The following is a 230,686-nucleotide window of genomic DNA, read 5'->3' as shown; positions in this document are numbered from 1 at the left end:
GCGCCTGCGCCAGCACGGACGGAACGACCCGGACATTACGGCCGCAGTCGCAGACCGCCTTCACCCGCACTCCGCCCCCGGAGGAACCGTGCCGGGCGGCAGGTCCGCGGAAGGAGCGCTTGGTGTCGGAGGCCGTCGCGACGGTGTGCGCCTTGAGCGCACGCTGGAGCCGCTCGATGGTCTGGCGGTATCTGCGCTTCGCCTCGGGGTTGAGCGAGACCAGCGAGAAGCCGCTGCTGGGATGCGGCTCCTCGGGATGGTCGAGCCCCATCTCCTCTGCGATCGCCAGGAATCGTCGGTTGTGGTAGCGGCCGGCGCGCGAGGTGTCGCGGACACCTCGCGCGGCGGCGATGCCGTGGACTGCCTCATGGAGCAGTCGCTCGAAGGAGAGTTCAGCGCCGCAGGCGGACGAGGACTCGCCGATCAGGGACTCGGGCGCGGCTAGATCCGGCAGCTCGGGGTGGTACCGCTGAATATCGGCCCACGCCTGCGCCAGCTCTGCGGCGAGGACAGTTGGTGTCGTGCTCACGTCGTGACAACGAGCCGGGGTACCGCTGTGTTCCTATTCCGGGCCATCCCAAATAATTTGCACGTACCCGTCAGTTGCCCTTGATGCGTCCGGACGCGGGCGGGTGCGCTGATCTGCGGAGAAGCCGCACAGCTCACACCAAGGTGGTACGTAGGGTCGCGTACGCCCCGGCGCGCAGCCATGGGTCGCGCTCCGGTCGGAGCCCTACCGGCCGGCGCGCAAGGGCCGTTTCGGCCGAATCCACCGACGATCACCGGCCGCGCCCGGGGGCCGGACCGGCGCCGCCGCTAGTACGCCCGCGCGACCAGAGCGACGGTACCTGGGGCGTCGTCCGACTCCGGCACCGACCCGTCCTCGGCGACCAGACACCGCACCGAGGCCGAGTGCGCGGCGAGCGCGGCCTCGCCCTCCGGCCCGAGGAGCGCCCACGGAATCCGGGCCCAGCCGCCCGCAGCCGCCGCTTCCGCGGCCTCGGCGACCGTCCGTACGTCACTGGTACGGGCCTCCCGGCGCTCCCGCGACTCGCGCAGCAGCAGCGACTGCGCCTCTTCGAGCACCCCGGGCAGCAGCCGGGCCAGATCGCCGGCCCGTACGGACTCCTTGCCGGCGGGGCCGCCCGGGTCCTGCTCGTCCAGCACCCGGCGGACCAGCACCGCTGTCCCGCCGGCCAGGTCCCTGGGGCCGATCTCGATCCGTACGGGTACGCCCTTCAGCTCCCAGTCGACGGCCCTGCGGCCGAAGGGGATGTCGGTGCGGTCGTCGACGCGGACCCTGATCCCGGCCGCCCCCAGCTGCGCACCGATCTCGCGGGCCTTCGCCACGGCCTCGTCCCCCTTGATGGCGACGATCACCGCCTGGACGGCCGCGAGCCTCGGCGGCACCCGCAGCCCGCTGTCGTCGCCGTGCGACATGATCAGCCCGCCGATGAGCCGGGTCGTGGCGCCCCAGGACGTCTGCCAGACCAGCTCCTGGGTGCCGTCCTTCGACAGGTACCCGGTGTGGAACGCCTTGGCGAAGTTGGTGCCGAGTTCGTGGCTCGTGCCCATCTGGAGGGCCTTGCCGTCCCCCATCATGGCTTCGAGCGTCAGGGTGTTGATGGCGCCGGCGAACCGCTCCGCCGCGGTCTTGCGGCCGAGCACCACATCGATGCCGAGCACGTTGACCATGAAGTCCGCGTAGACCTCCCGGTGGATGTGCGCGGCGTAGTCATGCGCCTCCGACCTGCTCGCATGGGCGGTGTGGCCCTCCTGCCAGAGGAATTCCGTGGTCCGCAGGAACACCCGCGGCCGCATCTCCCAGCGGACCACATTCGCCCATTGGTTGATGAGCAGCGGCAGATCGCGGTAGCTCTGCACCCATTTCGAGAAGTATTCGTTGACGATCGTCTCGGATGTGGGCCTGACGACCACCGGCTCTTCGAGCTCCTTGCCACCCGCGTGGGTGACCAGGGCGAGTTCGGGGGCGAATCCCTCGACATGCTCAGCTTCGCGAGTCAGGTAAGACTGGGGGATGAAAAGCGGGAAGTAGGCGTTCTGAGCGCCCGCGGCCTTGATGCGGGCGTCCAGCTCCTGCTGCATCCGCTCCCACAGCCCGTAGCCGTACGGGCGGATGACCATGGTGCCTCGCACCGGACCGTTGTCCGCGAGTTCGGCCTTGTTGATCAGGTCCTGGTACCAGCGGGGAAAGTCGTCCGCCCGGGGCGTGAGAACGGGAGCCTTTTTCATGGCGCGAATCGTACGGCGAGTACCTCCGGGAACGTGACTGCTTTTCGCGCCCGGAGACGCACAGTCAGGATGCATATTCCGGCAACGCAAGCATTGCCTCACCCCCTCTGGACTTGAGCGCCGATGCGGAGTTCTCTGGGCAGCGGGACAGTGCGCGCACATCTGCACGGGGGTTTTGCACACAGGGCACAACTGATCTCTCGGCGAATTGGGGCGCTTCGATGTCATCAACGCTCGTCCGGAACCACCGGTCCGTGACTGCGACTCCCACTGAGGAAGCAGTCGCGCGAGCCCGCGACTGGGCCGAGATCCAGGAACGGATGCTGGTGCCGCTCTACGAGGCGGTCTACAAGCGACTGGACGCCGGCAGCGCTACCCGGCTGCTCGGCGTCGGCTGCGGCTCGGGGCTCGCGCTGCTCATGGCGGCCGCCCGCGGAGCGCGCGTCACCGGTGTGGACACGCACGCCGAGCGCATCGCGCTGGCGCGGGAGCGGCTCCTCCCCGACGGTGCGGAAGCCCCGTCGGACGCACGCCGCGGGAGGGCCCGCCTGGTGCATGGCGGGCCCGCGGACGCCTCGGGCGACCCGGCAGCGCCGTACAACCTGCTGACGGCCTTCGAGCCCATGGGCGGCGTGCCGGGTGACCCGGACGGCCCAAGCCCCGCGGTCGAGGACGCGGTGCCGCTGATGGAGCGCGGCAGCGCGGTGGTCCTGACCGGCTGGGGGCCGCCCGAGCGCTGCGCGGCATCGGCCGTGCTGCGGGTCGCCACCCGGCTGGCCGATGCGGTGCGCCAGCCGCGCCGGGACGATCTGGAGGAAGTTGCGGCGCGGGCCGGGCTGAAGCTCGACGGGTCGGGCCGGGTCGCCTGCCCGTTCGGGTACGCGGATGTCAAGAGTGCGGTGCGGGGGCTGCTGTCGACCGGGCTGTTCGACGCGGCGATACGGGCGACCGACCGGGACCAGGTGAAGAAGGAGGTCGCCGAGGCGCTCCACCCCCATCTGCGGCGCGACGGCACGGTGTGGATGCCGAACGTCTTCCGCTACGTGGTCGCCAGGACCGCCTGAACGGCGCAGAGCGCCGCAGGACCGCTGCGGCAGACACGCGGGAGCGGCCCGTACCCCCGGAGATCCAGGGTTACGGGCCGCTCCGCCGGGTGTACCGGGCGCGCTCCGCGGGAGTGGTGCGCTCAGCCCATGAACTTCTTGAACTCGTCCGGGAGCTCGAAGTTCTGCGCTTCCTCACCGGACGGCAGGCCCTGGGCGCCGCCCTGCTCACGGCGGGCGGCTGCGGCCTCCTCGTCGGCCTTGCGCTTCATCGGGTTACCGCTCTTGCGCTTGCCCTTGGCCTGCTTCTGCTGCTTCTTCTGCCGGCCGGGGCCGCCCCCCATGCCGGGCATGCCCGGCATCCCCGGCATGCCGCCGCCCTGCGCCATCCTCGACATCATCTTGCGGGCCTCGAAGAACCGCTCCACCAGGCTCTTCACGGCGCTGACCTCGACGCCCGAGCCCTTGGCCACCCGGGCCCGGCGCGAACCGTTGATGATGGTCGGGTCCTGGCGCTCGGCGGGGGTCATCGACTTGATGATCGCGGCGGTGCGGTCCACGTCGCGCTCGTCGATGTTGTTGATCTGTTCCTTCATCTGCCCCATTCCGGGCAGCATGCCGAGCAGCTTGGAGATGCTGCCCATCTTCCTGACCTGCTCCATCTGGGCCAGGAAGTCGTCGAGCGTGAAGTCCTTGCCCTTGCTGCTGGCCAGCTTGGAGGCCATCTGCTCGGCCTCGGCCTGGCTGAAGGTCTGCTCGGCCTTCTCGATCAGGCTGAGCACGTCGCCCATGCCGAGGATCCGGGACGCCATGCGGTCCGGGTGGAAGGTGTCGAACTCGTCCAGCTTCTCGCCGTTGGAGGCGAACATGATCTGGCGGCCGGTGACATGCGCGATCGAGAGGGCCGCGCCACCGCGGGCATCGCCGTCGAGCTTGGAGAGCACCACTCCGTCGAAGCCGACGCCGTCGCGGAAGGCCTCGGCGGTGTTGACCGCGTCCTGGCCGATCATCGCGTCGACGACGAAGAGGACCTCGTCGGGGCTGACGGCGTCGCGGATGTCCGCGGCCTGCTGCATCAGCTCCTGGTCGATGCCCAGCCGGCCGGCGGTGTCGACCACGACCACGTCGTACTGCTTGGACTTCGCGAACTCGATCGAGTCCTGCGCCACCTTGACCGGGTCACCGACGCCGTTGCCCGGCTCGGGGGCGAACACGGCGACGCCCGCGCGGTCGGCGACCACGCTCAGCTGGTTGACGGCGTTGGGGCGCTGGAGGTCACAGGCGACCAGCAGCGGGGTGTGGCCCTGGCCCTTCAGCCAGAGGCCGAGCTTTCCGGCGAGGGTCGTCTTGCCCGCGCCCTGGAGCCCCGCGAGCATGATGACGGTCGGCGGCTGCTTGGCGAAGCGCAGGCGGCGGGTCTCGCCGCCGAGGATGCCGACGAGCTCCTCGTTGACGATCTTGATGACCTGCTGGGCGGGGTTCAGCGCCTGGGAGACCTCGGAGCCGGCCGCGCGCTCCTTGATCTGCTTGATGAAGGCACGGACGACGGGCAGGGCGACGTCTGCTTCGAGCAGGGCGATACGGATTTCGCGCGCGGTGGCATCGATGTCCGCCTCGCTGAGGCGCCCTTTGCCCCGGAGGTTCTTGAAAGTCGCGGCAAGGCGGTCGGAGAGGGTATCGAACACGGCGGTCGCGGATCCTCGGGTCGGGGGCGGGGGGACGGCTGGACCCCAGGGTATCCGGACGTGGCGGGTCGGGTCTGCCCCTGCCCCCGGCAGAGGCCGGGAGCAGCGGCCGGGGCCCGCCGCCGGGGGCGGGGAAACCAGGGGTGAGGGCCGGCCCGGCCCGCCCTCCCGCCCCGGCCCCTCACCCCCGCAGCCCGGCCTCCAGCCGGCCGGCGAGGCCGGCCGCCGCCTCCGCGGGGAGCGGCTCCCCGTCCTGTCCCGTCACGTAAAAGGCGTCCACCGCGTTGGCACCCCGGGTGGAGACGTGCGCGCTGCGCACCGTGACCCCGGCCGTCTCCAGGGCGCGGCCGATCCGGTACAGCAGGCCCGGTGCGTCCTGGGCCCTGACCTCGATCACCGTGGCCAGCCGGGAGCCCGTGGCGACCGCCTTCACCCGTGGCGGCGGCGCCTGGATACCGCGGCGGCGCGGGTAGGCCGCCTCCCGTTCCGCCAGTCTGGCCCCGATGTCCAGTGAGCCGTCCAGTGCCCGTACGAGGTCCGTACGCAGCCTCGCCGCCTGCGGGAGTGATCCGTACTCGGCTGCGACCCGCCAGGTCAGCAGCAGCACGGTCTGCTGACGGCCCAGCTCGGTGGGCAGCGCGACGGCGCGCAGGTCGGCCGCGCGTACGGTCAGCCGGTGCAGCGCGAGGACGCCGGCGACCGCGGGCAGGACGCCGGGCCGGTCGCGGAGGGCGATGAGGAGCTCCACGCCCACCGGTTCCGGGGCGCCGTCGTCCGGCGGCTCCTCCGTCCTGGCGTGCAGTGACAGGACCGGCCCGCCGGTGCGCAGCGCCTCGACGGCCAGCCGCTCGTGTTCGGCGCCCGGTGCGCCGGGCTCCGGCTCGTCGGGCACCTCGCCCGCCAGGACGGCGGCGACCCGCGCCACCAGGTCGTCCACGAGCGACGCGCGCCAGGACGACCAGGCCGCGGGGCCGGTCGCCAGTGCGTCGGCCTCGGTCAGCGCGTGCAGCAGCTCCAGGGTGGCGGTGGTCCCGACCGCTCCGGCGACCGCACTCACCGTCGCCGGGTCGTCCAGGTCGCGCCGGGTCGCCGTCTCGACGAGCAGCAGATGGTGGCGTACGAGTACGGCGAGCACCTCGGCGTCCGCGTGGCCGAAGCCGATCCGGGTGGCGACGTCCCGTGCGATGACCTCGCCCGCCACCGAGTGGTCACCTGGCCAGCCCTTGCCGATGTCGTGCAGCAGGGCCGCGACGAGCAGCAGGTCGGGGCGGTCCACCCGGCGGGTCAGGGACGCGGCCCGTACGGCGGTCTCGACGAGGTGCCGGTCGACGGTCCAGGTGTGCACGGGGTTGCGCTGGGGCCTGCACCGCACCCGCTCCCAGTCCGGCAGCAGCGCGGTGATCAGCCCCTCCGCCTCCAGTGCCTCCCAGACCGGCACCGTGGACTCACCCGCGCCGAGCAAGGTGACCAGCTGTTCGCGCGCCTCGGCGGGCCAGGGCACCGGAAGCGGGCGTGCGCCGCCCGCGAGCCGGCGCACGGCGTGCAGGGAGATGGGCAGCCCGGCCTGCGCCGCAGCGGCGGCCGCCCGCAACGCCAGCACGGGGTCGCGCTCGGGGCGGGCGGTCCTGGCCAGCACCACCTCGCCCTCCAGCTCGACCACGCCCTCCGCGAGCGGGGTGCGCTCGGCGGCTGCGGTCCTGCCGCCACCGAGCAGGGCGCGCAGCCGGGGGCGAACGGAACGCGCGCGCAGCACCCGGTTGACCTCGCGCCAGGTGACGTCCCCCGCGTACGAGATGGTGCGGGCGGCCTCGTACACGTCGCGCAGCAGCACATCGGCGTCCAGGAGGCCGAGTTCGGCGGCGACCTGGTCCTGTTCCTGCAGGGCGAGCCGGTCGGTGGCGCGCCCGGTGACCAGGTGCAGCGCGTCGCGTGCGTCGAGGAGCCGGCGGCGGGCTCCGTCGAGCCCTTCCCGGGGGGCGTCGGCCAGCCAGGACGCGGCGACGGCCCGCAGCGCCGTGGCGTCCCGCAGCCCGCCCCTGGCCTCCTTGAGGTCGGGTTCGAGGAGGAACTGCAGCTCGCCCTGGCGCTCGGCGCGCTCCTGGCACAGCTCGTACAGCTCGGGGAGCCGCTTCGGCGCCTGGTTGCGCCAGCCGGCCAGCACGGCCGTGCGCAGCCCGGTGGTCATCCCGAGGTCGCCCGCGACATGGCGGGCGTCCAGCAGCCCCAGCTGGACCTTGAGGTCCTCGCCCGCGGTGCCGAGCGCCTCGGCGGGCGTCCGCACCGAGTGGTCGAGGGCGAGCCCCAGGTCCCACACCGGGTACCAGATCCGGTCGGCGAGTGCGGCGATCGCCCCCGGGGCCGCCTTCCCGTCGTGCAGCAGGAGCAGGTCCAGGTCGCTGCGGGGTGACAGCTCGCCGCGGCCGTATCCGCCGACGGCCACCAGCGCGGCGCCGCGCACCCCGGCGGCCTCTGCCGCCGGGGTGAAAAGCGCGCTCGTCCACTCGTCCGTCAGCCGGGCGAGGGCCTTGCGGCGCGGCGGCCCGGGCTGCGCCTTCTCCTGGAGGAGGCGCAGCCGGGCCGCCGCGTAACCGCTGGGTCCGGGCTCGTCCGTCTGACCGGTCATCTCGTCGGCACTCGTCACCCGGCAGTTCCTGTCTCTCGTCGTTCAGAGCGCGTCAGGGCCGCGTTCGCCGGTCCTGACCCGGATCGCTGTCTCGACCGGGACGCTCCAGACCTTGCCGTCACCGATCTTGCCGGTCCTGGCGGCTTTCACCACCACGTCGATGAGCTGTTCGGCGTCCGCGTCCTCGGCCAGGACCTCGATGCGGATCTTGGGCACCAGGTCCACGGTGTACTCGGCGCCGCGGTAGACCTCGGTGTGACCGCGCTGGCGGCCGTAGCCGCTGGCCTCGGTGACCGTGAGTCCCTGGACGCCGAAGGCCTGCAGGGCCTCCTTGATCTCGTCGAGCCGGTGGGGCTTCACGACCGCGGTGATGAGCTTCATACGTCCACCTTCTTGTTCACGGGGCCCGCCACCGCGGCGGAGGCGGGCGGTGCGGTACGCGAGCCGCCGCCCGCTCCGCTGTAGTCGTATGCCGTCTCGGCGTGTTCGTCCTGGTCGATACCGGCGACCTCGGTGTCCTCGGTGACCCGCATCCCCATGGCCTTGTCGATCAGGAAGGCGAGGACGGCCGAGGCGACGAGTGAGTAGCCGAGGACGGAGAAGACCCCGATGGCCTGGATGCCGAGCTGGTGGAAGCCGCCGCCGTAGAAGACGCCCGCCACGTCGGACTGCACCCCGCCGGTGGCGAAGAAGCCGATGAGCAGGGAGCCGGCGACCCCGCCGACCATGTGGACGCCGACGACATCGAGCGAGTCGTCGAAGCCGAAGCGGTACTTGAGGCCGACGGCCATGGCGCACAGCACACCGGCGATGGCACCGATCGCGATGGCCCCGAGCGGGCTGACCGCGCCGCCGGACGGGGTGATGGCGACCAGCCCGGCGACCGCGCCGGACGCCGCGCCGAGTGTGGTGAAGGAGCCGTGGCGGAACTTCTCGTAGGCGAGCCAGGCCAGCATCGCGGCAGCGGTGGCGACCTGGGTGTTGACGAACATCACCGCGCCGACGCCGTCGTCGTTGCCCAGCCACGATCCGGCGTTGAAGCCGAACCAGCCGAACCACAGGAGGGCGGCGCCGAGCATCACCAGCGGGAGGCTGTGCGGGCGCATCGGGTCCTTCTTGAAGCCGACGCGCTTGCCGATGACCAGGATGACGCCGAGGGCCGCGGCGCCGGCGTTGATGTGGACCGCCGTGCCGCCTGCGAAGTCGATGACGCCCTTCTTGAAGAGCCAGCCGTCGGACGCCCAGACCCAGTGCGCGACCGGGAAGTAGACGACCGTCACCCAGAGCACGATGAACAGCGACCACGCGGTGAACTTCACCCGGTCGGCCAGCGCACCGCTGATCAGTGCCGGGGTGATGATCGCGAACATCAGCTGGAAGACGGCGAAGACGTAGACCGGGATGGTGTAGCCCGGCCACAGCTCGGTCAGTCCGATGCCGCTGAGTCCGAAGTAGTCCTTGGACCAGCCGAAGAAACCGTTGCTCGATCCGAAGGCGATGCTGAATCCGTAGAGCACCCAGAGGATCGTGACGATCCCGAGGCTGATGAAACTCATCATCAGCATGTTCAGGGTGGATTTGACCCGGACCATGCCTCCGTAGAAGAAGGCCAGGCCGGGTGTCATGACCATCACCAGGGCGGAGCAGATGAGCATGAACCCGGTGTTGGCGGAAGACAGCTTCGGGGCTTCTGCAGCAAGGGTCATGATGCCTGAGGGCATCGGCGTCTCCTCGTCGTCGGTGCGGCCACCTGCGGGCGGGGTCTGTGGGGTACGGCGGTACAGCGGCCGGTCATGGCTCAGAGACTGGCGCCACGCCGTTTCCGCCGATGCCGTGCGATGTTTCGCCGCAGTGACGAAGAGGCGGTACGTGTTACACGCGGATGACGCGCTGCGGCCCGGGGGCCGGCTGCCCCGCGTCACCGTGCGGTCGAGAACCGGCCACGACGGCTGCCCCCTGTTGACCTGGCATGGGGGAGCCGAGTCGGGCATCACGGGGTGAGCCGTCGTGGCCGGGGCCTGGGGTCCTGCTGTGGTGCGGCGCCGCGTACCGCGTCAGACCGCTTCGGCGGTCTCGGGCAGCTGTACGGCGAGACGTTCGGTGAGGTCGATGACCTCCGGGACGTCGCCGAAGTTCCTGACCGCCGTGTCGACGGTCTTGCGGAGCCTGGTGTTGACGCGCTCGGAGCGGACCCGCGTGGCGATGTGCAGGGCCTGGGCGGCGAAGGAGGTGGACTGCTCCGGTTCCCGCTTCAGCAGGTGCACGGTGGCCATGCCGACCAGGTTCAGGGCGTACGAACGCTGGTGTTCCTCGTCCTTCTCGAAGAGCGAGACCGCGGTGTCGATGACCGGCTCGGCGAGCGAGGCGTAGGTGGGGCTGCGGCCCGCCACGTAGGCGAGGTCGCGGAACGAGTGGCCGTTCTCGCCGTTCAGCTCGGCCTCGGAGAAGAAGCGGATCCAGTCCGGCTCGGGCTCGCCGTCGACGCCCGCGTCGGAGAAGGTGTCCTCGGCCATCCGCACGGCTCGTTTGCACTTGCTCGGCTGGCCCATGTTGGCGTAGGCGCGCGCCTCCATCGCATACAGCATCGCCTGGGTGCGGGGGGTGGCGCACTCGCGGCTTCCGTACTGGGCGAGATGGACCAGTTCCAGGGCGTCGTCGGGACGGCCCAGATGGATCATCTGACGGCTCATCGAGGACAGGATGTACGAGCCGAGGGGCTTGTCGCCGGCCTCCTTGGCCGCGTGCAGGGCGAGCACGAAGTACTTCTGGGCCGTGGGCTGGAGGCCGACGTCGTAACTCATCCACCCGGCCAGCTCGGCCAGTTCGGCGGCGCACCGGAAGAGCCGCTTCGACGTGGTCCCCGGCTGCGGCTCCTGGAGCAGGTCCGTCACCTCGTGCAGCTGGCCGACGACCGCCTTGCGACGCAGCCCGCCGCCGCACTGGGCGTCCCACTGGCGGAACATCGCCGTGGTGGACTCCAGCAGTTCGAGTTCGGGTGCCGAGAGCCTGGAGGGGCGCCGCGCGTGGTCGGCGGGCAGCTCGGCCGCGGGCTCGCCCGCGGGGGTGGGCACCAGCCAGCGCTGCATCGGCTCGATGAGCGTCGGGCCTGCGGCCAGGGCGAGCGAGGAGCCGAGGAAGCCGCGCCGGGCGAGCATGAGGTCGCTGCGCGAGAACTCACTGAGCAGCGAGACCGTCTGCGGGCCCGCCCAGGGCATGTCGACGCCGGAGACCGAGGGCGACTGGTGCGCCGCGCGCAACCCCAGGTCCTCGATGGCGACGACGCTGCCGAAACGCTCGGAGAAGAGCTCGGAGAGGATGCGCGGGATCGGCTCGCGCGGCTGCTCTCCGTCGAGCCAGCGCCGCACGCGTGAGGTGTCGGTGCTGATGTGGTGGGCGCCCATCTGCCGGGCCCTGCGGTTGACCTGGCGTGCCAGCTCGCCCTTGGACCAGCCGCTGCGTACGAACCACGAGCCGAGCCGCTCGTTCGGGCGCTTGCCGGCACTCGTCTCGCCGTCGCCACTGCCGCCCACTGGAACGCCCCCATCCCGCCGAAGCCTGATTACGCCAACCCATATCAGAATGCCGTGAGTTGAGGTTCGCTGTCCGGCGCTTGCGGCCCGTCGAACAGAAAACCGGCTTGCCTCCGGCATACCCGTGAGTGCATCCGACCCGAGGGTTCATGCACCGAAAGTAATCCTACGATCACGCGCCCGGCGAGGGCGATCCCGGAAACGCCACCATTCGCCACCCCTACGGATGAACGCGCCTGCCGCCAGGCGCGATTCACTTGACACCCGACGATCAGGTTCGGGTGGAGCGATGCACGCCGGGGCGCGCGAGCCGCGCCGCGCCACCCCCAACGTCCCCCCACGCCTCCCCGACCAGGGTGTTTGCGACACAGGGTGACGGAGAGACTCCAGGTCGTAACCACCGGCGCGCACGACCCGTTGGAGGGGGCATGGGCTTCACTATCGGCGGCATCCGGGACATCCGCTCCGGCACCCGGCGTCGCGGCCGCACATCGGAGTGCACGACGGTGGCCGAGTTCACCGGGCTCTGGGGCTGGGACGTGGTCCCGGGCGCACGCGCGGCGGCGGGCAACTGCTCCTGCGGCGAGGCCGGGTGCGCCTCACCGGGCGCACATCCACTCGGGTTCGCACCCGAGGTGCCCGCAGGCGCCACTCTCGGAGAGGCGTCCAGAGCCTGGTCCCTGACGCCGGGGGCCGCGGTGCTGCTGCCGGTGGGCCGCTGCTTCGACATCATCGATGTCGCCGAGCCCGCGGGGCGCACCGCCCTGATCCGGATGGAGCGGATGGGACTGCCGCTCGGCCCGGTGAGCGCCACACCGGACGGCCGGGCCCAGTTCTTCGTCGCCCCCGGGGCCGCCCGCGAACTCCCCGAGCTGCTCTACCGGATGGGCTGGGACGACGCGGACCTCGACCTGCACGGGATGGGCCCGGGTGAGCACATCACCGCCCCGCCGTCGAACCACGCGGGCCTGGGACCGGCCCGCTGGCTGCGCCCTCCGTCGCTGGAGACAGCCAGCCCGCCCCAGGCCCGGCTGCTGCTGGGCACCCTCGCGTACATCTGCCACCGCCACCTTCCGGCCTGACCCGCCCGGGGTGCGCCCGCACTCCCGTGCCGACCGGCGTCGGTACGGGACAGCGCGAAGGGCCCCGCCGCACCTGCACCGTGCGGCGGGGCCCTTCGCGCTTCTCCGGGTCCGGTGTGTCCCGGCTCCTGGTACCGCCCGCCGGATCAGCGGGCGGTACGGTTCACTCCCCGACCAGGGCGTCCACGAACGCCTCGGGCTCGAACGGCGCCAGGTCGTCCGGGCCCTCGCCGAGGCCCACCAGCTTGACCGGCACGCCCAGCTCGCGCTGGACAGCGATGACGATGCCGCCCTTGGCGGTGCCGTCCAGCTTGGTCAGCACGATGCCGGTGATGGACACCACCTCGGCGAAGACCCGCGCCTGCACCAGGCCGTTCTGCCCGGTCGTGGCGTCCAGGACGAGCAGCACCTCGTCCATCGGCCCGTGCTTCTCCACGACCCGCTTGACCTTGCCGAGCTCGTCCATCAGGCCGGTCTTGGTGTGCAGCCGTCCGGCCGTGTCGATGAGGACGACGTCGGCGCCCTCCTTGATGCCTTCCTTCACCGCGTCGAAGGCGATCGACGCGGGGTCGCCGCCCTCGGGACCGCGCACCGTGCGGGCGCCGACCCGTTCGCCCCAGGTCTGGAGCTGGTCGGCGGCGGCGGCACGGAAGGTGTCGGCCGCGCCGAGCACCACGCTGCGGCCGTCGGCCACCAGGACGCGGGCGAGCTTTCCCGTGGTGGTGGTCTTGCCGGTGCCGTTGACTCCGACGACCATGACGACACCCGGGGTCTCCAGGCCGCCCTCGGTCCTGACCTCACGGTCGAACTCCGTACCGACCAGGTGCAGCAGCTCCTCGCGCAGCAGCGCGCGCAGATCCTGCGGTGTACGGGTGCCGAGCACCCTGACCCGCTCACGCAGGCGCTCGACCAGCTCCTGGGTGGGCGCGACCCCGACATCGGCCGTGAGCAGGGTGTCCTCGATCTCCTCCCAGGTCTCCTCGTCGAGGTTGTCCCGGGACAGCAGGGTGAGCAGTCCCTTGCCGAGCGAGTTCTGCGAGCGGGCGAGCCGGGTGCGCAGCCGTACCAGGCGCCCCTCGGTCGGTTCCGGGATCTCGATCTGCGGGGCGACGGGCTCCGCGACGACCGGGTCCTCGACGGCGACAGGGGCTCCCGCCGCCTCGTCGGCCGGCGGGAGGTCAACCTCCTCGATGGTGCGGCGCGACTCGTCGCGCGGTGGGGCAGCGTCCTCGCCGACCTGGGGTTCGGCGGGCGGCGCTGTGATGGTCGGCGCACTCGGCGGTGCCGTGGGCAGCTGCTTCTTCTTGCGGCTGCTGACCACGAGCCCGCTGATCGCGCCGACAGCGACCAGGGCGATGACTACGGCAAGGATGACGATTTCCATAACCCACCCAGTATCAGTCACGGCTCGGCGATCGGTCACAGCCCGGCCGGACGCACCTTCGTGGGATCGCACAAGGGACTAAATCCTCTATTTGAAATTTTCCCGGCGGCCCTACCATGATGTCGCTATCTACGCGCGTCACATTCTTCTCCCCCCTCGTCCCCAACTCCCCTCACACGTGCACGGAGTACCCCATGCCACACGCCTCCGACGTCGAAGGCGCGGTGGAGACCCGCGGTCTCGAACCCGTCCCGGACAATGAACGCAAAGGCCGTGTCCGCGACCTGATCCCGACCTGGGTCGCCGCCAACATCAGTGTGCTGCTGCTCGCGATGGGCGCGAGTCTGGTCGTCGCCGACAAGCTCAACTTCTGGCAGGCGCTGATCGCCGCCTTCGTGGCCCCGGTCATCAGTTACGGGCTGGTCGGGTTCATCAGCATCGCGGGCAAGCGCGGCGGCGCTCCCGGCATGGCCCTGTCCCGCGCGGTCTTCGGCCAGCGCGGCAACCTGCTGCCCGGATCGCTCATCTGGATCGCCCGCTGGGGCTGGGAGACGATCAACGCGGTGACCGGTGCGTACGCGCTGCTCACCGTGCTGGACATCTGCTTCGGCATCCACAGCAGCACCCCGCTGATCGTCGTGACCCTGCTGCTGTTCGTCGCCGCGACCTTCCTGATCTCGGGTCTCGGCATCAACGCCCTGCACCTGTGCAACAAGTGGTCCACGTACCTCTTCGGGATCTTCTCCGTGCTGGTGCTGGTCTATCTGATCGCCGACACCGACTGGTCGGCCGTCTTCGCCAAGCCGGCCGGTACCACCGCGTCCCTGATCGCGGGCATAGGCCTGATCGCGGCGGGCGGCCTGAGCTGGGTCCCGTCCGGGCCCGACTTCGCGCGGTACCTGCCGCGGCGCTCCTCCGGCGGCGGCATGATCGGCGCCTCGATCGGCGGCGCGGGCATCGTCGTCCTGCCGATGGTGCTGATGGGCGCCGTGATGGCGGTCTCCACCCCTGACCTCGCGAACGCATCCGACCCGGTCTCCTTCCTGGGCAAGGTCCTGCCGATGTGGATCGCGGTGCCGTATCTGCTGATCGCGGTGGTCGGTATGGTGCTGATCAACGCGATGTCGATGTACTCGGCTGGCTTCACGGCGCTGACGCTGGGCATCAAGGTGCAGCGCGCCTGGGCGGTCTCGGTGAACGCCGTGATCAGCGTGGTGCTCGGACTGGTCCTGATGCTGGCCGCGACGAGCTTCCTCGGCTCCTTCGTCGCGTTCCTGTCCCTGCTGGCCGTGGCCTTCTCCGCCTGGATCGGGGTCTTCGGCGCCGACATGCTGCTCGGCCGCAGCTACGACCCGGCAGCCCTGATGAACACCACCAGGACCAGCGCCTACTGGTACCGCGGCGGTTTCAGCCCCGCCGCCGTCGTCGCGTGGCTCGCCGCGCTGATCACCGGAATGCTGTTCACCACGGCGGGCACGGCCGGCTCCGCCTGGTTCAGCGGTCCGTTCGCGGACAGCTGGCTCGGCCGCAACGGCCTCGGCTGGGTGGTCACCATCCTGGTCTCCGGCCTGCTCTACGCCGTACTGCCGAAGCCGGAGGCGCGGACCGGCACGCAGGGCCCGGACTCGGACCGGGAGCCCGCGACCCTACCTATCTGACGCTACGTCAGCTACTGTCCCCCTTCGCCGGCCCCGACCCGGCGGAGGGGGATTTTCGCGTCACGGCCTTCAGCGTCGTCAGGCTCAACCTCGTCGATCCGCGGGCGACCCCCGATTCGCTCTCCGCGCGCTACCGCACCGCCCTGGAGATGGCCGCGTACGCCGACGACCGCGGTGTCGACACCGTGCAGACCGAGGAGCACCACGGCACCGGCAACAACTGGCTGCCCTCCCCCTTCGTCTTCGCGGGCTCCTTGCTCGGGGCGACCCGCAGGATCGCGGTCACCGTCTCCGCGATCATCGGCCCGCTCTACGACCCGCTGCGCCTGGCGGAGGACATCGCCGTCCTCGACCTGATCGGCGCGGGGCGGCTGGCCACGGTGGCGGGCATCGGCTACCGGCCCGAGGAGTACGCGCGGCAGGGCGTCGAATGGGGCCGGCGCGGCAGGCTCCAGGACGAGCTGCTCGAAACCCTGTTGTCCGCGTGGACCGGTGAGCCGTTCGCGTACCGCGGGCGTACGGTCCGGGTCACCCCGGCCCCGTACACGCGGCCCCACCCGTTGCTGATCGTCGGCGGCTCCTCGCGGGCGGCGGCCCGCCGGGCGGCGCGGCTGGGGCTGCCGCTGTTCCCGAGCGCGCATCTGCCGGAGCTGGAGGCGTACTACCACCAGCAGCGCGCGGAACACGGGACCGAGGGTTTCTGCATGATGCCGGAGGCCGAGACCCCCCTGCTGCACATCGCCGAGGACCCCGACCGGGCGTGGGCCGAGTACGGCACGCACTTCCTGCACGAGGCCCGCACCTACTCCTCCTGGCAGTCCCCGGACATCCGCTCCGCCGTCCGGTCGGCGGCGGAGACGGTCGGGGAGCTGCGCGCGGAGGGTGTCTACCGGATCGTCACACCGGACGCGTGCGTGGCCCTGGCCGGGGGCGGCGCCGGGAGCCTCGTCCTGCATCCGCTGTGCGGCGGGATACCGGTGGACGAGGGCTGGCGCAGCCTGCAGCTCTTCGCCGAACGGGTGCTGCCCCGCCTCAAGAGCTGAGCGCGGGCCGTACCGGGGCGGCCCTCAGCCCATCTCCTCCAGCGTCTTGCCCTTGGTCTCCTTCACGAAGAGCAGCACGAAGGGGATGGAGAGCACGGCGAAGCAGGTGTAAATGACGTACGTCGCCGAGAGGTTCCAGTCCGAGAGGCTCGGGAAGCTGGCCGTGATCGCCCAGTTGGCGATCCACTGGGCCGACGCGGCCACCCCGAGCGCGGCGGCACGGATCTTGTTCGGGAACATCTCACCGAGGAAGACCCAGACGACGACACCCCACGACATCGCGAAGAAGAACACGAACCAGTGGGCGGCGACGAGCGCCACCCAGCCCTGGAGGGTCGGCAGCTTGCCGCCGACGAGGTGGTACGAGAACGCCCAGGCTTCCAGCGCGAGCCCGATGACCATGCCCACGGAACCGATCAGCACCAGCGGCCGGCGGCCGATCCGGTCGACGAGGACCATGGCGACGACGGTGCCGATGATGTTGATGATGGACGTGGTGAACGAGTAGAGGAACGAGGTCGACGGGTCGATGCCCACCGACTGCCACAGGGTCGCGGAGTAGTAGAAGGCGACGTTGATGCCGACCAGTTGCTGGAAGGCCGAGAGGCCGATACCGATCCAGACGATGCGTTTGAAGTAGAAGCCGCCGCCCAGCAGGTCCTTGAACGTCGACTTGTGCTCGCGCTTCATGGCGAGCTGGATCTCCCCCACCCGGGCGTCGAGATCGATGTGCTCGCCCTCCACCTCGGCCAGCACCTTCCTGGCCCGTTCCACCTTGCCCGCCGAGATCAGATAGCGCGGCGACTCGGGGATCGCGAAGGAGAGGAGACCGTAGATGACCGCCGGGATCACCATGACACCGAGCATGAGCTGCCAGGCCTCGACGCCCAGGAGCTTCCCGCGCTGATTGCCGTTCGCGGTCTGGAGAATGCCGTAGTTGACGAGCTGCGAGATGGCGATACCGATGACGATCGCCGCCTGCTGGAAGGACCCGAGCCGGCCGCGGTACGCGGGCGGGGAGACCTCGGCGATGTAGGCAGGCCCGATGACCGAGGCCATCCCGATGCCGAAACCGCCGATGATGCGCCAGAGGGCCAGGTCCCACAGGGCGAAGGGAAGTGCGGAACCCACGGCGCTGATGGTGAACAGCACGGCCGCGATCTGCATGCAGCGGATACGCCCGATGCGGTCGGCGATACGGCCCGCTGTCGCCGCGCCGATCGCACAGCCGATCAGGGCGACGGCGATGACCTGGGCGAGCGTCGCCGAACCGACGTCGTACTTACCGCGGATCCCCTCGACGGCCCCGTTGATCACCGAGCTGTCGTAGCCGAACAGGAATCCGCCCATCGCGGCCGCCGCCGTGATGAAGACGACGTGGGCGAGATGCTCCGGGGCAGCGGGGCTGCCTCCGGCCTGCGGTGTGTTCGCCGTGCTGGTCACATGAGCTCCTCGGGCCCGTCCGCGATGAGGGCCATGGGGGTACGAGCCCCTCCAGTTGCGCACAGCTTCCGTGCGGGCACCACTTGGGGAGTACTCCGCCTGAGGGGTACTCAGACCCGCCCTGCGCGGTTCAGCGCAGGCGCTGGCTGATCACCTTGGAGACCCCGTCGCCCTGCATGGAGACGCCGTAGAGGGCGTCGGCGACCTCCATCGTCCGCTTCTGGTGGGTGATCACGATGAGCTGGGAGCTCTCCTGGAGCTCCTCCATGATCCGGATCAGCCGCTGCAGGTTGGTGTCGTCCAGCGCGGCCTCCACCTCGTCCATCACATAGAAGGGACTGGGCCTGGCCTTGAAGATCGACACCAGCAGGGCCACCGCGGTCAGCGACCGCTCCCCGCCGGAGAGCAGGGAGAGACGCTTGACCTTCTTGCCCGGCGGCCGGGCCTCCACATCCACTCCGGTGGTCAGCATGTTGCCGGGGTCGGTGAGGACCAGCCGTCCGTCGCCGCCGGGAAAGAGCCGCGCGAAGACCCCCTCGAACTCCCGTGCCGTGTCCCGGTACGCCTCGGTGAAGACCTGCTCGACGCGTTCGTCGACCTCCTTGACCACCAGCAGGAGGTCGGCCCGCGTCTTCTTGAGGTCCTCCAGCTGCTCGGAGAGGAACTTGTGCCGCTCCTCCAGCGCGGAGAACTCCTCAAGGGCGAGCGGATTCACCTTCCCGAGTTGCTGGTACGCCCGTTCGGCCGACCTGAGCCGCTTCTCCTGCCCGGCCCTGTCGAACGGGACCGGCTGATTCCGCGGATGGTCCGGATCACCGGGCAGCTCCTCCCCATCGGCCGCCGGGGACGGCGGCACCGGCTGGTCCGGGCCGTAGTCGGCCACCAGCCCTGCGGGCTCCACACCCAGCTCCTCCAGCGCCCTGGTCTCCAGCTGCTCGATCCGCATCCGCTTCTCGGCCCCGAGCACCTCGCCCCGGTGCACCGAGTCGGTGAGCCGGTCGAGTTCGGCCTTGAGCTCGCGGCCCCGGTTCCGCTCGGCGGCCAGCTCCTGCTCGCGCCCGGCTTTCGCCGCATCGGCGGCGGCCCGCTCCTGCTCGGCACGGACCAGGGACACCTCCACACGGGCGAGCAGCTGACGTGCCCCGTCCGCGACCGCCGAAGCGACAGCGGCCTCGTGGCGCAGCCGGGCGCGGCGCTGCTCGGCGCGCGCCCGGGCCTCGCGCTCGGCGCGCGCTCCCCGGTCGAGTGCTTCGGCCCGCCCAGCGAGCCCCTTGACCCTCTCCTCATGGGTACGGGCCTGGAGCCTGGCCTCCATCTCGGTCTGCCGGGCGTTGGCCCCGTCGGCGGCGAGCCGGTCCCGTACCGACGTGTCCGGCTCCTCCTCCATGGGGGCCTCCTCGGCCACCAGCAGCCGCTCGGCCAGCTCGCCGGCCTCGGCGGTCGCACGCTCCAGGGCCTCCTGCGCCTTGGCGGCGGCGGACGCCGAGCGCTCGGCCTCGCCCGCGGCGCCCCGCGCCTGGCCCGCGAGTCGCCCGAGCTGCTGGGCGACACCGGACTTCTGCCGGTCGGCGACGCGGCGCAGCTCCGCCAGCTCGTCGACGAGCGCAGCGCACTCCCCGCGCCGGACGGCCGCGGCGTGCTGCGCACCGGCCAGCTCCTCGCACCGTACGGCCAGCTCGTCCAGCCCGGCGGCGGCCTCGTCCACGGAGGCCTGGACCTCAAGGAGGCTGGGCGCACCGGCGGACCCGCCGTGTGCGAAATGTGCGCCCAGGACGTCGCCTTCGGCGGTCACCGCGGTGAGACCGGGCCGGCGGGCGATCAGCTCCTCGGCGTCTTCGAGCGTCCCGACGACCACGATGTCGCGCAACAGCAGGCGTACCGCGGGCAGCAGTCCGGCCGGGCCGCCGACGAGATCGACCGCGAGGGGTGCGGCGACAGCGACCGCCGCGTGGCCGGGGCCCTGCGCGGACCCGGCGTACGGAGACGAGCCGCCGCCGGCCCGGCCCCCCGGGATGGTCCCGGCGCCTTCGGCCTGCCGGGACTCCCACGGCTCCGGCTCCACCGCCGGGGCGCCGGCCGCCCCTCCCGGGCCCTGGGCGGGCGAGCGGACCTGGCCGGGCAGGCCGCCGGTGCCGGGCTCCCGCAGCGGTACGGGCGCTGTCCCGGGCAGCAGCGTCGCACGGCCCGCGTCCTGCTTGCGCAGCAGCCGGATCGCGTCGGCCGCCGTCGCCGTATCGCGCACCGCGAGAGCGTCGGCCGCCACCCCCAGCGCCGCGGCCACCGGGACCTCGTACCCGGCGGCCACCGTCAGGAGCTCGGCCACCGGCCCCAGCAGACCGGCCGGACGGTCGTCGGCTCCGAGCAGGGCGCCGGTGCCGTCCTTGCGGCGCAGGCCGAGCGCCAGCGCCTCGTGCCGGGCGGTCAGTGCGGCGCGCTCGCGCTCGGCCTCCGTGGCGGCCTCCCGGGCAGCGGTGAGTCCGGCCTCCGCCCCGGCCAGCGTGGCCTTCGCTGCGCTGTGCCGGCCTGCGAGCTCCTCGTCCCCGGCGTCGAGACCGTCGACCTCGGCCTTGAGCTGCTCGTACTCCTGCTGGGCGGCGGCGGCGCGCTCCTGCGCTCCGTCCCGCGCCTCGGCGAGCCGGTCGATTTCCGCCTGCGCCGAACCCGCCCTGCTGCGGGCCGCGTTGACCTGCCCGCTCAGCCGGGCGAGGCCTTCGCGCCGGTCGGCGATGGCGCGGGCTGCGTCCCTGAGCCCGCGCTCCTCGGCGGCCAGCTCCCGTTCCAGCTCGGCCCGGTGCGCCGACGTGTCCTCCAGCGCGCGCTCGGCGGACTCCAGTGCGGCCTCCAGCTCCGCCTCCTGCTCGCGGATCCTGGCGGCCTCGCGCTCCATGTCCTCGGGATCACGTCCCCTGCGCTCCTCGTCGGGGGCGGCGGACGCGCTCTTCACCCGCGCGTCGGCGAGCGAGGCCGTACCGCGGACCCGCTCGGCCAGCTGCGACAGCTCGTACCAGGTCTGCTGGGCGCGCTGGAGACGCGGTGCCAGCTGCCGCACCTCGTCCTCAAGCGCCGACTCGCGCGATGTCGCGGCCCTGAGCGCCGCCTCCGCCGTCTCCCGGCGCTCCTTCAGCGCGGCCTCGTCGGCGATCTCGGTCCGCAGCGCCCGGCGCATCGTCACCAGGTCGTCGGCGAGCAGCCGCAGCCGGGCGTCCCGGAGGTCCGCCTGGATGACGGCGGCACGGCGGGCGACCGCGGCCTGCCGTCCCAGAGGCTTCAGCTGGCGCCGCAGTTCGCCGGTGAGGTCCTGCACACGGGCGAGGTTGGCCTGCATCGCGTCCAGCTTCCGCAGCGCCTTCTCCTTGCGCTTGCGGTGCTTGAGCACCCCCGCGGCCTCCTCGATGAAGGCCCGGCGCCCCATCGGGTCCGCGTGCAGGACGGAGTCGAGCTGTCCCTGGCCGACGATGACGTGCATCTCCCGGCCGATCCCGGAGTCCGAGAGCAGTTCCTGGATGTCGAGGAGACGGCAGGTGTCGCCGTTGATCTGGTACTCGCTGCCGCCGTTGCGGAACATGATCCGGGTGAGGGTGACCTCCGCGTACTCGATGGGCAGCGCGCCGTCGGAGTTGTCGATGGTGAGGGAGACCTCGGCGCGGCCGAGCGGCGGCCGGCCGGTCGTCCCGGCGAAGATGACGTCCTCCATCTTGCCGCCGCGCAGCGACTTGGCCCCCTGCTCCCCCATCACCCAGGAGAGCGCGTCGACCACGTTGGACTTGCCGGATCCGTTGGGGCCCACGACACAGGTGATGCCCGGCTCGAACCGGAGGGTGGTCGCGGAGGCAAAGGATTTGAACCCGCGCAGGGTCATGGCCTTGAGGTGCACGCCGCCGGACTCTACCTTTCATGGCCGGTTTCACCCACGAAGGTGCAGGGCACATCAGACGGTAGTGAAGCACTCACGGCGGTGCGTGACCGGGGGAAAGCGGACAGAAAGAAGGGACGCCGAAGCGTCCCTTGCATATCCTTGCGCAGTGGATCTCAAGCGGCTGTACGGATCAGCCCGCCCGGTACCCTGGTGGGTACGGGTCAGGTGAGCGCAGGCTCCGCCTGGGGTACGTCCATGTCGATACCGTCGAGCAACGAGTCTCCGTGGTGCTGGACTGCGGCGGCCAGCGCGTCGTTCTCGGACTGAATCCGTACGAGCTCGGACTCAAGATCCTGGACGCGCTGCTGGAGCCGTCGCATCTCGGAGAGAAGTCGCGGGTCGGAACCGCCGACGTAACCGAGAAGCGCCTTTGCCATGATGGATGGTCCTCCACACTGAGTGACCGACCGAAGAGTGGTGGGTCGTAGGGGGAATCGCACCCGCGGAACTCGGCAGCCTCTGTCTTCGTGCTGTTTCTCTGTGTTTCGCGCTGCCGAGCAGCTGAGGTGCGCGGGGCTTCCAGAGTCTCACCAAAAAGTTTGACGGTCAACACGATCACACCCCGTATCGATGGGCATACCCGGGGGCGCACGCCGGACGATGTCCGGTGCGGCTCTCCTGCGGGGCCCAGGGGGCGTGGAGATCATTCCTCCTGCGGCAGCCTGGCACGGAGAGCGCTTCTTGGCAACCACCAGGCATTTTCTGCCCGTCACCCAGGCCGGTGGCAGATCGATCCGGGGCTGCGGCCGCCGCCGGGACGGTCGCCTCAGCGGATCTCGAAGCTCTGGTAGATCCGGCGCGGAGTGTCCCAGATCTCAGTGACACCATCGACACGGCCGGGTGTGTCGGACGACCTCAGCCACTCCAGGAGACGTCCGCATCCCTCGCGCGGCCCCTCGGCGACGACCTGCACCCTGCCGTCCTCCAGATTGAGGGCGAATCCGGTGAGCCCGCCGATCCGCAGCGCGTTCGCCCTGGTGAACCAGCGGAACCCGACGCCCTGGACCTTGCCGCGCACCCAGGCGGTGAGCCGTACATCTTCGTTCATGTCTGCACGCTAACCGGCCAATTGCACAGGCAGCACTTCGCCCCCATGCCCCATCGGCTACAGTCCGGGGCCAATGAGCTTCACCTGGACGGGTGAAGGCACGCCGACGCCGAGTACGAGGAAAGGCACCGCGCATGGGACGCCACAGTCGCTCCGCCGCCGGACCCGCCGCCGTTGACGACCCGGCCGCCCCCGGGAGCCGGAGACGGAACGGGGCCCATGGCAAGGGCCGGGGCATCACCCCTGTGCGCACCGGGCTGCTGGGGGTGTCGGCCGCCGTCGCGGTCGGCGCCGTGGCGATGACCTCGGGACTACTGCCCGGCGGAAGCACCTACACCGTGGGCGGGCCGGGCGGCAGCGACCAGGTCCGCGCCGACGGCATACCTGACCTCCAGACCCAGGGCGGCTCATCGGCCACCCCCGCATCCGGCACCCCGTCCACACCCTCCGCCCCGGCCGCCACCCGCGCACACGCCCCATCGGCCTCGCCCTCCCCGCACACGCCGAAGGCCTCCGCCGTGCCGTCGCAGCGGAAGAAGAGCAGCCCCGCCGCGCACAGCGGGCCGCCCAGCCCGCCCGCCTCCCGCACGGCTGCGGCCCCCGCGGCGCCCCGGCACCTGGAGTCGGCCCGCACCAAAGCGGCCACCAGCACCGAGAGCGCGGCCGCCGCGAAGGTGCTCAGCCTGGTCAATCAGGAGCGGGCCCAGGCCGGTTGCCGGCCGGTGCAGGCCGACGCGTCCCTCGCCTCGCTGGCCGGGGCCTTCAGCGACGAGATGGCGTCGCGGGGGTTCTTCGACCACACCGACCCCGACGGAGCGACCCCGTGGGACCGGGCGGACAAGGCGGGCGTGAAGGGTCTCGGCGGCGAGAACATCGCGCGGGGCCAGGCCGACGCCGCTGCCGTGATGAACTCCTGGATGAACAGCCCGGGTCACCGCGCGAACATACTGAACTGCGACTTCACCACGCTCGGCGTCGGTGTGCACTTCGGTGCGGGCGGCCCCTGGTGGACGCAGGACTTCGGGTACTGAGCGCCCGGCCACCCGGACGGTCACGCGGCCGGGCACCCCGCTGAGCGTCCCCCTCCGGGTGCCCGCCGGTCAGGCGCGCGAGCCCGCGGGCGGACGCTGGCAGCGCGGGCAGAAGTAGCTGGACCGGTTCATCCAGGGGCGGCGGCGCATGGGGGTCCCGCAGCGGTGGCACGGCTCGTCCTCGCGCCCGTAGGCGTCGAGCGACCGGTCGAAGTAGCCGGATTCGCCGTTCACGTTGACGTACAGGCTGTCGAAGCTGGTGCCACCGGCCGCGAGCGCCTGGTTCATGACGTCCCTGACGTGGCCCAGCAGCTCCGCGGTGCGGGGACGGGTGAGCGTGGCGGTGGGCCGCTCGTAGTGGAGCCGCGTGCGCCAGAGCGCCTCGTCCGCGTAGATGTTGCCGACCCCGCTGATCAGCGACTGGTCGAGCAGGGCGCGCTTGACGGTGGTACGGCGCAGCCGCAGCGCCGCGTGGAAGGCGCCGTCGTCGAACTTCTCGTCCAGCGGGTCGCGGGCGATGTGCGCGATGACGTCGGGCAGCCCGTCCGGGGTGTTGGCGTGCAGCGAGAGCCCGCCGAAGGTCCGCTGGTCCACGAAGCGCAGCTCGGTGCCCCCGATGTCGTCGAACCGGATACGGATCCGCAGATGCTTCTCGTCGGCCGCGCTCTCGGGCTGGACCAGGAGCTGCCCGCTCATGCCGAGATGGCCGAGGACCGAGTACGCGGCCCCGCCCCCAGGCTCAGCCGCGTCTCCGGGGCCGGCCGGCCCGCCGGGGGTGTCCGCCAGCGGCAGCCAGAGGTACTTCCCCCGGCGGCGGGCCACACCGAATCTGCGACCGCGCAGGGACGCGGCGAAGTCCTCGCCGCCCGCCGTGTGACGGCGTACCGCGCGGGGGTGCAGCACCTGCACATCGGCGACGGTACGGCCGGCGACCCAGCGTTCCAGTCCTCGCCGGACGACTTCGACCTCGGGCAACTCGGGCACGCTGCTCCTCAGGAGTGGCTCACCTGTGAACGGTGAGGGCCGGTGAAAGGGCTGTTCGGGGGGCGGCCACCAGCGGGAGTACCGGTGTGGTCGCCATGAAAAGAACCGCCCGCCCCCCGGAGGGGACGGGCGGGGAAAGAACCGGCGTCAGGCCGAGGCCGTGCCGGCGGCCGGAGCCGAAGAGGTGTCGGCGTCCTCTTCGTGGGCGGCGGGGGCGGTCTCGGCCGCCACCGCGCGCTCCTCCGCTGCGGCGCTGATCGCGCGCCACGCGGACTCCGCCGCCTGCTGTTCCGCTTCCTTCTTGCTGCGGCCGGTGCCGGTGCCGTACGAGACACCACCGACGCGAGCGGCAGCGGTGAAGGTCTTCTCGTGGTCCGGACCGGTCTCACTGACCAGATACTCCGGGACCCCGAGGCCTTCGCTCGCGGTGAGTTCCTGGAGGCTGGTCTTCCAGTCCAGGCCCGCACCGAGGTTGGAGGACAGCTCGATAAGGGGGTCGAAGAGCCGGTGTACCAGCTCGGACGCCGCTTCGAGGCCCTGATCGAGATAGACGGCGCCGATCACCGCTTCCAGGGTGTCGGCGAGAATGGACGCCTTGTCCCGCCCGCCCGTGCCTTCTTCGCCCCGGCCGAGCCGGATGAAGAGACCGAGTTCGAGCCCACGGCTCACCCCTGCGAGCGCACGCGAGTTGACCACCGCCGCCCGGAGCTTGGCCAGCTGGCCCTCCGGGAGATCGGGGTGGGTGCGATAGAGCGTGTCCGTGACCACCAGGCCGAGCACGGAGTCCCCGAGGAACTCCAGCCGCTCGTTGGTGGGCAGACCGCCGTTCTCGTACGCGTACGAACGATGGGTCAGCGCACGCACCAGAAGGGCGGACTCGAGTGTGTACCCGAGCCGCCCTTCCAGAAGCGTGTGGGACGAGGCATTGTCCGTCTTGTTGACGTCAGACATTGCGCCTCTCACCAGCCGCTCAGACCTCGAGGACCTGGCGCTTGTTGTAGGTGCCGCAGCTCGGGCACGCGATGTGCTGGAGCTTCGGCTCCTGGCAGCGCTCGCACGCAACCAGGGTGGGGACCGCAGCCTTCCACTGCGACCGGCGGTGGCGCGTGTTGCTGCGCGACATCTTCCGCTTCGGAACAGCCACGGCTACTTCTCCTGCTTCTCGTCGACGCCAGGTTCGGCGCCGTCAACGTTGTCCTTCTCGTCGACCTGGCCGGTCCCGACGAGTCCCTGCAGCGCCGCCCAACGTGCGTCGACGGCGTCATGGTGGTGGCCGGGTTCGTCGTCGAGCCTGATTCCGCATTCGGAACACAGGCCGGCGCAATCCTCCCGGCACACCGGCTGCATCGGCAGTGCGAGCACCACCGCATCACGCAGCACGGGTTCGAGGTCGAACAAGCCGTCCTCAAGGGGGGTGATTTCCTCGTCCTCTTCGTCGGCGTCAGCCGGGTCCGCCTTCTTGCTGCGGCCCCTGTCGTCGGCTTCGGGGTACGAGAACATCTCCTGGAAATCCGCTTCGAGCTCTCGCTGCAGCGGCTCCAGACACCTTACGCACTCCCCCTTGGCGGACGAACGGGCGGTGCCTGTGACAAGCACCCCGTCCATGACCGACTCAAGGCGGAGCTGCAGTTCTACGGGAGTGCCTTCCGGCACTCCGATGACCCCTTCGATGCCGAGGTCACCGGGGGCTGCGATCGAGCGGGTAAGCCGCTGGAGCGCACCGGGACGCCGACCCAGCTCGTGTGTGTCGAACACGAGGGGGTTGCGGTGGTCGAGGCGGGCGTTCAGGGCTCTTCCTGCTTTCGGATCGCTGAAGAATGGAGAGTGAGGCGCCGCCACGTCGGGAACGTCCGGAGACCATCGGAACGGGCAGCACGGATCGCGGAGGTACGGGCGACCGAAGAGCCAGGATACTGGACCGGCCGCCGTAGACCCAATCGGCCCCCGCGGAGCTCCGGGGCCCCGGCCCTAGCGCCCCTGCTCGTACTCGCGCAGCTGATCCAGATTGATCATGCTGGTGTCGAAGAGGCTGGTCTCGTCGAGGGCGCCCTGCTGCTGGGGGTGGGGCGGCTGGTGCGGCTGCTGGACCTGGTCGGGTCCCGGGTAGCCGTAGCCGTCCTGCGCCTGGGGCTGCTGCTGGTACGCGTACGGGTCGTGCTGGTACGCGTACTGCTGCTGCTGATAGGCGTACGGGTCCTGGGGCTGGTGCTGGTAGCCGTACGGGTCGTACACCTGCTGGACCGGAACCTCCGGGACGTCCGCGGGGAACAGCGGCGCCTCCTCGGGCGGCAGCTGCGCCGCCATCGGGGCGGGGGCCTGCGCGGGCGGCTGGACGGCCACCGGGGCCTGGGGCTCGGCCAGGTCCGAGAGGAAGTCGGCGTCGCTGCTGTGCCTGCGGCCCATCTCGTCCTGCTCGGCCATGTGCACACCGAGCTCGTCGGACGCGACCCGGCCGTGCAGCTTCTGCCGGCCGCGCCCCACCGCTTCGAGGGTCTTGGCCATGACGGCCTCGAAGGCACCGAGCTTGGTGTCGACGTACTCGTCGGCGCGCATCCGCAGGGTCTCGGGGTCCTGGCTGCGCTCCGGGGCCTCCGGGTCCTCGTAGCCCTGGTCGTCCAGGCCCGGGCCGCGGCCCAGCAGCTTCTCGCGGCCCCGGTCGACGGAGCCGATGGTCTTGGTGAGGACGACCTCGAAGTTCGCCAGTTTCGAGTCGACGTAGTCGTCGGCCTCGGCGCGGATCTCCTCGGCCTCCCGCCGGGCCTCCGCGAGCACACGGTCGGCCTCGTCCTGGGACTGCCGGGCGACCTCGGTGTCGGAGATGAGCGAACCGCGCTGGGCGTGCGCCGCCTCGATGATCCGCTCGGCCTCGTCGCGGGCCTGCTCGACCAGCTGCTCACGGCCACCGATCAGCTCCTCGGCCTGCGCCAGGGAGCCCGGCAGGGCCTCGCGCACCTCCTGGAGCATCGCCAGCAGTTCGGCGCGGTTGACCACGCAGGAGGCCGACATGGGCATGGACCTGGCACTGCCGACCGTTCCGACGATCTCGTCGAGCTTCTTCTGCACGTCCACCGTGTGCGCCACCTGTTCTTCCGGCCTGGAGACGGACGGGGACGACTGTACGGCCAGTCGGCTCCCGTACGACACCTGGTGACGGGTCGTCAGTTCGCCTTCCGGCCGCCGCCCGGCCGTCAGCCGGCGTCCCGCTTCTCGCCGAGCCGCTGCGTCAGGGCGTCGCGCACCAGCGGAGGCAGCAGGTGCGAGACGTCCCCGCCCCAGGTCGCGACCTCCTTGACCAGGCTGGACGAGAGGAAGCTGTAGGTCGGGTTGGTGGGGACGAACAGCGTCTCGACACCCGAGAGCCCGTTGTTCATCTGGGCCATCTGCAGCTCGTAGTCGAAGTCACTGACCGCCCGGAGGCCCTTCACGATGGCCGGGATGTCGCGCTGCTTGCAGAAGTCGACGAGGAGGCCGTGGAACGACTCGACCTCGACGTTCCCGAAGTCGGCCGTGACCTGGCGGATCAGCTCCATCCGCTCCTCGACGGAGAAGAGTCCGTGCTTCGACTGGTTGATCATCACCGCCACATGCACCACGTCGTACAGCCTGGAGGCACGGGCGATGATGTCGAGGTGTCCATTGGTGATGGGGTCGAATGACCCCGGACAGACGGCGCGGCGCAACTGAACTCCCTCGCTCCCGGGTCCGGTCATCGTGCGTCTTCGCACGTAGAGGCGGCGCGACCGTACCAAAGCGTGGCCTCGCCGTACCGGCGGGCCCGCAGCGGCCCGAATCCCTCGGGCCACTTGAACTCTCCGCCTCTTGTGCTCCGTTCCACCGTGACGAGGGCATCGCCCGTGAGCCACCCCTGGGCGCGGAGTGTGAGGAGGATCTCGCGAAGATCGTCATCGGTGACCGCGTACGGCGGATCGAGGAACACCACGTCGTACGGGTCGCCGGGCGCCGGGCCCGTGACGATCTGCTCCGCTTTGCCGGCCCGTACCTCCGCACCGGGGAGACCGAGCGTACGGACGTTGTCGCGGACCGTGGCCACCGCCCGCGGGTCCGCCTCGACGAGCAGCGCGTGGGCCGCGCCGCGGGAGAGCGCCTCAAGGCCGACCGCTCCCGAGCCGGTGTACAGATCGGCGATCCGGATCCCTCCGAGGGTGCCGAGGAGCGACTCCCAGGTGGAGAAGAGCCCTTCACGCGCACGGTCGGATGTGGGGCGGGTGCCGTTGCCCGGCGGTACGGCGAGGCGGCGCCCGCCGGCCGTACCGGCGATCACGCGGGTCATCTCAGTCCTTCTCGGTGGGCGGAGTCTCGGTGGGCGGGGTCCGTCCTGGCCGGCCCCCTGCTCCCGGCCAGTGTCTCAGCCCTTGTCGAGATAGCGCTCGCGCTCCTGGTCGAGGAGGGCGTCCAGGGCGGTGCGCAGCGCGGGCAGCCGGGTGAGCTCCGGGTCGGCGGCGACGACCTGGGCTGCCTCCTCGCGGGCCGCGGCGATGACCTCCTCGTCCTCGATGACGGCGAGCATCCGCAGCGAGGACCGCACACCGGACTGGGCCTGACCCAGGACGTCGCCCTCGCGGCGCTGTTCGAGGTCGATGCGGGACAGCTCGAAACCGTCCAGGGTGGCGGCCACCGCACCGAGCCTGGCGCGCGCGGGACCTGCCTCGTGGGCCTCGCTCACCAGGAGGCAGAGGCCTGCTGCCGAGCCGCGGCCCACCCGCCCGCGGAGCTGGTGCAGCTGCGATACGCCGAACCGGTCGGCGTCCATGATCACCATGACGGTGGCATTGGGCACGTTGACCCCGACCTCGATGACGGTCGTCGCGACCAGCACGTCCACCTCGCCCGCCGCGAAACGGCGCATGACGTCGTCCTTGTCGTCCGGCGCCATCCGCCCGTGCAGCAGCTCGATGCGCAGCCCACGGAGAGGGCCCTTCCTGAGCTGTTCGGCGATCTCGACCACGGCGACCGGCGGCCGCTTGTCCCCCTCGGCCTCCGCCGCCGCCGCTTCATCGGATGCGGGCTTGCGCTTCTTCGGTTCGTCGTCGCCGTCCCCGATGCGGGGGCACACCACGTAGGCCTGGTGGCCGTTCTCCGCCTCCTCACGGACCCGCTCCCAGGCCCGGGCCAGGAAGTGCGGCTTGTCCTTGGCAGGTACGACATGGGTGGCGATGGGCGAACGGCCCGCGGGGAGCTGGTCGAGGACGGAGGTCTCCAGGTCCCCGAAGACGGTCATGGCGACCGTCCGGGGGATGGGCGTGGCCGTCATGACCAGCAGGTGGGGCGGCTGTTTCCCCTTGCTGCGCAGGGCGTCGCGCTGCTCCACACCGAAGCGGTGCTGTTCGTCGACGACGACCAGGCCGAGGTCGTGGAACTGAACCTTGTCCTCGATCAGCGCATGCGTGCCGATGACGAGCCCGGCCTCACCGGTGACCAGGTCGAGCAGGGCCCTGCGACGGGCTGCCACCCCCATGGAACCGGTCAGCAGCACGACCTTGGTGGCCTGCTCGCCGCCGCCGAGCGTGCCACCGTCGGCCAGCTCGCCCATCATCTCGGTGATGGAGCGGTGGTGCTGCTGGGCGAGCACTTCGGTGGGAGCCAGCATCGCGGCCTGACCGCCCGCGTCGACGACGGCGAGCATCGCGCGCAGCGCCACCATGGTCTTGCCCGAGCCGACCTCTCCCTGGAGCAGCCGGTGCATCGGGTGCTCGGTGGCCAGCCCGGCGAAGATCTCGCCGGTGACCTTCTGCTGTCCTTCGGTGAGGGTGAAGGGCAGCCCGGCGTCGAAGGTGTCGAGCAGCCCTCCCGCCACGGGCTTCCTCGCCACCGCGGGCAGCTGGGTCTCGGCGTACCGGCGTCTGGCCAGCGCGACCTGGAGGACGAAGGCCTCGTCCCACTTGAGCCGGGACCGCGCGACCGCGACGTCGTCCTTCGTCTGCGGGCGGTGGACCTTCTGCAGGGCGTCGGGGAGCGTGGTCAGCCCGCGTCCGTCGCGCAGCGCGGGCGGGAGCGGGTCAGCGGCCTCCCGCGCTGTGGGCAGTACGGCGTCGACCGCCTTGGCGATCTTCCAGGACTCCAGCCCCTTGCAGGCCGGATAGATGGGGATCAGCTGGTTCGCCCAGGCCTCGACGGCGCCCGCGTCGGTGTCGGCGTCCAGCAGTTCGTACGTGGGGTGGGCGAGCTGCAGCCGCTGGTTGAACGCGGAGACCTTGCCCGCGAACATCGCGCGGCGGCCGGGGAGCAGCTCCTTGTGCGGCTTGTGGATGCCCTTGCCGAAGAAGACGAGCTGCAGACGTCCGCTGCCGTCGGTGATGTTCACCTCCAGGCGTCTGCCCCTGCCCTGGTTGAAGGTGAGCACACGGGCGTCGGCGACCTGCGCGAAGACGGTGACGTGCTCGTCCAGGGGCAGCTCGGTGAGCCGGGTGAGCTCACCGCGCTCCGCGTATCTGCGCGGGTAGTGGTGCAGGAGGTCGCCGACCGTGTGCAGGTCGAGGTGGTCGGCCATCACCTTGGCGGTGGGGGCGCCGAGCGTGTTCTTGAGAGGTTCATCGAGCGCGGGCACGCGGTCCATTGCACACCATGGGTCCGACACCGGGGGTATTTCCCCCTCCTGGTCCCGTGAGACGCCCCGCGCCCTGTCCTGGGGCCCTCCCGCGGCCCGGTCGCGTGCCCCGGCCCGGGCGGGACCGCTACTCGACGCCGATGAGCAGCGGTGCCGACTGCCGGCCGCCGTCGTAGACCACGGTGTCGACGGCCAGGTGCGACCCGCGTACGAATCCCTCCAGCCGGTCGGCGACGGACACCGGCACCCCGTCCCCAAGGACCAGCGTCACCAGTTCACCGCCGGCCGAGAGCATCCGGTGCAGCACCGTCTCAGCCGTGCCTGCCAGGTCGGTGCCGATCACCGCCACGTCGCCGTCGATCAGGCCCAGCACGTCGCCGGCCTGGCAGATACCGGCCGATGTCCAGGACTGCCGTTCGGCGACGGCCAGTTCGGCGTAGCGGGTGGCGCCCGCCGCCGCGGTCATCGCGACGACGTCCTCGTCGAACCGGCGCTCCGGCTCGTGCACGGCCAGTGCCGCGACGCCCTGGACGGCCGCCCTGGTGGGGACGAGAGCCACCCGTACGCCCTCCGCCCTGGCCTGTTCCGCGGCCGCCGCCGCCGTGTGGCGCAGTTCGGCGCCGTTGGGCAGCAGCACCACCTCGCGGGCGTGTGCACGCCGGATCGCGTCGACGAGTTCGCCGCTCGCCGGCGGCTCACCGGGCCGGGCGATGACGGTGGTGGCGCCGGCCTCCCGGCACAGGGCCGCGAGCCCTTCGCCGGGGACGACCGCGACCACCGCACGCTGTACCTGCTCGGGTGCCGGGGTACCGGCCGCGCCGAAGTGGGTGATGCGGATCCGGTACGGGCGCCCGGCGTCGACTCCGGCCTCCACGGCTGCCCCCGCGTCGTCCACATGGACATGGACGTTCCAGAGGCCGTCGCCGCCGACGACGACCAGGGATTCGCCGAGCGCGTCCAGCCGGGTGCGGAGCCGGGTCACGGCGTCGTCGGCGGCTTCCAGGAGGTAGATCACCTCGAAGGCGGGGCCGCCGCCGGCCGGGCAGTCATCGGTGAAGTGCGGGGGCAGCACGGTGGGGGCCCGCCGCCGCCCGACGGCCGGGGTCTCACCGGAGAACGCCCCGGCCAGCGCGGCGAGTACGTCCACCAGGCCCCGGCCGCCCGCGTCCACGACGCCCGCGCGGCCGAGTACGGCCAGCTGTCCCGGGGTCGCGTCCAGCGCGGTCCTGGCGCCCTCGTGCGCGGCGCGCGCCACCGCCGTACAACCGTGGCCGCCGGCCCGGACGGCGGCCTCGGCGGCCTCGGCCGCGGCGGTCGCGACGGTCAGGACCGTGCCCTCCACGGGGTGTGCGACCGCCTGGTACGCCGATTCGGCCGCCCGGCGAAGGGCCCCGCTCAGCAGTTCCGCGTGATCATCGTCACCCGGCGGGGCCGCGAGCACCTCGGCCATGCCGCGCAGCAGCTGGGCCAGGATCGTTCCCGAGTTGCCGCGGGCCCCGATGAGCGCGCCGTGCGCCATCGCCCGTACCGCGTCCGCCAGCGCGGGGACCGAGCCCCCGGCTGTTCCCCCGGTGGCGGCCACGGTCCCGTGTGCGACGAAGACCGCTTCGACCGCCTGGGCCGCGGATTCCACCGTCAGATAGAGGTTGGTCCCGGTGTCCCCGTCGGCGACCGGATAGACGTTGATCGCGTCGATCTCCTCGCGGTCCCTGCCCAGGGCCTCAAGCGCCAGTGAGCACCAGGTGCGGACCACGACGGCATCCATCTCGTCGGGCGGCTGCGGCACCTGAAGCCTCCTTGAGCAGCGGGGTTGAACCGCAGGGTAGCCCTCGGCCGGGAAGGGGGAGGAGAGCACGGACCGGGAAGGGGGCGGTGCCAACCATGGTAGTTTCGTTCCACCGGCGCAGTCGTTGTATGCTGCTTCGGTTGCCCGATGAGAATCGGGCCATTCCTCCGGTACCGCCACTTCAGTCAATGATTCCGGCGCGCCGGATTTCACTGTAAGTGCACCTGAAGTCTTTGGAGTGACCCGTGGCTGCCAACTGCGACGTCTGCGGCAAGGGGCCGGGCTTCGGCAACAACATTTCGCACTCGCACCGCCGTACTCCGCGTCGCTGGAATCCCAACATCCAGCGCGTGCGTGCAGTGGTCGGTCGGACGCCGAAGCGGCTCAACGTCTGCACCTCGTGCATCAAGGCCGGCAAGGTCTCGCGCTAATTCGAGGTTGCTCCCCGCCTGTGCGGGGATGACCCCGCCGACGTTTCGTCGTAGCGCAGCCCCTTGCGGTTGCCTTGAAAAGCCGGTCCACCTCGGTGGACCGGCTTTTTCGCGTTCCCGTACAGCGGTGGCGCCGGCCCGGTGGGCTCAGCCGCTCACCGGCGCAGCCGCCAGCCGTGGTCCACGGGACCGATCCCCGAGCCCAGCGAGAATCCGGCCGCGATGGCACCCGTGACGTACTCCTTGGCGGCGGCCACCGCGTCGGGCACGGCCAGGCCGTGGGCCAGCTGCGCGGCGATCGCCGAGGCCAGCGTGCAGCCGGTGCCGTGGGTATGGCGGTTGTCGAGGCGGGGCGCCCGCAGCCAGTGCTCCTCGCTGCCGTCGGTGAGCAGATCCACCGCGTCACCCGCGAGATGGCCGCCCTTGACCAGCACCCACTCCGGCCCGTGCGCGAGGACGGCGGCCGCGGCACGCGGCAGATCGGCCTCCTTCTCCACCCGTACCCCGGTGAGCTGGGCCACCTCGTCCAGATTGGGGGTGGCGACGGTGGCTGTCGGCAGCAGCAGCCTGCGTACGGAGTCGAGCGCGGATGCGGCGAGCAGCGGATCGCCGTGCTTGGAGACCCCCACCGGGTCGACGACCACGGGGGCGCCGGTGCCGGCCAGCAGCCCGGCCACCGTCTCCACCAGCTCAGCCGACGACAGCATCCCGGTCTTCACCGCGTCGGCGCCGATGTCGTCCACGACGGCGCGGTACTGGGCGCGTACCGCTTCGGCGGGCAGCTCCCACGCGCCGTGCACGCCCTGTGAGTTCTGGGCGGTGACCGCGGTGAGCACGCTCATGCCGTGCACTCCGAGTGCCAGCATCGTCTTCAGGTCGGCCTGGATGCCCGCGCCGCCGCCGGAGTCCGAGCCGGCGACGGTCAGGACCAGCGGTGGCGCCGTCATGAGGGGTCCTCCCCGAAGTGGTCCCAGCCGCCCTTGCTGGTCCACGGCGCCCCGTCGACCGTCACATGGGGCAGCGCGGAGGGGTTGACCACCTCGCCGATCACCTTCCAGCGCGCGGGGAGTTTCACGTCGGGCGGGAAGGTCGCCACGATCGCGTGGTCCTCTCCCCCGGTGAGCACCCACTGGAGCGGGTCCACACCGACGGCCTGGCCGATGTCGCTCATCTGTGTCGGGATGTCGATGAGTCCGGCCCGCAGATCGATACGGACCTTGCTGGCCTCGGCGATGTGCCCGAGGTCGGCCACCAGGCCGTCGCTCACGTCGGTCATCGCGGTGGCGCCGAGACCGGCGGCCGCGGGGCCCGCGTGGTACGGGGGTTCGGGGCGCCGGTGCGCCTCCACGAAGGCACGGGGCGAGCGGAAGCCGCGCGAGAGCACGGCGAACCCCGCGGCGGACCAGCCGAGCCATCCGGTGACGGCCACGACGTCACCGGGCCTGGCGCCGGACCTGGTGACCGGTTCGTGGTTGCGCAGATCGCCGAGCGCGGTGATCGCGACGGTGATCGTCTCTCCCCTTACGACGTCGCCGCCGACGACGGCGGCCCCGGCGACCTGGCACTCGTCACGGATGCCGTCCATGAGTTCGGTGGGCCAGGTGACCGGGAGCTCGGCGGGTACGACGAGCCCCAGGAGTATCGCGGTCGGGACCGCGCCCATGGCCGCGATGTCCGCGAGGTTCTGCGCCGCCGCCTTGCGGCCCACGTCGTAAGCGGTGGACCAGTCGCGCCGGAAGTGCCGCCCCTCCAGCAGGATGTCCGTACTCGCCACGACCCGCCGGTCGGGAGCGGCCACGACCGCGGCGTCATCGCCCGGCCCCAGCCGTACCGCCGGTGTCGTCGTGAGCCGGGAGGTGAGCTCTCTGATCAGCCCGAACTCCCCGAGCTCCCCCACAGTGCCCTTCATCGCCCGTCGCCTCTCCTCGTGATCCGGACCTCGTGTCCGGGCTGTCCGCCGCCGCGCCCGTCAGGCAGGATGCCCCGTATGCCCCGGTCCGCTTGCGGTCGCGGGCCGCCCCTGCCATCGGTACCGTCAATCAGGTACGTCAACTCTGTATCCCATACGCCCCGGACGCGTGCGACTGCCGGGTGCGCGGGTCTCCCCGCCGCCCGGAGCGACGCGATACCGTGGCGTCCCTTTCTCTCCCCCACATGATCCTCGTGGCCGCCTTGGAGGTTCCGTGGTACAGGCGTACATCCTCATCCAGACCGAAGTGGGCAAGGCGACAGCCGTGGCCGAGCTCGTCGGGAGACTTCCCGGAGTGATCCAGGCCGAGGACGTGACCGGTCCGTACGACGTGGTCGTGCGCGCACAGGCCGACACCGTCGATGAACTCGGCCGCATGGTGGTCGCCAAAGTCCAGCAAGTGGACGGCATCACCCGCACCCTGACCTGCCCGGTCGTCAACCTGTAGCCCCCTCTACGCTGAGCCGGTGAAGACCGATCGCCACCGGCTCCTGTCCCTTTCCGCCGCCGCCCTGCTGCTGACAGCCGCGGGCTGTTCCGCGACGGACGACAGCACGTCCGTCGCGGTTCCCGAGCCGCCCGCGGCCCAGGTCACGCTGTGCAGGGCACTCGACAAGGAGCTGCCGAAGACCGTCGCGGGGCTGACCCGCGGCGATCCGGCACCGAAGTCCGAACTGACCGCCGCGTGGGGTGATGCGGCGATCGTACTGCGCTGCGGTGTCCCGAGGCCTGCGGAGATGGACGACTCCCAGGCCAAGGCCGTGGACGCGAACGGGGTCAACTGGCTGCTCGAACAGCGGGACAGCGGTCCCCGGTTCACGACCACGTACCGCAAGGCCTACGTCGAGGTGGCTCTGGGGCCGAAGTACGCCCACGACGTCACCCCGCTCTCGGACTTCGCGGGAGCCATCAGGAAGACGGACCCCTCCAGCCTCTGAGGACCGGCCGGGGCACCGTCTCAGCGCAGCCCCGTCGACCGGTTGAGCGCGGCCTGGATCAGCCGGTCCACCAGCTCCGGGTAGCCGACGCCGCTCTCCTGCCACATCCGCGGGTACATCGAGATCGGTGTGAACCCCGGCATGGTGTTGATCTCGTTGATGACGAACCCGCCGTCCTCGGTGAGGAAGAAGTCGGCGCGTACCAGCCCCTCGCAGGACACCGCGTCGAACGCCTCGACCGCGAGCCGCTGCACCTCGGCGGTCTCCTCGGCCGTGAGCGGTGCGGGCACCATGCCCTCCGCCGACTCACCGGGGATGTACTTGGCTTCGAAGTCGTAGAAGTCGTGGGAGGTGACCGGCGGGATCTCGGCGGGCACGCTGGCCCGCGGCCCGTCCGCGAACTCCAGCACACCGCACTCGATCTCACGGCCGCGCAGCAGCGCCTCGACCAGCACCTTGGGGTCGTGGCGCCTGGCCTCCTCGACGGCGTCGTCAAGACCGGCCAGGGAGTCGACCTTGGTGATGCCCATCGACGAACCGCCGCGCGCGGGCTTGATGAACAGCGGCCAGCCGTGCTCCCCGGCGAAGTCCACGATCTTCTTGCGGGCTGCGGCCGGGTCCCGGCTCCACTCGCGGGGACGGATCACCTCGTACGGGCCGACCGGCAGCCCGCAGGAGAGGAACACCCGCTTCATGTACTCCTTGTCCTGGCCGACGGCGGACGCGAGGACGCCCGCGCCGACGTAGGGCACTCCGGAGAGTTCGAGCAGCCCCTGCAGGGTGCCGTCCTCGCCGTAGGGACCGTGCAGCATCGGGAAGACCACGTCGACGTCGCCCAGCGCCTTGGGCACCGCGCCCGGCTCGCTGTAGACGACTTCGCGGTTTCCCGGGTCGACGGAGAGCACCACGGCGCCCTCGGCACCTTCGGCGATCGCGGCCACCGACGGGAGGGTGCGGTCGGTGATGGCCATCCGCTCGGGATCGTCCGCGGTCAGCGCCCAGCGGCCGTCCGTGGTGATACCGATGGGCAGTACGTCGTACTTCGTCCGGTCGATGGCGCGCAGGACGGCGCCCGCTGTGACCACCGAGATGGCGTGTTCGGAGCTGCGCCCGCCGAAGACAACCGCCACACGCGGCTTACGACGCTGCTGCTCAGGGCTCTGGGATGAGTTCTCGCTGCTCATATCGCGTTGAGAGTACCTGCTGGTACGTATCGAGTCAGCGTCGCTCGGCCTTGGCGCTGCGGGACATCAGTTCCTTCAGCGCAACGACCGGGGCCTTCCCGTGGTGGACGATGTCCACAACGGTTTCCGTGATGGGCATTTCGACGCCGTGACGCCGGGCCAGATCGGCCACCGACTCACAGGACTTGACGCCCTCGGCCGTCTGGCTGGTGGCCTCGATGGTCTCCTGGAGCGTCATGCCCCGGCCGAGGTTGGTGCCGAAGGTGTGGTTGCGGGAGAGCGGTGACGAGCAGGTGGCCACCAGGTCGCCGAGGCCCGCGAGTCCCGAGAACGTCAGCGGGTCCGCGCCCATCGCCAGGCCCAGACGGGTGGTCTCGGCGAGTCCGCGGGTGATCAGCGAACCCTTGGCGTTGTCCCCGAGCCCCATGCCGTCGGCGATCCCGACCGCGAGGCCGATCACGTTCTTGACGGCGCCGCCCAGCTCGCAGCCGACGACGTCGGTGTTGGTGTAGGGGCGGAAGTACGCGGTGTGGCAGGCGGCCTGGAGCCGCTGGGCCACCGTTTCGTCCCGGCAGGCGACGACGGCGGCAGCGGGCATCCGGCCGGCGATCTCCCGGGCCAGGTTGGGTCCGGTGAGTACGGCGACGCGCTCCGCGGGGACCTTGCCGACCTCTTCGATGACCTCGCTCATCCGCTTGGCCGTGCCGAGTTCGACTCCCTTCATCAGCGAGACGAGGACGGTGCCCGGGTGCAGCAGCCCGGTCCAGTCGGCCAGGTTGGCGCGCAGCGTCTGCGAGGGCACGGCGAGCACCGTGAACTCCGCGTCCCGGGCGGCCTCGGCGGGGTCGGCGGTGGCCCGCACCGACGCCGGGAGTTCGATCCCCGGCAGATAGTCCGGGTTGGTGCGGGTGGTGTTGATGGCGTCGGCGAGAGCGGCACGGCGGCCCCAGAGGGCCACCTCGCACCCCGCGTCGGCGAGGACCATGGCGAAAGCCGTGCCCCAGGATCCGTTGCCGAAGACGGCTGCTCGCGTCACTTGGTGCCCTCTCCTGCGGCCTTGCGGCGCTCTGCGGCGCGGGCCTTGCGGTGGTCGTACGGTTCAGCGGGGGCCTGCTCGCCGCGCAGCTCCTCCAACAGGGCGGTGACGGCGGCCATGATGACCTCTGTCGCCTCCCTCAGGACTTCCGGCGTCGGGTCCAGGCCGTAGAACCGCGCGAGGTCCACCGGCGGTCCCGCCTTGACCTGAAGGGTCTTCCGCGGGAAGAAGTGAATTTTCTTCCCGCTGGCGTACGGAGGCATCGCCAGGTTGGCGCCCCACTGGGCCACCGGGACGACCGGCGCCTTGGTGAGCAGAGCCGCACGCGCGACCCCGCTCTTGGCGGTCATCGGCCACTGCCCCGGATCCCGGGTGAGGGTGCCTTCTGGGTAGAAGGCGACGCACTGGCCCTTCTCCACGGCCGCCACGGCGGCCCGGAAGGCACCGAAGGCGTTGGAGGACTCGCGGTAGACGGGGATCTGACCGGTGCCGCGCAGCAGTATTCCGACGACGGGCACCTTGAAGAGCGCGGCCTTGGCGAGGAACCGGGGCACCTTGCCCGTGTTGTACTGGAAGTGGCCGTACGAGAACATGTCCAGATATGAGTTGTGATTGACGGCGGTGATAAATCCGCCATCATCCGGAATGTGCTCCATTCCGCTCCAGTCCCGCTTGAACAGAACCAGCAGCGGCGGTTTAGCAATGACCGCCGCCAGGCGGTACCAGAAGCCGATTCTGCGGCGGGACACTCGGACACCTTCCTCTTGAACCTCAACGCTGCCTGGCCACCGACCGTCACGTCTCGCCCCAGGCCCCTGCTCTGTCGAGAACACCGTACGCCCGGCCCGGCCCGCCCGGTATCGCGGGCTCGGGCCACAATGGGGCCGATGCCGAACATGGATCGGACCGCCAACTGGTCCCTGGTCGTACCTCTGAAGCCCTTGGCGCTGGCGAAGAGCAGACTCGCGCCGGCGGCGTCCGACGCGGTGCGCCCCGGGCTCGCCCTGGCGTTCGCACAGGACACCGTGGCGGCGGCGCTGGCCTGTTCCGCGGTGCGGGATGTGGCCGTCGTCACCAGCGACGCGCTGGCCGCCGCCGAACTCGCCGCCCTGGGTGCCCGGATTGTGCCGGATACGGCGGCGGGCGGGCTGAACCCCGCGCTGGCACACGGCGCGCGCGCCGTCCGCGCGCTCCGCCCGGGGGCCGCCGTGGCGGCCCTGAACGCCGACCTCCCCGCGCTGCGCCCTGCGGAATTGCGGCGGGTGCTCGAACGGGCGGCGGAATTTCCCCGTGCATTTCTGACGGATGCCGCCGGAATCGGCACGACTTTGCTCACCGCCCGGGCGGATACGGAATTGCGGCCGGCATTCGGCGGGCTGTCGCGTGCGAGACATACCGCGTCGGGTGCGGTGGAAATACTGCTCGGGGGCGTCGGATCGGTCCGCCAGGACGTGGACACGGGCGACGATCTGCTGGCGGCGGCCGCACTGGGCCTCGGTCCGTACACGGCCCGCCGGTACGCCGCACTCACCGCGGAGAAGGGGCCTGGCGCCCCTTCCGCCGGCCGGACGGATTCCGGGGCCGGACCCCGCTCACCGGCCGGGCCGGCGGCCTGACCCGGTCCGGGGAAGCCCTCCCGGGAAGCCCGTAAGCTGCGCACATGCAGGCGACCGCGTACACGTACGACCCCGAGACCCGCAGCGGCAGTGTGCTGCTCGACGACGGCACCCCGGTGGATTTCGGCGCCGGGGCGTTCGACGCGGGGGGACTGCGGCTGCTGCGCGCCGGGCAGCGCGTACGGATCGAGACGGCGGACGACGGCGGGAGCGGCGCCCCGCGCATCACACTGGTGACGCTCCAGACCTTCTGACGCCGGGCCACCGCATGCCCGGTCGGCCACCTGCCCCCCTGCCCCCGCCGGGTCCGCGCCGCCAGGGGCCGGGCCCGGGGGCCCGGAACGCACCGCGGGCCGGACTCCCCAGGGGGAGTCCGGCCCGACGCGTGGGTGGCCCTGCCGCTTACTTCTTCCGGGCAGTGGCCTTCTTGGCGGTGGTCTTGCGCGCCGTGGTCTTCTTGGCGGGAGCCTTCTTCGCCACGGCCTTCTTCGCGGGCGCCGTCTTCTTCGCGGTCGCCTTCTTGGCCGTGGTGGCCTTCTTCGCCGGGGCCGCCGACTTCGCGGCCGTCTTCTTGGCGGTGGTGGCCTTCTTCGCGGGGGTGGCCTTCTTGGCCGCCACCGTCTTCTTCGCAGCGGTCTTCGCCGTCGTGGCCTTCTTCGCGGCCGTCTTCTTGGCGGCGGTGGCCTTCTTGGCCGCGGCCTTCTTGACGGTCGTACGGGTGGAAGAACCGCCCGAGAGGCTGCCCTTGGGCGCCTTCTTCACGGCCACGTCGTTCTTCGGGAGCTTCTTCGAGCCGCTGACGAGGTCCTTGAAGCCCTGTCCCGCGCGGAAGCGCGGCACCGAGGTCTTCTTGACCCGTACGCGCTCACCCGTCTGCGGGTTGCGGGCGTAACGGGCCGGCCTGTCGACCTTCTCGAACGAGCCGAAGCCGGTGACCGACACGCGGTCCCCGCCGACAACTGCGCGGACGATCGCGTCCAGTACGGCGTCGACAGCGTCTGCGGCCTGCTGGCGGCCACCGACCTTGTCGGCAATGGCCTCTACGAGCTGCGCCTTGTTCACGTCTTCCCCTTCGGAGACATTGCCCGAACGAAACTGTTCAGGCTTTTTCGCACGTTAGGCAGATATATACCGCAAATCAAACACGAAACGGTCTAATCACCCTTGTGCCGCAACGAACTCAACCGTCACGGAGATCCACCAAGGGAGTTGCCATCGGGGAATCGACCCTCGTCGAGGTCCTTCATCAGCCGGTCCAGCCGCGTTGCTGCATCGGTGAGATCGTGCTTCGCTGCGGCCGTGATGACCAACAGCTTCCGGGACAGCGCCATCCTTACGCCCTCCGGGACTTGCAGTTCACGCACCCTTGCGTGCGCTTCTTTCATTTGTTCGGCGACTTCCGCGTAAAGCTTGAGTTGGTTGTCGCGTTCCATGCGCCGATTGTGCCATCTGGGGCGAGTTGTCGCCCGGCGGGGGCTCAACAAGCGACTGCGCCCCCTGCCGGACGGCAGAGGGCGCAGTGCTGAAAACGTGCTGCTCAGACCTTAATTGTGCGCGGCTTGAAGGCAGGACGGGCCGCCTCGTAAGCCGTGATGTCCGCTTCGTTCTGAAGGGTGAGGCTGATGTCGTCCAGACCGTTCAGCAGCCGCCAGCGGGCGTTCTCGTCGAGCTCGAAGTCGGCGGTGATGCCCTCGGCGAGGACCTGCCGGCCCTCCAGGTCCACGGTGACTTCGGCCGACGGGTCGGCCTCCGTCAGCTTCCAGATGGCATCGACGACCGTCTGGTCGAGAACCACGGTCAGGAGGCCGTTCTTCAGCGAGTTCCCGCGGAAGATATCGGCGAACCGGGACGAGATGACGGCCTTGAAGCCGAAGTTCTGCAGGGCCCACACCGCGTGCTCGCGGGAGGAGCCCGTACCGAAGTCGGGGCCCGCCACCAGCACCGATGCGCCCGCGTGCTCGGGGCGGTTGAGTACGAACCCGGGGTCCTTGCGCCAGGCCTCGAAGAGCCCGTCCTCGAACCCGTCGCGGGTGACCTTCTTCAGCCAGTGGGCCGGGATGATCTGGTCGGTGTCGACGTTGCCGCGGCGCAGCGGGACGACCCGGCCGGTGTGCTTGGTGAAAGCTTCCATGGAAATCAGGCCTCCACGAGGGTCGGGGCGTCGGACAGGTCGGCGGGGGAGGCCAGATGACCCAGCACCGCGGTGGCCGCGGCCACCTGCGGGGAGACCAGGTGGGTGCGACCGCCCTTGCCCTGCCTGCCCTCGAAGTTGCGGTTGGAGGTGGAGGCACAGCGCTCGCCGGGGGCGAGCTGGTCGGGGTTCATACCCAGGCACATCGAGCAACCCGCGTGCCGCCATTCGGCGCCCGCCTCGGTGAAGACCTTGTCCAGACCCTCCTCGACGGCCTGCAGGGCGACCCGTACGGAGCCGGGAACGACGAGCATCCGCAGGCCGTCGGCGATGCTGCGGCCCTTCAGCAGGGCGGCCGCGCTGCGGAGGTCCTCGATGCGGCCGTTGGTGCAGGAGCCCACGAACACCGTGTCGACCGTGATGTCGCGCAGCGGCTGGCCCGCGGTCAACCCCATGTATTCCAGGGCCTTTTCGGCGGCCAGACGCTCCGAGGCGTCGTCGTACGAAGCCGGGTCGGGGACGCTGGCGGAAAGCGGTGCACCCTGGCCCGGGTTGGTGCCCCAGGTGACGAACGGGGCCAGCTCGGCGGCGTCGATGAGCACCTCGGCGTCGAATACCGCGTCGTCGTCGGTGCGCAGGGTCTTCCAGTACTCGACCGCGGCGTCCCACTCCGCGCCCTGCGGGGCGTGGTCGCGGCCCTTCAGGTAGTCGAAGGTGGTCTGGTCGGGGGCGATCATGCCCGCCCGCGCGCCGGCCTCGATCGACATGTTGCAGATGGTCATGCGGGCTTCCATCGAGAGCTTCTCGATGGCGGAGCCGCGGTACTCCAGGATGTAGCCCTGGCCGCCGCCGGTGCCGATACGGGCGATGATCGCCAGGATCAGGTCCTTGGCCGTGACCGCGTCGGGCAGTTCGCCCTCCACCGTGATGGCCATGGTCATGGGACGGGCCAGCGGCAGGGTCTGGGTCGCCAGCACGTGCTCGACCTGGGATGTGCCGATGCCGAAGGCCAGCGCGCCGAAGGCGCCGTGCGTGGATGTGTGGCTGTCGCCGCAGACCACTGTGGTGCCCGGCTGGGTCAGCCCCAGCTGGGGGCCGACGACATGGACGACACCCTGCTCGACGTCGCCCAGCGGGTGCAGCCGCACGCCGAAGTCCGCGCAGTTCTTGCGCAGGGTCTCCAGCTGGACGCGGGAAACCGGGTCCGCGATCGGCTTGTCGATGTCGAGGGTCGGGGTGTTGTGGTCCTCGGTGGCGATGGTGAGGTCGAGGCGCCGCACCGGCCGGCCGTTCTGGCGCAGGCCGTCGAACGCCTGCGGGCTCGTCACCTCGTGCAGCAGGTGCAGATCGATGAAGAGAAGGTCGGGCTCGCCTTCGGCGCGCCTGACGACATGGTCGTCCCAGACCTTCTCCGCGAGTGTCCTACCCATCGCTTTCCCTCCGGCCGGCGTCTTCACCGGCCCAACTAGAAATCGGGCGTCTCCGTCCGGACCCCCGTACCGGGCGGGCAACTGCGAGCCGTTGTACGGCCGCCCCTACAGGTTGGCAAGTTCCCTGGAAAATTGAACTTGCGTTTCACAGAGTGAGACGCGAGTATCGTTGCATGGACAACTCTAGCGGCGTCGGCGTACTCGACAAGGCAGCTCTGGTATTGAGTGCTCTGGAGTCCGGCCCGGCCACCCTCGCCGGGCTGGTCGCGGCGACCGGGCTCGCACGGCCCACGGCACACCGGCTTGCCGTGGCACTGGAACACCACCGGCTGGTGGCGCGGGACATGCAGGGCCGGTTCATACTCGGCCCCCGGCTGTCGGAGCTGGCGGCGGCAGCGGGCGAGGACCGCCTGCTCGCCACGGCCGGCCCCGTGCTGACACATCTGCGCGATGTCACGGGCGAGAGCGCCCAGCTCTACCGCCGCCAGGGAGACATGCGCATCTGCGTGGCGGCCGCCGAGCGCCTCTCCGGACTGCGGGACACCGTCCCGGTCGGCTCCACCCTCACCATGAAGGCCGGCTCGTCGGCGCAGATCCTGATGGGCTGGGAGGAGCCCGAGCGGCTGCACCGCGGCCTCCAGGGTGCCCGGTTCACCGCGACGGCGCTCTCCGGCGTACGGCGCAGGGGCTGGGCCCAGTCGATCGGCGAGCGCGAGCCCGGCGTGGCCTCGGTCTCCGCCCCGGTGCGCGGCCCCTCCAACAGGGTGGTCGCCGCCGTCTCCGTCTCGGGCCCGATCGAACGGCTCACCCGTCACCCGGGCCGGATGCACGCCCAGGCCGTCATCGATGCGGCCGGACGGCTCTCCGAGGCCCTGCGCCGCACCGGCTGAGACCTGCCCCCGTGACCCCAGCGGGCTGCCCCAGCGTCGTGGCGGCCCGGCCCGAATCCCGGTCAGTCCGTTCCTGGCCGCGTCCGGGCACCGGAGCGGTGCGCGAGCCGGTCGGCCGCCGAGCGCCCGCGCCCCTCGACCGGGAGCACTCCGGTCGCCGCCGCCAGACCGCGGACGGGCATATCGGCGTAGATGGCCTCGTACGAGCCCTCCGGCACGATGTACGTCTCGTGCCAGAGCCCCACATGCCCCCGGGATTTCCGCTCCTTGCGGTTGAGCGTGGCCCACGCTGTGCGGTGGAACATGTCGGGAGCCGCCGCGTAGGCGTAGAGCTTCTCCTTCGACTCCCAGTACTGGACGACGTAGTACGTACGCGGTGAGCCGGTCAGGAGGGTGTGGGCGAGCAGCCCCCGGCTCCGGTCCCGGCCCAGCTCCCTGAGCATGCGCAGCATCGCCATGAAGACCGGCAGCCAGTGGTGCACCCCCCGGAAGTGGTTGATGCGCATCCCGATCAGCAGGACGACCACATCTCCTTCGGCAGCTGCGGTCGTCCGGCCCCGGACCGGTTTCGCGAACATGCCGTACCCCCCTTCGCCGTACGGGACGGCTTGTTGGATAGCGTCACTATCCAATGGGATAGTGGCACCGCCCGTGGGGCGGCGCAAGAGAGGGCACCAGGAATGCGGCTGTCGGAACTGAGCGAGCAGAGCGGCGTCCCGGTCGCGACGATCAAGTACTACCTGCGCGAGCGGCTCCTGCCGCCCGGCCACCGGGTCAGCGCGACCCGGGCCGACTACGACGGGACCCATCTGCGCCGGCTGCGGCTGGTGCGAGCCCTGATCCAGGTCGGGCGGCTCCCGGTGGCGACGGCACGGGAGGTGCTGGACCACGTCGACGACGACTCCCTGGGCCGCACGATCCGGCTGGGTGCCGCCCTCTGGTCGCTGCCGCACGGCCCCGATCCGGACGACGGGGCTCCGGAGACGGCCGCCGCGCGCCGGGAGGTCGACCGGCTCCTCGACCGGCTGGGCTGGACCAGCGTGCGGGAGACCGGGGAGCTCTCCCCCGTCCACCGCTCCCTCGTCGCGGCGGTGGCCACCCTGCTGCGGCTCGGGTACCCGTACGAGGACGGCTATCTGTTGCAGCAGGGCCGGCTGATGTACCAAGTGGCCGTGCAGGACCTGGACATGATGGAGACGTACCCGTCGGAGACGGAGCAGGTGGAGTCCGCGGTCGTGGCCACTGTGCTCTACGAGCCGCTGCTGTCCTCGCTGCACAGGCTGGCCCAGGAGGAGGAGTCGGCCCGGCGCTACGGGCTCTGAGAGAACGGGAGTTGGCGCGGCCCCGGCCGGTCGCGCAAAGCGGCCCCCGGCCGGTCGCGCAAAAAGGCCCCCGGCCGGTCGCGCAAAAAGGCCCCTCACCTGAGTGAAGGACCTTCCCTGTCTTGTACCCCCGACCGGATTCGAACCGGCGCTACTGCCGTGAGAGGGCAGCGTGCTAGGCCGCTACACAACGGGGGCCTGTACAACAGGTGTTGCGCTGGGCTACCAGGACTCGAACCTAGAATGACGGTACCAGAAACCGTTGTGTTGCCAATTACACCATAGCCCATGGTGGAGTACCCCCGACCGGATTCGAACCGGCGCTACTGCCGTGAGAGGGCAGCGTGCTAGGCCGCTACACAACGGGGGCCCTAGCGATCCTGCATCAAGTTCATCGGGTGCGACCCTGATGGACTCACGGGAAGGATCTGTACCCCCGACCGGATTCGAACCGGCGCTACTGCCGTGAGAGGGCAGCGTGCTAGGCCGCTACACAACGGGGGCTTGTACTGCAAGGTGAGTTACTGCTGATCTTGCGCTGGGCTACCAGGACTCGAACCTAGAATGACGGTACCAGAAACCGTTGTGTTGCCAATTACACCATAGCCCAAAGAAACGCAACCCCTGAGGGTCTTGTTCTTCTCGCGCTGTCCGCTCCGGCCTTCCGGCCCGTCTCGGGCGGCGCAAGAAGAACATTACCCGAAGGTGGACGGCGCTCCAAAACGGGTATCGCCCCGCAGCAGCCCGGGAAGCTGGTCCAGCGCGGTGATCCGGTCGAGCTCGGGCCGCCCGCCCAGGCCGGCCCGGTCCAGCCAGACCGCGCTGAGCCCGGCCGCGAGCGCCCCCGCGGCGTCGGTGTCCGGATGATCTCCCACGTACAGCACATCGGACGGATCGAGCCGAAGGGCCTCGCAGGCGGCGTGGAAGGCGCCGGCCGCGGGCTTGGCCACTCCCAGGTCGGCCGCGCAGACAAGCACCTCGAACCGGTCCCGTACGCCGAGGGCGCGCAGCTTGCGGTCCTGGTTGCGGACGGCCGAGTTCGAGAGGACGCCGTGGCGGTAGCCGCCCGCCAGTGCGTCGAGCGCCGGGACGGCGTCCGGGAAGAGCGCCCAGGCGGCCTCGTAGTGCGCCAGGTGCCGGGCGAACCAGGCGTCGGCCTCCTGGTCGGTCAGCGCCGTGCCGGTGAAGGAGCGGACCCGTTCGCGGCTCTGGCCCTGCCAGTCGGTCTCCCCCGCCGCGAATCTCGCCCAGTGCAGATCGGTGATCTGCCGCCAGCGCGCGAGGGCCTGCCCGACGGAGGTGTATCCGTCGGGCAGGCCCTCGGCCCGCAGATGCTCCCGCATCCCCGTGCGGTCCGCCCGGGTGTAGTCGAAGATCGTGTCGTCGATGTCCCAGAGGACCGCACGGATCGTCATGCGGTCAGTTTAGGCCGGTCCCGGTGCCCGGGGCCGGGCCTCAGGCCGCCAGCTTCGCCAGCGCGGCGTCGATCCGCTCCAGGGAGCGCTCACGGCCCAGGATCTCCAGGGACTCGAAGAGCGGCAGGCCGACCGTGCGGCCGGTGACCGCCACGCGGACCGGGGCCTGGGCCTTGCCGAGCTTCAGCCCGTGCTCCTCGCCGGCCGCCAGCACGGCCGCCTTGAGCGCCTCGGGGCTGGTCCAGTCGGCGTCGGCGAGCCTGGCCCGCGCCGTGGTGAGCAGCGCCACCGGATCACCCTTCATCGCCTTCGCCCAGGACGCCTCGTCCTCGACCGGGCGGTCCAGGAAGAGGAAGTCGACGTTGGCGGTGATGTCCGACAGCACCGTGAGACGGGTCTGCGCGTACGGCGCGATGGCCTCCCACGCCGCCTGGTCGAAGTTCTCCTGCGGCCAGTTGGCGTGCGGGGCGCGCAGCCACGGTGTGCAGGCGGCGGTGAACGTCCCGACGTCCAGCAGGCGGATGTGGTCGGCGTTGATCGCCTCGGCCTTCTTCAGGTCGAAGCGGGCCGGGTTGGCGTTGACGTCCGCGATGTCGAACTTCTCGACCAGCTGGGCGACCGAGAAGATGTCCTGGTCGGCCGAGAACGACCAGCCCAGCAGGGACAGGTAGTTGAGCAGGCCCTCGGGGAGGAAGCCCCGCTCCCGGTAGAGGTTGAGCGAAGCCTCCGGGTCCCGCTTGGAGAGCTTCTTGTTGCCCTCGCCCATCACGTAGGGAAGGTGGCCGAAGAGCGGGATCGCCTTGGCGGCGCCGATGTCGATCAGCGCCTTGTAGAGGGCGATCTGGCGCGGCGTGGAGGACAGCAGGTCCTCGCCGCGCAGCACGTGCGTGATCTCCATCAGCGCGTCGTCGACCGGGTTGACGAGCGTGTAGAGCGGCGCGCCGCTGGCCCGGACGATCCCGAAGTCCGGGACGTTCTCCGGGGTGAAGGTCAGCTCGCCGCGGACCAGGTCCGTGAAGGTGATCGTCTCGTCGGGCATCCGGAAGCGGACGATGGAGGTACGGCCCTCCGCCTTGTAGGCCTCGACCTGTGCGGCGCTGAGGTCGCGGCAGTGGCCGTCGTACCCCGAGGGGCGGCCCGCCTTGCGGGCGGCGTCGCGGCGCTCGTCGAGCTCGGCGGTGGTGCAGTAGCAGTCGTACGCGTGGCCGGCCTCCTGGAGCCGCTTCGCGATGTCCGCGTAGATGTCCATGCGCAGCGACTGGCGGTACGGCGCGTGCGGGCCGCCCTTCTCGTCGGGCCCCTCGTCCCAGTCGAGACCGAGCCAGCGCAGCGAGTCGAGCAGCTGGTCGTACGACTCCTCGGAGTCGCGGGCCGCGTCGGTGTCCTCGATGCGGAAGACCATGGTGCCGCCGGTGTGCCGGGCGAAGGCCCAGTTGAACAGGGCGGTGCGGACCAGCCCCACGTGGGGGTTGCCGGTCGGGGAGGGACAGAAACGTACGCGGGGGGGTGCCCCCTGCCCGGACGGGGCCGAGGGGGAATTCGTCGCGTTAGCCACGCTTGATCACCTTGTTGGTGAGAGTGCCGATGCCTTCGATGGAGACGGCGACCTCGTCGCCGACGTTGAGCGGTCCGACGCCGGCCGGGGTGCCGGTCAGGATGACGTCGCCGGGGAGCAGCGTCATGGCGTCGGAGATGTTGACGATCAGGTCCTCGACGGAGTGGATCATCTCGCTGGTGCGGCCCAGCTGGCGCTGGTCGCCGTTGACCGTGGCCTGGATGGTGAGGTCGGACGGATCGAGGTCGGTCTCCACCCAGGGGCCGAGCGGGCAGGAGGTGTCGAAGCCCTTGGCCCTGGCCCACTGCTTCTCGCGCTTCTGGACGTCCCGTGCGGTGACGTCGTTGGCGCAGGTGTAGCCGAAGATGACGTCCTTGACGCGCTCGCGCGGGACCTCACGGCACATGCGCCCGATCACCACGGCCAGTTCGGCCTCGTGGTGGAGTTCGCTGGAGAAGGAGGGGTACTCGATGGAGTCGCCGGAGCCGATCACCGAGGTGGTGGGCTTGAAGAAGGCGAACGGCGCGTCCGGGACCGCGTTGCCGAGCTCTGCCGCGTGTTCCGCGTAGTTGCGGCCGAAGGCCACGACCTTGTTGGGGAGCACGGGGGGCAGCAGCCGGACCTTGCTCAGCGGGACCTTGACACCGGAGAGCTCGAAGTCGGCGTACGGAATGCCCTTGATGATGTCGAGGACGAGGTCGCCCGGGAGACCGGATCCCTCGCCCTCGACCACGCCGAAGGCGACATTGCCGTCGATGGAGAATCTGGCGATGCGCACGAGTGCTGTCGCCCCTCACTTACTGGCTGGCTGGAGTCTGACGCTCCAGGCTAACGCGGGCCACGGGGGGCTGCCGCAGGATTACCCCGCGTCACTGCGCGGCGGTGACCTGCGCCGGGGCCGGTGCATCCATCAGGATGGTGCGGCGCGGGTTGGCCGTGACGGTCGGCAGGGTCGCGGCGTGCTCCGGCTGCTCGGGCCGCTGCAGCTGCCCGGCGTCCGCGAGGTGGGCGAGCGTGGTGCGGCGGGGGTTGGCAGTGTTGCGGAACAACGTCGTCGTCTTCATCTGTGGTGAGGCCCTGTCGGTCGGGCGGCGCCGGGGCGCCGGTTGTCGGATTCGCCATCCCTGTAAAGCGTCAGGCTAAACATCTGATTCCCGGCAGAAGCGTGGACCGGACAACGATCTAGGTGTGAGTTTGCTCACGAGTTGGCCGACATTCGAGGCATTACCGGCACTGCATGGCGCCGCAACAAGCGGACATTACCGGCGGGAACCTCTCATTCCGCCCCTGATCATCGCGACTGGGACACCCCCGGACCGTAAGCATTACGTAAACAAAAGTCCGATTCATCCGGGAACAATTTCTACGGGTGGTGACCCCCCGCTCACGCCGTGTCAATAAGGTCACATCCCCGCACTCGGGCCTTGTTGGAGATCCGTCGCTGTGCTGGAATTCCACGCACTGCCGCGCAGTCTTTGTGAAAACACAGGCAGGCCGGCGCACAGAGGGCGCGACACAGCGCCGAGTGGCGGCGGTAAAGGGGGAGATCACGCCGGTCACTGACGACCACCATGGGGCGCGCCGCGCCCCACAACTCGACACCGTTCCGCCGCCTGTGCGGGGGAACGCCTGGTCCAGAGGTTGCGACGCTAGTGCAGGGACGTTCTAAGAGGGATGGCATGGGGTCTCCCCAGGCCCGCCAGGGTCGAGGGGAAGCCGCGGCTGAACAGGAGCCTCGCGGCGGAACCGACCGCGGCTCCTCGGCCCCGCACGCCCAGACCCCCCCGACCCCCCATAACGGCGGACCGGCCGCGGCCGGCAGCAGTGGCCCCGCCGCCACGCCCCCGGCTGCGCCGAAGCCGAAGGGGCCGTCCGGCACGGGCTCACGCATGGCGCTGCGCAACTGGCGCATCAGCACCAGACTCGTCTCCCTGCTGGCACTGCCCGTGGTCGCCGCGACCACCCTGGGCGGACTGCGCATCAGCGACTCGCTGGACAAGATGCAGCAGCTGGACCACATGCAGCTGCTCACCCAGATGACCAAGCAGGCGACCGAACTGGCTGCCGCGCTCCAGGAGGAGCGCGACAAGTCGGCGGGCCCGCTGTCGCACGGAGCGAAGGCCAACGACTTCAACGTCGAAGAGCCCCGCAAGCGCACCGACCTCGCCGACCAGGCCTTCCTCGCGGGCACCACGGACTTCGACAACGCGAAGCGTGACGACTCGATCGAGTCGATCCGCGGCAGCCTCCGGGGCATCGCCACCAAGCTGACCCGTCTCAAGGCCATCCGCGCCGACGCGTACCAGGGCAGCGCCACCACCTCGCAGACGGTCAACGAGTACAGCGAGCTGATCGACTCGCTGCTGGGGCTCTCCCAGGACATGGCACAGGCGACCGCCAACCCCGAGATGATCAAGCGGACCCGCGCCCTGGCGGCCTTCTCGTCCGCCAAGGAGTACGCGTCGATCCAGCGGGCCGTCATCGCCGCCGCGCTGCCGCCGAACAAGAAGGACCACGGCAGCCTGGAGGAGAGCGACCGGCTCTTCGCCAAGTCCGCCATGCAGAGCGAGGAGGACGCGCTCAAGTCCTTCAAGCTGGTCTACGCGGGCAACTCGGCGACACTGACCGCCCCGCTGGACACCGGTAACCCGGAGATCACCGCCGCCAACCTGTACGCGAAGCACGTCCTGGAGAACAAGGGCGGTCTGGACAGCCAGGCCCCGCGTTCGTACAAGGACTGGTACGACGCGGACAGCAACCGCATCACGGCCATGAAGACCATCGAGGCCACGCTCCTCGGCGAGATGGAGCAGAAGGCCCGCGAGCTGCGCAACGACGCCGAGCGCGAGGCGATCATCAACGCCGCGCTCATCGTGCTCGTCCTGGGCGTCTCGCTGGTCGGCGCCTACGTGGTGGCCCGCTCCATGATCCGCTCGCTGCGCCGGCTCCAGGACACCGCGACCAAGGTCGCCAGTGAGCGCCTGCCCGAGCTGGTCAAGCAGCTCTCCGAGACCGACCCGCAGGACGTCGACACTTCCGTCGAGTCCGTCGGTGTGCACAGCCGGGACGAGATCGGAAAGGTCGCGTCGGCCTTCGACGACGTGCACCGCGAGGCCGTCCGGCTCGCCTCCGAGCAGGCCATGCTCCGGGGCAACGTCAACGCGATGTTCACCAACCTCTCGCGCCGCAGCCAGGGCCTCATCCAGCGTCAGCTCTCGCTCATCTCCGAACTGGAGTCCCGCGAGGCCGACCCGGACCAGCTGTCCTCGCTCTTCAAGCTCGACCACCTCGCGACCCGTATGCGCCGGAACGGTGAGAACCTCCTGGTCCTCGCGGGCGAGGAGCCCGGTCGCCGGTGGACCCGCCCCGTACCGCTGGTCGACGTGCTCCGCGCCGCCGCGTCCGAGGTGGAGCAGTACGAGCGCATCGAGCTGGCGGCCGTGCCCGCGACCGAGGTCGCGGGGCGCGTCGTCAACGACCTCGTCCACCTGCTCGCCGAGCTGCTGGAGAACGCCACGTCGTTCTCCTCTCCGCAGACCAAGGTCCGGGTGACCGGTCACGCGCTGCCCGACGGGCGGGTACTCGTCGAGATCCACGACACCGGTATCGGCCTCTCCCCCGAGGACCTCGCCGCGATCAACGAGCGGCTCGCGTCGCCGCCCACCGTGGATGTCTCCGTCTCCCGCCGCATGGGTCTGTTCGTGGTCGGCCGGCTTTCGCTGCGTCACGGCATCCGGATCCAGCTCCGTCCCTCCGACTCCGGTGGCACGACCGCACTGGTCATGCTGCCCGTCGATGTGGCCCAGGGCGGCAAGAAGGCTCCGTCCAAGCCGGGTATGCCCGGCGGCCAGCAGCCGCCGCAGCTGGGGCAGCAGAAGCAGGGCTCCGGCGCCCCGGGCCGCGCAGGAGCCGGTGCCGGAGCAGGTCCTTCGGCCGGTGCGGGCGCCGGTGCGGGCACCCCGCGCGGCCAGGTCCCGGGGACGGGTCCGCGCGCCGCGCTGCCCGCCCGCGACGGCGACCGTTCGATCCAGCCCGGCGGTCCGCAGGCTCAGGGTCAGCCGCAGGGCGGCTCCGCACCCGCTCCCGCGATGAACGCCTTCGGCGCGGGTGCGCCCATGCCGCGCCGGGCCGCCCAGGGTGGCCGGGGCGGTCAGGGCGACGCGCCCGGCCGCGGCGGCAACGGACAGCAGCGCCCGCAGCAGCCCGGGGACGGCATGTTCCAGCCCCCGGCCGGCCGTCAGCAGCAGCTGCCGCCCAACGGCGGCCCGCGCGCCGAGCTGCCCGGCGGCACCCCGGGGTCGCAGCCCCGGGCCCCGCAGAACCCCCAGGGTCCGCAGTCGCCGCAGCGCCCGCAGACCACCAGCTGGGGCAATGAACTGCCGCAGCGGGCGGCCCAGGACATGCCGCGCGGCCACGAGGACCCGGACACCGGCACGAACGGACCGGGCACGCACGGCTCCGGGATCAGCGGATCCGGCGCCCAGTACCGGCAGCCGATGCGGCCGATGCGCCAGTCCGGCGACCGTTCCCCGGCCGACGGCCGGTTCGCGAACGACCCGTTCGCCGACGGCCGCCAGGACAACGGCCGCCAGTCCGGCGACCGGCTCTCCGCCGATCCTCAGGGGCCCGGCTCCACAGCCGAGTTCCAGCGTCCGGACTTCAACGGGCCGCCGCCCGGGAGCACCGGCCGGTTCGAGCGTTCCGACGTCTTCGAGCGACCGGACGTCCGCGGCCCGCAGCGGCGCCCGCAGATACCCCAGGTGCCGCAGATACCCCAGGCCCCGCAGCAGGACAGCGGGTACCAGGACGACCGGTACCAGGACGACCCGTTCCAGGGCGGCCGTTACCAGGACGACAGGTACCCCGAGCCCCAGCAGGGCTTCCCCTACCAGGATCCGCAGCAGCCGCAGGACCCGGCATCCACGGGGCAGTTCCCGCGTGCCGGGCTCCCGGACACCGGCGGCTTCAACGCCCCGCGCCCGCCCGCCCCTTCGGAGGCACCCGGCGGCGCCCCGTTCCAGCGTGACCGCGCCGAAGCCGACTTCGGTGCGCCGCGCCCGCCCGCGCCCCACAGTCTGCCCGCGCAGCCGCAGTACGACGCGCTGCCGCCGGCCGCCGATCCGGGCGACGGACGTACCCCGCTCTACGACACGCTGGAGACCAACTGGTTCCACGGCGCGCAGTCCGCGAGGACCGCCGAGCCGCAGGAACCGGCCGCTCCCCTCCAGCCCGAGCAGGCCGCCCCCGCAGGGGTACCCCGCGGCCCCGTCGCACAGACTCCCCCCAGCAGCAACTGGCGGGCATCGCCCAACGACGAACTCGTACGGCAGGCCGAGCGGGCGAAGAAGCCCGCTGCCGGGGGTGTCACCACATCCGGTCTGCCCCGACGCGTACCGCGCGCCAATCTGGTGCCCGGCACCGCACAGCAGCAGGCCCACCAGGCCGGTCCGCAGGTTTCGCGTGCGCCTGATGACGTACGCGGCCGGCTGACCAATCTCCGGCGCGGCATCCAACAGGGTCGCCAGGCCGGAACCGGCCCCTCTCACCAGCAGGAGCACTAGTTGAGTCCGATGAGCCAGGCGGCGCAGAATCTGAACTGGTTGATCACGAACTTCGTGGACAACACCCCCGGGGTGTCCCACACGGTCGTGGTCTCCGCCGACGGACTCCTTCTGGCGATGTCCGAAGGCTTTCCGCGTGACCGTGCCGACCAGCTGGCGGCCGTTGCCTCCGGGCTGACCTCGCTCACCGCGGGCGCCTCCCGGATCTTCGAGGGCGGCGAAGTCGCCCAGACCGTGGTGGAGATGGAGCGGGGCTTCCTCTTCCTCATGTCGGTATCGGACGGCTCGTCGCTCGCCGTGCTCTCCCACCCGGACTGCGACATCGGCCTGGTCGGGTACGAGATGGCGCTGCTGGTCGACCGGGCGGGCAGCGTCCTGACCCCGGACCTGCGCGCCGAGCTCCAGGGGAGCCTGCTCCACTAGACACCTCCCCCACAGGTTCAGCCCGTACGTTCATCACCAACCGTCCGGCCGCATCCCGCCCCCCACCGGCCAAGTCAGACGGCACTCCGACTCACCGCTGTCACGCCCGGAGGATCCATGACCCCGCCCCCCGCCTCGCACGATCCGTACGGCGTGCTGCACGACGCGTCGTACGACAGTGAGGGCGACCAGCCGCTGGTACGTCCGTACGCCATGACCGGCGGCCGGACCCGGCCCCGCTACCAGCTCGCCATAGAGGCGCTGGTCAGCACCACGGCCGACCCGGCACACCTCGCGGGTCTGCTCCCCGAGCACCAGCGGATCTGCCACCTGTGCCGTGAGGTCAAGTCGGTGGCCGAGGTCTCGGCGCTGCTCTCGATGCCGCTGGGTGTGGCCCGGATCCTCGTGGCCGACCTGGCGGAGGCCGGCATGGTGGCCATCCACCAGCCGGGCAACGGCGAGGCCGGCGGCACGCCGGACGTGACACTGCTCGAAAGGGTGCTCAGTGGACTTCGCAAGCTCTAGCGGCGGCGGGGCGGCCCGCTCCACCACCTCCGCGAAGATCGTGGTGGCAGGGGGCTTCGGCGTGGGCAAGACCACGTTCGTCGGCGCCGTCTCGGAGATCAACCCGCTGCGTACCGAGGCCGTCATGACGTCCGCTTCGGCGGGCATCGACGACCTCACACACACCGGGGACAAGACCACCACCACGGTGGCCATGGACTTCGGACGCATCACCCTCGACCAGGACCTGATCCTCTACCTGTTCGGCACCCCGGGACAGGACCGCTTCTGGTTCATGTGGGACGACCTCGTACGCGGCGCCATCGGCGCCGTCGTGCTGGTGGACACCCGCAGGCTGTCGGACTGTTTCCCCGCGGTGGACTACTTCGAGAACTCCGGGCTCCCCTTCGTCATCGCCCTCAACGGCTTCGACGGACACCAGCCCTACACCCCCGACGAAGTACGCGAAGCCCTCCAGATCGGCCCCGACACCCCCATCCTCACCACCGACGCACGACACCGCGCAGATGCAAAGAGCGGACTCATCACACTCGTCGAGCACGCACTGATGGCACGTCTCAAGTAGTCATCCCTCTACGGCAGTTGCCGTAGCCGTTCTGGGGCGGACTGTGGGCTTTGACACGATCCGCCCCCATGTTCATAACGTTTCGACAGAGAATTGACCGGCTTCGGACACCCCTTGCATCCGTCTGGTGCCGCTCCGCTCACATCGATCCCTGCTTTTGGCGCGGCTCGCTCTTTTTGACCGTTTTATCTGAGGCGTACGCCACTCGGAGCGGCGGGTTCCAGCTGTTTGGAGCCACGCCGCCCGACGTGCTGGAATTCGGCGAACTCCCGAGTAGGACCGCTCCCGTTCGGGGGCCGGTCCGAGTACGGCTCTGAACGATAGACGGCACACCGTAAGGTGCCGACGCCGAGAGGTTGTTGGTCGAGTGAGGCGAAGCAGGAAGAGCTCCGCGGCGGAGCAGGCGCGGGGGAATTTCACGCCGCCGTCGCAGTCGGCGACGTCTCCTGCCGGCCGGTCCGGAGACGCTGCCAGGGGCAGCGAGACCAGTGGCAGCCGGCTGTCCCCGCCGAACTGGCGCGTGCCCACCAAGCTCAACGCCATTCTCCTGATCCCCGTGGTCGTCGGCCTGGTCATGGGCGGATTCCAGGTCAGGAGCTCGATCACTACCTGGAATGACGCGCAGGACGCCGAACAGGTTGCACTCGTCGTACGGGCGGCTTCCGCGTACAGCGAGGCGCTCCTCCAGGAACGTGACGACAGCGCCGAGCCGCTGCTCTCGAACCACCGCGACAACGTCAGCGTCAAGCAGGCCTACAGCCGCACCGACGCCGCCGCCGCGTCCTTCGACACCGCGGTGAAGAAGCTGCCGAAGACCAAGGGCCTCCAGCGTCGCCTCAAGCTCTTCCGTGCCGAGGAGCCCACCCTCGCGACACTGCGCAAGACCGCGTACGCCGAGGCCATGGACCCGGTGAAGACCGAAGAGGGCTACGTCAAGGTCCAGCACTCGCTGATGGAGTTCGCCAACGAGCTCGGCCTCGGCACCGGGAACATCACCAGCTACGGCCGTACGGTCTACGCGATCCAGCTGGCCCAGGCAGCAGAATCGCTTCAGCGCTCCATCGGTACGCATCTGCTGGTACGCCCGAGCCAGGACCAGGCGACCTTCCAGGCCCAGGTCGTCGCGTTCAACTCGTACAACTACCTGGAGCAGATCGCTCTCCAGGAGTACGTCTCGGGCGGCACCGAGGAGGACGCCACCGCGCTGAAGACGGCCATGGCCGATCAGGCCGCGAGCGCCAGGGACTACGTCACCCGCGACAAGCAGGCGGCCAAGCAGTCGAAGAAGCGCTACGTCACCCCGCCGTCCAGGGGCGGGTCGATGTTCGACGGCATCGCGGCCGAGATCGGCAAGGGCCAGACCCCCGCGGCGCTGAAGGCCAAGGGCATCGACTCCGAGTCCTGGGCCGTCGCAGCCGGTACCAAGTTCAACGGTTACAGCACGGTCGAGAAGAACCTGGTCGACAAGGCGGTCGGAGACGCGGCGGCCATCTCGCACGACGCGAAGAACGACGCGATCACCAACGGCGCCGGCGTCCTGGTCGCCCTCCTGATCGCCTTCGTCCTGGCCGGAATGATGGCCCGCCAGATGAGCCGGGCGATGCGCCGGCTGCGCACCGCCGCCTTCGGCGTGGCCGAGCAGCGGCTGCCGATGCTCGTCGACCAGCTCTCGCGTACGGAACCGGGCCGGGTGGACACCCGCGTCGAGCCGATCCCGATCCACACCCAGGACGAGATCGGCGAGGTGGCACGCGCCTTCGACCAGGTGCACCGCGAGGCGGTCAGGCTCGCGTCCGAGCAGGCCATGCTCCGGGGCAACGTCAACGCGATCTTCACCAACCTCTCCCGGCGCAACCAGTCGCTCATCGAGGGCCAGCTGACGCTGATCACCGACCTGGAGAACAACGAGGCCGAGCCCGAGCAGCTGGAGAGCCTCTTCAAGCTCGACCACCTCGCGACCCGGATGCGCCGCAACGGCGAGAACCTCCTCGTGCTGGCGGGCGAGGAGCCGGGACGGCGCTGGAATCAGCCGGTCCCGCTGGTCGACGTGCTCAGGGCCGCCTCCTCCGAGGTGGAGTCGTACGAGCGCATCGAGCTGACCGGGGTCCCCGAGACGGAGATCCACGGGCAGTCCGTCACCGACCTCGTGCACCTCCTCGCCGAGCTGCTGGAGAACGCCACCACGTTCTCCTCGCCGCAGACCAAGGTGCGGGTCACGGCCACCCGGCTGCCGGACGGCCGGGTGATGATCGAGATCCACGACAAGGGCATCGGCCTCACCGCCGAGGACTTCGCGGACATCAACCACAAGCTGGCCAATCCGCCGACGGTGGACGCGGCGATCTCACAGCGTATGGGGCTGTTCGTGGTCGGCCGCCTCGCCGACCGGCACGGCGTACGCGTGCAGCTGCGCCCCTCGGGCGAGCAGGCGGGCACCACCTCGCTGGTCATGCTCCCCGACGCGATCACCCACGGTGGCGGCGGTGAGACGCCGGCCCCGGACGACTTCAGTGTCTCCTCGATCATTCCGGAGCAGCAGAGGGAGCAGCACTCCTTCCCGCAGGCGCAGCGGACGGCCGCCGAACTGGGCTTCGACGACACCCGTTACGGCGACAGCGAACCGCGCCGCCTCGACCCGGTCAACCGCTCGCTGATGCGCGAGGAGCGCCGCGCGGCGCTGGAGGGCCCGCAGAACGGCGGCGGCCGGCCGCTGTTCCGCGACGAGGTACCGGCGCCGGAGCAGTACGGCCAGGAGCAGCAGTACGCGCAGCAGCAGCAGTTCCCGCAGCAGCACGACGACGGCTACCCGCAGTACGGCCAGGAGCAGCAGGCGCCGTACGACCCGAACGGGTACGGCGGTTACCCGGCCCCTGACACCTACCGGGACCCGGCCTTCACGGCCCCCGGCCACCCGGTGCCCGACGGCCGTCAGCAGCCGTACGACAGCGCGTTCGACTCGCAGGCCCAGCAGGGTGAGTGGGCTGGTCAGGCCACGTACCAGGAGGGGTTCCGGCCGGCACACCAGCCGGTGGCGGAATCTGTGCAGGGCGCTCCCGCAGGTGCTTCCGAACGCGTAGGCTTCGACCGTCCGGGACCGTCTCCGAGCACCTCGCACGAACTGACCGACGCAGGCCTTCCCCGCCGTGGCGGTCAGCAGCAGGCTCCGAAGCCGGCCCCCGGAGCTCAGTCCGGCCAGCAGAGCCCCGGTCAGCACCAGGCCGGACAGCAGAGTCCTGAGGAGCAGAACGACGGGGCAGGGAGCGGGGAGAACAGCGGGCCCGACGACTGGCGTTCGTCGAACGACGACCGCTGGCAGCGGGCCGACAAGCTGCGCGAGCCGAAGGCGGGCGGGATCACTCCCTCCGGCCTCCCCCGGCGGGTGCCCAAGGCCAACCTGGTCGAGGGCAAGGCCGAGGAGACCCAGCAGGGCGGCCCCCAGGTCTCCCGCGCGCCCGAGGACGTCCGGGGCAGGTTGAGCAACCTGCGCCGCGGGGTCCTGCGGGGGCGCAACGAAGGTAGTGACACGAACGGTCAGGCCACCGGGAATCCCCACGGCGGTCCTGACAGCACCTACAACCAGGAGCGTTAGTGTGAGCCCGATGAGCCAGGCGGCGCAGAACCTGAACTGGTTGATCACCAACTTCGTGGACAACACCCCCGGGGTGTCCCACACAGTGGTGGTCTCCGCCGACGGACTCCTTCTGGCGATGTCCGAAGGCTTTCCGCGTGACCGTGCCGACCAGCTGGCAGCCGTTGCCTCCGGGCTGACCTCGCTCACCGCGGGGGCGTCCCGGATCTTCGAGGGCGGTCATGTCAACCAGACCGTCGTGGAGATGGAGCGCGGCTTCCTCTTCATCATGTCCGTCTCCGACGGATCCTCGCTGGCCGTCCTCGCTCACCCCGAGGCCGACATCGGTCTGGTGGGTTACGAGATGGCCCTTCTGGTGGACCGTGCGGGCAGCGTGCTGACCCCCGATCTCCGCGCGGAACTGCAGGGCAGTCTTCTCAACTAGCAAACAGACAGTGCGTTTCTCGCCACCGCGCCATAAGGTGCGGTGGCGCGGCTCACAGGAACAGCGACGGGCAGTCGGAGGAGGAAACGTGGCAACACCCCCAGGCGGTCACCCTTACTACGGTGGGCAGCAGGTTCCGGGTGAGTACGAGCGGAACCGTTTCGACGTTCCCTCCACGCCGGGCAGACACGGCAGGCAGCCGCATCAGCAGCCCGAGCCGCCCTCGCCGTACGACCACCCGCCGCGTATCCAGCCGGTGCAGCCGAGCTGGAAGCCGGAGCCCGACCCGGCTCCGGCCCAGGACCGCAATCCCCTCGTACGCCCGTACGCCATGACCGGCGGCCGGACCCGGCCCCGTTACCAGCTCGCCATCGAGGCGCTGGTCAGCACCACGGCAGAACCGTCACAGCTGCAAGGGCAGTTGCCCGAGCACCAGCGGATCTGCCGGCTCTGTGTCGAGATCAAGTCTGTTGCGGAGATCTCGGCTCTCCTTACGATTCCTCTCGGCGTCGCCCGGATTCTCGTCGCCGATCTGGCAGAGGCCGGGCTTGTCGCCATTCATCAGCCCGGCGGCGACGATGCCGTCGGCGGCCAGCCAGATGTGACACTGCTCGAAAGGGTGCTCAGTGGACTTCGCAAGCTCTAGCGGCGGTGCAGCCCGCTCCACTACCTCCGCGAAGATCGTGGTGGCAGGGGGCTTCGGCGTGGGCAAGACCACGTTCGTCGGCGCCGTCTCGGAGATCAACCCGCTGCGTACCGAGGCCGTCATGACGTCCGCTTCGGCGGGCATCGACGACCTCACACACACCGGGGACAAGACCACCACCACGGTGGCCATGGACTTCGGACGCATCACCCTCGACCAGGACCTGATCCTCTACCTGTTCGGCACCCCGGGACAGGACCGCTTCTGGTTCATGTGGGACGACCTCGTACGCGGCGCCATCGGCGCCGTCGTCCTCGTCGACACCCGCCGTCTCGCCGACTGCTTCCCCGCGGTGGACTACTTCGAGAACTCCGGGCTCCCCTTCGTCATCGCCCTCAACGGCTTCGACGGACACCAGCCCTACACCCCCGACGAAGTACGCGAAGCCCTCCAGATCGGCCCCGACACCCCCATCCTCACCACCGACGCACGACACCGCGCAGATGCAAAGAGCGCGCTGATCACACTCGTCGAGCACGCACTGATGGCACGCCTGCGGTAGCGGTCACCGCCGCCCTGGCGAACGGCGAAAGGCCCGCACCCTCCGGAGAGGGTGCGGGCCTTTCGCCGTGTGCTGTGCGGGCCGGGCCGGGGCCCCGAGCGCAGCCGGTTCAGCGCTGCCAGGAGTGCGGGGCCCGGAAGCCCGGGGTGCGCTCCAGGCGGCGCCAGCCGGCCGCGGAGCGGGGCGTGTGCACCGGGGTCTCGGGCTGGTTGCCGGCGCGGGCCAGCAGGATCGCGGTGATCGCGGCCAGCTCCTCCGGCTCCGCGTGGCCCTTCTCGACGCGGAGCAGCGAAGCGGCGGCGGTGGGAGTACTCAAGGTCTTTCCCCTTACTGAGTCGTGCTGGGAGAAGTACGGGCGTACGGCGTGTTCCGCGCCTACTGGGGCGGGTTGCCGTGCTTGCGGGAGGGCAGGTCGGCGTGCTTGGTGCGCAGCATCGCGAGTGAGGCGATGAGGACTTCGCGGGTCTCGGCGGGGTCGATGACGTCGTCGACGAGTCCCCGCTCGGCCGCGTAGTAGGGGTGCATCAGCTCGGCCTTGTACTCCTTGACCATGCGGGCGCGCATGGCGTCGGGGTCGGGGGCCTCGGCGATCTGCTTGCGGAAGATGACGTTGGCCGCGCCCTCGGCGCCCATCACGGCGATCTCGTTGGTCGGCCAGGCGTAGGTGAGGTCGGCGCCGATGGACTGGGAGTCCATGACGATGTACGCACCTCCGTAGGCCTTGCGCAGGATCAGCGAGATCCTCGGCACGGTCGCGTTGCAGTACGCGTACAGCAGCTTCGCTCCGTGGCGGATGATCCCGCCGTGCTCCTGGTCCACGCCCGGCAGGAACCCGGGAACGTCGAGCAGCGTGATGATCGGAATGTTGAAAGCGTCGCACATCTGGACGAAGCGGGCCGCTTTCTCGGACGCCTCGATGTCCAGCACCCCCGCCAGGGCCTGCGGCTGGTTCGCGACGATCCCCACGACCTGGCCGTCCATCCGGGCCAGCGCACAGATGATGTTGCGCGCCCACCGCTCGTGGATCTCCAGGAAATCGCCGTCGTCGACGAGCTCCTCGATCACCTTGTGCATGTCGTACGGCCGGTTTCCGTCGGCCGGCACCAGGTCCAGGAGGACATCGGAGCGGCGTTCGGCGGGGTCCTCGCTGGGGTGCGAGGGCGGGTTCTCCCGGTTGTTCGAGGGCAGCATCGAGATGAGGTAGCGGACCTCGGCGATGCACGTCTCCTCGTCGTCGTAGGCGAAGTGCGCGACGCCCGACGTCTCCGCGTGCACATCCGCGCCGCCGAGACCGTTCTGGGTGATCTCCTCACCCGTCACCGCGCGCACCACGTCCGGGCCCGTGATGAACATCTGCGACGTCTCACGGACCATGAACACGAAGTCGGTGAGAGCGGGGCTGTAGGCCGCGCCGCCCGCGCACGGGCCGAGCATCACGCTGATCTGCGGGATCACACCCGAAGCCCGCGTATTGCGCTGGAAGATCCCGCCGTATCCGGCGAGCGCCGAGACGCCCTCCTGGATACGGGCACCCGCGCCGTCGTTCAGCGACACCAGCGGCGCACCCGCCGAGATCGCCATATCCATGATCTTGTGGATCTTCGTCGCGTGAGCCTCACCCAGCGCTCCGCCGAAGATCCGGAAATCGTGCGCGTAGACGAAGACCGTACGGCCCTCGACCGTGCCCCACCCGGTGATGACACCGTCGGTGTAGGGCTTCTTCGCCTCCAGCCCGAACCCGCTGGCCCGGTGCCGGCGCAGCTGCTCGACCTCCTTGAACGAACCCGCATCCACCAGCAGCTCGATACGCTCACGCGCCGTCAGCTTGCCCTTCGCATGCTGGGCCTCGGTCGCACGCTCACTGGGTCCGCGCCTGGCCTGCTCGCGCAGGGCCAGCAGCTCGGCCACCCGCCCGCGTGCGTCGGTGGGCTCGCTCGCGGTTTCGTCCAAAACGGTCATGTTCCGACCCTACGAAGTCCACCAAGAAAACACGCAGTGCACTTCGAACAGTCTCCGGGGCAGTTTCCTGGTTGCCCTGGACAGAAGTGACCTGCGGCTCAGCCGAAGTGCCAGTCCAGGGCCACCCAGGATTGTGGGGTTCCCACAACACCACCGGAAGCGGTGTCAGGCGGGACAGCCGGGCGGGCCGGCCCGCCCGGCGCGGTCAGCCGATGACGACCTCGCAGGCGTGCGTGGCGCCCGCGGTGCCCGGGTTGACCCGCAGCCGCAGCGACCGCCCGGTCGAGACGACCTGCACCGAGGGATCCGCACTGGTCACCCGCCGTACCGGCTGCTTCCAGACGATCTCCACCGGCTTCCCGGTCCGCGGCGGCTCGCTGATGTGCAGGGTGGCGGTGCGCTGCTTGCGCCGTACGAGGACGCTCGCCGGGGCGGACGCGGTGAGCGGCCCCACCGTACCCGCCTGCCAGAAGTTCGCCGCGGTCAGCCCGAGCGACCGGACCGCGACCGCCTGGAGCGCCGCCGTGTTGGCCAGTACCTCCAGCCAGCCGCGGTCGGCGGCCCTGGCCTCCAGGATGCGGCGGGCGGCGCCTGGCATCAGCAGGTACGCGTACGAGGCGTCCACCGGGTCGGTGCCATGGTCCAGCCAGAGGGTCTGGTAGGTCCTGGTCTGCCGCTCGGCCGAGCTGGTGGTGTTGATGTCGTGCCAGGCCCCGGTGCGGTCCTCGCGCAGTGTGTGCAGCGCGTCCGTGCCGCCGGGGAAGACCCAGCCGCCGTGGCCCGCGAGGTGGGCCCAGCGCGGACGGCGCCGGTCCTCAAGCGCGAACGCGTTCGTGCCACCGGCGCCCAGGTTGCGGTTGTCGACCACCGTCTCGACCGGGACACCGTCGGTGGCGGTGATCCCGGCACCCAGGCAGATCACCGTGTCCGCCACGCAGAACCAGGACTTGCGGGCCTGGAGCGTGGAGAGCAGCCCCTTCACGTGCTGGCCCACGGCTGCGAACTCGCCGTCGCTCGCGCCGCCCACCCACTGGACGGCCGGCTTGGCCGCACCCCACTCGCCGCCCGCGTTGTCCGCGAGCCGCTTGGTGGACACGGTCGTTCCGGGCATCCGGTACGGGTCGGCGGTCGGCCAGAACCAGTCCGTGTACTGGTCGTTCGCCTGCTTGCCCGGCCACCAGTAGAGCATCCCGGCACCGGTGTGCCAGCCGTGCAGGTTCTCGCCGTTGCCGCACTCGTAGTAGGAGATCCGCTCGGAGGACATCGCGATGTTCGCCGCCCAGCCGGGGCGCCGGTGCACCGCGCGGTCCATGGAGGCGAAGAGGCGGTGGGCGACGGGCTCGGGGGTCGCCACGACCGGCGCTTCGGCGACCGCCTGGAGCCGGGAGAGGTCGGCGACGCCGAACTGGGGCGAGGTGAGGATCGGGGTCGTGGTGTCCCGCTCGATCCAGCCCTTGATCATTCCCTGCCAGCGCAGCCGCTCGGCGTCGGGCGCGCCGCCCGCGATGACCGCCATGGCGGCGATCAGCCCCTTCCCGTGGAAGTGGTCGCTGCGCATCACGTGCTGGTCGTCGCCGGCCAGGTAACCACGGCTCACCGCGCGGCCGTTGACGCTGTCCATGGCCAGGCCGTTGTAGATGATGGGCGCGTAGGCGCGCTCGACGCTGTCCAGGATGACCTGCCGGTTGGGATCCGTGACGTCCCAGGTGGACCCCGCGAGCAGGGTGAAGAGCCGGCCGAGACCGTCGAGCATGACCTGCCCGTAGGTACCCGAGTAGGCGATCGTCGTGTGCTGGATGAACGAGCCGTCGGGGTAGAGGCCGTCGCTCGCCGTGACGTACGGGAAGACCGGCGAGAGCGCGTCGCGGGCCAGTGCGATCTTCGCCGCGGAGCGGCCGTTCACGCCGCGCATGGCGACCGAGCGGCAGAGGTCGACCCGGTTGGCTCCGGTCGATGTGCCGGAGTAGTCGGCAAGCACCGAGTCGGGGACGAAGTGGTCGACGGCCGCGCACGCGGCCTGGATCTGCGCGTCGGTGAGGTGGTCGTAGAGCGCGGCCACCAAATCCATCAGCAGCCGGGGGCTGCCGATCTGCCACTCCCACCAGTTGCCGTAGACCTTGGTCGTGCTGTTGTAGATCTTCGCCGAGAGGTGGTCGATACCGGTGAGCACATCGGCGAGCAGGCCCGCGTCACCGGTGAGTCCGGTGCCGTCCTGGAGGTAGCCCTGGGCCATCGTCCACAGCCGGGTGTAGCTCTGGGTGATGCCGGCGGGCGGGTCGAACGGCGCGTCCGCCCACAGGGATGTGTCCGCCGGGGCCATCGACGCCCGTACCTTGGCGGCGAGTTGGCCGGTTGCCTTGAGCCGGGTCGCGTACGGCTCCGCGGTGGCGTCGTAGCCGGCGCCGAGCGCCAGCTCCAGCCAGCGCCCGCGCAGTGTCGCGAACTCGTCGTCGGAGCCCGCGGCCGGACCCGTGCCCGCGGTGGGCGCCGCCGGGGCGGCGACGGCGTGCGGCATGGCCGTCAGCGTGAGCGCGCCGGCACCCGCTGTGGCGAGGAAGACACGTCGGGACCAGGGGGGCAGCGTGGACACAGGGGGACTCCCGGAGACAGGGGCGTGAATCTGCTAACCGCTGGTGTAGCAGGGCGCCAACGACCGGGCAATGGTCTGGACAACATGAACAGAAAGCGCTTGCTCCCGGATCACCGTGAACCGGGAGCAAGCGCTTTCTCACGACCGCTCGACCGTTCTGCGGTCAGCAGCCGCCACAGTTGTAGAACGTGATGTCCCAGTGGCTGCCCTCGTCCGCGTAGACATTGCCGGCGCCGGACTTCCACTGCGGGTAGCCGTCACCGCGCAGGCCGATGTACGTGAAGGTGTTCTTGACGTAGTTCGTGAGACAGGTCGTCTTGGCGATGTCGAGCTTGTAGCCGTTCCAGTGCGAGTACGTACCGGACGCGTGGCCCGTCTCGGTGCCTCCCGTGATGTTCATCGCGCAGCCGAGCGCGCCCTTCAGTGTCTGGGCGCCCTGCGCGGTGGCCAGGTTGAGCTGGTCGAAGGAGGTGCAGGTGGCGACGTTCCGGTCGGAGCAGCCCCCGGACGAGGACCAGGTGATGCCGGACGAGCTGAACATGGAGGTGGCCGTGGCATGACTGATCTTCGTCGCGGCGAAGGCGTCCGTGGCGCCGCCGAGGACGCCGACTCCCGGGGCGAAGAGGACACCGAGGACGAGCGCGAGCGCGGCGAGCACCGGGCGGACCGGGCGGGTTTTCATGGGGGATTCCCTCCTGCTGATGACCGTGATGACCGTGATGGCTGCGATGTCCGTGGGTCGGCTGTGCAGGTGGAGCGGGACAGATAGTGCCGCAGCTCCACGCGCGTCCGCCAGAGGGCGTCATCAGAGGGCTTCCGCCTTCGCCCCCGCCCGCCGAGGACTCAGACCCGACAGAGATGTTGAACTTTGAACCAGATGCGTCTACAGTGCATCTGGTTGAAGGTTAAACAACCTTGATCGCAATCCGCATCAGCCACCGTCCGAGGAGGAGCCATGGCTCTGTTCAACCGCAAGTCCCCGACCGCCCCGGCCACCACCGCCACCCTCCCGGTGGACCCGGCACTGGCCGCGCTCTCCGGCGACTACACCATCGACCCCACGCACAGTGCGATCGGCTTCACCGTGCGGCACGCGATGGTGACCAACGTGCGCGGGTCCTTCACGGGGCACGAGGGCACGCTGCACCTGGACGGCCTGGACCCGGCGAAGTCCACCGCGGCCATCGACATCCGGATCGAGAGCATCGACACCGGTATGGCGGACCGCGACGGCCACCTGCGCGGCGGCGACTTCTTCGACGCCGAGCAGTTCCCGCACATGACGTTCCGTTCCACGCGCGCCGAACAGCTCGGCGGCGACGCGTACCGCATCGTCGGCGATCTGACCATCAAGGACGTCACGAAGCCGCTCTCCATCGACCTGGAGTTCAACGGCTCGGCGACCGACGTCTACGGCAACCAGCGGGTCGGCTTCGAGGGCGGCGCCGAGATCCTGCGCTCCGACTGGGGCCTGACCTGGAACGCCGCGCTGGAGACCGGTGGCGTCATGGTCAGCGACAAGGTCAAGCTGTCCTTCGACATCTCGGCCATCAAGTCGGCCTGATCACGGGCCCGTTGCCGCCCTTCGCTCACGCCGGTTCACCGCGGCCCTTTCCCGGGCGGCGCACCGGCGTCAGCGGTACAGGCGGGCCGGACCGCCCCCTCCGCGACGACGGCGTTCGCCGACGCGGGAAGGACGCATACGCTCCTCCTCGGCGCCGCGCACCACGGCACGGCGACGAGGAGGAGGTATCCATGCAGCAGGAGACAGCCACGGAGCGGCCGGAGGACGTCCAGGGGCGCAAGCAGCGACTGCGAAGACGCCTGGAGCGGCTCATCGGGATCGCCGCCACCGAGGGCAACGAGCTCGTCCCGCTGCGCAACGGGGACGAGATCTTCCCCGCCATGCTGGACGCCGTCCGCGGCGCCGGGCACACCATCGACCTGATGACCTTCGTGTACTGGCGCGGGCAGATAGCCCGCGACTTCGCGACGGCCCTGGCGGACCGGGCGCGGGCAGGCGTCCGGGTACGGCTGCTGCTGGACGGCTTCGGCGCCAAGGAGATCGAGCAGGACCTGCTCGACGCCATGGACGCCGCCGGGGTGCAGGTCGCGTGGTTCCGCAAACCCACCCGGCTCTCACCCTTCAAACAGAATCACCGCTGCCACCGCAAGGTGCTCGTCGTGGACGAGCACACGGCCTTCACCGGTGGTGTCGGCATCGCCGAGGAGTGGTGCGGCGACGCGCGGGACTCGACCGAGTGGCGCGACACCCACGTCCGGCTGCGCGGGCCGGCCGTCGACGGGGTCGCTGCCGCCTTCGCGCAGAACTGGGCCGAGTGCCACGCCGAGTTGTACGACAGCCGCGACCGCTTCACGGAACACGCCCAGCCGGGAGACGCCACCGTCCAGGTCGTCCGCGGCTCCGCCAGCTTCGGCTGGCAGGACCTCCAGACCCTCGTCCGCGTGATGCTCACATCGGCCGAGGAGCGCTTCCGGCTGGCCACCGCCTACTTCGCTCCGGACACCTACTTCATCGAGCTGCTGTGCGCCACGGCCCGCCGCGGGGTACGGGTGGAGATCCTGCTGCCGGGGCCGCACACGGACCAGCGCGCGTGCCAGCTCGCCGGGCGGCACCATTACGCCGCACTGCTGGCCGCCGGTGTCGAGATCCGCGAATACCAGCCCACCATGCTCCACACCAAGATCATGACGGTGGACCGCGTCGCCTCCCTGATCGGCTCGTCCAACTTCAACCGGCGCTCACTCGAACACGACGAGGAGGTCATGCTCGCGGTCCTGGACGAGACGTTCACCGCCGCGCTCGACGCCGACTTCGACGCCGACCTGAAGCGCAGCGAAGCGATCGACGCAGGCCGGTGGAGCCGGCGGGCACTCTCGGAGCGGCTCCGGGAGTCGGCCGTCCTGCCGATCAGACGGTTCCTGTGAGGCGCGGCCGGGCAGGGAAGTCCGCAGGCCCTCGCCAATACGGGACGATCATGCAATCATTGCCGAATGACAACTGTTAGCGTGCCTTCGGATCAGAACGGCAAGCCGGAGGGCACCGCCTGTTTCGAAGCGGGCGCCGCCACGGTGGTCGCACCCGTCGGGGAAATCGATATCGATGCGGCCCCGCCGGTCCGGGAAGCCATTTCCGCCGCCTTCCACGCGGGCAGACCGGTGGTTCTGGACCTTTCCCAGGTCACCTTCGCCGACTCCAGTGCGCTCAATGTGCTCCTCTGGGCCCACAGCAGCGGCGTCCTGCGACTGGCAGGTCCCGTGCAGGAACAGGTGCAGCGCCTGTTCGACGTGACCGGAGTGAATGAAATCTTCATCACCGCCCCCAGCCGCGCCGAAGCCGTGCTCATCGCGGAGCAGGCGTCCTCCGGGGGCGGAGGCGCGGGATCCACGGAAGCGTAGGGCGGCCCCGGTCAGCCGCGTCCCGCCCAGTCGACGCAGACCACCAGCGCGTCATCGGCGAGCGGTACATCGCCGCGGTAGGTGGCCAGTTCCCGCAGCAGCGCCCGCGGCACCTGGGACGGGGGAAGGAAACGGGTGGAGCCGACCGAGCGGGCCAGGCCCCTGTCCCCGTACACCTCGCCCCCGCCGCCGACCGCCCGGGTGTCGTACACCCCGTCGCTCCCGAAGAGGAGCCGGTCGCCGGGGAGGACATGGAAGTCCTCGGTGGTGTAGTTGGTGTCCTCGAACATCCCGAGCGGCAACTGGGCGTCGAAGCCGACCCGTTCGACGGTGCGGCCGCGCATCCGCCACAGCCGGGGCGAACCGGCGTCCACCACGGCGACGGCACCCGTCGCCAGATCGAAACTCATCAGGAGCAGGGCGACATGGGCCTCACCGCGGTACTGCGCGTAGACCGCCTGGTCGGCCAGGTACGCCTGGTCCGCGAGGCCCACCCCGGCGCGCCGTGCGTTGCGCAGGGCGTTGGTCGCGAGGCTGGTGAGCAGTGCGGCGTCGATCCCGCTGCCCATGCCGTTCATCACGGCCAGCGTCAGGGTGCCGGCGGAGACGGTCCAGTCGTAGCTGTCCCCGAAGATCGCGTACGCGGGCTCCAGATGGGCACCGAGCGAGAATTCGGGGCGGTCGAGCGAACGGCCCGGGAGCAGCTGCCACTGGATCTCGGCGGCCAGCGTCAGCCGGGCGGCCCGGCGCGCGATGAGATACACGTCCGTGTCGCGCTCCGCGACGAGGATCTCGTGTCCGAGGGCTTCACAGACGTGCACGAGACCGGGGAGCACAGCGTCTCCGTACCGGTCGGCGGGGATGGTCACCGACAGGGTGCCCATGCGGTCCCCGCGGACGGTCACCGGCAGGTGGACCACCACAGGGCCGTCGCCCGGCGCACGCACCACGCAGGGCTCCTGCGCGCCGAACGCGCGGCCCTGCGGACTGTCGTTGACCGAGACGGGCTCCGTGGTGAGCGGGACGGCCTCGACGAGCTGCAGCGTGGTCACGGCGTAGTCGGCCATGCGCAGCTCGACACCCACCGCATCGCAGTGCTCACGCAGAGCCTCGGTGACCACTTCGACCAGCAAATGCGGGGCCGCTGTGCGGAGCGCGCGCTCCACTGCTGTGAAACTGTCCACACGGGCGATGATCGCACATGTGGATCGCCGATAGCCCTTGCGACAGACGGCCTGTGGACGGTTGGCGTCCAGCATGCGGACGGAATGATGCCGTCGGTGGCTTGCGCAGCGATCAAGCCCTCGCTGTAATGGCTGCCGCAAAGGAACTGGAACTGTTGCTGCTTGGATCCGCCCCGCGGTCGGCAAGCCCCGCAGGACCATGGAACCGAGGAGTTCGGAACGTATGACGGAAAGATCCGGCCCCACCCGTATACCCGACACGGCCTCCTGCCCTGCCGTGTCGCGCCGTCCCACCGGCGCACGGTGAGGGACGCGCCGCACAGCGGCGGCAGATGGTTCCGCCGGGGTCCCGCCGCTCCCGGGCCGGAGCCCGAGGCGCCCAGCGTGCCCGCCCCCGAGCCTCCTCCCTGGATCGGTTCCCGGCCCGTGGCCCCGCCGGTGGCACCGGCGGCACCGTCCGGAGGCGAGCGCGACGCTGCGCTCATCCGGGCCAGTCTCGAAGTGGTCGAACCCCAGGTCGAGGAGGTGGCGGTGTACTTCTACGCCATCCTCTTCGCACGCTATCCGGCGGTCCGTGAACTCTTCCCCGCCAACATGGACGTGCAGCGGGACCGGCTGCTCCGGGCGCTCCTGCGCATCGTCGAGCTGGTCGACGACCCGGAGAGCCTGACGCGCTTCTGCTCCCACCTGGGCCGGGACCACCGGAAGTTCGGTACGCAGAGCGCCCACTACCCGGCGGTCGGCGAGTGCCTTCTCGACGCGCTGGCGCGCTTCGCGGGGCCGGCCTGGAACCAGGACATCGCCGGGGCCTGGACGCGCGCGTACACGGCGGTGGCGGACATCATGGTGCGGGCCGCCGACGAGGACGCCCTGCACTCCCCCGCGGTCTGGGAGGCCCGGGTGGTCAGCCACGTACGCCACCGCCACGGCATCGCGGAGATCACCGTGCAGCCCGACCAGCCGTACCAATACACCGCGGGCCAGTATCTGAGCCTCGAATCGCCGTGGTGGCCCCGGGAGTGGCGGCACTACTCCCCGGCCCACGCACCCCGCGCGGACTCGCTCCTGACCTTCCATATCCGCGCGGTTCCGGGCGGCAGGATCAGCCAGGCCCTCGTCGAGCACACCTCCGTGGGTGACCGTCTGCGGCTCGGGCCGCCCCAGGGGGACATGTCCATCGACCCCGCGTCCCGGGACAACCTGCTCTGTGTCGCCGGCGGCACCGGTCTCGCCCCCATCCGGGCCCTGATCGAGGAGGTGGCGAGGCACGGTATGTCCCACCGGCGCCAGGTGGACCTGTTCGTCGGTGCCAGGACCGCCGACGAGCTGTACGGCCTCGACGACATGCTCCGCATGTCCCAGCGCCACCCCTGGCTCACGGTCCGTGCGGCCGTCTCCGAGCAGAACATCGTGGGCCGTACCGGATCCCTCCCCCAGGTGCTGGCCGAGTTCGGTCCCTGGGACCGGCACGAGGCCTACCTCAGCGGTCCCCAGCAGATGATCGCCGCATCCGCCGACACCCTGCTCCGACGCGGTCTCGCACCGGAGAAGCTGCACTACGACCCGTGGGGCGCACCCGCCCTCGCCTCATCACTGCGCCGTGCCCGCGCCCAGGAGGACAAGGATCAGCCGTGACCACCTTCGACGAGCCGTTCGGCTCCCCCGGCGAGCGGCTGCTCCAGGAAGCACTGGGCACGGCCGACCGTGCGTCCGGCTTCTACCAGCGGCAGATGCGGCCCTGCCTCACCCCTGCCATGCGTGACTTCATCGGACGGCAGTACATGGTGTTCCTCTCCACCGCCGATGCGCGCGGGGAATGCGACGCCAGTTTCCGGTCGGGGCCGCCCGGCTTCGTCATCGCCCTGGACGACCACACCCTCACCTATCCCGAGTACCGCGGGAACGGAGTGGTGGCCAGCGCGGGCAACATCACCGAGAACCCGCATCTCGGCATGCTCTTCATCGACTTCACCGACCACCACATAGGGCTGCACGTGAACGGCCGGGCCGAGGTGTACTCGGCACACGACCACTTCGCCCTCTATCCGCATCTGCCGGTGGACACGGCGCCCGGCAGGCAGCCCCAGATGTGGATACATCTGTCGGTCGAAGAGGCCTACATCCACTGCTCGAAGCACATCCCTCATCTGGAGCCCGCACAGCGGCCCCGCGTCTCGCCCGATGAGCGGCCCAAGGACTCCGACTACTTCACCGGCGGACAGCGGCCGGCGCCGTATCCGGCCCGCCCCTCCTCCCCCGCGCCGGCCGCCGGCGCCGGGAGTGCGGCGGCTCCCGGGCGTCCCGCGGCGGCGGAGGGCAGGAACCCCCATGCGGCGCCCGCGCGGACGCGGCGTGAGCGTCTCCTGAAGCTTCTGCGCTGACCGCCCGCGCGCATGAAAGACTGTCCAGGCGGCCTGCGCAGTCAGCTCGAATTCACCGCCGCCCCCAGGAGACCGGGGCAGCGCAACGGATCACGTACCAGTCGGCGTCGCGCGCGCTGACACAGATGATTCGGAGTACCCCAGCCTTGGCTCTGTCCCGTAACGCCCCGAATCCGCGATCCCCGCAGGCCGCCGATGTGGCGTCCGGGATCATCGAGCTGCTGGAAGTCCTCTGGGAGCACGGCAGGGACGCCGTCTCGCCCGCGCCGGTCTCCACCTCCCAGCTGCGCGTGCTGTACACGCTGGACCGCGAGGAAGGCATCAACCAGCGGTCGCTCGGTGAGGTACTGGGCGCGGCCCCCTCGTCCGTCAGCAGGCTGTGCGACCGGCTCCAGGCCCTGGGGTTCGTGGAGCGCTCCCCGAGCCCGGTGAGCCGCCGGGAGCTGGAGCTGAGGCTCACCCCGCAGGGCCGGGCGTATCTGCAGGATCTGCGGGCCCGGCGAGAGGACATCCTGCAGTCGGCCATCGCGGCCATGCCCGCCACGACGCGGCAGGCGCTGTCCGACGGCCTGACCGGCTTCCGCCACGCGCTGGAGACCGCGTCCCCCCTCGCGGCACAGGACCGGAACGGCGCCCACGGCCGGGCCCACGGCATGTCGGCCTGACCGGGGCCGGTGCCCCGCGTCCCCGTCCGGGACCGCGCCGGGGCCCGGCGGGATCCCGGCCCGATGCGGACGGAGGGCTGCTCCCTACTCGGCCGGTTCGACCCCGGCCCGCAGCAGTCCGTACGTGTACGCGTCCTCCAGCGCCTGCCAGGACGCGGCGATCACGTTCTCCGCGACTCCCACCGTCGACCACTCCGCCGTGCCGTCGCCTGTGGTGATCAGCACGCGGGTGGTCGAGTCCGTGCCGTGCCTGCCCTCCAGGATGCGCACCTTGTAGTCCGTCAGCTCCAGCTTGGCGAGCTGGGGGTAGATCCGCTCAAGACCCACCCGCAGGGCCCGGTCGAGCGCGTTGACGGGGCCGTTGCCCTCCGCCGTCGCCACGATCCGCTCGCTCTTGGCCCAGAGCTTCACCGTCGCCTCGTTGGCGTGCGTGCCGTCGGGGCGGTTCTCCACGATGGCGCGCCAGGACTCGGTGCGGAAGTAACGGCGGGCCCGGCCCTCCGCCTCTGCGCGGAGGAGCAGCTCGAAGGAGGCGTCTGCGGCCTCGTAGGTGTAGCCCTGGAGTTCACGCTCCTTGACTCGCTCGACCACGCGGGCCACCAGCTCGCGGTCGCCGCCCAGGTCGACGCCGAGCTCCTTGCCCTTGAGCTCGATCGAGGCGCGGCCCGCCATGTCGGAGACGAGCATCCGCATGGTGTTGCCGACCAGTTCGGGGGCGATGTGCTGGTAGAGGTCGGGGTCGACCTTGATCGCGGAGGCGTGGAGTCCCGCCTTGTGCGCGAAGGCCGAGACGCCCACGTAGGGCTGGTGGGTGGAGGGCGTGAGGTTGACGACCTCCGCGATCGCGTGCGAGATACGGGTCATCTCGGGCAGCGCCCCCTCGGGGACGACGGTCTTGCCGTACTTGAGCTCCAGGGCGGCGACCACCGGGAAGAGGTTGGCGTTGCCGACGCGCTCCCCGTAGCCGTTCGCGGTGCACTGCACGTGGGTCGCGCCCGCGTCGACGGCGGCGAGGGTGTTCGCGACGGCGCAGCCCGTGTCGTCCTGGGCGTGGATGCCCAGGCGCGCGCCGGTGTCGGCGGCGACGGTGGAGACGACTGCCTGGATCTGGGCGGGCAGCATCCCGCCGTTGGTGTCGCAGAGGACGACGACGTCGGCGCCGGACTCGGCTGCCGCGCGGACGACGGACTTGGCGTACTCCGGGTTGACCTTGTACCCGTCGAAGAAGTGCTCGCAGTCGAGGAAGACCCGGCGGCCCTGCGCGCGGAGGTAGGAGACGGAGTCACGCACCATCGCCAGGTTCTCTTCGAGCGTGGTGCGCAGAGCCAGTTCCACATGCCGGTCGTGCGACTTGGCCACCAGGGTGATCACCGGGGCGCCGGAGTCCAGCAGCGCCTTGAGCTGCGGGTCGTCCTCGGCACGGGTGTGGGGGCGGCGGGTGGCGCCGAAGGCCACCAGCTCCGCGTGGGCGAAGTCGATCTCCTGGCGGGCCCGGGCGAAGAACTCCGTGTCGCGGGGGTTGGCGCCGGGCCAGCCGCCCTCGATGAATCCCACGCCGAAGTCGTCGAGGTGCCGGGCGATCGTCAGCTTGTCCGAGACGGTGAGGTTGATGCCCTCGCGCTGGGCCCCGTCGCGCAGCGTGGTGTCGAAGACATGGAAACCGTCGTCCGTGGCCTTGGCCTCTGTGGTCATGCTGATCTGACTCCTGTCGGATGGGTGGATCCGGATTGTCTGGCTCCACTTGCCCCCGTCTTCGCTTGCGCCTCGCTCCCGGGCCTAGGTGGGGCCTGGAAACGAAAAAACCCCTCGCGGGTGCGAAGGGTTAGCGCGCGGGTCTGGGGCACGGTGGCCGCGCCGTACGGGGTGGTACGGAAGCGGTCACTGCGGACCGGCGCGCCTGCTGCCGATAATCATGGCGAACGAGGACACGGTCGCAGTCTGCCATACCGTCCACTCCCCGCAGAGGGAATCTCACGATGCGGTCAAGCCGCCGCGCGGGCGTGGCAGCGCACCACGCCCGCGGGTCACCCGCTCACCCGGTGCTCACAGGGTGGAGGGGCTCGCCTTTCCCAGGCCCTCGGGCACCCGGCCGGCGGGGTCCTGGACAGCGCCCCGGTTCAGGTCGATGTCGCGCGTCTCACGCATCGTGAGATAGACCACCAGCGAGACGGCCGCGCACCCTGCCACGTACCAGTAGAACCCCGACTCGGCCCCGGCCTTCTTGAACCAGAGCGCCACGTACTCGGCAGTCCCGCCGAAGAGCGCGTTGGCCAGTGCGTACGGCAGGGCGACCCCCAGCGCGCGGATCCCGGTCGGGAAGAGTTCCGCCTTCACGCACGCGTTGATGGAGGTGTACCCGGTGACGATGAGCAGCGCGAGCAGCGCCAGGCCGAAGGCCGGCCAGAACGTGCCCGCGTGCTTGAGCAGCGTCATGATCGGCACCGTCAGGAACGTCGAGCCGACGGCGAAGGTGACCAGCAGCGGGCGGCGGCCGATCCGGTCCGAGAGCATGCCCGCCAGTGGCTGGATACACATGAAGACGAACAGAGCGCAGAAACTGACCAGGGACGCGGTCGGTTTGGTCATGCCCGCGCTGGAGGAGAGGAACTTGGTGAGGTAGGTCGTGTACGTGTAGTAGGCGACGGTGCCGCCCATCGTGAGCGCCATCACCAGCACCGCCTCACGCCGGTGCGCCCAGAGCGCCGTGAGCGTGCCCCGGCTCTCGTCCGCCGCCGCGCCGGACTCCGCGTACACCTCGGTCTCCAGCAGGGAGCGCCGCAGATAGAAGACGATCGCCGCGCCGGCCGCGCCGACGATGAACGGAACACGCCAGCCCCAGCTGTGCAGCGCGTCCTCGGACAGGGTGCGCTGGAGGACGATCTGCAGTCCCAGGCCGACGAGTTGGCCCGCGGTCATCGACACGTACTGGAAGCTGGAGGCGAATCCGCGCCGGCCGGGGGCCGACGCCTCGGTGAGGTAGGTGGCGCTGGCCGCGTACTCACCGCCGACGGAGAGTCCCTGGAGCAGCCGGGCGACCAGCAGTACGGCGACGCCGCCGTATCCGGCGACCGCGTAGGTGGGAGCCACCGCGATCAGGATCGCCGATGCCGACATCAGGGTCACGGTGAGCGTCAGGGCGGCCTTGCGGCCCTTGCGGTCACCGATCCGGCCGAGCAGCCAGCCGCCAACGGGCCGCATGAAGAATCCGACGGCGAAGATACCCATGGTGTTCATGAGGTTCGCGGTCTCGTTCCCCTCCGGGAAGAACGCGTCGGCGAAGTACACCGCGAACGTGGCGTACACGAACCAGTCGAACCACTCGACCATGTTGCCGGCCGAACCGACCCAGATCTTCTTCCACTGCTCTCGTCCCATGGGGAATCACGGTGGCTCAGCCGCCGGACGCCCCACAAGGGGGCCGCACGCAACGATCACGCGTACTTGTGTGCGTTGCGTTCCCGCGCGCCCGTCTCACCCGTGCGGGGCGAGCGCGTCGTCGATGAACTCGCTGACGTGGGCAAGGACCTGGTCACGGTCCGAGCCGGGGAGAGCCATCGCCACATGGGTGCTGAAACCGTCGAGCAGCGCGCGTATCCGGGTCGCGAACCGCTCGCTCTCGACCGCGCGCAGCTCACCGCGTGACGCCCCCTCGACCAGCAGGGCGACGAGGTCACGGTGCCAGGACAGCTCGATGTCGAGCAGCCGGGCGCGGGTGTCGTCGTCCACGCCGTGCGCCCGGTTCCACAGCTCCAGCCAGAGCGACCAGTGCGGGTCGCGGGGGCCGGCCGGGATGTACAGGTCGACGTAGGCGTCGAGCCGTTCGCGGACCGGCACCTGCCGGGCGAGGGTGGTCCGGCGGTCCATGCCGAGCAGCTCCTCGCTCCATTCGAGGGTCTGGAGGAGGAGCTCGTCCTTGGTGCGGAAGTAGTAGAGGAGGTGCCCGCTGCTCATCCCGACCTCGCGCCCGAGCCCCGCCATGGTGAGCTTCTCCAGACCGCCGGCGGCGATACTGGCCATCGCGGCGGCCAGCAGGCTCTCGCGAGGCGGGGCGTTCTTGCGCGCGCGGGCCGCCGGTTCGTTCATGTCGCCCAGAATATGGGATGCACCGGCGGCCACCGCGGGCTATCCCCTGCCCACCTGCGGCTGCTGCTGGGTGATGCAGTGGATGCCGCCGCCGCCCGCGAAGATCGTCCGGGCGTCGACCTGCACCACGGTCCGGTCCGGGAAGAGCTTCTGGAAGATCGCGGCGGCGCCCTCGTCCCGGGGGTCGCCGAACGAGCAGAGCACCACTGCGCCGTTGCAGAGGTAGTGGTTGATGTACGAGTAGTCGGCCCAGCCCCCGTCGGCCTCCAGGACGGTCGGGGCCGGGACCTCCACCACCTCCAGCGGGCGGCCCTGCGCGTCGGTCTCGGACCGGAGCTGGGCCACGATCCCCTTGCACAGCTCGTGGTCGGGGTGGGCCGGGTCGGGCTGGGTGTGGGCCACGACCACTCCAGGCCGGGCGAACGCGGCCACGATGTCGACGTGCCCGCGGGTCCCGAACTCGCCGTAGTCGCCGCTGAGTCCGCGCGGCAGCCAGATCGCCTTCGTGGTGCCGAGCCGGGCGTGGATCTCGGCCTCGACCCGGGCGCGGGTCCAGTCCGGGTTCCGCTCGGGTCCGAGCTGGACCGTCTCGGTCAGCAGGACCGTGCCCTCGCCGTCCACATGGATCGCACCGCCCTCGTTGACCAGCTCCGAGGTGAGGGTCTGCGCCCCTGCCAGGTCGGAGACGTACGCACCGATCTTGGCGTCGTGCCCCCAGCGCGCCCAGGACTGCGCGCCCCAGCCGTTGAACGTCCAGTCCACCGCCGCCAGGTGCTCGCCGTCGGTGACGAACGTCGGGCCGATGTCGCGCATCCAGGCGTCGTCCAGCTCCCGCTCCACCAGCTCGATGTCCGGGCCGAGCAGCTCACGGGCTGCCGCGGACTGACCGGGTCCGGTCACCATCGTCACCGGCTCGAAGCGGCGGACCGCCCGTGCCACGGCCGCCCAGGCCTCCCGCGCCTCCTGCAGGACGGCCGGGTCGTCGAAGGTGGGGTTGGGGCCCGGCCAGGCCATCCAGGTGCGCTCGTGCGGGGCCCACTCGGGCGGCATACGGAACATGGCGGGACCTCCGGGAGATCGGGTCGGGAGAGTGCGGATCACAGGAAATACAGACGGTTGAGCGAGACGGATTCGGCCGCCTCCGATTCCAGCGGGTCCCCGTCGAGGGTGACCAGGCCGGTGCGCTGGTTCACGTCCACCTGTCCCGTACGGGAGTTGAGAAGCAGGTCGGCGGGGCCGATTCCCCGGGTGCCGCGTACGGCGACCCGGCGGCGGCGGGTCGGCATGTGGTCGCTGCCCAGGTCTATGGCGGCCTGCGCCACGAAGGCGACGCCGAGGTCCGCCGCCGTCGCCCCGTAGGAGCCGAACTGCGGGCCCAGGATCAGCGGCTGGCAGGTGTCGGTGGCCGCGTTCGGGTCACCGGTCACGCCGTACGCGGGGAAGCCGGACTTGAGGACGAGCTGCGGCTTGGCACCGAAGGAGTCGGGCCGCCAGAGCACGATGTCCGCGAGCTTGCCGGTCTCGATGGAGCCGATCTCGTGGGAGAGGCCGTGCGCGATGGCCGGGTTGATGGTCAGCTTCGCCATGTAGCGGAGCACCCGCGCGTTGTCGTCGTCGCCCTCCGCGCCGCGCTCGGCCTTCATCTTCCCGGCCATCGCGAACGTCCGGCGCACGGTCTCGCCGGCGCGCCCCATGCCCTGGGCGTCCGACGAGGTGATCCCGATGGCGCCCAGGTCGTGCAGGACGTCCTCGGCCCCCATCGTCCCGGCGCGGATCCGGTCCCTGGCCATGGCGGCGTCACCGGGCAGGTCGGTCTTCAGGTCGTGTACGGAGACGATCATCCCGTAGTGCTCGGCCACCGCGTCCCGGCCGAACGGCAGGGTCGGGTTGGTGGACGAGCCGATGACGTTGGGGACCCCGGCCATCTTCAGCACGTTCGGCACGTGCCCGCCGCCGCACCCCTCGATGTGGAAGGCGTGGATCGTGCGGCCTTCGAGGACGCTCAGGGTGTCCTCGACGGAGAGGCACTCGTTCAGCCCGTCGCTGTGCAGGGCGACCTGGACGTCGTACTCCTCGGCGACGCGCAGCGCGGTGTCCAGGGCCCTGGTGTGCGCTCCCATGTCCTCGTGCACCTTGAAGCCGGAGGCACCGCCCTCGGCGAGCGCCTCCACCAGCGGGGCCGGGTCGGACGACGAGCCGCGCGCCAGGAAGCCGATGTTGACCGGCCAGGCGTCGAAGGCGTTGAAGGCGTGCCGCAGCGCCCAGGGCGAGTTCACCCCGACACCCCAGACCGGGCCGAACTCCTGGCCGATGATGGTCGTGACGCCGGAGGCGAGGGAGGCCTCCATGATCCGTGGTGAGAGCAGATGGACATGGGCGTCGACCGCTCCCGCGGTGGCGATCAGGCCCTCGCCCGAGACGATCGAGGTGCCGGTGCCGACGACGACGTCCACGCCGTCGAGGGTGTCGGGGTTCCCGGCCCTGCCGATCGCGGCGATGCGGCCCTCCCGGATACCGATGGACACCTTGCGGATGCCCTGCACCGCGTCGATCACCAGCACGTTGCTGATCACGACGTCGCAGGTCTCGCGCACGGCGGCGGCCTTGAGGTGCAGGCCGTCCCGGGCGGTCTTGCCGAATCCGGCCAGGAACTCGTCGCCGGGGCGCTGCGCGTCGGACTCGACCCGGACGGTCAGCCCGGAGTCGCCGAGGCGGACCCGGTCGCCGGCCCGGGGGCCGTGGACGGCTGCGTACTCACTCATCGTTCCGCTCCCAGATATCCGCAGGCCACCGCGCGCCGCAGGGCCTCTTCCCGGGCGCCGGGCGCGTCCAGCTCACCGTCGACCAGACCGGCGAACCCGATCGCGATCCGGGCGCCGCCGATCGCGATCAGTCCCACCTCCGCGCTCTCCCCGGGGCCGAACCGCACGGACGAGCCGGCGGGTACGCACAGCCGCATGCCGTAACCGGCGGCGCGGTCGAAGTCCAGCCGGGGGTTGGCCTCGAAGAAGTGGAAGTGCGAGGTCACGCTGACGGGCACGGACGCCGTGTTGTGGACCGTCACCGTGACCTCGGGGACGAGGTCCGGGTAGCCGGGCCCTGACAGCACGGCGCCGGGCGCTTCGTCGCCCAGCGAACCGCCGCCGATGGGGTCGGCGACCACAGCGAGCCGGGATCCGTCGTCGAAGACGGCCTCGACATGCACCTCGGTCACGACATCGGCCACTCCGGGCAGCACGTCGCCGGGGCCGAGCACCGCGCGTGCCGCCTCGATCGCCTCGGCGAGCCGCCGCCCGTCGCGGGCCGCCTCGCAGACGGTGTCGGCGATCAGTGCGGTGGCCTCGGGGACATTGAGCAGCAGCCCGCGCGCTCGGCGCGCCCGGGCCAGCTCAGCGGCGCCGAACAACAGCAACCGGTCACGCTCCGTCGGGGTCAGTCTCACGTCCACTCACTTCCATCGATCATGGATTTGAACGCCACTCTAACCGTAAATAACGGCTATAGAAAGAACAGAAACCATTGACATGCGAAACCGGAGCGCATGTGATTGAGCGGCACTCAAACAGACGAGCGGAGAGGTACCTCGTGCCGATCGAACAGCGCGGAGTCGACACCATCCCGGACGCGGAGCGCACCAGCGGTCCACGCGATGTGATCAGCATCCTGCTGGGGTCAAACCTCTGCCTGGGAGTGATCATCTTTGGCTGGCTGCCGGTCTCCTTCGGCCTGGGCCTCTGGCCTGCCGTCACCTCCGTCGTCGCCGGTACGGTCGTCGGCACCCTGCTGACCGCACCGCTCGCCCTGGTCTCCCTGCGGACCGGCACCAACCTCTCCACATCGAGCGGCGCCCAGTTCGGCGTACGCGGCCGGCTCATCGGCTCGGTCGTCGGCCTGCTCCTCTCACTCGGGTACACGGCGCTGACCCTGTGGACGGGCGGCGACGTGATGATCGGGGCGCTGTCCCGGCTCACCGGCATGCCGGACAACGGCCTGATGCACGCGCTCGTCTACGCGCTGCTGGCCGCCCTCACCGTCACCGGCGCGGTGTACGGGTACCGGATCCTGCTGCGCCTCAGCAAGGCGCTCGCCATCGGTATGACGGTCCTGCTGGTGATCGGCCTCTTCGCGTACGCGCCCCACTTCACCACCGCCGCCGCGCCGCACACCGGCTATCTGCTCGGTTCCTTCTGGCCCACCTGGTTCCTCTCCGCCGTGGCCGCCGGGCTGAGCGGCCCCATCGCCTTCATCACGCTGCTCGGCGACTACACCCGCTACGTCTCACCGCGCCGCCACACCTCCCGCGCCGTCCTCACCGCCACCTGTTCCGGCCTGGTCCTCGGGCTGCTGGTCCCCCAGCTCTTCGGTACGTACACCGCGCTCGCCGCCCGCTCGGCCGTCGACTTCGCGGGGCCGCTCGTCAGCGCGTCGCCCGTCTGGTACCTGATCCCGCTGCTGCTCGCCGCCTCCGCGGGCTCCGTCGGCAACGCGGGGCTGATGCTCTACTCGATGGGCCTGGACCTGGACGCGATCCTGCCGCGTGCCACTCGCGCGCGGGCGACCCTGGTGGTGGCCGGCGTGGCGACCCTCTTCGTCTTCGTGGGCCACTTCGCCTGGGACGCGCAGTCGGCGATGACCTCGTTCGTCCTGCTGCTCACCGCCATCGGCACACCCTGGGCCGTGATCACCGTCATCGGCTACGTCCGGTGCCGCGGCCAGTACGACCCGGACGCCCTCCAGGTCTTCAACCGCAGGTCCCGGGGAGGGATCTACTGGTACCGATCCGGGTGGAACATCCGGGCCGCCGTGGCGTGGGCGGCAGGCGCGGCCGTCGGGCTCGCCGCGGTCTCCACCCCCTTCTACGAGGGCCCGCTGCTGCACCTCACCGGCGGGGTGGACTGCAGCTTCCTCTTCTCCGGCGCGGTCGGCGGACTCGTCTACGCCGCCCTGACCGGCCGCACGGCCCCGGCTGCCATCCTCGCGCCGAAGCCGGCGGACCCTTCCGAGACCGCTGCCGGAGCGCTCGCGGAGTTGTAGCGTCGTGGCCCATGGACCGTGAGATACAGGCGTTCGTCCCCGAACCGGCCCGCACCGAACGGATCGCGGCCGAGACGGCAGCAGTCACAGCCCGCTGGCCCGTGGCCACAGGCCGGCCGCCGCTCTTCGGCGTCCCGGTCGGCATCAAGGACATCATCCACGTCGACACCCTGCCCACCGGGGCGGGCTCGGCCCTCCCGCCGGAGGCCCTGGCCGGACGCCAGGCCACGGTCGTCGACCGGCTGCGCGCGGCGGGAGCGGTGATCGCGGGCAAGACGGTGACGGCCGAGTTCGCCGTACTGGCGCCGGGGCCGACCCGTAACCCGCGCAACCTCGCGCACACCCCGGGCGGATCGAGCAGCGGCTCGGCTGCGGCTGTCGCGGCGGGAATGGTCCCGCTGGCCGTGGGGACCCAGACGGTCGGCTCGGTCATACGCCCCGCGGCGTACTGCGGGGTGACGGCCTTCAAACCGACGTACGGGCGCATCCCGGTGGACGGCGTCATCGCGAACGCCCCGAGCTTCGACACGGTCGGCCTCTTCGCCGCGGACGTGGCGGGGCTGCTGCCCGCGGTCGCGGCGGTCTGCGACACCTGGCGGCCCCACGAGCCGGACGCGGGCACGGACTCCGCCGGGGAGCCCGCCCTGCCGGTGCTGGCGATCCCCGAAGGCCCGTATCTGGAGTACGCCGAGCCGGAGGCGCTCGATGTCTTCGCGACCCGGGTGGAGCGGCTCCGCGCGGCCGGGTTCCGCGTGCGTCGGATCCCCGTGATGCCCGACTTCGAGCAGATCAGGTCCCAGCTCTACACGATGAACCGCTATGAGGTGGCCCGTACCCATGCGGACTGGTTCGCCGAGTACGGCGCCCTCTACCGGCCCGAGACGGTCCGGGCGATCCGTGAGGGCCAGGCCATCACGGAGGTGGAGTACGCCCGGGCGCAGCGCGAGCGGGTCGCCTTCCGCGACCGGATGGCGGCGGCGATGACCGGCACCGACCTGTGGATCACCCCTGCGGCGACCGGCCCGGCCCCCGTGGGGCTGACCACGACGGGCAGCTCCGTGATGTGCCTGCCCTGGAGCCACGCGGGGCTGCCGTCCCTGACGCTCCCGGCGGGACACGCGGGGAACGGGCTCCCGCTGGGGCTCCAGTGCGTGGGAGCCGCGGGGGACGACGAACGGGTACTGCTGTGGGGCGCGTCGATCGAGCGGGCGCTCGCGGAGAAGTAGGGAGGCCGGAGGGGCTGGGGATCAGCCCCTCCGGCACGTCCGCCCGCCGGGGCAGGCCCCGGGGATGGGCCGTGTCTCAGCCCAGCGGGTGCATCCACCCGTGCTTGTCCTCGCCGATACCGCGCTGGATGTCGAGCAGCGCCGCTCGCAGGGCAAGGGTGACCTCGCCGGGCGTCCCGTCCCCCTGGACCCACTCGCCGCCGGCCGACTTGACCGTGCCGACGGGCGTGATGACCGCCGCCGTGCCGCAGGCGAAGACCTCGGTGAGCGTGCCGTTCTCCGTGTCGCTGCGCCACTGGTCGATGGAGACCCGGCCCTCCTCGGCCTCGTAACCGAGGTCACGGGCGACGGAGAGCAGCGAGTCCCGGGTGACACCGGCCAGCAGGGACCCGGTGAGCTTCGGCGTGACGATCCTCGGCTTGCGGCCCTCGCCGCCCCCGTAGACGAAGCACAGGTTCATACCGCCCAGCTCCTCGACCCACTTGTGCTCGACGGCGTCGAGGTAGGCGACCTGGTCGCAGCCCTGGCGGGCGGCCTCGGCCTGGGCCAGCAGGGACGCGGCGTAGTTCCCGCCGGTCTTGGCCTCGCCCATGCCGCCGGGAACGGCACGCACCCGGTCCTCGGAGAGCCAGATGGAGACGGGCCTGACGCCGCCCTCGAAGTAGGCGCCGGCCGGCGAGGCGATCACGATGAAGAGGTACTCGTTGGCGGGCTTCACACCCAGACCGACCTCGGTGGCGATCATGAACGGGCGCAGGTAGAGGGACTCCTCGCCGCCGTGCGGCGGAACCCACGCCTTGTCCTGCTGGACCAGCGCGTCGCACGCGTCGAGGAAGGTCTCGACCGGCAGCTCGGCCATCGCGAGACGGCGCGCGGAGAGCTGGAAGCGCCTGGCGTTGGCCTCGGGGCGGAAGGTCGCCACCGTTCCGTCCGGCTGGCGGTACGCCTTGAGGCCCTCGAAGATCTCCTGCCCGTAGTGCAGGGTCATGTTCGCGGGGTCGAGGGAGAGCGGCGCGTACGGGACGAGCTGGGCGTCGTGCCAGCCCCGCCCCTCGGTCCACTTGATGGTCACCATGTGGTCGGTGAAATGGCGGCCGAATCCGGGATGGGCCATCAGCGCCTCCCGCTCCGCGTCGGACAACGGGTTGGAAGAGGGCTTGAGCTCGATCGGGAGCGTCGTCATGAGTGGTATGTCCTTCACCGGTTGTTTGTGACGGACCGCGCTCACGCCACTACTAGGACGTCCGAGCTTCCCCTCATACCGCGGCCCCACGTTCGATTATCGCTCGTGAGTGTCCGCGGATGAAAGGCGTGAATGCGGTCCAGGATTCGATGGTCGCACCCGGGGACCGCAAAACACAGCCGCCGGGTGTCTGGGAGACCCGGCGGCTGTGGTGTGTCAGTCGACGGGTCAGCCCGCTACTCGTACCGCGAGCGCGTCACCGATCTCGTCGGTCGTACGCGACCCCGTACCGCGCTCCGCCAGGTCGGCGGAGACCGCGGCCTCGATGCGGGCGGCCTCGGGCTCGTAGCCGAGGTGGCGCAGCAGGAGGGCGACGGAGAGGATCGTGGCCGTCGGGTCGGCCTTGCCGGTGCCCGCGATGTCTGGCGCCGAACCGTGCACCGGCTCGAACATCGACGGGAAGGCGCCCGTCGGGTTGATGTTGCCGGAGGCGGCCAGGCCGATACCGCCGGTCACGGCAGCGGCGAGGTCGGTCAGGATGTCGCCGAAGAGGTTGTCGGTGACGATGACGTCGAAGCGCTCGGGCTGCGTGACGAAGGAGATCGTCGCGGCGTCGACGTGCAGGTAGTCGGTGGTGACGTCCGGGAACTCCTGGCCCACCGTGTCGAAGATGTTCTTCCACATGTGGCCGGCGTAGACGAGGACGTTGTTCTTGTGCACCAGCGTCAGCTTCTTGCGCGGACGGGCCTGGGCGCGGGCGAACGCGTCGCGGACGACCCGCTCGACGCCGTACGCCGTGTTGACGCTGACCTCGGTCGCGATCTCGGCGGGGGTCCCGGTGCGGAGGCTGCCGCCGTTGCCGGTGTACGGGCCCTCGGTGCCCTCACGGACGACGATGAAGTCGATGTCCGGGCGGCCCGCGAGCGGGGTGGCCGTGTTCGGGAAGAGCTTCGAGGGGCGGAGGTTGACGAAGTGGTCGAAGACGAAGCGGAGCTTGAGCAGCAGACCGCGCTCCAGGACGCCGGACGGCACCGAGGGGTCACCGATCGCGCCGAGCAGAATCGCGTCGTGCCGCTTGAGTGCTTCGAGCTCGGCTTCCGGGAGGGTCTCACCGGTGCGGTGCCAGCGCTGGGCGCCGAGGTCGTACTCCTCGGTCTCCAGCTTCACATCCTGAGGAAGGACCGCGTTCAGGACCTTGAGGCCCTGGGCCACGACTTCCTGGCCGATGCCGTCACCGGGGATCACTGCGAGATTGAGGCTGCGAGACATGACGGCACCCTACTGCGCGTCCCAGGGGATGACATTCGGTGTCCAGTATCCGGACATGTGATCTGCTGTACGGGCGCCGTTCACCCGTTCGGCAGGAGCGTGTCAGCCGGACCGGGCACCTTGTCGGCCATGGACACACCTCGCTTCGGTATCCCCGAGAAGCTCGCCGACCGGATGAGCATGGCCGAACAGCACGAGTACCTCCGCACCCGGCTCAGCCGGCGCGGCGTACTCCGCACGACCGCCGCGGGTGCCGCGGTCACCCTCGCGGGCACCGCACTGGGCACGCCGTCCGCGTACGCGGCGCCCGCGAACCGCCCCACGCACGCCACTCCGGCCGTGGACGGCTCGCTGGTCGCACCGTTCGGCAGGCACCTGGCCTACGGCGCGGACCCCAGGACCCAGATGCGGGTCTCCTGGCAGGTCCCGTTCGCGGTGAAGCGGCCGTACATCAGGATCGGCACCTCGCCCGGGGACCTGAGCCGGAAGATCACCGCCGAGGTGCGGCACCTGACGACGCCCAGCCTCAACGGCGGGAAGATCGCTGCGGCCGAGCAGTTCTACGTCCATGCCGGACTCGACCGGCTGCGCGCGGGAACGACGTACTACTACGGTGTCGGGCACGACGGGTTCGACCCCGCCGACCACCGCAACATCGGCACACTCGGCACCTTCCGCACCGCGCCGTCCCGCGCCGAGTCCTTCACCTTCACGGCCTTCGGCGACCAGGGCGTGAGCTACCACGCCCTCGGCAACGACCAGCTGATCCTGGGCCAGAACCCGTCGTTCCACCTGCACGCGGGCGACATCTGCTACGCGGACCCGTCCGGCTCCGGCCAGGACACCGATGCCTACGACGCCCGCACCTGGGACCAGTTCCTGGCCCAGACGGAGACGGTCGCGAAGACGGTGCCGTGGATGGTGACCACCGGCAACCACGACATGGAGGCCTGGTACTCCCCCGACGGCTACGGCGGCCAGAACGCCCGCTGGTCGCTGCCGGACAACGGCCCCGACCCGGTCAACCAGCCCGGCGTGTACTCGTTCGTGCACGGCAATGTGGGGGTCGTGGCGCTGGACGCCAACGACGTCTCGTACGAGATCCCCGCCAACCACGGCATCAGCGGCGGCAAGCAGACCCGCTGGCTCGACCGGCGCCTGGGCGAACTGCGCGCCGACCGCGACGTCGACTTCGTCGTGGTCTTCTTCCACCACTGCGCGTTCTCGACGACGAACTCGCACGCCTCGGAGGGCGGGGTGCGCGAGGAGTGGGTGCCGCTCTTCGAGAAGCACCAGGTGGACCTGGTCATCAACGGCCACAACCACGTCTACGAGCGCACCGACGCGATCCTGCGCAACAAGGTCGCACGCAAGGTGCCGGTCGGCGAGCGGACGGACCCGACGCGGGACGGCATCGTGTATGTGACGGCGGGCGGCGCGGGCAAGTCGCTGTACGACTTCCCGGCGCCCGACAGTTATGAGGGCCACCTCAACGAGCAGGAGAGCGTGCCCACCTACCACTGGGTCAAGGGTGGCGCCAAGGCCACCGAGACCGTGGAGTGGTCGCGGGTCCGGTACACCGGGTACTCGTTCCTCGCGGTGGAGGTGACCACCGGGCGGCAGGCGGCGCTGAAGGTCAGTGCGCTCGCCGAGTCGGGCGAGCGGATCGACCACTTCGAGATCCGCCGCGGCCACTGAGCCGCCGGCCCCGCGAGGGGCCACCCGTTCACGACCGCCCTGCGCCGTACCGCCTCGTGCCGTACGGCGCAGGGCGGTGGTGCGTGGGGGCACGGTTGCGTTCGACCGCGAAGGTGCGCGGGCGCATGCAGGTCGCTCGTGGGTGCGGATCGCGGGTGCAGCTCATGGGCGCCGGTGAGCGCCCGGGGTTCAGTGCCCGGTGGAGCCGCCGTTGTCACGGCGGTCGAGTGCGCGCTGGAGGGCTGCTGCCGCGTTCTGGCGGTCGGAATCGCCCGAACGTGCTGCGCGGGCGGTGCGTCGGACGCGGCGGACTGTCATCTCGGCCATGGGGATCGACTCCTTGAAGCAAGAGGGATATCGATGCGCCGGAGGGGCGGGGAGCGGGCGCCGCAGGGATTACCTGCTTCGGGCGCTGCTCAGAACCGCCAGTCGCTGGGTCGAGCGAGACGTTCGGCTTCTTTCAAGCTAGGGGAACCGGGCCTGTCTGTCTGCACAATTACTCGGACTTCCTACTATCTGAGACGGGCCCAGGGATCGGCATCGCCATCTGGGCTGTACGCCTCCCTGAGCAGTGGTCCACTGCCGTCGTGGCCGCAGACCGGGGGCCAGGGCTGGGAGGCCGAGGGCCTGGACCGGCTCGGGCCGCATCGTCCGCCGCCGGGACCGGGAGGCTGCGATGCGCCGGGAGTACCGGAGCGAGGCCGCGAACAACGGCGCCGAGCGCTACACGGTGGCGGCAGACCTGGCCCCGGACGGCTGGGGACGATGCCGGCACCGGGTCTCCTACCTGTACGTCCAACGCCCCAGGGCCACCGGAGCGGGCCCGGCCGCCGCCCTCACCAGCACCCCGCGAACCCCGAACCGGCTGCTCGCGCCCGGCCACCGCTACCGCGGCAGACCGAAACAGCCCGGCCTGGCAGCGGTCATCCCGGGCACGGTGACGTTCGCGGTCATCCGGCTCGGCGGCCAGGTCTCGGCGACCCCCATCCTGACCGGGGCCGCGATCGCGGCCCCGGTCGCGGCCCCGATCGGTGGCTGCCTCAGCGGGCAGCGCGTGAAACGGGATGTGACCAGGGGGGTGGAGGGCCGAGGCGCCGGGACCCGCACCGCGCCACAACACCCGCGGCCGATGAGGCCGCTGACGCGTGACGGACCTCAGCGATCAGCGGTTGACGGCCTGGATCTCCTGAACGGTGACGGGCTGGTCATCGCCGTACGCACCATCGGGAAGGTCGCCTCCCGCACCCCCGGTGCCCGTCCAGCTGATCTTCCAGGTGGCGGTGGACCGCAGACTGAAAGTGCCGTCGCCCGAGGAACGCCGGTAGACGACACCGCAGGGCGGGGTCTCGTTTCCCTTGCCCTTCGCATACGGTTCGCCGATGGAACCGTCGCCGTTGATGGCGCATCGACCGGACGCCGGGAGCACCTGCGCGTCGTCGGTTCCGGGGTCGAGGCTGAGCGAGTCCGCCGTGGCCGTCGTCGTCGCCTCGGCGTGGAAGCCGCCGACGTCGAGGGAGGCGGTGACGGAGACGGGCTTGAAATCGGCCTTGTCCAGCCATGCCCAGGTCGGCAGGTTCACCTTGCTCGCCCCCGCCGGGGCAAGACTGACCCTGGTTCCGGGAACCTGCATCTGCTGGTAGGCGAGCCCGGCCAGCGTCTCGGGCTTAATGGCCTCCGGGACGTCAGGGGTCTCCCCCTTCTTGACCCAGAACGGATCCTTGTCGCACTTCATCTGGTCGGCGAGTGGGGCGTCGTCGTTGTACTGGGGCCCCCACCACATCCCCTCTTTCTCCTTGTCGATGTTGTAGTTGTCGCCCGCGTACTTCTGGTTCTCGTCAGAGATCTCCCCCCGTACATCGTTCGGGAGGTCCGGGTCGTGCACGGCAGACACGTAGACGCCTTGCCGGAACTGCTGGAACTCAGTGGCCGACCACTCGGGGGCGTACCAGCACGGGGGCGGCGTCCAGCTGGAGTCGGTGGACGCCAGCGGGCCCGAGCCGCCTCCGCCCTTGCCGGTCGAGCTGTAATTGATTTTCACCTGGGCGGCGATGGCCTGGTGGGGGCGTTCGATGCCCTTGGAGCTCGAACTACCGGTAGAGCTGGAACTGCCGGCACGTTCCGCCGAGGCCGACGCGGAAGCCAATAACACACATGCGCAGCCGATTACGCACACCAGAGCAGATTTGCGCACTGCTGTCACATGCACTGCGTCGCCTCTCCCTTCACGTTGATCTCTTTGGCACGCCACAGCCCATGAACACCGTCCGCTGCCGTCATTCCGATCTGCCAGAAGTAATAGTCTTTAACACTCTTCGTGGTGCGGAGGACTTTTCCACTCTTGACGATCTTGCTGTAGAACTTTGAGCCGTCACTACAGAAAGTAACAACGACACTCTTACTGTTTTTTACGGGCTGCACCTTGGGGTCGTAATATTTCCGCTCCCCAATGTCGGTCATACCCTCATTGACACTCTGCGCGATCTGGTCACGCGCGTACTCCTGCGCAGGACTCTGGAATTCGGAATAGAACTTAAAGGCGCCGTCGTCCTTATTCTGCTTGATGATTCCGTGCTCGATGGCAAGAATGAAGTTCTTGGCATCCGCCAGGGCTGCCGCTTGGTCCGGATCCGTTACGTGAGACGAGGCGAACGCATAATTGACATCACCCGGAAGCTTCAGGTCCGGCCGGTTGATGTCGGGCGTCTTGATCGTCGCAGGCTTGCTCGGCGCGGCCGTCTTCTCCGCCCCTCCGCCATCGGCACCGGCGATCTTGTCGTTACCCGACCCCTTGTCCCCACCCCCGCATCCGGTCAGCAACAGGGCAGCAGCCGCCGCGAACGATGCGGCGGCGGGCAGGACACGACTGCGGTTCACTGGTAACTCCCTTTGGGGCGAGGGTTCTTCGAGTCAGAGGATTCTACTGGCACCGGCCACGCACGGGCGGTCAACCCATCCGCCCGGCGAGAAATCGCCGCTCGCTGTCGGCCGCTTCCTCCGTTACCTCCTTGGGATGCGCAGCGCGCTGCCGCTGCACATCGGCGAGGAAGTCATGCGCCTGCTTGGACAGATCGGTGTTGGCGCCGTGCAGGTCGCTCCCCCATGCCCGGGCGTTCTTCCCGACCCAGACTTCGCCCTTACCGCCCGCCATCTGCTTGTCGGCAGTCTTGAGCGCGTCCGCCACGGTGGCGATGTCCTTGGACACCTCCTTGTAGAGGGCGTCCAGTTCCTGCCAGACGGGGCTGGGTACTTTCTTTTCAGATTTGCCTGTCACTCGCACCTCCAATAAACGTCACAGCTACCGCAATGACGACCTGATCAACCGTGGGAATCCATGTCAGGGAAGCCCGTCGGAACTCGCGAGGACGAAGCTCCCGAACCGCGATACGCATCCCTGCCGGACCTGTAGGACTCACGGAGTTCAGCAGCGAATTCGCCCATTTTGGCACATTTGCTCTGCACTCGAAAATTAACCGAGTCGTCGTTTATTTCCGACGGCAGGAGGTCAACCTCGATACCATCCTTGGTGTCGGAACGGCTTGCCCCGGAAGTCGAATCAAGGTGCCATCCGGAACCTTCGAAAACCTTCGACAACTCCGCAATAAGCTGCGGCGCAGCTTGTTTCTTCCCTTTGCGAACATCCGACATCATGACCGTGCTCACAACGTAGCGCATCGAATCAGCATCACTCGGGCCACAGGTAACGAATCTACCGTCACCTCCTCCGTGAAATACACTGTCGCCAATGGAATTATAAAGCTGCCAGTACGTCCGTGCGGCTTGACGTCGCACATTGCTAGCAACTCCCTTTCCATCCCCGACGCTTTGCGTCTCGCCATGACTGGAGCACCCACTGGCCAGCGCCACAAGAATTACAGAACTCGCCGCCCACGCCCATCTGCACTTCACGATGTCGGTCCACCTGCCATCTCTTCACCATCATGCCTGGCCAGGTCGCGCACACTGAATTCCTTACCCCCAGCGATTGCTTGCGCAACGGCCGGGTCCTTCAGCCACTCGTTGTAGGCCATCCTTTGCTGGGCAGTCGCTGGGCTCTTCAAGTCACCGTAGGAGTCCAAGAAATAGGGGCAATCGTATTGCTTTGCATAATCCTTTGGATCACCGTGCCACACGACTCCATCACGTGTTGTGTGAGGCTTGAAACCCCCATATGAGATGTAATGGTTTCCAGCTGTCTTCTGCCAGTTGTCACCCCAGCCGATCACCTTGGGTGGGTTCGGAGCCTTCGGATCATCGCCCTTATAAAAGGCCTTGATGGCAGCGTGGACGACATCCTTCGCTGCGGAGACAGCAACCGTCTTCACGGCAGCCTGCGGGTCGAGGCTCACATCGATCACCGTATCCGCCACAGTGTTCGCCTGCTCCGTGAAGGAATCCTTCCACTCCCCCGCACCCTCTTTTTTGTCGCTCAGCATTTTCTGATACACGTTACTGGCTTGCTGACTGAAGAATCCTTCCAGGACTCCACACACCCGCTCACCCATGGGGTTACCTTGATGGGAACGGGAATAGTCCTCGGCCGTCTGCGAAGCGAATGTCAGGAGGTTGGCTCCCGCCTTTGAATTCTGCATTGCCTCGGCGGTGAAGGCTTGCCATTCATCAGATGCGGCAGTAACGTGACCTTTCCCGAGATCTATACGATCGAAGGCGGGATCGGTCAGGGAAGATTGCACATCGGGGAAATAGTGGGCGATATCCTTGGCGAAGACCGCTTGAATTTCCGAATGCGTATGCTCATCCGAATGCTTGGCATAGTATTTGATCAGGCTCTTGGTGTTGTCAGCGGCCGTGTTCTCGTCGGCACCCGGCCCATCCAGCGTTCCCGCCGCGATGACCCCCGCGAAGGCCTTCGCCTGAAAGTCCGGCAGCCCCCCGTGGTGGTCCGAGTCGTCCTTCATCCACCCCGGAATCACGGCCATGTTGTCGTGCAGGAACTTGGTGGACGCCGCGGGGTCGTTACCCATCGCGTCCCAGACCTTCTCGCCGTACATGTAGTTGCCCGGTGCGAGGCACTGCTTGCCGAGGTTCGCGACCACGTCCGTCGGGAAGTCGGCATGCCCGACGAGACCCGACAGATGCTGGAGGTCCTCGTTACCGTTCTCGTCCTTGAACGTGGTCCCGTTCCGCATGGCCGTGGCCACCGTCGTGGCAAGGACGGATATCCCGGCGTCCGGGTTACCGGGGTCGTACATCATCGGGCCGTCCTGGAGCTGATAGAGCGCCGTGTCACCCAGCTCGTCCATAGCGGCCTTGCAGTAATCAGGGTCCGTCTCGTTGGCCGCGAGCACCTTCATGTACTCGTCGAGGTCCATGTCGCCGTCTTTATAGGACTTCGCGGTCTTCTTCGCGGCGGCCCTGGCAGCAGCCTGCGTCTTGTACTTACCGAGGTCGCCGGCCCCCGCCGTGACCATCCCGGCGCCCAGCCCCGCCTTCTTGTCCACCTTCTCCTCGTCCATCGCCAGGCTGTGGCGGCGCCGGAGCATGGGGACTTGGCCTTGGGCCCAGGTGAGGTGACCGGTCATCTTCGTCAGCCGGGAGGTGTCCATCTGGAGGCGTCGCGCGTGGCTCATCCAGCTGCTGATGCGCGTCGGGCCCGCCCCGGCACCGTCGCCCGAGTTGGTGTTGATCGACTTGATGAGGTCACCGAGTCTGTCAGGGTTGATGCCCTGGAAATCCTTACCGGCATCCGGATCCATCTGCGCCGTCCCCCTGTATCGCTGATCATCAAGCAAGTGAAGTCGTGGCAAGGCGGAGGCGCGGCGGCTGCGAGCATGACGGAGCATCCCCCTCGGACCTGATGACGCTATCTGTCGTGTCCATGTTTTCGCCAGTGCCAACGCTGTTACCGTGCGGAGGTCCTTGCACCAGAACGCCCCGGCTCGCCCCGACTTTGCATAGCTGTCGGAGCAATCCGGGGCGCCCTCCACCACTCTGCAGGGACCGGCCGGGTGCGGGCTATCGCACCTTGACACCGTTCCTGCGGCGCAGTGCGAACACCAGGCCGCCGCCCACCACCACCGCGGCCACGCCGGCCCCGGTGATCAGCGGGGTGTTGCTCGAGCCGGTCGATGCCATCGTGCCGGTCGCGTTCCCGCCCGTCGTGGTGCCGGCCGTCGTGGCGCCACCCGACGACGCGGAGCCCGTGCTCCCCGTACCACCGGTGGACTGCGCGTGCGTGCCGCCCGAGGAGCTCGCGCCACCGGTGCTCGCGCCGCCTGTCGTGCCCGAAGACGAACCACCCGTGGCGGGGCCGCCGTTGGAGCCACCGGCCGTTCCGGACCCGGAACCCGTCACCTCGATGGCGAGCTTCGCCTTGTCGTTGGCGGGGTTCTTGTCGAAGACCGGGTGGATGTCGTACCCGGACGTGGCCTTGACCTCGCTCGACGTGGTCTTCGCGCCGCTCTCTATCCGGAGCACGAACGGGTAGGAGTGCAGCGAGCCGACCTCGTAGATGTGGTCCGGGGCCATGCACACGTACTTGCGCTTGCCCGGCGCGGAAGGGCCGCTCGGGCCGTCGATCCCGAAGGGCTGGCAGTCCTTCGGGACCTCGACGGCCGTCGTGCCCTTGGGGATGTCGACCATCACCGCGGGCTGGTCGTCGCTGGTGTTGTTGTCGATCCAGCCGGGGCCCTCGTTGCGCAGCCCCGCGGTGACCGTGACCTTGTCGCCGGGCTTGCCCTTCGCGGTGTCGCCGACCGCCGCGAGGTCGGCCGTGTTGTCCGCGGTGACGGCCAGCGAGCGGTAACTCAGTTCCGTGGAACCGGACTCCGGGTCTCCGCCACCGGTTCCCGTGCCGTACTCCACGTTCTCCATCAGCGCCTTGGGAAGCACCTTGAAGTCGACGGGCGCGCTGAAGTGCTCGCCGGGGGCGAGGACCTTGTCGAAGTGGCAGAGGGCCACCGAGACCTGGTCGCTGTCGGTGGAGTACGTGCAGCCCGCGGCGTGGTCGGGGAAGGACAGACCGCGGGTGATCCGCAGGCGCACCGTGACGCCGTCGGCGGGCGCGTCCCCCTGGTTGGTGAAGGTCAGGGAGTCGTTCCGGACCTCGCCCGGCTTCCAGGGGTCGCTCGACAGCTCGGACACCACGAGAGCCGGAGCGGCCGCGTCATCGGCATGCGCCTGGACGGCAGGGGCGAGGGCCACGGCGAGCAGGGAGGCTGCCACGGCGGACACGGAGCTGATGCGGTGGCGCAATGTGATTCTCCTGTATCGGTTCACGAACGCGTATCAGCACTTTGATGCGCGAATGACGAAAGAAGTTGCGCACGCACACGGGACCGTCACCAACACGACACCGATTCGACACCCTCAGCTGAGCGGGGCCACTCCCCCCAGCCTCACGCCGCACGCCTCATGCCTCATGCCTCATGCCGGGCGCAGCGTTCCGGGAAGCACCGCCGACAGCAGCCCCTCCCCCGCCGGGTAGGGGCGTTCCCGGGGCAGCAGCGCAGCCGCACCCGTCTCGTCGCCGGCCGCGGCCAGGGCATGGACCCGGTGGGCCAGCGGGGTGACATCCGTGATCGACACGGTCCACTCGTCGGCGTACCGGCCGGCGGCGGGACCGGAGAGACCGAGCTGCAGCGAGCGGTACGGCTGGGGCCGGAGCCGCAGGTCCCGCTCCGGGTCCCACTGCACACGGGCCGGCGAACGCCTCAACTGCCGCTTCCAGGAGGCCTGGTCGGCGTGGACGGTGCGCTCGTAGGAGGAGAGGCAGGCATGACGCAGCGCCCAGTCGAAGCCCGCTCTGCTGATCTCGACGGCCAGCACGGTCTCCTGGCCCTCCTTCGCCGCCCAGCCGCAGCGGTACATCATCCACAGGAACGAGGGCTTGATCCAGGTCATCCGGTCCCGCTTCCAGGTGGCGGGAAACCGGCCGTCGCGGGCTGCCGGGAGCCCGATGGACGGGGCGTACGCCTGGTACACGGTCACCGTCGACTCCGTGTACAGGGCGCGGATGAGGTGCTTCGGCACCGTGCTGGGCCGTCCGTCGGTGCGGTGCCCGTTCGTCTGTTCTGCCATACGGCAAGGGTGCGGCCTCAACGCCCGTGCGGGCCACCGGAATTACGGTGGCCCGCACGGGCGGACATGGAACCGCCCCCTGCCGGCGGGGGACCGGGAGGGGGCGGTGTCTCAGGGGCGGGCCGGTATCAGCCCTGGTGGGGGTAGGTGTACTCGGTCGGCGGGACCAGGGTCTCCTTGATGGCCCGGGTCAGGGTCCAGCGCTGGAGGTTCTGCGGGGCGCCGGCCTTGTCGCAGGTGCCCGACGCGCGGCCGCCGCCGAAGGGCTGCTGGCCGACGACGGCGCCGGTCGACTTGTCGTTGATGTAGAAGTTGCCCGCCGCGTAGCGCAGCTTCTCCATCGTGTGCGCGGCCGCCGCGCGGTCCGACGCGATGACCGAGCCGGTCAGGGCGTAGTCGGAAGCCGACTCCATCTGCTCCAGCATCGCGTCGTACGAGCCGTCCTTGCTGTCGTCGTAGACGTGGACGGCGAGGATCGGGCCGAAGTACTCGGTCGTGAAGACCTCGTTCGCCGGGTCCGTGCACTCGATGACGGTGGGCCGCACGAAGTACCCGACGGAGTCGTCGTAGGTACCGCCCGCGACGACCGTGCAGGTCGGGTCGGACTTGGCGCGGTCGATCGCGGCCTTGTTCTTCGCGAACGCGCGGTCGTCGATGACGGCGCCCATGAAGTTCGACAGGTCGGTGACGTCACCCATGGTGATCCAGTCGACCTCGGCGGCGAACTCCTCGCGGAAGCCGCTGTTCCAGATCGAGGCGGGGACGTACGCACGCGAGGAGGCCGAGCACTTCTGGCCCTGGTACTCGAACGAGCCGCGGGTCAGCGCGGTCTTCAGCACGGCGCGGTCGGCGCTGGGGTGCGCGACGACGAAGTCCTTGCCGCCGGTCTCGCCGACCAGACGCGGGTACGTGCGGTACTTGGTGATGTTCTCGCCGACCGTCTTCCACAGGTACTGGAAGGTGGGCGTGGAACCGGTGAAGTGGATGCCGGCGAGGTCACGGTGGTTCAGCGCGATCTCGGAGACCGCGATGCCGTCGCCGGTCACCAGGTTGATGACGCCCTTGGGAAGACCGGCCTCCTCCAGGAGCTGCATCAGCAGGACGGCGGCGTGGGTCTGCGTCGGGGAGGGCTTCCAGACGACGACGTTGCCCATCAGGGCCGGGGCGGTCGGCAGGTTGCCCGCGATGGCCGTGAAGTTGAACGGCGTGACCGCGTAGACGAAACCTTCGAGCGGCCGGTGGTCGAGCCGGTTCCAGACACCCGGGGAGTTGGCCGGGGGCTGCTCGGCCAGCAGGTCACGGGCGTACTTGACGTTGAAGCGCCAGAAGTCGACCAGCTCGCACGGGGTGTCGATCTCGGCCTGCTGGGCGGTCTTGCCCTGGCCGAGCATGGTCGATGCGGCCAGCGTCTCGCGCCACGGGCCGGAGAGCAGCTCGGCGGCGCGCAGGATGATCGCGGCACGGTCGTCGAAGGACATCGCGCGCCAGGCGGGGGCGGCGGCCAGTGCGGCGTCGATCGCGTCCTGGGCGTCGGCCTGCGTGGCGTGCGCGCCGGTGCCGATGACGGACTGGTGATTGTGCGGCTGGACGACGCTGAACGGCTCGCCGCCGCCGATCCGCTTCTCGCCGCCGATGGTCATGGCGAGGTCGATCGGGTTCTCGGCCAGCTCCTTGAGCTTGGCTTCGAGACGCGCGCGCTCCGGCGTGCCCGGGGCGTAGGAGTGCACCGGCTCGTTGACCGGCGCGGGGACCTGGGTCACAGCGTCCATGAGTGCCTTGTCTCCTTGTGTCTGAGGTGGGGTGGTCAGCCGGGCAGGTCAGCCCTTGGTGAGCACGGAGCGGCCGAAGAACAGCAGGTTGGCCGGCTTCTCCGCGAGGCGGCGCATGAAGTATCCGTACCAGTCGGTGCCGTACGCCGTGTAGACGCGCATCCGGTGGCCCTCGGCCGCGAGCCGGATGTGCTCGTCGCTGCGGATGCCGTACAGCATCTGAAACTCGTACTCATCCAGTTTGCGCCCGGCCTTGCGTGCCAGCTCCTGGCCGATGGCGATCAGACGCGGGTCGTGGGACCCGATCATCGGGTAGCCGGTGCCGTCCATCAGGATCTTCAGGATGCGGACGTACGCCTTGTCGATCTCGGCCTTGACCTGGTAAGCGACGGAGGCGGGCTCCTTGTAGGCGCCCTTCACGATGCGGACCCGGCTGCCGGCCGCCGCGAGGCGCCGGGCGTCGTCCTCGGTGCGGAAGAGGTAGGCCTGGATGACACAGCCGGTCTGCGGGAAGTCCTTCCGCAGCTCCTCGTGGATCGCGAACATCGAGTCGAGCGTGGTGTGGTCCTCGGCGTCCAGCGTCACCGTGGTGCCGATGGCGGCGGCGGCCTCGACGACCCGGCGGACATTGGCGAGCGCCAGATCGTGGCCGCCCTCCAGACTCTGGCCGAACATCGAGAGCTTGACCGACATCTCGGCCCGCTCGCCCAGACCGAGGTCCTTGAGGCGGCCGACCAGCTCCAGGTACGCGTCGCGGGCGGCGACGGCCTGCGCGGGCGTGGTGATGTCCTCACCGACCACGTCGAGGGTGACCTCAAGGCCCTTGTCGGCGGCGTCCTCGATGATCGGGACGACCTGCTCGACCGTCTCACCGGCGATGAAGCGGTCGACGACCTGCTTGGTGCCCGGGGCGGCCGAAATAAACCGGCGCATCTTGTCACTGCGCGCCGCAGCGAGGATCACGGGAGCCAGCACGGGGCACCTCCAACCGAAAGAACGAAACGAGGACCGTCGCGGCACGACCGGATCGGCCGGTACAGCACGGAGAACCACTTCGAAATCTAAGGACCGTCCCGGTGTTCTGCCATCGACAGCTGTCACGCATCCGTGGACTGGATCTCAGACATATGTCTGAAGGGTGGGAGAATGCCAGGGTGAAGGGTGACTACCAGGAACTGGCCGACGAGATCTCCGCGCTGCTCGGTGCCCCCGCGACCCTGGAGAACCGGGATTTCGGGCTGATCGCTTTCGGGGCGCACAACAGCGAGGACGACAGCGAGATGGACCCGGTCCGTACCCGCTCGATCCTCACCCGGCGGTCCACCCCGGCCGTCAGGTCCTGGTTCGAGGACTTCGGCATCACCCGAGCCACCGGCCCGGTCCGCATCCCTGCCGCGCCCGAGGCCGGCGTCCTGCGGGGCCGGATCTGTCTGCCGGTACGCCACCGGGGCACCGTCTACGGATACGTCTGGCTCCTGGACACCGACCCCGGCCCCACTGACGGCAGCCTGGCCGCGGCGATGGAGGTGACCGCGCGCATCGGCGATCTGCTGTTCGACGAGGCGCAGGCGGGGGCCGGGCTCTCCCGTGAATTCCGCGCGGTGCTCACCTCCGAACGGGGCTGGCCGCGCGACATGGCGGTCGCCGCGCTGCGCAGCGCGCTCGGCCCGGGCGCGGACGGGCTGCACGCCATGGTCTGTGTGGCGCCCTGGCCGGACGAGGATTCTCCGGCCAGGCCCGTCCCGGCCGCCGCGGCGCTGTGCACCCTGCCGGTGGCCGGACCGCAGGCGCATCCCGGCCGCCCGGGCGGGGACGGGGCCACCGAGGCCACCGGGAACACTCCGTACGCCCTGGCCGCGCTGATCAGGGTGCGCAGTGCGGGCACCCTCGACCCGGCGCTGAGCGCCGGCACCCTCCTCACGGAGCTGGCGGGAACGGGTGCCACAGCGGGCGTGGCACCGGCCAGGCACGGCCTGAACGAGTTGTCCGCGTCCTGGCAGGAGTCCGCGGCCGCGGCCCGCGCGGCGGCCGCGGAGCCCCGGTTCGGCCCGGTCGCCGAGTGGGCCTCGATCGGCCCGTACCGACTGCTGACCGCGCTCCCCCGGGGGCTCGCGCACGACACGGTCGTACGGGATCTCATGACCCCCGCCCACACCGAGCTGGCCCACACCGCCGAGGTGTTTCTCGACTGCGCGGGCCAGGCGGGGCGTACCGCGTCGGTGCTCGGCATCCACCGGCAGACGCTCTACTACCGCCTCTCCCGCATCGAACAGCTGACGGGCCTCGATCTGGACGAGGGCGAGGACCGGCTCCTGCTGCACATGGCGCTGAAAGGGGCCCGGCTGTAGGGGGCCCGGCTGTAGGGGGCCCGGCCGACGCGGCTCCGCGAGTCGGTCGGCTCCGCCGCGGGTGAGCGGCAGCCACCGGGCCGGTCAGGCAGGTGTGTAGCCGCGGTCCTGGAGGAGCTGTCCGACGACCTCGGTGAAGGCGCGGGACGCGGCGCTCCGGAAGGCGCTCTCGCGCTGGAGGAGGGTGACGGTGCGCTGCGGCAGCGGCGGGTCGAGGGGGACGGGCCGGAGGTGCGGGTGGTCATGGGTGATGGCATCGGGCAGGACCGTGGCCAGCGAGGTGCGCCGGACGATCTCGGTGAGCGCCTGGATGGAATTGGCCTCCACCATGATGCGCGGGCTGACCCGCTCCTTCGCGAAGTAGGCGTCGATATGGCCCCGGGTGGCGAAGTCGTCGCTGAGCAGGGCGAGATGGCGCCGGGCGAGGGCGCTGACGGGCAGCGCCCGGCCGTCACCGGTGTCGGACTCCTGAGCCCCGGTGACGAGGCTGAGGGTCTCGGTGAACAGCGCCGTGGTGGCGATGCCCGGCAGATGGGTGCCGTGGAAGGCGATCCCGAGATCGAGGTCGTCGGCGAGCAGCGCCGATTCGATGTGATCCTGGGTCATCTCCCGTACGTCCAGGGTGATGCCGGGATGGCGGGTGTGCAGTCCGGCCACCAGGGGCCCGATCAGGTAGGCGGTGAAGGTCGGGGTCACCGCCAGCCGGAGACTGCCCCGCGAGAGGTCCTGGACATCGGCGACGGCACGTTCGGCCGCGGCCAGGTCACGCAGCGCGCGGCGGGCGTAGTGCCCGTAGGCCTCGCCCGCGTCGGTGAGACGTACGGAGCGGCCGGTACGGTCCAGCAGCTGCACCCCCACGGTGCGCTCCAGCTGCCTGATCTGCTGGGACAGGGTGGGTTGGGAGACCCGCAGGCCCTCCGCGGCGCGGGTGAAGCTGCCGTGCTCGGCCACGGCGAGCAGATAGCGCAGATGTCGCAGTTCCAGAGCCATGACCCCGACTATAGATGCCACCAATAGATTTTATGCCCACTGCGTCTTGGACGCTATAGGTGCAGCTCGTGCAGGGTGGATCGAGTCAGCCCACTGGGCGGTATCCACCGAAGGGAGCGATCATGCACGACCTCGCCGAAGGGGTCCGGCGCTTCAAGCGGGACATCTTTCCCCCCAGGGCGGAGCTCTTCGCCCGGCTCGCCGGCCACCACCGGCCGGCGACGCTCTTCATCGGCTGCTCGGACGCCCGTGTCGTGCCGGAGCTGATCTGTGCCAGCGAACCGGGTGAGCTGTTCGTCATCCGCACCGCCGGCAACCTCGTCCCCGCCCCCACGGCCGACGACGGGATCGCGGCGAGCATCGAGTACGCCGTCTCGGTGCTCGGCGTGTCGGGGATCGTGGTCTGCGGGCACTCCGCCTGCGGCGCGATGACCGCCCTGGCCGAGGGCCACGACCTGACCGCCACCCCCGCGGTCGCGGGGTGGCTGCGGCAGGCGGACACCTCCCGGGTCCGCGCCGCCGCCTCGGCGCCCGCGGGAGCGGACCCGGTGGACGCGCTGATCCGTTCGAACGTGCTCGCGCAGTTGGCCTGCCTGGCCACCCACCCCGCGGTGGCCCGCGCACTCGCGGCGAACACGGTTGCCCTGCACGGCTGGCTCTACGACATCGCCACGGGCACGGTCGAAGAGCTCGATCCCGTGACCGGCCGCGGCACCGCCCTGGCAGCCTGACCCGCCCGGGCTACCCGCCCGGTACCCGTACCACCCGAAACCAGCCGCCCCCGCCCTCGCGGGGCGCGGCAGACAGAGAGGAACCCTTTTCCATGGTGCACGCACAGCTGGATCCCACCGCCCGCCAGACCCTGGCCACCGCCGCGGTGGAGGCCAAGACCCGTAAGGACCTGACCTGGCAGCAGATCGCCGACGCCGCCGGGCTGTCGCCCGCGTTCACCACCGCCGCCGTCCTCGGCCAGCACGCCCTCCCGGAGGAGGCCGCGAAGGCGGTCGCGGAACTGCTCGGCCTGGACGACGACGCGGCGATGCTGCTCCAGACCATCCCCACCCGCGGCTCGATCCCCGGCGGCATCCCGACCGACCCGACGATCTACCGCTTCCACGAGATGCTCCAGGTCTACGGCACCACGCTCAAAGCACTGGTCCATGAGCAATTCGGGGACGGCATCATCAGCGCGATCAACTTCAGGCTCGACGTGCGGAAGGTCGCCGATCCGGAGGGCGGCGAGCGCGCCGTCATCACTCTGGACGGCAAGTACCTCCCCACCAAGCCCTTCTGACCCTCCGACGCCCACCACCGCACTCACCCACCACCGCCCTCACCCACCACTGGAGGACCCACCATGGACTTCGCCCAGCGCACCATCGACCTCGCCCGGCAGAACGTCGCAGAAGGCGGCCGCCCCTTCGCGACCGTCATCGTCAGGGACGGCGAGATCCTGGCCGAGAGCGCGAACAAGGTCGCCCAGACCAACGACCCGACGGCGCACGCGGAGGTACTCGCCATCCGTGAGGCGTGCGTCAGGCTCGGCACCGAGCACCTCGCGGGCAGCACCATCTACGTCCTGGCCCACCCCTGCCCGATGTGTCTCGGGGCGCTGTACTACTGCTCCCCCGACGAGGTCGTCTTCCTCACGACCCGCGACGCGTACGAGCCGCACTATGTGGATGACCGCAAGTACTTCGAACTCGACACCTTCTACGGGGAGTTCGCCAAGGACTACACCGAGCGCAGGCTGCCCATGCGCCACGAGACGCATGACGGCGCCGTCGACGTCTACCGCTTCTGGCAGGAGCTGAACGGGGGCGAGCGCCGCGTGGCCGGGGCACCCACCGCCGGCTGACGCGAGGTGCCCCGGTGGCGGCCGGCCTGCCCGCCGTCAGGCGGAGTGGTCGTCAGGCGGAGCGGTCGTCCCCGAGCATGGCCCGGAGCCCCTCCGTCAGATCCCGGGCGGAGGGCGCTGTCTCCGGATCCACCAGCCACTGGATCATCACCCCGGCAAGCAGCGCCTGGTAGACGAGCCCGGCCGTCCGGGACTTCTCCGGGTCGGTCTTCTCATCGATGCCCTGGAAGTTCTCGGCGAGTCCGGCGCGGCCCTCCTGCTGCGGACCGGCGATCGCCTTGCGCAGCTCGGGCTCGTCATCGAGGCGTGAGACCACTTCGAGCTGGAGCTTCCACAGGGCCCTGCTGGCCTCATAGGAACCGATGACCTGTTCCCACACCGTCTCGAAGCGCTCGTACGGATCGGCGATGGCGGCGGGGTCCACCCCGGAATCCTCACCGACCGTGTCGCCCCACTCCTCGGTCACCTTGAGGAAGGCCAGGTTGAGCAGGGCCTCCTTGGAACCGTAGTGGTAGCCGATGGAGGCCAGGTTCGTACCGGAGGCGGCGACGATGTCGCGGGCAGTCGTCCGCGCGTACCCCTTCTCCAGCAGGCAGCGCTTGGCGCCTTCGAGCAGATCCTCACGATGTCCCATGACAGCAGCGTACCCGGCACACATACGCCCGTGTAAGACGGTCGTCTATGTGCCGGGTACGCCCGGACGTGCGGAGATCAGTCGGTCAGGTCGACCGAACGGGCCGAAGCGGCACCGATCTCGTCGGAGATCTCGGCCAGCACGGCCGGCGGCACGGTGTCGTCGACGGTCAGGACGACCAGCGCCTCGCCGCCCACGGCCGCCCGCGAGACCTGCATGCCCGCGATGTTCAGCCCGGCCTCGCCGAGGATCTTGCCGACGGCGCCGACCACACCCGGACGGTCCGCGTAGCGCAGTACGACCATGTGGTCGGAGAGCGCCACGTCCACGTCGTACTCGCCGACCGAGACGATCTTCTGGAGGTTCTTAGGACCGGCCAGCGTGCCGGAGACCGAGACCTCCTCGCCGTCCGCGAGGGTTCCCCGGACGGTGACGACGTTGCGGTGGTCGGGCGACTCGGAGCTGGTCGTCAGACGGACCTCGACACCGCGCTCCTGCGCGAAGAGCGGGGCGTTGACGTAGCTCACGGTCTCGTCCACCACGTCCTCGAACACGCCCTTGAGCGCGGAGAGTTCGAGCACCTTGACGTCGTGCTGGGTGATCTCGCCGTACACCTCGACGTCGAGCCTGGCCGCGACCTCGCCCGCCAGCGCGGTGAAGATCCGGCCGAGCTTCTCCGCGAGCGGCAGCCCCGGGCGTACGTCCTCGGCGATCACACCGCCCTGGACGTTGACCGCGTCGGGGACGAGCTCACCCGCGAGCGCGAGGCGGACGGACTTGGCGACGGCGACACCGGCCTTCTCCTGCGCCTCGTCCGTGGAGGCACCGAGGTGCGGGGTGCAGACCACCTGGTCGAACTGGAAGAGCGGGGAGTCCGTGCAGGGCTCCTTCGCGTACACATCGAGACCGGCACCGGCGACGCGGCCCTCCTTGAGGGCGGAGGCGAGCGCCTCCTCGTCCACGATCCCGCCACGCGCGGCGTTGACGATCCGCACGTGCGGCTGCACCTTGTGCAGGGCGTCGTCGCCGATCAGGCCGATCGTCTCGGGGGTCTTGGGGAGGTGGACGGTGATGAAGTCCGCGACCTCCAGCAGCTCGTCGAGAGAGAGCAGCTTGACGCCCATCTGGGCGGCGCGCGCGGGCTGCACGTAGGGGTCGTAAGCGACGATCTTCATGCCGAAGGCCGACATGCGCTGCGCGACCAGGACACCGATCCGGCCGAGGCCGACGACACCGAGGGTCTTCTCGCTCAGCTCGACACCGGTGTACTTCGAGCGCTTCCACTCGCCGTTCTTGAGCGCGCTGTTGGCCTGCGGGATGTTGCGCGCGGTGGCGACCAGCAGACCGCAGGCGAGTTCTGCGGCGGTGACGATGTTGGAGGTCGGTGCGTTCACGACCATGACGCCGGCCTTGGTGGCTGCGGCGACGTCGACATTGTCCAGACCGACACCGGCCCGGGCGACGATCTTCAGCTTCTTGGCTGCGGCGACGGCCTCGGCGTCGACCTTGGTCGCGGAGCGCACCAGGATCGCGTCCACGTCGGCGATGGCGGGCAGCAGCTCCGCACGGTCGGCACCGTTGCAGTGCCGGACCTCGAAGTCCGGGCCCAGCGCGTCCACCGTGGCGGGCGACAGCTCTTCAGCGATGAGTACGACAGGTTTCGAGCTCACGTAGTCCTCACAAGTCCGTTGCGGACGGCCGTCCCGACGGCCGCAGGCGGAGGGGCTGGGCGCGTGGAAGACGCACGACGCTGTGGGCCTGACGCGTATGTTCTGAGCAGTGTAGTGGCGTTGCGGCTTACTTATTCCGACAGTACGGAAGGATCACCCGTACGTGGTTGGCCGCGGTGGACAGGGGGCCGTCCCGCCCGGGAGGCCCCCTGTCCTGGCGTCTTACGCCTCGTCGTTGTCGACCCAGCTCATGAGCTTGCGGAGCTCCTTGCCCGTGGTCTCCAGCAGGTGGTTCTCGTCGGCCGTCTTGTACTCGTTGTACTTCTTCAGGCCGCCGTGGTACTCGTCCATCCAGTTCTTGGCGAACGTACCGTCCTGGATCTCACCGAGGATCTTCTTCATCTCGGCCTTGGTCTGGTCCGTGATGATGCGCGGGCCACTGACGTAGTCGCCCCACTCGGCGGTCTCGGAGATCGACCAGCGCATCTTCTCCAGGCCGCCCTCGTACATGAGGTCGACGATGAGCTTCAGCTCGTGGAGGCACTCGAAGTACGCGATCTCCGGCTGGTAACCGGCCTCGGTCAGCGTCTCGAAGCCGGCCTTGACCAGCGCGGCGGTGCCACCGCAGAGCACGGCCTGCTCGCCGAAGAGGTCGGTCTCGGTCTCCTCGGTGAAGGTCGTCTTGATGACGCCGGCGCGGGTGCCGCCGATGCCCTTCGCGTACGAGAGCGCCAGCGCCAGGCCCTTGCCCGAGGCGTCCTGCTCGACGGCCACGATGCACGGAACGCCGCGGCCCTCCTCGTACTGACGGCGGACCAGGTGACCCGGGCCCTTGGGGGCGACCATGCAGACGTCGACATTGGCCGGCGGCTTGATGAAGTCGAAGCGGATGTTCAGACCGTGGCCGAAGAACAGCGCGTCGCCGTCCTTCAGGTTGCCCTTGATGGACTCCTCGTAGACCTGGGCCTGGATCGGGTCCGGGACGAGGATCATGATGACGTCGGCCTCGGCGGACGCCTCGGCGGGGGTCACCACGCGCAGGCCCTGCTCCTCGGCCTTGGCCTTGGACTTGGAGCCCTCGTGCAGACCGACACGGACGTCGACACCCGAGTCACGCAGCGACAGCGCGTGGGCGTGGCCCTGGCTGCCGTATCCGATGACTGCGACCTTGCGGCCCTGGATGATCGACAGGTCGGCATCGTCGTCGTAGAAAAGCTCGGCCACTGGGATATCTCCTTGGTGTGCAGGTGTTACGGCCCACCGTACGGGGGGCGGGAGGGGGAAGGTTTCCGGGTCTCGCCATACGAGCGGGAGGGCTCCGCGCGGTCCGGCGGACCGCGTGGAGCCGGCCGGCTCAGGCGCTGCGGTCGAGCGCCCGCAGGCTGCGATCCGTGATGGAGCGCGCGCCGCGGCCTATGGCGATCGACCCGGACTGGACGAGCTCCTTGATGCCGTACTGCTCCAGCATCTTGAGCATCGCGTCCAGTTTGTCGGTGCCGCCGGTGGCCTCGATGGTCACGGCCTCCGGCGAAACGTCCACGGTCTTGGCGCGGAACAACTGGACGATCTCGACGATCTGGGACCGGGTCTCGTTGTCGGCGCGGACCTTCACCAGGACGAGCTCGCGCTGGATCGCAGCGCCGGGCTCGAGTTCGACGATCTTCAGGACGTTGACCAGCTTGTTGAGCTGCTTCGTCACCTGCTCCAGCGGCAGGTCGTCGACACTCACCACAATGGTGATGCGGGAGATGTCGGGGTGTTCGGTGACGCCCACGGCGAGCGAGTCGATGTTGAAGCCGCGGCGGGAGAACAGGGCAGCGATCCGGGCGAGGATGCCCGGCGTGTTCTCGACCAGGACGGAGAGCGTGTGCTTGGTGGACATGTCGTCGGTCTCTCTCTGTCTCAGTTCTCTTCGCTGTCGCCGAAGTCGGGGCGGACGCCGCGGGCGGCCATGACCTCGTCGTTGGAGGTACCGGCGGCCACCATGGGCCAGACCATCGCGTCCTCGTGGACGATGAAGTCGACCACGACGGGGCGGTCGTTGATCGCGTTCGCCTCGGCGATGACCTTGTCCAGGTCCTCCGGACGCTCACAGCGCAGTGCGACACAGCCCATGGCCTCGGACAGCTTCACGAAGTCCGGGATCCGGGTTCCGCCGCTGGCCTTGCCGTCCGCGGCGATGCCGTCCGCGCCGGGGCCGGAGTGCAGCACCGTGTTGGAGTAGCGCTGGTTGTAGAAGAGGGTCTGCCACTGGCGGACCATCCCGAGCGCACCGTTGTTGATGATCGCGACCTTGATCGGGATGTTGTTGAGCGCGCAGGTGGTCAGTTCCTGATTGGTCATCTGGAAGCAGCCGTCACCGTCGATCGCCCAGACCATGCGCTCGGGCATGCCGGCCTTGGCGCCCATCGCGGCCGGGACCGCGTAGCCCATCGTGCCTGCGCCGCCTGAGTTCAGCCAGGTCGCGGGCTGCTCGTACTGGATGAAGTGCGAGGCCCACATCTGGTGCTGCCCGACGCCCGCCGCGAAGATCGTGTCCGCGTCGGCGGCGCGGCCGATGCGCTCGATGACCTGCTGCGGCGAGAGGCTGCCGTCCGCCGGCAGGTCGTAGCCCAGCGGGTAGGTGTCGCGCCAGCGGTTGAGGTCCGTCCACCAGTCCGCGTACCGCTTCTGGGCCGCGGCACCCATGGTGCCCTCGGTGTGCTCGGCCTGGACGGCCTGGACCAGATCGGCGATGACCTCCCTGGCGTCCCCGACGATCGGGACGTCCACCAGGCGGTTCTTGCCGATCTCGGCGGGGTCGACGTCCGCGTGGATGACCTTGGCGTCCGGCGCGAAGCTGTCCAGCTTGCCGGTGACCCGGTCGTCGAAGCGGGTGCCGAGCGCGATCAGCAGGTCGGACTTCTGCAGCGCGGTCACCGCGGTCACCGCGCCGTGCATCCCGGGCATGCCCACGTGCTGCGGGTGGCTGTCGGGGAACGCGCCGAGCGCCATCAGCGTGGTGGTGACCGGCGCACCGGTCAGCTCGGCCAGCACCTTGAGCTCCGCGGTGGCATGGGCCTTGATGACACCGCCGCCGACGTACAGCACCGGGCGCTTGGACTGCGCGATGAGCCGGGCGGCCTCACGGATCTGCTTCGCGTGCGGCTTCGTGACCGGCCGGTAGCCGGGCAGCTCCTGCTGCGGCGGCCAGGAGAACGTGGTCTGCGCCTGCAGCGCGTCCTTGGCGATGTCCACCAGCACCGGGCCCGGCCGGCCCGTCGAGGCGACGTGGAACGCCTCCGCGATCACCCTGGGGATGTCGGCCGCGTCGGTGACCAGCCAGTTGTGCTTGGTGATCGGCATCGTGATGCCGCAGATGTCCGCCTCCTGGAAGGCGTCCGTACCGATGGAGGCGGAAGCCACCTGACCGGTGATCGCGACGAGCGGGACCGAGTCCATGTGCGCGTCGGCGATCGGCGTGACCAGGTTGGTGGCGCCCGGCCCCGACGTGGCCATGCAGACACCGACCTTGCCGGTGGCCTGCGCGTAACCGGTGGCCGCGTGACCCGCGCCCTGCTCGTGCCGGACCAGGATGTGGCGCACCCGGGTGGAGTCCATCATCGGGTCGTACGCCGGGAGGATCGCACCGCCGGGGATGCCGAATACCGTGTCGGCCCCGACTTCCTCAAGAGAACGGATGAGGGACTGCGCGCCCGTGACGTGCTCGACGTTGACGGACGACGATCCGCCGTTACGGGCCCGCGGCTGCGGGTGGTGGGCCCCGGTGGCCTGCTCGGTCATCGGCATTCTCTTCTCGAAGCTGAGGGTTTTTGCGTGGATTTTCGCGGTGTTCCGGTGGTGCTGGTGCAACAAAAAACCCCCCGTGCCGTGAGGCAGGCGAGGGGAGCGCGTCGGGGCGTTGAGCGGAGCTGGTGAGGAGCTCTGCTTCAGCCGACGCGCTTTCCAAGTACGAGAATTCGGGTGGTCATGGCATTGACCCTCCTCCCGGCCCCCTGTGACTGTCAAGTGGGTGGGACGGGCGTCTCATTATTTGAGCCGGCGAAGGAGCGCGTCCCGAGCAGTACCGGCCTGGCCGCCGCGCCCGGCAGGGGGAAGCGCGATCGGCTCAGGGAGCGGCGGAGGCGGTACTCGTCCAGCGGTCCCGAGAAGGCCATTCCCTGCCCGTGGGTACACCCCATCGCGCGCAGCGCTGTCACCTGTTCGGGTAAGTCGACACCGTCCGCGACCGACTGCATCCCCAGATCGCACGCGATGCGCAGCAGCCCACTGGTGATCTTGTGCAGCCGCGCCGACTCGACCACGCCCTCCACCAGCCCGCGGTCGAGTTTGAGTACGTCGACGGGGAGCCGGCGCAGTGCGTTTATCGCCGCGTAGCCACGGCCGAAGCCGTCGAGGGCGATCCGTACACCGAGCCTGCGCAAGGCCGTGAGGCGGCGCTCCAGCTCCTCGAAGGCGATGCGCGGGTCGCTGTCGGCGATCTCGATGACCAGGGCCCCTGAGGGCAGGCCGTGCCGGGTGAGGAGCGCCTCGATGGACCCGAGAGGCATGGACCTGTCGAGCAGCCTGCGGGCGGAGAGGCGCACGGCCACCGGCACCTGATGTCCGGCCCCGCCCCGGTCGGCGGCTTGTTCGACGGCCTCTTCGAGCAGCCAGCGGCCGAGCTCACCGGTGCGGGCGCCCTCGGCCATGTCCCCGGTCTCCTGGACCTGGAGGAACTCCGCGGGGGTGAAGAGAATGCCCTGGGTGGACCGCCAGCGGGCCTGGGCGGCAACGGCGGCGATCCGGCCGGTCGCGAGGTTCACGACCGGCTGGTGCAGCAGGGCGAACTCGCCGTCGTCCAGCGCGGTGCGGAGCCGGGCGGTCAGCTCGGACCGGCGGACCACCTCGGCCTGCATCTGCGGTGCGTACAGCTCCACACGGTTCTTCCCGCCGGCCTTCGCCCGGTACATGGCGAGGTCGGCGTTGCGCATCAGATCCGTCGGGGTGACGCCCGCCTCGGCGAACGCGACACCGATGGAGGCCGCGACGCGCACCTCGCTCCCTTCGATCCGGTACGGCTCGGAGAGCCGCAGCCGCAGCCGGTCGGCGATCTCGTGGACCTGGCACTCGCGAGCAGGCTGATCATGGCTGCCGTTACCGATGATCAGGGCCGCGAACTCGTCGCCCCCGAGCCGGGCCGCGGTGTCGGCGGCCCGGACCGACTCCTGGAGGCGGCGGGCCGCCTGGATCAGCAGCTCGTCACCTGCCTGGTGGCCGATGGTGTCGTTGACGGCCTTGAATCCGTCCAGGTCGATGAAGAGCACCGCCGTGCCCTGGTCCGTGGCTCTGCGCCCGACCAGCGCCTTGCGGACCCGGTCCGTGAAGAGGGCACGGTTGGGCAGGTCGGTGAGCGGATCGTGCTCGGCGTTGTGCTGCAGCTGTGCCTGGAGCCGGACCCGCTCGGTCACGTCCCGGCTGTTCAGGATCAGGCCGCCCTGGTGGCGGTTGACCGTGGACTCGACGTTGAGCCAGTCGCCCGTGCCCGACCGGAAGCGGCATTCGATCCGGGTGGTGGGCTCGGAGACGGGTGAGGCGGCCAGAAACCGCCGTACCTCGTGGACCACACGCCCCAGGTCCTCGGAGTGGATGAGGGAGGCCAGCTCCGAGCCGATCAGGTCATCGGCGTCCCGCCCGTAGACACCGGTGGCGGCGGGACTGACGTACCGGAGGATTCCGGTGGGTGCGGCGATCATGATGACATCGCTGGATCCCTGCACCAGGGAGCGGAAGTGGTTCTCCTTCTGGGCCAGTTCATGGGTGAGGGCGATGTTGTCCACGAGCATGATGCCCTGCCGCACGACAAGGGCGAGCACCACCGTGCAGCCGGTGAAGACGACCACCCGGTCCACCCGGCGGCCGTCGATGACGTTGTCGAGGATGCCGAGCGTGCAGACGGCAGCGGCGAGGTACGGCGTGAGCGCGGCCAGCGAGCCCGCGATGGGACGGCTGGGGCGGCCGGGATGGCGGACTCCCCGCGGTTCGGGCACCGGGTCGACGCCGGTGAATCCGGTGGCCCCCAGCCGCGCGGCCCAGGGGGCGTACGCGAGGAGCAGCGACCCCGCGAACCAGCCGGCGTCCAGCAGCTGTCCCGAGTGGTAGCTCGCGCGGAGCAGCGGCGAGGTGAAGAGGGCATCCGACAGGACGGTCAGGGCGAGCCCGGCGATGGCCGTGTTGATCGCGGAGCGGTTGGCGTTGGACCTGCGGAAGTGCAGGGCGAGCACCATGGACACCAGGACGATGTCGAGCAGCGGATAGGCGAGCGAGAGCGCCGCGTGGGCAACGCTCTCGTGGGTGCCTTCCAGCTGCGTGGTGTGCGCGAGCGCGAGGCTCCAGGAGAGCGTCAGCAGCGAGCCGCCGATGAGCCAGGCGTCCAGCCCCAGGCAGACCCAGCCGGCCCGGGTGACCGGACGCTTGGCGAGGACCAGCAGGCCCACGATGGCCGGGGGCGCGAAGCAGAGGAAGAAGAGGTCGGCGAGCGAAGGGCTGGGCACCGGGACCCGCAGGACGACCTCGTACCAGCCCCATACCGCGTTTCCGCAGGAGGCCATCGCGGAGGACGCCGAGAAGAGCAGCCAGGCGGGCCGAAACCTGATCTCCCGCGTACGCGCGTAGAAGAAGCAGGAGACCGCGGCCAGCGCTGCGGCGAAACTGAGGCCGAAGTCGCCCATTACGAGCGCCACTTGCTTCGAGCCCCAGTCGAACGCGGAGCCGACCGCATATCCTCCGCACACCACGGCGAGGAGGAGCTGGGAGAGCAGACCCACGGGGCTGCCGGAGACCGGCTGCCGGGCGAGCAGCGCTCCCGGCACGCTCACCGCTCCTCCCCCGGGGCCGCCGGCCGCGGCACGACCCGGCGCACACCGGATCTGCACATCGAGGTCCGCCGGGAACGCCGTCGATGGCCCCGCCGGGTCAGCTGGTTCGTCCATTGGCCGTGCATCGCCCGTCGCCCCCTTGGAATCTGTACGCTCCCCCGCAGCCGTGACCTCGCACGGCGGAGCCCCCAACCGGACGATACACCAGTACCGTCACTCAGGGACATACCTTCTCTACTCTCCGTTACGGGGAGGGGAGTTGGGACACCCGCCGCGTCCGCACGCCTGCGGCGCACACCTATTCAGTCGTCAGTACCACGTTGCCTGGTTCCTCACCCGCGGCGAACCGGGTCAGCTGGGAAGCCAGCAGCCGCTTGGCGCGCGGCAGGAACGCCGACGTGGGGCCGCCCGCGTGTGGGCTGATGAGACAGCCCGGCGCATGCCACAAGGGGTGCCCCGCGGGAAGCGGTTCGGGATCTGTGACATCGAGCGCCGCGCGCAGCCGCTCCTTCTGCAGCTCGGCGACGAGGGCATCAGTGTCGACAACGGCCCCCCGTGCGACGTTCACCAGCAGCGCAGCGTCCTTCATCCGCGCCAGGAACTCCGCGTCCACCAGCCCTCTGGTCTCCTCGGTGAGCGGCGTGGACAGGACGACGACGTCCGCTTCCGGGAGCAGTTCGGGCAGATCGATGAATGCGTGCACTCGCCCGCGCTCCGTAGTGCGTGAGGAGCGCGCGACGCGCGCCACCCGCGCGCACTCGAAGGGAGCGAGCCGGTCCTCGATGGCGGAGCCGATCGACCCGTATCCGACGATCAGTACAGATTTGTCCGCAAGAGCCGGACGGAAGCCGGACCGCCACTCCTCCTGTTGCTGGCCGCGCACGAAGTCAGGGATGCCCCGCAGCGAGGAAAGGATCAGCGTGAGGGCGAGTTCGGCGGTCGATGCCTCATGCACCCCGCGGGCGTTGCAGAGCCGGACGCCGGCGGGGAGCCGGTCGAGTCCCGTGCGTACGTTGTCGACCCCGGCCGAGAGGGTCTGCACGAAGCGGACATTCGTCATCGCGCCGAGAGGGCGCAGGGCGGTCTCCGTGCCGAGCATGTAGGGGACCACGTAGAAGGCGCAGTCGGCGGGGTCCGCGGGATACTCCGCACCGCCGTCCCAGAAGCGGTAGCAGAGGCCGTCCGGAAGCCCTTCGATCTCGTCGGGCGGGAAGGGGAGCCACACATCAGCAGTCATGACCCGGAGGTTAGTTTGGGGCACGCGAAGAGGGAGGATGCGGCCAGGTGGAGCGCAGGACAATCGGGGCGGCAGCGCTCGAAGTGGGCGCGATCGGGCTGGGCTGCATGCCGATGAGCTGGGCTTACACCGGCTCTCAGCAGCGCGGCGACCGATCGCTGCGCACGGTGCACGCCGCGCTCGATGCCGGCTCGACCCTGCTCGACACGGCCGACATGTACGGGCCCTTCACCAATGAGCTGCTCCTGGGACGGGCCCTCAGAGACCGCCGGGCCGATGTCTTCCTCTCGACCAAGTGCGGTCTCCTGGCGGGCGAACAGCACATCGTCGCCAACGGCAGACCCGGTTACATACGCCGGGCCTGCGATGCCTCGCTGCGGCGGCTGCAGACCGACGTGATCGATCTCTACCAGCTGCACAGGGCCGACCCCGAGGTGCCGGTCGAGGAGACCTGGGGAGCGATGGCCGAGCTGGTCGCCGCGGGAAAGGTGCGGGCGCTGGGATTCTGCGCCGTGGGAGCACGCGCCTCCCGGCGCTCCGGCGCACGCTTGCATGACGCGACGGTCGGGCAGCTGGACCGGGTGCAGCAGGTCTTCCCCGTGAGCGCCGTCCAGGCCGAGCTCTCGGTCTGGTCCCGGGACGCCCTGGACACCCTGCTACCGTGGTGCAAGGCCCGCGGGGTCGGATTCCTCGCCGCGATGCCGCTGGGAAACGGCTTCCTCACGGGGACGCTCACGCCGGGCCAGGGATTCGAGCCTGACGACGTGCGGGCCAGGCATCCGCGGTTCACCGCCGAGATGATGGCGGCGAACCAGCCGGTGGTGGCGGGGCTGCGGCGGGTCGCGGAGCGGCACGGGGCGACGCCTGCCCAGGTGGCCCTGGCCTGGGTGCTGAGCCAGGGGGCCCATGTGGTGCCGGTGCCAGGGGCCAAACAGGAGCGATGGGCCGTGGAGAACGCCCGTGCCGCGGAACTGGTGCCGACGGCGGAGGATCTTCAGGAGATCGGGGAACTGCCGCCCGCGCGGGGCTCCTGGGACTGACCCCCCGGGCCCAGCGCACTCCGGCACCCTCACGGGCGGGCGCCTCCGTGGCGTACGGGGCGGGAAGGGGAACCCCCGGCGGATCAGCGGTGTATGAACAGTAGCTGTGCCGTCGTCGAAGGGATCAGAACCGTGCAACGTCCAGCTGTGACAACCATGTTGGTATCGGCCTTGCTGTTCTCGGCCGTCGGGTGCTCGTCCGGCGGCGAGGGGGTCGCGGGTCCGGGCCGTGTCCCCGGAGCGCGTGCCGCCACCTCCGCGTCGCCCTCCGCGTCCCGGGCCGTTCCACCGGCGAAAGGGACCCTGAAGGTGGTATCGACCCTCACTACGGGGCTCGATTCGCCGTGGGGGGTGGCGGTGCTCCCGGAAGGAGACCTGCTGGTCTCGTCGCGCGACAAGGGAACGATCACCAGGGTCGACGCCGAGACCGGCAGGAAGAGCGTGCTCGGAAAGGTCGCAGGGGTCACGCCTGCGGGTGAGGGCGGGCTGCTGGGGATAGCTCTCTCCCCGTCCTACGCCTCGGACCATCTGGTCTACGCGTACTTCAGCACCACATCGGACAACCGCATCGCGCGCATGTTCTACGACGAGAAGCAGCCCGGCGGGCAGCAGCTGGGAGCGCCCGACACGGTCTTCAAAGGCATTCCGAAAGGGACTCTGCACAACGGCGGCCGGATCGCGTTCGGCCCCGACAAGATGCTCTACGCCGGGACCGGGGAGACCGGCGACCAGGGCCTGGCCCAGGACAAGAAGTCGCTGGGAGGCAAGATCCTCCGGATGACCCCGGACGGACAGCCGGCGCACGGCGATCCCTGGGCCGATTCCGTCGTCTACTCGTACGGTCACCGCAATGTGCAGGGGCTCGCGTGGGACGCGGCGGGGCGGCTGTGGGCCGACGAATTCGGCCAGGACACGTGGGACGAGCTGAATCTGATCCGCCCCGGGAAGAACTACGGCTGGCCCGAAGCAGAGGGCAAGGCCGGAAGAGCAGGCTTCACCGACCCGGTGGAGCAGTGGAAGACCGCCGATTCCTCACCGAGCGGTATCGCCTACGCCGAGGGGTCCGTCTGGATGGCTTCGCTGCGAGGTGAGCGGCTGTGGCGGATCCCGCTCGACGGCGGCAAGCCGTCGGCGCGGCCCCAGGCCTTCCTCCAGGGCAAGTACGGGCGGCTGCGCACAGTGGTCTCCGCGGGCGGCGACAGATTGTGGCTCGTCACCAGCAACACCGATTCGCGGGGTAAGCCCAAGGCCGGGGACGACCGGATCCTTCAGCTGGAGGTGAAGTAGCCGGGGGTTACGCTGAGAGGGGCTCACCGCACGTGGGTCCGGCCGGGGCTCATCACAGGGGGTCTGAATGTTCAACCTGATAGAGCAGCTCTTCGCACCCGGGCGCAAGCACACCGAGGACGAGAACAAGCGGCTGGAGCTGTCCCGCGTCGATCTCAACGACGGCGACCCCGGGCACGGCCCGATAGACCTGGAATCGGGCACGGTGACCATCCGGCCGCAGGACAGGCCACAGCCAGGGCCATCTTCCACGTCTTAGCGGCAGGCGCGGAAGCCCTGAGAGGTACTGGTCAGATCAGACACCGCTGCCAGGATCTGCCACGGCTTCCTGCCACAGCGCCGGAAACCGCCCGGAGAATTCGGCCTCCACCCACACCAGCCGTCGTTCCAGCAGAGCCTGGCCCGCTGGCGGGACCGCCGAGGCCAGCCGCTGCAGCAGGACTCGGATCCGGGCCAGGACCATCGGCGAGTTCACCCCGGCCGCGATGACGTCGTCCAGACCGGTGCGAACGAGGTCTTCCCACGCCGGGCGCCGGACCACCACCCGCACCTGACCGTCCGGATCCGCGACCCGCAAGGGGCCCGCCCGGTGAGCGCGCTGCGCTGCGGGACCGCCGAGCAGGTCCTCCAGGCAGCCCAGGGCCTGCACGGCGGTGGCCGGATCGTTGACAGCCGGGGAGAGGGCCCGGAGTGCGATGTCAGCCAGCAGCCGGATCGCGAGCGCCGCGTCCTGGTCGAATGTCGGCGCGACGCCCGTCACGAGCGCGCCCAGCACCACAGCGTCCGGCAACACGGCGCCGTGCAGTTCGGCGAGCGCCGCCCCGTGGCGCAGGACGGACCCGGGCGGGCTGCTCAGCACGACGACTGCATCAGCGGCATGGGCGGCCTTCACCAGCCGTTCCACGTCGATCTGCTGCAGCACGGCCGGGGCGTTCGGCCAGGTGACCGTGTGGACCACTGGGGCGTTGACCGGCCCCGCGGCGGGCGCAGGTCCCGCCGCGGCGCCGTCCGGCGGGTAGAGCGCGTCGAGGGCCGCGCCGCCGCGTTCAGTGATCACGCGCAGGACGGGCGCGAGCTCGATGGAGACGAGAGCCCGCAACTGCAGGACGCGCAGCAGCGCCAGCATCGACAGAAGCAGGACCGCGGTGAGAATCGGCAGGGCGACCGATACACGTGACCGGCTGCCGATGGCCAGGGCCGCCGTGACGCAGTAGACCGTGAGCCCGATGGCGAAGGCGAAGGTCCGCCACACGATCGGCGCCTCGCGGAACAGCGTCAGGCGCGGCGTGAAGCTGGTGTGCGCCCACTGCACCACTAGGAGCAGCAGCGAGAAGATGACCGCCACCGTGCCGAGCACGCCCACGCCGAGAGCCAGCAGCATGTCGACCACCGGGCGGGCTGGAATATCGAGACCGCCTGAGATCCTCGGCACGAGCAGCCCCAGCCCCAGCCCCGCCAGCGTGAACAGCAACTGGACCAGCCCGACCCGCAGACGTCGTCTGCGGCGCAGGGGGCCGCGACGGCCGGCCACCGCCATCAGACGGGTCCGTCCCCTGGCCACCGGTCTCGTCGGCCTGGCTGACCCGAGGAACGGTCCGGCTCCCCTTCGCAGTTGTCGGAGCCATTGGCTGCCATCGGCGGTCACCGCCTCGCATCGGGGGACGAAGAAGGCCTCACCACGCGCCACACGACGCGTTCGCACTTGTCCTGCGCCGCGGCCACCTGGCCCCGGAAGCCACCCTCGCTCACCATCGGGACCGTCGAAAGCCGCATGCTCACACGACTGCCGGGCACCCTGCTCCGCGACGCGATCCGCGGCCACGCGATCCGCGCCTGCCGGTTGCTCAGTCATCACAGCCTGCCCCGGAACGGCGCCTTCCGCCAGATCAGGACGTCACCTCCCACGCCCCTGTCCGCGCGACCGTCTCGCGCCCAGCACGGCGTGCAGGCGTGCAGGCGTGCAGGCGTGCAGGCAGAGGCGTAAGGCCAACAGGCAACAGGCTTCGAGAGTCACCCCTGCGGACGCAGCTTGCCTCCCAGGCGCATACGCGCCGATCACAGGGTCTCCCACGAGGCGGAGAGGACATTCGGCCTCGGACCGGCCGGCCGCGGATCAACGGTTCCCCTGAGACGCTTCGCCGGCGCACGTATATGGGCGCAGAGCTGCGGAAGGCTGCGGCCCGAGTGATGCCGGAAGCTGCCGGGGATGGAGCCGATCAGGGCGGCGCCCAGGGAAGAACCGAGTTCCGGGGCCGAAGGCCGGATGGTTCCCGTGGCCGGCCGACGCTGCCTGCCCGCCCGCGGACGACCGGCCGGGCCGGGCCGGGCTGTCCGGGCGCCGGATGGATCAGACCGCTCCATGAGCGGCGGTCTCGGGGCGGTCTTCCGCAGCGTCAGGGAAGAGGTGCAGCCGGTGCGCCAGTGCGGCCGCCTCACCCCTCCCGGTGACACCCAGCTTGGCCAGGATGTTGGAGACGTGCACACTCGCCGTCTTGGGTGCGATGAACAGCGTCTCGGCGATCTGGCGGTTGGTGCGCCCCGCAGCGACCAGTCGCAGGACGTCCTGCTCACGGCTGGTGAGGCCGAAGTCGTCGAAGGCGCTAGGGGTCTCTCCTGGTGAGGATGCAGTGGAGTCCGAGGCCTCCGTGAGAGAGAGCCGGGCGCGCTGGGCGAGCAGTCTGATCTCCCCGGCCAGCGGGCGGGCCCCCAGCCGCTCGGCAGTGGCGTGGCTGCCGCGAAGGAGCGTCTCCGCGCGTTCCCGGCCGGAGCCGTGCGCCAGCAGGGCACCGGCCCAGTGCTGCCGCGCCTGCGCCAGCTCGTAGGGGCGTTCCAGGGGTTCCAGGGCTGCGGTGGCCGCGCTCCAGTCCTCGGGCCGGTCGAGGCCGTCGGCGCGGGCCAGTTCGGCGCTGACGAGCAGGGCGTAGGCGCTCCAGAGCGGTACGGGGGTGGCGAGTGTCTTCGCCGTCGAGCGGATGAGGGCCAGGGCCTCCAGGCGCCCCGGCCCGGCCGCCGGCAGCCCGCGGGTGTCGGCCTCGGCCGTGGCGGCGGCGAGGAGCAGGGGCCAGCCGTAGCGCTGGGTCCCGGGAGGAAAGCCGGCCGCCACCGCCCCGGCCAGCAGCTCACGGGCCTCGTTGAGCCGTCCCTGGGCGGCGAGGATCACCAGGCCGAGGCGGGCCAGGGGTATGGAGTGCTGTGGCATCGGGTCATGGGTGCCGAAGTGGGCGTGGGCGGAGGCAAGCTGCTCCGCCGCCTCGTCGTGCTCCCCGCGGAGCAGCGCCACGTCCGCCAGGCGCAGGCAGACGTTGCCCCGGGGTTTGGCACTCTGGGCGGACCGGAGCACCCACTGTGCGCAGACCGCCGCTTCGTCCCACCGGCCCAGGGCGAACAGCGAGTCGGTCATGTTGGCCCGGACCCAGGCCTCCTGGTCCTGCAGGCCGTATGTGCCCGCCAGGGCGGAACCGGCGGTCGCCACGTCGACGGCTTCGGCGGAGCGGCCGATGGCCTCCAGCTGGGACGTCAGGTTGGTGTGCGCACGGCAGGCCTCGGCGACCAGGCCGAGCTCCTTCGTCCGCTTGAGGGCGGCTTCCATGGTGGCCAGCCCGGTGCCGATGTCGCCCGAGTCGATCAGGAGGCCTCCGAGGGTGAGGCGGGCGCCCAGCTCGATCTCCTCCGCGCCGACCAGCCGGGCGTAGTCGACGGCGCATTCGGCGGCGGACAGGCTGTCGGGGCCCGGTTCGTGGAGCATGGCCCAGCCCGCCGCGGTGGCCAGGACCTGGGCGTGGACGGCCGACGGCGGCAGCCCGCGTACCAGCGCCTGGGCGTTGGCGATCTCCTGCCAGCCGTTGCCCCGGGCCAGGCTCTGCTCCAGCTTGGCCCGCTCGGTCCAGAACCAGGCGGCGCGCAGGGCGTCGTCCCCGTCGCCGTCGATGATGCGCAGGGCCTTCTTGGCGATCTTCAGGGCCCGGTCGCGCTCACCGCAGCAGCGCGCGGCGACGACTGCTTCCGCGAGGAGGTCGAGGTAGCGCACCGCGGACGGTGCGGTGGCCCCCGTTTCGAGTCCGCAGGCCGGGTAGGCGTCGGCGGAATCCATGGGACGCAGCCCGTCCCGTACATCGGCGGGCGCGCTGTCCCAGACCTCCAGCGCACGCTCCAGGAGGCGCAGTTGCTCGGAGTAGGCGTGGCGCCGGCGGGCCTCCGCGGAGGCCAGCAGCACCGCCGGCAATGCCTTCGCCGCATCGTGGGCGTAGTACCAGTAGCCGGCGAGCCGGGTGGCGCGCGCGTCGGCCCGTACGAGCGAGGGGTCGGCCTCCAGGGCCTCCGCACAGCGGCGGTTGATACGTGAGCGCTCCCCGGGCAGCAGATCGTCGCTGACGGCCTCGCGCACCAGGGAGTGCCGGAAGCGGTAGCCGCCGCCGTCCGGCGCGGCGATCAGGATGTTGGCCCCGACCGCGGCCCGCAACGCCTCGATCAGGTCGTCCTCGGACAACCGGGCCACGGCGGCCAGCAGCGGGTACTCGACGGTCGAGCCGCCCTCGGCGGCGAACCGGACCACCCGCTGGGCGTGCTCCGGCAGCGCTTCTACCCGGACCAGCAGGAGGTCGCGCAGTGAGTCGCTGATCCCGGAGGCCGAACGGGTGCCTCTGCAGACGGCCAGTTCCTCGACGAAGAAGGCGTTCCCGTCGGAGCGGGCGAATATCTCGTCGGCCAGCGAGGGTTCCGGTTCGGCGGCGAGGATGCCGGCCAGCTGGAGGCGTACCTCGGACCGGGTGAAGCGGGCCAGCTCGATCCGGCGGACCGTGCGCAGCCGGTCCAGTTCGGCCAGGAGCGGGCGGAGCGGGTGGCGGCGGTGGATGTCGTCGGCCCGGTAGGTGGCGACGACCACGAGGCGTCCCCTGCCCAGGGTCCGGAAGAGGTAGGCGAGCAGATGGCGCGTCGACGCGTCGGCCCAGTGCAGGTCCTCCAGGACCAGCACCACCGTACGGTCCGCGGCGATCCGCTCAAGAAGGCGGGAGGTCAGCTCGAAGAGCCGGGCGGTGCCGTCCTCGTGGTGCGCGTGAAGGCTGGTGTCGCCCAGTTCGGGCAGCAGCCGGGCCAGTTCGCCCTCCTGGCCCTCGACCGCCGCAGCCATCTCGCCGGGAAGGTGACGGCGCAGCTCGCGCAGCGCGGTGGAGAACGGGGCGTACGGAAGACCGTCCGCGCCGATCTCGACACAGCCGCCGACCGAGACGACGGCCCCGGCGCCGCACGCTTCTTGGATGAACTCCTCGACGAGGCGGGTCTTGCCGACACCGGCCTCCCCGCCGATGAGGAGCGCCTGCGGTTCGCCCCCTGTGGCGCGGGTGAGCGCTTCGCCGAGGGCGGCCAACTCATCGGCACGACCGACGAATACCGGGCTGACTGAGGTGAACTCCACAGCGCCGAGCATCGCACAGCGGTCCGACAGTGCGGCACCCGACGGACGGATGCCGCCACCTGCCGTCCCGCTTCCCGGCGCGGGCCCGCTTCCCGCCGTCCCGCTCGCCGGGGGCCCGCCGGCCGGCGCAGCCCCTCCGGCCGGCGGCCCGCCCGCAGCGGGGTCCATGCACAGCCGTGCGCCGGTCATCAGGCCGCGTGGACGAACCGGTCGCGCAGCGCTCTCACCGTCCCCTGCGTATCGTGCCGGCCGGAACGGCGGGCAGCCCTGCGGGCCTTCAGCGCCTGTCCGGCAAGACGGTCCGCCTCGGCACGGCGGACGAGTTCGGCGGCGTGGGCCTTCTGGAGCTCCTGCTGGATCATGGTCTTCTCCCCTGTGGCGGAAGCCGGTCGCGGCTTCCTTCGATGCCCCGACTCTCGTCGCCCAGGGGGGTCCGCCACATCGGGCGAGTGCCGCATCCTCATGGCTGAGGGGGCCTTAGGCGCTGTACGTGAGTGCTTACGTACGGCCCAAGGCCCCCCTCGGGGATGCCCTATGGGTGTCTGTCTGCCGGTCCTACTGGGCCGGAGCGGGGGTGGTGGCGGGGGCCGGAGCGCTCGGCAGGGCGGCGAACAGGTCGAAGTACATGCCGATGGCGACGATCAGGCCGATGACGGCGACGCCGACAGCGCCCCAGGCGACGGCGCGCACCCACACGGCCTGCGGCCTGACGGGCGAACTGAAGAACGGGCGGGCCAGCACGAGGGCGCCCACCACGAGTGCCAGCAGCGCGAAGACGCCGTTGACGAGCGCGGTGGTGTGCCAGGAGTCGGCGTAGACCTCATGGATCTGCTGCGACGCGCTGGCGCCCTGGGAGAGCTTCAGCTGGCCGGTCAGGGTCTCGCGCTCGGAGAGCACCTTGCCCATCCAGCTGCCGGAGAGCCCGACGAAGCCCAGTGCGGCGGCGACGACGGCGGCCGCGCCCGCGCCGATCCCGGAGCGGGCTCCGGCGGCCCGGTCCGCAGCCCGTTCGGCCTCCTGGGCTTCTTCCTCGGCTGCTGCTTCCGCCGCGACGTCGTCCGTGTCGACGTCGGTGTCCTCAGCGGTCGCCCCCGCCGCGGCCTCATCGGTCTCGGCGTCCTGCACCTTGGAGGCGGAGTCGTCGGTCGTGTCGGTCTTGGTGGTGGCGTTCATACGGCGCACGCTAGGCGGCCTTTCTGAGAGCGGGCTTAATGCTCTCTGTGCGCCTTCCACTCCGGCGCCAGGACCGACCAGACCTCGGTGTCGTGCCGGGTCCCGTGATGGCGGTGGTTCTGCCGCAGGACCCCCTCGCGCACCATTCCCAGCCGCTTCGCGACATTGGTGCTCGGGGTGTTCCCGGTCGCGGCGTGCCACTCGACACGGTGCATGCCGCGTACGTCGACGGCCCAGTCGATCAGTATCCCGGCCGCCCGGGTGATCAGCCCCCGGCCGACCCCTGCGGGCTCCAGCCAGCAGCCGACCTCGCAGCAGCCCGTTGCGGCGTCGAAGCGGGGGAAGAGCACCCCTCCGACCAGGGTGCCGTCGATCCGGATGCCGAAGATCCGGCCGCCGTCCGCGGCCTGCTTGTCCGCGTACGACTGGAGGAACGCACGCGCGGAGCCGAGGTCCCTGGCGGCATCGGCCAGCCCGATGTACTGACCGATGAACGCGCGCCCGCGCTCGATGTGGGCGAAGTACTCCTCCGCCTGCCACGGCTCCAGGAGCCCCAGCTCCGCACCGTCACCGAGCGATATCGCGAACATACTTCTCCTCCACCAGGGGTGTCTCTGTGTGCCGTGTGTCCGTGTGCCGTGCGGAAATCGTCGCACGGACACCGGGGGCGGGTGCCTCGATCCCGATATGGGGCAGCCGCCGGTCCAGCCAGCCGGGCAGCCACCAGTTGGCCCGTCCGAGCAGATGCATCAGGGCGGGGACCAGGAGGGTCCGCAGCACGAAGGCGTCGAGGGCGACAGCGGCGGCGAGGGCGATCCCGAACATGGCGATGACCCGGTCACCGCTGAGGACGAAGGCGAGGAAGACGGAGATCATGATGACGGCCGCGGAGTTGATCACACGGCTGGTCTCGGCGAGACCGACCCGTACCGCCCTGCGGTTGTCGCCGGTCTCCCGCCACTCCTCGTACATCCGGCTGACCAGGAACACCTGGTAGTCCATGGAGAGCCCGAAGAGCACCGAGACCATGATCACCGGCAGGAACGGCTCGATCGGCCCGGCTCTGCCGAGCCCCAGCAGCTCGCTCCCCCATCCCCACTGGAAGACCGCGACGACGACCCCGAAGGCGGAGGCCACGGCTGCCACATTCATCACTGCGGCCTTGAGCGGAATACCGATCGAGCGGAACGCCAGCAGCAGGAGCAGGCAGCCGAGCGCGATGACCACACCGACGAAGAGCGGGAGTTTACCGATGATCACGTCCGCGAAGTCGTCGTAGCTCGCGGTGACACCGCCGACCTCCACAGCGAGCGAGGTCCGGCTCTCGGCCCGGGGCAGGACGTCCGTACGCAGCCGGTCGACGAGGCCACTGGTCCTCTGCGACTGCGGCGCCGAGTCCGGCACGACCGTGATGAAGGCCGTATCTCCGCTGCCGTTGTAGGTGACCGGGCTCACGGACGCGACACCGGCGGTGGTACGCAGGCGGGCCGGGAGGGCGTCCAGCGCCACCCGGTCCCCCGCGCCGTCCAGCTTCGCGACCAGGGTGAGCGGGCCGTTGGCCCCGGGCCCGAATCCCTGGCCGATCAGGTCGTACGCCTTCCGGGTCGTCGAGCCCGCCGCGTTGTTGCCCTGGTCGGATGTGCCCAGGTGCAGCCCCATGGTGGGCAGCGCGAGGACCAGCATCACCGCGGCAGCCAGCGCGCCGAGCAGCCGGGGGCGCCGCTCCACGAAGGCCGACCAGCGGGCGGCGAAGCCGGTGGGCGGCTCCGGCTGCGGTCCGTGCTCGGCCAGCCGGCAGCGCTCCCGCCGGCTCAGCGCCCGCATCCCGGTGAACGACAGGAGCGCGGGCAGCAGAGTCACCGACGCGGCCACGGTCAGGCCGACGGTGAGGGAAGCGGCGATGGCGACGCCGTTGAGGAAGTCGAGCCGCAGGATGAGCATGCCGAGCAGCGCGATACAGACCGTGGCCCCGGCGAAGACAACGGCGCGGCCGGTCGTGCTCACGGCATGCGTCGCCGCGTCGGCGACGGTCAGGCCGCGCCGCAGCGCCTTGCGGTGTCTGGTCACGATGAACAGCGCGTAGTCGATACCGACGCCGAGCCCTATCAGCATGCCGAGCATCGGCGCGAAATCGGCCACGGTCATCACGTGCCCGAGCAGTCCGATTCCCGCGTACGCGGTGCCGACGCTGACCAGGGCGGTGGCGATCGGCAGCAGGCTCGCGGCGAGGGCGCCGAAGGCGAGGAAGAGGACGAGCGCGGCGACGGCGACCCCGATGGCTTCGCTGAGATGCACGCCGGTGGTCTGGGTGAGCGCGACGGCGCTGCCGCCCAGCTCGACCTGGAGCCCGTCCGCCTCGGCTGCCTTCGCCGTGTCGACCACGGCCCGGACCTGTGCTCCGGGGATCTCGTCGGACTGTGCGTCGAAGGTGAAACCGGCGTAGGCGGTATGACCGTCGGCGCTGGTCACAGGCGCTCCGACGGAGGAGATCCCGGGCAGGTCGTCGATCTTGTTCAGGGTCTGTGTCATCCGCTGGACCACACCCGACGCGCGGACACTGCCCTGTCCGGTGTGCCACACGAGGGTGTCGCTGTCGCCGCCCAGACCGTGGAAGCCCTGGTCGAGCAGGGCGGTGGCCCGCCCGGATTCGGTTCCCGGTACTTCGTAGTCGTTGGAGTACGCGGAACCGGCGACCCCCGCGGCCGCCGCCGTACCGCCGAGAGCGAGGAGCCAGAGGAGCACGGCCAGGAGGCGGTGCCTGATACACCATCGCGCGATGGCTGCCAACGGACTGCTCCCTCGGGATCGACCTGCGCGGTTCGTCGGCCTTTATCGGGAATAAACCGTAAAGAGCGCAGACCTTTGGCGCATCACTCTGTCATCGGAACGTGATCCTTTGACCGTTTCGTGGGGTTAGTCACAAGGGCTCCCGTAGCCGTAGGGTCGGGGTATGGCAGCAGATGAGGGGACCGTACGCCTCGACACCTGGATCTGGTCGGTGCGGCTCACCAAGACCCGCTCGCAGGCGGCTGCCGCCTGCCGTGCCGGTCATGCCCGCCTCAATGGCGAGCGCGTCAAGCCGGCCCACGCGGTGCAGGCCGGCGACGAGGTACGGCTGTTCCACGCGGGACGCGAGCGAATCGTCGAGGTGGCACGCCTGGTTCGCAAGCGGGTGGGCCCGCCGGTCGCGGCCGAGTGCTACGTGGACAACAGCCCGCCGCCCCCGCCCCGTGAGGCCGTGCTCGACATTCCGGTACGCGACCGGGGCACAGGACGGCCGACGAAGCGGGACCGGCGCGAGCTGGAGCAGCTGCGCGGGGACATCGGTCTGCGCTGACCGGCCCGGCACTCGCGGCGCCCGGCCGGTCCGGACGGGGGGTCGCCCGGTCACACCCCGATGACCTGCAGGGCCCCCCACAGTGCGACGGTCGACACGGCGAGTGTCGCCGGTACGGTCAGCAGGCCGAGCCGGGAGAAGGTACCCAGCTCGGGCTCCTGCCCGTAGTCGTTCATGATGCGGCGCCACAGCAGGGTGGCCAGTGAGCCGACGTATGTCAGGTTCGGGCCGAGGTTCACGCCGATCAGCGCGGCGAGCACGGGTCCGGGGCCGGCAGGGCCGACGACCGGCAGCAGGGCGAGGATCGCCGGCAGGTTGTTGATCGCGTTGGACAGGACGGCGGCGATCCCGGCGACCGCGAGGAGCGCGGGGAGTTGGGCGCCGCCCGGCAGCAACCGCCCGATCCCCTCGCCGAGTCCGTTGTCGACGACCGCCTTCACCACGACACCCAGCGCGAGGACGAACAGGCAGAAGAACGGGTTGGCGTCGCGCACCAGGCGTGGGACGGTGGTCCGCCTGCGGCGCAGTGCGCGGATCCCCAGCACCAGCACCCCGGCGAGCGCGGCCCAGACCGGTTCGGCGCCCGCGAACGAGGTGACCACGAAGCCGGCCAGTGTCAGACCGACGACGACCAGGGTGAACACCGGCATCTCGGCCTGCTCCGCCGCATCGGGCTCATGCGCGCGCCCGGCCAGATCAGCCGCGAAGAACCGGCGGAAGACGACGTACTCGACACCCACGGCTGCGAGCCACGGCACAGCCATCAGCCCGGCGAACCGGGTGAAGGTCAGACCGCTGGCCGAGAACGCGAGCAGATTGGTCAGATTGGAGACCGGCAGCAGCAGGGAGCCGGAGTTGGCCAGGTGCGCGCACGCGTAGACGTGCGGCCGGGGCCTGGCACCGACACGGGCGGCAGTCGCGAAGACCACCGGGGTGAGCAGGACGACGGTCGCGTCCAGGCTGAGTACGGCGGTGACCACGGCGGCGACGACGAAGACGCCGCCGAGCAGCCGCACCGGCTGCCCACCGCAGATCCGGGCCACCAGATCGCCCAGGGCGTCGAACAGCCCGTCGTCGGCGCAGAGCTGAGAGAGCACCAGCACGGCGGCGAGGAAGGCCACCACGGGCAGCAGGGTGCGCGTCTGGTCCCATGCCGCGGTCGGCGAGACCGCCCCCAGGAGTACCAGGAGGGCAGCAGCCGGCACGGCGGCGACGGCCTCCGGGCGGCCCTGGGGGCGGGCCACGGCGAAGGCGAGCACGCCCAGGAGCAGCGCTACGGAGAGGATCTCGGCGGGGACGGTGTTCAGAGCGTGCTCCGTGAGGGAAGCGGGCCGGGGCCGCGCCCCGGACTCCTTGTCCAGCGGATGCCGGGGGTGTGACACGCAGGCGAGGCCTGCATGTCACACCCCCGGTATCCGTGGGCCCGGGCCCGGGGCGCGGCCCCGTGCGATCGTGCGCCGGCGTCTCAGCCTTCGACGCCGAGCTTCTCCAGGATCAGTTCGCGGACCCGTGCGGCGTCCGCCTGTCCCCGGGTGGCCTTCATGACCGCGCCGACGAGTGCGCCGGCGGCGGCGACCTTGCCACTGCGGATCTTGTCCGCGATGGCCGCGTTCCCGGCGATGGCCTCGTCCACGGCGGCGCCGAGGGCACCGTCGTCGGACACGACCTTCAGACCACGCTTCTCGACGACCTCGTCCGGTCCGCCCTCACCGGCGAGCACCCCGTCGATGACCTGGCGGGCCAGCTTGTCGTTGAGGTCACCCGCCGCGACGAGCGCCGCCACCCGGGCGACCTGCTCGGGCGTGATGGGCAGCGCGGCGAGGTCGCGGCCGGTCTCGTTGGCGTTGCGGGCCAGCTCGCCCATCCACCACTTCCGGGCCTGGTCGGACGGGGCACCCGCGTCGATCGTGGCCAGGATCGGGCCGAGCGCTCCGGCGTTGAGGATCGACTGCATGTCGAACTCGGTCACGCCCCATTCCTCGCGCAGCCGGTTACGGCGCACGCGCGGCAGCTCGGGCAGTGCGCCCCGCAGCTCCTCGACCCAGTCGCGCGGGGGCGCGACGGGGACCAGGTCGGGCTCCGGGAAGTACCGGTAGTCCTCGGCGTTGTCCTTGATGCGGCCGGCCGTGGTGGAGCCGTCCTCCTCGTGGAAGTGCCGGGTCTCCTGGACGATCGATCCGCCGGAGGTAAGGACGGCTGCGTGCCGCTGGATCTCGTAGCGCGCGGCACGCTCGACCGAGCGCAGCGAGTTGACGTTCTTCGTCTCGGAGCGCGTCCCGAGCTTCTCGACGCCGTGCAGCCGCAGCGACAGGTTGACGTCGCAGCGCATCTGGCCCATCTCCATACGGGCCTCGGAGACGCCCAGCGCCTTGATCAGCTCGCGCAGCTCGGCGACGTACGCCTTGGCGACCTCGGGGGCACGCTCGCCCGCTCCCTCGATCGGCCTGGTGACGATCTCGATGAGCGGGATGCCCGCGCGGTTGTAGTCCAGCAGCGAGTGGGACGCACCGTGGATACGGCCGGTGGCACCGCCGACGTGCAGCGACTTGCCGGTGTCCTCCTCCATGTGGGCGCGCTCGATCTGCACCCGGAAGGTCTCGCCGTCCTCCAGCTGGACGTCCAGATAGCCGTCGAAGGCGATCGGCTCGTCGTACTGCGAGGTCTGGAAGTTCTTCGGCATGTCCGGATAGAAGTAGTTCTTCCGGGCGAACCGGCACCACTCGGCGATCTCGCAGTTCAGCGCGAGACCGATCTTGATGGCCGACTCGACGCCGATCGCGTTGACGACCGGCAGCGAGCCGGGCAGACCGAGACAGGTGGGGCAGGTCTGCGAGTTGGGCTCGGCACCCAGCTCGGTGGAGCAGCCGCAGAACATCTTGGTCCTGGTGCCGAGCTCGACATGGACCTCCAGGCCCATGACGGGGTCGTACGTCGCGAGGGCTTCCTCGTACGACGCGAGTTCAGTGACGGTCACGATGAGACTTTCCCTCTCAGCCCAGCAGGACGTCGTCGTCGCCCAGGCGCTTCAGTTCGCGGTAGAGGATCGCCAGTCCGGTGGCGATCGCCGCAGCCGAGATGGCGGCGTCGACCAGCCGGAGCGTGTCGTTCTCCTGGCGGGCCAGCTTGGCCTGCTTGAAGACGCTGAGTGCTCCGAAGGCGGTGGACCCCAGGGACACGTAGACGCCGGTCTTGGACTTCTTGAAATTCTTGGCCTTCTTGGTCATGGCACTCACAACGACGGAGCCTCCTCAAGCAGCGGGTGACCCCACTTTTCCACGAAGGCGGCCTCAACGGCGGCTCCGACCTTGTACAGCCGGTCGTCCTTCATAGCGGGGGCGATGATCTGCAGGCCGACCGGCAGGCCGTCCTCGGGTGCCAGGCCGCACGGCAGCGACATGGCGGAATTTCCGGCCAGGTTGGTCGGAATGGTGCACAGGTCGGCGAGGTACATCGCCATCGGGTCGTCGGCACGCTCGCCGATGGGGAAGGCGGTGGTGGGCGTCGTCGGCGAGACGATGACGTCGACCTGCTCGAACGCCGTCTCGAAGTCCCGCGTGATGAGGGTGCGGACCTTCTGGGCGCTGCCGTAGTACGCGTCGTAGTAGCCGGAGCTGAGCGCGTACGTGCCGAGGATGATGCGCCGCTTGACCTCGTCGCCGAATCCGGCTTCGCGGGAGAGCGCCGTGACGTCCTCGGCCGACTTCGTGCCGTCGTCCCCGACGCGCAGGCCGTACCGCATGGCGTCGAAGCGGGCCAGGTTGGAGCTGCACTCCGAGGGAGCGATCAGGTAGTACGCGGAGAGCGCCAGGTCGAAGGAGGGGCAGTCCAGCTCCACGATGTCGGCACCGAGCGCCTTGAGGAGCTCGACGGACTCGTCGAACCGCTGGATGACACCGGCCTGGTAGCCCTCGCCGCGGAACTGCTTGACGACGCCGACGCGCAGCCCGGCCACCGAGCCGTTGCGCGCGGCCTCGACGACCGGCGGGACCGGGGCGTCGATGGACGTCGAGTCGAGCGGGTCGTGCCCGGCGATGGCCTCGTGCAGCAGGGCTGCGTCCAGGACCGTACGGGCGCAGGGCCCGCCCTGGTCGAGGGAGGACGAGAACGCCACCATCCCGTAGCGGGACACCCCCCCGTAGGTCGGCTTGACACCGACGGTGCCGGTCACGGCCGCGGGCTGGCGGATGGAGCCGCCGGTGTCCGTGCCGATGGCCAGCGGGGCCTCGAACGCCGCCAGCGCGGCGGCGGAGCCGCCACCGGAGCCACCGGGGATCCTGGAGAGGTCCCAGGGGTTGCCGGTGGGTCCGTAGGCGCTGTTCTCGGTGGAGGACCCCATGGCGAACTCGTCCATGTTGGTCTTGCCGAGGATGACGACGTCCGCGGCCTTGAGGCGCTTGGTGACGGTCGCGTCGTACGGCGGGATCCAGCCTTCGAGGATCTTGGAGCCGACCGTGGTCGGGACGCCTTCGGTGGTGAAGATGTCCTTCAGTGCCAGTGGCACGCCGGCCAGCGGTCCGAGCTTCTCGCCGTTCGCCCGCTTGGCGTCGACCGCGCGGGCCTGTGCCAGCGCGCCCTCACGGTCGACGTGCAGGAAGGCGTTGACCTTCTCGTCGACGGCCGCGATCCGGGCCAGATGCGCCTCGGTGACCTCGACGGCCGTGAGTTCGCCGGAAGCGATCTTCTCGGCGGTCTCGGCAGCGGTGAGCTTGATGATGTTGATGTCCGTCATGGGTTAGTCCTCCCCCAGGATCTGCGGCACCTTGAAACGCCGCTGCTCCTGGGCGGGGGCGCCGGAGAGGGCCTGCTCCGGGGTGAGCGACGGACGGACCTCGTCCGCGCGCATGACATTCGTCAGCGGCAGCGGGTGGGAGGTCGGCGGAACGTCTTGGTCGGCAACCTCGGATACGCGGGCGACCGCGCCGAGAATGTCGTCGAGCTGTCCGGCGAAGTGGTCGAGCTCTTCGTCCTTCAGCTCCAGACGTGCCAGCCGTGCGAGGTGGGCGACCTCCTCGCGCGTGATGCCAGGCATGCAGCGATCCTCAGGGGTGAGTGTGTGGATTTTGGCCCAATCCTATGGGGCCGGGGGCCGCCGCCACTAAACGGTTCCACCGGGGCAGTGCACGGAAAGCGGTCCGGGCCTCGGGGAAACACCTCACGGCCCTCCGGAGCGGGGGCATGGATCCGGGGGTGAGCCCGGCTTTCACAGGCCCATACCCCGGGGACGGGGGCCCTCCCCCGCCCGGGCGGGGACCGGGGCCGGGCCCGGATTCACGCCTGCGGATCCAGCGGATCCAGGCATTCATGGGACGGGTCCGGCTTCAGGGGCGGGTCCGGCTTCAGGGCCGGGCCGGGCACCGCCTTGCGGGGGCGGGTCCGGCCTTGCGGGGGCGGGTCCTGGGCGCCGCCGGACGGACGCCTGCCCGGGGCCGGGAGCCGGAGCCGGCTCTACGGCCGCGGGTCCTGCGCGGGACCCGGCCGGCCATGGACCACCACCTGCCCGGCCGGCCGCTTCGCCTTCTCCGCCGCGGCAGCAGCGGCGAGCTCCGCCGGCCGCTGCCATCCACGGGATCCCCGGGCCAGCAGCCAGGCCGTCGCTTCGTGCGGCGGCATCGCGGCCGCCACCAGCCAGCCCTGCACCGCGTCGCAGCCCAGATCGCGAAGCCGCTCCCAGGTCTCGTCGTCCTCGACGCCCTCGGCCACAACGATCAGGCCGAGCGAGTGCGCCAGGTCGACCGTGCAGCGGACGATCTCGGCGTCCTCGTTGTCGACCGCGAGCCGGGCCACGAACGACCGGTCGATCTTCAGCTCGCTCACCGGGAGCCGCCGCAGATGGACCAGTGACGAGTACCCGGTTCCGAAGTCGTCCAGGGACATCTTCACGCCGTGTGCGGTCAGCCCGGCCAGTGTGTCGGCGGCCCGCTGGGGGTCCTCCAGCAGGACGTGCTCGGTTATCTCCAGCTGGAGGGCGCCAGGGGGAACCCCGTGCCTGGCCAGCCGCGCAGCCACCGCGCCGGCGAAACCGGGGGTGTGCACGTCGCGCGGCGAGACGTTGACGGCCACCGGCACCTTCAGCCCCTGGGAGCGCCACTTGGCCACCTGGGCCAGGGCCGTCTCCAGGACGTACTCGGTGAGATGCGGCATCAGCCCCGAAGACTCCGCGATGGCGATGAACTCGTCCGGGGGGACCCTGCCACGCTCCGGATGCACCCAGCGGACCAGCGCTTCGAGCCCCGCCACCTGTCCGTCGAACCGGACCTTCGGCTGATAGTGCAGCTCCACATCGCCCGCGTCGAGAGCGCGCCGCAGATCGCCCAGCAGACCCAGCCGGTCAGGGGTGTTGGAGTCCCGCTTGGACTCGTAGACCTCGACACCCGTGCGGTCCCGCTTGGCCTGGTACATCGCGACGTCGGCGCGCTGGAGGAGCCCCTCGGCGTCCAGCGCGTGGTCGGGAAAGACAGCGACGCCCGCACTCGCCTCCAGCACCAGGGTGAGCCCGTCGAGGTCGAGCGGGGAGCCCAGTTCGGCCACGAGATGGCGGGCTATGCGCATCACGCTCGTCGCGGAGTCGGCCGCCGGGAGGAGTACGGCGAACTCGTCACCGCCGAGGCGGGCGACCTCCGCACCACGCGGCAGCGCGAACCGGAGTCGTTCAGCTATCTGCAACAGCAGCCGGTCACCCGCGAGATGCCCGAGAGTGTCGTTGACCGAGCGGAACCGGTCGAGGTCGATCAGCACCAGCGACGACCTGAATCCGCCGCTCTCCGCCTCCGCCAGCGCGGCCCAGGTCCGCTCCAGCAGCCACTGCCGGTTGGGCAGGCCGGTCAGCGGGTCGCGCAGCTGCTCCTCCGCACGGGCCGTGGCGATCCACAGCGTGGAGTCCAGGGCGATCAGCGGCACCGCGAAGAGCGGCAGCAGCAGCGGCATGGACATCGCCACCACGCAGATGAGCGGAGCGATCCCGAGCAGCGCGACGCCGACGAGTCCCTGCCGCACCAGCGCCGTACGGGCGACGGTCGGCAGCCCCTGCTTGTGCGGCGCCACAGCGGACCAGAGCAGCACCCGCGCCACGACCAGATAGACAACGGCCGCCAGAACGATCTCCGCTGCCGAGCCGATCCCCCAGTCGAGTGGATGCCAGGGGTGCTCGACCGTGGGGGTCTCGCCGAATACCGCCAGGACGAGCGCCGCGGCGCCGATGCCCAGGATGTCGGATGCACCGTGCAGCAGCCCCTGGCGCCAGCGGTGGCTGCGGGCAGCCCCTACGAGGACCACGACGGCCAGGCTGACCAGTGCGGCGGGCAGCCAGCCGTACAGCAGCAGGACGGCGAGGGTGAGGGCGGCACCGGATCCGGTACCGCCCCACCAGCGGTCCCGTCCGAGCGCGACCAGATGACCCACGATGATGCCGGTGAGGACGGCCAGCGCCCACCCCGCCGTGCCGGCGGGGAACAGGGCCCGGCCTTCGCTCACGGCGCCTAACGCCCCGGTCACCAGGACGACTGCGGCCAGCCCCAGGACGAACGGGAAGGCGGGCAGCCTCGCCACGGAGTGAGCGAGCTGCGCGAAACCGCGCACCCGTGACCCCGGATCGGCGCTCTCGGTCGGTTTCATGCCCGTCCCTCTCACAGCCGGCAGTGCCCATGCACGTGATGGCCCGCTGTCATGCCGTCACGGCTCATATCTTGTCCCGGACTCGGGAAGAAACTCCAGAGGAGGAATCTCCATAAGGGCAGGGCAGACTCATTGCAGCCGTGCGGGACGGGCGCACCCTTCAACAGTAGGCCGCTGAAGGCGCTGTCGGGCAGCGCTCTGCAGGTCTTGCCCGAATGCGACCCGACCGTCCTGAACCATCTGCTATGGGCCGAACGGGTGAGCTTGGCCCGGGCGGCCGCCGAGCTCCCCCGTTACTCCTCCGCCGGCACCGCGGCCTCCCGTGCGGCGTCAGGACCCTGTTCGAGCAGGACGGCGAAGCCTCCCTCGTCGAGCACGGGAACCTTGAGCTGCATGGCTTTGTCGTACTTCGAACCGGGGCTGTCCCCCACGACGACGAAGGCCGTCTTCTTGGAAACGGAGCCTGTCACCTTCGCACCGAGGCTCTGGAGCGCCTCTTTCGCGCCATCCCGCGTGTGGTGCTCAAGCGTCCCGGTCACGACAACCGTCAGCCCGTCCAGCGGTCGTGGACCCTCGTCCTCACCGGCCTCGTCCTCCATACGGACCCCGGCCGCCCGCCACTTGCGGAGGATCTCGCGGTGCCAGTCCTCCTCGAACCACCGCTTGAGCGAGGCCGCGATGGTCGGGCCGACGCCCTCCACAGCGGCCAGCTCCTCCTCCGTGGCCTGCTCGATCCGCTCGATCGAACGGAACTCACGGGCCAGCGCCTCCGCTGCCACGGGGCCCACATGGCGGATGGACAGCCCGGTGATCACCCGGGCCAGCGGGCGCTCCTTCGCCGCCGCGATGTTCTCCAGCATGGCCAGGGCATTCTTCCTGGGCTCGCCCTGCTGGTTGGCGAAGACCGTGGCGATCTTCTCCTCGCCCGTCTTCGGATCCCTCTTGGGAAGGCCGCTGTCCTGGTCGAGGACGTACGCCTTGATCGGCAGCAACTGCTCGATGGTCAGGTCGAAGAGGTCGCTCTCGTCCTTCAGCGGCGGCTCGGCCGGCTCCAGCGGCTGGGTCAGCGCTGCGGCCGCGACATAGCCGAAGTTCTCGATGTCCAGGGACTTGCGGCCGCCGAGGTAGAAGAGGCGCTCACGCAACTGGGCTGGGCAGGAACGGGCGTTGGGGCAGCGGAGGTCGATGTCCGCCTCCTTCATGGCCCGCAGGGGTGTGCCGCACTCCGGGCACTCGGCAGGCATCACGAACTCCCGCTCACTGCCGTCCCTCAGGTCCACGACGGGGCCGAGGATCTCGGGGATGACATCACCGGCCTTGCGCAGCACCACGGTGTCGCCGATGAAGACCCCCTTGGCCTTCACCACGTCCTGGTTGTGCAGTGTCGCGAACTCGACCTCGGAGCCCGCCACAGTGACCGGCTCCACCTGCGCGTACGGCGTGACCCTGCCGGTACGCCCGACGCCCACCCGGATGTTGACCAGTTTGGTGTTGACCTCTTCGGGCGCGTACTTCCAGGCGATGGCCCAGCGCGGCGCCCGCGAGGTGGAGCCGAGCCGCCCCTGCAGGGGGATCTCGTCGAGCTTGATGACGACCCCGTCGATCTCGTGCTCCACGGAGTGCCGGTTCTCGCCGAAGTAGGCGATGAACTCCCTGGCACCCGCGAGGTCGTCGACCACCTTGTTGTGCTTGGCGGTGGGCAGGCCCCACTCGTGCAGCAGGTCGTACGCGTGCGAGAGGCGGTCGATGTCGAAGCCCTCGCGGGCGCCGATGCCGTGGACAACCATGTGCAGCGGCCGGGTGGCGGTGACCTTCGGGTCTTTCTGGCGCAGTGAACCGGCAGCCGCGTTGCGCGGGTTGGCGAAGGGCTTGTCACCGGCTTCCACCAGCCGGGCGTTGAGCCCCTCGAAGGCTTCCATGGGGAAGTACACCTCGCCCCGGATCTCCACGAGCTCCGGAATGCGCTCCCCGTGCAGCCGGTGCGGGATGTCCGCGATCGTCAGGACGTTCGGAGTGATGTCCTCGCCGGTCCGGCCGTCGCCGCGGGTCGCGGCGCGAACCAGCCTGCCGTGCTCATAGGTGAGGTTGACGGCGAGGCCGTCCACCTTGAGCTCGCACAGGAAGTGGTATCCGGGCGAGCCGACCTCGCGCGCGACACGCTCGGACCAGGCGGCGAGCTCCTCGTCGTCGAACGCGTTGTCCAGCGACTGCATCCGGTCGCGGTGCTGCACGGAGGTGAACTCCGTCTCGTACGCGCCGGCCACCTTCTGGGTCGGCGAGTCCGGAGTCCGGAGCTCGGGATACTGCTCCTCCAGGGCCGCCAGCGAGCGGAGCTGCGTATCGAACTCAGCGTCGCTGACGACGGGCTGGTCCCGCACGTAGTACCGGAAGCGGTGCTCCTCGATCTGCTCGGCCAGCTGGGCGTGGTCCTCCCGTGCCTCCGCGGGCACCGCGCCTTCCTGTTCGACAGCCACCGTCTCGTCCTCCCGTTGATGAAACCGATCCCACTACTCAGGGTTGTCGGCGAGTGACCTCGCCGCCCGGGCGCAGTGGGCGAGCGCCGTGCGGGCGTAATCGGGTGACGCCCCCGCGAGCCCGCACGCCGGAGTGAGCACCAGCGACTCCGCGAGAGTCCCCGGATTCAGCCCCAGCCTGCGCCACAGCGTCCTGACACCCATGACGCTACCGGCAGGGTCCGACAATGCGGTGTCAGTGCCGGGCACCACACCGGCGAAGAGCTGGGTGCCGGCCTCCACGGCCTCTCCTACCGCCTCTTCATCACGCTCGGTGAGGAGGCTGAAATCGAACGAGATACCTGCCGCGCCGGCCCGGCGCAGCAGGGCGAACGGCACATCCGGCGCGCAGGAGTGCACGATCACCGGTCCGTCGCTCACCGCCATGACGTCCCGGAGCACCCCCTCGGTCACCTGCCTGTCCACAGCCCGGTGCGTCCGGTAGCCGCTGGCGGTCCTGACCCCGCCGCGCAGCACGGGGATGAGTGACGGTTCGTCGAGCTGGAGCACGACCTGCGCGCCGGGCACCCGCCGCCGCACCTCCGCGAGGTGGGCGCGCAGTCCCTCGGCGAGCGAAGCGGCGATGTCCCGGCATGCTCCGGGGTCCCCGAGCACGGCCTCGCCGCCCCGGAGTTCGAGCCCCGCGGCCAGCGTCCAGGGTCCGACCGCCTGGATCTTGAGCGGCCCCTCGTACCCCTGAGTGAACTCCTCCAGCGCGTCGAGGTCCTCGCCCAGCCAGGAACGAGCCCGCCTGGTGTCACGTCCCGGCCGGTCGCTCACCCGCCAGCCGCTCGGCTCGACATGCGCGTACATCTCCACGAGCATCCCGATGGTGCGCCCCAGCATGTCGGCGCCGGGGCCACGGGCAGGCAGCTCCGGCAGACAGGGGAAGTCCTCGAAGGAGCCGACGACTGTCTTCGCGCTCTCCCTCGCGTCGACGCCCGGCATGGACCCGATCCCGGTGGCAGGACCCCAACTGAACTTGCTCTTCTCGCTCACCCCCGAAGCGTACGAGAGTGCCCGGGCGGAACCGGCCCGGCCCGGGCGGTGTATGTATCAGTGAGCGCCAACACGGACGGGCTTTCGAGGGGGATACGGATGAAGGACCGGCTGGACGGCTGGACATGGAATTCCGGCGGCGGTGACACCGAGGCCGATCCGGGGCCTCCTCGCGGCGATCGCTACGCCGTTCCGCGGATGCACCGGACTCCGGCCCAGTCGGCGCGCGCCGCGGTGGCCTGGATCCGCACCAGATGGATCAGGCTGGTCACGGTCACGACCGTGCTGGTTCTCGCCCTCGGCGGCTGGCAGACGTACACGTACCTCACTCGCTTCCACGAGCAGATGACAGGCCCGCACGGCGCCTTCCCCACCGCACTCGGCACCGCCGCGCCCGAGCGGCCTGACCGGGTGCTGGCGAGTGGGAACGGCGCTCCTGCGGAGATCGCCGGCGGGCTTGTCCTGCACGAGCGGGACTACGGCGTCATGGCAAGCAGCGTCCGTACCGGCCGGACCTACTGGCATTACGGGCGCGAGAAGACAACGCTCATAGCGGAGTCCGTCGTCGGCGACGCCGTCGTCCTCTGGTACGGGGACGGACTCGCGGTCTCGGTGGATCTGCGCAGCGGGAAGCCGCGTTGGCACACGAAGCTGGCGGGACAGGCCCGGGAGGACACCGGCGACCGGGTCTGGCGGGCAGGGAAAACCGTGATCATCAACCAGCAGGACCGGTTGACCAGTCTGTCGGCGGGCAACGGAAAGCTGCTCTGGTCCCTGGCCCCGCCCAAGGGGTGCAAGGCCTGGGACCGTAAGGCACCTGTCGGCCTGTCGGGCACGGCGGCGTTCGACGCCACCCACTGCTCCGAGACGGAGGGGGTGAGCTTGTACGGAGTGGACACGGCCGACGGCCGGACCCGCTGGCACATCCGGAACGAGGTCGTCGGCTACGGAAGTCTCGGGGACCACACGCTGGTCTCCGTGGGGGTCACCGGCTCCCTGGTCACCGTGGATGTCTCGGGGCCCCGGCCGCGGATGCGCTCGTCCTCCCTGTCCCCCGAGACGTACCTGCGCGGCATCAGCAGCGGCATGATTCTTCTCAGCACGGGGAAAGACACCTCACTCACCGCACGGCAGGTGAGCAGCGACAGCAGCAGCAAGGTCCTCTGGACCGTGAAGGCGGAGAAGGGGCGTGTGCTCGGGATTCCCCGGGTCGCCGACGGCCGGGTGTACATACCCCAGTACCAGTCACCGGCCAGGGCAGAACAGCACAAGGCGCCCGGCCCGCCCCACCTGCTCGTGCTGGATTCCCGGACCGGTCACGAGCTGCACCGCACCGCGCTTCCTGCCTCGCTGTACCGCAATCCGAACGCTGTCGCCACGGGCACCATGGCAGTCCTCGGCGCGAACTCCGGTGTGGTCAGGGTCGGCTGGATCGGCTTCCTGGTCTCCTCCGAGGACCAGGTCGCCCTGGCCGAATAGTGAGGTCAGAGCGACCTGGCCGGCACCGGAAGACAGGGTGAGAGCGGCCGCTGGCCAGGTGTGCAGGTGTGCAGGTGTGCAGGTGTGCAGGTGTGCAGGTGTGCTGTCAGCGTCCCGCGCGCACCGTCACGTCGTTGATCTCGGCGTCGCGCGGCAGATCCAGGGCCGCGAGGATGGTCGTGGCCACCGACTCGGGGTCGATGAGACCTTCCGGGCGGTACTCCTTGCCCTCCTGCGAGTGGACCTTGGCCTGCATGGGGCTGGCCGTGCGGCCCGGGTAGACCGAGGTGACCCGGACACCGTTCGCGTGCTCCTCCTCGCGCAGGGCGTCGGCCACAGCCTTGAGGCCGTGCTTGGCAGCGGCGTAAGCACCCCATTCCGCATGGGCGTTGAGGCCGGCGCCGGAGTTGACGAAGAGGACCTGGCCGCGGACGGTTCGCAGCTGCGGCAGCATCAGCCGGGTCAGCTCGGCCGGGGCGATGAGATTGGTGTTGAGCTGCTGGTGCCAGGTCGGGGGGCGCAGTTCCGCGATGGGAGAGAGATCGACGATGCCCGCGATGTGCAGCAGCGAGTCGACCTGTTCCGGCATCGTCTGCTTGTCGAGAGCCCAGGAGATGCGGTCGGGGTTCGCCAGGTCGGCGACGAGAGTTTCCGCACCGGCGAAGCGTCCCGCGAGCTCCTTGGCGCGCCCCGCGTCGCGCGCCACGATGACGAGGTGGTCGCCGCGCTCGTGGAGGCGGCGCGCGACGGCCGCGCCAATGCCGGAGCCGGCGCCAGTGATCACATGTGTAGCCATGGGGCCCATCGTCGCACTACTGGACGCCCTGCGACTCCTCCAGGTACGCCAGCGCGGCCACCCCGTCCTCGGCGAAGAAGACCAGGTCAGTGAGGGGGACGGGCAGGAAGCCCTCGTCGTCCATCCGCTGGAACTGCTGCTTGAGACCGTCGTAGAAGCCGGCGGTGTTGAGCAGCACCACGGGCATCACGGTCTTGCCGTGCTTCTTCAGCTCCAGGATCTCGGTGGCCTCGTCGAGCGTGCCGGTGCCACCCACCATGATCACCACAGCGTCGGCCTTGGCCAGCAGCAGCGCCTTGCGCTCGGCGAGGTCGGAGGCGATCACCATTTCGTCGGCGTTGGTCCGGGCGCTGGCCGCGAGGAAGTCCACCGAGACCCCGACGAGCCGTCCGCCGGTCTCCTGCACGCCGTCGGCCACTACCTTCATCAGCCCGCTCTCGGAACCGCCCCAGACGAGGGTGTGTCCGCCCTTGCCGAGCAGTTCGGCGAATTCACGGGCGGGGCGGGTATAGCGCTCATCGAGGTCCGCGGCGGAGAGGAAGACACAGATATTCATGCGTCCACGGTAGAGGCAGCCGACGGGGAAGAAGTTCCGGCCCGTATGCGCTGAATCACATATGACGACAGGACATCGCATCACCATCGAGCAGGGTACCGAGCATGTACGGGTGGTCCGCGAGGGCCGGCTCCTGGCGGAGAGCCGACGGCCCCTGCTGCTGCACGAGACGGGGCTCCCGGTGCGCTACTACCTCCCGCCGGAGGACGTGCGCGCCGAGTTGCTGACACCTTCGCAGACGCACACCCACTGCCCGTTCAAGGGGGACGCCTCCTACTGGTCCCTGCCTGAAGCGGCCGACCTCGTCTGGGCTTACCCCGAGCCGCTGGCCCAAGTCGCCCAGATCAAGGACCACTTCTGCTTCTACGACACCGAAGTGGTCTGAGCCCAAGGAGCGAGACAAGCGAGACAGAGGGAGGCCGTAGCCCCCCCCCTCAGGGGGGGCCTACGACGGCAGGGTGGGTCCGGCGGGCCGTCCGGCGCCGGATGCCGCGGCCTCCCGGGGCGGCCCGCTGCGGGTCGCCGCCCGGTCGGTCGTGGCGATCGTCGCCGAACCGACGACGCGAGTGCCGTCGTAGAGCACGATCGCCTGGCCGGGCGCCACACCCCGTACCGGCTCGTCGAAAGCGACGTGCAAGGTGTCGGTGACCAGTTCCGCGGTGACGGGCGTCTCGCCGCCGTGCGCGCGGAGCTGGGCGGTGTAGGTCCCGGGCCCGGCCGGGGCGTCGCCGCACCAGCGGGGCTTGATGGCGGTGAGGTGACTGACGTCAAGGGCCTCGGCCGGGCCCACCGTCACGGTGTTGTTCACCGGGGAGATGTCGAGGACATAGCGCGGCTTGCCGTCCGGTGCGGGGTGGCCGATCCGCAGGCCCTTGCGCTGGCCGATGGTGAAGCCGAAGGCACCCTCGTGGGTGCCGATCTTCGTACCCGCCTCGTCGACGATGTCGCCGTCTGCGGTGCCGAGGCGCGCCGCGAGGAAGCCCTGCGTGTCACCGTCCGCGATGAAGCAGATGTCGTGGCTGTCGGGCTTCTTGGCGACGGCCAGTCCACGGCGCTCCGCCTCGGCGCGGATCTCGTCCTTGGTGGTCAGGGTGTCACCGAGCGGGAACATGGCGTGCGCGAGCTGTCGCTCGTCCAGCACTCCGAGGACGTACGACTGGTCCTTGGCCATGTCGGAGGCCCGGTGCATCTCGCGTGAGCCGTCCGCGTTCAGGACGACCGTCGCGTAGTGGCCGGTGCACACCGCGTCGAAGCCCAGGGCGAGCGCCTTGTCCAGCAGCGCCGCGAACTTGATCTTCTCGTTGCAGCGCAGGCAGGGGTTGGGGGTGCGGCCGGCCTCGTACTCCGCGACGAAGTCGTCGACGACGTCCTCGCGGAAGCGTTCGGCCAGATCCCAGATGTAGAAGGGGATGCCGATGACGTCCGCCGCGCGACGGGCGTCGCGGGAGTCCTCGATGGTGCAGCAGCCACGCGCGCCGGTACGGAACGACTGTGGATTGGCGGAGAGGGCCAGGTGCACACCGGTCACGTCGTGCCCGGCCTCGGCGGCGCGGGCGGCGGCCACGGCGGAGTCCACACCGCCGGACATCGCGGCCAGTACCCGGAGGGGTCGGGGGCGGGGGCTCTGGGGTGTCTGAGTCATAGCCGTACCAGGGTACGGGCACGCGGGAATCCCGCGCTCGCGCGGATGCGTTGACGGACACATGAAACGTACGGGCGGCGACAGGGACCGGCACGTGGACCGGCGAGCCCTGCTGGTCGGCGGGCTCGGGGCCGCTGCGGGCGCCGCGGCGCTGGGCAGAAACGAGCTGTCGCACGTGTGGGACAGGCTGTCCGGCGACGGGGGGCCGCACCGGGGCACAGGCCCGGTGGACTATGCCGGGGCCCAGTGGTCCGCCGCGTCCCCGGCCAACTACCGGCAGGCCAACCGGCCCCATGACTATGCGATAGACCGGATCGTCATCCATACCGTCCAGGGCAGTTCGGCGATGGCACTCAGAGTCTTCGCGGATCCGGCCCACGCAGCCGCGGCGCACTACGTCGTCGGCCGGGGCGGAGCGGTGGCGCAGACGGTCCGGGAACTCGATGTGGCCTTCCATGCCGGCAACCGTGTCTACAACGAGCGCAGCATCGGGATAGAGCACGAGGGGTTCGTGGACCGGGCATCGTCCTACACGGACGCCCTGTACCGGTCGTCCGCGCGGCTCACCGCGGAGATCTGCGCCCGGTACGGGATCCCGGTGGACAGGCGGCACATCATCGGCCATGTGGAGGTCCCGGGGGCCGACCACACGGACCCGGGGCCCTACTGGGACTGGGCGTGGTACGTGCGGCTGGTGCGCAAGGCGCGGGAGCAGCGGACCTGACCGTGCCGCCCCGGGACGGCGCCGGGCCGGTCCCGGCCGGCTCAGCTCAGACCGGCCGAGCGAGCCCGTTCCACCGCCGGGCCGATCGCCTCCGCAACCGCCGCCACGTCCGACTCGGTGGAGGTGTGCCCGAGCGAGAACCGCAACGTGCCGCGGGCCAGGTCGGGGTCCGTGCCGGTGGCCAGAAGTACGTGGCTGGGCTGCGCCACGCCCGCCGTGCAGGCGGACCCCGTGGAGCAGGCGATGCCCTGGGCGTCCAGGAGCAGCAGCAACGAGTCGCCCTCGCAGCCGGGGAAGGTGAAGTGGGCGTTGGCCGGGAGGCGGTCCACCGGGTCGCCGCCCAGGATGGCCGTGGGGACCGCGGACCGTACCGCTGCGATCAGCCGGTCGCGGAGCGCGCCGATCTCCCGGGCGAAGTTCTCGCGCCGTGCGGCGGCCAGCGTTCCCGCCACGGCGAAGGAGGCTATGGCCGGGGCGTCCAGCGTCCCGGAGCGGACGTGGCGCTCCTGCCCCCCGCCGTGCAGCACGGGGACCGGTGTGTACTCACGGCCGAGCAGGAGGGCGCCGATGCCGTAGGGGCCGCCGATCTTGTGGCCGGACACCGTCATCGCGGCCAGGCCCGAAGCGGCGAAGTCCAGTGGGAGCTGGCCGTACGCCTGTACCGCGTCGGCGTGCAGCGGAATCCCGAACCCGGCTGCCACGTCGGCCAGTTCACGGACCGGCATGACTGTGCCGATCTCGTTGTTGGCCCACATCACGGTGGCCAGCGCGACATCCGACGGGTCGCGTTCGATCGCCGCGCGGAACGCGTCGGGGCTCACCCGGCCGTATGCGTCGACCGGAAGGTACTCGACCGTCGCACCCTCGTGCTCGCCGAGCCAGTCGACGGCGTCCAGCACCGCGTGGTGCTCGACCGGGCTGACCAGTACGCGGTTCCTGCGCGGTTCGGCATCGCGGCGGGACCAGAAGAGGCCCTTCACCGCGAGGTTGTCGGCCTCGGTGCCGCCCGCGGTGAAGACCACCTCGCTGGGGCGTGCGCCGAGCGACTCGGCGAGAGCCTCGCGGGACTCCTCGACGGTACGCCGGGCCCGTCGCCCGGCGGCGTGCAGCGATGAGGCGTTGCCGGTGACGGTGAGCTGGGCGGTCATCGCCTCGACCGCCTCCGGAAGCATGGGAGTGGTCGCAGCGTGGTCGAGGTAAGCCATGGTGCCGACGATTCTACGAGTTCCGGGGCGGCCGACCCGCCGCGCGTCCCGGATGACCGTCCGGAACCGGTCAGCCGCCGAAGTTCCAGATCACTGCGCCGCTCGACGTGAAGACGGTCGCCAGGACCACCAGGTCGGCCACGCCGAGTGCGAGGCCGAGCAGAGCGCGGCCCCGGCGGGCCGTACCGCGCCACAGCGCGAGACCGGACAGCACGATGGCCGTGGGGCCCAGGACGATGTTCAGTACGAGCAGACCCAGCAGACCGAGCACGAACGAGGCGACGGCCATGCCGTCGGCGTCACGGATGCCGGTCCGGTTGCGGGCGGATGCGGTGAGTTCCACGGTGCTGCTCCCTTGCTTGTCGGGGTGCTCGGCCATGTGCTTGTCGGGGTGCTCGGTCATGCGGCCGGAGACGCGGCCACGGGTCAGGTGCTCGTTCACTTGCCGAGACGCCCGGCGTAGCGCCCGCGGCCGAGACGCTCGCGGAGGGCGAACACGGCGAGCCAGCCACCGATGACCGCCGCGGCGATCAGGGAAACGGAGAGCGGGAAGTGGGCGACGGCGCCCAGCACGACTCCGAAGACGAGGAGAAGCGCGACGAGGGCAATCATCACTGAGTCCTTTCGGTACGCCCGGTCCGGCGTACGTACGGATCGACTGAGTGAACAATTGTGAGTACGACTGTTCACTGACTGCTGAGTCTACGCTTCCCTTACGCGGAGAACGGTTGTTTACTGAATGGCATGAGTCACACCGTGGGCATCCGTCAGGCCCAGAAGCAGAAGACCCGCCAGGCGCTCCTGGACGCGGCGCTCGGCCTGCTGGAGGAGCAGAGCCTGTCCAGCCTCGGCCTGCGCGAGGTGACCCGCGCCGTGGGAGTCGCCCCGACGGCCTTCTACCGGCATTTCCGGGACACCGCCGACCTCGGGGTCGCGCTCGTCGAGGAGACCCTCGGTTCCCTGCACGGGCTGATCGCCGCGACACTCAAGGACACCGGCGACAGCGAGGTGCGCATCCGCGCCACCGTGGACCTGATCGCCGCCCTGGTCCTCACACACCCGGCCCACGTCCGGTTCATCGCCCGCGAACGGCACGGAGGCGTCCAGCCGGTGCGTGCGGCGATAGCGGCCCAGCTGCGGCTCTTCACGCAGGAGGTGGCCGCCGCCTTCGCGGGCGACCCGCGGTCCGGAGGGTGGAGCGAGGACGATCTGCTGATGCTGGCAGGCGTCTACGTGGATCACATGGTGATGACCGCATCGGTCCTGCTGGAGGCCGCGGAGGACGGACCCGAGGCGTCGGAGCGGGCGCGGGACATGGCCCGGCGCCAGATGCGCCTGGTCAGCCTGGGCCGGCTCCACTGGCTCGACTGAGCCGCCCGCCCCGGCGTGGATCCGGCCGGGGCGGGCGCCGCGGCGCAAACCGCGGCCGCTCCCCCGCGGCGCTACCCCCGAGGGGCCAGCGCGAGCTGCCGGGACTGCGCCACCAGCCGGTCCGCGCTGTCCCAGACCTCCGCGTCCTCCTCCAGGAAGCCGCCCGCGAGGTTGCGGGTGACGATCGAGACCCGGAGCGGGCCCGGCGCCGGGCGGCACCGGACGTGCGTGGTCAGCTCGACGGTGGGCACCCAGCCCTTGATGCCGAGCTCGAAGGCGGTCGGCGGCAGCGCGTCCACCGTCAGCAGCAGGGAGAGCGGATCGGCGTCGCGGCCGTCGGCCAGTCCGAACCACGCGCGCATCTCCCCCTTGCCGGACGGCGCGCCCACCGCCCACCCGCAGGTGGCCGGGTCCAGCTTGAGCATCAGGCGCTCCGTGATCGCGGAGGAGCCGGGTATGGGCGCCGGGCCGTCACCGGAGCCCAGACAGTGCTCGATGGGCGGGATCGACGGCGGCTTGGCGGTGGTGCGCACGTCGTCGGAGAGGGCATCCAGGTCTCCGTACGAGGCGAGCACCCGGATCCGCTCGACCTCGGTGCCGTCCTCCGCGTACTGGAAGAGCGACGCCTGGCCGGTGGAGAGCGTGCGGCCGCTGCGGACCGTCTGGGTTCGGATCACCGCCGGGCCGGGACGGGACGCGGTCACATAGTGCGCGGAGACCGAGAACGGGTCGGGGTGCGGGAGCGCGTCACCGAGTGCGCGGCCGATCAGAGCCAGCAGATAACCGCCGTTGACCGCCTGGATGATGGTCCAGCCCGCGGACAGCTCCGCGTCGTAGACGCCTTCTTCACGACGGGTGACTGCGGTGTCGCGGTCGAACTCGCTGTCCCCGATGGATACCTGTGCCATGAAGGCACCGTACACCGCAAAGTTACTCGTCGGTAGAGACAGCTGAGGAACGCCGGTGCCAGGCCCGCCAGGCCCGCCAGTGGAAGCGCAGGGCGAGCAGCCGCAGCACGAAACAGGTGAGCGCCGCGATGCAGCCCGTGGTGGTGGTGAGCACGTCGAACCGGATGAAGAGCGCCACCATGGCGGCCCCCACCACCGCGGGCACGGCGTACAGGTCGCGGTCCCAGCGCACCAGCGACGGCGTCTCGTTGGCCAGGACGTCACGGAGCACGCCGCCGCCGACCGCCGTGGCGAGCCCCATCACCGCGGAGGCGGTGAAGCCGAGCCCGTAGTCGTACGCCTTGGTGGTGCCCGTCACACAGAAGAGGCCGAGTCCGGCCGCGTCGAAGACGTTCACCCCGACCTGGATCCGCTCGACCTCGGGATGGAGGAAGAAGACCAGGGCGGCCGCGATCAGCGGCGTGACGAAGTACCCGAGGTCGGTGAAGGCGGCGGGCGGCACCGCGCCGATCACGATGTCGCGGAACAGCCCGCCGCCCAGCGCCGTGACCTCGGCGAACACCGCGATCCCGAAGACGTCGAAGTTCTTCCGTACGGCGAGCAGCGCACCGGAGATCGCGAACACGAAGATTCCGACGAGGTCGAGCGCGTGCTGGACGGAGGTGTTGAACAGATCATGGAGCACCCGACAGTTCTACCCCCGCGGCGCCCGCCACGTCGCAGCGCTCCGCCCCGGGAGCCGGCTAAGGGCTGTCCCGTAATCCCCGGCGGGCGCACGACGACAGCTACGGCACCTCGCCGCGTTGTCGGAACGCCCGAATACATCCAGTATGCGAGCGCCCCTCCGCCTTGCGATGCACCGCATCTGACGCCCCGCGCTGATCCACCAGGGATTACGGGACAGCCCTTAGAGCGCCGGTTTGCCCGGGGTGCGCAGCCATGCGTCGAAGAATCCGCCGAGCCGCTGCCCGGAGATCTTCTCGGCGAGCGCGGTGAACTGCCCCGTGTCGGCGTTGCCGTAACGGTGCGCTTTCGTCCAGGCGGGCAGCAGCCGGAAGAACGCCTTGTCCCCGATCCGGTCCCGCAGCGCCTGGAGCGTCATCGCACCACGGTCGTAGACGGCCGAGGAGAACATCGTGTCGCGCTGCGGGTCGGCGACCTTCGTCTCCCAGAAGGACGAGTTCGCCGGGGTCGCGTTGTACTCGGCGAGGAAGGCGTCGTGGGCCGGGCGCTTGCCCTCGTGCTCGTCCCACAGCCACTGGGCGTACGTGGCGAAGCCCTCGTTCAGCCAGATGTCCTTCCACTGCTTCACGGAGACGGAGTCGCCGAACCACTGGTGCGCCAGCTCGTGCACGATCGTCGACTCGTTGCGCACGGCCGAGTAACTCGGCTTGGACTGGGTCTCCAGCGAGAAGCCCGCCTGCGGCATGTCGTCGACCACCGCACCCGTCTCCTCGAACGGATAGGGCCCGAAGAGCTTCGACCAGTAGTCGGTGGCCGCAGCGGTCACCGCGTAGACGTCGACGGCGTTGCTGTGGGCGAGCACCGGGTCGATGGCCACGTAGATGGGGGTGCCCGCGGGCGTCCGGCCGGTCCTGACGTCGAACTTCCCGATCGAGGCGGTGGCGAGGTACGTGGCCATCTGCCGGGACTCGCGCCAGTGCGAGACGGTCGAAGCGCCCTGCGTACGGCTGGAGACCAGCCGTCCGTTGGAGACGCCGGTCAGCCCCCTGGGCGCCTTGATGGTGACGTCGAAGGCGGCCTTGTCCGAGGGGTGGTCGCTCGAAGGGAACCAGGTGGAGGCAGCGTTGGGCTCGCAGGCGACGAAGACGCCGTCCTTCGTCTTCATCCAGCCGTAGTCGGAGCCGAAGACGATCGGGCCGCTGAGCGCTTGCGGCACACCGCCGTAGACGACCCGCACGGTGAAGGTCCGGCCCTTGTGCAGCGAGGCGGCCGGGGTGATCCGTATCTCGTCGCCGGAGCGGGTGAAGCGGGCGCGGGCGCCGTTCACCTCGACCGATGCGACCGCCAGCTTCTGGAGGTCCAGGTCGAAGGAGGAGAGGTTCTGGGTGGCGCGGGCCGTCACCGTCGTCCGGCCGTCGAGCCGGCCGGTGTCCGGTTGGTACGCGACGTCGAGGCCGTAGTGCAGGGCGTCGAAGCCACCGTTGCCCAGCTGCGGGAAGTAGGGGTCGCCGATGCCGGCCGCACCGGGTGAGGGCGCCGGAGCGGCTGCTGTGACACAGAGGGCAGCCGTCGCGGTGGCGAGGGCGGCCAGACGTGCCGAACGGGAGAGCGCCAAGAGTCTGCCCTTCGTACGTGCGCCGTTGTTACGGACACGCTGACTCTGCACTCTCCCGTTTAGGCATGCTCATGACTTTACTAAGTTGTCATGAGCAGCCCGAAGTCACGCCTCGCAGCGATTACTTCTTCTCCGGATCCCCCGCGGGGCCAGGCTCCGGTGAGGTGTCAACCGAGGGAGCGTCCGGTGCTGCGGCGTCCGCTACTGCGGCGTCCGGCCCGGCTGAGGCGTCCTCCTGGGCGGCGGTGACCTCCGCGGGGGCGTCCTGCGCGGCGGTGGCCTCCGCGGGGTCGTCCTGTGCGGCGGAGGCGGCAGCGGCGTCCGGTCCCGGCGCGGGCTCCGCCCCGGAGTCCGCGGCCGGCGGCCCGGCCGGCTCGGTCTTCGCGACCGAGACCAGCGCCGCCGCCTCCCGCGCCTGCGGCAGCCGCTCCTCGCCCGGCACCTGGTCGGGTGCGTTCTCCGGGTGGTGGCAGGCCACCTGGTGTCCGGTCCGCAGCTGCAGCAGCGGCGGCTCCTGCACCCCGCAGATCTCCGTCGCCTTCCAGCACCGGGTGTGGAACCGGCAGCCGGCCGGCGGGGAGATCGGCGAAGGGACGTCGCCCTCCAGCCGGATACGGTCGCTCTTGGCTCCCTTGCGCCGCGGGTCCGGCACCGGCACCGCAGAGAGCAGCGCCTTGGTGTACGGGTGCATCGGCGACTCGTACAGCGACTTGCGGTCGGCCAGCTCGACGATCTTCCCGAGGTACATCACCGCGATCCGGTCCGAGACGTGCCGGATGACCGAGAGGTCGTGGGCGATGATCACGTACGTCAGGCCGAGCTCGCTCTGGAGGTCGTCCAGCAGGTTCACCACCTGCGCCTGGATCGACACATCCAGCGCCGAGACGGGTTCGTCCGCGACGACGAGCTTGGGCCGCAGTGCGAGCGCGCGGGCGATACCGATGCGCTGGCGCTGACCGCCGGAGAACTCGTGCGGATAGCGGTTGTAGTGCTCGGGGCTCAGACCGACCAGCTCCAGCAGGCCCTGCACCTCCTTCTTCACACCGCCCTCGGGCTCGACGCCCTGGAGCCGGAAGGGGGTGCCGATGATCCCGCCGACGGTGTGCCGGGGGTTCAGCGAGCCGTACGGGTCCTGGAAGATCATCTGTACGTCGCGGCGCATCGGCCGCATCCGCCCGGCGGACAGGTGCGTGATGTCCTTGCCCTCGAACTCGACCTTGCCACCGCTCGGTTCGAGCAGCCGCGTGATCAGCCGGCCCATGGTCGACTTGCCGCAGCCCGACTCCCCCACGACACCCAGGGTCTCCCCCGGGTACACGTCGAACGACAGCCCGTCCACCGCCTGGACCGCGCCCACCTTGCGCTTCAGCACACCCTTGGTGATCGGGAAGTGCTTGACCAGGTCGGTGACCCTCAGGAGCGGCTCCGCCCCGGAGTCCTTGGCGGGAGCCTTCGCCGCGGCGGAGTCCTTGGACGTCTGCTGCGGGACCTTCGGAGCCTCGGGAGCCTGCGGATCCTTCTTCTTCTGATCAGTCACAGCTTCGGCGCAATCTCTTCGGTCCAGATCTTTTCCCGCTGGGCCTTCGTCATGTGACAGGCGGAGAAGTGCCCCTCCGTGCTCTCCCGCAGATCCGGACGCTCGGTGCGGGTGATGTTGTCCTTGGGCACGTCGGCATACGGGCAGCGGGGGTGGAAGGCGCAGCCGGACGGCACGTTGATCAGGCTGGGCGGGGAGCCCTTGACGGGCACCAGACGCTCGGTCTGCTCACGGTCGATGCGCGGCATGGAGCCCAGCAGCCCCCAGGTGTAGGGGTGCTGGGGCTCGTAGAAGACCTTCTCGGCCGAGCCGCGCTCGATGCAGCGGCCCGCGTACATCACCAGGAGCTCGTCCGCGATCTCGGCGACGACGCCGAGGTCGTGGGTGATGATGACGACGGCCGAGCCGAACTCCGTCTGCAGATCGCGGATGAGGTCGAGGATCTGCGCCTGGACGGTCACGTCCAGGGCGGTCGTCGGCTCGTCGGCGATGAGCAGCTCGGGGTTGTTGACCAGGGACATCGCGATCATCGCGCGCTGGCGCATACCGCCGGAGAACTGGTGCGGGTAGTCCTCGAAGCGGCGGTGCGGCTCGGGGATGCCGACCCGGTCGAGCATCTCGACCGCACGCGTGCGCGCGGTCTTCTTGTCGACCTTGTTGTGGACGCGGTACGCCTCCACGATCTGGGCGCCGATGCTGTAGTACGGGTGGAGCGCCGACAGCGGGTCCTGGAAGATCATGGCCATCTTCTGGCCGCGGAGGTTACGGACCCGCTCGGGTCCCGCTCCGATCAGTTCCTCGCCGTCGAGCCAGATCTCACCGGAGATCCGGGCCCGGTCGGAGTTGTGCAGGCCCATGATCCCCAGTGAGGTCACGGACTTGCCGGAGCCGGACTCGCCCACGATGCCGAGCGTCTGACCGGCCTTCAGGTCGAAGCTGACGCCGTCCACGGACTTGACCAGGCCGTCGTCGGTGTCGAAGTGGATCCGCAGGTCCCGGACGGAGAGGAAGCTCTTGCCGGCCGCGGACGGCGCACCGGCCTGGCCGCTCTTCGCGGGCTCGCCGGAACCCTTCTTGCGCACGTCGCTCATGAGAGCCTCACCCGGGGGTCGATCGCGGCGTACACAAGGTCCACCAGCAGGTTGCAGACAACGATGAAGAAGGCGGCCACCAGCGTCACGCCCATGACGACCGGAAGGTCGCTGCGGGTCACACCCTGGATCGCGTAGGCCCCCATCCCCTGGAAGGAGAAGACGGTCTCGGTGATGACGGCGCCGCCGATGAGCAGCGCGAAGTCCATGCCGAAGATGGTGACGAGCGGGGTCAGCGCGGCGCGCAGACCGTGCTTGACGACCACGTTCCGCTCGCGCAGACCCTTGGCCCGCGCGGTTCTGATGTAGTCCTCGCCCATGGTCTCCAGCATTCCGGCCCGGGTGAGCCGGGCGTAGAGCGCCGAGTACAGGAAGGCGAGGGTGCACCAGGGAAGGATCAGGTTCCAGGCCCACTCCGCCGGGTTGTCCGTGAAGGGCACGAACTGCAGATCGCCCCAGACCGTCCAGTGGAAGCTGAACAGGGCGAGCGAGACCAGACCGGTGAAGAACATCGGCAGCGAGACGCCGGCCAGTGCCACGCCCATCGCGAGCCGGTCGATGAGCGTGCCCCGCTTGAGCGCGGAGACCACTCCGGTCGCCACACCGGTGACGACCCAGATGACCGCCGCACCGACCGCGAGCGACAGCGTCACCGGGACGCGCTGCTGGATCTCCGGCCAGACCGCCGAGTGGGTCTTGAAGGAGTAGCCGAAGCACGGCGCGTGGCACACGGCGGGATCGGGCCCGAAGTGGTAGTTCGCGCCGACGACGATGCCCTTGATGAAGTGCCAGTACTGCTCGTAGAGGGGCAGGTCCAGCCCCAGGTTCTTCTTGACCGCGGCGATCGTCGCCGGGTCGGGGCTCTTGCCCACGTACTGGGCAGCCATGGAGTCGGTCGTCTGCCCGCCGAGGCGGGGGACGAGGAAAAAGATCGCGAAGGTGACTGCGCTGACCACCAGCAGCAGCAACACCGCGGCGAATACGCGTCGGATGATGTACGCAGCCACAGCCGTGCGGCGCCGGGTCGGACGGACGGGGTAGGCCCGTCCGTCCCGGCGCCTTCACCTGCCTTTCAGGGGGTGCTGTCGATGAACAGGTGTTACTTCTTGGTCGAGGTCATCAGCACGTAGTCGTACATGCCGAGGTACGCCTGACTGACCGTTACGTTCGCCGCCGAGTCCGGGCGGTAGAGCAGGTTCTTGCGGTAGAAGAGCGGTACGACGGAGGCGTTCTCCATCACCATCTGGTCGACCTTGCCCCAGGTGGCGTTGCGCTTCGCGTTGTCCAGCGTCCCGATGCCCTTGACGATCTCCGCGTTGATCTTCGGGTCGTCGAGCTCCATCAGGTTGGTGCCACCGGACGGCTTGATGGCCTTGCCGTCGACGATCTGGTCGATGTAGCCGAAGCCGGCCGGCCAGTCGGCGCCCCACGCCATCATCATCATTCCGGCGTTGTTCTTGTGGACCCAGTCCGGGACGCCCGCGAAGTCGGTGAAGTACTTGTCCGACGGGAACGTCTTGATGTCGGCGACGATGCCGATCTTCTTCAGGCTCTGCTGGAGCTGCGTCGCGCTGGTGACCTCGTCGGGACGGTCGGAGCGGGCGGTCAGCGTCGTCTTGAAGCCCTTGGGCTTACCGCACTTGGCCAGGTACTGCTTGGCCTTGGCGATGTTGCCCTTGTTGCCGGCCGTCGGGTACAGGTCGAACTTCTTGTAGCCCGAGACACCCGGCGGGATGACGGTCGTGGCCGGGTCGCCCCGGACCGCGCCGCCGATGGCGTCGACCATGTCGGCCTTGTCCGTGACGTACTGGACGGCCTTGCGGCAGTCGGCGTTGTCGAACGGCTTCACGTGCACGTTCAGCGCGAGGTACTGCAGCGCGCCGGCGTACGGGTCGTCCGTCTTCGCCTTCTCGGCGACCTTCGTGAGGACCTTCGGCTGCGTCTTGGACTGCAGACCGGTACCGGCGATGTCCGCGGTGCTCGTGTCACTGAGCAGGTGCTCGTCGACGGTCGTCGGCGTGATGTTCAGCTTCAGGTTGATCTTGTCCGGCAGCGCCTTGCGGATCGGGTCCGTCTTCGGGTCCCACTGCGGGTTGCGGACCAGCGTCGCGCCGCGGCTCTCGCTGTACGAAGCGAACTTGTACGGGCCCGAGGACACGATGTTCTGGACGTACGAGGCGCCCTTGTCGGCCTTCTGCGGCACCGGGGCCGTCTGCGAGAAGGACGCGAGGTAGTCCATGTCCGCGAACGGCTTGCTCAGGTGGAAGACGATCGTGGAGTCGTCCGGCGTCTCGATGGACTTGAGACCGTCGGGCGACTTGTCCTTGTAGGGACCCTTGTACTTGTCGCCGTCCTTGAGGTACGTGCTGAAGTACGTGGGCCCGTTGGACAGCGCCTCACGGGCGAAGGTCCGCTCGACGGCGTACTTGACGTCCTTCGAGGTGATCACGGTGCCGTCCTGGAACTTCACGCCCTTGCGGAGGTGGTAGGTCCAGGTCTTGGCGTCCGGGGTGGCCTTGCCCAGGCTCGTCGCCAGGTCGGGCACGATCTTGAGCCCTTCCTTGCCGGCGGCCGGCTTGAAGGTCACCAGCGCACGCGCGTAGAGCCGGGAGAAGTTCTGCACCCAGCCGTAGTACGTGTTGCCGGGGTCCAGGGAGTCCGGGCCACTGGAGTGCTCGTAGGTGACCGTCCCCCCCTTCTTGTCGGTCTTGTTGACGATGCTGGTCAGAGCTGCGTCGGCCTTGCCGTGGCTGCCCCCGCTGCCACTGTCACTGCTCCCGCAAGCGGTGGCAGCGAGCCCCAGCGCTACCGTCGCGGCTATTGCCGCTGCCGTCTTCCTGCTTCTCATGCTGAGGAAAGCCCCCTCGGTTGTCCGGTGTGCGGCATGGCCGCGATTACTTGCCACGGGGGTCGAGTGCGTCGCGCAGCCCGTCCCCCAGCAGATTGAAGGCCAGCACGGTGATGAAGATCGCCAGGCCGGGAATGACCATGAACATCGGGTCGACCTGGTAGAGGTCGACCGCGGTGGACAACATGCCGCCCCAGGAGGCCTGCGGCGGCTGGATGCCCACGCCGAGGAAGCTCAGGGACGCCTCGAAGAGGATGTTGGTGGGGATCAGCAGGGTCGCGTAGACGAGGATCGGCGCGACCAGGTTCGGGAGCAGCTCGCGGAAGAGAATGAAGGGCCCGCGGGCCCCCAGTGAGCGGGCGGCCTCGACGAACTCCCGTTCACGCAGACTCAGTGTCTGCGCACGGACGATGCGGCCCATGTAGGGCCAGTTGAAGAAGCCGATCACGAAGATCAGCACGCAGATACGGAGCGTCAGACCGCTGAGGCCGAACGCGTTGCCCTGGAGCGAGGCGGAGATCGAGATCGCAAAGAGCAACAGCGGGAACGCCAGGAAGGTGTCCATCAGGCGGCTGATGCCGCTGTCCACCCAGCCGCCGTAGAAGCCGGCCACCACGCCCATGACGACGCCGATGACGACCGAGAGGAGCGTCGAGCCCGCGGCGACCACCAGGGACACCCAGGAACCTTCGACGATCCGGGCCAGGATGTCCCGGCCGGTCTGCGGTTCCACACCCAGCGGGTGGCTCCAACTGATGCCGCCGAGGCTGCCCTTGGGCGCCAGCAGAGTCGGATCGACCAGGTTCTGGTGGAAGTCGTTGGGGTCGAGCCCGAACATCGCCTGGATCGGCTTGGACAGGATGGCGACCAGCACCAGCAGGATCACGACGACCCCGCCGGCCATGGCGACCTTGTCCCGCTTGAAACGCGTCCAGGCGATCCGGCCGAGTGAACGGCCCTCGATCTGGCTCTGCGTGGCCCCCGTGAGTACTGCCTCCGGCTGCGCTTCGGCAGTCGATCCGGTGGTCTCGATCGGTGCGGTCACAGTGCCTTTGACCCCTCCCGGCCGGCGGTGGCCGGCCCGTACCTGCCGCGGTGGCGGCTGCTGTGCATCAAGCGCATCGGGTGATGCCACTGTGCTGAAGTGACGGAATGTGTTCGCGGCTCGCCGCACAAGGGCACGACAACGCTCGCTGCAGGGAGTCTTCATTGCGGTTGCGATCACCCGCCAGACCTGACGGTGAATGTATGCGTAACCGTGATGCGGTCAATGGACTTCCGTTATCCGGACGCCGAGCTCGACTGAGCGGAAACTTTCCTCGCTAATGCGCCAGTTCGGACATCACACCCAACGGCCGCCATTGGCGGCCCAATTGGTGCACTCAGCCTACCGGCGGGTAGCCGTATCCCGCCGCAGGGGAGGGGATCATATGGGCCTCACGGTCGTAGAACGGGCGGGAGTTGGCCCGCAGCCACATACCGACCGGGTCGTACGCATCCGAGAGCGCCACGGTCGACACGGGCAGCCCCTCGGGCACCGCGGCGATCGACTGCTGCATCATCGCCCGCACCGAATCCACCGACTGCTGGCCCGTGTCGTACAGGTCGAGACCGATGGCCAGGTACGGGGTGCCGAGCGCTGGCTGCACCCAGACCCTGCTCAGCGAACGGATCGCGGGGGTGTGGTGCGCGCTCTGCGTGAGCAGCGCGTAGAACTGCGGGATCTCGATGGCCGGCTCCGAGAGCCGCAGCGGTCCGGCCGGCATCCGGTCGAGGCCGGTGGCGATCCGCCGCAGATCGGTCCAGGGAATGCCGACACCGCCGCCGGGGGCGTGCGGATTGAGCCAGATTCCCCAGCGGTCCGGGTAGAGGGAGCGGGCGATGTCACGCCCTGTGACCACCTCGTGCGAACGGTTCCAGCCGGAGACCGCCAGCTCCTGGGCCGAGGTCACGCACGGGGCGTAACCGAGCCCCTCGATCTCCATGTTCCCGTACTGGGCGTCCTGCGACCCGGCCTGGCCGTGCCAGAGCAGCATCCAGACCTGGCTGTCGGCGAGTGCCTGCAGCAGCGCCTCATAGGCGTCGTACCGCCCGGGGGTCACCTGAAGCAGCATCTCCTCGACCTGCCCGGCCGCCGTGCCCGACGCACTCACCCTGGGTCCCGCCCCTCTTCGATCCACCCGTTGACGTTCCACCCGCCGGCCCGCCCGCCGCCCTGTGCGATTTCCGGCCAGGTGCGCGCCGGTCGCCCCACGCATCCGACCAGCTTAGGCGGACGCCGGTTCCCGGGGCCGGTACGGCACCGGCCCTGCCCCGCAGGACGCACCGGACCGGCCCTACAGCACGGGCCCCGCCGCGTCCGCCCTGACGTAGAACGGCCTGACCCTCTCCAGCATCCAGTCGGCGACCGGGTCCTGCGCCACGTCCAGCAGGACGAGATTGACCGGCCAGGGGACCTCGACCCGGTGGAGCGCCCGGCCGAGCGCGTCCATCGGCGCGTTGCGGCCCGCGCCCTCCCACGTCGCGAACTCGACCCCGACGAAGAGGACCGGGTCCCCTCCCTCGATGGACGCGAGGGCCCTGCGCGCGGACCGGACGACGCCCGACTCCTCGAACTCACCGGCGGCCGCGGAGAGGAAGTCGACCGGCTCCTCCTGCCAGTCCGGCTCGAAGAGCCGCACCCGGCCACCGGTCGCGGGCCCGTCGAGCGGGGTCCGGCCGGTCCGGCACAGTTCGGCCACGGCGGGGGGCGGCAGCGGCATACCGACCGCCCCGCCCGGGTTCACCGCGACACCGAGCTGCGGCGGCAGCCCCCGGGCGAATTCGACCGCCGGGGCCACCGCGAACGAGTAGTGCGAGCCGACGCACTGGAGGAACTGCGCCTCGGAGCTGAAGACGGGCACATACGCCCCACCCTCGATGTCCACTGTGGGCAGGTCGAGCGAACTGCTCTCCTGCCCGCCGCCGTTGGGCAGCGGAACCCAGAGGTTGCTGCGCCCCAGCACCTCGATCAGCCGGCCGCCCGCAGCGGGGCTCCCGACCGATGCGGCCAGCACCTCTTCGAGCTCGTTTCCCGGCCATGCCATGTCCACCGAGGTATCCCCTTCTCACCTGTTCGTCTGTCGGCAAACCCTAGGCCCTGTCGCCCGCATCGTGCCGGGCTCGTCCGAACGGCCTCCCCCCGGCGGGGAGCAGCGGGGTCAGAGCGCCGCGTCGAAGCCGATCCGGTGCAGCGCCGCCGCCGCTTCGCGGTCGAGCAGCACCACCGATCCGCACCCGGCGGGCAGCCGTGCCCGCTCGGCGTCCCGGACCAGCCGGGCGACCGCCCTGCGGTGCCGGGCGAAGGCGTACCCGGACACCGCCCGGCCGCGCTCCTCCTGACCGGCCCGCGCCACGACCGGCGCCACGTCGAGCAGCAGCAGATGCAGGGTGCGGCCGCGGCGCCGCGCCGCGCGGGCCAGCAGGGCGCGTACCCAGGACTGTGTCCCGCAGTCGTGCACCACGACGCCGGCGCCCGTGCGCAGGGTGCGCCACAGCCCCCGGTAGTGGGCGGCCCGCACCAGCGGGCGGTAGCTCCAGTACGGCAGGCAGCGGGGCATCCGGCGCTCCCAGCGCTCCCGGGTGTCCTGCGAGTCGATTCCGTACGCCCCGGCGGCCCGGCGTAAGAGCGTGGACTTCCCGCTGCCGGGCAGGCCGGACACGACCACGACGTCGCCCGCGGCGAACACCAGGCCGCGCGGGCCGCCGCCCGTGCGCCGCCGCAGATCCCGCACCGCGGGCGCCACCCGTCCTGCCTGCTCCGGGCCGTCCCGTCCCGGTGGTCCGGTCCGCCCGGACGGGACGGGCGCCACCGCCCGTCCCCCGGGTGTCGTATCCGCGCGCTGTTCCTGCCCCACCATGGCCACTCCCCCTGTCGGGCCACCCCGCTCGCATGCCTGCGCATCCCTGCAGACCCCTGCGGATGAAGTGTAAAGAAAGAGTAATGCGACACAAGTGAGGCGCCCGTTCCCCGGCATGCGATGATGTGCGCGCCAACTCCATACAGGCCGTTCGAATCCGCGCGGGAGAGTCCCCGGCCACCGGCCGGGGCGCCGAAGGAGCAAGTCCCTCCCTTGTAATCTCTCAGGCCCCGTACCGCGCGGACGAGGCAGATCTGAAAAGCGGGCCGCCGTGCGGTCCCACCCAAGGTGCAAGCCGCGCGCTCTCGACAGGCGCCGGCGAACCTCTCAGGTTCCGATGACAGATGGGGAGGAATCGTCCTCCGTCTGTCATGCCCCGGGAGTACCGCATATGAGCCCCACCCCCCGCCTCACAGCACTCGACGCCCTGCACCGGTCGCTCGGTGCGACCATGACCGACTTCGCGGGCTGGGACATGCCGCTGCGCTACGGCAGCGAGCGCGACGAGCACATCGCCGTACGGACGCACGCCGGGCTCTTCGACCTCTCCCACATGGGTGAGATCACCGTCAGCGGGCCGCAGGCCGTGGACCTGCTCGACCACGCGCTGGTCGGCAACATCAGCACTGTCGGCAACGGCCGCGCCCGCTACACCATGATCTGCCAGGAGGACGGCGGGATCCTGGACGACCTGATCGTGTACCGGCTCGGCGAGCAGGAGTACATGGTCGTCGCCAACGCGGGCAACGCCCAGGTGGTCCTGGACGCGCTGGCCGCCCGCTCGGGCGGCTTCGACGCCGTCGTACGGGACGACCGCGACGCGTACGCCCTGCTGGCCGTACAGGGGCCGGAATCCTCCGGCATCCTGAAGTCGCTCACGGACGCCGACCTGGACGGGCTGAAGTACTACGCGGGTCTGCCCGGCACCGTCGCCGGTGTCCCGGCGCTCATCGCGAGGACCGGGTACACGGGCGAGGACGGTTTCGAGCTGTTCGTCGCCCCGTCCGACGCCGAGAAGCTCTGGCAGGCGCTGACCGAGGCGGGCGCGCCGGCCGGTCTGGTGCCCTGCGGCCTCTCCTGCCGCGACACGCTGCGCCTTGAGGCGGGCATGCCGCTCTACGGTCACGAGCTGACCACCGGGCTGACACCCTTCGACGCCGGTCTCGGCCGGGTCGTCAAGTTCGAGAAGGCGGGTGACTTCGTCGGGCGCGCGTCCCTGGAGGCCGCCGCCGAGCGCGCCGCCGCGGCCCCGCCGCGGAAGCTGGTCGGCCTGGTCGCCGAGGGCCGCCGGGTCCCCCGCGCGGGCTACCCGGTCGTCGCGGACGGCAAGGTCGTCGGTGAGGTCACCTCGGGCGCCCCTTCGCCGACGCTGGGCAAGCCGATCGCCATGGCGTACGTCGACGCGGCCCACGCGGAGCCCGGGACCTCCGGTGTGGGCGTGGACATCCGCGGTACCCATGAGCCGTACGAGGTCGTGGCACTGCCGTTCTACAAGCGCCAGAAGTGACCCACACCATCTCAGCCCGTAAGACCACTGTTCACCAGCACTCCCCCGCATCCAGGAGAATCAGGTCATGAGCAACCCCCAGCAGCTGCGTTACAGCAAGGAGCACGAGTGGCTGTCGGTCGCCGAGGACGGCGTCTCGACGGTCGGCATCACGGAGTTCGCGGCCAACGCGCTCGGTGACGTCGTCTTCGCCCAGCTCCCTGAGGTCGGTGACACGGTCACCGCGGGCGAGACCTGCGGCGAGCTGGAGTCGACCAAGTCGGTCAGCGATCTGTACGCCCCGGTCTCCGGTGGGATCACCGAGATCAACCAGGACGTCGTCGATGACCCGTCGCTGGTGAACACCGCCCCGTACGAGGGCGGTTGGCTGTTCAAGGTGCGCGTCACCGGCGAGCCGGACGAACTGCTCTCCGCCGACGAGTACGCCGCTTTCTCCGCCGGCAACTAGGGACTAGGGACTATTGATGTCACTTCTTGATTCCTCCCTCCACGAGCTCGACCCGGACGTCGCCGCCGCTGTCGACGCCGAGCTGGTCCGCCAGCAGTCCACCCTCGAAATGATCGCCTCGGAGAACTTCGCTCCGGTCGCCGTCATGGAGGCCCAGGGCTCGGTCCTCACCAACAAGTACGCCGAGGGCTACCCGGGCCGCCGCTACTACGGCGGCTGTGAGCACGTCGACGTCATCGAGACGATCGCGATCGACCGCGTCAAGGCGCTCTTCGGTGCCGAGCACGCGAACGTCCAGCCGCACTCGGGCGCCCAGGCGAACGCGGCCGCGATGTTCGCGCTGCTGAAGCCGGGCGACACGATCATGGGCCTGAACCTCGCCCACGGCGGGCACCTGACCCATGGCATGAAGATCAACTTCTCCGGCAAGCTCTACAACGTGGTCGCGTACCACGTCGACGAGGAGACCGGTCAGGTCGACATGGACGAGGTCGCCCGCCTCGCCAAGGAGTCCCAGCCGAAGCTGATCGTGGCCGGCTGGTCCGCCTACCCGCGCCAGCTGGACTTCGCCGCCTTCCGCCGGATCGCCGACGAGGTCGGCGCGTACCTGATGGTCGACATGGCACACTTCGCGGGCCTGGTGGCAGCCGGTCTGCACCCGTCGCCGGTCCCCCACGCGCACGTGGTCACCACGACCACGCACAAGACGCTGGGCGGCCCGCGCGGTGGTGTGATCCTCTCCACCGCCGAGCTCGCCAAGAAGATCAACTCCGCGGTCTTCCCGGGTCAGCAGGGCGGCCCGCTGGAGCACGTGATCGCGGCGAAGGCGGTGTCCTTCAAGGTCGCCGCGACCGACGAGTTCAAGGAGCGCCAGCAGCGCACCCTGGACGGCTCCCGCATCCTCGCCGAGCGTCTGGTGCAGGCCGACGTCACCGAGCACGGTGTCTCGGTCCTCTCCGGCGGCACCGATGTGCACCTGGTCCTGGTGGACCTGCGCAACTCGGAGCTGGACGGCCAGCAGGCGGAGGACCGTCTCCACGAGATCGGCATCACGGTCAACCGCAACGCCGTCCCGAACGACCCGCGCCCGCCGATGGTCACATCGGGGCTGCGGATCGGCACGCCGGCGCTGGCCACCCGCGGTTTCCAGGCCGAGGACTTCACCGAGGTCGCCGACATCATCGCGGCCGCGCTGAAGCCGGCCTACGACCGGGAGGCCCTGGCCGCCCGGGTCTCCGTGCTGGCCGCGAAGTTCCCGCTCTACCCCGGGCTGAAGTAGGACCGATTCGGTCCTGATCAGTACCGTTTTGTACGAACCACGGGGCACCCCGCACACTGGACAGTGAGCGGGGTGCCCCGCACCACGTAGGCACCGCGCTCACCGCTGTACCGCGCTACCTCTGCACCACCCCGGCAGACAACGGCGTCTACCCATTCCAAGGAGTTCTCCCGTGGCCATATCGGTCTTCGACCTCTTCTCGATCGGCATCGGCCCGTCCAGCTCGCACACGGTCGGCCCCATGCGGGCCGCCCGGATGTTCGCCGCCCGCCTGAAGAACGAGGGCCTGCTGGCCCACACCGGATCGGTCCGCGCCGAGCTCTTCGGCTCGCTGGGCGCCACCGGCCACGGACACGGCACTCCGAAGGCGGTGCTCCTCGGCCTGGAGGGCGAGTCCCCCCGCACGGTCGACGTCGAGCACGCCGACGCGCGTATCGAGGAGATCCGCGCCGGCGGCCGCATCAGCATCCTCGGCGCGCACGAGATCGCCTTCGACTACGACAAGGACCTGGTCCTGCACCGGCGCAAGGCCCTGCCGTACCACGCGAACGGGATGACCGTCCTCGCGTACGACACCGAGGGCGCGCCGCTCCTGGAGAAGACGTACTACTCGGTGGGCGGCGGCTTCGTCGTGGACGAGGACGCCGTCGGCGAGGACCGCATCGTCCTCGACGACACCGTCCTGAACCACCCCTTCCGCACCGGGGACGAGCTGCTGCGGCTGACCCGGGACACAGGTCTCTCCATCTCCGCGCTGATGCTGGAGAACGAGAAGGCCTGGCGCACCGAGGCGGAGATCCGCACCGGGCTGCTGGACATCTGGGGCGTCATGCAGTCCTGCGTCGCCCGCGGGATGTCCCGCGAGGGCATCCTCCCCGGCGGCCTCAAGGTCCGCCGCCGCGCGGCCAACTCGGCCCGCCAGCTGCGCGCCGAGGGCGACCCGCTCGCCCGCGCCATGGAGTGGATCACGCTCTACGCGATGGCCGTGAACGAGGAGAACGCGGCGGGCGGCCGGGTGGTCACCGCCCCGACGAACGGCGCGGCCGGCATCATCCCCGCCGTGCTGCACTACTACATCAACTTCATCCCCGGAGCCGACGAGGAGGGCGTCGTCCGCTTCCTGCTGGCCGCGGGCGCCATCGGGATGCTCTTCAAGGAGAACGCCTCGATCTCCGGCGCCGAGGTCGGCTGCCAGGGCGAGGTCGGGTCCGCCTGCTCCATGGCGGCGGGCGCGCTCGCCGAGGTCCTGGGCGGCTCCCCCGAGCAGGTGGAGAACGCGGCGGAGATCGGTATGGAGCACAACCTCGGCCTGACCTGCGACCCGGTCGGCGGTCTCGTCCAGATCCCGTGCATCGAGCGGAACGGCATGGCGGCGGTCAAGGCGGTCACGGCGGCCAAGATGGCGATGCGCGGCGACGGCATTCACAAGGTGTCCCTGGACAAGGTCATCAAGACGATGAAGGAGACCGGGGCCGACATGTCGGTCAAGTACAAGGAGACGGCCCGGGGCGGGCTCGCGGTGAACATCATCGAGTGCTAGAGGGAAGGGCCCTGACCAGCGCGTTCGTGTCTTTCAGCGCTGTCAGGGCCTTCCCTGCTCACGCGGCGGAAAGTCCCTGGGGACTCCCTGGGACGGACGTGAAAGTCCCTGAAAAGTCCCTGGGATATCCCCCTGGAAGGGGCTTTTGACCTGCGGGTTCGCGGCACGTGATCAACGCCGGATGTGCCGCTCACCCACCAGCCGATGCATCAAATCGATCCCCCACTCTCACCCAAGGGGTATGATTCGATACATGAACGCTGCGGAAAACCCACGCTTGGAGCAGCGGCTGGCCGGCCTCTCCCCCACGTTCACGACGTCGCAGGCGCGGCAGGCCCTGCTCTCCCCTCGCGATCTGGCGCACTTGGTCACGGAGGGGGAGATAGACGAACTGTCCCGTGGGGTGTACCGACGGGCAGACGCCCCGGAAACGGCGCACGCGGATCTGCTGGCCGTGTGCGCACGGGCTCCTCGCGCCGTGGTGTGCGGTGAATCCGCCCTGGCCCTGCATGAACTGATCGACGACATCCCCGCAGCAGTACACATCGCCGTGCCGCGCGGGACACGCCGCCCGACGATTTCCTACCCGCCGACCGTGGTGGCGCAGTACGCCGCAAAGACCTTCGACCTCGCTATCGAACGGTTCGAAGCAGCCCCGGGAGAGACCGTCCCCATATACAACGCGGCCCGCAGCGTCGTCGACGCAATGCGCCACCGCAGCCGCCTCGGCGAAACCCTCGCCCTGTCCGCGCTCGGCCGCTACCTGCGCCGAAGCGGACGCGGCGGGGTCGGCGAACTCCAGCACATCGCACGCGAGTTGGACGCCCTCTCTGTCGTCCGCCCCGCCGTAGAGGCGGTGCTCGCCTGATGGCCAACCCCACCCGCGACACCACCGCCGGCCGCGTCTACAACGACCTGCGTAACCTGGCGCGCCGCAACAGCCGGTCCACGGACGAGGTCATGGTCGAGTACGTCCTCGAACGGTTCCTCTACCGCCTGGCCTCATCGCCCCTGGGCCGGGAGCACTTCGTCCTCAAAGGTGGCCTGCTGCTCGCCCAGTTCGGCGCACGTCGAACGACCCGGGACATCGACATCCTCGGTCGATCTTTCCCAGGCACCGAAACAGAGATCATCCACAGGATCGCGGGCATCGCCGCCACCGAGATCAACGACGGAGTCGTATTCGATCCCACGACACTCAAGACCGTCCCCATTCGCGAGGAGGACGAGTACCACGGTCTACGCCTGTCGATGGCTGCCTCCATCGCCCGAGCACGACTCAAGCCTCCAACTGGATATCAGCTTCGGCGACCCCGTCACCCCCGGCCCCCGGATCATCGACTATCCGCAGCAGCTCACGACGGAAAGCTTCCAGATCCTCGGCTACCCACTGTCCACCGTCATCGCCGAGAAACTCTCCACCGCAGTCTCACTCGGCGAGCTCAACACCCGCGACCGCGACTACGGTGACCTCTACCGCTTGCTCACCCTCAACGACCTGGACGGCCAAGAACTCACAACAGCGCTGACCGCCACCGCCACACACCGCGGCATCACCCTGAAACCCCTCAGCTCTACCATCACCGACCTCGGCGAGCGCCGCCAGACCTCCTACACTGCCTGGCGCCGCCGGCAAGGCCCCGCCGCAACGAGCTACCCCGAACGCTTCACGGACGTCGTCCGGCAGGTCACTGCCTTCGCAGACACACTCCTCAACGGCGACGCCGTTACCCTCACTTGGAGTGCGGCGACCCTCACGTGGTCATGAACCAGACCTGGCCGACCGACCAGGCATTCGGGGGGAACCCGAGACCTGCGCATTACGAGTTTCGGTCAAGTACAAGGAGACGGCCCGGGGCGGGCTCGCGGTGAACATCATCGAGTGCTGAGGGTCCGGGCACGGGAGCGCGGCGACAGCCGGGGCTTCTCCGTCCTCCGGTCCTGGCGCGGGGCTCTCCGGTCCGGGGCTCTCCGGTCCGGGGCTCTCCGGTCCGGGCGCGGGACTTCCTGGTCCTGACGCGCCTTCCCGCGGCCCGGGACGGCGGGCCGTGCGGGGTGTCGTCCGTCAGACGGCGGCCGGGACCGGCCGCAGCTCCTGACGCACCACGATCGCGTTGAGCCGGACCGCGAAGCGGGCGACGTCCGTGGGTTCCAGGGCGCCGGCCTGTGCCCTGCCGAGGCCGATGGTCGCGTCCACGCAGAAGGCGATGGCGTACATCCCGGTCCCGGTCTCCTCGTCCTGGAGGGCGAAGAACAGGTCCCGGTAGAAGCTGGTGCGGTCCGCGTCCTCGTCGTAGTACGAGAGCCCCGGCTCGCCCTCCTGCGCGGCGAGACCGGTGAAGGCGTGGACGAGCTCCTCCTCGATGGTGGCCCAGAAGGAGGCGCCGGCGAACTCGGACGGCAGCGCCTGGCGCACAGCCTCCTTCAGGGAGAGCACCATCAGCATGATCGGCCCGTACTCCTGGAGCCCCCAGCCGCGCACCATCTTGACGATGGCGCCGTCCGGTATGGCGGCGGCGGCCTCCCGGATGTTGTCGAAGTCGAAATTGACGGTCGCGGGGGCGATCGCGTCCTGGAACACCCGGTCGATCGCCCGTGCCTGTTCCAGATGGTCCGGGCCCACATCGATGACGGTTCGGAAATTACCGGCCATGACTCCTCCTGTGTCGCGATGATCAGAAGGGGTCAGTATGCCGAGCGGGCTCCGTGCGGTGCCGGGGCGTCCCGGTGCGCGGACGTCGCGTGCGTACGGTGGCGGGGCGCCGGAACGCGCCCCGCTCCTCATGAGCGCCGGGCGCCGGCACCGGTGGCCGGAAGCACCCGGAAGACCCAGGTGCGGTAGGACCAGAATCTGAAGAGTGTGGCGACTCCGATGCCGATGAATTTGAATACGTTGCTCTGCAGCGGGCTGTCCCAGCCGAATCCGTAGGTCGCCAGGTAGAGAATGCCGTTCTCGATCACCAGCCCGGCGACGCTGAACAGCAGAAAGAGCCCCATCTCGCGGGTGCAGCCGCTCTTGTCCCGGTCCCGGTAGGCGAAGTAGCGGAACCCTATGTAGTTGAAGACGATCGAGACGACCGTGGCGACGACGCTCGCGCTCACCACCGGAATCGAGGTGCCGTGGCGCAGGAGGTTGAACACCAGGAGGTTGACCGCGACGCCGAGCCCGCCGACTACCGCGAATTTCACGACCTCCCGTGCGCGGGGAGACGACGGATTCGCGTGGGAGGGCTGCTCGGTTCGTACAGGCATCGGCGCTGATCCTCCGGAGGCGGGTGGCCGGCCGGGGCGCGGGCGGGCCGCGCGGCGAGCGGCGGGGCGCCCTGTGGTGACAGGGTCGCCGTGCAGTGGCGCGCCCCTCGGGGGAGGTGCCGCTCACTTCTCAGCGCTCGGGCCTACCGCCCCGCACCGTCCCTTCCAGCCTCCCACGGGCCGTCGGCCTGTCAAGGCGATCAAGAACCGGGCACGGGTGGCGCGTGGGAGCCGGGGAGACGCGTGGCGCGCGCTCTCACGCCTCCTCGTCCAGCAGGAAGGATCCGTACTCCGGTTTGCCCGCTCGCTCGTAGGCGCAGTACTGGACGCCCGTGCTGGTGGCGCGGGACTCGGTCAGAGTCCAGGCGGTGGGCGCGGCGCCCTCGGCGAAGAGGCGCTTCCCGGTGCCGATGATCACGGGGTTGACGATCAGCCGGTAGCCGTCGACGAGATCGTGCCGCTGCAGCGTGCGGATGAGGTCACTGCTGCCCTGCGTCATGATCACGCCGTCGAGCCGTTCCTTGAGCACGGCGACGGACTCCGCTGCCTCACCCTTGAGGAGGTGGGAGTTGTGCCAGTCCAGGCTGTCGCGGGTGCGGGAGGCGACGTACTTGGGCATGGTGTTGAGCTTCACTGCGATCGGGTTGTTCTCGTCGGTGATGCGCGGCCAGTACGAGGCGAAGATGTCGTAGGTCCGGCGGCCGAGCAGGAGATGGTCCGCGCTGTGCTCGAAGAGATCCTTCATGAGACGCATGAAGTCCTGATCGGTGTACGGGACCTGCCAGCCGCCGTGCTCGAAGCCCTCGTCGACGTCCTCGCCCGGCCCGCCCGGGGCCTGCATGACGCCGTCCAGAGTGGTGAACGCGGTGACGATCAGCTTGCCCATGGTGCTGCCCTCCGGGGTGCGGTTTCTGCTTCACAGGAATGACTCCCCGGCCGGCGAGAACTCATCGTCCGGTGGACCGGCTGTCCGGTAGACCGGCTCCTACTCCCCCGTCGCGTACAGCCGGTCGACCACCTGCGCCAGCGCCAGGGGCAGGTGCGCGGGGAGGCCCTGGTGAAGCTGGGCCAGCAGGCTGTGGCGGGCTTCCTCGGGGAGCAGGTCGGGCCGGGGCGCGGGAGGCAGGGGGCGCTCCGCCCGGGGGGCCGGGCGGGGCGTGGCCAGAGCGGCGGCCCGCGTGCGCCAGTACTTGGCGTCCCGGTACTCGCCGCGGCGCCGGTGGTCGAGGAAGAGCGCGTACGCGGCGGTCCTGCAGCCGGCGCCCGCGGCGAACTGCCACCAGGAACGCGCCGCGTCGTACCGGCCGGTGATGTGCAGCAGCGCGGCGAGCACCAGGGCGCCCCCCGGGTCGGGGCGCTGCTCGTCCACCAGCAGGGAGAGTCCGGCCGCCGCCTGGGGCGCGTTCAGGACCAGCGCGCAGGTCAGACCCAGCTCGTGGGCGGCCTGCTCGTACGCGGTCGGGTAGGGCGAGGGGGCCGGGGCATCGGGGCGCGGCGGGACGCGCGGGCCGTCGGGGTCCGGCCGGCCGGAGCAGCAGTCCTGGCCGTCCGTCGCCGGGGCGTCGTGCCGTGCGGGGTGCGGGGTGCGGGGTGCGAACGCCGGGTGGGCGGCGCCCGGTTCGGGGTCTCGCCCGTGCTTCCCGTCCATGCGCTACTCCCCAGGGCTGGGCACCCATGTGAGGCCGAGGTCCAGAGCCAGTTTCCGCTTCGCGTGCCGGATGTGCGAGCGGACCGTCTCCTGGGGGACGCCCATGATGAATGCGGTGCGGGCCTGATCGTATTGCAGCACGTACCGGAGCAGCAGCACGTCGTACTGGCGTTCCGGGAGTCCGGCGACCGCTGCATAGAGCCGCAGCCGTGGCTCCGTCCGGTGCGCACCGGCACGGACGGAGCCGGGGGCGGCCGGACGGCACGCGCCCAGGATGTCCTCGAACACCCGGAGGGGCGCGGCGCTCCGGGCCAGTGCCGGTTCCAGACCGCGCTGGTCCAGCCACTCGAAGACGATCTCCTTGAAGATCTTCCAGGCGTGTCCCTCGACCGATTCCTGACGCAGCGCGTGTTCCCAGTGGAGTGTGAGCCTGCTCCTGAGTTCGCCGACCAGACCGTGTGCCGTCGCGGCGTCACCCACCTGCAGGGAGGCGTAGGCCTGCCACTCCTCGTGGTGCTCGGCGCAGAACGCCTCGCAGACCATGTGCAGCCGGCGCGCCGACAGGCCTGAGGTCGACGCCCGTAAGGCGGTGGGCTCTGCCGCGGTGGTTCGACGCATTCACGTACCTGCTCTGCTGTGCTGCCGCGCCGGTTCCCCGCTGGAACCGGCGTCCGGTGCTAGGGATACGCCCTCGTACGCCGGCGCACACCATGGTCCGCACATCCGCGCCGCGACGCATACGAAAGCTGCCATCGGTGTTCGTCTCGTTACGTTGGGCTCGTAAGTGTGTACCCGAAAATACAGTCGGACGGTTCCGTTTTCCGGAGTTGACCGGAGTTGGCCGGAGCCGGTCCGCGTTCTCGCGCGGTCCGGCGGGCAGGGTGCTGACGAGCGGCACACCGACAAGGGGAGGCAGGCATGGCGGACCACAAGGGGCAGGACCCCGGCGCGAGTTCGGTCGATCTGGAGCTGGACCGGGCGCACTCCGCCCGGATGTACGACTACTACCTGGGCGGCACCACCAACTTCACCGCCGACCGGGAGGCGGTCGGCAGGGTGCTCGCAGCATTTCCCGGTGTGCGGGTCGCGGCCCGGACGAACCGGGAGTTCATGCACCGCGCCACCCGGTGGGCCGCGGAGAGCGGGCTGTGCCAGTTCCTCGACATAGGCACCGGCATCCCCACCTCTCCCAACCTCCACGAAGTGGTCCAGCTGTCCGTGCCCGCGGCCCGCGTGGTGTACGCCGACAACGACCCCATCGTGCTCGCCCACGCCCAGGCGCTGCTCCGCAGCACACCTCAGGGGCGGACCGCCTACGTCGAGGCCGACGCCACGGATCCCGGGACCCTGCTGAAATCGGCCGCGCTGCGCGACACCCTCGATCTGAGCCGCCCCGTCGCCCTGAGTCTCAACGCGCTGCTGCACTTCGTCACCGACGCCGACGGCGCGTATTCGATCATCGAGCAGTACAAGGACGCGCTCGCCCCGGGGAGCACGCTCGCCCTGTCGCATGCCACTCCGGACTTCGACGCCGAGACCATGAACCGCATGATCGAGATCTACACCGCGGCCGGTACGCCGCTCCAGTTCCGCACCCGGGCGGAGTTCAGCCGCTTCTTCGACGGATGGGAGCTCGTCGACCCCGGTGTCACGGTGTCCTACCGGTGGCGGCCGGACGACCCGAGGGAGCCCGGTCAGGTCAGCGATGCGGACGCCGCCTGCTATGCGGCGGTGGCCCGGAAGCCCTGAGGCCGGGCCCAGCCGACCCGGGACCGGCGACCCGGGACCGGCGACCCGGCTGCCGCGGCGAGGTCCGGCCCGGGACGAGGCGTGGTTCCGGTACGGCGGCCAGTGCGCCGCGGCGCGCACGCCGCGCCTTCCCGCGCGGGCTCACGCCCCCGGGTCTGGGCAGGAGGCCGCCAGCGCGCCGGCCGTCTCCACCACGTACGCCCGCAGCCTGGCGACGTCCTGCGGCCCCTCGCCCGCACCCAGGACCAGCCGGGCCATCTGCGGGAACGCCAGCGGCCAGACCGCCACACCGATGAGCGCGAGAAACGTGGCGGCGGCGTCCCCCGCGAGCCGCCCGCCGGTCGATGCGGCCAGTGCGGCGGCCTTCCGCGCGTAGTGCGCGGCGCGCGCCCCGCTGTCGGGCGGCGCCGCGTCCCCGTAGTACAGGGCCTCCCACATCATCAGCCGGGTCAGCTCGGGGTTGTCCCGGTGGAAGTCGAACACCCGTCCCGCGTACTCGCCCGGGTCGCCGTCCGGCAGCCCCACCCGCACCGCGTGCGTGTCCAGCGCTTCCGCTACGACTGCGGCGAACAGCTTCTCCTTGCTGCCGAAGTACCCGTAGATGCGCTCCTTGTTGGCCTCCGCCCGGAGCGCGATGCGGTCGACGCGTGCGCCGCCCATCCCGTGTTCGGCGAATTCCGTGCGGGCCGCCGCGAGCAAGCGGGCGCGAGTTCCTTCGGTACGGGCGCTGGTCGTCATGGGGGGATCGTACCCGGGTTGCCAACCAACTGGATGGTTGGCTACCGTCCCCGCCATGGCGACAAGAACGGATGTCTGGATCACCGGGCTGGGGGCCACCACACCCCTGGGCGGCGATGTCCCCAGTACCTGGGCCGCGATGACGGCAGGCGCGAGCGGAATCAGCAGCCTGGACGGTGCGGGCTGGGCGGAGAGGCTGCCGGTGCGGATCGCGGCGCGAATGCGCCAGGACCCGGCGGATTCACTGAAGCGCACCGAGGCCCGCCGGCTCGACCGGTGCGAGCAGGCCGCACTCGTCAGCGCCCGGGAGGCCTGGACGGACGCGGGCGCCCCCGGAGTCGATCCGGAACGGTTCGCGGTCGTGATCGGCACGGGGACCGGCGGGGTGCTCTCGCTGCTCGGGCAGAACCGCGTCCTGGAGGAGGCGGGCCCCAGGAAGGTCTCGCCGCATACCGTCCCCATGCTCATGGCCAACGGGCCCGCCGCGTGGGTCTCCATCGACCTGGGTGCGCGGGGCGGAGCACACACCCCGGTGAGCGCCTGCGCGTCCGGGGCGGAGGCCATCGCACAGGGCCTGGACCTCATCCGGGCGGGACGGGCCGACATCGTGGTGGCCGGCGGCTCCGAGGCGAGCCTGCATCCGCTGCCGATGACCGCCTTCGCGCAGATGAGGGCGCTGTCCGTGTCGAACGACGATCCAGACGGCGCCTCACGCCCGTTCGACTCGGCACGCAACGGCTTCGTCCTGGGCGAGGGCGCCGCCGTCCTGGTACTGGAGAGGGCCGCGCACGCCCGCGCACGCGGCGCACGAGTGTACGGAGCAGTGGCCGGCGCGGGTACGACGTCCAGCGCCGGGCACATCACCGCGTCCGACCCCGAGGGCCAGACCCGGGCGATCCGCAAGGCGCTGCGGGACGCGGAGCTGGGCCCCGGGGACATCGGGCACGTCCATGCTCACGCCACGTCGACCCCACAGGGCGATCTCGCCGAGGCGGCAGCTGTCGCCGCAGCCATCGGCACCCACCCGGTGGTCACGGCCACCAAGTCCATGACGGGGCATCTGCTGGGCGCGTCCGGCGCGTTGGGCGCGATCGCGGCAGTACTCGCCCTGCGGGACGGGTCCGTCCCGCCGACCCGGAATCTGACCCGGATCGACGAGCGGGTCCCCCTCGACGTCGTCACCGGGGCGGCCCGCACGGGGCGTTGGGAAGCCGCCCTGGCCAACTCGTTCGGCTTCGGGGGCCACAACGTCTCCCTGGTGCTCACATCGCCCGGGTGAGCGAATGAGGTCGAAGCCTCAGGACTGGGTAAGTGGAACGGTGAATACCGAAGTTCCACGACTCGCCGGGAGGCGGTGCACCATGCTGCACGGCATCGATGTCAGCACCTACCAGTCGTCGTTCGACACCGACGGCCTGAGTTTCGTCTTCATCAAGGCCTCCGAAGGCCACACCTACGTCAATCCACGGCTGACCACCCAGACCAAGCTGGCCCGTGACGGTGGTTGCGTCACCGGCTTCTACCACTTCCTGTGGCCGGGGAACATCCAGACGCAGGCCGAGTACTTCGTGAGCAAGGCACCCGAGAAGGCGGGCGATCTGCTCGCGGTGGACTGGGAGACCACGGGTGACCACACCCGGGCGAGCAACGCCGAAAAGGACAGCTTCATCAGAGCGGTGAAGAAGCTGCGGCCCCACAACCGCGTACTGCTGTACACGAACCGCGACTTCTGGCTGAACCACGACACCACGTCGTACGCCGGGGACGGGCTCTGGATCGCGGACTACACCACGGCGGGCAAGCCCAGGATCAAGGCGGCGTGGACCTTCCACCAGTACACCGACAGCCCGCTCGACAAGAATGTGGCCCACTCACGCTTCGCGAGCAAGAGCGCGCTGAAGGAGTGGGCCACACCGTAGGGACGAGGCGCGGGAGAGACAGCCGGCCGGGCATCCGGCCGTCCGGTGTCCGGACCGGCGACCCGTGAGGCGTCAGGCGTCAGGCGTCAGGCGTCAGGCCCGGAACGCGGCGGGGCGCTCGCGCGGGGCGGCGGCCAGCGCCTTGGTGACGCCTTCCGTACCGGCCGAGAGACCGTAGACGGGGGTGTCAGGCTGCTGGCGCCAGGATTCGTCGATACCGCCCGCGTCGACGGTGTCGAAGCCGATCTCGTCGATCAGTTCACGCACGGTCCGCTTGGCGGCCGTGTCGTCACCCGCGACCGGCAGCGCGAGCCGGCCCGCCGCCCCCTGGGGGCGCGCCTCGTCAATGATGTGGTGGGCGTAGATCCCGTTGAACGCCTTGATGACCGGGTGGCCGATCTGCTGCTCGGTCCAGCGGCTCTCCGGGAGCCCGTCCTCGATGGCGTCGATCCGCCCGTCCCGCTGGCGCGGGTAGTAGTTGCCGGTGTCGATCACGGCGACCCCCGGAGCAGCGGCGTCGAGCAGTCCGGACGGCAGGTCCGGCACGGCCTTCACCGGGATGGTGATGACGACGACCTGGGCGCCGCGCGCCGCCTCGGCCACCGGTACGGGGGTCGCGCCCGTCTCCTCGGCCAGCTCTCCCAGGGTGTGCGGGCCGCGGGAGTTGGCGACGGACACGTCGTGCCCCAGCGCCGTGAGCCGCCGGGTCAGATTGCCGCCGATGTGGCCGGCGCCGATGATGCCGATCTTCATGGTGTGCCCTCCGCTGCGTATGTTCCGGATGCTGTGGGGTGCGGTGCCGGGTCAGGTGGTGCGGTGGCGGAGCAGTGCTCGTTCGCGTGATGCCGTGTCGCCGGGCACCGGACCCCGGCACGTGCCGCCCCGTCGCATCGGTGGCCAACCTGCCCGGCGGCCGGGCTATTCCGTCGCGGACTTCCGTTCACCCGACTGACATATTCCGCCGCCACAGCCCCGGTACGGCGCCCGCTTCGTGCCCGCTTCGTGCCTGATTCGGGACCGGATGCCGCCCTTCTCCGCCTTCAAGTCGTGAAGGCGGAGAAGTTTATGAGAGCGCTCTCAGCTCTAGGTATTGACCTGCCTCCCGAGCCTCGCAACAGTAAGGGCCATGCGGGAGGGCACCCCCCACTGCTCCACCACCCTCCCGCGCTCCGCCCCCCACAGACCACAGGAGACTTGCGTGATATCCCGCAGACTGTTCCTGACCGGCGCCGCGGCGACCGCGACCGCACTCACCTACCCCGCCTGGGGAAGCGCGCTGAGCCCACGCGCGTCGGCCGCCGCCGCCACCTGCGAACTGGCTCTGGAGAACAAGTCGTTGCCCGGCAACGTCAACGCGTACGTCACCGGCCACGAGCAGGGCACCGACCGGTGGGTACTGCTGCGCGCCGACGGCAGCGTCTACCACCCGGACTCGCCATCCGCCCCGCAGACCCCCCTGCCCGTCGACTGCGCCATCCCGCTGAAGGGCGCGGGCGCCGGCCCGGTTGTGCTGACGCTTCCTCAGATGTACGGCGCCCGGGTCTACTTCGTACGGGACGACACGCTCGACTTCTTCCTTAACCCGGGCCCGGCCCTGGTCGAACCTGCCTTCGCCACGGCAGCGGACCCGAACTACGGCCGCACCTGGTCGTTCTGCGAGTTCACCTTCAACCCGGACCAGCTCTACGCCAACATCTCCTACGTCGACCTGGTGACCGCCCTGCCCATCGGGCTCTCGCTCACGGGCACCACCAACCACACCGTCGCCCCGCTCCCCGACGGCGCGGTCGACAAGATCGCCGCCGACCTCACCACCCAGGCGGCCAAGGACGGGCAGCCCTGGGACAAGCTGGTCATCCACGGCTCCGACGGCAAGGTGCTCCGGGTGGTCTCGCCGCAGCACCTGATGGCGTCCGCCTCCCCCGGCGCGACACCGTTCGGCGACCTGTGGACCGGTTACACGGACCAGGTCTGGGAGAAGTACAGCTCCACCGACCTCACCATCGACCTGCAGGGCGGCAAGGGCAGTCTGAAGGGCCGGGTGAGTGGCGACGTCCTCACCTTCGACGGGGGCCACACCTTCGCCAAGCCCGACTCGAAGTCCATCTTCACCTGCAACGACGGCCCCTTCGCCAACAACCCGGGCGACCCGGACGACAAGAAGGCGCTGCTCGCCAGGATCGCGGCCGGGTTCAACCGGTCGATCATGCTCACCCACCCCAGCCAGCCGAACGGCACCACGGCGGCCGACTACTACCAGGGGGACGTCACCAACCACTGGGCGCGGGTGCTCCACGCCAACTCGCCGATCGGGTACGCCTTCCCGTACGACGACGTGGTCCCCGACGGCCAGCCCGATGTCTCGGGCGCCGCGAACGACGGCAACCCGGTGCGTTTCACGGTGTCCGTCGGGTCCTGAGCGACCAGGCGGACGACGGGGGCGGGGGCGGGTCCTGGCAGCGCGCCGGGGCCCGCGCCGGCGCGGCGCCGCCCGACCGGGAGCCGCTCAGCCGGAGGGCGGCGCTGACTGCGGCGCGGATCGCGGCGCGCCGATGCGGAGTTCGCGGGCCACGACGGCGCCGGCCACATCGGCCAGCTTCAGCCGGTTCGACCGGGCGTGGCCGCGCAGCACACCGAAGGCCTCGCCCGTACCGGTCCCCAGCCGCTCGGCGAGCATGCCCTTGGCCTGCTCGATGACGACTCTGCTGTTCAGCGCCCGGCTGAGCTGCCCGGCGGTCTCGCGGTGGCCGCGCAGCTCGTCACTCTGGTCCCGGAGCACCATGGTCAGGTCGCCCAGCCACTGGGCGGAGTCGGTCTCGGCAGGGGACAGCTCCCGGTCGCGGCCGAACAGCTGGAGTACGGCGCGGGGGCGGCCGGTGCTGTCGTGCAGCGGCAGCAGCGTCACGACGGTGTGGCCGTCCGCCAGGGCGCGGCCGGTGAACCGGGGCCAGCGCGCGGCCTGTTGCCGCAGGTCGATGTTGAGCAGCGCGCGGTCCTCGCGCAGGCACTCGGGGCCCGGTTCTCCCTGAAGTGTTCCGGCGTCGTCGGCCGGTGTCACGCAAGCCCCGGAGAGCCGGAGCAGCGCCGTGCAGTCCTGGCACAACTGCCGTACGAGCGAGGGTGACCGTGCCTCGTCGGCCGCGGCGACCGCGAGCCCGAGGGCGCTGCGCATCCACTGCTGTTCCGGGTCCATGTCGGGCCAGATTACCCAGGCGTGGCAGAGCCCGGAGCCGTACCGCACGACAGCCCCCCGGACGGGCCGGGGGGCGTGCGCGCCACGTGCCGTTACTTGTTCAGCGACGCCCAGAACTCCTCGAAGGAGAGCTTGCCGTCGCCGTTGGCGTCCTTGGACCTGATGATGGACTGAGCCACTGTCTCGGTCACGTGGAAGTCACCGAGCTGCGCCATGACGCTCTTGTACTCGCTCGCCGTGATCCGGCCATCGCCGTCGACGTCGAGACGCTCGAACGCCTTGCGGGCCTCTTCTTTGTCCGCCACTGGGTCCACCCCTTCTTGGTACGTGTCTGACGTATGTCAGATTAACCGGCAGGGTGGGCCCGCAGTGCCGCGGCCAGCCAGGCGAAGTCCTCGTGGTGCCGAGGCTGGGATTCCCGGCCGTTGACGACCGCCATCAGCCGCCGGTAGCGGTCCGCCTCGGCGAAGCCGGCGCCCGCCAGCCGCTGGAGCAGCGCGTCCCGGTCCGTGTCGGCGCCGAGCAGCTCGTCCAGGATGCCGGAGGCCTGTCGGGCAGCTCGACGACGGTGCGCCGGACACGCTCCTGGACGCCGGGGGCGGTGTCGAGGCCACCGAACACCTCATCGGTGAAACCCTCGATGATGCGGTTGCGTTCCGCGGTGGACAGCCTGGCCAGCCTGTTCATGAGCGCCGTCTCCTCCGCGCCCGCCGCGCGTTTCGCGACGGCCGACAGCACGTCCCGGTTCAGTCTCAGTGAGCGGATCTGCGCGTCCAGGGCGGCCACATGAGTGGCGGCCACGTCCGCGATACCGCTCTCCCCCGACAGCACACGGCGCACCGCGTCGAGTCCGGGGCCGAGCTCCCGCAGGGTGCGGACCAGTTCGAGCCGGGCCACGCCTGCGGCGTCGTAGAGCCGGTAGCCGCCTGCCGACCGCCCGGCGGGCGGCAGGGCGCCGATGTCCGACCAGTAGCGGATGGTCCTGACCGGGAGCCCGGTACGGCGGGAGAGCTGCCCGATGGTGAGGACTCCGGGTCCTTCGTCGTTCATGTCTGCGAGTGTGTTCCCTCCAGCGGGTGGAGACTCAAGAGTCCAGCAGACACCCGTGCGCGCCGGGGGGCCATCGCCCGGGCCGGTCCTGCCGGTTCTCGCCGGGGCCCCTGGCAGGGCCGGGGCCTAGCGGAAGATCCCGGTGTGTCCCAGTGAGTACCGGCCGGGCTGCGGATACACGGCGAGTCCGTGCGGGCCGCTGCCGACCGGGATGCGGGCGAGCTGCTTGCCGCTGGTGGTGTCGATCGCGTACACCTCGGCGTTGTAACGGCCGGTCAGCCAGAGCACCTTGCCGTCGGCGGAGACGCCGCCCATGTCGGGGCTCCCGCCGCCGGGCAGGACCCACTTCTTGACGAGCTTGTTCTGCGGGAATCCGAAGACCGAGATCGTGCCCTCGCCCCGGTTGGAGATGTACATCTCCTTGGAGTCCCGGCTGATGTAGAGCCCGTGGCAGCCCTTGCCGGTGTGCAGCAGCTTCGGGGTGGTGAACTTGTCGGCGCCGAGCACCCAGACACCGTCGGCCATCATGTCGGCGATGTAGAAGGTCCGGCCGTCCGGGGAGATCTTCACGTCCTGCGGCATGGCCCCCTTGAAGGGCAGCTTCTGCTGGCCGACCACCTTCATCTTCTCGGTGTCGACCTTGAGCAGCTCACCGGAGAACTCACAGGAGACGATGAAGTACCGTCCGTCGGCCGAGAAGTCCGCGTGGTTGACGCCCGCGCATGTCACCGGGAGGGTCTTCCTGACCTTCATGGTGTGCGGGTCGCGGAAGACCAGCTGGTGGTCGAGCGAGGCCATGACGATGGCGTACTTCCCGTTGGGTGTGAAGTAGAGGTTGTACGGGTCGTGGACGTCGAGGGCCTTCCCCGCCTTGCCCGTCGCCGGATCGATCGGCGTGAGCGTGTTGCCCCGGTCGTTGTTGACCCAGAGCGTCTTCAGGTCCCAGGAGGGCACGACGTGCTGCGGCTGCACTCCGACCGGGATGGTGCGGACGACCTTGTACGTCTTGGGGTCGATCACGTCGACCGTGTTGGAGTTGGTGTTCGGTACGTAGACCAGGGACGGGAACTTCCTGACGACCGGCGAGAGTCTGCCGGGCCGGTCCGCCGCGTACAGGTCCCTCGGATCGAGGACCGGGGGCATGCCCGCCAGCGGCGCCGGCTCGGCGGTCCTCGCCGCGGTGCCGCGTGGCGCGGCGGCGGCAGTGGTGGCCCTGGCGTCCGGGTGGGCCTGTCCGGTCCCGCCGGACGAACCGCAGCCGCCGAGCACGAGAGCGAGGCCGGTGGTGGCAGCGGCGGCGAAGAGCCTGGTGGTACGCATGGTGATCATGACGTCAGCAGCTCCGTAGTCGTCACCGCGTGCAGCCCGCGGCGGTCGAGGGCGTCGAGGATGGCGGGCAGCGCGGCGACCGTGTCGCGGTAGCCGAAGTGCATCGAGACCACCGAACCGGAGCGCACCGCCCCGGTGACGTTGCGGACGACGGCCGCGGTGCCGGGCGAGGTGTAGTCGAGGGAGTCGGTGTCGTACGAGAGCACGTGCGGGTATCCGGCGCGCGCCGCGAGCCGCTGGACCAGCGGGGTCGCGTTCTGGGTGCGCGAGGGGCGGAACCAGGTGCCGATGGAGCCCGTGAGCCGCCGCAGCCGGTCGGCGCAGCCGGTGATCTCGGCGTACGCCTCCTGCTCGCCCATCGCCGAGATGGAGGTGTGGTGGAGGGTGTGGTTGCCAAGGTCGTGGCCGCCGTCGAGGATTTTGCGGGCCATCTCCGGATGCTCGTCGAGCCAGGTGCCGACGGCGAGGACGGTGATCCGCGCACCGGCCCGTTCGGCCTCGGAGAGCACGGACTTGGCGATGGCGGGATCGCCCTGCCCGTGGAAGGTGAGCGCCACCCGGGGGCGGTCGCGGGGGCCGTTCCCGATCTGGACCGGCTGCCCGGCGAAGGCGAGGGGGGCCGGGGCGTGGAGCGGCGCCGGGGGCCGGGCCCGGGCCGAGGGGGAGCGCGCAGGGCGGGCCTCGTCGGGGGCCGGGGCCGTGGCGGGTGCACCGCCGGAACAGCCCGCGGCGAACACTCCGGCGACGGCCGCGCCGGCTCCTGCCCGCAGTGCGCTGCGGCGGCTTATCTCAGTCACGCGACCATTTAATGAGGAATCAGCCGAACCGGCCCTTTTTGCCTCCGTGCGCACCGATGTCGGCAGGGACCCACCAGGAGCGGTTATCCGGGGCCGGATCCGACGATCAGCGGCTACACCTGACACCTGGGCACGGATATCCAGGTCAGATGTTCACGTGACCTTCGATTAACAGACATCATGTCGCGATCCGGATGGGTACAACCGGGTGGCGCAAGTACCGCCCGGGCACTTCCCGCGCGGCACGGGCCCTCCAGGCACAGCCCGGGTACTCCACCGGGCACGGAGCGGGCCTCAGGACGGCTGGCGGTCTGCGACCCGCATCTCGAACCAGGTGGTCTTGCCGCGCGGCAGCAGATCCACCCCCCAGCGGTCCGAGAGCTTGTCGACCAGGAAGAGACCGCGCCCGCTGACGTCCATCGGCTGTACCGGCATCAGACAGGGCAGCCCGCGGGACGGATCGCGCACCTCCACCCGGATCCAGCCCCGGCGGCGCAGCATGCGGAGCCCGAAGACCCGGGCGCCGGTGTGGCGGACCGCGTTGCCGACGAGCTCCGAGACGAGTAACACCGCGTGCTCGGCGGTCTGCGGGGAGAGCCCCCACTGGCGCAGCACCACGGCCTGGGTCAGCCGCCGCGCCGTCGCCGCGGACTCCGGACGCGACGCGAGGCGCACCTCCGCGTCCGTGGGACTTCCGTGCAACTCCAGTGCTTCACGGGCCTGTTCGTCCTCCACGGCCGACACCCATCGCGCAGCATCCACATGGGTACGCTGCCGCGGTTCCTCGACACCCTCCAGGCCCGCCATGCCCTCCATCATGGCGGGCGGAAACGGCCCCCGGGGCCGTTCCGGTGGATCCGCAGCCGGAAAACGCGTCCGGACTCCCTGCCTCTTGGCATATGCGCAAGGCAATTCAGAGGTCGCCAAACCCGTCCTGAGCTGCGGTGATTCTCTCCTCATGAACGAAATTCAAGAGCAGTGATCACTCAGGCCTTAAGGTTGCCTTAAGGCTCGGCTAATCCACCCAACCGGGTATCCCTCAGCGGAACTTGGCCTTGCCGGGGCCCTCCTCGACGAAGCTGCGCATGCCCCGTTCACGGTCCTCCGTCGCGAAGAGCCCGGCGAACCAGGTGCGCTCGATGGCGAGTCCGGTGTCGAGGTCGGTCTCCAGGCCCGCGTCCACCGACTCCTTGGCGGCACGCAGCGCGATGGCCGGGCCCTGGGCGAGCCGGGCCGCCCACGCGTGCGCCTGCTCGTAGACCTCGGCCGCCGGGACGACCCGGTCCACCAGGCCGAGGTCCAGCGCCTCCGGCGCCCTGACCTGACGGCCGGTGAAGATCAGGTCCTTGGCCCTGGACGGGCCGATCAGCCGGGAGAGCCGCTGTGTACCGCCGGCGCCCGGGATCAGGCCCAGCAGGATCTCGGGCTGGCCGAGCTTGGCGTTGTCGGCCGCGATGCGGAAGTCGGCACAGAGCGCCAGCTCGCAGCCGCCGCCCAGGGCGTAACCGGTGACCGCGGCGACGACGGGCTTGGGGATCCGGGCCACAGCGGTGAAGGACTCCTGCAGGGCGCGGGAGCGCTGGACCATGGCCGCGTGGTCCATGACCTGCATCTCCTTGATGTCCGCCCCGGCCGCGAACACCTTCTCGCCGCCGTAGAGCACCACGGCGCGTACGTCGTCGCGGTGGGAGACCTCTTCGGCGAGCTCGCGCAGCCGGTCCTGGATCGCGATGTTGAGCGCGTTCATCGGCGGGCGGTCCAGACGGATCGTGCCGACGCCTTCGGAGACTTCGAGGGTGACTGTCATGACAGCAGGTTAACGGCGGCTAACGCGCTGCGGCCCGGTGCACTTGGTCACAGTGCGCCGGGCCGCGGCGGCGGAGGCCCGGAGGGCCGGGAACGCTACTTCTTCCAGTCCGCCCAGGACATGTTCCAGCCGTTGAGCCCGTTGTCCGGCTGGATCGTCTTGTCGTGCGAGTTCTTCACGACCACCACGTCACCGACGATCGACTTGTTGTAGAACCAGGCGGCGGGTGTCTGCTTGCTCCAGCCGCCGCGTACGTCGTGGAGGCCGACGCAGCCATGGCTGGTGTTGGCGGCGCCGAACGTGCTCGTGGACGCCCAGTAGTTGCCGTGCACGAAGGTGCCGGAGTCGGACAGGCGCATCGCGTGCGGCACGTCCTTGATGTCGTACTCGCCGCCGAACCCGACGGTGGCGCCGTTCATCCGGGTCACCGCGTACTTCTCGCTGATGACCATCCGGCCGTTGTACGTCGTGGTCGCCGGGGCGCCCGCGCTGATCGGGACTGTCCTGATCAGCTTGCCGTCCTGGACGACCTTCATGGTGTGCCGGTCCGCGTCCACCGTGGAGACCATGGAGCGGCCCACGGTGAACTTCACGGTCCTGGTCTGCTTGCCGTACACCCCGGGCCGGCCCTCGACCCCGTCGAGATCCAGCTTCACGGTCACCTTGGTGCCGGCCGCCCAGTACTTCTCGGGGCGGATGTCGAGGCGGTCGTTGCCGAACCAGTGGCCCTCGACCGGTACGGTGGGATCGGCCGTCACCTTGATCGCGTCCTCGACGTCCCCGGGATGCGTGATCCCGCGGGTGAAACGGATCGAGACGGGCATGCCGACGCCGACGGTCGCGCCGTCCTCCGGCGTGTACTGGCCGAGGAAGGTGTTCTTCGGCACCAGCGTGGTGAAGGCCGTGTCCTTCGCGGACTCCCGGCCCCTGGCGTCCTTGGCGACCGCGTGGACCTTGAACCTGGTCGCCGCGGCCAGGTGCTGGAGCGGCTGCCAGCTGGCGCCGCCCGCCGCGATGCGGCCCGCGACCTCGTTGCCCTTGGCGTCCTTGACCGTGACGGAGGTCAACCGGCCCTTGCCCGCCGTGACCTTCAGGGCGTCACTGGTGGCCACGGACACAGCGCCGTCCTTCGGGGCCACGGTCACGACGGCCTGCGAGGCCGCGGAGTCCGCCGTGCTGCCCGAACTCTGCTCCGCCTTCGCGCCGTTGCCGTCGCTCCCCGCACCGCCGCACGCCGTGACGAGCAGAAGAAGCGCGCCCGCCAGCAGAGCCGGCAGGCCGGCCCGCCCGCGCGCCGGCCGTCCCCCGGCCGATGTCCCCGATATCGGTCGCCCGTTCACGATGGTGGTCTCCCCTCGTGCACCGCCCGGCTCCGCCGGAGCAGGTGCCCCCGCGCGCCGTGTCCGCGCGCACTGTTCACAGAATAATCGCAGCGCGGGCCCGCCGGGTTCCCCGGCAATGTCACCGTTCCGTTCCAACCGGGCCCGGGCGCGCAGGTCATGGGGGCGCGGGAGCAGGCGGCGGCGGTCAGCCGAGCGCCGAGCCGGACCTCCAGCGGGCCCAGTCCAGGTTCCAGCCGCCGAGCCCGTTGTCCGGGGCGACCGTGGTGTCCGGGGAGTTGACGACCTCGACCACATCGCCGACGAGCGTGCTGTCGAAGAGCCAGCCCGCCGGGGACTGGGCGCTGCCGCCGCGCACATCGCGCAGCCCGACGCAGCCGTGGCTGGTGTTGACCTTGCCGAAGACACCGGCGGGCGCCCAGTAGTTGCCGTGCAGGAAGGTCCCCGACCTGGTCAGCCGCATCGCGTGCGGGACATCCGGAATGTCGTACTCACCGCCGAAACCGACCGTCCGGCCGTTCATCCGGGTCACGGCGTGCTTCTCCATGACGACCATCTTCCCGTTGTACGTGGTGTGCTTCCTCGCTCCCGCGGTGACCGGCAGGGTCGTCAGCAGGGCGCCGTCACGGCGTACCGCCATGGTGTGCGCCGCCGCGTCGACCAGGGACACCTGGGAGCGGCCCACCGTGAAGGCGACGGTCTTCTGCTGGACGCCGTACACCCCCGGCGACGCCTGCACGTCCCGCAGCCGCATCCCGACCGAGACCCGGGTCCCTGGCCGCCAGTAGGACCTCGGGCGGAAGTCCAGCCGGCTTCTGCCGAACCAGTGGCCCGCGACCGCTACCGCGGGGCTGGACGTGACACGGATCGCCCGCTCCACGGCGGCGCGGTTCTCGACGGGGCGGTTGAAGCCGAAGGAGACGATCATGCCCGTCCCGACGGTGGAGGCGTTCTCCGGAGTGAAGTAGCCGATGAAGCGGTGCGGGGGCACGAATGTGGTGAACGTGGTGTGGCGGGCCAGGGTGTGGCCGCCCCCGTCGGAGGCCACCGCGTCCACCGAGTACTCGGCGCCGAGCCCCAGCCGGCCGCCGTCCGGCTTCCATGTACGGCCGTCGCCCGAGACGCTGCCGGGGAGCACTTCGCGGCGCCCGTCCGTGACGCCGTAGACCGTGACCTGTTCGAGCCGCCGTCCTTCCGGCACCCGCACCTCGACCTTCTCGTGTGCACCGATGCCCTTCGCGCCGTCGTCCGGCACCACCCGGATGGCTTCCTCCGGAGCCCGCGCTTTGCCGTCGGAACCGGCTCCGCACCCGGTCAGCCCCGCCATCAGTCCCGCCCATACGAGTACGGCCGCGACGCCCGCCTGTGTCCGCTTTGTCAGTTGTCTCACGGACCGCTCAACGACCACCCCCCTGCGGGGGAAACGTGAGATTGCCGGTTGTTGCGGGCAGAACAAGAGCGAGGACCATGCGAGGGAGCCGCGGCCGGGACGCCGGGGCCCGACGCGCCGCCGGTCCCGATGAGCCGCGGGAGGCCGCCAGGTGTCGAGCGCAGCCGAGCAGGAGACCGCACCGGAAGCGGTGCCGCACGCGGTGCCGGAAGCAGCGCCCCGTGCGGCGCCGGACGCCGCACCGGGTGTGGCGCCGGACGCCGTGACCGTGTGGCCGGGCACCCCTACGCCGCTGGGAGCGCGCTACCGGGTCGGGCCGGACGGGGTCGCCGGCACCAACTTCGCACTGTGGGCGGGCGGCGCCGAGGCCGTCGAGCTCTGCCTCTTCGACGCGGCGGGCCGCGAGACGCGCCGCGAACTGACCGAGCTGACCCATGAGATCTGGCACGGCTTCCTGCCCGGTGTACGGCCGGGCCAGCGGTACGGCTACCGCGTCCGGGGCCGGTGGGACCCGTGGACGGGTGCCCGCTGGAACACCGCGAAGCTGCTCCTCGATCCGTACGCGCGCGCCGTGGACGGGGAGTTCCGGCTGCCCCCCGAGGTGTACGGGCACGTCAGGGACTGGCCGGAGCAGGAGGTCGCCGACACCGTGCGCGACGAGCGCGACTCGGCGCCGCACGTGCCCAAGGGTGTCGTCGTCCACGACGACACCCCGGGCGACGAGTGGGCCGACGACGTGCGGCCCAAGACCCCGTGGTCCGACACCGTCATCTACGAGCTGCATGTGCGCGGCTTCACCAAACGGCACCCCTCGATCCCCGAGGAGCTGCGCGGGACGTACGCGGGCCTGGCCCATCCGGCGGCGATCGGCCACCTGGTACGGCTCGGGGTGACGGCCGTCGAGCTGCTCCCGGTGCACCAGTTCGCGCACGAGGACCATCTGCTGCGGCGCGGACTGAGGAACTACTGGGGCTACAACTCGGTCGGCTACTTCGCCCCGCACGCCGGATACGCGGCGTCCGGGACCGGCGGCGAGCAGGTCGGCGAGTTCAAGCGGATGGTGCAGGCCCTGCACGCCGCGGGCATCGAGGTCATTCTCGACGTGGTCTACAACCACACGGCCGAGGCGGGCGAGCTGGGGCCGACGCTGTCGCTGCGCGGGATCGACAACCGCGGCTACTACCGGCTCCAGGACGATCCGCGGCGGTACGCGGACTACACCGGCTGCGGCAACACCCTGCACGTGGTGCAGCCCCATGTGCTGCGGCTGATCACCGACTCGCTGCGCTACTGGGTCACCGAGATGGGGGTGGACGGTTTCCGCTTCGATCTGGCCGCCGCGCTCGCCCGGTCGTTCCACGACGTCGACATGCTCTCGCCGTTCCTGGCGGTGATCGCCCAGGACCCGGTGCTGCGGCGCGTCAAGCTGATCGCGGAGCCGTGGGACGTGGGCAGCGGCGGATACCAGGTGGGCGCCTTCCCCCCGCTGTGGACGGAGTGGAACGACCGCTACCGGGACGCCGTGCGGGACTTCTGGCGGGGCGCGCTGCCCGACGTGCGCGATCTGGGGTACCGGCTCTCCGGCTCCAGCGATCTGTACGCGTGGGGCGGGCGGCGGCCCCAGGCCTCCGTCAACTTCATCACCGCGCACGACGGCTTCACCCTGCGGGACCTGGTCTCCTACCAGCACAAGCACAACGAGGACAACGGCGAGGACAACAGGGACGGCACCGACGACAACCGGTCGTGGAACTGCGGCGCCGAGGGCGCGACCGACGACCCCGGCGTCGGCGCGCTGCGCCGGAGGCAGTTGCGGTCGCTGCTCACGACGCTGCTGGTGTCGACGGGGGTGCCGATGCTCGTCGCGGGTGACGAGATGGGGCGCACACAGGGCGGCAACAACAACGCGTACTGCCAGGACAACGAGGTCAGCTGGGTCGACTGGACACTGCTCGACGAGCCGGGGCCGCGGATGCTGCTCCGCCTCACGTCGCGGCTGCTGGCGCTGCGCCACGCCCATCCGGTGCTGCGCCGCCGGGCGTTCTTCTCCGGGACGCGCGCGGGCGACGGACTGCGGGACCTGGCGTGGTTCGCCGCGCACGGCCGGGAGATGACCGAGGAGGACTGGTACGCACCGGCCTCCACCCTCGGGGTCTATCTCTCGGGGGGCGACATCCCCGGCCGGGACGCGAGGGGCGAGCGGGTGACCGACGACAGCTTCCTCACGGTCCTGCACGCGGCGGACGGGCCGGTGGACTTCCTGCTCCCCGGGCCGCCGTGGGCGGACACCTACGAACTGCTCGTCGACACCTCCCGGGAGGACCAGAGCGGTGCTCCGGGGACGCTCCACCCGGGCGGCGCCGCGCTCACGGTGCCGGCCAGGACGGTGCTGCTGCTGAAGGTAAGGGCCTGAGGCCTGTCCTGTGAGGGCGCGCCGGGAGACAGGAGGCGTCAGCCGAGGATCTTGCGGTCGTACGCCACCGCGACGGCCGCCGCCCGGTCCTTGACGTCCAGCTTCCCGTAGATGTGGGTCAGATGGGTCTTGACGGTCGCCTCGCTGATGAACAGCTCACGCGCGATGTCCCGGTTGGAGGTGCCCCTGGCGACCAGCACGAGCACCTCGCGTTCGCGGGTGCTCAGCGCGTCGTGGCCCCGCGCCGCCGGGGCGCGCACCCGCGAGACGAGCCGGGACGCGACCGCCGGCGAGAGCACCGTGCGGCCGTCCGCCGCCGCCCGTACCGCGGTGAAGAGGTCGTCACGCGGGGCGTCCTTGAGGAGGTAGCCGGTGGCGCCCGCCTCGATGGCCGGCAGGGTGTCGGAGTCCGTGTCGTACGTCGTCAGGACGAGCACCTTGGCGCGGCTGCCCCGGCGGGCCAGCTCGGCGATGGCATCGACCCCGTTGCCGCCCGGCATCCGCAGGTCCATGAGGACCACGTCGGGGTCCAGCCGGACGGTGAGTTCGACACCCTCGACCCCGTCGGCGGCCTCGCCGAGCACCTGGAAACCGGGGGCGCCGGCGAACATGCCGCGCAGACCGTCCCGTACCACGGGGTGGTCGTCGACGATCAGCAGCGAGATGACTTCAGAGTTCATGGCGGACCAAAGGTACGCGAGCCGACACCGCCGTGCCGTGCCCCGGCTCGGACTCGACCTCCACGGTGCCCGCGATCCGCTCGGCGCGTGCGCGCATCCCGCCCAGCCCGAAGCCTCCGTCGGTGCTGCGCGGCGCCACCGCGAGCGGGTCGAAGCCACGGCCGTCGTCCCGGACGTCGAGGGCCATCTCGTCGTCCATGTACGAGAGGGTGACGCCCACCCGGGCCGCCCCGGCATGGCGCCCGGTGTTGGCCAGCGCCTCCTGGGCGATCCGGAGCAGCGTCGCCTCCACCTCGTCGTGGAGCGGCTCCGCGGTCCCGGTGACGGTGAACGCGGCGCGTACGCCCGCCCCCTCCGACCACTGGGCGACCAGTCCCTTGAGCGCTTCGGGGAGCGATGCCTCGGCCAGCGCGACCGGGCTGAGGTTCTGCACCGAGCGGCGGGCCTCGCCGAGGCTGTGACGGGCCAGTTCCTGCGCGCGGGCGAGGTGTTCGCGGGCGGTGTCCGGGGCCTTGGAGACGGAGACGACCTGGAGCTGGGTGATGATGCCCGCGAGCCCCTGGGCGATGGTGTCGTGGATCTCGGCGGCCAGCCTGCGGCGCTCGTCGGCGACGCCGGCCTCCCGTGCCTGGACGAGGAGCTGGGCGTGCAGGGCCGCGTTCTCGTCGAGCGCCTGCTGGAGCCGGACGTTGGTGCGTTCCAGCTCGCCGATGGTCTCGGTCTGCTCCGTGGCCCGCTCCTCCTCCAGGGTCGCGAGGTGGGTGAAGACGATGAGCAGGGTGACGTTGACCGCGAACAGCGCGCCGAAGACCACCCAGCCCATGGAGCCGTGCGGTGGCAGCCCGCCGGACTGCGAACCCGACATGGTGACCGCGCTGGCCAGCAGGCCGACCCGTACCAGCCTGCGGGGCAGCAGCCGTTCGGCGCCGAAGTAACCGGTGACCGCGTAGAACGCGTAGAACGGGTTGAGCCAGGTCAGGGCGAAGGCGATCGCCCAGCGCAGCACGTAGTAGCAGGTGCCGGCCGTCGAGGGGCCCGGCCGGGTGCGGGCCGCGTGGCCCTGCCAGAGCTGGAGTACGGTCCCGGCCGCGGTGAGGGCCGCCGCCGCGACCAGTTCGTGCCGGGTCATGTGCAGCACGCGGGCGGTGGCGCCCGCGGCGAGGGTGGAGATGGCGAGCAGGGCGTAGGGGCCCCAGCGGTGGAAGGCGGCCCATCCGACGCCCAGCCTGGTGGCGTCCACGGGCGCGGGGGCCCGGGGTGCGGGCCGGTCCGCGGGGCCGGCCGGGTCCGTAGTCATCCGCCCAGTCTGCCCGTACCGGCCCGTGGCTGCCGTCACTCCCAACGGAACCAGCGGTTGGCCCCGGCGGACAGCAGCAGGGTCCACAGGGCGAGCACGCCCAGGTGGGTCCAGCCGGGCCAGTCGCCGGTCGCGGCCTCGTTGAGCGCCTGTGCCGCGGCGCCGAAGGGGGTCAGCTCGACGACGTTGGCCAGCGCGTCCGGCATGGCCTGGACGGGCAGCCAGACCCCGGCGCAGAACATCATCGGGAAGAGCACGGCGGAGCCGATGGCGTTCGCGACCTTCTGGTTGCGCGAGAGGGCGGCGACCAGCGAGCCGAGGGCGAGCGCCGCGCAGATCGACAGGGCCAGCGAGAGCAGGTAGCCGAAGAGCTGCCGGGGCAGCGCGACGTCGAAGACGGTCCGCGCGACGGTGAGCGAGAGCGCGGCCGAGACGAGGGCCGCGGCGCCGTGCAGCCCCATCTGCGCGGTGAGCAGCGCGTGCGGCCTGACCGGCGTGGTGGACATCCGGCGGAGGATGCCGCGCTCGCGGTACCCGGTGATCACCTGGGGCATCGCCTGCAGCCCGGCCATGATCATCGCGAGCAGCACGGTGACCGGGACGTACGCGCTGACCAGTGTCTGGCCGCCGACGGATGAGTCGTGCTGCCGGAAGGAGGGGATGGAGCCGAGGATCACCAGCAGGACGGTGGGGAACACCATGACCCAGAAGATGGTGGCCGGCTCACGGCGGAAGAGTGTGTACTCGGTCCGCAGGACGGCGGCGGACGCACCGGTCCGCGCGGTGGCCCCCGTACCGGTGGTGGCGGTCGCTGTGCTCATGCTGCGGCTCCTGTCAGGTCGAGGAACGCGTCGTCCAGCGTGGCGTCGGTGACCCGGAGTTGGTGTGCGGTGATGTGGTGCCTGGCGAGCAGGGTGATGACGGCGTTGACCGTCTCGTCCGTCCCTTCGATGACGAGCGCCCCGTCCCGGTGCTGGACGGATGCCGCGGCGGGCAGCGCGTCCAGCTCACGGGCGTCGAGCGGCCGGGAGGGGGTGAAGGAGATGACGGTCGAGCCGGACGAGCGGCGGATGAGGCCGGCCGGGGTGTCGAGCGCGGCGACCCGGCCCTTGTCGATCACGGCGACGCGGTCGCAGAGGCGCTGGGCCTCCTCCATGAAGTGGGTGACGAGCAGGACCGTCACTCCCCCGTCCCTGATCTCCTCGATCAGCTGCCAGGTGTCACGGCGGGCCCGCGGGTCGAGCCCGGTCGTCAGCTCGTCGAGCACGACCACCCCGGGGTTGCCGATCAGCGCCAGCGCGATGGAGAGCCGCTGCTTCTGGCCGCCGGAGAGCTTGGCGAACCGGGAGTCCGCCTTCTCGGCGAGTCCCAGCCGCTCGGCCAGCGGGCGCCAGTCCGCCGGGTGGGGGTAGAAGGACGAATAGAGTTCGAGCGCCTCACGCACAGTGATCTTCGGCTGGAGTTCGCTCTGCTGGAGCTGCGCGCCGAGGATCCGCGTCACCCGGTCGTGGTCGGCGATGGGATCGAAACCGGCCACCCGCACCACGCCCCCGTCGGGGATCCGGAGCCCCCCGACGCACTCCACCGTCGTGGTCTTCCCCGCGCCGTTCGGACCGAGGATCCCGAAGATCTCCCCTTCCTCCACGGCGAAGGACACCCCGTCCACGGCGCGCTTGCCGCCGTACGCCTTCCGCAGCCCGTCCACTTCGATGATTGCCATACCCACAGGCTCCCGGGGCACGGCCGTCCGCGGTATCCACCAGGACGCTCGAACCGGCATCAGCCGATCGGCCGATGCCGGGGTACGACCTCCCGGTGCTCCCCCGGCGGGACGGCCGGAACCCGCCGTGCGGAGCGCGGGCCGACGCAAAACCCAGTGGGCACTGTCAGTGGCAGTCCGTAGGCTCGCCCTCTATGCCCGAAACACATGCAACAGACAGACAACTGTCCGGCGTACGCTCGCTGCTGCGGCTCTGGCCGTATGTGCGGCCGGTGCGAAGACGGCTGGGCACCGCCGCATTCGTCGCGATCGTCGCCTCCTGTCTGAGCCTGGTCATCCCGCTCGTCCTGAAGTGGATCGTCGACGGCCCGGTGCGGGACGGGGACACCGGCGGGATCTGGCTCGGCGCGCTGGCGCTGTTCGGGCTCGGGGTCGCCGAGGCACTGCTGTTCGGCCTCCGCCGGTGGCTGGTGGGCCGGCCGCTCGCCTCGGTCGAGGCCTCGATGCGGGCCGATCTCTACCGGCATCTGCAACGCCTCCCGGTGGCCTTCCACGACCGGTGGCCCTCGGGACAGCTGCTCTCGCGCGGCACGACCGATCTGATGATGGTGCGGATGTTCCTCGCCTTCCCGCTGACGTTCCTCCTGGTCAACGGGGTGACGATCGTCGTCGGCTTCGTCATTCTGCTGGTGCAGCAGTGGACACTGGGGCTGGTACTGCTGGCTCCCGCGATTCCGCTGGTGATCCTCTGCAAGACCTTCGAGACGAAGTACTCCAAGGTCGCGAGGGTCTCCCAGGACCAGGTCGGCGACCTCACCACGGTCGTCGAGGAGAGCGTGCTGGGCATCCGCATCATCAAGGGCTTCGGGCGCCACCGCAGCCAGGCCCGCGCCTTCCGTGAGCTGTCCGGGCGGCTGCGCTCCACCGAGCTGGCCAAGGCGCGGCTGCTCGCCGGTATCTGGGCGGTCATCACGACCATTCCGGAGCTGGCGATCGCCGCCGCCCTGGTCCTCGGTACGGTCCAGGTCGCCGACGACCGGCTCTCCGCGGGCACCCTGGTCGCCTTCCTCTCCACCGCGCTCGCCCTGCGCTGGCCGGTGGAGTCGATCGGCTTCCTGCTGGCGATCAGCCAGGACGCGGCCACCGCCACCCAGCGGTACTTCGAGGTGATCGACGTGGCCCAGGAGGCGGACGAGGCCCTTCCGGCCGTGACCGGTACCGGCACGGGGCCCGGCCCCGACGAGGGCGGCCTGCGGTTCGAGGGGGTCGAGTTCCGGTACCCGGACGCCGCGCCCGGCACCCCTTCCGTCCTCGCCGGCATCGACCTGCACATCAGGCCCGGCGAGACGCTGGCCCTGGTGGGTGCCACCGGTTCGGGCAAGACCACCCTCACCACGCTCGTACCGCGGCTGCACGAGATCACCGGGGGCCGCATCACCCTCGACGGCCGGGACATCACGGGCATGCCCCGCGCACACTTGCGAGAGCTGGTGTCGGTCGCCTTCGAGGAGCCCACCCTCTTCTCCGCGAGCGTCGGCGAGAACGTCCGGATGGGCGACTCGGACGCGGACCACGACGCGCTGCTGCGCGCCCTCTCCACCGCCCAGGCCGACTTCGTGCACACACTGCCGCACGGCCCGGACACCCAGGTCGGCGAGCAGGGGCTGAGCCTGTCCGGCGGGCAGCGCCAGCGGCTGGCGCTGGCCAGGGCCGTGGTCGGGCAGCCTCGCTTCCTGGTGCTCGACGATCCGCTGTCGGCCCTCGATGTGCACACCGAGGCACTGGTTGAGGCCGCCCTGCGCCGGGTGCTTGCGGAGACGACGGCGCTCGTCATCGCGCACCGTCCCTCGACCGTGCTCCTCGCCGACCGGGTCGCGCTGCTCTCCGGGGGACGCATCGAAGCGGTCGGCACCCACCACGAACTCCTGCACAGCAACGCCGAGTACGCCTGGCTGATGTCCGGCGCCGAAGGGGACGGGAACCGATGACCACCACCGTGGACGGCCTGGAGGTCGCCGAACCGGAGCCGGGGCCTGGCAGCGGGCCGGGCGGCGACCCCGCCGCGGGCCCGGCCCCGGTACGGCAGAAGCCGGGCGACGACCCGTTCGACAAGGACGACCTGCCCGCTCCGCCCGGCGCGACCGGCGCTCTGCTGCGCTCGCTCATCGCACCGCAGCGGAAGACCGCCATCGTCGCCGCCGTGCTGATGCTGGTCCAGCAGGCGGCCGTGCAGGCCGGACCACTGCTCGTCGCGTACGCCATCGACACCGGCGTCCCCTCCTTCCGCGCCGACGACCACGGCCCGCTGATCGCGGTGGGCGTCGGCTACCTCGTCTGCGCGCTGCTCTCCGGCGGGCTGCAGTACGCGTTCGTCGCCGTCTCCGCCCGGGCCAACCAGGGCGCTCTGCTGGATCTGCGGGGCCGGATCTTCCGCCACGCGCAGGCGCTGAGCGTGGACTTCCACGAGCGCTACACGTCCGGCCGGCTGATCTCGCGGTCCACCAGCGATGTGGAGTCCCTGCGCGAACTGCTCAGCGAGGGGCTCCAGGAGCTCATCGGCGTGGTGCTCTCCGCCGTCTACATCTGCGCGATGCTGCTCTACCTGGACTTCGGGCTCGGCGCGGTCGCGGTGCTGTCGTTCGTACCGCTGTACCTGCTGATCCGGCGCTACCGGCAGCGCGTCACCGCCGTGTTCAGCCGCCGCTCCACCGCCGTCGCCGCCGTGATCGTGAAATTCGCCGAGACCATGAACGGGATCCGGCCGGTGCGTGCCTTCCGCCGGGAGCGTGCCAACGACGCCGAGTTCGACCGGCTGAACCACCGCCACGAGCGGGCCAACGGGGACTCCCTGCTGGAGATGGCGCGCTATGTGACCGGCTCCCGGCTGGTCGCCAACACCGCTGTCGCGGGCATCGTGCTGTGGGGCGCCTACCGGGTCACCCAGGGCGGGCTCGCTCTCGGCGTGCTGGCCGCGTCGGTGCTGTATCTGCGCAGGCTGTACGACCCGATCGACCGGCTGGGCATGTTCCTCAACTCCTACCAGTCGGCTGCCGCCTCGCTGGAGAAGATCGCCGGTCTGCTGGCCCAGGAGCCGACGGTCCCGGCCCCGGTGTCCCCGCGTACCCTGCCACCTCTCGCCTCGGAGCACCCCGGCCGTGAGGTGGTCTTCGACGGTGTCCGGTTCGCCTACCGCACCGGCGGCGAGGTACTGCCCCGTTTCGACCTCACCATCCCGGCGGGACAGACCGTCGCGGTCGTCGGCTCGACCGGTGCGGGCAAGTCGACTCTCGCCAAGCTCCTCGCCCGCTTCTACGACCCGACGGAAGGACATATCCGGCTCGACGGCGTCGCCCTGGGCGACCTGGACGTACCCGAACTGCGGCGCGGGGTCGTGATGGTGACGCAGGAGGCGTTCCTGTTCTCCGGGACGATCGCCGAGAACATCGCCATCGGCCGCCCGGAGGCCACTCCTGCCGACATCCGGCAGGCGGCGGAGGCGATCGGCGCGCACGAATTCATCAGTGCGCTGCCGGAGGGATACGAGACGGACGTACGGAAACGGGGCGGCCGGATCTCAGCGGGGCAGCGCCAGTTGGTGGCCTTCGCCCGCGCGCTGCTCGCCGACCCGGCCGTACTGATCCTCGACGAGGCGACCAGCTCGCTGGACATCCCGGGCGAGCGGGCGGTGCAGCACGCCATGGACACGGTGCTGCACGGCCGCACCGCGGTCGTCATCGCCCACCGCCTCTCCACGGTGGAGATCGCCGACCGGGTCCTGGTGATGGAGGACGGCCGCATCGTCGAGGACGGCCCCCCGGAGTCCCTCATCGGGGGCAGCGGGCAATTCGCGGGACTGCACCGGGCTTGGCGGGAGAGCGTGGTGGGGTGAGGGGGGGGGCGGCGCGTGATGCCCTGAGGTCACTCACTACTGCGGCCCCACGAGTGGCCTCGTCAGCGCTCCTGACGAGGCCACTCGTGTTTCTGCTGCGTAACCCGGAGCCACACGTGGGTTTTGCGCAGCGTGGCCACGGGACAGCCCTTACGCGCGCCCCTCCAACCAGGACGCGAACGGCGCAACCTCGGCCAGTGCACAGTTGGTGGCACTCAGCCCTCCAGCGAAATCAGCGGCCAATTTCACCAGCATCGCCACCAGTTCGTCGTGGCCGACCCTCTCGAAATCCGGATCCGGCACCCAATCGGTACGCGAATCGCACGTGATCACGACGCCGGCATCGACTGGACGGAAAGCCAAAGCCCTCTCGACTCCCTGCCCGTACAGATCCACTTCGATTTCGCGGCGTTCACGTATGGCCGCCAACAGTCCAGGAAACTGTTCCATGAAGGTGGACAAGTCATACGCAACATCGAGCGGCCACTCATCACACCCGAATCCACTGATCCGAAAGATCGCGCCCCGAGTTTCAGAGAGAACCCCGCACGCCTCTATGACAAGGGTCTCGTAATCGTCACTCGACTCCTGCCCCGCTGAGGGAAACCTGGGAGCGTCGGATGTCGCGGCAGGAAGGAACCACACCGAGAAGCTCATCTCTTCAACCTCTAGCTCGTCCCGGTGATCGGATAGGCGGTTTTGTAAAGCCCATTCGAGCTCGGGACAATGGTAGCCGCCCCCGCTTGAGCGATGCTCCCGTCCGGCATGATCACCTGCCCCAAGCCATCCGGAATGCGCACCGCCCTGGGTCCGAACCCTTGAACATGGATCCCTTTCAAGAAATCTGCAGCGGCGCCGTTGTCCAGCCATTGCCCCTGCTGCTTTCCCGTACTACGCGCTCGATCGGTCAGACTCTTCGTGTTCTTCGCTCCGGCACCATGAGTCTTGAAGGTATGACCCCACGTCTTGACACTGCTGACAGCCCAGTTGACGCAATCGTTGCTGTTATGCACCAGGACGGGCGCCCCACCGGCCAGCACATAGTACGTATGGAGCCCCCCGACCGTGAGGTCATACGTGCGCTCCCGGCCCCGCTGGTCGGACACCGCCGTCACCCGGAAGGGCGCTCCCCCGGGGCTGCGCAGTGCGTCGCCCGGGCGGATCGCGGCCGCGTCCGTCCAGTGGCCGGTGTTCGTCAGCCAGAACGGGTGGTTATCGGTCGCGGTGACGGCCGCGGGGCCCCGGGAGGTGGAGACCGTGAGGCGCGTGAAGTTCTCGTCGTCGTCCGTGGTGATGGTGCGGGTGACCGGCCTCGCGACCGTGAGTCCGCGCCCCGGGTCGGTCGCTGTGACCCGGTCCCCGGCGCGGATACCGCTGATGGCCCGGTGGGTTCCGTCCGCGAGGAGGACCTGGGTGTCCGGCGGGAAGCTGTGGGGGGTGGCGCAGTCCGCCGCGTCCCGTTCCTTCTGTACGCGGTCGACCAGCCGGTCGACCTCGACCGTGGCCAGGGCGCGGGCGTCGACCAGGGTGTCGGCACGGAAGGGGATGGTGTAGCGGACCGTCGCGCCGCCACTGGCCCGCGACCTGGCGTCCGCCTGCGCCTTGTACTGCGCCGCGACCGACGAGTAGACGGACCCGGCGCCCGGGTCCGAGCACGTCAGAGTGCCCGACACCGCACTGCCGGACAGCGGGAAGGTGCCCCGTTGGCTGGTGCACTTGCCCGCGGACCGGCCGCCGATAGAGAAGGTGGCGTTCAGGACCGCGCTCACCTCGCCCGCGGTGACACGTTCCGTCCTGGCCTTGGCGGAGACGTCGCCCGTGAACTTCTGGACCACCGAGCAGCCCCCGGCGCCGCACTTCAGGTCCCCCAGGCCGTCGAGCGTGAAGTCGATGCCGTCGTCGCCGGCGTTCTTGAGTTCCTTGGTGTAGCTCAGCAGGGTGTCGAACATCGCCTGGACGGCGGCCCCGACGACCGGCGTGAGGTCCATACCCTCGGCGCCGCCCGCGGCCAGCGGCCCGGTGGTCACCTCCGGGATGGATGTCGGCGCCTCCCCGTCCTTGAGGCGCTGGGTGAGCTCGTCGTGCAGGTCGTACGGTTCCAGCCGCAGGACCCGGTGAGGCGCCTGCCTCGTCACCAGGAGACGGCCTGCCGAGGTGTCGGCCGCGAGCGCCGGCTCGCCCTGGACGCTCCGGGGCCGCTCGGCCGGCTGGTGCGCCGGAGCCGGGGTCTTCTCCAGTGCGTCCAGGGCCTTCGAGAGCACACCGGCCAACTGATGCGGCGGGACAGTACGGCTGAGAGCCTCGTGAATGAGGGAATCCCCGTCGTCCAGGCCGACCATCCACTCACTGGGCCCGTTGCCGGGCTTGGCGCCCGGGGCGGGCGACGGGTCCTTCTGCCACCGCAGGAAGGTCTTGCCGCCGACGTCCAGCACGTCCTCGTCGGTCCGGTGGTCCACGCCCCCGCCGGAGCTCGTGGCGCCGTACTTGCTCCCTCCGGCGGTCACGGTGATCCCGTTCTCGGTGATCCCGAAGGCGGAGGTGTCCCGGTAGCGCAGGCCTCGCGCACCGGCGAGGCCCTCGACCGCCTGCCGGAAAGGCTGCAGGTTGCGCCTGACCGCCGCGTGGGTGCTGCCGGAGTCCCCTGTGCCCGTCACCATCAGGACGCCGGCCACCAGCGCGAGGATGACGACCCCGGCAGCGCCGGACCACAACAGACGCTGCCGTAAGGGCAGTTGCGCCCACCGGCGCAACCGTGACCCGGGTAACGGCCCCGGAGGCCGGCCGGGACGCGGAGGCGGGCCCTGCCGCTCGCCCGGCGGCCGCCCTGGGACGTGCTCCTCTTCGGCCATGCCATCCCCCTCATCCGCTCCGTGCGCGAGGTCGCGCCCTGCCGGGCACGCACCCCGCACGTGCCGCACACAGGCCGCGGGCGCTCCGAACGGCGCGCCCTCGTGCCCTCGCACCGTGACGTGGAGCCCCCAGTCTGGGACACCGGAGCCCATAATTGGAGTGTTCTTCTAGAAAAAATCTCTAGAAATCAGAACCGGTGAGGAGCAGGAGCGGGGTGTACGCGATTCAGTCCTCGCAGAGGGGCCCGCAGCGGGCTCAGGCGCCGACCGTTCCGTCGATCCCCTCGCGCAGGAGGTCGGCGTGCCCGTTGTGGCGTCCGTACTCCAGGAGCACATGCACCATCACCATGCGCAGCGACACGTCCTTGCCCCACCGCGGTTGATGCCCGGTCAGGTCCAGGGACGCGGCCTCCCGCTCGATACGGCGCGCGTTCTCCACCTCGGCCTCCCAGGCGGTGAACGCCTCGGCCCCGGTCGATGTGCTCGCGTCGTACGCCGCCTGGAAGTCGGTCCTGTCCGACCAGACCAGAGGCACTTCGCTGTCCTCGAACGTCCGCCGGAACCAGGCGCGTTCGACTTCCGCCATGTGCCGTACCAGGCCGAGCAGCGACAGCGTCGACGGCGCCATCGACTGCTGCCGCAGCTCCTCGTCGGAGAGTCCCGCACACTTCATGGCGAGGGTCGCGCGGTGGTATTCGAGGAACGCCCGCAACGTGTCACGTTCGCTTCCTGAAGTGGGCGGTCCTGTGCGGTGGTCATCGGCCACTGGCTTGCTCCTCATCCCTTGCTGCCTGCATATCCGTGCGCGTACACGGTCCGGGCTCGTGTCCGGTCCCGCGGCTGCCCGGTGCTGCGCGCACCTGTCTCCCCAGCTGCTCCGAGGGGCTGCCCCGCGGGGCCCGCGCCGCCCCCTCAAACCCTGCGGGCGGGCCGGCCACCGCCGGTCTCCACGGGCCGGTCCGACGGTAGGCCCCACTCGGCCCAGGACCCGTCGTACACGGACAGGTCGCGGTATCCGGCGAGAGTCGCGCCCAGCGCCAGGACGCAGGCGGTGACGCCCGATCCGCAGCCGGCCACCAGCCTCCGCCGCTCCCCCGCGATCGCGGAGAAGGCGGCCCGCAGTTCGGCGGGCGGCGCCATCAGGCCGTCGTGCTGGAGCTCCCCGAAGGGCAGGTTCAGCGCTCCGGGCATATGGCCGCCGCGCAGACCGGGGCGGGGCTCGGCCGCCGCGCCGGAGAACCGTTCGCGGGTGCGTGCGTCCAGGACTGCCGCGTCCGGATCGTTGAGCGCCGCGGTGACCTCGGCGCTGCCGACGATCAGTCCCGTGCGCGGCCGGGCGGTGAAGTCCCCCCGGCGGTCCACCGGCCCGGGCCCGGCTGTCGCCACCGGGAGCCCCGCCGCCGTCCAGGCGGGCAGTCCGCCGTCGAGCACCGCGACGCGGTCGAGTCCCATCGCCCGGAGCATCCACCAGGCACGGGCGCTGGAGTAGATGCCCACGGCGTCGTAGACCACGACCGTGTCGTCGTCGTCCACACCGAGCGCACGCAGTTCTCCGGTGAAGCGTTCCGCTCCTGGCATCGTGTGCGGCAGTGGGCTCGCTCCGTCGGACAGCGCGCCGTCGATGTCGAAGACCCGGGCGCCCGGCACTCCCTGCCAGTCCTCCCGCAAGCGGCCGGAGTCCGGTTCGACCGGCCTGTGCGCCCCTACCGACGCGTCGAGCACCACCAGCCCGGGACCGCCGAGCCGGGGAGCGAGCCAGTCGGGGCCCACCAGCGGCCCGGGCAGCGCGCCGACCGGCGGGACGGCCCCCTGTCCCGGCGTGTTACGCGTGCTCATCCGTTGTCTCCCCCGGGTTCGGGCAGTTCCGGCGGGGCAATCGCCCGGCCCGAAGGGACAGGCTGCCATCTCCCCGTCCGGCCTGCCCACTTGAATACGGCCGGCACACCGCCCGGCCGGCAGCGGAACCCTCACGTTCCTGCGGCAGGCACCAGGACGCGCGACCCGCGCTCCACGCCGGAACACGTCAGCACGCCGGTGCGGCCGTGGTGGGCCGTTCTGCCGCTGGGCCGCTGTCCGGCTCCCCTGCCGGAGGCGCACCCCTCAGCAGTACGACGGAGAGAACCGCCGCGCCCGCCATCGCCACGGCAGCACCGATCGCGGCGAGGTCGAAGCCGTGGACGAACGCGTGGTGCGCCGACGTGAGGAGCGCGCCGTGTGCCACCGCTGTCGCGCCGCCGAGCGTCTCGCGCACCGCTCCCGGCGCCCCCGCCATGTCGCTCCGGTAGACGGCGGCCCCGATGGAACCGAGGACAGCCATGCCCAGGGCTCCGCCCAGTTCCTGCCCGGATTCCAGGACTGCGGCGGCAGAGCCCGCACGCTTCGGCGGAGCGGCGCCGAGAGCGAGTTCGTTGGCGAGCGTCATGGCCGCGACCAGTCCGCCCGCGTAGACCGCGGAGCCCGCAAGCGTGGACCAGAGCGGCGAACCGCCGTGCACCCGGCTCAGCCAGAGAAAGCCGCACGCCGAGACGGAGAAGCCCGCGCTCATCACGTACGCCCGGTCGAAGCGCCTGGCGAGCAGGGCGCCTGCCGGTGCGAGTACGGCCACTCCCGCCATCGGGACCAGCGACCAGAGGGCAGCGGTGAGCGGGCTCATCCCCAGCACGCTCTGGAGGTACTGGGTGAGGAAGACCGCGAACCCGACCGTCGCGAATACGGCGAGCAGACTGACGAGCAGCGAGCCGCAGAAGGCGGGGCGCCGCAGGAGTGCGAGGTCGACCATCGGGTGGGCGAGGCGCCGTTGCCGTCGTACGAAGAGGACACCGACGGCCAGGCCCGCCAGGACGGAGAGCGCGTTCAGCGTCGTGTATCCGTGCGCGGCGAGTTCCTTGATGCCGCGGATGGCGGGGAGCAGCGCGGCGAGTGAGAGTACTGAGCTCAGCAGGTCGAAGCGGCCGGCGGCCGGGGACCGGGACTCCGGCAGCAGCAGCGGGCCGAGTACCAGGAGCAGGGCCATCGCCGGCAGGTTGACGAGGAAGACCGAACCCCACCAGAAGTGGGCGAGCAGCACTCCGCTGACCACCGGGCCGAGTGAGATGCCGGTGGTCATCACGGCGGTCCACAGAGCGACCGCCTTCGCGCGCTGCCCCGCGTCGCGGAAGAGGTGGCGGATGAGCGCGAGCGTCGACGGCATCAGCGCCGCACCTCCGACACCGAGCAACGCCCTTACCGCGATGAGCTGTTCGGCGCTGTGGGCATAGGCCGCCGCGGCCGACGCGGCGCCGAAGAGGACCGCCCCCGCCAGCACCAGGCGGCGCCGTCCGATGCGGTCGCCGAGCGAGCCCATGGTGATCAGCAGTCCGGCGAGCACGAAGCCGTACATGTCGAGCATCCACAACTGCTGGGTGGCGCTCGGCTCCAGGTCCCGGCTGATGTACGGGATGGCGAAGTAGAGGATGGAGACGTCCATCGAGACGAGGAGCAGCGGGAGCATCAGTACCGCGAGCGCGGTCCATTCCCTGCGGCCCGCGGTGGGTGCGGTGAGTGCGGTGGGAGAGGTCACTCCGGGAGCGAAACAGCGCGCCACGTACACCGCAAACGTCTCCCTGGTGCACCCTGGTACACCCCTTGGCCCAGCAGGCTTTCCGCTTTCAAGTGCACTAGTACGGTGGGGGGATGGACACTCTGCCGCCCTACCTCCGCGTCGCCGCCGGCATCCGCCGCAGGATCGAGTCGGGCGAGCTCGCCCCGGGAGACCGGGTCCCCTCGACCCGGGCGATCGTCCGGGAGTGCGGGGTGGCGATGGCTACCGCCACGAAGGCGCTGGCCGCGCTGCGCACGGAGGGGCTGGTCCGGGCGGTGCCCGGCATCGGCACCGTCGTGACGGCGCCCTCCGCGGCGGGCCCGGTCTCAGCGCCGTCCGCCGCGCCAGGACCGACCCGCGACCGCATCGTCCGTACCGCTGTCGCGTTCGCCGACGCCGAGGGGCTGGCCACGCTCTCGATGCGGCGGGTGGCCACCGAGCTGGGCCTGTCCACGATGGCCCTGTACCGGTACGTGCAGGGAAAGGGCGAGCTGGTCCGGCTGATGGCGGACGCCGTCTACGGTGAGCGGCCGCTGCCCGCGGTGCAGCCGGCGGACTGGCGGGACAGGTTCGAACTCGGCGCGCGCTGGCTGTGGGAGTCCCACCGGCGGCACTCGTGGATGGCGCGGGCGGTGGCCTCCTTCACCCGTCCCGTGCCGGCCCCGAACGCGATGGCGTACACGGAGTGGATGCTGCGGGCGGGGGCGGACACCGGCCTGTCGAAGGAGCAGGTGATGCACCTGCATCTCACCCTCTTCGGTCATGTCCAGGGGCTGGCGACCGCCACCGACCTGGAAGGGCAGGCCGTTCAGGACACCGGTGTCTCCAACGACGCGTGGATGGCCCGGAACGAGACACAGTTCGCGGCTCTCGCGGTGACCGGGGCCTATCCGCATCTCAATTCGCTCGGCGAACACGGGGGCTTCGAGCTGGACCTCGGAAGGGTCTTCGAGTTCGGTCTGTCCCGGATTCTGGACGGCACAGCGGTACTTGTCAGCAAACATTCCGTATAGCGAACACGACCTTGTGGACAACGGACGATTTCCGGCCAACCTTTTGACGCGGTCCTGACACAGGGTCCTCACAGATGTCACTCTCTCCCCGTTCTGCGCACTGCTTGCTCGTCAGGCGGCCCACCAGGTCGCTCTGTCCACCCTTGCAGAAGGAGTCCGCGTGAGACCCACGCACCGTCGTGCCACCGCCACCGGCGCCCTCGTCGCCGCTGCGGCACTGCTCGCCGTAGGAGTTCAGGCCGGCACCGCCTCCGCTTCACCCGGGACCACCGCCGCCTCCGCAGCGGTCACCGGCAAGTCCGCACCCGGCGCGGCCCCCGCGGCGCTCTCGCCCTCGCAGCGGGCCGAGCTCCTCCGGAAGGCCAACGCCACCAAGGCGGACACCGCCAGGAGTCTCGGGCTCGGAGCACATGAACAGCTCCAGGTCCACGACGTCACCAAGGACCGGGACGGCACCACGCACACCCGGTACGAGCGCACGTACGACGGGTTCCCCGTCCTCGGCGGCGACCTCGTCGTCGACGCCTCCAAGGCGGGAGCGACCGAGGGCGTCACCAAGGCGTCCCGCGCGGAACTCAAGAACGTGGACACCAGCGCCTCCGTCGCGCCGGCCGCCGCCGAGAAGTCGGCGCTGAAGGCCGCGGCAGCGCAGGGTTCGGCGAAGAAGTCCGCCGACCGGGCCCCCCGCAAGGTGGTCTGGCTGGCGCAGGGCAAGCCGACGCTCGCCTACGAGACGGTCGTCGGCGGTTTCCAGGACGACGGCACGCCGAGCGAGCTGCACGTCATCACCGACGCCACCACGGGCAAGAAGCTCTTCGAGCGTCAGGCCATCGAGACCGGCGTCGGCAACACCGAGTACAGCGGCCAGGTCACCCTCGGCACGACCAAGTCGGGGTCGACCTACTCGCTGACCGACGGGGCGCGCGGCGGCCACAACACGTACAACCTGAACCACGGGACGTCCGGCAAGGGCACCCTGTACACCAACTCCACGGACACCTGGGGCAACGGCCAGGCCTCCAACTCGGAGACCGCGGCGGCCGACGCCCACTACGGGGCGGCGGAGACCTGGGACTTCTACAAGAACGTCTTCGGCCGGACCGGGATCGCGGGCAACGGCGTCGCCGCCTACTCGCGCGTCCACTACGGCAACGCGTACGTGAACGCCTTCTGGGACGACAGCTGCTTCTGCATGACGTACGGCGACGGCGAGGGCAACGCCGACCCGCTGACCGCCATCGACGTCGCAGGACACGAGATGTCGCACGGTGTCACGGCGGCGACCGCGGGGCTCAACTACAGCGGAGAGTCCGGCGGGCTCAACGAGGCCACGTCCGACATCTTCGGCACGTCGGTCGAGTTCTACGCCAACAACACCGCCGACCCGGGCGACTACCTCATCGGCGAGAAGATCAACATCAACGGCGACGGCACGCCGCTGCGCTACATGGACAAGCCGAGCAAGGACGGCGCCTCCAAGGACGCCTGGTCCTCCAGCCTCGGCGGACTCGACGTGCACTACTCGTCGGGCCCGGCCAACCACTTCTTCTACCTGCTCAGCGAGGGCAGCGGCAAGAAGACCATCAACGGGGTCAACTACGACTCGCCGACCTCCGACGGCCTGCCCGTCACCGGCATAGGCCGCGACAAGGCCCAGCTGATCTGGTACAAGGCGCTCACCGAGAAGTTCACCTCGACGACCAACTACGCCGCGGCCCGCACCGGGACGCTGGCGGTCGCGAGTGAGCTGTACGGCGCGACGAGCGCCGAGTACAAGTCGGTCGCGGACGCCTGGGCAGGCATCAACGTCGGCGCCAGGCCCGGCGGCGGCGACCCCGGCACGGGCACCGTCTTCCAGTCCACCACGAAGGTCGCCATCCCGGACGCCGGTGCGGCGATCAACTCGCCGATCGCGGTCACCGGTGTGACGGGCAAGGCTCCGGCCACGCTCAAGGTGGACGTCGACATCAGCCACACCTACCGCGGTGACCTCGTCGTCGACCTGGTCGGCCCGAGCGGCAAGGCGTACCGGCTGAAGAACTCCAGTTCGTCCGACTCGGCGGACAACGTGGTGGCCTCGTACACGGTCAACGCGTCCACCGAGACGGCCAACGGCACCTGGAAGCTCAAGGTCCAGGATGTCGCACGGCAGGACACCGGAACGCTCAACAGCTGGAAATTGACCTTCTGATTTCCTGCCACAAAGCCGCCCGGCCGCACTAATGTTCCACCGAACAGCGCTTCACAGAAACGTTGTTCGACCGCTTGACCGTTCGCGTTCCACAGGACAGTGCTGCCCGGGGGACCCCAATCTCCCCCGGGCGGCGCCACCACCCGCACGTCACCCGCATCTCCCAAACCCCCCACCTTCGAAAGGGAAAATCGAGTGACCTCTCACATATCGCGTTCCCAGCGCATCGCCGGTTCGATCGCCGTCTCGGCGCTGCTGGCCACCGGCCTCACCACCCTCTCCTCGGGTGCCGCGGGCGCCGCCCCGGCGCAGGCCGCTCCGGCCGCGCGGGCGCTCGCCCTCTCCACCACTCAGCACGCGGCCCTGCTGCGCACGGCGGCCGCGGGCACCGCGAGCACCGCGGGCAAGCTGGGCCTCGGCAGCCAGGAGAAGCTCGTCGTCCGGGACGTCATCAAGGACGCCAACGGCACGACGCACACGCGGTACGAGCGGACCTACGCCGGTCTCCCCGTGCTCGGCGGCGACCTCGTCGTGCACACCCCCGCCTCGGGTGCGACCACGGTCACCAAGGCGACCAAGGCGACCATCAAGGTCGCCGGCACCACCGCGGCCGTGAAGCCGGCCACCGCCCAGCAGAAGGCGCTCAGCGCCGCCAAGTCCGCCGGCGCCGACAAGGCTTCGGCCGACAAGGCCCCGCGCAAGGTGATCTGGGCGGCCACCGGCAAGCCCACCCTCGCCTACGAGACCGTGGTCGGCGGCTTCCAGGACGACGGCACCCCGAGCCAGCTGCACGTGGTCACCGACGCCGCCACCGGCAAGAAGCTCTCCCAGTGGCAGGCCGTCAAGACCGGCACCGGCAACAGCGAGTACAGCGGCAAGGTCACCCTGGGGACGACCAAGTCCGGCTCGTCGTACACGCTCAACGACGGTGCCCGCGGCGGCCACCAGACGTTCAACCTGAACCACGGGACGTCCGGCAAGGGCACGCTGTTCAGCAACTCCACCGACACGTGGGGCGACGGCACCGCCAAGAACGCGGAGACCGCGGCGGCGGACGCGCACTACGGCGCGGCCGAGACCTGGGACTTCTACAAGAACGTCCTCAAGCGCAACGGCATCGCCGGTGACGGCAAGGCGTCCTACAGCCGGGTCCACTACGGCGACTCGTACGTCAACGCCTTCTGGGACGACAGCTGCTTCTGCATGACGTACGGCGACGGCGAGGGCAACGCCGACCCGCTGACCGCCATCGACGTCGCGGGCCACGAGATGTCGCACGGCCTGACGGCCGCCACCGCCGCCCTGGACTACACCGGTGAGTCCGGTGGGCTCAACGAGGCGACGTCGGACATCTTCGGCACCGCCGTCGAGTTCTACGCCAACAACACCGCCGACCCGGGCGACTACCTCATCGGCGAGAAGATCAACATCAACGGCGACGGCTCCCCGCTGCGCTACATGGACAAGCCCAGCAAGGACGGCGGCTCGGCCGACTACTGGTCCTCCAGCCTCGGCGACCTCGACGTGCACTACTCGTCGGGCCCGGCCAACCACTTCTTCTACCTGCTCAGCGAGGGCAGCGGCAAGAAGACCGTGAACGGCGTCGACTACGACTCGCCGACCTCGGACGGCTCCACGGTCACCGGCATCGGCCGGGACAAGGCCGTCCAGATCTGGTACAAGGCCCTGTCGACGTACATGACCTCGACCACCGACTACGCGGCGGCCCGCACGGCGACGCTCAAGGCGGCGAGTGACCTGTACGGCGCGGACAGCGCCGAGTACAAGGCGGTCGGTGCCGCCTGGACCGGCATCAACGTGAAGTAGCGGGCCTGCTGGGCCCGTTCCACCGCGAAGGCCCCGCCCCGCGCCGTACACCGGCGGGTGGCGGGGCCTTCCGCTGTCCGGCCGGGTCCGGGGAGGACCCGGCCTAGGCTGGGCGGATGACCGAACCACGGGTGCGTGTGCTGCTCGCCGACGACGAGGCCCTGATCCGCGCGGGTATCAGGGCCGTCCTCTCCGCCGACCCCTCCATCGAGGTCGTGGCGGAGGCCGCCGACGGGCACGAGGCGGTCGAACTGGCCCTGCGGCACCGGCCGGACGTCGCCCTGCTCGACATCCGGATGCCGCGCCTCGACGGCCTGCAGGCCGCGGAGCAACTGCGGACGGCGGCGCCGGACACCGCCCTCGTCATGCTCACCACGTTCTCCGAGGACGCGTACATCGTGCGGGCCCTCGACAGCGGCGTGAGCGGCTTCCTGCTCAAGTCGGGCGACCCGCGCGAGCTGATCGCCGGGGTCCGGGCAGTGGCCGGGGGCGCCGCGTTCCTCTCTCCCGACGTGGCCCGGCGCGTCCTCACCCACCTCGGCACCGGGCGGCTCTCCCGCGCGACGGAGGCGCGTGCCCGGCTGGCGCCGCTCACCGACCGCGAACGCGAGGTGGTGGCACGCGTCGGAGCAGGCCACTCGAACGCGGAGATCGCGGCGCAACTGCACGTCGTCGAAGGCACCGTCAAGGCCCACGTCAGCTCCGTACTCGCCCGCCTCGCACTCCGGAATCGCGTCCAGCTGGCCGTCCTCGCCCACGAGGCAGGTCTGGTCACCGGCTGACCGGCCGCTCCCGGCGCAGCCGCGGCAGTCCGCGCGGCCCGGCGGCCCCCCAGGCCCGTGCGAGCAGCAGATGGAGCAGGAGCATGACTCCGCCGCCCGCGGCCAGGGCCAGCCCGGCGGCAACGGCGGGCGAGGAGGACGGCACGGGGCAGAGCCCTGCCGCCGTCCACCCCGCGGCAGCCGCCGTGAGCGCCGCCCCGCCCAGCCTTCCGTAAGTACGGCACACCCTTCGGCCGTCCAGCCGCCCGCCGAGCCTCCGGCGCAGCAGCCACGCGGTGAGCACCAGTCCGGCCGCGGACGCCACCCCGTAGCAGGCGGCCATCCCGGTCACCGCCCAGCGCGGCGACAGCAGCAGATGGCATCCGGTGGCGAGCGCGATCTGGACCGCTCCGGTCCAGAGAGCCGTCAGGAAAGGCGTGCGGGTGTCCCCGAAGGCGTAGAAGCCGCGCGTCAGCACGTACTGCGCGGAGAACGGTACGAGACCTGGCCCGAACGCCTGCAGCATCCGGCCCAGCGGGCGGGTGGCGGCGGGTGCGGCGGCGCCGTGGGCGAAGAGCAGCTGCGCCAGCTGGGGACCGAGCGCGAGGAAGAAGAAGGCGGCGGGCACGATGACGGCGCCGCTGGTCCGCAGGGTCCGGGAGAGGTCGCGTCGCATGTCGTCCTCACGGTGCTCGGCGACAGCCCGGCTCATCCGCGGCAGCAGGGCGGTGACCAGGCTGACCGTGACGACGGACTGCGGCAGCGACCAGATGGTCTGCGCATAGCTGTACGCGGTGAAGCCCACTCCGGCCCGGGGCAGCGCCCGGTCGGCGGCGGTGGCGTAGCGGGTGACCAGCGTGGCCGCCACCAGGTTGGCGAGCACGAACAGCAGGGTCCAGCGGGCCGACGCGACACTCGCCCGCATCCCTGTTCCCCGCCAGTCGAAGCGCGGCCGGAAGCGGAATCCGGCCGCCCGGACATACGGGACGAGGGCGAGGGCCTGGACCGCGAGGGCCAGGGTGGTACCGGTGCCCAGCAGCGTCACCTGCGCGCGGGTGATGTCGTGCACCCCGCCGGCCGCCGTCATGAGTCCCGCGTACCAGCCGAACACCGCGATCAGCAGGACGTTGTTGAGCACGGGCGTCCACATCATGGCGCCGAATCGGTTCCGGGCGTTGAGGACCTGCCCGAGGATGCCGTACAGCCCGTAGAAGAAGATCTGCGGCAGCAGGAACCGGGCGAACGCGACGGTGAGCTGGAAAGCGGCGTGGCCGGCCGGGGTGTCCCGCTGGTACACGCCGATGATCTGCGGCGCTGCCCATACCGCGATCAGGGTGGCCGCGCCGAGCACCGACAGGGTGAGGGTGACCAGCCGCTGCTCGAAGGCGCGTCCGCCATCGGGTTGTTCGAGCCGGGCGCGCACCAGCTGGGGCACCAGGACGGAGTTGAGCGCACCGCCGACGACAAGGAAGTACAGGCTCGCGGGGACGGTGTTGGCCTGGTTGTACGTGGTGGCGAGCAGCCCGGTGCCGAGCGCTCCGGCCTGGAGCACCTGTCTGATCAGGCCGGTGGCCCGGGACACCACGGTCCCTGCGGCCATCAGTGCCTGGGGGCGCAGCAGCGCGCGCCGGACCGGCCCCGGCTTTCTGACTACGGCGTGCCGCCCCCGGCGGGGCATCCGGTGCGCCCGCACCCCCGCCGCACCCCCGGTCCGCTCCGCCCCGGTCTCCGTCCGCTCCACTGCGCCCCTGCCCCCGCCCCGCTCCGTGCCGTGCTGTCCGTACCGCCCGTGTTGCGCTGCGCCGACGGTAGGCAGCGCGGCCTGAGCGGCGCATGGGGCGAAAGGCAGCCCCGGCCCCCGACTTTCGCCGGGGGCCGGGGGCCCGCCGGATCCGGCAAGCTGGGTGCATGCGCAGCGAACGGATCACGGACCTGGCACTCGGGACGCTGGTCTGCGCGCCCGTGGTGCTGAGAGCCGCGGTGGACGGTGGTGGTGGTGCGGGGTGGCGGCCGGTGGCCGGGGTCGCGGTTCTCGGGACGGGGGTCGTGCTGTCCCGCGCGCGCCCGCTCACCGCTCTGCTGCTCGCGGTGGTGCTCGCGCTCACCGTCACTCCCCGGCTCTGGGCCCCCGAGTACGCCGTGTCCCTGGTGGTGTTCGGCTATCTGGCCGGCCGTCGGACCGCGCTCGCCCGGCCCGCCCTGCACGTGTTCGCCGGGACGGCCGCGGCCGGGCTGCTGCTGACCCTGGCCGCGCATCTGGAGCTCTGGAACTGGCTCGTACAGCTCTCCACCCTGGCCTTCGCGGTGATGGTGCCGTGGCTGCTCGGCCGGTATGTGCGCCAGTACGCCCAACTCGTCGACACCGGCTGGCTGCTGGCCGGACGGCTGGAGCAGGAACAGCGCGTCGCCGCGGACCGGGCGCGGCTGCTGGAGCGTTCCAGGATCGCGGGCGACATGCACGACTCGCTCGGTCACGACCTGTCGCTGATCGCCGTACGGGCAGCGGCACTTGAGGTCGATCCTTCGCTGAGCACACAGCAGCAGTGCGCGGCCGGCGAGCTGCGTACAGCGGCGGGGGAAGCCACTGCCCGGCTGCGCGACATCATCGGTGTCCTGCGGGAGAACGACACCGCGGTCGCCTCGCCACCGGGCGAGACCGTCGGGGAACAGGTGGAGCGGGCCCGCAGTTCGGGGATGGTGGTGGAGCTGAGCGGTGAGGGGGCGGCGGCCGGGCTGGCCCCGATGACCGGCCGCGCGGTGCACCGGACCGTCCAGGAGTCGCTCACCAACGCGGCCCGGCACGCTCCCGGGGCGCCGGTGGCGGTACGGCTCGTCAGGTCGGAGTCGGCCCTCACCGTCACCGTCACCAGTGCGGCGGACCCGACCGGCACCCTTCCGGTCCTCCTGGAGGCGGTCGGTACGGCGGGCGCGGCGGCGGAGCAGCCCGGCGGTCCGGACGGCCTCGGCCCGTACACCGGGGCCGGCCCTGACGGCGGGCCGGGCGCAGAGTCCGGTGGCGGGCCGGGCTCCGGGACGGGCCCGCGTCTTGGCGGCGGTACGGGCCTGGTCGGCCTCGACGAACGCATCCGTCTCGCAGGCGGGAAGCTCCGCCACGGTCCGCTGCCCGGCGGCGGCTTCGAAGTGTCCGCCACCCTGCCCCGCAGCCCCGGCGCCCCTGCCGCCGTCGCCGCCGCAGAGCCCTCGTCCGCGAGGGAGCTGGCACATGCCAGACAACAGGTGCGGCGTCGTCTGAAGCAGGCGATCTGGGTCCCGCTGGCCGCCACCGCCGCGATCGGGGTGCTGATCGGCGCGGTGGCTCTCGCGACCCGGTACGAGACGGTCCTCGACCGCGGCAGGTACGGACTGATCCGGGTCGGCGACACCGAGGGCGCGGTCGGCGCGCGCCTCCCCCGCCACGCGCTGGGCGGCGCACCCGGGGGTGCGCCGCCCGCGCCTGCCGGTCAGGAGTGCCGGTACTTCCGCGCGGGGCCCTTCACCGAACGGCCCGCGTACCGGCTCTGCTTCAGCGGGGGCGCCCTGACCTCCAAGGCGGTGCTCCGCTGACCGGTGGGCGGCTCCCGGTCAGGCCGGGTTGTCCCCGTGGGTCAGCGTCTCCCAGGCGACGAACAGGTTGTCCGTGCCTGCGGGGCGCTGCTTCTCGGTCAGGGCCTGGGTGTTGGTCATGGCGATCCCGAGCCTGTTGTGCAGGGCGTTGTAGCCGACCTCGGTGACCGGGCCGAGGCTGTCCTTGAGTGAGCCGCCGCACAGGCTGGAGGGCACCGCGGCCCCCATCATGTACTTCGACTGCAGCCCCAGCGCCTGGCGCAGCCGCTCCTGGATCTCCGGGTAGAGGTCCTGGCCCTGGATGCGGCTGGTCTCGGCGATGTGCGAGATCGCCGAGATGCCGTAACCGGTGTGGGTCAGGTCGCGGCAGGTCTCCTGGGTGAGCCCGTCCATGAAAGTGGACTGACCCTGCCAGTACTTGACGATCGCGTCGCGTCCGCTGAGTCCGCTCCCCGGTGCGACCTTCGGCAGAGCGCCGTCGGAGCTGAGGTAGATGTACGCGGGGACCCGGCCGCGGAACGTCGCGACCGCCTTGTCGTAGGAGGTGCGGTCCTCCAGGAAGACGGAGATGCCGATCGCCGCCTCCGTCATCGACAGCTCCCAGTTGCCGTTGGACTGGGAGCCGTTGATGACCTCCGGGAGATAGACGGTGCGCAGCATCGTCGCGAACCGGCCGGAGTTGGGCCAGCCGGTGTAGGTGTACTTGATGATCTCGGCGGCGCGCGGCCAGACCGATCCCGCCCAGCCGGTCTGGAGGGGGGCGTTGCTGTTGGTGTGTTCCTTGATCACGGCGGACCAGGCGTCCATCAGCTCGATGGACTTCTTGGCGTACCGGTCGTCCCGGGTGATGTACCAGGCGAGCGCGTCGGTGTACGCGGCGATCGCGTCCTCGCGCTCGTCCGTACAACCGTTGTCGGGGTTGGAGTAGGAGCCGCACTCGACGTTGGCGCGTGGTGCGGGGGTGCGCGAGAGCGAGGCGTACTTGCTCGCCATCATCTGCGCGTTCGCGCTCTTCCAGGGTTCGGTGCCCGCCTGGACCTTGCCGCGTACGAAGTCGAGCTGCGGGCGGCTGACGAGGACACCGGGGTGGGTGAAGGCCGCGGGGGCCGCCTCTGGTGCGGCGGCCGGTGCGGCGGGCCTGGCGGCCACGGCCTGGGGCATCAGGGCCAGGCCGAGGATTCCGGCCAGCGCGGCGACGATGCCGGCTGACCGGACTCTGCCGCGGCGTGCGGGGCGGCCGGAGTGGGGTGAGGTGGTTCCGGTGCGCATATGGGGGGTGCCTTCCGGTAGGAAATCCTCCCGGAGTTCATGGACATGAATCGCGCTCGCGCTGATGAACTCCGTGGTGCGTGTGGAACCTAAAGGCATTCCATGAGCACGTCAAGAGTTGGGTTCAGAACACGAAAGGGCCCGGCGCCGGGGAGACGCCGGGCCGTTCCTGGCCTCCCGTCACCTCAGGAGAACGCCCGCGCCCTCCCCCGTCGCCCCGGTCGGCGCCGCCACGAGTCCCAGCTCGGCACCGGACGCCAGCAGGTGGTGGGCGGGCAGGATCCGGACCGTGTAGCCGTACGGGCCCGTGCGGTCCAGGGCGAGCGGGCCCTCGTACAGCAGCCGTCCCTCCAGGTCGGGGCCGCCCGCCGGTTTCAGGGCGACGGTCCGCGCGTCCGCGATCCGGTCCTGGGCGTCGACCCGGCCCGACACCGCCTGCACCTCTACGTCGTCCGGCCGCAGCGCGCCGAGCGCGACCTGGACCCGCAGGGAGAGAGTGGACCCCAGCGCGGCGGTGCCGTCGGCCGCTGTCACCGCGACGGACTCGACGTGGTCGACATGGACCTCCGGCCAGGCGGCCCGCACCCGTGCCTTCCAGCCGGCCAGCTCCCCGGCGGCCTCCGGCCCGAGGGAGCGGTGGGCGAGGGCGGCGGGCGCGTACAGCCGCTCGACGTACTCGCGCACCATCCGCCCCGCCAGCACCTTCGGCCCCAGGTTGGCCAGCGTGGAGCGGACCATCCCGACCCAGCGTTCGGGCAGTCCATCGGCCGTACGGTCGTAGAAGCGCGGCGCGACCCGGTCCTCGATCAGCGAGTAGAGCGCCGCCGACTCCAGCTCGTCGCGCCGGTCCTCGTCCATCCCGGAGCCGTCAGCCGTGGGAATGGCCCAGCCGAAGTCCGGCTCGAACCACTCGTCCCACCAGCCGTCCAGCACGGACAGGTTGAGACACCCGTTGAGCGCGGCCTTCATCCCGGACGTACCGCACGCCTCCAGCGGGCGCAGCGGGTTGTTCAGCCAGACATCGCAGCCCGGGTAGAGCCGCTCGGCCATCGCCATGCCGTAGTCGGGCAGGAAGACGATGCGGTGGCGCACCCGCGGGTCGTCGGCGAACCGCACCAGCTCCTGCACCAGCCGCTTCCCCCCGTCGTCCGCCGGATGCGCCTTGCCCGCGACGACGATCTGGATGGGCCTGGTCGGGTGGAGCAGCAGCTCCGTCAGCCGGTCACGGTCTCGGAGCATCAGCGTGAGCCGCTTGTACGAGGGGACGCGCCGGGCGAAGCCGATGGTGAGTACCCCGGGGTCGAGCACCCCGTCGATCCAGCCCAGTTCGGCACCGGACGCACCGCGCCCGCGCCAGGACGCGCGCAGCCGGGTCCGCACCTCACCGACGAGCTGTTCGCGCAGGGTCCGGCGCAGCTCCCAGATCTCGGCGTCGGGGATGTCCGCGACCGCGTCCCAGCGGTCGGAGCCGCCCACCGACAGCGCGTGGTCGGCGCGCCCGGCGCCGATCCGGCCGACGGCGGTGCGGGTGATCTCGGGCGCCACCCACGTCGGGGCGTGTACCCCGTTGGTGATCGAGGTGATCGGCACCTCGTCGGGGTCGAATCCCGGCCACAGTCCGGCGAACATCTCCCGGCTGACGGCCCCGTGGAGGGTGGAGACCCCGTTGGCGCGCTGGGCGAGCCGCAGGCCCATCACGGCCATGTTGAAGAGCCGGGGCTCACCGCCGGGGTAGCTCTCCGTACCCAGCTGCAGCACGCGTCCGGCGTCGACGCCCGGCAGCTCCCCGTCGTCGCCGAAGTGACGCGCGACCAGGTCACGGTCGAAACGGTCGATCCCCGCAGGGACGGGGGTGTGAGTGGTGAACACGGTCCCGGCGCGCACGGATTCCAGGGCCGCGTCGAAGTCGAGCCCCGCGCCTCCGAGTTCACGGATGCGCTCCAGGCCGAGGAAGCCCGCGTGGCCCTCGTTCGTGTGGAACACCTCGGGGTCCGGGTGGCCGGTGATCCGGCAGTACGAGCGCAGCGCCCGCACCCCGCCGATCCCGAGGAGCATCTCCTGGAGGAGCCGGTGTTCGCTGCCGCCGCCGTAGAGCCGGTCGGTGACACCGCGCTCGCCCGGCTCGTTCTCCTCGACGTCGGAGTCGAGCATGAGCAGCGGGACCCGCCCGACCTGCGCCTGCCAGATGTGCGCGTGCAGCGAGCGGCCACCGGGCAGCGCGAGGGTGACCCGGCTGGGCGAGCCGTCCGCCTCGCGTACCAGCGCCACCGGCAGCTCGTCGGGGTCGAGCACCGGGTAGTGCTCCTGCTGCCAGCCCTCGCGGGACAGCGACTGCCGGAAGTATCCGTGCCGGTAGAGCAGACCGACCCCGATGAGCGGTACGCCGAGGTCGCTGGCCGCCTTGAGATGGTCCCCGGCGAGGATGCCGAGGCCGCCGGAGTACTGCGGGAGCGCGGCGGTCACACCGAACTCGGGTGAGAAGTAACCGATGGCGGCGGGCAGCCCGGCGGGCTGCTCCTGGTACCAGCGCGGTCCTCGCAGATAGGTGCCGAGGTCCTCGGCGGCAGCGGCCAGGTCGCGCAGGAACCCGGGGTCGGCGGCCAGCTCGGCGAGGCGCGCGGCGGACACCGACCCGAGCAGCCGGACGGGGTCGCCGCCTGCTGCCGGGAGACCGCCGGGGTCGACGGCTCTGAACAGGTCCTTGGTCCCGGCGTGCCAGGACCAGCGGAGGTTGCGGGCGAGCTCACCCAGGGGACGCAGCGGCTCGGGGAGGACGGGGCGGACGGTGAATCGACGAATGGCCTTCACGTGTTCCACCTTCGCAGGGGAGATGCGCATCCAGGGGACGCACAGCGGTGTACGTCCGCACTTCACCCCGAAGGTAACCGTCCGCGTGCTCCGCAACCACGGCGCAGGGCTGCGGCGGCGCGCGCCGGTGCGCCCCCGGCACCGGACGCGCCCCCGCGGATTCCGGCGGGTGGTATGGCCGGTTCTCCCCCCTCGCGTGGGCTTGTGGCACTTCGCACCACGGGTGAGGCTGCTCTGTGACACCTGGAGCGGAAGGGAGGGTGCCCCGATGGAACGGACCGTCAGCTGCCGGGAGCGGTGCACCCGGTGAGTCACCGCCCGCCACCGCCGTACCCGGTGCGCGGCCCTTCCGTGCCGTGCGCCGTGCGCGCCGTGCGCGGCGCACTCGGGCCGGCCGTGCCGGACACGTGCGGGTACGGCGGACTCTGCCAATGGTGTGAATCCGCGACCCCCCGCGCGGCCGGCCACGGCCCCTCCGCGACGCGCGGCCCACCTGGTCCTTGCCTTGCACATTACGCACGAGTACTTAACTCAGGAGCCGGATTGCCCACCGGAGGAGTGGGGGAAGGCTCCTCCGGTACCCACTTGAGCGCACCCCCACCCCTCACCACGACTGAGTGAACGCGGACAGGAGCGGTCATGCCCGCAGCCCGCAAGCCATCACCGGACAAGCCGGCCGGGAGGACTCTTCCGACGTCCCCGCAGCGGCCGAAGTCCCCGAAACGACCGAAACGGCAACCCACCGGACGGCTGATCGGCCGTATCCCGGTGCTCGATGTGCGACCGCGCGTCGGCGGCGGGCACCGGCCCGCCAAAGCGGTGAGCGGGGAGACCTTCCAGGTCACCGCGACCGTCTTCCGCGAGGGCCATGACGCCGTCGCCGCGAATGTCGTCCTGCGCGGCCCGCGCGGCAGGAAGGCGGCCTGGGCGCCGATGCGGGAGCTGGCCCCGGGCACCGACCGCTGGGGCGCCGATGTCACCCCGGACCGCGAGGGCCGGTGGACGTACACGGTGGAGGCGTGGAGCGATCCCGTCACGACCTGGCTGCACACCGCCCGGATCAAGGTCCCGGCGGGCATCGACACGGAGCTGGTGCTCGCCGAGGGCGCCGGACTGTATACGCGCGCCGCCGCCGGGGTGCCGAAGAGCAAGGGGCGCCGGGCGGTCCTCGCGGTGGCGCGGGCGCTGGGCGACACGGGCGCCCCCGCCGGCGACCGCCTCGCTGCCGCGCTCGCCCCGGAAGCGGCGGCGGCCCTGGCCCGCTACCCCTTGCGTGAACTGGTCAGCGCCTCGGAGCCGCTGCCGCTGCTCGTCGAGCGCGAGCGGGCGCTCTACGGATCCTGGTACGAGCTGTTCCCGCGCTCCGAGGGTGCCGTCGTCGAGGAGGGAAAGCCGCACGTCAGCGGCACCTTCAGGACAGCGGCGAAGCGTCTTTCGGCAGTGGCGGCCATGGGGTTCGACGTGGTCTATCTGCCGCCGATCCACCCCATCGGCACCACTCACCGCAAGGGCCCCAACAACGCGCTGACCGCCGGGCCCGACGACGTGGGGGTCCCGTGGGCCATCGGCTCACCGGCCGGCGGCCACGACGCCGTCCACCCGGATCTCGGCACCCTGGAGGACTTCGACGACTTCACCGGGCGCGCCCGTGAGCTGGGCCTGGAGGTCGCGCTGGACTTCGCGCTCCAGTGCTCGCCCGACCACCCGTGGGTGACCCAGCACCCCGAGTGGTTCCACCACAGGGCCGACGGGTCGATCGCGTACGCGGAGAACCCCCCGAAGAAGTACCAGGACATCTACCCGATCGCCTTCGACCGGGACATGGCAGGCCTGGTCACCGAGACGGTCCGCATCCTGCGCTTCTGGATGGAGCACGGCGTACGGATCTTCCGCGTGGACAACCCGCACACCAAGCCGGTGGTCTTCTGGGAACGGGTCATCGCGAAGGTCAACGGACGCGACCCGGACGTGGTCTTCCTGGCCGAGGCGTTCACCCGGCCCGCGATGATGCACACCCTCGGCGCTGTCGGGTTCCAGCAGTCGTACACGTACTTCACCTGGCGGACCGGGAAGCAGGAGCTGACCGACTACGTCACCGAGCTGGCCGGGGATTCCGCGGCGGTGATGCGGCCCAACTTCTTCGTGAACACCCCGGACATCCTGCACGGGTACCTGCAGCACGGCGGCCGGCCGGCCTTCGAGGTGCGTGCGGTGCTCGCGGCGACGATGGCGCCGTCCTGGGGGGTGTACGCCGGGTACGAGCTGTGCGAGAACACCACGGCGCGGGCGGGCAGCGAGGACTACCTGGACTCGGAGAAGTACCAGTTGCGGCCGCGCGACTGGGAGGCCGCCGAGCGGGAGGGGCGGACCATCGCCCCGCTCATCACCACGCTGAACGAGTTGCGGCGCCGGCATCCGGCCCTGCGGCAGCTGCGTTCGGTGCACTTCCACCACACCGACAACGACGCGGTGATCGCGTACTCGAAGTCGGTCTCCCGCGCGGCCCCCGCGCCGGACGGAGCCCCCGCCGGATCGAACACGGTTCTGATTGTCGTCAACCTTGACCCGCACCACACCCAGGAGGCCACGGTCTCGTTGGACATGCCGGATCTCGGCCTGGAATGGCACGAGTCCGTCCCGGTGCGCGACGAGCTCACCGGCGAGACCTACCACTGGGGCAGGGCCAACTATGTGCGTCTGGAGCCGGGCAGCACGCCCGCGCACATCCTGGTGCTGCGACCGTCCCCGCCGATCGGAGGGTCACCCACATCATGATTGTCAATGAGCCCGTCCACGACAAATTCGAGGACACTCCCACCAAGGACCGTGACCCCGACTGGTTCAAACGCGCCGTCTTCTACGAGGTCCTGGTCAGGTCGTTCCAGGACAGCAACGGAGACGGCGTCGGTGACCTCAAGGGCATCACCGCCAAACTGGACTACCTCCAGTGGCTCGGCGTCGACTGCCTCTGGCTGCCGCCGTTCTTCAAGTCGCCCTTGAGGGACGGGGGTTACGACGTCGCGGACTACACGTCCGTACTGCCGGAGTTCGGTGACCTCGCCGACTTCGTCGAGTTCGTCGACGCCACCCACCAGCGCGGCATGCGCGTGATCATCGACTTCGTGATGAACCACACGAGCGACCAGCACGAGTGGTTCCAGGAGTCACGGAAGGACCCGGACGGTCCGTACGGCGACTACTACATCTGGGCCGACGACGACAAGCAGTTCGCGGACGCCCGGATCATCTTCGTCGACACGGAGACCTCCAACTGGACCTTCGACCCGGTGCGCAAGCAGTACTACTGGCACCGGTTCTTCTCCCACCAGCCGGATCTCAACTACGAGAACCCGGTGGTGCAGGAGGAGATCATCTCGGCACTGCGCTTCTGGCTCGACCTGGGCATCGACGGCTTCCGCCTCGACGCGGTCCCGTACCTCTACCAGGTAGAGGGCACCAACTGCGAGAACCTCCCGCAGACCCATGCGTTCATGAAACGGGTGCGCGCCGAGATCGACGCGAGCTACCCGGACACGGTGCTCCTCGCCGAGGCAAACCAGTGGCCCGAAGACGTTGTCGACTATTTCGGCGACTTCAAAAAGGGCGGCGACGAGTGCCACATGGCATTCCACTTCCCGGTGATGCCGCGCATCTTCATGGCCGTGCGGCGGGAGTCCCGCTACCCCGTGTCGGAGATCCTGGCCAAGACCCCGGCCATCCCGAAGAACGCCCAGTGGGGCATCTTCCTCCGCAACCACGACGAGCTGACGCTCGAAATGGTGACGGACGAGGAGCGCGACTACATGTACTCGGAGTACGCCAAGGATCCGAGGATGCGGGCCAACATCGGCATCCGCAGGCGGCTAGCGCCCCTGCTGGACAACGACCGCAACCAGATCGAACTGTTCACCGCGCTGCTGCTCTCGCTGCCCGGGTCGCCGATCCTCTACTACGGCGACGAGATCGGGATGGGCGACAACATCTGGCTCGGCGACCGGGACGCGGTCCGCACGCCGATGCAGTGGACCCCGGACCGGAACGCGGGTTTCTCGTCCAGTGACCCGGGCCGGCTCTACCTGCCGACCATCATGGACCCGGTCTACGGCTACCAGGTGACGAACGTCGAGGCCTCGATGGCCTCACCCGCCTCACTGCTGCACTGGACCCGCAGGATGATCGAGATCCGCAAGCAGAACCAGGCCTTCGGTCTCGGTTCGTACACCGAGCTCCCGTCGTCCAACCCGGCCGTCCTCGCCTTCCTCCGGGAGTACAAGGACGACCTGGTCCTGTGCGTCCACAACTTCTCGCGGTTCGCGCAGCCGACCGAGCTCGATCTGAACGCCTTCACCGGACGCCATCCGGTGGAGCTGATCGGCGGAGTGCGCTTCCCTCCGATCGGTGAACTCCCGTACCTGCTGACCCTCGCGGGGCACGGCTTCTACTGGTTCCGCTTGCGCAAGGACGCCGCCACCGTGTGACGGCGGCCCGGGGCGGGGCGGTTTCCGCCGCCTCACCCCGGGCACCCTTCTCACCAGCACCCGGCCCACAGAGCCGTAGTCCATCTGGTCCATCCTCACCCGCACCGTCCCGCACAGCCGGATTCCCGCCCCCATTGCGTTCAGCATGGGAGGCGACCCCACGCAATCCGGGACACTCTGCGCATCGTGTGGTGTGCCCGGGAAAGGACGCGATGCCATGTCCAAGGCTGCATCCACCCGGAACAGCGCGCGCTCCGCCGGGTCGTCCGGCCCCCTCGACCTCCTGGACTCCCTCGCCCCCCTGCTGCACGAGTGGCTGCCAAGACAGCGCTGGTTCGCGGGCAAGGGCCGCCCCGTCACCGCCTTCGCCCTGGTCTCGGCCACCGAACTGCTGCCGCTCGGCGCGGCCCCCGGGCTGCTCCATCTGCTGGTCCGCGCCGAGCAGGACTCCCCCGCCCCGGCCCGCTCGGCCGGCGACTGCTACCAGCTGCTGGTCGGCGTACGGACCTCGCTGCCGCCACGCCTCTCCGGCGCGCTGATCGGCCGGGCCCGCACCGGGCCGCTGGCCGGGTCCGTGCTGTACGACGCGCTGCTCGACCCGCGGCTGACCGGACTGCTCCTGGAGCGGCTGCGCGAGCCCGGCCGGATCGGCGCGCTGCGTTTCGACCGCGACCCCCGGGCGGAGATCCCGGCCGGACTGCCCGCACGTCCGCTCGGCGCCGAGCAGTCCAACACGTCGCTGGTCTATGGCGATACGTTCATCCTGAAGGTCTTCCGCCGGGTCCACCCGGGGTCCAACCCGGATCTGGAGCTGCCGCTCGCGCTGGCCCAGGCGGGCTGCGCGCGGGTGCCCGCGCCGGTCGCCTGGTACGAGACGACAGAACCCGAACCCGCCACACTGGGCGTGCTCCAGCCGTATCTCTCGGGGTCCGACGACGGCTGGCAGCTGGCCCTGCACGCACTCACCGACGGCCACGACTTCACGGCCGGCGCGCGGGCGCTGGGCCGGGCGACCGCCGAGGTGCACGGGACGCTGGCGTCCGCGCTGCCCACCGCGGTCCTGCGCAAGCAGCAGATACAGCATCTGGCCGCGGAGATGACGGAGCGGCTGGAGGCCACGGCCCAGGCGGTGCCCGCACTCGCGCCGTACGTGGCCGGGCTGCGCACCGCCTTCGACGCGGTCGCAGACCTGGGCCACGCGGGCCGGACCTGGGCCGCTCAGCGTATCCATGGCGACCTGCATCTGGGCCAGAGCCTGCGGACCGGGAACGGCGAGTGGTCGGTCATCGATTTCGAGGGCGAACCGGCCCGTCCGCTCGCCGAGCGCACCCGCCCGCAGCCGGTGGTCCGGGACGTCGCGGGGATGCTGCGCTCCTTCGACTACGCGGCCCGCACCCACCGGCCCTGGGCCCCTGAGTGGGCCATCGGCTGCCGCGACGCGTACTGCGAGGGGTACGCGTCGGTGTCCGGCGCGGACCCGCGCGCCGAGCCCGAGCTGCTGCGGGCGTACGAGACCGACAAGGCGGTGTACGAGGTCCTCTACGAGGCCAGGAACCGCCCCGACTGGCTGCCCGTCCCGATGGCCGCGATCGAGCGGCTGTCCCTTCCCGAATCCCCCGTTACGTACCGCGCGCCGAAGCTGCCGAGGAGGCCGCCCCAGTGACCGCCCGTCCCCCGTCCCGCACTCCGTCGCCCGCCGAACCCGAGCCCGCAGGGATCGCCGGGCCCACAGCGCCCGCAGTCCCGGCAGCCCCGGGGGAGAACGTCCCCGTGCTGCCGTCCCAGCCGACCGGTGGGGTGCGCCCCGCGGAGACGCCCGGCGCCGATGACCGGGGGCGGCTGCTGAGCGGCGGCCACCACGACCCGCACGCGCTGCTCGGCGCCCATCCGGTCGGCGGCGGCATCGCCGTCCGGGCGCTGCGGCCGTACGCACGCGCCGTGACCGTGATCGCGAAGGGGCTCCGCGCCGAACTGCACGACGACGGCGAGGGGTTCTTCTCGGGGCTGCTGCCGCTGAGCACGGTTCCCGAGTACACGCTCCTCGTGACCTACGACGACACCGAGATCGAAGTGCAGGACCCGTACCGCTTCCTGCCGGCTCTCGGCGAGCTCGACGTGCACCTGATCGGCGAGGGGCGCCACGAGGAGCTGTGGACGGCACTCGGCGCCCGGCCGATGACGGTCCAGGGCGTCGCCGGAACCCGCTTCACCGTGTGGGCTCCCAACGCGCGCGGGGTGCGGGTCAGCGGGGACTTCAACTACTGGGACGGCACGGCCTGCCCGATGCGTTCACTCGGGTCGTCCGGTGTGTGGGAGCTCTTCCTGCCGGGCGTCGGAGAGGGGGCGCTGTACAAGTTCGACCTGATGCGCCCGGACGGCAGCCACACCCTGCGCGCCGACCCGATGGCGCGGCGCACCGAGGTGCCACCGGCCACCGCTTCGGTCGTGACCCAGGCGCACCACCACTGGCAGGACGAGCAGTGGATGGCGCACCGCGCCGACCGCCCGGTGCACGAGGCGCCGTTCTCCGTCTACGAGGTGCACCTGCCCTCCTGGCGCCCCGGCCTCACCTACCGGCAGCTGGCCACCCAGCTGACCGCGTACGTCCAGGACCTGGGCTTCACCCATGTCGAGCTGATGCCGGTGTCCGAGCACCCCTTCGGCGGCTCGTGGGGGTACCAGGTCACCGGTTTCTACGCGCCGACGTCGCGCATGGGCACTCCCGACGACTTCCGGTACCTGGTGGACTCGCTGCACCGGGCGGGCATCGGTGTCCTGATGGACTGGGTGCCCGCGCACTTCCCGAAGGACGACTGGGCACTGGCGCAGTTCGACGGGCGTCCGCTGTACGAGCACGCCGACCCGGCCCGCGCCGAACACCCCGACTGGGGCACCCTGGAGTTCGACTACGGACGCACCGAGGTCCGCAACTTCCTTGTGGCCAATGCCACTTACTGGTGCGAGGAGTTCCACATCGACGGGCTCCGGGTGGACGCCGTCGCCTCGATGCTCTACCTCGACTACTCCCGCGAGGAGGGCCAGTGGTCGCCGAACGAGCACGGCGGGCGGGACAACCCGGACGCGGTCGCCTTCCTGCAGGAGATGAACGCGACGGTCTACCGGCGCAACCCCGGTGTGGTGACGATCGCCGAGGAGTCGACGGCCTGGGACGGTGTCACCCGGGCGACCGACCAGGCCGGCGCGGGCGGCTTCGGCGGCCTCGGCTTCGGGCTGAAGTGGAACATGGGGTGGATGCACGACTCGCTGGAGTACGTGGCGAAGGAGCCGGTGCACCGCAAGTACCACCACCACGACATGACGTTCTCGATGGTGTACGCGTTCAGCGAGAACTACGTCCTGCCCATCTCGCACGACGAGGTGGTGCACGGGAAGCAGGCCCTGGTCTCGAAGATGCCCGGTGACTGGTGGCAGCAGCGCGCCACGCACCGCGCCTATCTCGGCTTCATGTGGGCACATCCCGGCAAGCAACTCCTCTTCATGGGGCAGGAGTTCGCCCAGGGTGCCGAGTGGTCGGAGGCACACGGCCCGGACTGGTGGCTGCTGGACCCGTCGTACGGTGCGGCGCACGACCACCGCGGGGTGCGGGACCTGGTGCGCGACCTGAACGCCGTGTACACGGCGGCTCCCGCCCTGTGGCAGCGCGACACCGACCCGGGCGGTTTCGCCTGGGTGGTGGGTGACGCGGCGGAGGACAACGTCTTCGCCTTCCTGCGCTACGACGCGCACGGCGAGCCGCTCCTGTCGGTCTCCAACTTCTCCCCCGTGGTGCGCCACGACTACCGGCTCGGGGTGCCGGACCCGGTTCCGGAATGGCACGAGGTGCTCAACACCGACACCGGCCTCTACGGGGGCGGCGACCTCCGCAACACGGAGCCGCTGAAGCCCGAGCCGGTGCCGTACCACGGACGCCCGTCGAGCATCGCGCTGACGCTTCCGCCGCTGGCGACGGTGTGGTTCAGGCCGGCCTGAGCCGCCCGGGCCCGGCGGACCCCGCGGAGGTGCGGCGGCGTGGATCTCACGCGCCGCGCCTCCGCGGTGTCATGGGCGGCTCCCCGCCGCGCCCCTGAGGCAGTCCGGGAGCGCGTCGCCGGTGTGCACGATCCCGGCCCGCTGGGTGGCCCGGGTCAGCGCCACGTACAGATCGCTCGTACCGCGCGGCGAGCCGGAGAGGATCAGACCCGGCTCCACCACGATCACCGTGTCGAATTCCAGGCCCTTCGCCTGCCTGGGATCGAGCAGGACGACCGGCCGGTGCAGATCGGGCTCGCCGCCGGCCACGTCCGGGAGTACGGCGGCCAGTTCGCGGTGGAGCGCGGCGGGGGCGATCACGGCGAGCCTGCCCTCGTGCGCGCGCTCGGACGCGACGGCCTCGGCCACGGCGCGGGGCAGGTCGCCGGCGGCCCGCACCCAGGGCGCCACCCCGGTGGAACGGATGGAGCGCGGCGGCCGGAACGACGGATCGGCGGCGGCCGGGACCGCGGCGGCGACCTCCATGATCTCGGCGGGGGTGCGGTAGTTGATGCCGAGCCGCACCTGCTCGTACCGGTCACCCACATAGGGGGCGAGCATCGTCGCCCAGTCGCCCACCCCGCCCGGCTCCGCGGTCTGGGCCGGGTCGCCGACCAGGGTCATCGAGCGGGTCGGCGAGCGCCGCATCAGCAGCCGCCACACCATCGGCGACAGCTCCTGCGCCTCGTCCACGATGATGTGGCCGAAGGCCCAGGTACGGTCGCCCGCCGCGCGTTCGGCGGCGCTGCGGTGGTCGGCCTCCTCGTGGCGCTCGGCCATCCGCTCGGCGTCGATGATGTCGTGCGCGGCCAGCAGCTCGGACTCCTCGTCCTCGAACTCGAAGGACTCGGAGCCCAGCGACAGATCGAGGACGCCCTGGGCGAAGGCGACCTGCTCCTGGCGGGCGGCCTCGGCCGCGGCGCGCACCGCGGAGTCGTCCTCGCCGATCAGCTCGGCGGCCTCGTCGAGCAGCGGGATGTCCGCCACCGTCCACTCGCCGCTCGCGCGGCGGATCAGCGCGGCGTCGGCGTCCGGCAGGTGCACCGGCTCGGTGAGGTAGTCGGCGACCACCCGCTGCGGAGTGAGGGTGGGCCACAACTCCTCGATGGCCGCGTGCACTTCGGGGCTGGACGCGACGGCTTTGCCGAGCTGGGCGAGGTCGTCGGGGCCCAGGAAATTGGGGCCGCCGTAGGGGTCGGCACCGAGCCGGTCGGCCAGCTGCGCGGTCAGGTCGTCGATGACGCGGAACGCGAAGTGCGGGCGGGCGAGGTTGTGCGGCAGCCGCATCGCACGGGCCCGCTCACGGGCGGTGTCGGCGATGGTCCAGTCGAGCAGCAGATCACCGTCGTCGTGCGGGATGACCAGGGGCTCACCGGGCTCCGGGGTCCGCTGGAGATCCCGTACGAACCCGGCCAGCGCCTCCGCCATTGCGGTGCGCCCCTTGACGGCGGCGGCCGCCGGGGTGTCGGTGGCGGTGGCGGTCACTCCCGGGAAGAGCTCGCCGGGAGTGGCGAGCAGCACGCCTGTCTCACCGAGCGAGGGCAGCACCTCACCGATGTAGCCGAGGAAGGCCGGGTTGGGGCCGACGACGAGGACGGCCCGGCGGGCGAGCTGGTCGCGGTGGGCGTAGAGGAGGTAGGCGGCCCGGTGCAGCGCGACCGCGGTCTTACCGGTGCCGGGACCGCCCTCGACGACGAGGACGCCGTGGTGCGGGGCGCGGATGATCTCGTCCTGCTCGGCCTGGATGGTCTGCACGATGTCGTGCATCCGGCCGGTGCGGGCGGAGTCCAGGGCCGCGAGGAGCACCGCGTCGGCGTCGGACCCCTCGTGGCCGGTCCGCTCGGTGTCGGTGAGATCGAGGATCTCGTCGTGGAGCGCGGTGACGGTCCGGCCCTCGGTGGTGAGGTGCCGGCGACGGCGCAGGCCCATCGGGGAATGCCCGGTCGCGAGGTAGAAAGGCCGCGCGATCCGCGCCCGCCAGTCGATCACCAGAGGGGCGCGTTCGTTGTTCTCGTCGGCCTCTTCGCGGATTCCGATACGGCCGATGTGGTAACGGGATCCGTCGGTGAAATCAATGCGGCCGAAGCAGAGCCCGGATTCCACGGAATTCAGCGCGCCGAGCAGCCCGGACCGTTCAGCGACCAGCACATCGCGCTCGACCCGCGCCTGGAGCCCCTTCCCCACCTGGGCGAACGAACGCTGGACGGCGGCCTCGGCGCGCTCCCGGAGCGCGTCGAGCCGCTCGTAGAGCCGTGAGACGAATTGCTGCTCGCTCTGCAATTCCTCGGTTGACAATGCAGCTCCTGACGCGATACGGTGACGTTATAAGGCTTACTCACCCAGCTTTGGGCTGCTCAGAGCAGCACAGAGACAGGAAGTATTCACTGTACGCGTCGCAATACCCCGGACGTCAATTCGCCCGGGGTATTTTTGTGCCGGATTCCGTGTCGAATGCCCCTCCGCGCGGGGCTGCCTCCGGGTCAGAGCACCTCGGCCAGCTCCTGGAGCAGCCGCCGTTTCGGGCGGGCGCCGACCATGGACTTCACCGGCTCCCCGTCACGGAAGACCATGAGGGTGGGCATCGACATCACCCCGTACCGGACCATCACATCCGGGTTGCTGTCGGCGTCCAGCTGTACGACCTTGAGGCGTCCCGCCTCCTCGCCCGCGACGGCGCTCAGGACCGGCGCGAGCTGACGGCACGGTCCGCACCAGTCGGCGGTGAACTCGACCAGGACCGGCAGTCCTGCCGCGAGCACCTCGGTGTCGAAATCGGCATCGGTCACGGTGCCGACGCCCTCTGCGTGGATCATTTCCGGTCTTCCTCCCACTCGGCTCTTCCGGACAGTTCGCAACGCGGCTCCGGGCCGTCAGGCAACTCGGCCTCGGCACGCGCCAGTTCCGCTCCCACCTGGCGGCGGACTCCCTGGAGCTGCCCGATCAGCGCGTCCAGCTCGGACAGTTTGCGGCGGTAGACGGCGAGCGAGGCGGGGCAGGCGTCGCCCGCCGGGTGCCCGGCACGCAGGCATTCGACGAACGGCCTGGTCTCCTCCAGGTCGAAGCCGAAGTCCTGGAGCGTCCTGATCTGCTGGAGGAGCCGCAGATCGTCCTCGTCGTACGTCCGGTAGCCGTTCACCGCCCGCCGTGCGGGCAGCAGCTCCCGGGACTCGTAGTAGCGCAGAGCGCGGGTGGTGGTCCCGGCCCGCTCCGCCAGCTCGCCGATTCGCATGCCCCGAAGGTAATCCTTGACGTCGGCGTCAAGGCAAGGGCCACCCCTGCGGCGACCGCGGGGGTGGCCCTCACTGGCCGTCACTCCGGCTCAGACCGAGGTGGCCACCGGCTCGTCCGCGGGCGCCGCTTCCGGCTCCGTACGCCGGCCGCGGCCCGGGATCAGGACGGCCACCAGCACCGTGCCCACCCCGAGGATCACCGCGCCGACCAGGCTGGTGTGGGCGACCGCCTCCGAGAAGGCGCCGTTCACCGCGTCCGCCAGGGCCCGCGCCTGTTCGGGCCCCGCCGTGGCGCCGGCCTTCCGCGCCACGGCCAGGCCCGCGCCCACCGAGTCCTGGGCGGTGCTCAGGACACCGGCCGGCAGCTTGCCGCCGACCGCGTCCGCGAGGTGCGAGGAGTACGCGCCGGAGAGCACCGACCCGAGAATCGCGATGCCCAGTGAGCCGCCCAACTCGATCGAGGTGTCGTTGACCGCGCCTCCGACGCCCAGTTCGGACTCCGGGAAGGCGCCCATGATCGCGTCGGTGCACGGCGACAGGGCGAGTCCGATGGCCAGGCCGAGCAGGACCAGCGGCAGGACGAACTCCCCGTACCCGGAGGCCGCGTCGATCCGGGTGAGCAGCGCCAGCGAGGCGGTTCCGCCGACCATGCCCGCCGTGACGGTGACCCGCATCCCGAGCCGGGGCGTCAGGATCCCGGTCAGCGCCGAGCCGACGAAGACCGCACCGGCCAGCGGCAGCATCCGCACCCCCGTCTCGAAGGCGTCGAAGCCGAGGACGAACTGGAGGTGCTGGGTCAGGTAGTAGAAGGCGCCGAACACGGCCAGGAAGAAGAGGGCGACGGCGAGGTTGGATCCGGCGAAGCCCCGGTCGAGGTAGCGCCGTACGTCGAGCACAGGACGCGGGTGCCGCAGCTCCCACAGCACGAACGCGACGAATCCGGCGCCCGCCACGACGGCGGCCGTGATGGCCTTGGCGCCCCAGCCGAAGTGCGGCCCTTCGATGATCATGTAGACGAGAGCGCCGACGGAGACCACCGAGAGCAGCCCGCCCACGTAGTCGATCCGGTCGTGGTGCCCGGCCTTCGACGGCGGCACCAGGACGAAGGCGCCGATGATGGCGAGGACCGCGATGGGCACGTTGATCAGGAAGGTGGACGCCCAGCCGTGGTGCTGGAGCAGCGCCCCCGCGACCAGCGGGCCGGCGGCGATGGCCAGGCCCGCGGTGGCCGTCCACAGCACGATCGCCTTGGCGCGCTCGGCACGCGGGAAACTCGCGGCGAGCAGCGACAGCGTGGCAGGCATGATCATCGCCGCGCCGACGCCCATGACGGCGCGGGCCGCGATGACGCCCGTGGCGCTGCCGACCAGCGACCCCGCGACCGCTCCCCCTCCGAAGACGACGAGCCCGAGCACGAGCGCGCCGCGCCTGCTGTATTTGTCGCCGATGGCACCGAGCAGCAGCATCAGGGCCGCGTACGGGACGGTGTAGCCGTCGATGACCCACTGGAGGTCGGCGCTGCTGAGCCCCAGGTCCTGGGTCATGTCGGGCGCCGCGACCGTCAGGGCGGTGTTCGCCATCACGATGATCAGCAGGCTCAGACAGAGGACCAGCAGCGCCCACCAGCGGCGCCGGTACGGGCCTTCCATCTCTGCGACCGGTTGCTTCACCACGAGATTCATGACGCTCCACCATCCCTACTACTTGCACATGCTTGTGCAATTACACACTGCTGTGCAATTTAACGCGCTTCCCGGCGCGGTGCAAAATGGGGCCCGTGACTTCCGGACGAGCAGACGCCAACCGCCGCCGCATCCTGGATGTGGCGCTCACCGAGCTGCTGCACGATCCGGACGCCTCGATGGACCAGATCGCCCGGGCGGCCGGAGTCGTACGCCGCACGGTCTACGGTCACTTCCCGAGCCGCGAGGCGCTGATCGGCGCGCTCGTCGACAACGCGACGGCCGCAGTGGTCGAGGCCCATGCCACCGGGCGGGAAGGCATCAGCGACCCGGCCGAGGCGCTGGCCCGCGCCACCCTCGCGGTCTGGGAGATCGCCGACCGCTACCGCCTGCTGGTCGCACTGGCGCAGCGCAGCGTCACGATGGCCGGAATCAAGCAGCGCCTCACCCCGGTGCGCGAGACCTGCACGGCACTGCTCCAATACGGCCTGGATGAGGGCGTGTTCACCTCACCCCTGCCTGCGGCGGCCCTGGCGTACGTCCATGAGCAGGCGCTCTTCGGCCTGATGGAGGCCGTGAACGAGGGGGCTCTGCCGGCAGCGGAGGGCGGAGCGGCGGCGGCCGGCACTCTGCTGATGACAGCGGGGGTCCCGGCCCCGCAGGCGGCCGCGGTGGTGAGCGCGGCGCTCGGGGACCGGGACGGGGGGGTGAGGGCCGGACGGCGCTCTGCAGGTCCGGCCGCCGCTCACCGCGGGCCCGGCCGGCGGTGAGCGGGAGGAGCCGTGGCCCGCTCACCGGGCCGGTCCGGGCGGCAGACCGGGTTCAGCGGCCGGTGGTGAGGACCATGCGGAAGCGCGCCGATCCCGCCAGCATCCTGTCGAACGCCTTGCCCGCGTCCTCCAGAGGTGCCTCCTCGGTCCACGAGCGGACCCCGCTCTGCGCGGCGAAGCGGAGGGTGTCCTCGGTGTCGACGGCCGTGCCCGACGCGTGGCCGTAGACCTTCTTCGTGCCGCCGATGAACTGCAGCCCGCTGAACGTCATCTCGTCGGGGGTGGCGCCGACCACGATGAGTTCGCCGCGCCGGCCCAGACCGTCGAAGGTCGCCGTCATCGCCGCGCCGTTGGTGACCGTGGCGAGCACGACCTTCGCGCCGCCCAGCCGCTGGAGTTCGTCGGCGACGTTCTCGGTGGTGCTGTCGATGTAATGCCTGGCCCCGAGGCCGTGCGCGAGCTTCGCCTTCTCCGCGCCGCGGGCGATCGCCACCGTACGGAACCCCATTTTCGCGGCGAACTGCACGCCGAGGTGGCCCAGTCCGCCGACCCCCAGAATCGCGACCAGGTCGCCGGGGCGGGCCGCGCTGCGGCGCAGCGCGTTGAAGACGGTGACGCCCGCGCAGGCGAGCGGGGCCGCCTCGACGGCGGTCAGCTCGCCGGGGATCCGGGCCAGCGCGACCGACGGTACGACGACCGTGTCGGCGTAGCCGCCGGGGTAGGCGGCGCCCGGGATTTCGAGCCGCGCGCAGTTGACGCCGTCGCCCGACCGGCAGGCCTCGCAGTAACCGCAGCTGCCGCCGTACCAGCCGACAGCCACCCGGTCACCGGCCTCCCAGCCGTCCACGCCCGCACCGAGCGTGTCGATCCGGCCCGCGATCTCGTGGCCGGTGGTCACAGGGAACGTCACTCCGGGCAGCATCCCGCCGGTGATCATCGCGTCGGAGTGACAGATCCCGCAGGCCTCCACGGCGATCCTGACCTGGCCAGGACCCGGTTCCGGGAGCTCGGTCCTGACGAGGGCGAAGGGACCGCCGGGCTCGGCTACCTGCATCGCGCGGGGGGACGAGGGGGTGGATGTCATGGGGCCTTCCTTGCCTTCGGGGGAGGGTACGAGAAGTGCGCGGGGCGTCCGTGGTCCGCCCGCCTCTCCCAGTGTGGGCACTGGGCGCCCCATCGGCCACGCGCGGACCGCGCGTGGCGCCCGGCACGGCGCCGGACCGTACGGCGAACCGGGTCGACGGGGGTACGGGAACGGCGTCCTGTCCGGCGCGGGACAGGGCCGGGGCCCGATGTCAGTGGCCGGTGGCAGCATGGCATCCGTCCGCCACCCGTACGTCCGCAGTACCCGTCACCGCCCGCCGCATCCCCCTGCCGCCCCACACGCAGCCGCCTCCCCGGCCCCGCTCCTCAGCCCGGCCCGACCGCACCACCAGGGAATCCGTATGAAGCACACCGAACACCGTTGCGCCTGGGCGGACGGATCCGGCCTGATGGCCGCCTACCACGACGAGGAGTGGGGACGCCCTTCGCACGACGACCGCTACCTCTTCGAGTTCCTGATCCTGGAGGGCGCCCAGGCCGGGCTCTCCTGGTCGACCGTGCTCAACAAGCGGGAGAACTACCGGCGGCTGCTGGACGGATTCGATCCGGCGAAGATCGCCGCGTACGACGAGGCCAGGCTGGCGGAGCTGCTGACCGATCCGGGCATCGTGCGCAACCGGCTGAAGGTCGCCTCGCTGGTGAAGAACGCCCGGGCCTTCCTCGCCGTACAGGAGGAGTTCGGCTCGTTCGACGCGTACCTCTGGCAGTGGACCGGCGGGAAGCCGGTCGTCAGGCGTCCCGGCCCCGGCGAGTCGCTTCCGGCCAGCACGGAGCTCTCCGACCGGATCAGCAAGGACCTCAAACGGCGCGGCATGAACTTCGTCGGAACGACCATCGTCTACGCCTACCTCCAGGCCGTCGGCGTCGTCGACGAGCACTGGGCGGGGTGCCCGGCAGCGGTGGCGCTGGCGGACTGAGCCGCGGGACCCACCTGCGGTGCGCGCCCGCGGCCTTGCGGGTGCGCACCGCAGCAGCCCCGTCCGGCGGTCCGGCGCCGGGTCAGGAGCGCGCCACCGGCTGTTTGCCACCGTCCCGCGGCTCCGGCATGTCCTGCGGACCATGCCCGCCGGCGCCACCGGCGGCGCCATCGCCGGGGTCCGCGTCGCCATCGGCCGCCGCACGCCCAGGCCGGTCGTCCATCAGCGTCGCCTCGTCGAACGGCAGCCGGCCGGACAGCACCTCCACCGCCCGGGCCTTGTCGATCTCCTTCGTCCAGGTGCCCACCAGGACCGTCGCGACGGCGTTCCCTGCGAAGTTGGTCATCGCCCGCGCCTCACTCATGAAACGGTCGATCCCGACGATCAGCCCGACCCCGTCCACCAGATCGGGGCGGTGCGACTGGAGACCTCCGGCGAGCGTGGCGAGACCCGCCCCGGTGACCCCCGCCGCGCCCTTGGACGCGACGATCATGAAGAGCAGCAGTGAGATCTGCTCACCACCGCTCAGCGGCTTGTCCATCGCGTTGGCGACGAAGAGCGCCGACATCGTCAGATAGATGGCGGTGCCGTCCAGGTTGAAGGAGTAACCCGTCGGGACCGTGATCCCGGCGACCGGCCTGCTCACGCCCAGGTGCTCCATCTTCGCGATCAGCCGGGCCAGCGCCGACTCCGACGACGAGGTGGAGAGGATCAGCAGGAACTCACGGCCCAGATACTTCAGCAGCCGGAAGATGTTCATGCCCGCGATCAGCCGCAGCAGCGTGCCGAGCACGACGAAGACGAAGAGCGCGCAGGTCAGATAGAAGCCGATCATGATGACAGCCAGGGATTTCAGCGCGTCCACACCGGTCTCGCCGACCACCGCCGCCATCGCCCCGAACGCGCCCACCGGGGCCGCCCACATGATCATGGCGAGAATCCGGAACACCAGCCGCTGGATGTGCTCGATACCGCGCAGCACCGGCCGCCCCGCCGGGCCGATCGCCTGCAGCGCGAAGCCGGAGAGGAGCGCGATGAGCAGCGTCTGCAGGACCTGGCCCTCCGTGAAGGCGGAGACCATGGTCGTCGGGATGATCCCGAGCAGGAAGTCCGCTGTGGAGTCGCCGCCGCCGGTGGCCTGCGCGGCGCCCGCGTGCCGCACCGCCTCCGTCAGATGCAGTCCCGAGCCCGGCTCCAGCACGTTCCCGACGACGAGGCCGATGGCCAGCGCCACCGTCGACATCACCAGGAAATAGCCGAGCGCCAGGCCGCCGACCGCGCCGACCTTGGCCGCCTTGCGGACCGAGCCGACGCCCAGCACGATCGTGCAGAAGATGATCGGCGAGATCATCATCTTGATGAGATTCACGAACCCCGTGCCCAGCGGCTTGAGTTCGACGGCCACGCCGGGTGCGGCGAAGCCGACCACGATGCCGAGCACCACCGCGGCGATCACCGCGAGATACAGATAATGCGTACGGTCCCGCTTCTCTGCGGACACGCTTGCCTCCTCGTACACGTCCGATCCACGTCCCTGACCATCCCGGTGGATCCCCGCGACTCTCCAGCAGCGTGTGACCGCGGTCACCCTTGCGTGCATTTCGTTCACGGATTTCGCAGCGTGCAGACTGTCGGCCATGCTCATACGCACTCCCCGGCCCCGCAGCCTGGCCGGCCAGCTCTTCGCGATGCAGGTCGTGCTCGTCGCGGTGATCGTGGCCGGGTGCGCCGTGTTCAGTTACGCGTCGGACCAGCGCCAGGCCCAGGCGGCAGCGCGGCGCCAGGCAACGGCCGCCGCGACCGCGGTGGCCCTCTCCCCCTCCGTGCGCCGGGCGACCGTCTCCGCCGACCCGTCCGCGGTGCTCCAGCCGTACGCCGAGCAGGTGCGCCGCTCCACCGGGGTGGCCTTCGTGACGATCATGGACATCCACGGGATCCGCTGGACGCACCCCGACCCGGACCGGATCGGTGAGCACTATCTGGGCCATACCGCGGAGGCGCTGCGCGGCAGGACGTACGCCGAGACCTACACCGGCACGCTCGGCCCGTCCGCCCGGGTCGTCACCCCGGTCAGGGCGGACGGCGGTCCGCACGGCAGGGTCACCGGCCTTGTCAGCGCGGGCATCACCGTGGAGCGGATCGACGCGCAGCTCCAGGCGCAGGTGAGCGTGCTGCTCTGGTTCGCCGGGGTCGCACTCGCCCTCGGCGGCATCGGCACGTATGTCATCAACGCGCGGCTGCGCCGCCACACGCACGGGATGAACTCCGCCGAACTGAGCCGGATGCACGACTACCACCAGGCCACCCTGCACGCCGTACGGGAGGGGCTGCTGATGCTGGACAGCCACCGCCGTATCGCGCTCATCAACGACGGCGGCCGGGAACTGCTGGGTCTCGGCGAGGACATGGTGGGGCGCGGCGCCGCCGATCTGGGCCTGCCGGCCCCGCTCACCGGACTGCTGCTCGCGGACGGGCCGCGGGTGGACGAGGTGCACCTGACGGCCGACCGGGTCGTGGTCGTCA

Annotated in this window: 195 protein-coding genes, 5 tRNA genes, 2 pseudogenes and 1 riboswitch (2 of these 203 only partly in view); of the genes and pseudogenes, 66 read left to right on the top strand and 136 right to left on the bottom strand. The window is 70.5% G+C overall.

What is annotated here, in order from left to right; translation table 11 throughout:
• Both OG917_RS25180 and proS read right to left on the bottom strand, forming a co-directional pair.
• A protein-coding gene (locus OG917_RS25180) for a hypothetical protein (RefSeq protein WP_328319875.1) crosses the window boundary here: on the bottom strand, window positions 1-529 show its 5' portion. Its footprint begins 65 nt before the window's first position; 529 of the gene's 594 nt are visible here — the first part of the coding sequence; the start codon lies at window positions 527-529; the stop codon falls past the left edge of the window.
• Between the two features lie 287 nt (window positions 530-816).
• The gene (gene proS, locus OG917_RS25175) at window positions 817-2,253 is read right to left on the bottom strand and encodes a proline--tRNA ligase (protein ID WP_328319874.1); all 1,437 of its coding nucleotides are present in this window, start codon (window positions 2,251-2,253) and stop codon (window positions 817-819) included.
• A gap of 221 nt (window positions 2,254-2,474) precedes the next feature.
• Here proS and OG917_RS25170 point away from each other — a divergent pair, with 221 nt between their 5' ends.
• Window positions 2,475-3,317 (top strand): methyltransferase domain-containing protein, encoded by an 843-nt coding sequence (locus tag OG917_RS25170; protein ID WP_328319873.1) that lies wholly within the window; start codon window positions 2,475-2,477, stop codon window positions 3,315-3,317.
• A gap of 122 nt (window positions 3,318-3,439) precedes the next feature.
• On the opposite strand, the gene ffh is transcribed toward OG917_RS25170, so the two are convergent.
• From ffh to nsdA, 5 genes are all read right to left on the bottom strand, one after another.
• Entirely contained in the window at window positions 3,440-4,981 is a 1,542-nt protein-coding gene (gene ffh, locus OG917_RS25165; RefSeq protein WP_328319872.1) for a signal recognition particle protein, read from the bottom strand.
• Window positions 4,982-5,162: 181 nt separating this feature from the next.
• The gene (locus OG917_RS25160; protein WP_328322168.1) at window positions 5,163-7,604 is read right to left on the bottom strand and encodes a [protein-PII] uridylyltransferase; all 2,442 of its coding nucleotides are present in this window, start codon (window positions 7,602-7,604) and stop codon (window positions 5,163-5,165) included.
• Between the two features lie 42 nt (window positions 7,605-7,646).
• The gene (locus OG917_RS25155; protein ID WP_327295004.1) at window positions 7,647-7,985 is read right to left on the bottom strand and encodes a P-II family nitrogen regulator; all 339 of its coding nucleotides are present in this window, start codon (window positions 7,983-7,985) and stop codon (window positions 7,647-7,649) included.
• The gene (locus tag OG917_RS25150; RefSeq protein ID WP_328319871.1) at window positions 7,982-9,325 is read right to left on the bottom strand and encodes an ammonium transporter; all 1,344 of its coding nucleotides are present in this window, start codon (window positions 9,323-9,325) and stop codon (window positions 7,982-7,984) included. The genes OG917_RS25155 and OG917_RS25150 overlap by 4 nt, the downstream gene beginning before the upstream one ends.
• A 333-nt stretch (window positions 9,326-9,658) precedes the next feature.
• Window positions 9,659-11,134, bottom strand: coding sequence for a transcriptional repressor NsdA (gene nsdA / locus OG917_RS25145; RefSeq protein WP_328319870.1), 1,476 nt, complete (start codon window positions 11,132-11,134; stop codon window positions 9,659-9,661).
• A 428-nt stretch (window positions 11,135-11,562) separates the two neighbouring features.
• On the opposite strand from nsdA, the gene OG917_RS25140 reads away from it, so the two are divergent.
• Window positions 11,563-12,216, top strand: coding sequence for a bifunctional DNA primase/polymerase (locus OG917_RS25140; protein WP_328319869.1), 654 nt, complete (start codon window positions 11,563-11,565; stop codon window positions 12,214-12,216).
• Window positions 12,217-12,379: 163 nt separating this feature from the next.
• On the opposite strand, the gene ftsY is transcribed toward OG917_RS25140, so the two are convergent.
• Window positions 12,380-13,600 (bottom strand): signal recognition particle-docking protein FtsY, encoded by a 1,221-nt coding sequence (gene ftsY, locus OG917_RS25135; protein ID WP_328319868.1) that lies wholly within the window; start codon window positions 13,598-13,600, stop codon window positions 12,380-12,382.
• A 194-nt stretch (window positions 13,601-13,794) separates the two neighbouring features.
• Here ftsY and OG917_RS25130 point away from each other — a divergent pair, with 194 nt between their 5' ends.
• Window positions 13,795-15,258 carry a purine-cytosine permease family protein gene (locus tag OG917_RS25130; RefSeq protein WP_328319867.1) on the top strand — a complete coding sequence of 488 codons (1,464 nt, stop codon included), beginning with the start codon at window positions 13,795-13,797 and terminating at the stop codon, window positions 15,256-15,258.
• A 149-nt stretch (window positions 15,259-15,407) separates the two neighbouring features.
• Window positions 15,408-16,301 carry an LLM class flavin-dependent oxidoreductase gene (locus tag OG917_RS25125; protein ID WP_328319866.1) on the top strand — a complete coding sequence of 298 codons (894 nt, stop codon included), beginning with the start codon at window positions 15,408-15,410 and terminating at the stop codon, window positions 16,299-16,301.
• Between the two features lie 24 nt (window positions 16,302-16,325).
• On the opposite strand, the gene OG917_RS25120 is transcribed toward OG917_RS25125, so the two are convergent.
• The 4 genes from OG917_RS25120 to OG917_RS25105 form a co-directional block, all read right to left on the bottom strand.
• Window positions 16,326-17,744: a sugar porter family MFS transporter gene (locus OG917_RS25120; protein WP_328319865.1), complete on the bottom strand. Its 1,419-nt coding sequence runs from the start codon at window positions 17,742-17,744 to the stop codon at window positions 16,326-16,328.
• 130 nt (window positions 17,745-17,874) lie between these two features.
• Window positions 17,875-21,618, bottom strand: coding sequence for an AAA family ATPase (locus OG917_RS25115; RefSeq protein WP_328319864.1), 3,744 nt, complete (start codon window positions 21,616-21,618; stop codon window positions 17,875-17,877).
• 203 nt (window positions 21,619-21,821) lie between these two features.
• Window positions 21,822-22,037: a hypothetical protein gene (locus OG917_RS25110; RefSeq protein ID WP_164267867.1), complete on the bottom strand. Its 216-nt coding sequence runs from the start codon at window positions 22,035-22,037 to the stop codon at window positions 21,822-21,824.
• Between the two features lie 389 nt (window positions 22,038-22,426).
• Window positions 22,427-22,708: an acylphosphatase gene (locus OG917_RS25105; RefSeq protein ID WP_328319863.1), complete on the bottom strand. Its 282-nt coding sequence runs from the start codon at window positions 22,706-22,708 to the stop codon at window positions 22,427-22,429.
• A 134-nt stretch (window positions 22,709-22,842) separates the two neighbouring features.
• Here OG917_RS25105 and OG917_RS25100 point away from each other — a divergent pair, with 134 nt between their 5' ends.
• On the top strand, window positions 22,843-23,739 hold the full coding sequence (locus OG917_RS25100) for a CAP domain-containing protein (protein WP_328319862.1): 897 nt from the start codon (window positions 22,843-22,845) through the stop codon (window positions 23,737-23,739).
• A gap of 69 nt (window positions 23,740-23,808) precedes the next feature.
• Here OG917_RS25100 and mutM read toward each other — a convergent pair whose 3' ends face one another.
• The 9 genes from mutM to OG917_RS25055 all read right to left on the bottom strand — a co-directional run bounded on the left by mutM (window position 23,809) and on the right by OG917_RS25055 (window position 33,074).
• Complete coding sequence (gene mutM / locus OG917_RS25095) at window positions 23,809-24,723, bottom strand: bifunctional DNA-formamidopyrimidine glycosylase/DNA-(apurinic or apyrimidinic site) lyase (RefSeq protein ID WP_328319861.1); 915 nt, start codon at window positions 24,721-24,723, stop codon at window positions 23,809-23,811.
• Between the two features lie 147 nt (window positions 24,724-24,870).
• Window positions 24,871-25,674, bottom strand: a complete 804-nt coding sequence (gene rnc / locus OG917_RS25090; RefSeq protein ID WP_328319860.1) for a ribonuclease III — start codon at window positions 25,672-25,674, stop codon at window positions 24,871-24,873.
• 19 nt (window positions 25,675-25,693) lie between these two features.
• Window positions 25,694-25,867 (bottom strand): 50S ribosomal protein L32, encoded by a 174-nt coding sequence (rpmF, locus tag OG917_RS25085; RefSeq protein ID WP_030753522.1) that lies wholly within the window; start codon window positions 25,865-25,867, stop codon window positions 25,694-25,696.
• 2 nt (window positions 25,868-25,869) lie between these two features.
• A complete protein-coding gene (locus OG917_RS25080) occupies window positions 25,870-26,562 on the bottom strand; it encodes a YceD family protein (RefSeq protein WP_328319859.1) in 693 nt (230 codons plus the stop codon).
• Between the two features lie 129 nt (window positions 26,563-26,691).
• The gene (locus OG917_RS25075; protein WP_328322166.1) at window positions 26,692-27,792 is read right to left on the bottom strand and encodes a cell division initiation protein; all 1,101 of its coding nucleotides are present in this window, start codon (window positions 27,790-27,792) and stop codon (window positions 26,692-26,694) included.
• 119 nt (window positions 27,793-27,911) lie between these two features.
• Window positions 27,912-28,403 carry a pantetheine-phosphate adenylyltransferase gene (coaD, locus tag OG917_RS25070; protein WP_328322164.1) on the bottom strand — a complete coding sequence of 164 codons (492 nt, stop codon included), beginning with the start codon at window positions 28,401-28,403 and terminating at the stop codon, window positions 27,912-27,914.
• A gap of 26 nt (window positions 28,404-28,429) precedes the next feature.
• Window positions 28,430-29,014, bottom strand: a complete 585-nt coding sequence (gene rsmD / locus OG917_RS25065) for a 16S rRNA (guanine(966)-N(2))-methyltransferase RsmD (protein ID WP_328319857.1) — start codon at window positions 29,012-29,014, stop codon at window positions 28,430-28,432.
• 75 nt (window positions 29,015-29,089) lie between these two features.
• Window positions 29,090-31,297 (bottom strand): ATP-dependent DNA helicase RecG, encoded by a 2,208-nt coding sequence (gene recG, locus OG917_RS25060; RefSeq protein WP_328319856.1) that lies wholly within the window; start codon window positions 31,295-31,297, stop codon window positions 29,090-29,092.
• Between the two features lie 118 nt (window positions 31,298-31,415).
• The gene (locus OG917_RS25055; protein ID WP_328319855.1) at window positions 31,416-33,074 is read right to left on the bottom strand and encodes a DAK2 domain-containing protein; all 1,659 of its coding nucleotides are present in this window, start codon (window positions 33,072-33,074) and stop codon (window positions 31,416-31,418) included.
• A gap of 245 nt (window positions 33,075-33,319) precedes the next feature.
• Here OG917_RS25055 and rpmB point away from each other — a divergent pair, with 245 nt between their 5' ends.
• A complete protein-coding gene (rpmB, locus tag OG917_RS25050; protein ID WP_015036441.1) occupies window positions 33,320-33,505 on the top strand; it encodes a 50S ribosomal protein L28 in 186 nt (61 codons plus the stop codon).
• A gap of 155 nt (window positions 33,506-33,660) precedes the next feature.
• Here the strand turns inward: rpmB and thiD are convergent, their stop codons facing one another.
• Together thiD and OG917_RS25040 are read right to left on the bottom strand one after the other, a co-directional pair.
• Entirely contained in the window at window positions 33,661-34,452 is a 792-nt protein-coding gene (gene thiD, locus OG917_RS25045) for a bifunctional hydroxymethylpyrimidine kinase/phosphomethylpyrimidine kinase (RefSeq protein ID WP_328319854.1), read from the bottom strand.
• A complete protein-coding gene (locus tag OG917_RS25040; protein ID WP_328319853.1) occupies window positions 34,449-35,414 on the bottom strand; it encodes a thiamine-phosphate kinase in 966 nt (321 codons plus the stop codon). Before OG917_RS25040 ends, thiD begins: the two co-directional genes overlap by 4 nt.
• Before the next feature lie 274 nt (window positions 35,415-35,688).
• Here OG917_RS25040 and OG917_RS25035 point away from each other — a divergent pair, with 274 nt between their 5' ends.
• Complete coding sequence (locus OG917_RS25035) at window positions 35,689-35,922, top strand: Lrp/AsnC family transcriptional regulator (protein ID WP_328319852.1); 234 nt, start codon at window positions 35,689-35,691, stop codon at window positions 35,920-35,922.
• A gap of 19 nt (window positions 35,923-35,941) precedes the next feature.
• Complete coding sequence (locus OG917_RS25030) at window positions 35,942-36,412, top strand: DUF3515 domain-containing protein (RefSeq protein WP_328319851.1); 471 nt, start codon at window positions 35,942-35,944, stop codon at window positions 36,410-36,412.
• 20 nt (window positions 36,413-36,432) lie between these two features.
• On the opposite strand, the gene OG917_RS25025 is transcribed toward OG917_RS25030, so the two are convergent.
• The 3 genes from OG917_RS25025 to OG917_RS25015 are packed head-to-tail and all read right to left on the bottom strand — an operon-like array spanning window position 36,433 to window position 39,381.
• A complete protein-coding gene (locus OG917_RS25025) occupies window positions 36,433-37,596 on the bottom strand; it encodes a D-alanine--D-alanine ligase family protein (RefSeq protein WP_328319850.1) in 1,164 nt (387 codons plus the stop codon).
• Between the two features lie 34 nt (window positions 37,597-37,630).
• Window positions 37,631-38,632 (bottom strand): NAD(P)H-dependent glycerol-3-phosphate dehydrogenase, encoded by a 1,002-nt coding sequence (locus tag OG917_RS25020; RefSeq protein ID WP_328319849.1) that lies wholly within the window; start codon window positions 38,630-38,632, stop codon window positions 37,631-37,633.
• On the bottom strand, window positions 38,629-39,381 hold the full coding sequence (locus OG917_RS25015; RefSeq protein WP_328319848.1) for a lysophospholipid acyltransferase family protein: 753 nt from the start codon (window positions 39,379-39,381) through the stop codon (window positions 38,629-38,631). The genes OG917_RS25020 and OG917_RS25015 overlap by 4 nt, the downstream gene beginning before the upstream one ends.
• Window positions 39,382-39,519: 138 nt before the next feature.
• On the opposite strand from OG917_RS25015, the gene cofC reads away from it, so the two are divergent.
• On the top strand, window positions 39,520-40,248 hold the full coding sequence (gene cofC / locus OG917_RS25010) for a 2-phospho-L-lactate guanylyltransferase (RefSeq protein ID WP_328319847.1): 729 nt from the start codon (window positions 39,520-39,522) through the stop codon (window positions 40,246-40,248).
• 44 nt (window positions 40,249-40,292) lie between these two features.
• Window positions 40,293-40,502, top strand: coding sequence for a hypothetical protein (locus OG917_RS25005; protein ID WP_328319846.1), 210 nt, complete (start codon window positions 40,293-40,295; stop codon window positions 40,500-40,502).
• A 148-nt stretch (window positions 40,503-40,650) separates the two neighbouring features.
• On the opposite strand, the gene OG917_RS25000 is transcribed toward OG917_RS25005, so the two are convergent.
• The 4 genes from OG917_RS25000 to leuC all read right to left on the bottom strand — a co-directional run bounded on the left by OG917_RS25000 (window position 40,651) and on the right by leuC (window position 43,809).
• Window positions 40,651-41,310 carry an HU family DNA-binding protein gene (locus OG917_RS25000; protein WP_328319845.1) on the bottom strand — a complete coding sequence of 220 codons (660 nt, stop codon included), beginning with the start codon at window positions 41,308-41,310 and terminating at the stop codon, window positions 40,651-40,653.
• Between the two features lie 125 nt (window positions 41,311-41,435).
• A complete protein-coding gene (locus OG917_RS24995) occupies window positions 41,436-41,681 on the bottom strand; it encodes a hypothetical protein (RefSeq protein ID WP_266852593.1) in 246 nt (81 codons plus the stop codon).
• A 104-nt stretch (window positions 41,682-41,785) separates the two neighbouring features.
• Entirely contained in the window at window positions 41,786-42,379 is a 594-nt protein-coding gene (leuD, locus tag OG917_RS24990; protein ID WP_328319844.1) for a 3-isopropylmalate dehydratase small subunit, read from the bottom strand.
• A 5-nt stretch (window positions 42,380-42,384) separates the two neighbouring features.
• A complete protein-coding gene (gene leuC, locus OG917_RS24985; RefSeq protein WP_328319843.1) occupies window positions 42,385-43,809 on the bottom strand; it encodes a 3-isopropylmalate dehydratase large subunit in 1,425 nt (474 codons plus the stop codon).
• A gap of 173 nt (window positions 43,810-43,982) precedes the next feature.
• On the opposite strand from leuC, the gene ndgR reads away from it, so the two are divergent.
• Complete coding sequence (ndgR, locus tag OG917_RS24980; RefSeq protein ID WP_250297589.1) at window positions 43,983-44,699, top strand: IclR family transcriptional regulator NdgR; 717 nt, start codon at window positions 43,983-43,985, stop codon at window positions 44,697-44,699.
• A 62-nt stretch (window positions 44,700-44,761) separates the two neighbouring features.
• On the opposite strand, the gene OG917_RS24975 is transcribed toward ndgR, so the two are convergent.
• Window positions 44,762-45,277: a DUF4188 domain-containing protein gene (locus tag OG917_RS24975; protein ID WP_328319842.1), complete on the bottom strand. Its 516-nt coding sequence runs from the start codon at window positions 45,275-45,277 to the stop codon at window positions 44,762-44,764.
• A gap of 102 nt (window positions 45,278-45,379) precedes the next feature.
• On the opposite strand from OG917_RS24975, the gene OG917_RS24970 reads away from it, so the two are divergent.
• A complete protein-coding gene (locus OG917_RS24970; RefSeq protein ID WP_328319841.1) occupies window positions 45,380-46,021 on the top strand; it encodes a MerR family transcriptional regulator in 642 nt (213 codons plus the stop codon).
• Between the two features lie 125 nt (window positions 46,022-46,146).
• Here the strand turns inward: OG917_RS24970 and OG917_RS24965 are convergent.
• The 9 genes from OG917_RS24965 to OG917_RS24925 form a co-directional block, all read right to left on the bottom strand.
• Window positions 46,147-46,219, bottom strand: a tRNA-Glu gene (locus tag OG917_RS24965).
• Between the two features lie 19 nt (window positions 46,220-46,238).
• Window positions 46,239-46,310, bottom strand: a tRNA-Gln gene (locus tag OG917_RS24960).
• 8 nt (window positions 46,311-46,318) lie between these two features.
• Window positions 46,319-46,391: transfer RNA gene (locus tag OG917_RS24955), tRNA-Glu, on the bottom strand.
• A gap of 61 nt (window positions 46,392-46,452) precedes the next feature.
• Window positions 46,453-46,525: transfer RNA gene (locus tag OG917_RS24950), tRNA-Glu, on the bottom strand.
• 34 nt (window positions 46,526-46,559) lie between these two features.
• Window positions 46,560-46,631, bottom strand: a tRNA-Gln gene (locus tag OG917_RS24945).
• Window positions 46,632-46,716: 85 nt separating this feature from the next.
• Window positions 46,717-47,436, bottom strand: a complete 720-nt coding sequence (locus OG917_RS24940) for an HAD family hydrolase (protein ID WP_328319840.1) — start codon at window positions 47,434-47,436, stop codon at window positions 46,717-46,719.
• 40 nt (window positions 47,437-47,476) lie between these two features.
• A complete protein-coding gene (gltX, locus tag OG917_RS24935) occupies window positions 47,477-48,991 on the bottom strand; it encodes a glutamate--tRNA ligase (RefSeq protein ID WP_328319839.1) in 1,515 nt (504 codons plus the stop codon).
• Entirely contained in the window at window positions 48,984-49,769 is a 786-nt protein-coding gene (locus OG917_RS24930; protein WP_328319838.1) for a fumarylacetoacetate hydrolase family protein, read from the bottom strand. The genes gltX and OG917_RS24930 overlap by 8 nt, the downstream gene beginning before the upstream one ends.
• Window positions 49,770-49,860: 91 nt before the next feature.
• Entirely contained in the window at window positions 49,861-50,055 is a 195-nt protein-coding gene (locus tag OG917_RS24925; protein WP_328319837.1) for a hypothetical protein, read from the bottom strand.
• A 615-nt stretch (window positions 50,056-50,670) separates the two neighbouring features.
• Between OG917_RS24925 and OG917_RS24920 the strand changes: the two genes are divergently transcribed.
• The 8 genes from OG917_RS24920 (at window position 50,671) to OG917_RS24885 (ending at window position 61,286) form a co-directional block, all read left to right on the top strand.
• Complete coding sequence (locus OG917_RS24920) at window positions 50,671-54,552, top strand: sensor histidine kinase (protein ID WP_328319836.1); 3,882 nt, start codon at window positions 50,671-50,673, stop codon at window positions 54,550-54,552.
• Window positions 54,553-54,561: 9 nt separating this feature from the next.
• Window positions 54,562-54,975, top strand: a complete 414-nt coding sequence (locus OG917_RS24915; protein ID WP_164260060.1) for a roadblock/LC7 domain-containing protein — start codon at window positions 54,562-54,564, stop codon at window positions 54,973-54,975.
• Between the two features lie 117 nt (window positions 54,976-55,092).
• Window positions 55,093-55,500, top strand: a complete 408-nt coding sequence (locus OG917_RS24910) for a DUF742 domain-containing protein (RefSeq protein ID WP_328319835.1) — start codon at window positions 55,093-55,095, stop codon at window positions 55,498-55,500.
• Window positions 55,481-56,065, top strand: a complete 585-nt coding sequence (locus OG917_RS24905) for a GTP-binding protein (RefSeq protein ID WP_328319834.1) — start codon at window positions 55,481-55,483, stop codon at window positions 56,063-56,065. The genes OG917_RS24910 and OG917_RS24905 overlap by 20 nt, the downstream gene beginning before the upstream one ends.
• A 367-nt stretch (window positions 56,066-56,432) precedes the next feature.
• Complete coding sequence (locus tag OG917_RS24900; protein ID WP_328319833.1) at window positions 56,433-59,654, top strand: sensor histidine kinase; 3,222 nt, start codon at window positions 56,433-56,435, stop codon at window positions 59,652-59,654.
• 10 nt (window positions 59,655-59,664) lie between these two features.
• Entirely contained in the window at window positions 59,665-60,078 is a 414-nt protein-coding gene (locus tag OG917_RS24895) for a roadblock/LC7 domain-containing protein (protein WP_164260062.1), read from the top strand.
• An 88-nt stretch (window positions 60,079-60,166) separates the two neighbouring features.
• On the top strand, window positions 60,167-60,724 hold the full coding sequence (locus tag OG917_RS24890) for a DUF742 domain-containing protein (RefSeq protein WP_328319832.1): 558 nt from the start codon (window positions 60,167-60,169) through the stop codon (window positions 60,722-60,724).
• Window positions 60,705-61,286, top strand: a complete 582-nt coding sequence (locus tag OG917_RS24885; protein ID WP_014048542.1) for a GTP-binding protein — start codon at window positions 60,705-60,707, stop codon at window positions 61,284-61,286. Before OG917_RS24890 ends, OG917_RS24885 begins: the two co-directional genes overlap by 20 nt.
• A gap of 109 nt (window positions 61,287-61,395) precedes the next feature.
• Here OG917_RS24885 and OG917_RS24880 read toward each other — a convergent pair whose 3' ends face one another.
• From OG917_RS24880 to OG917_RS24865, 4 genes are all read right to left on the bottom strand, one after another.
• Window positions 61,396-61,602 (bottom strand): acyl-CoA carboxylase subunit epsilon, encoded by a 207-nt coding sequence (locus OG917_RS24880; protein ID WP_328319831.1) that lies wholly within the window; start codon window positions 61,600-61,602, stop codon window positions 61,396-61,398.
• Window positions 61,603-61,661: 59 nt separating this feature from the next.
• Window positions 61,662-63,245, bottom strand: a complete 1,584-nt coding sequence (locus OG917_RS24875; RefSeq protein WP_328319830.1) for an acyl-CoA carboxylase subunit beta — start codon at window positions 63,243-63,245, stop codon at window positions 61,662-61,664.
• A gap of 205 nt (window positions 63,246-63,450) precedes the next feature.
• Window positions 63,451-65,760 (bottom strand): polysaccharide lyase 8 family protein, encoded by a 2,310-nt coding sequence (locus OG917_RS24870; protein ID WP_328322162.1) that lies wholly within the window; start codon window positions 65,758-65,760, stop codon window positions 63,451-63,453.
• Window positions 65,761-65,998: 238 nt separating this feature from the next.
• A complete protein-coding gene (locus OG917_RS24865; protein ID WP_328319829.1) occupies window positions 65,999-66,517 on the bottom strand; it encodes a hypothetical protein in 519 nt (172 codons plus the stop codon).
• A 273-nt stretch (window positions 66,518-66,790) separates the two neighbouring features.
• On the opposite strand from OG917_RS24865, the gene OG917_RS24860 reads away from it, so the two are divergent.
• From OG917_RS24860 to OG917_RS24850, 3 genes are all read left to right on the top strand, one after another.
• Entirely contained in the window at window positions 66,791-67,399 is a 609-nt protein-coding gene (locus OG917_RS24860; RefSeq protein WP_328319828.1) for a YceI family protein, read from the top strand.
• 191 nt (window positions 67,400-67,590) lie between these two features.
• Window positions 67,591-68,784: a phospholipase D-like domain-containing protein gene (locus OG917_RS24855; RefSeq protein ID WP_328319827.1), complete on the top strand. Its 1,194-nt coding sequence runs from the start codon at window positions 67,591-67,593 to the stop codon at window positions 68,782-68,784.
• Window positions 68,785-68,850: 66 nt separating this feature from the next.
• Complete coding sequence (locus OG917_RS24850) at window positions 68,851-69,255, top strand: STAS domain-containing protein (protein ID WP_328319826.1); 405 nt, start codon at window positions 68,851-68,853, stop codon at window positions 69,253-69,255.
• 11 nt (window positions 69,256-69,266) lie between these two features.
• Here OG917_RS24850 and OG917_RS24845 read toward each other — a convergent pair whose 3' ends face one another.
• On the bottom strand, window positions 69,267-70,439 hold the full coding sequence (locus OG917_RS24845; RefSeq protein ID WP_328319825.1) for a PP2C family protein-serine/threonine phosphatase: 1,173 nt from the start codon (window positions 70,437-70,439) through the stop codon (window positions 69,267-69,269).
• A 384-nt stretch (window positions 70,440-70,823) separates the two neighbouring features.
• Between OG917_RS24845 and OG917_RS24840 the strand changes: the two genes are divergently transcribed.
• The 3 genes from OG917_RS24840 (at window position 70,824) to OG917_RS24830 (ending at window position 73,485) form a co-directional block, all read left to right on the top strand.
• Window positions 70,824-72,074: a globin domain-containing protein gene (locus OG917_RS24840; RefSeq protein WP_328319824.1), complete on the top strand. Its 1,251-nt coding sequence runs from the start codon at window positions 70,824-70,826 to the stop codon at window positions 72,072-72,074.
• Window positions 72,071-72,820: a pyridoxamine 5'-phosphate oxidase family protein gene (locus OG917_RS24835; protein ID WP_328319823.1), complete on the top strand. Its 750-nt coding sequence runs from the start codon at window positions 72,071-72,073 to the stop codon at window positions 72,818-72,820. Before OG917_RS24840 ends, OG917_RS24835 begins: the two co-directional genes overlap by 4 nt.
• A gap of 125 nt (window positions 72,821-72,945) precedes the next feature.
• Window positions 72,946-73,485, top strand: a complete 540-nt coding sequence (locus OG917_RS24830) for a MarR family winged helix-turn-helix transcriptional regulator (RefSeq protein ID WP_443059012.1) — start codon at window positions 72,946-72,948, stop codon at window positions 73,483-73,485.
• Between the two features lie 84 nt (window positions 73,486-73,569).
• Here OG917_RS24830 and cimA read toward each other — a convergent pair whose 3' ends face one another.
• The 6 genes from cimA to ureA form a co-directional block, all read right to left on the bottom strand.
• Window positions 73,570-75,177, bottom strand: coding sequence for a citramalate synthase (gene cimA, locus OG917_RS24825; protein WP_328319822.1), 1,608 nt, complete (start codon window positions 75,175-75,177; stop codon window positions 73,570-73,572).
• A 351-nt stretch (window positions 75,178-75,528) separates the two neighbouring features.
• A complete protein-coding gene (locus tag OG917_RS24820; protein ID WP_328319821.1) occupies window positions 75,529-76,860 on the bottom strand; it encodes an MFS transporter in 1,332 nt (443 codons plus the stop codon).
• A gap of 96 nt (window positions 76,861-76,956) precedes the next feature.
• Complete coding sequence (locus tag OG917_RS24815; RefSeq protein WP_328319820.1) at window positions 76,957-77,568, bottom strand: TetR/AcrR family transcriptional regulator; 612 nt, start codon at window positions 77,566-77,568, stop codon at window positions 76,957-76,959.
• A 39-nt stretch (window positions 77,569-77,607) separates the two neighbouring features.
• Window positions 77,608-78,627 carry an agmatine deiminase family protein gene (locus OG917_RS24810; protein WP_328319819.1) on the bottom strand — a complete coding sequence of 340 codons (1,020 nt, stop codon included), beginning with the start codon at window positions 78,625-78,627 and terminating at the stop codon, window positions 77,608-77,610.
• Window positions 78,628-78,665: 38 nt separating this feature from the next.
• Window positions 78,666-80,330, bottom strand: coding sequence for an urease subunit alpha (locus OG917_RS24805; protein WP_328319818.1), 1,665 nt, complete (start codon window positions 80,328-80,330; stop codon window positions 78,666-78,668).
• Complete coding sequence (ureA, locus tag OG917_RS24800; protein ID WP_328319817.1) at window positions 80,327-81,010, bottom strand: urease subunit gamma; 684 nt, start codon at window positions 81,008-81,010, stop codon at window positions 80,327-80,329. The genes OG917_RS24805 and ureA overlap by 4 nt, the downstream gene beginning before the upstream one ends.
• Window positions 81,011-81,153: 143 nt before the next feature.
• Between ureA and OG917_RS24795 the strand changes: the two genes are divergently transcribed.
• A complete protein-coding gene (locus tag OG917_RS24795) occupies window positions 81,154-82,602 on the top strand; it encodes a cytosine permease (protein ID WP_328319816.1) in 1,449 nt (482 codons plus the stop codon).
• Window positions 82,603-82,613: 11 nt separating this feature from the next.
• Window positions 82,614-83,828, top strand: a complete 1,215-nt coding sequence (locus tag OG917_RS24790) for an amidase (RefSeq protein WP_328319815.1) — start codon at window positions 82,614-82,616, stop codon at window positions 83,826-83,828.
• Window positions 83,829-83,904: 76 nt separating this feature from the next.
• Here the strand turns inward: OG917_RS24790 and OG917_RS24785 are convergent, their stop codons facing one another.
• Both OG917_RS24785 and OG917_RS24780 read right to left on the bottom strand, forming a co-directional pair.
• Complete coding sequence (locus OG917_RS24785) at window positions 83,905-85,011, bottom strand: branched-chain amino acid aminotransferase (protein WP_328319814.1); 1,107 nt, start codon at window positions 85,009-85,011, stop codon at window positions 83,905-83,907.
• A gap of 228 nt (window positions 85,012-85,239) precedes the next feature.
• Window positions 85,240-86,280, bottom strand: coding sequence for a 3-isopropylmalate dehydrogenase (locus OG917_RS24780; protein ID WP_328319813.1), 1,041 nt, complete (start codon window positions 86,278-86,280; stop codon window positions 85,240-85,242).
• Window positions 86,281-86,409: 129 nt separating this feature from the next.
• Here OG917_RS24780 and OG917_RS24775 point away from each other — a divergent pair, with 129 nt between their 5' ends.
• Entirely contained in the window at window positions 86,410-87,978 is a 1,569-nt protein-coding gene (locus OG917_RS24775) for a purple acid phosphatase family protein (protein WP_328319812.1), read from the top strand.
• 189 nt (window positions 87,979-88,167) lie between these two features.
• Here OG917_RS24775 and OG917_RS24770 read toward each other — a convergent pair whose 3' ends face one another.
• The 10 genes from OG917_RS24770 to OG917_RS24725 form a co-directional block, all read right to left on the bottom strand.
• Window positions 88,168-88,305, bottom strand: coding sequence for a hypothetical protein (locus tag OG917_RS24770; RefSeq protein ID WP_328319811.1), 138 nt, complete (start codon window positions 88,303-88,305; stop codon window positions 88,168-88,170).
• A gap of 835 nt (window positions 88,306-89,140) precedes the next feature.
• The gene (locus OG917_RS24765) at window positions 89,141-90,127 is read right to left on the bottom strand and encodes a hypothetical protein (protein WP_328319810.1); all 987 of its coding nucleotides are present in this window, start codon (window positions 90,125-90,127) and stop codon (window positions 89,141-89,143) included.
• Between the two features lie 47 nt (window positions 90,128-90,174).
• Complete coding sequence (locus OG917_RS24760) at window positions 90,175-90,852, bottom strand: hypothetical protein (protein WP_328319809.1); 678 nt, start codon at window positions 90,850-90,852, stop codon at window positions 90,175-90,177.
• 70 nt (window positions 90,853-90,922) lie between these two features.
• Window positions 90,923-91,249, bottom strand: a complete 327-nt coding sequence (locus OG917_RS24755; RefSeq protein WP_328319808.1) for a hypothetical protein — start codon at window positions 91,247-91,249, stop codon at window positions 90,923-90,925.
• Window positions 91,250-91,293: 44 nt separating this feature from the next.
• A complete protein-coding gene (locus OG917_RS24750) occupies window positions 91,294-91,650 on the bottom strand; it encodes a hypothetical protein (RefSeq protein WP_328319807.1) in 357 nt (118 codons plus the stop codon).
• 230 nt (window positions 91,651-91,880) lie between these two features.
• Window positions 91,881-93,692: a hypothetical protein gene (locus OG917_RS24745; protein WP_328319806.1), complete on the bottom strand. Its 1,812-nt coding sequence runs from the start codon at window positions 93,690-93,692 to the stop codon at window positions 91,881-91,883.
• Window positions 93,693-93,951: 259 nt separating this feature from the next.
• Window positions 93,952-95,169, bottom strand: coding sequence for an LAETG motif-containing sortase-dependent surface protein (locus OG917_RS24740; RefSeq protein ID WP_328319805.1), 1,218 nt, complete (start codon window positions 95,167-95,169; stop codon window positions 93,952-93,954).
• Between the two features lie 192 nt (window positions 95,170-95,361).
• The gene (locus OG917_RS24735; RefSeq protein ID WP_328319804.1) at window positions 95,362-96,015 is read right to left on the bottom strand and encodes a DUF4291 domain-containing protein; all 654 of its coding nucleotides are present in this window, start codon (window positions 96,013-96,015) and stop codon (window positions 95,362-95,364) included.
• A gap of 128 nt (window positions 96,016-96,143) precedes the next feature.
• Window positions 96,144-97,784 carry an L-glutamate gamma-semialdehyde dehydrogenase gene (pruA, locus tag OG917_RS24730; RefSeq protein WP_328319803.1) on the bottom strand — a complete coding sequence of 547 codons (1,641 nt, stop codon included), beginning with the start codon at window positions 97,782-97,784 and terminating at the stop codon, window positions 96,144-96,146.
• A 48-nt stretch (window positions 97,785-97,832) separates the two neighbouring features.
• Window positions 97,833-98,759, bottom strand: a complete 927-nt coding sequence (locus OG917_RS24725) for a proline dehydrogenase family protein (RefSeq protein WP_328319802.1) — start codon at window positions 98,757-98,759, stop codon at window positions 97,833-97,835.
• A gap of 179 nt (window positions 98,760-98,938) precedes the next feature.
• Between OG917_RS24725 and OG917_RS24720 the strand changes: the two genes are divergently transcribed.
• Window positions 98,939-100,132, top strand: coding sequence for a PucR family transcriptional regulator (locus tag OG917_RS24720; RefSeq protein ID WP_328319801.1), 1,194 nt, complete (start codon window positions 98,939-98,941; stop codon window positions 100,130-100,132).
• A gap of 84 nt (window positions 100,133-100,216) precedes the next feature.
• Here the strand turns inward: OG917_RS24720 and cynR are convergent, their stop codons facing one another.
• On the bottom strand, window positions 100,217-101,122 hold the full coding sequence (gene cynR, locus OG917_RS24715) for a transcriptional regulator CynR (RefSeq protein ID WP_328319800.1): 906 nt from the start codon (window positions 101,120-101,122) through the stop codon (window positions 100,217-100,219).
• A 122-nt stretch (window positions 101,123-101,244) separates the two neighbouring features.
• Between cynR and OG917_RS24710 the strand changes: the two genes are divergently transcribed.
• The 3 genes from OG917_RS24710 to OG917_RS24700 all read left to right on the top strand — a co-directional run bounded on the left by OG917_RS24710 (window position 101,245) and on the right by OG917_RS24700 (window position 102,980).
• The gene (locus tag OG917_RS24710; RefSeq protein WP_328319799.1) at window positions 101,245-101,853 is read left to right on the top strand and encodes a carbonic anhydrase; all 609 of its coding nucleotides are present in this window, start codon (window positions 101,245-101,247) and stop codon (window positions 101,851-101,853) included.
• Between the two features lie 92 nt (window positions 101,854-101,945).
• The gene (gene cynS, locus OG917_RS24705; protein WP_328319798.1) at window positions 101,946-102,416 is read left to right on the top strand and encodes a cyanase; all 471 of its coding nucleotides are present in this window, start codon (window positions 101,946-101,948) and stop codon (window positions 102,414-102,416) included.
• Between the two features lie 63 nt (window positions 102,417-102,479).
• On the top strand, window positions 102,480-102,980 hold the full coding sequence (locus tag OG917_RS24700; protein ID WP_328319797.1) for a nucleoside deaminase: 501 nt from the start codon (window positions 102,480-102,482) through the stop codon (window positions 102,978-102,980).
• Between the two features lie 52 nt (window positions 102,981-103,032).
• Here OG917_RS24700 and OG917_RS24695 read toward each other — a convergent pair whose 3' ends face one another.
• From OG917_RS24695 to OG917_RS24665, 7 genes are all read right to left on the bottom strand, one after another.
• Window positions 103,033-103,614, bottom strand: coding sequence for a TetR/AcrR family transcriptional regulator (locus OG917_RS24695; RefSeq protein WP_328319796.1), 582 nt, complete (start codon window positions 103,612-103,614; stop codon window positions 103,033-103,035).
• Between the two features lie 77 nt (window positions 103,615-103,691).
• Window positions 103,692-105,284, bottom strand: a complete 1,593-nt coding sequence (gene serA, locus OG917_RS24690) for a phosphoglycerate dehydrogenase (protein ID WP_328319795.1) — start codon at window positions 105,282-105,284, stop codon at window positions 103,692-103,694.
• A 222-nt stretch (window positions 105,285-105,506) separates the two neighbouring features.
• A complete protein-coding gene (ilvC, locus tag OG917_RS24685) occupies window positions 105,507-106,508 on the bottom strand; it encodes a ketol-acid reductoisomerase (RefSeq protein ID WP_328319794.1) in 1,002 nt (333 codons plus the stop codon).
• A gap of 130 nt (window positions 106,509-106,638) precedes the next feature.
• A complete protein-coding gene (ilvN, locus tag OG917_RS24680; protein WP_328319793.1) occupies window positions 106,639-107,166 on the bottom strand; it encodes an acetolactate synthase small subunit in 528 nt (175 codons plus the stop codon).
• A gap of 20 nt (window positions 107,167-107,186) precedes the next feature.
• Window positions 107,187-109,073, bottom strand: coding sequence for an acetolactate synthase large subunit (locus OG917_RS24675; protein ID WP_328319792.1), 1,887 nt, complete (start codon window positions 109,071-109,073; stop codon window positions 107,187-107,189).
• A gap of 215 nt (window positions 109,074-109,288) precedes the next feature.
• Window positions 109,289-112,141, bottom strand: a complete 2,853-nt coding sequence (locus tag OG917_RS24670; protein ID WP_328319791.1) for a putative bifunctional diguanylate cyclase/phosphodiesterase — start codon at window positions 112,139-112,141, stop codon at window positions 109,289-109,291.
• 298 nt (window positions 112,142-112,439) lie between these two features.
• Window positions 112,440-113,378: a 2-hydroxyacid dehydrogenase gene (locus OG917_RS24665; RefSeq protein WP_328319790.1), complete on the bottom strand. Its 939-nt coding sequence runs from the start codon at window positions 113,376-113,378 to the stop codon at window positions 112,440-112,442.
• Between the two features lie 47 nt (window positions 113,379-113,425).
• Between OG917_RS24665 and OG917_RS24660 the strand changes: the two genes are divergently transcribed.
• The 3 genes from OG917_RS24660 to OG917_RS24650 all read left to right on the top strand — a co-directional run bounded on the left by OG917_RS24660 (window position 113,426) and on the right by OG917_RS24650 (window position 115,964).
• A complete protein-coding gene (locus tag OG917_RS24660; RefSeq protein WP_328319789.1) occupies window positions 113,426-114,418 on the top strand; it encodes an aldo/keto reductase in 993 nt (330 codons plus the stop codon).
• 156 nt (window positions 114,419-114,574) lie between these two features.
• Complete coding sequence (locus tag OG917_RS24655) at window positions 114,575-115,705, top strand: PQQ-dependent sugar dehydrogenase (protein WP_328322158.1); 1,131 nt, start codon at window positions 114,575-114,577, stop codon at window positions 115,703-115,705.
• A 67-nt stretch (window positions 115,706-115,772) separates the two neighbouring features.
• On the top strand, window positions 115,773-115,964 hold the full coding sequence (locus OG917_RS24650) for a DUF6191 domain-containing protein (protein WP_328319788.1): 192 nt from the start codon (window positions 115,773-115,775) through the stop codon (window positions 115,962-115,964).
• A 36-nt stretch (window positions 115,965-116,000) separates the two neighbouring features.
• Here OG917_RS24650 and OG917_RS24645 read toward each other — a convergent pair whose 3' ends face one another.
• From OG917_RS24645 to OG917_RS24620, 6 genes are all read right to left on the bottom strand, one after another.
• The gene (locus tag OG917_RS24645) at window positions 116,001-117,242 is read right to left on the bottom strand and encodes a DUF2254 family protein (protein WP_328319787.1); all 1,242 of its coding nucleotides are present in this window, start codon (window positions 117,240-117,242) and stop codon (window positions 116,001-116,003) included.
• Window positions 117,243-118,052: 810 nt separating this feature from the next.
• Window positions 118,053-121,130: a helix-turn-helix transcriptional regulator gene (locus OG917_RS24640; protein WP_328319786.1), complete on the bottom strand. Its 3,078-nt coding sequence runs from the start codon at window positions 121,128-121,130 to the stop codon at window positions 118,053-118,055.
• Window positions 121,131-121,306: 176 nt separating this feature from the next.
• A complete protein-coding gene (locus tag OG917_RS24635; protein ID WP_328319785.1) occupies window positions 121,307-121,480 on the bottom strand; it encodes a hypothetical protein in 174 nt (57 codons plus the stop codon).
• A gap of 193 nt (window positions 121,481-121,673) precedes the next feature.
• Window positions 121,674-122,291: a hypothetical protein gene (locus tag OG917_RS24630; RefSeq protein WP_328319784.1), complete on the bottom strand. Its 618-nt coding sequence runs from the start codon at window positions 122,289-122,291 to the stop codon at window positions 121,674-121,676.
• Between the two features lie 35 nt (window positions 122,292-122,326).
• Window positions 122,327-122,881: a GNAT family N-acetyltransferase gene (locus OG917_RS24625; RefSeq protein ID WP_328319783.1), complete on the bottom strand. Its 555-nt coding sequence runs from the start codon at window positions 122,879-122,881 to the stop codon at window positions 122,327-122,329.
• A complete protein-coding gene (locus OG917_RS24620) occupies window positions 122,859-125,078 on the bottom strand; it encodes an MMPL family transporter (RefSeq protein WP_328319782.1) in 2,220 nt (739 codons plus the stop codon). Before OG917_RS24620 ends, OG917_RS24625 begins: the two co-directional genes overlap by 23 nt.
• 163 nt (window positions 125,079-125,241) lie before the next feature.
• On the opposite strand from OG917_RS24620, the gene OG917_RS24615 reads away from it, so the two are divergent.
• Complete coding sequence (locus tag OG917_RS24615; RefSeq protein WP_328319781.1) at window positions 125,242-125,628, top strand: RNA-binding S4 domain-containing protein; 387 nt, start codon at window positions 125,242-125,244, stop codon at window positions 125,626-125,628.
• Window positions 125,629-125,678: 50 nt separating this feature from the next.
• On the opposite strand, the gene OG917_RS24610 is transcribed toward OG917_RS24615, so the two are convergent.
• The 8 genes from OG917_RS24610 to OG917_RS24575 all read right to left on the bottom strand — a co-directional run bounded on the left by OG917_RS24610 (window position 125,679) and on the right by OG917_RS24575 (window position 136,751).
• Complete coding sequence (locus OG917_RS24610) at window positions 125,679-126,935, bottom strand: SLC13 family permease (protein ID WP_328322156.1); 1,257 nt, start codon at window positions 126,933-126,935, stop codon at window positions 125,679-125,681.
• A 158-nt stretch (window positions 126,936-127,093) separates the two neighbouring features.
• The gene (gatB, locus tag OG917_RS24605) at window positions 127,094-128,602 is read right to left on the bottom strand and encodes an Asp-tRNA(Asn)/Glu-tRNA(Gln) amidotransferase subunit GatB (RefSeq protein WP_328319780.1); all 1,509 of its coding nucleotides are present in this window, start codon (window positions 128,600-128,602) and stop codon (window positions 127,094-127,096) included.
• A 16-nt stretch (window positions 128,603-128,618) separates the two neighbouring features.
• Window positions 128,619-128,852, bottom strand: a complete 234-nt coding sequence (locus tag OG917_RS24600; RefSeq protein WP_328322154.1) for a hypothetical protein — start codon at window positions 128,850-128,852, stop codon at window positions 128,619-128,621.
• A 5-nt stretch (window positions 128,853-128,857) separates the two neighbouring features.
• The gene (gene gatA / locus OG917_RS24595) at window positions 128,858-130,357 is read right to left on the bottom strand and encodes an Asp-tRNA(Asn)/Glu-tRNA(Gln) amidotransferase subunit GatA (RefSeq protein ID WP_328319779.1); all 1,500 of its coding nucleotides are present in this window, start codon (window positions 130,355-130,357) and stop codon (window positions 128,858-128,860) included.
• Window positions 130,358-130,360: 3 nt separating this feature from the next.
• The gene (gene gatC / locus OG917_RS24590) at window positions 130,361-130,657 is read right to left on the bottom strand and encodes an Asp-tRNA(Asn)/Glu-tRNA(Gln) amidotransferase subunit GatC (RefSeq protein WP_266852761.1); all 297 of its coding nucleotides are present in this window, start codon (window positions 130,655-130,657) and stop codon (window positions 130,361-130,363) included.
• A 416-nt stretch (window positions 130,658-131,073) separates the two neighbouring features.
• Window positions 131,074-133,239 (bottom strand): putative bifunctional diguanylate cyclase/phosphodiesterase, encoded by a 2,166-nt coding sequence (locus OG917_RS24585; RefSeq protein WP_328319778.1) that lies wholly within the window; start codon window positions 133,237-133,239, stop codon window positions 131,074-131,076.
• 293 nt (window positions 133,240-133,532) lie between these two features.
• Window positions 133,533-135,713 carry an NAD-dependent DNA ligase LigA gene (gene ligA, locus OG917_RS24580; protein WP_328319777.1) on the bottom strand — a complete coding sequence of 727 codons (2,181 nt, stop codon included), beginning with the start codon at window positions 135,711-135,713 and terminating at the stop codon, window positions 133,533-133,535.
• A 33-nt stretch (window positions 135,714-135,746) separates the two neighbouring features.
• Window positions 135,747-136,751, bottom strand: a complete 1,005-nt coding sequence (locus OG917_RS24575; RefSeq protein WP_328319776.1) for a methionine synthase — start codon at window positions 136,749-136,751, stop codon at window positions 135,747-135,749.
• Between the two features lie 60 nt (window positions 136,752-136,811).
• Between OG917_RS24575 and OG917_RS24570 the strand changes: the two genes are divergently transcribed.
• Window positions 136,812-138,230, top strand: a complete 1,419-nt coding sequence (locus OG917_RS24570; RefSeq protein WP_328319775.1) for an outer membrane protein assembly factor BamB family protein — start codon at window positions 136,812-136,814, stop codon at window positions 138,228-138,230.
• Between the two features lie 106 nt (window positions 138,231-138,336).
• Here OG917_RS24570 and OG917_RS24565 read toward each other — a convergent pair whose 3' ends face one another.
• Entirely contained in the window at window positions 138,337-139,035 is a 699-nt protein-coding gene (locus OG917_RS24565) for an SDR family oxidoreductase (protein ID WP_328319774.1), read from the bottom strand.
• 7 nt (window positions 139,036-139,042) lie between these two features.
• Window positions 139,043-139,582, bottom strand: a complete 540-nt coding sequence (locus OG917_RS24560; protein ID WP_328319773.1) for a TIGR00730 family Rossman fold protein — start codon at window positions 139,580-139,582, stop codon at window positions 139,043-139,045.
• 61 nt (window positions 139,583-139,643) lie between these two features.
• Between OG917_RS24560 and OG917_RS24555 the strand changes: the two genes are divergently transcribed.
• Complete coding sequence (locus OG917_RS24555; RefSeq protein ID WP_328319772.1) at window positions 139,644-139,967, top strand: DUF427 domain-containing protein; 324 nt, start codon at window positions 139,644-139,646, stop codon at window positions 139,965-139,967.
• 60 nt (window positions 139,968-140,027) lie between these two features.
• On the opposite strand, the gene mnmA is transcribed toward OG917_RS24555, so the two are convergent.
• Window positions 140,028-141,224 (bottom strand): tRNA 2-thiouridine(34) synthase MnmA, encoded by a 1,197-nt coding sequence (gene mnmA / locus OG917_RS24550; RefSeq protein WP_328319771.1) that lies wholly within the window; start codon window positions 141,222-141,224, stop codon window positions 140,028-140,030.
• A gap of 61 nt (window positions 141,225-141,285) precedes the next feature.
• On the opposite strand from mnmA, the gene OG917_RS24545 reads away from it, so the two are divergent.
• Complete coding sequence (locus tag OG917_RS24545) at window positions 141,286-141,948, top strand: N-acetylmuramoyl-L-alanine amidase (RefSeq protein ID WP_328319770.1); 663 nt, start codon at window positions 141,286-141,288, stop codon at window positions 141,946-141,948.
• Window positions 141,949-141,989: 41 nt separating this feature from the next.
• Here OG917_RS24545 and OG917_RS24540 read toward each other — a convergent pair whose 3' ends face one another.
• The 3 genes from OG917_RS24540 to OG917_RS24530 all read right to left on the bottom strand — a co-directional run bounded on the left by OG917_RS24540 (window position 141,990) and on the right by OG917_RS24530 (window position 143,765).
• The gene (locus OG917_RS24540) at window positions 141,990-143,153 is read right to left on the bottom strand and encodes a cysteine desulfurase family protein (protein WP_328319769.1); all 1,164 of its coding nucleotides are present in this window, start codon (window positions 143,151-143,153) and stop codon (window positions 141,990-141,992) included.
• Window positions 143,154-143,223: 70 nt separating this feature from the next.
• Entirely contained in the window at window positions 143,224-143,496 is a 273-nt protein-coding gene (locus OG917_RS24535; protein ID WP_328322152.1) for a DUF4190 domain-containing protein, read from the bottom strand.
• Between the two features lie 95 nt (window positions 143,497-143,591).
• Entirely contained in the window at window positions 143,592-143,765 is a 174-nt protein-coding gene (locus OG917_RS24530) for a hypothetical protein (RefSeq protein ID WP_328319768.1), read from the bottom strand.
• A gap of 132 nt (window positions 143,766-143,897) precedes the next feature.
• Here OG917_RS24530 and OG917_RS24525 point away from each other — a divergent pair, with 132 nt between their 5' ends.
• Window positions 143,898-144,524 (top strand): TetR family transcriptional regulator, encoded by a 627-nt coding sequence (locus OG917_RS24525; RefSeq protein ID WP_328319767.1) that lies wholly within the window; start codon window positions 143,898-143,900, stop codon window positions 144,522-144,524.
• Window positions 144,525-144,595: 71 nt separating this feature from the next.
• On the opposite strand, the gene OG917_RS24520 is transcribed toward OG917_RS24525, so the two are convergent.
• The 11 genes from OG917_RS24520 to OG917_RS24470 all read right to left on the bottom strand — a co-directional run bounded on the left by OG917_RS24520 (window position 144,596) and on the right by OG917_RS24470 (window position 157,106).
• Window positions 144,596-145,432: a thioesterase family protein gene (locus tag OG917_RS24520; protein ID WP_328319766.1), complete on the bottom strand. Its 837-nt coding sequence runs from the start codon at window positions 145,430-145,432 to the stop codon at window positions 144,596-144,598.
• 22 nt (window positions 145,433-145,454) lie between these two features.
• Window positions 145,455-146,117, bottom strand: coding sequence for a trimeric intracellular cation channel family protein (locus tag OG917_RS24515; RefSeq protein WP_328319765.1), 663 nt, complete (start codon window positions 146,115-146,117; stop codon window positions 145,455-145,457).
• Window positions 146,118-146,339: 222 nt separating this feature from the next.
• Complete coding sequence (locus OG917_RS24510) at window positions 146,340-147,731, bottom strand: M1 family metallopeptidase (protein ID WP_328319764.1); 1,392 nt, start codon at window positions 147,729-147,731, stop codon at window positions 146,340-146,342.
• A gap of 121 nt (window positions 147,732-147,852) precedes the next feature.
• On the bottom strand, window positions 147,853-149,148 hold the full coding sequence (locus tag OG917_RS24505) for an ABC transporter ATP-binding protein (protein ID WP_443059101.1): 1,296 nt from the start codon (window positions 149,146-149,148) through the stop codon (window positions 147,853-147,855).
• Window positions 149,149-149,264: 116 nt separating this feature from the next.
• The gene (locus OG917_RS24500) at window positions 149,265-150,359 is read right to left on the bottom strand and encodes an ABC transporter ATP-binding protein (protein WP_328319761.1); all 1,095 of its coding nucleotides are present in this window, start codon (window positions 150,357-150,359) and stop codon (window positions 149,265-149,267) included.
• Entirely contained in the window at window positions 150,356-151,366 is a 1,011-nt protein-coding gene (locus OG917_RS24495; RefSeq protein ID WP_328319760.1) for an ABC transporter permease, read from the bottom strand. The genes OG917_RS24500 and OG917_RS24495 overlap by 4 nt, the downstream gene beginning before the upstream one ends.
• Window positions 151,367-151,458: 92 nt before the next feature.
• On the bottom strand, window positions 151,459-153,207 hold the full coding sequence (locus OG917_RS24490; protein ID WP_328319759.1) for an ABC transporter substrate-binding protein: 1,749 nt from the start codon (window positions 153,205-153,207) through the stop codon (window positions 151,459-151,461).
• 46 nt (window positions 153,208-153,253) lie between these two features.
• The gene (locus OG917_RS24485; RefSeq protein ID WP_328319758.1) at window positions 153,254-154,252 is read right to left on the bottom strand and encodes an ABC transporter permease; all 999 of its coding nucleotides are present in this window, start codon (window positions 154,250-154,252) and stop codon (window positions 153,254-153,256) included.
• Between the two features lie 337 nt (window positions 154,253-154,589).
• The gene (locus tag OG917_RS24480; protein ID WP_328319757.1) at window positions 154,590-155,360 is read right to left on the bottom strand and encodes an enhanced serine sensitivity protein SseB C-terminal domain-containing protein; all 771 of its coding nucleotides are present in this window, start codon (window positions 155,358-155,360) and stop codon (window positions 154,590-154,592) included.
• A 183-nt stretch (window positions 155,361-155,543) separates the two neighbouring features.
• On the bottom strand, window positions 155,544-156,293 hold the full coding sequence (locus OG917_RS24475; RefSeq protein ID WP_328319756.1) for an enhanced serine sensitivity protein SseB: 750 nt from the start codon (window positions 156,291-156,293) through the stop codon (window positions 155,544-155,546).
• A 114-nt stretch (window positions 156,294-156,407) separates the two neighbouring features.
• Complete coding sequence (locus tag OG917_RS24470; protein WP_328319755.1) at window positions 156,408-157,106, bottom strand: AAA family ATPase; 699 nt, start codon at window positions 157,104-157,106, stop codon at window positions 156,408-156,410.
• A 152-nt stretch (window positions 157,107-157,258) separates the two neighbouring features.
• Window positions 157,259-157,354, top strand: a riboswitch (glycine riboswitch).
• 143 nt (window positions 157,355-157,497) lie between these two features.
• On the opposite strand from OG917_RS24470, the gene gcvT reads away from it, so the two are divergent.
• From gcvT to OG917_RS30660, 6 genes and pseudogenes are all read left to right on the top strand, one after another.
• Window positions 157,498-158,613, top strand: coding sequence for a glycine cleavage system aminomethyltransferase GcvT (gcvT, locus tag OG917_RS24465; RefSeq protein WP_328319754.1), 1,116 nt, complete (start codon window positions 157,498-157,500; stop codon window positions 158,611-158,613).
• A gap of 67 nt (window positions 158,614-158,680) precedes the next feature.
• Entirely contained in the window at window positions 158,681-159,061 is a 381-nt protein-coding gene (gene gcvH, locus OG917_RS24460) for a glycine cleavage system protein GcvH (protein ID WP_328319753.1), read from the top strand.
• Between the two features lie 16 nt (window positions 159,062-159,077).
• The gene (gene glyA / locus OG917_RS24455; RefSeq protein WP_328319752.1) at window positions 159,078-160,340 is read left to right on the top strand and encodes a serine hydroxymethyltransferase; all 1,263 of its coding nucleotides are present in this window, start codon (window positions 159,078-159,080) and stop codon (window positions 160,338-160,340) included.
• 172 nt (window positions 160,341-160,512) lie between these two features.
• A complete protein-coding gene (locus OG917_RS24450) occupies window positions 160,513-161,880 on the top strand; it encodes an L-serine ammonia-lyase (RefSeq protein WP_328319751.1) in 1,368 nt (455 codons plus the stop codon).
• Window positions 161,881-162,133: 253 nt separating this feature from the next.
• On the top strand, window positions 162,134-162,748 hold the full coding sequence (locus OG917_RS24445; protein ID WP_328319750.1) for a type IV toxin-antitoxin system AbiEi family antitoxin domain-containing protein: 615 nt from the start codon (window positions 162,134-162,136) through the stop codon (window positions 162,746-162,748).
• Window positions 162,748-163,648 (top strand): annotated as a pseudogene (locus tag OG917_RS30660) (nucleotidyl transferase AbiEii/AbiGii toxin family protein). Before OG917_RS24445 ends, OG917_RS30660 begins: the two are co-directional and overlap by 1 nt.
• 297 nt (window positions 163,649-163,945) lie before the next feature.
• On the opposite strand, the gene OG917_RS24430 reads toward OG917_RS30660, so the two are convergent.
• The 5 genes from OG917_RS24430 to OG917_RS24410 form a co-directional block, all read right to left on the bottom strand.
• A complete protein-coding gene (locus tag OG917_RS24430; RefSeq protein ID WP_328319749.1) occupies window positions 163,946-164,533 on the bottom strand; it encodes a Type-2Aa cytolytic delta-endotoxin in 588 nt (195 codons plus the stop codon).
• A gap of 128 nt (window positions 164,534-164,661) precedes the next feature.
• Window positions 164,662-165,132 carry a GtrA family protein gene (locus OG917_RS24425; RefSeq protein WP_328319748.1) on the bottom strand — a complete coding sequence of 157 codons (471 nt, stop codon included), beginning with the start codon at window positions 165,130-165,132 and terminating at the stop codon, window positions 164,662-164,664.
• Between the two features lie 256 nt (window positions 165,133-165,388).
• Window positions 165,389-166,018 carry a dihydrofolate reductase family protein gene (locus OG917_RS24420; RefSeq protein ID WP_328319747.1) on the bottom strand — a complete coding sequence of 210 codons (630 nt, stop codon included), beginning with the start codon at window positions 166,016-166,018 and terminating at the stop codon, window positions 165,389-165,391.
• Between the two features lie 99 nt (window positions 166,019-166,117).
• The gene (locus OG917_RS24415) at window positions 166,118-166,780 is read right to left on the bottom strand and encodes a hypothetical protein (protein WP_328319746.1); all 663 of its coding nucleotides are present in this window, start codon (window positions 166,778-166,780) and stop codon (window positions 166,118-166,120) included.
• Window positions 166,781-166,783: 3 nt separating this feature from the next.
• Entirely contained in the window at window positions 166,784-167,398 is a 615-nt protein-coding gene (locus OG917_RS24410; protein ID WP_328319745.1) for an RNA polymerase sigma factor, read from the bottom strand.
• Window positions 167,399-167,698: 300 nt separating this feature from the next.
• Between OG917_RS24410 and OG917_RS24405 the strand changes: the two genes are divergently transcribed.
• Window positions 167,699-168,529 carry an SAM-dependent methyltransferase gene (locus OG917_RS24405; protein ID WP_328319744.1) on the top strand — a complete coding sequence of 277 codons (831 nt, stop codon included), beginning with the start codon at window positions 167,699-167,701 and terminating at the stop codon, window positions 168,527-168,529.
• 141 nt (window positions 168,530-168,670) lie between these two features.
• On the opposite strand, the gene OG917_RS24400 is transcribed toward OG917_RS24405, so the two are convergent.
• Entirely contained in the window at window positions 168,671-169,267 is a 597-nt protein-coding gene (locus OG917_RS24400) for a TetR/AcrR family transcriptional regulator (RefSeq protein ID WP_328319743.1), read from the bottom strand.
• 55 nt (window positions 169,268-169,322) lie between these two features.
• Between OG917_RS24400 and OG917_RS24395 the strand changes: the two genes are divergently transcribed.
• Window positions 169,323-170,546 (top strand): beta-ketoacyl-[acyl-carrier-protein] synthase family protein, encoded by a 1,224-nt coding sequence (locus tag OG917_RS24395; RefSeq protein WP_328319742.1) that lies wholly within the window; start codon window positions 169,323-169,325, stop codon window positions 170,544-170,546.
• Between the two features lie 82 nt (window positions 170,547-170,628).
• Window positions 170,629-171,186 carry a glycoside hydrolase family 25 protein gene (locus tag OG917_RS24390; protein ID WP_328319741.1) on the top strand — a complete coding sequence of 186 codons (558 nt, stop codon included), beginning with the start codon at window positions 170,629-170,631 and terminating at the stop codon, window positions 171,184-171,186.
• Window positions 171,187-171,279: 93 nt separating this feature from the next.
• Here the strand turns inward: OG917_RS24390 and OG917_RS24385 are convergent, their stop codons facing one another.
• The gene (locus OG917_RS24385; protein ID WP_328319740.1) at window positions 171,280-171,939 is read right to left on the bottom strand and encodes an NADPH-dependent F420 reductase; all 660 of its coding nucleotides are present in this window, start codon (window positions 171,937-171,939) and stop codon (window positions 171,280-171,282) included.
• A 445-nt stretch (window positions 171,940-172,384) separates the two neighbouring features.
• Here OG917_RS24385 and OG917_RS24380 point away from each other — a divergent pair, with 445 nt between their 5' ends.
• On the top strand, window positions 172,385-173,605 hold the full coding sequence (locus OG917_RS24380) for a glycoside hydrolase family 64 protein (RefSeq protein WP_328319739.1): 1,221 nt from the start codon (window positions 172,385-172,387) through the stop codon (window positions 173,603-173,605).
• 87 nt (window positions 173,606-173,692) lie between these two features.
• On the opposite strand, the gene OG917_RS24375 is transcribed toward OG917_RS24380, so the two are convergent.
• The 9 genes and pseudogenes from OG917_RS24375 to OG917_RS24335 all read right to left on the bottom strand — a co-directional run bounded on the left by OG917_RS24375 (window position 173,693) and on the right by OG917_RS24335 (window position 182,029).
• Window positions 173,693-174,379 carry an ANTAR domain-containing protein gene (locus OG917_RS24375; RefSeq protein ID WP_328319738.1) on the bottom strand — a complete coding sequence of 229 codons (687 nt, stop codon included), beginning with the start codon at window positions 174,377-174,379 and terminating at the stop codon, window positions 173,693-173,695.
• 92 nt (window positions 174,380-174,471) lie between these two features.
• Window positions 174,472-174,684, bottom strand: coding sequence for an EF-hand domain-containing protein (locus OG917_RS24370; RefSeq protein WP_328319737.1), 213 nt, complete (start codon window positions 174,682-174,684; stop codon window positions 174,472-174,474).
• 41 nt (window positions 174,685-174,725) lie between these two features.
• A pseudogene (locus OG917_RS24365) lies at window positions 174,726-175,429 on the bottom strand (helix-turn-helix domain-containing protein).
• Window positions 175,430-175,555: 126 nt separating this feature from the next.
• Window positions 175,556-176,758 carry a YncE family protein gene (locus tag OG917_RS24360; protein WP_328319736.1) on the bottom strand — a complete coding sequence of 401 codons (1,203 nt, stop codon included), beginning with the start codon at window positions 176,756-176,758 and terminating at the stop codon, window positions 175,556-175,558.
• Window positions 176,755-177,555: a polysaccharide deacetylase family protein gene (locus OG917_RS24355; protein WP_328319735.1), complete on the bottom strand. Its 801-nt coding sequence runs from the start codon at window positions 177,553-177,555 to the stop codon at window positions 176,755-176,757. Before OG917_RS24355 ends, OG917_RS24360 begins: the two co-directional genes overlap by 4 nt.
• Window positions 177,556-177,849: 294 nt before the next feature.
• Window positions 177,850-178,374, bottom strand: a complete 525-nt coding sequence (locus tag OG917_RS24350) for an ATP-binding protein (RefSeq protein ID WP_328319734.1) — start codon at window positions 178,372-178,374, stop codon at window positions 177,850-177,852.
• Window positions 178,375-178,594: 220 nt separating this feature from the next.
• The gene (locus OG917_RS24345; RefSeq protein ID WP_328319733.1) at window positions 178,595-179,362 is read right to left on the bottom strand and encodes an enoyl-CoA hydratase/isomerase family protein; all 768 of its coding nucleotides are present in this window, start codon (window positions 179,360-179,362) and stop codon (window positions 178,595-178,597) included.
• A gap of 95 nt (window positions 179,363-179,457) precedes the next feature.
• Window positions 179,458-180,702 (bottom strand): L,D-transpeptidase, encoded by a 1,245-nt coding sequence (locus tag OG917_RS24340; RefSeq protein ID WP_328319732.1) that lies wholly within the window; start codon window positions 180,700-180,702, stop codon window positions 179,458-179,460.
• 187 nt (window positions 180,703-180,889) lie between these two features.
• A complete protein-coding gene (locus OG917_RS24335) occupies window positions 180,890-182,029 on the bottom strand; it encodes a L,D-transpeptidase (protein ID WP_328322148.1) in 1,140 nt (379 codons plus the stop codon).
• 214 nt (window positions 182,030-182,243) lie between these two features.
• Here OG917_RS24335 and glgX point away from each other — a divergent pair, with 214 nt between their 5' ends.
• Window positions 182,244-184,505 carry a glycogen debranching protein GlgX gene (gene glgX, locus OG917_RS24330; protein ID WP_443059011.1) on the top strand — a complete coding sequence of 754 codons (2,262 nt, stop codon included), beginning with the start codon at window positions 182,244-182,246 and terminating at the stop codon, window positions 184,503-184,505.
• 38 nt (window positions 184,506-184,543) lie between these two features.
• Here the strand turns inward: glgX and OG917_RS24325 are convergent, their stop codons facing one another.
• The 4 genes from OG917_RS24325 to OG917_RS24310 are packed head-to-tail and all read right to left on the bottom strand — an operon-like array spanning window position 184,544 to window position 188,202.
• On the bottom strand, window positions 184,544-185,185 hold the full coding sequence (locus OG917_RS24325) for a response regulator transcription factor (RefSeq protein ID WP_328319731.1): 642 nt from the start codon (window positions 185,183-185,185) through the stop codon (window positions 184,544-184,546).
• On the bottom strand, window positions 185,175-186,482 hold the full coding sequence (locus OG917_RS24320) for a sensor histidine kinase (protein WP_328319730.1): 1,308 nt from the start codon (window positions 186,480-186,482) through the stop codon (window positions 185,175-185,177). The genes OG917_RS24325 and OG917_RS24320 overlap by 11 nt, the downstream gene beginning before the upstream one ends.
• 35 nt (window positions 186,483-186,517) lie before the next feature.
• On the bottom strand, window positions 186,518-187,303 hold the full coding sequence (locus tag OG917_RS24315) for an ABC transporter permease (protein ID WP_328319729.1): 786 nt from the start codon (window positions 187,301-187,303) through the stop codon (window positions 186,518-186,520).
• Complete coding sequence (locus OG917_RS24310; RefSeq protein ID WP_328319728.1) at window positions 187,300-188,202, bottom strand: ABC transporter ATP-binding protein; 903 nt, start codon at window positions 188,200-188,202, stop codon at window positions 187,300-187,302. Before OG917_RS24310 ends, OG917_RS24315 begins: the two co-directional genes overlap by 4 nt.
• Before the next feature lie 194 nt (window positions 188,203-188,396).
• On the opposite strand from OG917_RS24310, the gene OG917_RS24305 reads away from it, so the two are divergent.
• Window positions 188,397-190,190, top strand: coding sequence for an ABC transporter ATP-binding protein (locus tag OG917_RS24305; RefSeq protein WP_328319727.1), 1,794 nt, complete (start codon window positions 188,397-188,399; stop codon window positions 190,188-190,190).
• The gene (locus tag OG917_RS24300; RefSeq protein WP_328319726.1) at window positions 190,187-192,091 is read left to right on the top strand and encodes an ABC transporter ATP-binding protein; all 1,905 of its coding nucleotides are present in this window, start codon (window positions 190,187-190,189) and stop codon (window positions 192,089-192,091) included. Before OG917_RS24305 ends, OG917_RS24300 begins: the two co-directional genes overlap by 4 nt.
• A gap of 150 nt (window positions 192,092-192,241) precedes the next feature.
• Here the strand turns inward: OG917_RS24300 and OG917_RS24295 are convergent, their stop codons facing one another.
• The 5 genes from OG917_RS24295 to OG917_RS24275 all read right to left on the bottom strand — a co-directional run bounded on the left by OG917_RS24295 (window position 192,242) and on the right by OG917_RS24275 (window position 198,430).
• Window positions 192,242-192,748 (bottom strand): hypothetical protein, encoded by a 507-nt coding sequence (locus tag OG917_RS24295; protein ID WP_328319725.1) that lies wholly within the window; start codon window positions 192,746-192,748, stop codon window positions 192,242-192,244.
• A gap of 11 nt (window positions 192,749-192,759) precedes the next feature.
• Entirely contained in the window at window positions 192,760-194,802 is a 2,043-nt protein-coding gene (locus OG917_RS24290; protein WP_328319724.1) for a Hint domain-containing protein, read from the bottom strand.
• 394 nt (window positions 194,803-195,196) lie between these two features.
• Entirely contained in the window at window positions 195,197-195,706 is a 510-nt protein-coding gene (locus OG917_RS24285; protein WP_328319723.1) for a DinB family protein, read from the bottom strand.
• A gap of 146 nt (window positions 195,707-195,852) precedes the next feature.
• Window positions 195,853-196,776 (bottom strand): sulfurtransferase, encoded by a 924-nt coding sequence (locus OG917_RS24280; protein WP_328319722.1) that lies wholly within the window; start codon window positions 196,774-196,776, stop codon window positions 195,853-195,855.
• 187 nt (window positions 196,777-196,963) lie between these two features.
• The gene (locus OG917_RS24275; protein ID WP_328322144.1) at window positions 196,964-198,430 is read right to left on the bottom strand and encodes an MFS transporter; all 1,467 of its coding nucleotides are present in this window, start codon (window positions 198,428-198,430) and stop codon (window positions 196,964-196,966) included.
• A 182-nt stretch (window positions 198,431-198,612) separates the two neighbouring features.
• Between OG917_RS24275 and OG917_RS24270 the strand changes: the two genes are divergently transcribed.
• The 4 genes from OG917_RS24270 to OG917_RS24255 all read left to right on the top strand — a co-directional run bounded on the left by OG917_RS24270 (window position 198,613) and on the right by OG917_RS24255 (window position 204,333).
• Window positions 198,613-199,533, top strand: a complete 921-nt coding sequence (locus tag OG917_RS24270; protein ID WP_328319721.1) for a TetR/AcrR family transcriptional regulator C-terminal domain-containing protein — start codon at window positions 198,613-198,615, stop codon at window positions 199,531-199,533.
• A 160-nt stretch (window positions 199,534-199,693) separates the two neighbouring features.
• Window positions 199,694-201,724, top strand: a complete 2,031-nt coding sequence (locus OG917_RS24265; RefSeq protein WP_328319720.1) for a M4 family metallopeptidase — start codon at window positions 199,694-199,696, stop codon at window positions 201,722-201,724.
• Window positions 201,725-201,919: 195 nt separating this feature from the next.
• Window positions 201,920-203,551 (top strand): M4 family metallopeptidase, encoded by a 1,632-nt coding sequence (locus OG917_RS24260; protein ID WP_328319719.1) that lies wholly within the window; start codon window positions 201,920-201,922, stop codon window positions 203,549-203,551.
• A gap of 116 nt (window positions 203,552-203,667) precedes the next feature.
• On the top strand, window positions 203,668-204,333 hold the full coding sequence (locus OG917_RS24255; RefSeq protein WP_328319718.1) for a response regulator transcription factor: 666 nt from the start codon (window positions 203,668-203,670) through the stop codon (window positions 204,331-204,333).
• Here the strand turns inward: OG917_RS24255 and murJ are convergent.
• The gene (gene murJ, locus OG917_RS24250; RefSeq protein ID WP_443059100.1) at window positions 204,323-205,990 is read right to left on the bottom strand and encodes a murein biosynthesis integral membrane protein MurJ; all 1,668 of its coding nucleotides are present in this window, start codon (window positions 205,988-205,990) and stop codon (window positions 204,323-204,325) included. The two genes, OG917_RS24255 and murJ, sit on opposite strands and share 11 nt — an antisense overlap.
• 230 nt (window positions 205,991-206,220) lie before the next feature.
• Between murJ and OG917_RS24245 the strand changes: the two genes are divergently transcribed.
• The gene (locus OG917_RS24245; RefSeq protein ID WP_328319717.1) at window positions 206,221-207,876 is read left to right on the top strand and encodes a sensor histidine kinase; all 1,656 of its coding nucleotides are present in this window, start codon (window positions 206,221-206,223) and stop codon (window positions 207,874-207,876) included.
• 18 nt (window positions 207,877-207,894) lie between these two features.
• Here the strand turns inward: OG917_RS24245 and OG917_RS24240 are convergent, their stop codons facing one another.
• Entirely contained in the window at window positions 207,895-209,145 is a 1,251-nt protein-coding gene (locus OG917_RS24240) for an alginate lyase family protein (RefSeq protein ID WP_443059010.1), read from the bottom strand.
• A gap of 180 nt (window positions 209,146-209,325) precedes the next feature.
• A complete protein-coding gene (gene glgP, locus OG917_RS24235; RefSeq protein ID WP_328319716.1) occupies window positions 209,326-211,953 on the bottom strand; it encodes an alpha-glucan family phosphorylase in 2,628 nt (875 codons plus the stop codon).
• Window positions 211,954-212,703: 750 nt separating this feature from the next.
• On the opposite strand from glgP, the gene OG917_RS24230 reads away from it, so the two are divergent.
• The 4 genes from OG917_RS24230 (at window position 212,704) to glgB (ending at window position 220,421) form a co-directional block, all read left to right on the top strand.
• Window positions 212,704-214,728: an alpha-1,4-glucan--maltose-1-phosphate maltosyltransferase gene (locus OG917_RS24230; RefSeq protein ID WP_328322138.1), complete on the top strand. Its 2,025-nt coding sequence runs from the start codon at window positions 212,704-212,706 to the stop codon at window positions 214,726-214,728.
• Window positions 214,725-216,431 carry a maltose alpha-D-glucosyltransferase gene (gene treS, locus OG917_RS24225; RefSeq protein WP_328319715.1) on the top strand — a complete coding sequence of 569 codons (1,707 nt, stop codon included), beginning with the start codon at window positions 214,725-214,727 and terminating at the stop codon, window positions 216,429-216,431. The genes OG917_RS24230 and treS overlap by 4 nt, the downstream gene beginning before the upstream one ends.
• 217 nt (window positions 216,432-216,648) lie before the next feature.
• Window positions 216,649-218,094, top strand: coding sequence for a maltokinase N-terminal cap-like domain-containing protein (locus OG917_RS24220; protein ID WP_328319714.1), 1,446 nt, complete (start codon window positions 216,649-216,651; stop codon window positions 218,092-218,094).
• A gap of 107 nt (window positions 218,095-218,201) precedes the next feature.
• Window positions 218,202-220,421, top strand: a complete 2,220-nt coding sequence (glgB, locus tag OG917_RS24215) for a 1,4-alpha-glucan branching enzyme (RefSeq protein ID WP_328322136.1) — start codon at window positions 218,202-218,204, stop codon at window positions 220,419-220,421.
• A 69-nt stretch (window positions 220,422-220,490) separates the two neighbouring features.
• On the opposite strand, the gene OG917_RS24210 is transcribed toward glgB, so the two are convergent.
• The 4 genes from OG917_RS24210 to OG917_RS24195 all read right to left on the bottom strand — a co-directional run bounded on the left by OG917_RS24210 (window position 220,491) and on the right by OG917_RS24195 (window position 225,372).
• Window positions 220,491-222,740 (bottom strand): HelD family protein, encoded by a 2,250-nt coding sequence (locus OG917_RS24210; RefSeq protein WP_328322134.1) that lies wholly within the window; start codon window positions 222,738-222,740, stop codon window positions 220,491-220,493.
• Window positions 222,741-222,940: 200 nt separating this feature from the next.
• On the bottom strand, window positions 222,941-223,273 hold the full coding sequence (gene trxA, locus OG917_RS24205; protein WP_328319713.1) for a thioredoxin: 333 nt from the start codon (window positions 223,271-223,273) through the stop codon (window positions 222,941-222,943).
• Window positions 223,270-223,689 (bottom strand): MerR family transcriptional regulator, encoded by a 420-nt coding sequence (locus OG917_RS24200; protein WP_328319712.1) that lies wholly within the window; start codon window positions 223,687-223,689, stop codon window positions 223,270-223,272. The genes trxA and OG917_RS24200 overlap by 4 nt, the downstream gene beginning before the upstream one ends.
• Before the next feature lie 90 nt (window positions 223,690-223,779).
• Entirely contained in the window at window positions 223,780-225,372 is a 1,593-nt protein-coding gene (locus OG917_RS24195) for an MFS transporter (protein WP_328319711.1), read from the bottom strand.
• An 86-nt stretch (window positions 225,373-225,458) separates the two neighbouring features.
• On the opposite strand from OG917_RS24195, the gene OG917_RS24190 reads away from it, so the two are divergent.
• The gene (locus tag OG917_RS24190; RefSeq protein WP_328319710.1) at window positions 225,459-226,142 is read left to right on the top strand and encodes a TetR/AcrR family transcriptional regulator; all 684 of its coding nucleotides are present in this window, start codon (window positions 225,459-225,461) and stop codon (window positions 226,140-226,142) included.
• Window positions 226,143-226,194: 52 nt separating this feature from the next.
• On the opposite strand, the gene OG917_RS24185 is transcribed toward OG917_RS24190, so the two are convergent.
• The gene (locus OG917_RS24185; RefSeq protein ID WP_328319709.1) at window positions 226,195-227,226 is read right to left on the bottom strand and encodes an alcohol dehydrogenase catalytic domain-containing protein; all 1,032 of its coding nucleotides are present in this window, start codon (window positions 227,224-227,226) and stop codon (window positions 226,195-226,197) included.
• 361 nt (window positions 227,227-227,587) lie between these two features.
• Here OG917_RS24185 and OG917_RS24180 point away from each other — a divergent pair, with 361 nt between their 5' ends.
• Window positions 227,588-228,163 (top strand): DNA-3-methyladenine glycosylase I, encoded by a 576-nt coding sequence (locus OG917_RS24180; protein WP_328319708.1) that lies wholly within the window; start codon window positions 227,588-227,590, stop codon window positions 228,161-228,163.
• An 82-nt stretch (window positions 228,164-228,245) separates the two neighbouring features.
• Here the strand turns inward: OG917_RS24180 and OG917_RS24175 are convergent, their stop codons facing one another.
• Window positions 228,246-229,664, bottom strand: a complete 1,419-nt coding sequence (locus OG917_RS24175; protein WP_328319707.1) for a cation:dicarboxylate symporter family transporter — start codon at window positions 229,662-229,664, stop codon at window positions 228,246-228,248.
• Between the two features lie 136 nt (window positions 229,665-229,800).
• Between OG917_RS24175 and OG917_RS24170 the strand changes: the two genes are divergently transcribed.
• Window positions 229,801-230,686, top strand: the 5' portion of a protein-coding gene (locus OG917_RS24170; protein ID WP_328319706.1) for a sensor histidine kinase. The gene runs 692 nt beyond the window's last position; 886 of the gene's 1,578 nt are visible here — the first part of the coding sequence; its start codon is at window positions 229,801-229,803; its stop codon lies off the right edge, out of view.

It is taken from the genome of Streptomyces sp. NBC_00388 (assembly GCF_036061255.1).
Classification (GTDB): domain Bacteria; phylum Actinomycetota; class Actinomycetes; order Streptomycetales; family Streptomycetaceae; genus Streptomyces.
This window is presented reverse-complemented; position numbering and strand designations above follow the sequence as displayed.

What these genes read in the sequence shown, in the direction of transcription:
- OG917_RS24925 (WP_328319837.1), bottom strand. Translation starts at nt 50,055, where the DNA reads ATGAAGACGACGACGTTGTTCCGCAACACTGCCAACCCCCGCCGCACC.
- OG917_RS24735 (WP_328319804.1), bottom strand. Translation starts at nt 96,015, where the DNA reads ATGGCAGAACAGACGAACGGGCACCGCACCGACGGACGGCCCAGCACG.
- OG917_RS24940 (WP_328319840.1), bottom strand. Translation starts at nt 47,436, where the DNA reads ATGACGATCCGTGCGGTCCTCTGGGACATCGACGACACGATCTTCGAC.
- cofC (WP_328319847.1), top strand. Translation starts at nt 39,520, where the DNA reads ATGCCGAACATGGATCGGACCGCCAACTGGTCCCTGGTCGTACCTCTG.
- OG917_RS24920 (WP_328319836.1), top strand. Translation starts at nt 50,671, where the DNA reads ATGGGGTCTCCCCAGGCCCGCCAGGGTCGAGGGGAAGCCGCGGCTGAA.
- OG917_RS24345 (WP_328319733.1), bottom strand. Translation starts at nt 179,362, where the DNA reads ATGACAGTCACCCTCGAAGTCTCCGAAGGCGTCGGCACGATCCGTCTG.
- OG917_RS24630 (WP_328319784.1), bottom strand. Translation starts at nt 122,291, where the DNA reads ATGAACGCCACCACCAAGACCGACACGACCGACGACTCCGCCTCCAAG.
- OG917_RS24830 (WP_443059012.1), top strand. Translation starts at nt 72,946, where the DNA reads ATGATTCGGAGTACCCCAGCCTTGGCTCTGTCCCGTAACGCCCCGAAT.
- OG917_RS24360 (WP_328319736.1), bottom strand. Translation starts at nt 176,758, where the DNA reads ATGATCACCATGCGTACCACCAGGCTCTTCGCCGCCGCTGCCACCACC.
- OG917_RS24200 (WP_328319712.1), bottom strand. Translation starts at nt 223,689, where the DNA reads ATGCGAATCGGCGAGCTGGCGGAGCGGGCCGGGACCACCACCCGCGCT.
- OG917_RS24810 (WP_328319819.1), bottom strand. Translation starts at nt 78,627, where the DNA reads ATGTTCCGTATGCCGCCCGAGTGGGCCCCGCACGAGCGCACCTGGATG.
- recG (WP_328319856.1), bottom strand. Translation starts at nt 31,297, where the DNA reads ATGGACCGCGTGCCCGCGCTCGATGAACCTCTCAAGAACACGCTCGGC.
- OG917_RS25005 (WP_328319846.1), top strand. Translation starts at nt 40,293, where the DNA reads ATGCAGGCGACCGCGTACACGTACGACCCCGAGACCCGCAGCGGCAGT.
- OG917_RS24645 (WP_328319787.1), bottom strand. Translation starts at nt 117,242, where the DNA reads ATGGCGGTGGCCGGCCGTCGCGGCCCCCTGCGCCGCAGACGACGTCTG.
- OG917_RS24665 (WP_328319790.1), bottom strand. Translation starts at nt 113,378, where the DNA reads ATGACTGCTGATGTGTGGCTCCCCTTCCCGCCCGACGAGATCGAAGGG.
- cimA (WP_328319822.1), bottom strand. Translation starts at nt 75,177, where the DNA reads ATGACCACAGAGGCCAAGGCCACGGACGACGGTTTCCATGTCTTCGAC.
- OG917_RS24710 (WP_328319799.1), top strand. Translation starts at nt 101,245, where the DNA reads ATGCACGACCTCGCCGAAGGGGTCCGGCGCTTCAAGCGGGACATCTTT.
- OG917_RS24910 (WP_328319835.1), top strand. Translation starts at nt 55,093, where the DNA reads ATGACCCCGCCCCCCGCCTCGCACGATCCGTACGGCGTGCTGCACGAC.
- OG917_RS24490 (WP_328319759.1), bottom strand. Translation starts at nt 153,207, where the DNA reads ATGAGAAGCAGGAAGACGGCAGCGGCAATAGCCGCGACGGTAGCGCTG.
- OG917_RS24540 (WP_328319769.1), bottom strand. Translation starts at nt 143,153, where the DNA reads ATGGCTTACCTCGACCACGCTGCGACCACTCCCATGCTTCCGGAGGCG.
- OG917_RS24245 (WP_328319717.1), top strand. Translation starts at nt 206,221, where the DNA reads ATGCGCAGCGAACGGATCACGGACCTGGCACTCGGGACGCTGGTCTGC.
- OG917_RS24870 (WP_328322162.1), bottom strand. Translation starts at nt 65,760, where the DNA reads ATGCCGCACGCCGTCGCCGCCCCGGCGGCGCCCACCGCGGGCACGGGT.
- rsmD (WP_328319857.1), bottom strand. Translation starts at nt 29,014, where the DNA reads ATGACCCGCGTGATCGCCGGTACGGCCGGCGGGCGCCGCCTCGCCGTA.
- OG917_RS24975 (WP_328319842.1), bottom strand. Translation starts at nt 45,277, where the DNA reads ATGTTCGCGAAACCGGTCCGGGGCCGGACGACCGCAGCTGCCGAAGGA.
- OG917_RS24655 (WP_328322158.1), top strand. Translation starts at nt 114,575, where the DNA reads ATGTTGGTATCGGCCTTGCTGTTCTCGGCCGTCGGGTGCTCGTCCGGC.
- OG917_RS24375 (WP_328319738.1), bottom strand. Translation starts at nt 174,379, where the DNA reads ATGGACCCGGAACAGCAGTGGATGCGCAGCGCCCTCGGGCTCGCGGTC.
- ftsY (WP_328319868.1), bottom strand. Translation starts at nt 13,600, where the DNA reads ATGGAAATCGTCATCCTTGCCGTAGTCATCGCCCTGGTCGCTGTCGGC.
- OG917_RS24815 (WP_328319820.1), bottom strand. Translation starts at nt 77,568, where the DNA reads ATGAACGAACCGGCGGCCCGCGCGCGCAAGAACGCCCCGCCTCGCGAG.
- leuC (WP_328319843.1), bottom strand. Translation starts at nt 43,809, where the DNA reads ATGGGTAGGACACTCGCGGAGAAGGTCTGGGACGACCATGTCGTCAGG.
- OG917_RS24240 (WP_443059010.1), bottom strand. Translation starts at nt 209,145, where the DNA reads ATGCGCACCGGAACCACCTCACCCCACTCCGGCCGCCCCGCACGCCGC.
- murJ (WP_443059100.1), bottom strand. Translation starts at nt 205,990, where the DNA reads ATGCCCCGCCGGGGGCGGCACGCCGTAGTCAGAAAGCCGGGGCCGGTC.
- OG917_RS24525 (WP_328319767.1), top strand. Translation starts at nt 143,898, where the DNA reads ATGAGTCACACCGTGGGCATCCGTCAGGCCCAGAAGCAGAAGACCCGC.
- OG917_RS24270 (WP_328319721.1), top strand. Translation starts at nt 198,613, where the DNA reads ATGGACACTCTGCCGCCCTACCTCCGCGTCGCCGCCGGCATCCGCCGC.
- OG917_RS25155 (WP_327295004.1), bottom strand. Translation starts at nt 7,985, where the DNA reads ATGAAGCTCATCACCGCGGTCGTGAAGCCCCACCGGCTCGACGAGATC.
- OG917_RS24420 (WP_328319747.1), bottom strand. Translation starts at nt 166,018, where the DNA reads ATGGGCAAGCTGATCGTCACCGCGTTCACCACTCTGGACGGCGTCATG.
- OG917_RS24305 (WP_328319727.1), top strand. Translation starts at nt 188,397, where the DNA reads ATGCCCGAAACACATGCAACAGACAGACAACTGTCCGGCGTACGCTCG.
- OG917_RS24700 (WP_328319797.1), top strand. Translation starts at nt 102,480, where the DNA reads ATGGACTTCGCCCAGCGCACCATCGACCTCGCCCGGCAGAACGTCGCA.
- mnmA (WP_328319771.1), bottom strand. Translation starts at nt 141,224, where the DNA reads ATGACTCAGACACCCCAGAGCCCCCGCCCCCGACCCCTCCGGGTACTG.
- OG917_RS24775 (WP_328319812.1), top strand. Translation starts at nt 86,410, where the DNA reads ATGGACACACCTCGCTTCGGTATCCCCGAGAAGCTCGCCGACCGGATG.
- OG917_RS24300 (WP_328319726.1), top strand. Translation starts at nt 190,187, where the DNA reads ATGACCACCACCGTGGACGGCCTGGAGGTCGCCGAACCGGAGCCGGGG.
- OG917_RS24400 (WP_328319743.1), bottom strand. Translation starts at nt 169,267, where the DNA reads ATGACGACCAGCGCCCGTACCGAAGGAACTCGCGCCCGCTTGCTCGCG.
- OG917_RS24560 (WP_328319773.1), bottom strand. Translation starts at nt 139,582, where the DNA reads ATGAATATCTGTGTCTTCCTCTCCGCCGCGGACCTCGATGAGCGCTAT.
- OG917_RS24805 (WP_328319818.1), bottom strand. Translation starts at nt 80,330, where the DNA reads ATGAGTGAGTACGCAGCCGTCCACGGCCCCCGGGCCGGCGACCGGGTC.
- OG917_RS25150 (WP_328319871.1), bottom strand. Translation starts at nt 9,325, where the DNA reads ATGCCCTCAGGCATCATGACCCTTGCTGCAGAAGCCCCGAAGCTGTCT.
- OG917_RS24635 (WP_328319785.1), bottom strand. Translation starts at nt 121,480, where the DNA reads ATGATCCAGCAGGAGCTCCAGAAGGCCCACGCCGCCGAACTCGTCCGC.
- OG917_RS24640 (WP_328319786.1), bottom strand. Translation starts at nt 121,130, where the DNA reads ATGCTCGGCGCTGTGGAGTTCACCTCAGTCAGCCCGGTATTCGTCGGT.
- gcvT (WP_328319754.1), top strand. Translation starts at nt 157,498, where the DNA reads ATGAGCCCCACCCCCCGCCTCACAGCACTCGACGCCCTGCACCGGTCG.
- OG917_RS24750 (WP_328319807.1), bottom strand. Translation starts at nt 91,650, where the DNA reads ATGCGCTACGTTGTGAGCACGGTCATGATGTCGGATGTTCGCAAAGGG.
- OG917_RS24190 (WP_328319710.1), top strand. Translation starts at nt 225,459, where the DNA reads ATGGGGCCCGTGACTTCCGGACGAGCAGACGCCAACCGCCGCCGCATC.
- OG917_RS24350 (WP_328319734.1), bottom strand. Translation starts at nt 178,374, where the DNA reads ATGATGGAGGGCATGGCGGGCCTGGAGGGTGTCGAGGAACCGCGGCAG.
- ndgR (WP_250297589.1), top strand. Translation starts at nt 43,983, where the DNA reads ATGGACAACTCTAGCGGCGTCGGCGTACTCGACAAGGCAGCTCTGGTA.
- cynR (WP_328319800.1), bottom strand. Translation starts at nt 101,122, where the DNA reads ATGGCTCTGGAACTGCGACATCTGCGCTATCTGCTCGCCGTGGCCGAG.
- OG917_RS24780 (WP_328319813.1), bottom strand. Translation starts at nt 86,280, where the DNA reads ATGTCTCGCAGCCTCAATCTCGCAGTGATCCCCGGTGACGGCATCGGC.
- OG917_RS24445 (WP_328319750.1), top strand. Translation starts at nt 162,134, where the DNA reads ATGAACGCTGCGGAAAACCCACGCTTGGAGCAGCGGCTGGCCGGCCTC.
- gcvH (WP_328319753.1), top strand. Translation starts at nt 158,681, where the DNA reads ATGAGCAACCCCCAGCAGCTGCGTTACAGCAAGGAGCACGAGTGGCTG.
- glyA (WP_328319752.1), top strand. Translation starts at nt 159,078, where the DNA reads ATGTCACTTCTTGATTCCTCCCTCCACGAGCTCGACCCGGACGTCGCC.
- OG917_RS25160 (WP_328322168.1), bottom strand. Translation starts at nt 7,604, where the DNA reads ATGACCGGTCAGACGGACGAGCCCGGACCCAGCGGTTACGCGGCGGCC.
- OG917_RS25040 (WP_328319853.1), bottom strand. Translation starts at nt 35,414, where the DNA reads ATGAAGGGCACTGTGGGGGAGCTCGGGGAGTTCGGGCTGATCAGAGAG.
- OG917_RS24820 (WP_328319821.1), bottom strand. Translation starts at nt 76,860, where the DNA reads ATGGGACGAGAGCAGTGGAAGAAGATCTGGGTCGGTTCGGCCGGCAAC.
- OG917_RS24745 (WP_328319806.1), bottom strand. Translation starts at nt 93,692, where the DNA reads ATGGATCCGGATGCCGGTAAGGATTTCCAGGGCATCAACCCTGACAGA.
- OG917_RS24790 (WP_328319815.1), top strand. Translation starts at nt 82,614, where the DNA reads ATGGACCGTGAGATACAGGCGTTCGTCCCCGAACCGGCCCGCACCGAA.
- OG917_RS24970 (WP_328319841.1), top strand. Translation starts at nt 45,380, where the DNA reads ATGCGGCTGTCGGAACTGAGCGAGCAGAGCGGCGTCCCGGTCGCGACG.
- OG917_RS24995 (WP_266852593.1), bottom strand. Translation starts at nt 41,681, where the DNA reads ATGGAACGCGACAACCAACTCAAGCTTTACGCGGAAGTCGCCGAACAA.
- OG917_RS24195 (WP_328319711.1), bottom strand. Translation starts at nt 225,372, where the DNA reads ATGAATCTCGTGGTGAAGCAACCGGTCGCAGAGATGGAAGGCCCGTAC.
- OG917_RS24875 (WP_328319830.1), bottom strand. Translation starts at nt 63,245, where the DNA reads ATGACCGTTTTGGACGAAACCGCGAGCGAGCCCACCGACGCACGCGGG.
- pruA (WP_328319803.1), bottom strand. Translation starts at nt 97,784, where the DNA reads ATGGACGCTGTGACCCAGGTCCCCGCGCCGGTCAACGAGCCGGTGCAC.
- OG917_RS24295 (WP_328319725.1), bottom strand. Translation starts at nt 192,748, where the DNA reads ATGAGCTTCTCGGTGTGGTTCCTTCCTGCCGCGACATCCGACGCTCCC.
- proS (WP_328319874.1), bottom strand. Translation starts at nt 2,253, where the DNA reads ATGAAAAAGGCTCCCGTTCTCACGCCCCGGGCGGACGACTTTCCCCGC.
- OG917_RS24650 (WP_328319788.1), top strand. Translation starts at nt 115,773, where the DNA reads ATGTTCAACCTGATAGAGCAGCTCTTCGCACCCGGGCGCAAGCACACC.
- OG917_RS24915 (WP_164260060.1), top strand. Translation starts at nt 54,562, where the DNA reads ATGAGCCAGGCGGCGCAGAATCTGAACTGGTTGATCACGAACTTCGTG.
- treS (WP_328319715.1), top strand. Translation starts at nt 214,725, where the DNA reads ATGATTGTCAATGAGCCCGTCCACGACAAATTCGAGGACACTCCCACC.
- OG917_RS24220 (WP_328319714.1), top strand. Translation starts at nt 216,649, where the DNA reads ATGTCCAAGGCTGCATCCACCCGGAACAGCGCGCGCTCCGCCGGGTCG.
- OG917_RS24255 (WP_328319718.1), top strand. Translation starts at nt 203,668, where the DNA reads ATGACCGAACCACGGGTGCGTGTGCTGCTCGCCGACGACGAGGCCCTG.
- OG917_RS24770 (WP_328319811.1), bottom strand. Translation starts at nt 88,305, where the DNA reads ATGGCCGAGATGACAGTCCGCCGCGTCCGACGCACCGCCCGCGCAGCA.
- OG917_RS24500 (WP_328319761.1), bottom strand. Translation starts at nt 150,359, where the DNA reads ATGAGCGACGTGCGCAAGAAGGGTTCCGGCGAGCCCGCGAAGAGCGGC.
- OG917_RS24475 (WP_328319756.1), bottom strand. Translation starts at nt 156,293, where the DNA reads ATGGCATGGCCGGGAAACGAGCTCGAAGAGGTGCTGGCCGCATCGGTC.
- OG917_RS24405 (WP_328319744.1), top strand. Translation starts at nt 167,699, where the DNA reads ATGGCGGACCACAAGGGGCAGGACCCCGGCGCGAGTTCGGTCGATCTG.
- OG917_RS25125 (WP_328319866.1), top strand. Translation starts at nt 15,408, where the DNA reads ATGGCCGCGTACGCCGACGACCGCGGTGTCGACACCGTGCAGACCGAG.
- OG917_RS25025 (WP_328319850.1), bottom strand. Translation starts at nt 37,596, where the DNA reads ATGAGCAGCGAGAACTCATCCCAGAGCCCTGAGCAGCAGCGTCGTAAG.
- OG917_RS24555 (WP_328319772.1), top strand. Translation starts at nt 139,644, where the DNA reads ATGACGACAGGACATCGCATCACCATCGAGCAGGGTACCGAGCATGTA.
- gatA (WP_328319779.1), bottom strand. Translation starts at nt 130,357, where the DNA reads ATGACGGACATCAACATCATCAAGCTCACCGCTGCCGAGACCGCCGAG.
- thiD (WP_328319854.1), bottom strand. Translation starts at nt 34,452, where the DNA reads ATGACGGCGCCACCGCTGGTCCTGACCGTCGCCGGCTCGGACTCCGGC.
- OG917_RS25130 (WP_328319867.1), top strand. Translation starts at nt 13,795, where the DNA reads ATGCCACACGCCTCCGACGTCGAAGGCGCGGTGGAGACCCGCGGTCTC.
- OG917_RS24565 (WP_328319774.1), bottom strand. Translation starts at nt 139,035, where the DNA reads ATGGGCCCCATGGCTACACATGTGATCACTGGCGCCGGCTCCGGCATT.
- OG917_RS24315 (WP_328319729.1), bottom strand. Translation starts at nt 187,303, where the DNA reads ATGAGCACAGCGACCGCCACCACCGGTACGGGGGCCACCGCGCGGACC.
- OG917_RS24895 (WP_164260062.1), top strand. Translation starts at nt 59,665, where the DNA reads ATGAGCCAGGCGGCGCAGAACCTGAACTGGTTGATCACCAACTTCGTG.
- OG917_RS25140 (WP_328319869.1), top strand. Translation starts at nt 11,563, where the DNA reads ATGGGCTTCACTATCGGCGGCATCCGGGACATCCGCTCCGGCACCCGG.
- OG917_RS24425 (WP_328319748.1), bottom strand. Translation starts at nt 165,132, where the DNA reads ATGCCTGTACGAACCGAGCAGCCCTCCCACGCGAATCCGTCGTCTCCC.
- OG917_RS24385 (WP_328319740.1), bottom strand. Translation starts at nt 171,939, where the DNA reads ATGAAGATCGGCATCATCGGCGCCGGCCACATCGGCGGCAATCTGACC.
- OG917_RS24320 (WP_328319730.1), bottom strand. Translation starts at nt 186,482, where the DNA reads ATGACTACGGACCCGGCCGGCCCCGCGGACCGGCCCGCACCCCGGGCC.
- trxA (WP_328319713.1), bottom strand. Translation starts at nt 223,273, where the DNA reads ATGATCCACGCAGAGGGCGTCGGCACCGTGACCGATGCCGATTTCGAC.
- rnc (WP_328319860.1), bottom strand. Translation starts at nt 25,674, where the DNA reads ATGTCTGACGTCAACAAGACGGACAATGCCTCGTCCCACACGCTTCTG.
- OG917_RS25100 (WP_328319862.1), top strand. Translation starts at nt 22,843, where the DNA reads ATGGGACGCCACAGTCGCTCCGCCGCCGGACCCGCCGCCGTTGACGAC.
- OG917_RS25170 (WP_328319873.1), top strand. Translation starts at nt 2,475, where the DNA reads ATGTCATCAACGCTCGTCCGGAACCACCGGTCCGTGACTGCGACTCCC.
- OG917_RS24625 (WP_328319783.1), bottom strand. Translation starts at nt 122,881, where the DNA reads ATGTTCGCGATATCGCTCGGTGACGGTGCGGAGCTGGGGCTCCTGGAG.
- OG917_RS24280 (WP_328319722.1), bottom strand. Translation starts at nt 196,776, where the DNA reads ATGAGCACGCGTAACACGCCGGGACAGGGGGCCGTCCCGCCGGTCGGC.
- gatC (WP_266852761.1), bottom strand. Translation starts at nt 130,657, where the DNA reads ATGCCTGGCATCACGCGCGAGGAGGTCGCCCACCTCGCACGGCTGGCA.
- OG917_RS24675 (WP_328319792.1), bottom strand. Translation starts at nt 109,073, where the DNA reads ATGCCGATGACCGAGCAGGCCACCGGGGCCCACCACCCGCAGCCGCGG.
- OG917_RS24470 (WP_328319755.1), bottom strand. Translation starts at nt 157,106, where the DNA reads ATGGTGGGGCAGGAACAGCGCGCGGATACGACACCCGGGGGACGGGCG.
- OG917_RS24410 (WP_328319745.1), bottom strand. Translation starts at nt 167,398, where the DNA reads ATGCGTCGAACCACCGCGGCAGAGCCCACCGCCTTACGGGCGTCGACC.
- OG917_RS24275 (WP_328322144.1), bottom strand. Translation starts at nt 198,430, where the DNA reads ATGCTCCCGCTGCTCCTCGTCTCGATGGACGTCTCCATCCTCTACTTC.
- OG917_RS24395 (WP_328319742.1), top strand. Translation starts at nt 169,323, where the DNA reads ATGGCGACAAGAACGGATGTCTGGATCACCGGGCTGGGGGCCACCACA.
- cynS (WP_328319798.1), top strand. Translation starts at nt 101,946, where the DNA reads ATGGTGCACGCACAGCTGGATCCCACCGCCCGCCAGACCCTGGCCACC.
- OG917_RS24530 (WP_328319768.1), bottom strand. Translation starts at nt 143,765, where the DNA reads ATGATTGCCCTCGTCGCGCTTCTCCTCGTCTTCGGAGTCGTGCTGGGC.
- OG917_RS24520 (WP_328319766.1), bottom strand. Translation starts at nt 145,432, where the DNA reads ATGGCACAGGTATCCATCGGGGACAGCGAGTTCGACCGCGACACCGCA.
- OG917_RS24180 (WP_328319708.1), top strand. Translation starts at nt 227,588, where the DNA reads ATGAAGCACACCGAACACCGTTGCGCCTGGGCGGACGGATCCGGCCTG.
- OG917_RS25110 (WP_164267867.1), bottom strand. Translation starts at nt 22,037, where the DNA reads ATGGCAAAGGCGCTTCTCGGTTACGTCGGCGGTTCCGACCCGCGACTT.
- OG917_RS24865 (WP_328319829.1), bottom strand. Translation starts at nt 66,517, where the DNA reads ATGAAAACCCGCCCGGTCCGCCCGGTGCTCGCCGCGCTCGCGCTCGTC.
- OG917_RS24785 (WP_328319814.1), bottom strand. Translation starts at nt 85,011, where the DNA reads ATGACGACGCTCCCGATCGAGCTCAAGCCCTCTTCCAACCCGTTGTCC.
- OG917_RS24430 (WP_328319749.1), bottom strand. Translation starts at nt 164,533, where the DNA reads ATGGCCGGTAATTTCCGAACCGTCATCGATGTGGGCCCGGACCATCTG.
- OG917_RS24390 (WP_328319741.1), top strand. Translation starts at nt 170,629, where the DNA reads ATGCTGCACGGCATCGATGTCAGCACCTACCAGTCGTCGTTCGACACC.
- ilvN (WP_328319793.1), bottom strand. Translation starts at nt 107,166, where the DNA reads ATGTCCACCAAGCACACGCTCTCCGTCCTGGTCGAGAACACGCCGGGC.
- OG917_RS24850 (WP_328319826.1), top strand. Translation starts at nt 68,851, where the DNA reads ATGACAACTGTTAGCGTGCCTTCGGATCAGAACGGCAAGCCGGAGGGC.
- OG917_RS24545 (WP_328319770.1), top strand. Translation starts at nt 141,286, where the DNA reads ATGAAACGTACGGGCGGCGACAGGGACCGGCACGTGGACCGGCGAGCC.
- OG917_RS24335 (WP_328322148.1), bottom strand. Translation starts at nt 182,029, where the DNA reads ATGGCGGGGCTGACCGGGTGCGGAGCCGGTTCCGACGGCAAAGCGCGG.
- OG917_RS24325 (WP_328319731.1), bottom strand. Translation starts at nt 185,185, where the DNA reads ATGAACTCTGAAGTCATCTCGCTGCTGATCGTCGACGACCACCCCGTG.
- leuD (WP_328319844.1), bottom strand. Translation starts at nt 42,379, where the DNA reads ATGGAAGCTTTCACCAAGCACACCGGCCGGGTCGTCCCGCTGCGCCGC.
- OG917_RS24855 (WP_328319827.1), top strand. Translation starts at nt 67,591, where the DNA reads ATGCAGCAGGAGACAGCCACGGAGCGGCCGGAGGACGTCCAGGGGCGC.
- OG917_RS24860 (WP_328319828.1), top strand. Translation starts at nt 66,791, where the DNA reads ATGGCTCTGTTCAACCGCAAGTCCCCGACCGCCCCGGCCACCACCGCC.
- OG917_RS24585 (WP_328319778.1), bottom strand. Translation starts at nt 133,239, where the DNA reads ATGAAACCGACCGAGAGCGCCGATCCGGGGTCACGGGTGCGCGGTTTC.
- OG917_RS24415 (WP_328319746.1), bottom strand. Translation starts at nt 166,780, where the DNA reads ATGGACGGGAAGCACGGGCGAGACCCCGAACCGGGCGCCGCCCACCCG.
- OG917_RS24185 (WP_328319709.1), bottom strand. Translation starts at nt 227,226, where the DNA reads ATGACATCCACCCCCTCGTCCCCCCGCGCGATGCAGGTAGCCGAGCCC.
- OG917_RS24615 (WP_328319781.1), top strand. Translation starts at nt 125,242, where the DNA reads ATGGCAGCAGATGAGGGGACCGTACGCCTCGACACCTGGATCTGGTCG.
- OG917_RS24695 (WP_328319796.1), bottom strand. Translation starts at nt 103,614, where the DNA reads ATGGGACATCGTGAGGATCTGCTCGAAGGCGCCAAGCGCTGCCTGCTG.
- OG917_RS24310 (WP_328319728.1), bottom strand. Translation starts at nt 188,202, where the DNA reads ATGGCAATCATCGAAGTGGACGGGCTGCGGAAGGCGTACGGCGGCAAG.
- OG917_RS24600 (WP_328322154.1), bottom strand. Translation starts at nt 128,852, where the DNA reads ATGACCAAGAAGGCCAAGAATTTCAAGAAGTCCAAGACCGGCGTCTAC.
- OG917_RS25105 (WP_328319863.1), bottom strand. Translation starts at nt 22,708, where the DNA reads ATGAACGAAGATGTACGGCTCACCGCCTGGGTGCGCGGCAAGGTCCAG.